The organism is Rubripirellula amarantea (assembly GCF_007859865.1).
GTDB lineage: Bacteria > Planctomycetota > Planctomycetia > Pirellulales > Pirellulaceae > Rubripirellula > Rubripirellula amarantea.
This window is the reverse complement of the sequence record NZ_SJPI01000003.1, coordinates 57,672-288,357: the sequence shown is the minus strand read 5'-3', so window position 1 is coordinate 288,357 and position 230,686 is coordinate 57,672. Positions and strand designations below refer to the sequence as shown.

Genomic DNA, 230,686 nt, shown 5'->3' with positions numbered 1-230,686 from the left:
TGCGAGCCTTTGGCCAGGAACTGAACCCCGAGAGCTATGCGATTTGCAAAGGCGACATGCTGATCAAAGGCCAGGACGTCAGCCGCATCAAACTGGGCAACACGCTCAGCGACGACCAACTGTACTCCGACCGATTCGACTACATGCTCTCCAATCCGCCCTTCGGCGTCGACTGGAAGAAAGTCGAAGGCCCCATCCAGGACGAGCACAAGCTGAAAGGCTTTGACGGACGCTTTGGACCGGGGCTGCCGCGAGTCAGCGACGGATCGCTGCTGTTCCTGATGCACCTGATCAGCAAGATGCGAGACTACGATCCCAACGACCCGGACAAAAACGGCGGACGCATCGGCATCATCCTCAACGGATCGCCGCTGTTCACCGGCGGAGCGGGCAGCGGTGAAAGCGAAATCCGGCGACACATCCTGGAAAGCGATCTGTTGGAAGCCATCGTCGCGCTGCCGACCGACATGTTCTACAACACCGGCATCGCGACCTACGTGTGGATTCTGTCCAACAAGAAAGACGCCCAGCGACGCGGCAAAGTCCAACTGATCAACGGCGTGCACCTGTATCAAAAGATGCGTAAGAGCCTGGGCAGCAAGCGGCAGGAGATTGGCGAAGACGACGTCAAACTAATCACGCAAACCTTCGGCAACTTTGAAGCCGTCGAAAGTTACCGGTTGGACAAAGAGCCGGACGAGAAATCCAATCGCGGTCGTCAGTCTTCATCTAAAAAGAAAGCCGACAAGAAGACGTTCGGCAGCAAGATCTTTGCCAGCCACGAATTCGGCTATCGGCGCATCACGATCGAGCGACCGCTGCGTCTATCGGTCCAGTTCTCAGGCGGCCGACTCGAGACGCTGCGTTTTGCACCCGGCAAGCTAAACGCGGCGATGCAAAAGGTCTACGAACAATTCCCTGAATCCTTCCCTGGCTCTAACTCCCCTCGCCCAGCTTCGGTGAAAGAGGCGACGGCGTCGTACAAGTCTGGCTCCCCTCGCCCCGCTTCGGGGAAAGGGGCTGGGGGTGAGGGGCTTACCGTTAAATCCTACGGCAACCTAAAAGAAGTCGAAGCCGAAGTCCGCGCCATGCTCAAAGCCGACTTCCCCGCCCTAAAAGAAAAGGACATCAAAGACCTGCTTGCCTCTAAAACATGGACGGACGCAAAAGAACTGCTCGACAAAGCCATCAAGCTGCAAGCCGCGATCGGCACCGACCAGCACGATGACTTCAACCAATTCGAGAAGACGCTCAATCAAGCAATCAAGGACTCGGGCGTCGAGTTAGATGCGAAGCAGAAAAAGCAAATCATCGCCGCCGTCAGTTGGACCAACCCCGACGCCGAGCCAGTGATCAAGAAGGCGCTCAAGAAAGGCGAAGCCGATCCAACCTACGGAGCGTTCGAGTACCGCAAACAGGTCGTGCAGTTCCAGCCCGACAGCGACTTGCGTGACAACGAAGACGTGCCGTTAACCGCCGAGACCGCTCGCGGCGCAAACGTCGACGCGGTCAACCAAGCGTACTTCATGAAGGAAGTCGCACCGCACGTCCCCGACGCATGGATCGACCGAGGGAAATGCGATGCGCGAGACGGCGAGGTCGGCATCGTCGGCTACGAGATCCCGTTCAACCGACATTTCTACGAGTACGAACCCCCGCGACCGCTGCAGGAGATTGACGCCGAATTGGATGAACTGAGTGGTGAGATCATGCAGATGTTGCAGGAGGTTCACTCGTGAAGTCGCATTACGCTCCATATCCACAATACTTGGCATCAGGAGTTGAGTGGTGCGATGTTCTTCCTGCCTCATGGAGAAGAGTTCGCCTTCGATGGGCGGCACATATCTATGCAGGTGGAACACCGTCGAAGAAAGTTACTGAATTCTGGGAGAATGGGACTATTCCTTGGATCAATTCGGGTGCCGTAAACCAAGGAATAGTTCGCGAACACTCTGCCTTGATTTCAAAAGCCGCTTTCGCAAACAGTAGCGCAAAGTGGATTCCGAATGGCGGATTAGTGCTTGCGTTGGCCGGTCAAGGCAAAACCAAGGGCATGGTAGCGCAACTCGGAATCTCAACTACCTGCAACCAGTCGATGGCCGCCATCGTTCCGACCATTTTGTTGAAGCCGCGATACTTGTTCTGGTGGCTAACAACGAACTACCAGAACATCCGCAACATGGCAGGCGGCGATTTGCGTGACGGACTAAATCTTGAATTGCTTGGAAACATCGAGTGCCCGATTCCAACGCCTGACGAACAAAAGCAAATCGCGCGGTTCCTGGACTACGAGACGGCGAAGATTGATGCGTTGATTGAGAAGCAGCAGCAGCTGATCGCCTTGCTCGGGGAGAAACGTCAGGCCTTCATCAGTCATGCGGTCACCAAAGGCTTGAACCCCGACGCCCCCATGCGAGATTCCGGCGTCGAGTGGTTGGGCGAAGTGCCCGAGCATTGGAAGATCTGGAAGTTCGGTCACTTCGCGCCCATCATTACCTGCGGCGTAGCTTCAACGCCAACATACGTTGATGAAGATGAAGGAATGCCGTTTTTGTCTGCGCAGAACATCCGTCAAAATCGGCTCTCGCTTCACAAGTACAACTATATCCCGCACGAATTACATGAGCAGCTCACACGGCACAGAAGACCTTTAGCTGGCGACATCTTGGTAACACGAGTCGGTGCCGGAATTGGAGACGCATGCGTCGTTGATATTGATATGGAGTTCTCAATCTATGTTAGTCTGACGCACATCAGAGTTGATCCCTCCATTGCCGTGAACAGGTTCATCAAATACTTCTTCAGCTCGGACTACTGCAAGTTCCTCAATTTCCAAGGAACTGTAACTGGTGGTGGTGTCGGCAACCTGAATGTTCAAAACGTCAAGAAGTATAACATTCCACTTCCTAGGCCAGAAGAACAATCTCATATAGCAGACTACTTGGATCACCAACGCGAAAAGTTCAACGGACTCATTCTAAGGTCCGAAGACGCAATTGAACTTCTCCAAGAACGCCGCACCGCACTCATCTCCGCCGCCGTCACCGGCAAGATCGACGTGCGTGGCTGGAAGCGTTCTTCCGCCGATCGCCCACTCGAAGCGGAAATGGAGCTCGCATGAACGTTGACTTCCTTGACCCGCGCTTTCGCGAACATCAACAACAGATCGTCGGGCGCATCGCCGCGCGCGATGGAAATCAAGCGGCTGCCGATTACATTGTCGATCTTCTGCGAAGCAGCGGCGAACGATCAAACGTCGAGTCTGTTCTCAATGCTTGCCGGGAACTCGGGTTGACCCTGTCGCTTGAAGAGTTGTCGAACATCATTAACAAGTTTGATCGTGGCTTCGACAACACTTGCCCGCTGAAAGTCGCCGAGTTCATCGCTGAGCTCCTAAGGCCGTTTTCTCCGTCATCGATTCTCGATCCGTCTGCTGGAGTTGGCTTCCTCGCCATACCAATCCACCAAGCCTTGCAACCCGCCGTCTACGAGTTGTATTCGCGGAACCGATCACACCTCGAAATCTTTGAGCAATTGTCAGGTACGGAAGGAATGGTCTTCTACCCAGAAGGTCCCATCGACGGCTTGACAAGAGCCAAGGGGCGGCGGGTCGATGCCGTAGTGAGTTGTCCGCCGTGGAACCAGAGTTTGCCAAGGGAACGGTTCGACAGGCTAGATGTCGAAGGCATTAAGTACTTCGAACACTTGGTGATACTCGAATCATGTCGCCATTTATCTGAAGACGGAGTCGGGATATTTGTCGTCCCCAGCAGTTTTTTTGATACTTTCGTTTGCTCAGAACGAGTGCAGTACGAACTTGATCAAATGGGAATTCGGATAACGTCTGCAATCGAGTTACCCGCTGGTACGTTTGCCCCTCACACGTCCATCACGACACATATCGTTGTGATGCAAAAAACGGATGACGAAACGCTTTTCACAGGCCGCTTTTCGGACGACCTAAGTCATCGCACGGCCTTACTTCGCAATATCGCGCATCGCGCCGAGGGCTCGATCCCGGAGTTAGGCAGGTTTGTGGATCTTGAGAGTTTCAACGGGTTTCTTGCCCTTGAGACAAACTTGAATATTGTCGAGTTGGCAGCAAGAAGTGGCCTTGTTGAAATCCCGCTCAAGGACGCAGTGTCTGACATCTTCAGTACAAACAAGGCTGATTTCAAGAGATTAACCGAGCACCCGAACGCTGTCTATTTGCCGAAGATGGCAGCTACTGTTGCAACTACCAATCAAAACCATCTTCCACCAAAACTGAAGAGCTATTTTCAACTGATTGTGAATCCAGATATTGTCGATCCGAAATTTCTTGCTGGCCTTCTGAATACTCCATTTGGTCAGCTTTGGCGAGACTCTCTTAGAACTGGTTCGCAGATCCCAACCATCGGCAAGCAGACTTTGCAATCATCAAAACTCTACTTGCCGCCCAGCGATAAACGCGAAGATCAAACCAAGGTTGTTGGGTGCCAAAATGAGCTGAATAGACTCAAGAATGAGCTTCAGGAGATTGAGTTGCGACTCTGGGATCGGATACTGGAAGTTGACCAAACACAAAAGACGATCCAAAACGTAAATCGGAGCAACTCGTTTGAGGATTGGCTAGATACGCTTCCCTTTCCGTTAGCGTCGATACTTTGGTCGATCCACACAAAAAAAGACCAGGTGAAAGAACAGAACGAGCAGCTGCTTCACTTTTTCGAGGCTCTAGGAGAATTCATTGCTGTCATTCTGTTAAGTGGATTTTCAAGTTCGGAACAACTCTATCCCCAACTTCAGCCTGCATTGGGGTCAGCATTTAAGAACGGAAACCTCTCGATACGGAGAGCGACATTTGGGACGTGGGCAGCTGTTGTCGGGTCGCTTGCGAAGGAACTTCGCAGGCAAAGGAACGACAACGAGGAAGTTGTGTTTGCGGCCTTTCGGACTCGGAATCGAGACTTACTTGACGTGATTTCGTCCAGGAAGCTTGTTACGTTGCTCCAGGAAACAAACAAGATACGCAACGACGCACGCGGTCATAGTGGCGCTGTTTCAAAGCAAAGTGCGCAGGAAGTTAACGACCGACTGAATCGTCAACTCCAGGTAGTGCGTGACATTTTCGGACAGTCCTGGGAAGGCGTCGACTTGCTACTTCCGGGCGACTGCAGAATGAAACAAGAAGTTTTTGAATATAGGGCACAAAGAATAATGGGCACACGAACGCCGTTTTCAACACGTACTGTTCCAGTAGTTGAAGCGATGGAAGACGAAAGGCTTTACCTAAAGACACCGAACGAGCGACGAGGTTTGAAGCTGCTTCCGTTCATCAAAGTAATCCCATCGCCAAAGACAGGCGACCTAGCCTGTTATTTCTTCAATCGATTTGTGAATTCAAAGGTCCGATTCCTGTCGTATTACTTCGAGCCAGACTCGGAAGTTGTAGGAAACTTTGGCGATGTGCAAATAGCGATCGACCTTCTGGAACCGTTGAACGCGGATTCGCATGAACGCTGACTTGAAAATAGCCGCTTTTTAGCAGGACCTCATCGACCAAACGATCGCGGGAGGTTTCCTGCGGAACATCAAAACGACTCACCCTGTAACTGGAAAACCCTGATGCGCCATATATCTGTTCGCCTTGCATGGCACGACAACAAATGGAACGGATGCGTTTGCAAGAAACCAAGTGCAAACAGCTACTGTACCGGCAGCCGCTCTTTGCTTTCTGAGCGTATTGCACGCGACAAACAAACTGCCCTGGAAGTTTCGATGGCGGGTCAGCCTATTGACTCCAATTTGCCTCAATACATGCCACCTTGCTATTGGTCATCGTCGGCCTTTGCGGAGAACGAAACCAACGTCATTCACGCACACCCATTTCAAAACTACCGTGACGACAAGCAGATAGCAGAGACGCTTCCGGCGAACTCAGTTTTTTCATGGCCGTTCAGATTATCCTTGACTCATAGTGACAACGCGAAAAAGAAGCATGGCCAATACCCCGCCGACTTGGATGAAAGAGTTGACAGATATGTTGATCGCGTCACACCGGGCAATTCGTTGGTTTTTTTCTATCTGAATTATGACAACCCTGTGTCGGCAGATGAAGTCAGATATGCCGTTGTTGGGTGCGCGTTGTTGAAAGACGTTGAGAGATCAGGGGAATATGAGTTCACTGACGAGGAACTGAAGAACCTCAAGAAAAAGAAGAGTATGCGAAATTTTCCGACTCGCAACTGGTCGATGAGATTGTCTTATTCCATTAAAGACACCGGCGTCATTCTTCCATACCATGAGTACCTGGATCACGTCGAAGATAATCCGAGCGATGAAAAGAAATTTGACGAAATCAAAGTGCTTGTCGAAGAACCGGCGATTCAAAGCGGCTTCAAATACGTTTGTGAGCAATTTGGCGACGATGAATGTCTTTATCTTCTCTACAAGATGCGGCGTTCCTTCGAAGCGATTTCAGATCATGGTATTGTGGAGGTAACAAATGAAATCGAAAGGATCGACGGTTTCATTGAGCAGTGCTGGAAGCACCGTGGGCTATATCCGGGGCTTCCCTCAATCGCAGGCCTTTTGGCAGAATTACGCGACGGGGACCCAAATTGGGAGGAAGCGAATGACCATGGGTTGATCGAAGCAATTCGAGAGAACATTGATGAGGATGAAGAGACGCTCGAGACGTTCTTTGAGCTTCTTGCCAGCACGTATATCCCGACGTATCTCTCCCGACGGCAAACCAAGGTATTGAGACGCGGCAGAAAAGCGTTCGGACAGTACGGGAATTTGGAGAAGGTTTTGAAAAGACTTTCCCTTTTTGATCTAACTCCACGACAGCTTTCACGGATTTTGTTTCCAAAATTGGCGGTCGGAAGGAAGGAGAATCATCCATTTGGTGATCGCGAAGTAACGCACGAACAATTGACGGCGAATCCGTACATCCTGTGCGAGGACTATGTCGCAGCAACAGATAACGATGCTGAGCGAGAAATAGACAAGGATCGAGAACTGCCGTCTGACGCAAAAATTGACTATTTCCAAATTGATATTGGAATGTTTCCCGACGATGATCGATACGATTGCTGGAATGACGCGCTTCTCGACTTAAACGCAGTCGGCCCAGAACGGTTGCGCGCCTTTACCGTGATGTTTCTTAGAAGGCAGCAGGATAACGGCCACACCTATTCTGCGCTCGACGAGATTGTTGACGAGACGACTAGGCATCCACTTTTTTATCGTAATCAATTTGCAGTCAGCAAAGAGCAGTTTGGAATGGAAAAGTGCGTTCAACATTTTTCCGAGCGTTTGCACCTCGCCGACTTTGAAGGTAACAGCTTTTACTATCTCAAGGAAACTAAGCAAGCTGAGGAACACGTAGAACGAGCTGTTCAGCATCTGATGAACCTTCCTGCCCTGAAGTTTGATGACGCTTGGATTAAGCCGCATCTTGAAGCTGAGTCAGATGCGTTGTGCAAATTGCCCAGTTTCGATAGGGAACGGTTTATCGAAGAGCGGACAAGACTAATATCCGGGGTGCTTTCTCAGCGTTTCTTTCTTGTCACAGGTCGCCCAGGTTCAGGCAAGACTCGAGCGCTGCGAGAGATCATTGGTAAGCTGACCGAGGCTGGAGAGGCGGTTACGGTACTTGCACCGACTGGGAAAGCAGCGTTGCGAGTTCGCAGCGAAGACACCGGAGCGATCGTTGAGACAATCGACCGTTGGGTCAATCGGTCGTCCCTTCGATTCTATTTGAACGACATCTCCAAGCTCTCATCAATGCAGTCGTCAGGTTATTACGAGACGATTGAGAATCTGATCATTGACGAGACTTCGATGGTTGATCTACCCAAGTTTGCGGTTTTGCTTCGCGCTATCGAGGTACACGAACCGAACATCAAGCGAGTGATTCTGGTTGGCGATGAGAACCAGCTTCCGCCGATTGGAATGGGTCGTGTGCTGTTTGATCTCCTCGAGCACATGAACCGAGATGCTAGACGAGCCGAGAAACATGTCGTTCGATTGAGCTCGAACTGCCGACAAAAACAGGACAGCACTGTTGTCGATGCAGCTTTCTTGTTTGCAGGGAAGAACCGTTATCACACAGAGCTCTACAAAAAGTTGTTGAACGCTGATTCAAAAGAACCAATCAGCGAGCACTTGAACGTTGAGTATTGGACTACCCATGAAGAACTAGCTGCGATTTTGAAGCGTCGAGTCAATGACAGACTCGGCATAGACCAAGAAGCGGATGCAGAAACCCGTGAAAAGGCGTTCAACGAACTCTTCAATCAGTACGAAACTGGTTTTGTTAAAGATCAACGTGACCCAGACAACAAACTGAACGTTGAGGCGCTACAATTGCTTACGCCGTACCGAGGCGGTGTTGGCGGAACAATCATGTCGAACCAACTTGTTCGCGAACTTTACAAAGCAAATAGTTATCCCAAGTCGCGTTACGATCCTGAGTACATGGTCGGTTCGGCATTCGGGCATTCTGAGAAAATTATTCGCAATCGCAACCACTATGTTTGGAGTAAGGAGGAGAAAAAGCGAGTGCTTGTATTATCGAACGGCTCAATAGGCGTCCTCTGCAGCAACAAAACGGGACGAAATGGGTGGTTCAGCGAATCCGACTTCCCTTTGAAATGGAGCAATTTCGATGAAGAAGATTTCGAGCCAGGTTACTCAATCAGTGTGCACAAGTCGCAGGGAAGCGAGTTCGACGAAGTTTTCGTAATCATCCCGGAACGAAGGGCGCTCCTTTGCCGGGAATTGGTTTACACGGCGATGACAAGATCGACAGGCGCTTTGACCTTGCTCGTGCAAAAAACAGCGCGTGAAAATCCTCTGACAATTGCAAGACAAAGATCCAATCTGCTCCGTCGCAACAGTTCGCTGTTTTCTAATCCGCGAGATGCTCGCAAGATCTATGAACCAGAAAAGGGTATCCATGTTAAGTCGAAGATTGAATACATGATTTACGACGCTCTTCGTGCTGAACGAGAAGCAAGCAGGTTGACTTTCATGTATGAAGAGAAAATGGAACTTACCTTTGACGGCAAACGGGTAGAAGTGAAGCCTGACTTCACCATTAGAGTGGATGGTCGAACCTATCGTTGGGAACATCTTGGGATGCTCGATCGGCAGGACTATTCCGCAAACTGGCGAGATCGTCTAGCGGCCTACAAGAACGAAGGATTATTGGATTGCCTTGTTACTTCTGACGATCTATTTGGAGCAAGCAAACAAAAGATTCAAAGTGTTATCAACGATATGATCAGCGGTGAATTGAAGGGTAATTCGACAACCGAGTTTTCCAGTTGCCACTACGACTTGAGTAGTCAATCGGAGAATGCATGACCGCTGACTCCAAAGAAGCCGGCTTCCAGGCTGACATCATCAACCAGATGGTCGCTGGCGGCTGGAAACTCGGCGATCCGGCCGAGTACGATCGAAAGCTGGCTCTCTACACCGAAGACTGCTTGGCCTACGTCAAAACGACTCAGCCGAAGACGTGGGAGAAGTACGAGAAACTTTACCCGGCGAACCCAGAGCAAGCGTTCATCGACAAGCTTGCATCGCAGCTATCCAAAGCCGATCCACAGGCAAGCGACAAATCACTTCGCACGTTCGGTACGCTCGGCGTGTTACGACACGAACTGCGGGACAAGTCGGTGTCGTTCAAAATGTGCCAGTTCAAACCTGAGCACGGGTTAAATCCCGATACGCTGGCGATGTACGAGGGTAACATCCTGCGAGTGGTGCCCGAGCTGGTCTACAGTCCCTATGCCACCGCCGCTCAACTGACGGAAACCGGTAAGCAGGCTAAGAGGTGGCGGATCGACTTGGTGTTGTTCGTCAACGGCATCCCCATCGTAACGATGGAACTGAAAAGCGAGTTCAAACAGGCGGTCGAGAATGCGATTCGCCAGTACCAGAAAACTCGGCTGCCCAAAGACCCTGAAACGAACAAGCCCGAACCGCTGCTGACCTTCAAACGCGGTGCCCTGGTTCACTTTGCCGTCAGCCAGTATCGCGCCGCAATGGCAACGCGACTGGTTGGCGCCGAGACAAAGTTCCTGCCATTCAACAAAGGGACCAAGGAAGGCGGTGCAGGCAATGACACGCCTGACGACGTTCACGAATACGCGACAAGCTATCTATGGAACGAAGTGCTGGCGCCAGCGAATTTGCTGCAGATCATCGGCCGCTATATCCACTTAGAAATCAAAACCGAAGAGGATTGGGACGGACGTAAGACAAAGAAAGAAGCACTGATCTTTCCCCGCTATCACCAATGGGACTTGGTCCGCAGCCTCGTTCAATCCAGTCGCGAAGTAGGCCCCGGCCACAAGTATCTGGCTCAACACAGCGCCGGTAGCGGCAAGTCGAACAGTATCGCTTGGACAGCTCACCAACTTTCGTCGCTCTATAACGCCGCTGGCGAGAAGGTTTTTCACAGTGTGATCGTTGTCACCGACCGCACGGTGTTGGACGACCAACTGCAGGACACGATTTACCAATTCGAACATGCCGACGGTGTCGTGGGACGTATCAACCGCGACGAAGGCCAGGGATCGAAGTCGGAAAAACTAGCAGCGGCATTGGAGAGCAGTCAGCCCATTGTGATCGTGACAATCCAAACGTTCCCACACGTACTGAAAGCGATCGAGAATAGCGTCAGCCTGAAAGAACGCTGCTACGCGATCATTGCCGACGAAGCCCATTCGTCACAATCGGGACGCACCGCTGGGCAGCTAAAAGAAGTGTTGTCCAGTGAAGCGACGGATGACGACGTTGAATTGACTGCCGAAGATGCTCTCACCGCCAGCGTCGAAGCTCGTAAGTCATCAGCGAACCTGAGCTACTACGCATTCACGGCGACGCCGAAAAGCAAAACGCTCGAACTGTTTGGGCGTCGTCCGAAGCCGGATGAACCGGTGTCGAAGCAGAACAAGCCGGAAGCCTTCCACGTTTACAGCATGCGGCAGGCGATCGAGGAAGGCTACATCCTGGATGTGCTTCAAAATTACACCAGTTACAAGGTCGCTTACAACTTGGCACAACAAGTCGCCAAGCCCGATTGTGAAGTCGACGCCAAGAAAGCCAAAGTACGACTGAGCCAATGGGTTCGGCTGCACGACTACAACATCTCGCAAAAAGTGATGGTGATCGTCGAGCACTATCGCACGACGGTAATGGGGCTGCTGGGCGGTCACGCCAAGGCGATGGTCGTCACTGGCTCGCGGAAGGAAGCGGTGCGATACAAGTTGGAGTTCGACAAGTACATTGCAAAAAAGAAGTACAGCCAACTGGCGGCCATGGTCGCATTCTCTGGGGAAGTCGCGTTCGGAAGCGATGATCCTAACGCCGAAGCCTTAATCGGTGACAAGTTCACTGAATTGGGAATGAATCCTGGCCTCAAAGGTCGAGACATGCGAAAGGCGTTTGACACAGGCGAATTCAACGTGATGATCGTCGCCAAGAAGTTTCAAACAGGGTTCGATCAACCCAAGCTGTGTGCGATGTACGTTGACAAAAAGCTTGGCGGGTTGGAGTGCGTTCAAACTCTGTCGCGGTTGAACCGGACGTTTCCGGCTAAGACGGACACGTACGTGCTGGACTTCGTCAATGAACCTGCCGAGATTCTGGAGGCGTTCCAAGAGTACTACGAAACCGCCAAGCTGCTGGACGTGTCGGACCCGAACCTGATTTGGGACCTGTATGAAAAGTTACGCTCAGCGGGCATTTTCTTATGGTCCGAAGTGACTCAGTTCAGTGAAGTGTTCTTTCTAAAAAGCAAGAGCAACGCCGTGATCAGCAACGTTTGTCGCCCGGCCGTGGATCGCTGGCAACACCGTTACCAAGTTGCCCGAGGCGAATACGAGAAACACAAGAAGCTATACAATCACGCCAAGAAACTGGGCGACCCCACCTTCATCGCCAACGCGGAAGGCGAGATGAACGAGGCAAAGAAGGAACTCGACGCACTCGGCATGTTCAAAGCCGACCTCGTCTCATTCACGCGTTACTATGAATTCATGTCCCAGATCGTTGACTACGACAGCACCGATCTGGAAAAGCTGAGCCTCTTCGCTCGGCACTTGGCACCGCTCCTACGTGAGGAAGCACCGCAAGACGATCCCATCGATCTTTCGTCCGTCGGCCTCAGTCATTACCGCTTGTCCAAGATCAAGCAACAAGATTTGATCTTGGTCAAAGAAGGCGGTGAGGGGCTTCGAGTTTCATCGGACCTGGGAACTGGCAAAGCGAAATCGAAGCAGGAAGAATGGCTCTCGCAAATCATCGCGCGCCTGAACGAACTTTTCATCACCGACGGACTTACCGATCAGGACTTGATCAACTATGCGTACACGATCCGCGACAAGGTCCGCGAGAACGAACGTGTGATGCACCAGATCGAAAACAACTCGCCCGAACAAGCCATGTTGGGAGACTTCGCCGAAGCCCTCGATAACGCAGTCATGGACAGCAGCGAAGTCCATCAAAACCAGATGACCCAGTACCTCAACAACCCTGAACTTCAAGCCAAGTTCCAACGCATCATCTTCGATTTGCTACTCGCCAAGGGTGCCTAATCTAGGTCTGACATTATTCGGTTTTATTGGAAATATGGCAATGGTAAGAAGACAACTTGACTACGTGGCAAGCCTGTTTGGGAATCACATGGTTCTGCTTTGCGTGGAGTACAGCAAGGCTAATGGAGGTGCCGACTACACACTGATAACAGGTTTTGTCATTGAGAGCGGAAACGATTGGGTGATCGCAACCTCAGGACACAAACTTGCGGACACCGAGCGTCACTTAAAGAACAACAAAATTGAAATCATCGGTGGGCGGCTGGTCGACTGCCTCGGTTCCGACGCAATTTTTCTTGATGATGCATCGGCCTCGATTCCGATGAGCTATACCGACTTTGAATTCCGGCATCACGTCTACTTTAAAGAGGAAGGCTTGGACTACGGATATCTCGTGATCCCCGAACTTGTAAGGAACAATCTGGAGGCCAATCGAATCACGCCGCTAATGGAAACACAGTGCGCAAGCTTGGATCAGGAATTCGATACATATTTTGTCGTTGGTGTTCCTTCTGAGAAAGCTCAGCCGACACCGGAAAACAATGGCCTGTCTTTCCGTCATGGCGTGCTTGCCTTAGAACGAACCTTTGATCCGCCAGCGACGCTAATCAAACAGGTTGATCGGTTCTATGGTCGCATCGTCGACCTGGGTGATCTGACAGACATTGATGGCTTTAGCGGGGGTCCGGTATTCGGTATGACTGACGATCCAAGCGGTTTGCCGAGTCTGGCTCTGGTCGGACTTCAGAGTGGATGGGACAAGGACAAGCAGGTGCTAGCCGCTGGCTCCGCAAGCAACATCCTTCCGTTCTTCCGAATCCTGGACTTGGTAAAAACGTGCCAAGGTAGCCGTCAGATACCTGGACAGCCCGATCTTGGTATCAGAGGAACATAGTTCGACGAGTTTATTTTGACGTTTCGATTGCTCGCACCTCCACTCGGAATGTACTAGCCAACCTTGCCCAAATTAACGGTGTTCAAGATCGTAAAAAGTGTTAGGCGGGAACGTTAAGCATTTATGTAGGTTCCGATGGGCCCCACCCCCACCGTCTCGCAACGGTGGTTCTGACCAGATACCTATCTGTCATAGATCCTCACTTTAGATCGGTCGAACAGTCTCGCTTGGTGGCTCTGAGCTCTGAGCTCGGCTGTCACGTTCTTGGTCGCAGATGGAATCGCAGAAGCCCATCAGTTCCAACCTGCCCGCTGGCGACAACTGTTGATAAGCCTCAAACAGTTTGGCGAGATTAGCATCGGTTCTATGCAGCAGTGACACCGCCCGCGACACCGCCAGAGACAGTTGTGTTGTATTTCCCTGGGTTTCCGAACGTTTTGCAAGTCCTAGCGGGGTAGCTAAGTCCAATGACTCGAAAACGCACAAGGCCTCTGGAACTATGGTTTCAGAGGTTTTTTTCGTGTCTTGATCGTTGTTGGTGACTGGCGGTTGCTAGGAATGGTGCATGAACAGGATTAGCACCGCCGATCATGTCAAACGCTCGTTTGGCGATGTCGTCTTGCAAAATGAACGTCCCAGGTCTCTGGTTTAGAACGATGTTCTTTGACGCTTGGTTCTTTGGTGCGAGGTTGTTTGGTGCGAGGTTGTTTGCCCTTGGGACACAACCCTGCAGCTTAGCTAGCCGTCTGCGTTGGTTGCAGAAGAAGAAAGCTTACGTTGCTAATTGCAGCAAAGGCTTCTCGCGGGTTCCCACGGGTTCGAACCACAATCTGATTTGGCTCGTTGAGGCGTCGTGAGGTTTGGAAGGTTAGCCGGGCTGGGTCGATCGCATCCACGTGTCGGTCATTCGTATCGCTGACGCCGAACCGCTTTGCTGCTAACAACTGGTGTCCGCCCAATACTCCCGCGTTTGACGCTGTAACGCAGACGGTGAAGCCACGCCGCGTCGAGTGGTACCTATCGTCCTCACGCGTTTCTGGATGCGAGTTTGTGAGGTGAGGTGAGGTGAGGTGAGGTGAGGTGATCTATATCCACAAAAAAAACGGACCCTGCGATTGCAGGGGCCGTTTTTGAAATTTTCGTGGTTTGGGCGAGCTAGCGTCCTGCAGGCTCTTGGTGCCCTCCGTGCAGCCATTCATTAGTGCAGCAAGGCAATCCTGGTCGTGAGACCAAGGATTAGTTGCAGCAAGGATCTGGGCAGCAATTCTTGGCTGCTTTGCGAGCACGAAGCTTGGCGAAAAGGCCACACTTCTTCTTCGGTGCTGGGCAGCACTGAGGAGCTGGTTCACAGCAAACAGGTGCTGGAGCTGGGCAGCATACAGGTGCTGGTTCAGGAGCTGGGCAACATACTGGCTCTGGTGCAGGTGCACAGCAAGGCTCAGGTGCAGGAGCGCAGCAAGGCTCTGGTGCAGGTGCACAGCAAGGCTCAGGTGCAGGAGCACAGCAAGGCTCTGGTGCACAGCATGCTTTCTTGGACTTGCAGCAACCGAAAAGGCCAGCGTCTGCTTGAGGGGCGAATGCGATGCTAGCCGAAGCCAACAATGTCAAAGCCAGAATCGTTCGAACCATGGATATCTCTCCAATAGGATAGGGAAGTCAACCTGCCCAATGCAGGTAAACCGGGCGGAGTTTAGGGGTCAGGTTGCCTGCGTCAAGCGAGGGCAATCTGTCTTCCCCGCTCTAAACGCACAGGTTATTCACAAATGCAAGGAAAAACCAAGCATTTTGGTTCCAAAATTTTCCTAAAAGAACGCCGCTAAAAACTGTTTTCCGAGGACGTTTTGACCTGTTAACGCAGGTTCTTTTCGCCACTTTGAGCATGCCCCGACCCGTCGCTTCGCAACACTTGGCACATGTCCGGCAAATCCGACTCTATGATCATTTGTGCAGGTCCAGCCAGGCGGCAGCGCATTTACATCACGACCGACATAGCCTGGTAACGCCAAGTTAGCGCGGTCGACGCTTGCGATTCTTTTTTACGGCGCTCCCCCGTGGTTCAAGGATACGTCTATGTCGAGCTTGAACGCACGTAGAGTCGAGATGTGACCAGTCCGTTGTTTCGGTCGATTCGCTCGGTCTGTTGCCATCCCAAAGTCGCCAGCAAGTCGGGAAGGTCAGCAAGCTCTCGATGTTGCAGATCTGTCGCGATTTGAAAGAACGCATGCATGATCCAAAGCAACAGCTTGCCTCGCCAGCGCGCATACCCTGATTCAGGTTGCACGAAGTCGACAAGATAGACGGCCCCATCATCGTTTAGACCGGACAGCCAATTCGGCAAACACGTCGTCAGCGTTGGTGCGTCAAAGCAATCCAAGAAGAATGGCAACACCAACAAGTCGTACTTGCCTCGTTCAGGCTTGAAAGTGGTGGCGTCGACGCAGCAAAACTCAATACGGTCAATTGCTTTGACCAAACTCACGCTGTGATCTTGTCGTTTCAGCATTGCGGACGATTGGTCAACTGAAAGCACCTTCGCGCGGGGAAAGTGGATGAGCAGTTCCGTTAGTAATCGCCCATCACCGTCCCCTAAAATAAGAACTTGATTAGCACTGGGAATCTTGTCCAAGAGCGCGACGCGTGCGCATTGCAGATCACGCCCAAACATCAACCATTCAAGAATCGCATAGACACTAGCGAGTCGGTCGTAGCCAATCAAATTACGCAAGGACCCAGCAACAAAACAGAGGCGGCAGAACCAGTCCAAAGTCGGCTAGAAATCCAGCAGGCCAGTGCGCCGTTGGTATTTGTGGTCGCATTAGTAGTCCTAGCATGACGGCGCTTGTTCCAAGCGTGCTTAAAGCAATCAAGCTGGGTACCAATCCGATCGATAAGACAACGATTGAAACAATGCAAAGCATTGTGGCGAGTCCCTTTGCCCATAGGCCGGCGCTACCGTGTTCAGTGGACCAGGAAGCGAACGATTGAGCTCGATCGGATTCGTATTCATGACAAGCAACCACAAGGCAATTCACCGTGAACAAGGTTGCTGACATGAACACCGATAGCCCAAACGGAAGCCACTTGATGGAATCTCCATCGGGCCACGCCACTAAACTTGTTCCCAACGCGAAGAGCACACCCACCTGGACTTCCTTGGGGAAAAACTTCATGCGAAACCCCGCGATGTGAACGCTGGCTGCATAGGCAAGTACTGCGATGGCCACGAAGAACCCTGGTCGACGCACCGAATCGTCGATCGTCAACGCGATAACCGCAGCATCAGCAAATAACACAGCGATCCAAGCCGCCGTCAGGGGTTTGCGATATCGGTAGTGAAAGCGATGGCGATAGGTTGTGGGGCGTTCCAGGTTCAGCCTGGTTGCATCGAGCAAGCGATCAGCAACGTAAACAAGCCAAACGGTCGCGAAGATGCCGAACAGCAAAGACGGGTCTGGCATCTGATGTTGAAATCCAAGCGAGAACAAAACTTGCCACACGACCCCGACAAGGGCAGCGTCAATCGAAAACGCATTGAGCGAGTTCGCTATTCGTTGGACATAACCAGGGTTCACGCGATGAACTGCCTCAGGAAGGCTGCGCTTTGGCGGAGTGCAGACTTGCGATCGTCTAATGAGCCTTCATAGGCTCGGTCCTCGACCTCGACGCATACGGGCCCGCGGTATCCCGTGTCTGTCAGCGTTGAAAAGAACTTGCCCCAATCGACTTCACCAAGACCGGGAAGCTTTGGACTGTGGTACTCGTTTGGGTGTGCCAAAATACCGACCTCATCAAGTCGATCGCGATCGATGCGAACGTCTTTGGCGTGAATGTGAAAGAGCTTGTCTGAAAAGTCACGCATCGGTTTGAGGTAGTCCATCTGCTGAAACACCAAGTGCGATGGATCGTAATTGAGTCCAAAGTATTCGCTGGGAATGTCGGTAAACATACGTCGCCAGATCGCAGGGCTGCGCGCTAGGTTTTTTCCTCCGGGCCATTCGTCGGCAGTGAAGGACATCGGGCAGTTCTCGATGCCCACACGCACACCTTCGGCTTCGGCGTGCTGGATAATCGGCAACCACGTTTCGATGAATTTCGGCCAATTGTCGTCGACGCTCTTATTCCAATCCCGCCCGATGAAGGTGTTCATTCGATCAAGACCAAGCGCCGCGGTCGCGGAAATGACCTTCTTGATGTGCGCCGCCGCAGCGTCTGCTTCTTCTCGATCCGGTGCAAGTGCGTTGGGGTAATAGCCAAGTCCGCTAATCGTGACGCCGTACTTGTCTTGCAGGCGGTGGATTTCGTCAATTTGCGATTCCCCGAGTTCATCAACATTGATGTGGGTGATGCCGGCATATCGACGGGTGGATTTCCCAAGTGGCCAGCACATCACTTCCACGCAATCATGACCGGTTTCCGATGCGGTGGCGAAGACTTCCTCGAGGGATAGTTCTGGCAAAATGGCGGATACGAAGCCGAGTGTCAGCATGGCAAAATTACAGGTCAAAGGAGGAATGAGTTTCACGGAGGTCTAGCGACCGACAGTTTATCGCGTGAACGGCAGCAGGGAATGAGAGCCAAATGTCATCGCGTTAAAATTGTTGGATTATGAGGGTTATGCAGGTCGATGAAGAAGATGACGCATCTCGGCGTCACGTTTTTCGTTCACCGTGTCATTGAGGCCTTGTTGCACGATGAGTTTGTTCGGCACCATTCAGCAATCCGCTGGCGCTCTTCAGGTAGCGCAGATCGGTTTGCAGGTCGTCGGCAACAACGTTGCCAATGCCAATACCCCGGGATACTTACGGCAGGAGCTCGAGCAAACTTCGGCGGTAGCGGTTCGCGATGGATCGTTGATCAAAGGTCACGGTGTTCGCGCGACCGGCATCGTGCAGGTGGTGGATCAACAGCTCGCCGAACGAATGTTCAACGCTAAAACGGCGTTGGCCGGCGGTGAAGCTTTAGACAAGGCCTACGCGCAACTCGAAGAGCTCACTGGCGACCTGAACAACAACGGCTTGAATCAACAGCTCACCCTGTTCAACAATTCATTGCACGAGTTGTCAACGCAGCCCGGGGATTCATCGCTGCGAGAGTTCGTGATTCTGCAAGCGGAAACGCTGACCAACAATATTCGATCAGCCCGTGAAGACGCAATCGATCGAAGCGACTTGTGGAACAGCGACCTTGATTCAATGTCCGGTGAAATCAATAAGCTGACTCAGCGAATTGCGAAGCTGAACCTTGAAATCGCAACCATCGAAGGAGGCGGTCTCATTCACAGCGATGCGACTGGATTGCGCGATCAACGGTACCGCGATCTTGAAGAACTGTCGGAGTACTTGAATTTGAACATTCAAGAACAAGAAAGCGGAGCCATCGCCGTCTTTGTCGGTGGCGACTACTTGGTCAGCAATGGAATCTATCGCGAAGTCAAAACGGCTTACAACAACAAGTCCGGCGGCAGCGAAATCCGTATTGTTGAAACCGATTCGGCTTTGCAAGCGTCTGGGGGAAAGCTCGCATCGACGTTGGTTGCGCGAGACCAAGTCTTTGGCGATTACATTGAGTCGCTTAACGAGATGGCGTCGGCACTGATTCGAAGTGTCAACGAGGTCCATTCGCAAGGTCAAGGTAAAAGTGGACACTACGAACTGCTGTCCTCGGTGGTGGCCGACACGGGTGTTCCGCTGGCGAACGCGAACCTTGATTTTGAGCCGAAGAACGGATCCTTCGATATTACGGTCCTCGACGAAAGTGGCGCGACGATTAGCAACGAGCGGATCAACGTCAAGAAACTTGGACAGGTCGACGATTCGACCATTCAATCGATTGTGGCCGATATCAATGCCATCGATGGAATCAGCGCCAAGGTGACCAGCGGAGGTCAAATCGAAATCACGTCGCAGTCGGGAACTTCCAGCTTCGTGTTTGGCGAAGACACCAGCGGCTTTCTAGCTGCCGCCGGCATCAACACGTTCTTTACCGGCACCGACGCATTCGACATCGCAGTGAATCCAAAACTGCTCGAAAGTTCTGATTTTCTTTCGATCAGTCGAGGTGGGATTGGTGAGGACACCGATGTGTTGACGGATTTGGTGGACTTAGTCGACGAACCGAATGTCAACTTTGGCGGCGATTCGATTCGAGGAATTTATGAGCACTCGATCGGCACGCTCGGTCAAAAGATCAATCTGCAAAGTAGCTCCACCGATGGCTTGCGTGACTTTTACAACACTCTGCAAAGCCAACACCTTGCCATCACGGGAGTGAACATCGACGAAGAGTCGATCAAGATGATCACGTATCAACGTGCCTTCCAGGCTTCGTCTCGTGTGATCTCGACTGCCAGCGAGATGTTAGACTTGTTGGTGAACCTCTAAGCGTTCGTGTGTTCGATGAGGGAGCATTGATCGAGAATAGCGATTCGAGTTGCCCACAGGTGAACCCATTTTAAGTTTTCGAATCGCTGGCTTTTTGTCGCTCTTGGTTTTGTCGTGGGTGGTGATGTTACTCACTCATGAAATTGGCCATCTTGTTGGCGGATGGTGCGGTGGTGCCACCCTGGTCGACGTCGACCTTGCCCCGTGGCGGATGCCCTATTCAATTCATCATCCTGACCCGCATCCTCGTTTGACGCTGTGGGCCGGACCTTTGCTAGGCGTGATAGTTCCGGTGGGAACCGCGATCCTGGTTCAGGGGCATAAGACGCGACGACAAACAAAGCAGCAAACACAACAACCAACGCGAAGGCAAGCATGGCGAAAATGGGCTTGGCTAGTTGCAGACTTTTGCTTGCTTGCCAACGGAACTTACCTGGCGATCGCATGGGTTGCCTGTGACCGTTTTCTCGACACACCGCGTATGTTAGCTGCGGGTGTATCGCCAATTTTTATTGCAGCCTACTGTGTCGTTACCGTCTCAGTTGGATACGTTCGATTTCGCAACGACTGTGTTGTATTTTTTAGTCGTCGTGAATCGTCTAACAGTTCCGAGGGTTCATCAATTTACTGAGCTTCGCGAATTTGCAATTCCAGCCGCGGTCCTTGATTACCCTGCGACTCTTTAGAGAAGAACAGCAACGGATCGTCATCTTGTCGTCCAGCCACGACGAGGCTTACGGTGCCGTCTGACGAACGTAGGAATTCAGCAAGCGCGGGTCCGCCAAGGACGACCTCCTTTGATTCGGGATCAGACGCGTCTTCGCCAAAAAACTCGCCAAGTACCGGCAAGCTTAGGATGGGCCGAGGCGATTCGTTTGCGGAGAATGAATTGTTCCACTGGATGCCATTTTCGGGCCAATCGGGAGCATCCGGAATGCCATGGATTCGCATGCTCACCCCTTCCACGCTTCGGTTTCCCTTAATGATCAGGTGGAGTTTGGCGTCCTGGATGTTCTCGAGGTCTTTCTTGACTGACGACAAATCGAAACGCAAGTAAGAATGCATCACTTCCAAGTCCCCTCGCATTTGAATGCCGAGCGATGGCTTGGTGCCTCGTTTGTCCACGGCTCCTGCTCTGACCAAAGCATCGGCTCCTTCGCCGTCTCTGGTGCTAACGGAAACAGGACGGGTTTTTGCTGGTGCGGGCGGGGGTTGTGATGGCGTTGGATCGGGCTCGATAACCGGTTCCGTTGCTGTGTCGGTTGACGAACCCGTGTCGCCTGTGGCATTCCCGCTGGGTTGAACCATTTGCGATTTCGTCGGACTCGGTGCTGTCGAACTAGTCTGTGCTGTCGAACTAGGTGGTGAGCTGGACGCAGACGAAGAGTTGGGCGGCGAGACTGGGTTCGCGTTTTTCTTTGCGGAGTCGACTTTGAAGTCCGACTCTTTGAGGCCGGACTTCGATGAACCGCTCGCCGCCGATTGAGTGTTGGGTCTCGGTTTCGGTTTTGAATTGGCCTGGGTGTTTGCTTGGGAGTTGGCTTGGGGCTGAGGCTTTGGTTTGGGTTGAGACTTAGACTGAGGTGGTACGGATGTTGGTGAAGAATTGTTGGTCGATTGTTGAGGTCGAATGACGTAGGTGTCCTGTTGGCGACCGAATCCAGTAAACGCGTAAGTTAGGATCGGCAGAGCGATCAGGGCGAACACCACGATGGCGATGATGGGAACATAGTTCTGCTGGGTTGCCGGTTGTTTTGAAGCACTCTTGGTTTGGGACGCGTTTGGTACTGTGGCAACTGGTTTCGCTAACGTTGCGGTCGCTGACGGGATGCTCGCAAACGGATCCACCGTCAATGGATTGTTGATGGGTGCGGGGAGCTCATCGATCCCGGTAAAGCTCGGTTCAGAGTTCGAAGTGGAATTGAGCAGCGAAGCGTCGGGTGTTTTTTGACTGACAACCTGATCGAGGCCTTGCTTGAGACGATTGATGGCCAACGCGACTTCGCTCTTTTGCTCGCACTCAACTTTGACTTCGGCAAGCTTCTTTTCAAGTTCACGAGCCGATTGAAACCGCGCGCGAGGTTCTTTGCGAATCAAGCGATGAACTGTGTCGCAGAGCGGTTGCGGCATCTCGGGGTTGAGTTCCGAAATCGGTTTGGGGCGGTGTGCCAGGATCGAAATCAATTGCTCGTGGATCGACTTCGATTGAATGGGAAGCTGGCCCGTACAGAGTTCGTAAAGAACGACGCCGAAGCTGTATAAATCGCTTCGATCATCTAACGGGTCTGATCGAGCTTGCTCGGGCGATAGGTAACCCGGGGTACCGATGACGGCACCGCGACCTGCGATTTGATCAACAGGCGTGCTTGCCAGAGCTAGCCCAAAATCGAGAATCTTGATGCGATTGGTTTCGGATTCGATCCAAATGTTAGCGGGCTTAATATCCCGGTGAACGATCCCGCGGGCATGCGCGGCGCCGAGTCCCCTGGCGATCTCGGTCGCAAACTGAATGATCTCTTCGTAGCTAAGTCGCTGCTCTCGCTTATTGAAGGATTCCATGGTTTCGCCCTTAAGCATCTCCATGGCCATGAACGGCGTGCCGTTGCTTTCCCCCACTTCAAAGATGGTGGCGACGTTGTCGTGGTGGACGGCTGCCATCGCCCGAGCTTCGCTGATGAATCGTTTGCGAGATCCGGGCACTGCCGAGATCTTTTGGTTCATCACTTTCAACGCCACTGGGCGTTTGAGCTTGGTGTCTTCTGCCTCGAAGACGAACCCCATTCCCCCGCGGCCAAGTTCGCGGATGACGCGATAGTGCGCCAGGGTACCCAACTCGCCTTCGCGGTTTGTTGGTTTAAGAAAAGAGTGGCTAGAGGAGGTCTCAGGCATCGCCGCGTATATACGAACAAGAGAGAAGCATGCAGGCCATTAATTAACAGCTCTCTCTAAGAGTAGCAAAACGTCCGATTCCGAGTGAACTTGAAATGCTATGAATTGCCAGTCGGTTCGTCGTGAGGCCGTATGTTCCGACTCTAGTAACCGTGTTCGGAAGACCAGTGGTTGTGGGGTGGAGACCAGTAAACGGGCGTCGCGACCGAGATCAGACCGGCGAAACCGGTTACCGTTGGTTGTCGCCACCATGTCTTCGGGTGTTGCCACCAATGACGTGGGTGATGCCGAGCTGAACGAGCCCAAATCAATCGTTGTTCAATCGTTGTATTGAATAACGATGCAAATCAGGTCGGAATCTCGTAGATCGGGCCTGTTTTCGGCGATTGGGGGAAGCCCCGTGATACCGTTTGGCACCTATCGCAAGGGTGTGTTCGTGCGTATACTGGCCTCGGTGCGGTGAATTGTGTTCCCGTAAGCCAGGATTTGATTGACGAGTCTGGCCAAGGCCGTTACCGTGGAAATCGTGACGCAGGTCGTTCCGTTCGATTTTGACGTCATTCCCACCCCTCAACACTCGTTACATTTGCCTTAACCGTCAAAGTTCCGAGTCCCACCTTCAGATCAACTCTGCTTTGGACCCCAATGTTCCAACCGTCACGTTGATATCGCTACTGGTAACTAAGCTCGACCTTTCGTCGGGCAAAAAATTCAAACTGATTCATTCGTTTCGCTTTGTTGCTGAACGAATTTTTGATTTTCCAGACTTCTTTCACCCCTCAATCAAGCGTTCGCATCTCGCCGTCGCGCAGACGTTCAATCCATTGGACCGTTAGCGTGATAGGTTCCCTCCGATGCCCGGGAGACATTCATGCCTCGAAGAAACTCATTCATGCGTTGTTTTGGCAATCCGCTTAGCCGTCGTGGATTTCTGGCCGCCGGTACGATGGGTGGCTTGGGATTGTCGTTGCCTGAGTTGCTGATGCGTCAGGCGATGGCCGAGCAAAAGAACTACGACTTTGTTGAGGCAAAGGCCAAGAGTGTCATTCACATTTTCTTGCCGGGTGGATTGGCTCAGCAAGAATCGTTTGATCCAAAGCCATACAGTCCTTTGGAATATCGCGGTGAGCTCAAGACGATCAAGACGAACACGGGAGAGCAATTTTGCGAAACCGTTCCACAATTGGCCCAACGCGCCGACAAGTTCAGCATCATTCGTTCGATGACTCACGGCGAAGCAGCCCACGAACGCGGTGTGCACAACATGTTTACGGGGTACAAGCCCAGCCCGGCGCTTCAGTATCCAAGTTTTGGCGCGGTGGTCAGTCATGAATATGGTCCGCGAAACAACTTGCCTCCTTACGTTTGTATTCCGAACGTACCGAATGAATTTGCTGGAACGGGCTATTTGCCAAGTAGTTATGGTGGCTTCGCCCTTGGCAGCGATCCGGCTCAGGATAACTTCCAAGTTCGAGATTTGAACTTGGCGGGTGGTGTTGACGAAGCGAGGTTCGCGCGACGCAAGTCCGCGCTGGAATTGGTGAACCAATCGTTCGTCGGGAACACTCAGGCTGACAACGTCAACGCGATGAACACGTTCTATCAACGGGCTTACGATTTGCTTGACACTCCGGCCGCCAAAGAAGCCTTCGACATGAGCAAAGAGGACGCGGCCGTTCGTGATCGTTATGGCCGCAACCAAGCGGGACAGCGCATGTTGATGGCTCGCCGCTTGGTCGAGGCCGGCACTCGTTTGGTCACCCTGACTTATGGAAGTTGGGACATGCACCAGGGCATCACCGGCAGCATCAAGAATCAAATGCCCGCGCTTGATCAAGCTCTCGCGGCCCTTATTGATGACTTGTCCGAACGAGGTCTGCTGGATGAAACCTTGGTGATGGTCAGCAGCGAGTTTGGACGCACGCCGAAGATCAACGCGGATGCCGGACGCGATCACTGGCCAAAGGTGTTCAGTGTGATGCTGGCCGGAGGCGGTATTAAGGGAGGGATGATCCACGGAGCGTCGGACTCCACCGCTGCTGAACCGGAAGACAGCCCAGTTTCACCTGCTGATCTCGCAGCCACGATGTATCGCTTGATGGGGATTGTTTCGGACAAAGAACTGATGGCACCTGGGGATCGTCCGATCGAAATTGTCGATGGAGGAAAACTGATTGAACCGCTGATGGTCTAGTTCCCTTTGGCTTGTCGGTTCTTCCTTGTTATGCGAAATCCAATCATGTTGATCGTTCACCGTTATTTACTTGCTGCGTTAAGCGTGGTCTGCACCACGTCGGCCTTTGCATCGTTTCCGGTCGTGTCCCGATCGGAACCGTTGGGCGCCGTCCGCGGCGAGGAGGCCACGTTTACATTTCATGGGACTCGGTTGGGCGACGCTCATTCAGCCATCGCCGATCTTCCGGGGATCGAGATTCTGGAAGTCAAAGCGGTCGATGGAAAGAAGGCCACGGTCAAGATCAAGTCTGATCCCAATCTTGCACCAGGGCTGTATCCCATTCGTTTGGTGACTCAATCTGGCATTTCCAACATTCGTTTGGTGGGAATTGGTGCGATGCCAGTGGTGCAAGAGGTTGAGCCCAATGATTCGTTCGATTCCCCGCAAGCCATCGAGATGAATACTACGGTTGAAGGCGTGGTTAATCGCGAGGATCTTGATCACTACAGCGTCGATCTGAAAGCAGGTGATCAGCTTAACGTCGAGATTGAAGGGATTCGTTTAACCTATTCGCTTAACAATCAAAGGATTCTTGACCCTTTCATTGCGATCCTGGACGAGGGACGATTCGAAGTCGCAACCAGTGACGATTCGTCTTTGCTTGGGCAAGACGGCGTTTGCACGTTCACTGCGGAAAAAGATGGACGGTACACGGTGCTTGTTCGCGAAAGTTCATTTGGTGGCGATCCAACCAACGGCTATCGGTTGCACGTTGGGAACTTTCCTCGCCCGATCGCCACCTTCCCAGGAGGCGGAGTCCCAGGGGAAGTGCTGGTGACGAAGTTGCATTCGCTTGACGGATCAGAATCCGAAACCTCCGTGACGTTACCGAGCGCTTCAAGTGACCGGTTTCCAGTAATCACCGAGACAGAATCTGGGATCAGCCCATCACCGAATTGGATTCGAGTGAATCCGCTTCCGGTCGTGATGGAAACGGAACCTAACAACGACCACACCAAGGCGCCGGAATTTGAAGTGCCGGCTGCATTTTGCGGTGTGCTGCAAGAACCAGGCGACTTCGACAATTTCGCTTGGCAGTGCAAGAAAGGCGAAAAGTATCGCATTCAGGTTTATGCCCGAGGATTGCTGCGATCGCCTGTCGACGCGGTGATGAATCTCTTTGCCCCGGACAACAAGCATCTGGTTTCCTCAGACGATGTTGGTGTCGCGCGGGATCCGTTCGTGGAATTTACCGCAGCGGTGGACGGTCGGCACACGTTGCGCATCTACGATCACTTGCGAGGCGGAAGTCCTCTGCATCACTATCGCATCGAAGTCGAAAAAGCGACTCCTACGTTTCACTTAACTCTGAAGGAACTGCGACGAGACGAAGCTGGGATGGCGTGCGTGCCTGTCGGCGGTCAAACCGCGATCATGGCTCAGGTTGCTCGTAAGGGATACAACGACGAGATCAACATCGAGATCGAAGGACTGCCAGCGGGAGTCGAAGCGAAAACATTCGCGATTCCCCAAGGCCGTGCGGAGATTCCGGTTTTCTTGTCTGCTGCCGCTGATGCTCAACCGACAGCCTCGCTTTTCCGACTAGTGGGCAAAGGTAGCGAAAAGCACCCAGATGTGGTTGGGACGTTCGGTCAGAATCACAAATTGGTACTCGGCCAAAACCGTCGTGCATTGTTCGAGTACGAGACGGAAAAAGCCGCGGTTGCGATTACCGAGAAGGCCCCCTTCAAAATTGAACTGACTCAGCCGCAAACCCCGATCGTGCGAGAAGGCAGCAAGAATTTGCGAGTGACGATTACACGTGACGAAGGGTTCGATAAAGAGGTCCGTATCCGGACGCTGTACAACCCACCCGGCATTGGCGTCAACAACAGTTTGAAGATCGCAGCGGATAAGAATGAGGTGGACATTCCGATCACCGCCAATGGAGGCGCCGCGATAGGGAGTTGGCCGATCATCTTGATGGCGAATTATCCCGCCGCTCATGGCAGTGCCGATATCGCGACGCCGGTTATCAATCTGGACGTGCAAGACCTTTACTTCAAGTACGAGTTCCCGCGAGTCGCGGCTGAACTGGGAACCGATGCGATTGTTTCAGTAAAGCTGACGGTTGCACGACCTTATGAAGGTGACGCCGAAGTTCAGTTGGTTGGCTTGCCTAACGGAGTGACGAGCCCTGAACCGATTCAAAAGATTACACCTGAATCTACCGTCATCAACTTTCCCATCAAAGTTGCCGCTGACGCAAAAGTGGGCACTCACAAAACCCTCGTTTGCATCGCGAGAGTGAAGGTCGGGGAAGAAACAATCGTGCAGACAACTGGCACTGGCGAAATTCGCATCGATGCACCGTTGCCGCCGAAGAAAGATGCTCCGGCACCTGAACCAAAACCTGAAGTCAAAGCACCCGCTAAGCCCGCCGAGCCCAAGCCTTTAAGTCGCTTGGAACAACTTCGTCAAATGACGGGCAAGTAATGAACTCGTTTAATCGCGTAGAGTCTATGAACAAGTTTCCCTCGCTCGTGTCATCGCTGGTTTTATTGGCCGGCCTAACGGTGGCAATGCCGGCCGCGATGTCGCCAATTGTAGCCGCCGAACCGGCTGAAGGTGGTGGTTCAGAAGGGGCGAGCGCTATTCGCACTGATCCACCCAAGAAACCAACCATCACGGCGTACCCGCCAGAAATAAAGTTGGGTTCTTCGCGAGATTTTCAAAGCTTCGTTGCTGTCAACATGCGTGACGATGGCATCACGCTTGATGCGACCGAACAAATTGAGTGGGTCTTGTCCGACCCGTCGAAGGCAAAGCTTGACGGCTTTAAGCTGTTCCCGCTCGCTGATGGCGATACCGAATTGGTCGGGACCTACTTAGGTGCCGAGATTCGTATTCCAGTCAGCGTAAGCAATGCGGCTGATCGGCCAGCCATTAGCTTTGAAAAAGACGTGATGCCCGTGCTTACTCGGTCCGGATGCAACACGGGATCCTGTCACGGTGCAGCCCGTGGGAAAGACGGCTTTCGCATCAGCTTGTTCGGTTTTGATCCTGCTGGTGATTACCATCGGATCACTCGCGAGATCGGCGTGCGTCGCATCAACTTAGCTATTCCCAGTGAAAGCCTGTTGCTGAAGAAATCCGTCGGCAGTGTTCCTCACACCGGAGGCAAACTGTTTGACGTCGATAGCGACTATTACGCCACCATTTTGGAATGGCTCGAAGACGGAGCGAAGATTGACCCATCTGACGCCAAGCCGCCTACCGTCGCATCGCTCAAAATTTATCCTCCCCAAGCAGTGATCGAGGGTGAAGGATCCAAACAACGATTCGTCGCGGTGGCTACCTACAGCGATGGAAGCACACGCGACGTCACACGCTTGGCCGCATTCACTTCCAACAATAGCGGCACAGCAGCTATCGACAACGAAGGTACGGTCACGGCAGGGCGACGTGGTGAGGCGTTCGTGATGGCCAGGTTCGATACTCACACCGTTGGCAGTCAAGTGTTGGCGCTTCCGGAAGGTTTGCAGTATGAACCACCCAAGGCGAATCCCGATGCCGGCGAGAAGAGTTACGTCGATCAAATGGTTGAACGCAAGTTGCAACAGTTGCGAATCACTCCGAGCGGTCAATGCACTGACGAAGAATTCATTCGTCGCGCCACAATCGACATTGTCGGATTATTGCCGACCGAAGAGGAATACCATGAGTTCATCGCTGATGTGGGCGACGATAAGCGTGCTCGCTTGATCGACCGACTGCTTGAGCGAAAAGAGTTCAGCGAAATTTGGGCAATGAAGTTCGCTCAATTGTTGATGATCAAGAGTACCAATCAAGTCAGCTATAAGTCGGCGTTCTTGTATGCGAGTTGGTTGACAGACAAATTTGCCCGCAACGTGCCCGTCGATCAAATGGTTCGGGAACTTCTCACAAGTACCGGGGGCACATTTACGTCGCCGGCCACCAATTTCTATGAGATCGAACGAGACAAATTAAAGACAGCCGAAAATGTAGCTCAGGTGTTCATGGGAATTCGCACGCAGTGTGCGCAGTGCCATAACCACCCGTTTGATCGCTGGACGATGGATGACTATTACGGCTTCGCATCGTTCTTTTCGCAGGTCGGCCGCAAACCGGCCGAAGACTATCGCGAACAGATCGTGTTCAACTCGTTTGGTGGTGAAGTCAATCACTTGGTGACCGGCAAACCCGTTCCTCCCACGTTCCTTGGTGGCGAGAGCCCGCCAACCGCAGGTAAGGATCGGCGCGAAGTTGTCGCCAACTGGTTGGCCAGTCGCGACAACCCGTTTTTCTCGAAATCAATAGCCAATCGCGTATGGGCGCACTTCATGGGGGTCGGTGTTGTCGATCCCGTGGACGACATTCGCATCAGTAACCCGGCAAGCAACCCAGAACTATTCGAGGAACTGGGAAAGCGCTTGGCAGACTACGGTTTTGACTTTCGTAAACTTGTCCGCGATATTTGCAACAGCGAAGCTTACGGTCGAAGTACCGCGACCAATGATTCCAACGCTCATGATTCGCGAAACTATGCACACGCCGTGGTACGACGGATCCCTGCGGAAAGCTTGTTGGATTGTCTTTGCTCGGTAACGGAATCGCCTGATAAGTTTCGCGGTTTGCCCCTCGGTGCTCGAGCCGTACAGATCGCCGACGGGACCACGACGAACTATTTCCTTACCTCGTTTGGTCGATCGCCACGAACGACCGTTTGCGAATGTGAAGCGAGCACGGATCCCTCTCTCTCGCAGGCTCTGCATCTGCTCAATGGCAATTCGGTTCACAACAAAATACGAAGCGGCAAAGTGATCGAGCGTTGGGTGAACGAGGAAAAACTGACTCCTGAAAAAGTCATTGATCGCATCTACGTTCGTTGCCTATCGCGGGTGCCAAGTGTTGATGAGAAAGCGGGGCTGCTTGCAGCTATCGAGGGTGAAGCCAACTCCGTCTTGGCGCTAGAAGATATTTTTTGGGCCGTGCTTAACGGTCGCGAGTTCGTATTTAACCACTAGTCACTTGCACCATGAATAATTCAACTTTTTGGCATCGCGTCTTCGTTGGTGCGTTGATGGCGGCGTTCCCGACGCTCGTCACTGCCGAAGAATCCACTCAGCCGAAGATCACGTTTGAAGAACACGTGCAACCGATTTTTCGGCAGCACTGTTCGTCATGTCACCATCAAGGTGAAAAGAAAGGTGGACTTGCGCTTGATAGTTTCAATTCGGTGATTGAAGGTGGTGCCAGCGGCGAGGTCGTGTTTGATGACGGCGATTACGAAGGCAGTCGGTTATGGCAGTTGATTAACCACGACGACACGCCTGTGATGCCGCCGAACCAGGACAAGATTCCAGCTGAACAGTTAGAACTGGTTCGCAAGTGGATTGAAAATGGTGCGTTGGAGAACAATGGTTCCAAGGCTAAAGAAAAGAAAAAGAATGCGCTCGCCTTTGTTGCTACCGGTGGCGGTAGGCCAGAAGGTGGTGGAGCTATGCCGGATTCCGTCCCCCAAAAAACGTTAGTAGTTACGTCGCGTCCAGCGGCGACGTCCGCGATCGCGACCAGTCCTTGGGCGCCGCTTGTTGCAATCGCTGGTCAGAAACAGATTCTTCTTTACCACACCGACAACCATCAGTTGCTCGGCATTCTTCCGTTTGACGAAGGTGTTGCTCAATCGCTTCGTTTCAGCCGTGACGGATCGTTCTTGATTGCTGGCGGTGGCGAGCATAGCGTTAACGGCATCGTGGCGGTCTACAATGTAAAGTCCGGCGAGCGAGTGGCGGTGGTCGGCGACGAGCTTGATACGGTTTTCGATGGTGATGCGAACGATGCGATGAATCGCATTGCTTTGGGTGGTCCCAAAAAGATGCTTCGCATCTACGACGCAACCGATGGATCGAAGCTTTTCGATCTCAAGAAACATACCGATTGGATCTATGCGGTTGCGTACAGTCCCGACGGCGTGCTGGTAGCGTCGGGCGATCGTAGTGGTGGACTATGTGTATGGGAGTCCGAAACTGGGCGTTTGTATCTGGACCTGACCGATCACAAGGGTGCGATTCATGGATTGTCTTGGCGTGACGATTCGAACGTATTGGCCAGTTGCAGTGCCGACGGCACCGTCAAGCTTTGGGAAATGAACCAAGGCAAGGCGATCAAGTCTATCAACGTCAATGGTGGCGCGGTGATGGATGTGTCGTTCGACCATCAAGGTCGACTCGTTACAGGCAGTGCCGACAATAAAGCCAAGTTGTGGAACGCCGATGGCGGCCACGCTAAAGATTTTCAACCCATGGCGGAAGACGTTTTGGAAGTCGAGATCACGCATGATGGAAAAGCGGTAGTCTATGGCGACTGGACGGGCCAGATATTTATCGCCGACACGGATGATCCGGCCAAACGTACTCCATTGGCCGCAAATCCGCCCACCACGCAGGAACGATTGGAAGAGGTCAAGAAAGTACTAGCGTCGGTTCAATCGGAACTCAATCCGTTACAGTCCGCGATGCAAGCAGCTCAAGCAGCGGTAGAGGCAGCCAAGGTTCCAATCGCGACATTGGAAAAGCAGATTGCTGACAAGAACAACCTGGCTAAGGCCGCTAGCGATGAGGTCACGACTGCTACGGCAGAGCTGCAGGCGATCGATGGTCTGTTGCCTCAACTTACGTCTCAGTCGCGTGACCTGCAGGATTCCTTGATCGCCGCACGTGTGAAGTCGAAGTCGGATGTCGAAGGGCAATTGAAGCCTGAGAACATTGAAGCATTGGCCGTTGCCGAGCAAGCGTTGGGTGATCACCTTTTGGCTCTCGCGGCGAAGAGACGTGCCCGCAACGCGACGACTCAGAAAATTGCTGCTGCCCAAGCTCGAAGTGAATCGCTGAAGTCCGAGGCAACAAAGTTGGCGGAAGGGTTGCCGCCTTTGAAGCAGCAACTTGACGCTGCGATTGCTGCGGCGGGGGCAGCCAAACAGACTCACGACCAAGTGGCGACGAGATTGGTTTCCATTCAAAAACGGCACGATGCGCTGGCTGCGGAAGCGCACTGATCCCCTTGACGTCCGATTGCATCCGAAATTTGCATTCTGACGGTTATATCAGCACCAATTACGGGCTATCCACTCGTGTTTTGGCTTTGCGGATTACGGACTTTGCGTAGACTAAGTGGGATGGCAGGATGGTCAACTGCTATTCTTTTCTCCTTCATCTCATCTGGCTCGCTCATTTGCAACGTTGCCTCGTCTACCGACGGGTGGTTTTCGCATTTCCACTGAGCCGCCTCACGCAGATACTCTGTCGTTATGCGATCCATCCACTCATTCGATCCAATTGAAAGCTCGCAACGAATGCGAACCGAAATGGCTCTACGTCTGCGAGTGTTCATGAATCGGTTTTGGTTGTTGCCGCTCTTGGTTGTGATTCTAGTGGGGCAACCTGTCGGTACGGCTTTGGCTCAGCCGCCAGGGACGACACCGTCCACCGAAGTGTTCGACGATCAGGGCGGCGAAATTCCGATCAAAGGTTTCTTGTTTTTAAACGAAGCCAAGAACCGCGTCATTATGCCGGGATTGAGCTGGGAGGAATTCGAACGACTCCAGAACCTCGACAACGGGGTCGAATCGACTAGCGGTCGATACGCATTCGAGTCGCTGCAAGTAAGCGGTACTGTCTTCGGACTTCGCGCGGAAATGGAAGTCACAATCAAGTTGACGATCGATGCGACCGGCGGTCGCTTTGTCACGATCCCATTAAGGATGAACAACTTTCACCGCATCGCCCCACCGGATGTAAGCGGGATCGCAGAATACTACATGACGGTGGCCGAGGATGGTTCAGGTCATCAAATCTTGGTTCGTTGTGACTCCCGATGTGACGCAACGATCAAGATGAAGGTTTCCACCAGAGTTCAATCGAGTTCAGCTCGATCAATTGATTTTCGTTTACCCGAAGTGTCCTCTCGCGTCGATATCCTGACCGACGATGGCGACAGCGTTGGCGAAGTGGTGGGACATGGAGATGAAACGATTCAGTCGACCACCGTCGACAAGAAGTCGACCAAGTTATCCGTCGACAGTAGTGGTGGTAGCTTCACATTAATGTGGGGTAAGCCTCGGCGAGTGGATGGCGAGGTTGATTCCTTAGAGGTGGAAAGTCGCGTCGTGATGCAATGGGATTCGCCCCAGGATTCACCGATCGTAGAAGTACGCTTGACGGTTCGCAACGTCAAAGGGTCTGTTGAACGTATGCGAGTCAGGTTGCCCAAGGGATCAGTCGTGCTCGACCTGCCGACGTTGGGAACGGGTGGGCAAACCGTAGAGTTCATTCCTCTGTCGGAAGAATCAGACGCAGCGGAATCCGGAATCGGCGAAATCTACGAGGTCGAAATTCCTATCGAAGAACGCCAGCCGCGGATTGACCTTAACTTCGATTTACAGCTTGCGGGCGAAAACGCGACCTCGAAGGATCCTTTGCTCCTACGTGTTCCCGAAGTGATGGACGCGATTCGACACAGGGGAGAACTAACCGTTCAGATCGCAGACGACTATCGCTTACGTTGGAAAGCCCGGCCATGGATTCGCAGTGCAGCGATCGAGAACCCAGAAGAAAGCGTATCGCAGCGTCAGTATCAGTTTCGGTTTGATCGTGGTTCCTTTGAATTGCCGATTTGGTTATCTGCCAACGAACGTCGCTTGCGTTTGACCAGTCAGTCGACAGTCACCATCGAGCAATCGCAAGCGTTACTTGAAATGATCATCGATGTCAGTGGTCCAGCGAACGATGGACGCCTGAGGCTCGATGACGCTTCGTGGCAAATCCTTTCCGTCGAGCGAGTCGGAACGGGAGAGCAACTCGAGTACTTCACATCTGAAACGTTGCGAATCATCGAGCTGGGGATGACCGGTACCGAAAGTAGTTTTTCGATAAAAGTGCTCGCCAAATTACCGATGGGGCAAGACCTCGGGGCGATCCAATTTCCCGTACCAAGAGTTGTAGCAACGGGCAACGATGTCCTGATCCGAGATGCCAATCTGACGATCGTTGGGGCCGGACGTTCGTTGTTGGTCGTTGATCTAGAAGCGTCGGAAGGCTTGACTCGGATTACGCCTGAGGACCCCGCACAATCTAGTGACGCTATGGTCAGTCGATTTCGTCTGCCGAACACTGAAAGCACGGCGATTGTAGCGGGGAACCTGATCGATCAGCCGCCTCGCATCACGCTATCGGCGGGGATGAATATTGAAGTAGATGGTAGCCAAGCTGTCACAACCGTCGATTGGGAAGTCACTTCGCCATTGGACTTGGGTGGCAGCCTACCGATTCGAATTCCCGGCGCGACGCGTTCGGAAGATGCCGAGCGGAATGCGACATCGCCCGAACTTGATTCATCTCAACCGGAAAGCTCGACGCTAAATGCGATAACCGAGCTTGCCGATGATTCGCTGTTACCATTTGATTCAACGAACGCGGCCACTGATCAAGGTTGGACGGTCACGATCGATGGGGTGCCGGGCAAGTTGCAACAGCGATCCGACGACATGTACGACTTGATCAGCGACCGGTTGGGCCGTGGCACTACTCGCATTCGATGGCGACATGAAGGAAGTCTGGGGACCTCGTCAAGAATGATTCTGCCTTACACGTTGATGTTGCCGAGGCCCGCAATTGCCGACGTGACACTCCGCGGCACAATTGAATTGCGGTTGCAAGGCAATCAAACTTCCCAATGGGTGCCACTAGATTTTCCCAATGGAAGCAAGTCAGACGATCGCAATTTGACTCGTCTGACTCTTGATTCGATTCCGCGGGATCCCGTTCGATTGCGTCTGCAGCCGAGATTGTCACGAAAGGATGAACGGTACGTTCAGCGAGCAGTCTTGCGTTCGGCCGTAACCACTCGCACTCGGTATGAGCAACTATTAGCGTCCATTCAAGGCGGTGACGAGATTCAAATTTCGTTGCCATCCCTTGCGGCAGTCAGTGACAGCTTGGAAGACATCACGGTCGAAGCATTTCTAGACGGTCAGAACGTAAACGTAAACGGTCGCGACAAGACGTTAACCATCTCACTTCCCGGCGACGCATCGGTGCATCACTTGGATTTGCGAATTTGGGTCGCTCGCGACACCTCAGCGTGGACGGCAACGATAACTCCCTTGATGAAGTTGCCGGTTGGAATCGGCCGAGTGTATTGGCAACTAATCGCACCATCGGACAGCCATGTGATCTGGGCATCACCCACGGTGGGCCGAGCGATGGAATGGCGTTTTGATAAGTGGGAGCTTTTTCGCGAGCCCGTATTGAATGATCAAGCGTTAACGGCAAGCCCGACCGCGGTTCCCAATGCTGCGTTACCAGGAACGCGCTACTTGTATGTGGGATCTGACCTCCCCTCCTTCGAAGTCGTGCTTATCTCGCGGACTTTGCTGTGGTTGATCGTCGGCAGTGTTATTTTATTGGTTTCGGTGGTGCTAACGTATTGGCCCGCCTCAAGACATCCACTCGCTGGTGTTGTAGCGGCGATTGCGTTCGCGGGTTTGTTAATTGTCGCAACGGATGCTGCTGTCTTAGTAGGGCAGTTCGCTACCATTTCGCTGGTGTTGGTGATCGTGATGATCGCCATTCGAGCTCTCGTGTCACCGGCAGAAGGAGGTCGGATTTTCCAAGGCCGATCGAGCTCGCGTTCACGTGAGTTTGACACTCGGCCCGTCGTAGAAGCAAACGCAGAACTTGCTGGTTTGGCTGAAACTCATTCGCTGAATCCATCGTCACATCGACATACGGTTCCAAGCCTTGAAGGACAGCCTCGTCATCGAGAACCGGTGGCCGATCGAGGTAGCCATTCAGGCGATAGGATTCCCAACAGACCATCGGACTTAGGAGAATCATCAGGCTCACAGGGTGGTTCGGCGCGGCAGAGCGGTTCGGGGACGAGGTGACCCGATGAAATTTGTCAGTCATTCAATATCGCTAGTCCAATCTCTCATGCGAAGTGTCGTGTGGATTGGTGGTCTAAGTGCAGTGATGTTGCTTACGATGTCGCCAGTCGCATCGCATGCGCAAGACGGCGAGCCGCAGGGCGAACAATCGTCGATGACCAACGACGATTCGGTCGAACCTGTCGATCCGGAACCCGAACCTTCTATTGATGAGAAAGAAGCTCAGTCGGATGACACGGTCGAAAGTGCCCGTGATTCAGAAGCGATCGACGAAGCTAACATACCAGAGCCACTGGAAGAATTTCCAACGCGATTGCCAGACGGTAGGACCATCGAGCCGATGGGGATATTTCCTGGTCAAATGATTGAAGTCATTCCCGAAAGCTACTGGCCGATCTCTATCGACAGTCTGAAGAAGGCGATTGATCGGTGGCGGGAGGCAACGGCCGACGAAAATTCAAGTCATTTGCGATCGGCTGAGTATTGGATCGACATTGATCGTGACACCATGGTCAGTCGCCGAAGCTCGATTGACATCGAATCGCTCCGCGAAGGTTTGATTCGAAGATCGCTAGGACGTGTCAACTTTGCAATTCAACTTTCTGATGTCAAGCGAAGTGGTGACCCGTCGACGATTCCTCGTTTGATTGCGCGACCAGATGGCGAGCTGTATGCCGAATTTGAATCTGCGGAAGCGTCCAGAACACGCGTGGACTTTGATTGGCAACTTCACGGCAAGCCCACCGCGCGAGGGCATCAATTCGAACTTCGCATTCCTCGCACCGGTCAAACTCGTTTCGTGCTCTCGGTTCCCGAAACGATGGAGTTGATTGCACTTGATGGAGTGTTGCGTTCGCGTCCGGGACCACCCAGCGACGCTGGCGATATTTCGCAATCGTTGGAGGGCAAACGACGTTGGTATGAGGTCGATGCAGGCGGTCTGTCTACGGTACGCTTTGAAACCCACCGGTCGGACCTGGATCAAGTCGAGCGTTCGATGGTAATTCGTCGTACGAAGATGGAATACAACGTCGAACCGTCCGGACTCTTTTGGGTTCAGCGGATGGAATTGAGCTTGCCAGTCGATTTGAAATTGCCGTCGCTGCGGATTGCCGGGTCGAACATCACCTCGATCAAAGTTAACGCATCAGATGCCGCGTTTGAAACCACCGTCGTTGATGAACTGGTTACAGACTCGGGTGTTCTGAAAGTTCAAGATTTGACAATCATTCCTCCGCCAGGGGTCATAGACCCACGACGGCCCCTTGTCAGTGTTGCAGTCATCGGCCAGTCATCTTGGAACGAATTTTGTGACCTTCCGATGCCACAGTGGGATCAAGGAAAGGTGGTCAATGCTTCAGTGTTGGATGAAGTGCGTTTGATGATTGCACGGCCCTTGAGTTTGATCGAGTGGGCGATGCCTCCCGGGTGGACACAGGTCACGCAGGCCGTCTCGGGACGTTTTGAAACTCATAGTGCATCGGGGCCATCTTACGTACTGGATCCAGAGGCTTTGGAACGAGCAGCCTTACCCGCGGTCAAGCAAGACGATAGCGAGTTTACACGAAAAGAACCTCTTCGACGTGGCAGGCGTGCGGCTAAGAACCCGTACGCATGGTCGCGATTGCAATTGGCTGAGGAGCCCGTTTTTCGCTCGTCGGCAACGTGGTTGCGTTTTGAAGCACGCGATACCTCGCTCAATGGAATCGCAAGGGTCGAAATACAAGTTGATCCAGAGCGAATCACGCCGGTACAGATGAAAGTGCAGCCTGGTTGGGACCTACAGAGTATCTCTTTACCTACATCGGGACGGACCATCGAACTTCCCTCAGTCAATGAAGCGGTCCGTGGCTTTTGGGTTTGGCCTGAATTTGCTGACTTGATCCAACGTGAAGTGGATGCCGGTGGCGATAAGCCTGAATCGCCTGATGAGCCAATCACGGTGCCGGATGCCGATGCCATTCAACCTCTTAATCCAAATCCCACCGTTCGTGAGAAAAAATGGTTTCTGATTGTCGAGCTCAGTGCCTCGCGCGGCGTCAACATGAAGGGAAGTTCGATTGACTTGCCCTCGCTCTGGTTAGCCCGAATCGACGCAGTATCTAATCCGGTGGTTGCAGCGATTCAGCCACCGAGCGATATGAATTGGAGTGGCGAAGCAATCTTGGATCGCAGTCGAGTCAATAAGTCGACACTCAGTGAGCGAGAGTCGGCGTTCTTTGGTGGCTTAAATCGTAACACTTTGTTTTTTCGTCCCAACGATCGACAGACGCCCGCGGTGCGATTGGCAACCCCCAGCGTTGATTACGGTGCTGCATTGGCGACTCGACTGGAATACCGCAACGGTGAATTCTACGAAGAACTGACGCTGAAGGTGACCACGTCTGGACGTTCACTAGAACGTTTGCTGGTTCGTACGGGAAGCTCCAGATCATTGCCCGAGTATCAATGGTCGATTACCAACGAAGACGGTGAACCGAGCACTAGTTTGCCAACATCGCAGGTCGAGGTCACAACCGAGGATGATGCTGACACTTACAGAATCAACGTCTTGGACCTTGATTTGCGAACGGCATCGTTGATCGCACGCCGGCGTTACTCGGCAGCTCGTACCACGCTTGAGTTGCCGATTGCGCCTGAAGCAACAAGCATACAAAGCGAGGTTTGGATTGGACCAGGCATTGATGTGCTTTCCAAGAATCCCTTGATTCAGATGATCCCGTCGCCGTATCAGGTTCCCCCTTCACCGGGGCCAGCGACCGATGATGCGAGCAAGCGAGTCGAGGCATTTACCGGGACACGACTAAGGTATGAGTCGACTGAGAAGATGCTGTTGACCGTCGCTCACATGGACACTGATACCGCACCGAACTTAGTTGCGCATGAACAGATTCGCATGGTGGCATCGAGCCGCGGTAGCGATCGTGTTGAAGCTACCTACCAAGTCACCGTTTCAAAACCTTTGGTGATCGACTATGAACCAAGTTTGCAATTGACGTCGATCACCCGAGATGGAGTCGGCGTCGATTTGTTGTCGATATCGCAGCTTCCCATCGTGCTTCCGCCGCGTGAAGATGTAACCTCGCCATCGCCTGAAGTCGTCCGCGTGACTTGGGAACGCAGCCAGTTCAGTTCCAGTTGGCTACGCAGAGTTCGTATTCCCTTGGTCGATGTGAAAGCAGCCGTCTTAAGACGCGACTACCAATTGATCTCATCGACTGATTCATTTGCCCCGTTGTCGATTCTCAAAAGCAGCCAAGTCCGGGCGTTTCGCACCAATCAGTTGGTCAGTGGTGTCGAAGTTGAACCAGGAATGAAAATTACACTGATCCGACGCGACACCTCGCTCGCGTTTGGATGGCTGCTTGCTATTGCCACGTTTACTGCGACTTGGTTCATGATGCAACGTTCAATTTGGATTGTTGCGATGTGGTTTACCACTTTGGTCGCGATCTTGGTTCTATGGTGGGCATGGCGGTTTCCATTGATCGGTTGGTTGCTTGTGCCGACTGTCGCCGCTTCGTTACTCGTTTCGGCTCGTTCGTGGACTCAGCGAGGTACGCTGCTAGATGGAGGCATGACTACTGATGCTTCCGATGGATACCCGGCTTCGAATACGCCCAATTCCGACGACGCTTCCACCGACTTGTCGTGGGCTTCAATCTTTCGCGTCATGGGCGCAATCATTTTTTCGGCACTCTGCACAGATTCCGCTTGGTGCCAGTTGACTTCAGAGACCAATGCCGCGAAGGCCGCCCGCCCGGTGACGGTGTTAGTGCCCGTCGATGAAGAAGGAAAGCGTTCAGGAGACATGGTCTATGTTCCGCAGTATTTGAAAGACCAATTGTTTCCGAGTCAGCAACGGCTTCCGGTTCAAAAAGCTGATCTCGTTTCGGCGCAATACACCCTTAGCATTGGCGATCCCAAACTTGTTGAAAGCCCCATTCGCGAGACTGTGATTGAGGCCGACTATGCCATTCGCCTTCCGACGACACCCGTCGGTTTGAATCAAGTTGAGTTGCCTATCGAGGTTGCCAACGTTTCGCGAATAGAGTTGATCGGAGAATTGAGCCGAGGAGACAGCAATCGAATTGTCCGTTACGAAGCCTCGGCGACGGGGCACACGTTGATCACGCTGCCAACTGGCCAATCGTTCCGTTTGCGAGTAACGCTGCGACCGGCGAAAGAGTCCATCGAAGGCTGGACTCGATATCGCATGAAGATCCCCGTGGTCTTCATGGCCAATTTGAGCGTCGATTCAGAAATCAATTTGAGCGTTGTTCGAGTCGGTGGAGATCAAGGGCGTATCATGACCGAGTCGGATCTTCGACGTTGGTCGCAACCGATTGGGCCGACGGGCGAATTGATCGTTGATTATCGAATTGATGGTCGTACCAACGGGGATGCAAATGTCAAAGCCCTTCAACGACGTTATTGGATTTCAGCGGGGCAGGAGCGAGTGTCAATCGATTGCGAGGTTGAACCACCTTTGCCAGTCGGTTCTGGCGAATCGTTTGAGTTTGTAATTCGCGACTCGCAAATGCCGCTGATGACTTCGAGCAACTGGCAATTCGTGTCGTCCGAATTGTATGCACCTAACCGACGTTTGATGACCGTAAGCAGCGTTCGCAATAATCCTGGCCCCGTTCACCTGCTTTGGACGGTTCCAGTCGGTACGTCAGCGATGGATACGGATCAATCGGTTTCGGATCCGATGACCAATAGCAATTGGTCGCAGTCCATCAGCATTCCTGAAGTGATCGCAGCAGCACTCGGCGAAAACGCACCTGCATGGGTTGCGATGCATTGCACCGAGCCTTTGCAAATGAGTGTCTCGAACGGCGATTTGACTGAACCGCTTTCGGTGGATCAGTTTTTGGTCCGTTGGTCAGGGTACCGCGGGCGAATAGATCGCGCTGTCGTGGCAGTTTCTGAAATGCCTACTCCGGTGATTACCCTAAGTCGCCCTGCACTTGTTCAAGTTGATGCGGTCCAACGACTTCACGTGACGGATCAGCAACTGGAATTAACTTACGATGCAACGATCAACACTCAGGGTAATGCGGCAAAGCGATACACATTGACTGTGCCACCGCGGGTTGAGCTGTTTGACGTTATTGTCGACGGTAAAAAAGTATTAACGCCAGGTGTGAAGGTTGAAAACCAGCAATCCGTTCGCATTGGCGACTTTGCAGAAGGGCGAATGGTCCGAGTTCAAGTTGTAGGTATGGCGAGTCTGCCGTCAAGCAAACGATTTGTTCCACCGACCTACAGCATCCAAGCTAGTGATTTAACATCTGAAGTGGCCAGCGCTTTGTCATCCGGAATCGTGCGAAGTGAAGTGTACGCGATTACTCGCGATCGAACTTGTGATGTCGAAGTGGTCCGCCCGCTGTTGGGCTTAACTCCGACCGACGAAGCGGTGGATGTTCGTGATCTTTCCAAAGGACTGTTGCACGTTGCCACTTGGGTATTGCCACCTGATCAAGTTCAAGAATATATCGACGCGAATGTCAACAAGATCGATCGCACCAAGCTTTGGAGTGGTCAACTCAATGTGCGTCCCAAGTCGACACGGTTTAGTTCAGAGCAACTGATCTCTTTATCGCGTGATTCTGGTCGCTGGCAAGTGTCCGCGAAAGTGAAGTTCACCGGCGGGAAGATTCCTGATTTTGTTGACATCGAAATTCCAAAACGATGGTGCGAGTCTTTGAGTATTTCGCCCAGTGCGACATGGTCTCAACAGGCCTCAACGGACGCGTCGGTGCAATTGTTGCGAGTGATGTGTGATCGGAATGTTGAAATCAGCAAGATGATTGAACTGACGGGACAACTCGAACAAAACGACGATGGGCGAATCGGAGTGCCTACGATCGACATCTTAGGTGCCGGACGTCGAACGACTTACCTGCACGTTCCTAGACGCTTGGTCAACGAGCCCATTCAATGGAGAACCAGCGGCGTCGAAGCTTCCGAAATGCCTGCTCATTGGACGGTTGGACATTCAATGCCAACCACTGATGGCGGTTCAGAATCGTCCAATCAACTAGCGGAGGTTAGCGGTCTTTCATCGGGCGATTCGGCCGTCTACCAAGCAATCGGCGGTAATTGGGCCGTGGACTTGGCTCCGCTTCCGAAAACAGGAATTCACGCTGTCGCCATTTCACAAGACAATCAGATTCTTCCCAGCGGCGATTCTATCTTCGTCGTGACGCACTGGGACCTGTCGCCGGGAAGTCGTGAATCCATTGACGTTCGGCTTCCGGCCGAGGCTGAGATGTTGGGCGCTTGGGTGGGTGGAAAACCAGTCGACTTCTCGCTCCTCAGCAGCGTCGCAAATAGTTCAGCATATACCGAATCAAAGTCGACCAGCGCCGCCGAACGCGTTGTCATGGTTCGAGTGCCATTGACGCTAAGTCGACTATCCCAAGTGGTGCGAGTGCTTGTCCGACAGAAAGCCCATGCGACGCGGGCCACTACCCGATTACCGGAACTTGTTGATATCCCGGTGACGCAAAACTGGTTGTCGACTTACACGCCCGCACTGGGCAACGATTCGGCAATTTTGCCAACCCAGGTGTCTGAAGAGTCGTCCGCTAGCGGCGAATCGCAAAGATTGGTGTCGTTGGCTCGCTCGGTGGTCGAATCCGTCGAGATGGCGGTTGATCTTCTCGCGGATCGTCCCAGCGGCGAAGTGGCGTCTTGGTTGGCGCCTTGGCTTGATCGTTACCTTGAACTTTCAGCGGGGGCTCAGCATCCTGCTCGCTTGACGATACAAGACGACGAGCAGGCGATCGACGCGTTGGCCGAATCGGCTCAGCCGAGTGTGGAGTCCGAAACGGATGTTGTTAAGGACAGCAGTCCCGAATTGCAGTCTCAGTACTGGGATCGACTTGACCAGCGAATGGCAGTCTACGCCAGTCAGTATTTGCCCGGCTATGTGGCTCGAGACAATGCGTTGCTGCCTGTCTCTGGATTAGATGGGTTTCAGCTCGTCAATGTCGAATTGGTTGCCGCAACGAACCACGGGTTGTCGGTTGACACCAGCACGTTCAACGACCGTCGCGTGCGACGATTGATCACCAAAGTGATCACGTTAATTCTTGTGTTTGGTTTGATGTTTTGTTGCCGGCCCTTGTCGTCGTATCTGCGACCGATCATCGTCCACCCGGTCTTTTGGCTGGGCGTTCTCGGCATGCTTTCGTTTTTCGTTGCGCCGCCCTACGTTGCAGCGGCTTTGGTGCTGGTTGCGCTTTCGATGCCAATTTTTCCGACGAAGGCAAAACGAAATCCCCGATTGTCGCGGTGGATTTGACGGTCTTCCAGCGAGATTCGAAGTGACTTCGGCGCGTCCGCAACATGACTTCGCTCGCGATGCGCAGTCGTTGTTCTAAGCTGTTGATCGGTCGTCGAACGACATCGGGTCTGTAGCACGACTTGGGGATTGTACTTATCATGGTTTGACTCTTCGCCAGAACGACAGACTCCCAACTTATTCTTGCTATCGGTTCTATGTCATTTCTTCGCTATTCGATCTTGTCTTTGCTCGTCTCCTGTTGGACAGTCGGACTGCTTGCTGACGATCCGACCGAAACTCGATTGGTTAAGCCTACCGATAAAGCAGCGAACGGAAGCCAGGGCGAGGCGAAAGCCGCCGCTGATAAATTCACGTTTCAGTTAAGCGAGGAAGTTCGTAGTGCTCTGATGCCTTTGCTGGAATCGATTCGCAGTGCGAAGGTCTCGCGTGTGACAGTCGAGATGTTGGCGGATTCCGTCTTGTCGGGACAAGTTGTCGATAGCCGCGAATCAACGTTTCAGATTGCTTCTCGATTACCAGGCAGTTTCACCGTTTACCTGAAAGAGCCCGACCAACGAACGCGATTGTATTGCGATGGAGGGGCGATTGTTGCTGCAATGGCGCCGGATGCGTACTTTACGCTGCCAGAGCAGTTGTCGATTCAAGAAGCGATTACGGATTTGCCGGTGCCGATAGGGCCTTATCCCGAACCACTTTTGGCCTTGTCCTTCGCGGGGTGCGATCCTGCGGTGTCGTTGATCGGTGGTATGAAGTCGATTGAATTAGTGGACAAGGATAAGTTCCGAGGCGAGATCCCCGCTGTTCATTTGCATGGGGTACAAGCTGATGACGTGACTTGGGATCTATGGATTTCCGCTGGCGACGAACCGCAACCGCTTCGCATGCTGATTGATCTGACGCCCATGTTGATCGCATCCAAAGATGTCCATGTGCCCGCCGGTTACTCGTCGCAAGTTCGCTACGACTTTCTCACTTGGCGTATGACTGGCAAGGTCGAAGACAGTTTGTTCGTCTTCAAGAAAGCACCGAACGCGGTGGAATACGAGTCGCTAGAGGACTACTTCCAAAAGATCACTGGCACGAAAGGCTACCACCCGCTGCTAGGTAAACCCGCACCGGCATTTGTTGCCAAAACGTTCGGAAAGAAAGGATTCGATTCGAAGTTGCTCAAGGGACGTGTAGTCGTATTGGATTTTTGGTCGACTTGGTGCGAGCCGTGTCTGACCGCTTTGCCCATCATTAAGAAGGTTGCTGATCGCTACTCGGACAAAGGAGTCGTGTTTCTTGCGGTCAATACCGGAGAAGAAACTGAGGAGGTTCGAGAGTTCCTCAGGAAGGAGCGGTTGTCGATGAATGTGCTGCTTGACAAGGATGGGAAGATCGCCGATGGCTACCTAGTCGAATCGATCCCCCAAACGGTCGTGATTGGTAAAGATGGCTTGGTGGAATCGGTTCACTTGGGTTTCGCCGACGAAGAGTCACTCGAACAGCGGCTGACCGACGAGCTCGATGTCATGGTGGTAGGAGGCCGTATCGGATCCGCAGAAGCCGGCGCATCGCAGCAAGGGAAGAATCAGCAAGACGTTCGCGAAAAAGAAACTTCCGATACCCAAGTTGATCGTGACGCAGGCACCAAGAAGGTTCCGCGAAAGAGGCCCTAATCGTAGTTGGTAACCTGGGGACGCCTTATCGTTTGCTTAATCTGGTTCGTTCAGTCCAAAAAAAAATGCGAACCCCGTAAAGATCAGGGCACGCATTTGATGATTCCGACGGCACGGATAAGATTCCGTCGGGACGTGTCGGCTAGCGAGTCGAATAAGCAGCTATCGCAACACTTAGTAACGCTTCCAATAGATCGCAACTGCCGTACCACTCGGTAAAGAATTCGTTATATCTCCGTTTCGGACGGCGATTCGGCGGAAATGTGATCGTCGCGCTTCAACAATCTGGCTTGATGATGTGTCTCAGCCTGAGATGCTGAGGGCTCTTTTGAGAGTTTGTCACGGGCGACAGCTTTGTCTTGGCTCTCACTTTAGGGGGCGTCGTCCGTGATGTTCGCGACATTGATTGAGCCAAGCGAAAGCGGGTGCGTGGCTCTTGAGGCACTGCACGATAGCAGAGGCGGATACATTCCAACGTGAACCGACTAAGCTGGCCTGTCCGCCTGCAGCATGCAGGTCGTTCAGAAGCATTGCGATCACGGCAGGTTTGTCAACGTTCTCCTGCCGAAGTTTTAGGTTTCCGTTTTCGTACCTCTTTCGTAACTCGTTCTCAATCGCACTGGCGGTTTGGTCAAACACGGACGGAGTTCGAATCGTAACGGCAAGTTGAAATCGAAGCCGCCGGAAGGCGATGGACCGATTGTCGGCTTGACTTCGACGCTCGGTTGCCTCGGCGGTGATTCCCGTCGGCGAATGCGTAAGAAACGCGCCGCTGCTGGTTTTGTTACGGTGTTGTCCTCCGGGGCCGCTTCGGCGCTGGAACCGTTGATCGCAATCGGCGAGCAGCGTTTCCAGTGGAAGCAACGTAGGATGCGGAGGTAGCAAAAACATGGCCGCCATCCGCTGGTCTGGTCGCGGAAGTTCCGGTCGGTTGGGAGGCTGCGAATGAGTCATCGGAGCCACTCTCGCAATGACTCTTTCGCACTTGCGACGAGTGTTCTGCCCGGTAGATCGGCGACGGCTACGCACGATCCACCAATCCGAGAGAGAAAATCGGCATCTAGATTGGCATCGCCAATCGTCGTCGGTATTTCGCACAGCACACGAAACGAGGCCTGTCGCGTGACAGCATGATCATCACGACGGATCGCAGAAATCGACACGATTTTTGCAGTGTAGACTTTATCAGGCCTCTGCGATTCGTTGATTCGCAGCAGCGTTCCTTCGCTCAATTCACGTCGATAGACCGCATTGGCTTCAAGCACCGCAAACAGTTTGCCTTCTTTAGTGACGCGACACCATGGGATGCCAGTTTGACTGCGAGTGCCCCGCAGACTTTGCAACGATGAATCCGACAAGTTTCGCGAGGGTGATTGATCAGAATCGATGGCCGGTGGAATCACGATCCCAGCAGTTGGAGACCGCACGATCACCCGTTGAAGTTGGCGGTCCGCGAAAGCAAGGTTCGCTTCGATTGCGGTTTCTACCGCATGCAAAGACTCCCACTGTCCGACGGCTTCGGTTGCGCTGAGTGATGCGGAATCGAGCGACGACAAACGTACCGATTGGCTGCGAAGTGAAGCTACGCGAGCGTGACCTTCCAGTTCTATCACGTCAAGTTTGGTTTGATCATCGCGAACGCGGATGAGTTCTTCGCCTTCCCGAACCCGGTCACCAAAGTCCGCGTTGACGACATCGACTACACCATCCGCCGGAAGAAACACTTTTGCGGCTGAAGGAGCGTCGATATGACCAAGCAATTGGCATTGGCGAGGAATGGGGATTAAGAAAATTAACGCCGCAAATAGGCTAAGCGTGACGCTTAGGAAGCCAAGTCGGCGCGTCCATGCTACCCCTTGCCACGTGCCCGAACCGATCAATAGTCGCATCGCCTTTTTAACCATCCGTACGATCAACATGAAAGAAAACGCGAAGGTCATGGCAATCGCCAACGAACGCAAATGAAGGTGATCCGCAATTCCAATTGCCATTGCCGACAAGGCGATCATCACGAGAATTCGATACGCCACGGATGCGGAGTGGTATCCACTGAGGAATACATCGCGTTTTCGAAACGACGATACCGCTGCCATCGGTTTTCGAAAAAGCCGATTAGTGACTAGGCGATCGAACGACTGGCGAGATTCTCGACGCAAGTTCACACTGTTCAGAAAATCGGAAAGCACATAATAGCCGTCGTATCGCATTAGTGGGTTTGCATTGAAAAGTAGTGTGCTGACTCCGCAAACGATAACAACATTCAACGCGTGAAATTGAATCCATAGGTCGCTACTTAAACACCAAACAAACGTTGCCAATGAGGCGACGATTAACTCAACGTAAATTCCTGCGACCATGACTGAGACTCGATCACGTGCGTTTGGCGCCCGCCACACGTCGGTCACGTCACAGTACGGACAGGGAACCCCACACAATAATAGCACCCCCAATGTTCCACACCTGGCACCGACGCGGCGACACATTGTTGCGTGAGCTAGCTCGTGGATGAACTTGGTGGAAAGGAAAACGAGACCGATCGTCCAGGCATTCGCTTCCGTCAAAAAGATCGGCAGTCGAGCGAGGGATTGTGTGAGTTGATCGAATCTCGAAACGATCATCAGCACTGCGACGGTGATCACCGCCCTCCAAAAAATAGCCGCGGGCTTGCTGAATATCCATCCGGTGCGGATGGCAAGTAGTTTGGCAAGTCCATCGATCGAGATTAAAGGAATCCGAATGTAGAGCGGCGAAGATTGACGCTTCTCGCTTGTGATGCGCTGTCTTGTCCAGCCCGCGAACCTGGCCTGTTCCATCGCCTCGGCCACTTCGCTCGATTGGACGTCGTGTGCGGACTGAGGTTCGGAAATCGCTTTCCATACTCGCTGAGAAATCTTTGCAAATCGCCCGCTGATGTCATCGTGAACGATCTGATTTTGCCGAGTGGAATTGTCACTTCCATCGGGCCATGAAATTAAGTCTCGCCTTAGGTCTCCCGTAAATCCGTTCATCGCCCCAACCGAATTTGGGATTGCGAAACCTCTTCGCGTTGCCGCGTGTCACTGCGCGGATCCGATGCAGGAACGTAAAGTTTCATGCTCACTGGAGTACCCGGTGTTAGCAACCAACTTTGGTGCTGGTCAGATGCTGAGCCGGATGAACGGGTATTCTTGATCTCGGCGTGGACTCGAAAGCGACCACCTGGCAATGTCTGGGGATCAACCGACAAAACATGTCCGCGTAGCGAATGGTTTTTTCCGTTACTCGGATCGGTCCAATGCACACTCACGGGCAAGTCTCGACATTGCGTGGGCGAAAGTTTGTCACCTCGAACCAGGGCGTGCACATGCAAACGATCAATTTTTCCAATCTGGGCGATCGTTTCGCCCGTTTCAATCCATTCGCCTGCCGCGCGTGTGATTTCTAAAACGATGCCGTCGATGGGACTGTCAGTGTGCAGGTGTCCAATCGCGTCGTCGATTTCCGACAGGTCAGCTTCTCGAAGTTGAACCTCCAACTCTGCTCGAAGCTTCCGCTTTTTCGCTTGGGTCACCTCAAGCTCGCCACGTTCGACCGCCAATCGCATCCGCCTCATTTGAGTCAGCGGAATCGCACCGCGGACGTCGTTTTGAATCGAACGGCTGTTGTCCAGTTCGGCCTGAGCTTCAGCCAAGGCGACCTCAGCGTATTTGATTTCTACTTCATCGCTAGATTGTTCTCGAGCCGAAGTCACTCGTAACTGAGCAGTGCGACGACGGATGAGCAGCGCACGGTCATCAAGGCGAGCCAAAGGCGATCCCGTTTCGACAAAATCGTTCTTTTGAACCATCACCTGGTCCACACGTCCCGTCGCCAACGCTGGAACTTGTATTTCTTTCGCGAATCGTACCAAGCATTCATCCACTTCCACTGTGTAGCCGTCCGAAACCAGGCCATCAACACGATTGTCAAGTTCGCTTGCTACGCCGACACGTGCTGATGTTCCTGTCAACAACGATGCCGCTACAAAAGCGGATAGAAGACTTCGCAGCGATTTTGACGCGATCATCGTTTCATTTCTGTTCATAGGTAGATGAGATGGCAACCGTCGACGGTCCCAAGTGCAATCGCACGCGGCGAACCACCGAACGGTAGAGATCGCCGAACAAGAAATCTCCAAGTGTGCTCTTGCCGCAATGGAAAACGACTTGCGCGGGTGCCTCGTTCCGCAGGTCCAGCGGCGAATGATGAGCTTCATCCTCGTCTTGTGGCATCGACAAACTTAGAGTCACCGATACCAAATCGCGTTCGCCGAAAGCCGTCTGCGCGTTTGGCATTGAACGCGAATGGTCAGCGGCTAACACCGGGCCGAAATGTTCAAGCAACGCGGGTAATATTCGTTCGGGTTGGTCATGCAATGTCACGGATGCTAGTAGCTGTTCGTTTTCACCCGTCGTTCGCAGCGTCGCAATGCGATTTTGCGGTACGCGTGCATCGACCAGCCATTTTGTTGGTTGGCTGACGACCTGCAAAAGCGGTTCACCCCGGTGGACCGGACGGTTTGCGAGCCGTTCTTGCACCTGCCAAGCGTCAATGATTCCGTCCCGATCCGAACGCAGCTGCAACGAACCTCGCAGCTCACTTAGTAAACGCATTTGTTGGTCGACGGATGCAATTTCCTCTTCGACAACACCCCGCTGCCCTTGCACTTTCTCGATTTGATCAAAATCGCGAGAAGAACCGTCGACGATCGATTCAGTAAGACTGGCGTGTCGTTGAACCAAAACAGCTCGGCGACCAACCAATTCAGTCATCTTCTGCTCGAGGGAAGGATCCACTAACGAAAGTAACAGGTCACCTCGTTGAACTGATTGCCCGTGTTCAACGTGAACTTGATCGACGATGGCATCTCGAGTGGCGGTGAGCCTCAACATCGACGACGGACGAAGGGTCGCGGGTACGTCGACGGTCTTAGGAATAGGAATCAGCAGTAAGCACGCAGCGATCGTAATGAAGAGACCCCAAGACATCAGTCGCTTGGCGGTCGATGGAAAGCGATTGAGCCAAGCGAGGCTCTGACGCTGCGATCGTCGCTCAATCGCTAACAGAGCGTTCTCTGCCAAACGGTTTAATTCGCGTTTGACGTGAGCGGGAAAGCCCTGGGGATTTCTGTTCTCGCCTGCGCGATTGAGTGCCACGATTCGATAGGGTGATTCAACGGTGCGTATCCGAGCGGAACGGCTGGTCTGGCTCGACGGCAAGCCAAACACAGCGATCACTTCTAAGTGCTGCGCGTCAACACTGGATTCGGTTTGTGAACCATCGAACGCTTCAGTCACGGGATCATCAAGTGATTCATTCCACCACGGAGTCAAGTCGAGCGAGATTTCGTTGGCGGCGGTGATTAGGTTTCGGACTGCATCGGATCGATGATCGATGGTGTCGACATGACTGACCGAGATCACCCTGCCTCGTCCACGTACGTCACACAACGCCACGCGAGCAAAGTGAAACAGGTCGGCGATGCTATCGACGGCTAGGTTTGCAGCACGAAGGCCGGATTCCGCTCGGTTGATGATGGCAATCGCAGTGTCGGAATGTTCCGCGAGAGTTTGTTGAGCGATCAAGGTGCGCAACTGTTCGTCTCGAAAGTATTCACCGGCCAAGTCCGCGACTTGGGCAACAAACCGCAGGTATCCACGCTGAGTGGCAACTCCGCCATCAGGTTCTAAGAACACTTCGATTAAGTAGCGTGGTGATGGGGCGGAGTTTCCTGCGGCGATAGATACGATTGCCGCCGGAAAGTCCGTCGGGTTGGCTGGAATTTCACTGTCCGTTGCCTGCGGCGTGGAGGGGACCACCACCGGTTCGCCACTTTGTGCGACTTCCAGAAGAAGTCGTTGATGAGCCGCGAAGGATGATTGAGCAATGGATTGGTCGGTAATTCGCCCGATCCGCGACAAGGGTTCGAAAATCGCGGGGTGGTGTCGGTGATCGGCGGGTTGCCCCCAAATCACAACGCCTTCGGCGGCCATCGCGCGGAGCGTTCGGTCGCATAAGAAACGTAAGTAAGAGTCCAGGGGAATCTCTTGTCGAGACTTTGAGGCAATCTCACGAACGATCTCTGCGATTTCCCGGCGAGTTTGATCGACGATTGGCCCGTCATTGGTGTGACCGGCGTGGCTAAACCCATGCGTTGAAGTTGCACCGCCCCCACGACGACCACGATTAGCGGACGGGACAAAGACGAACGGTTCGTTGGCGGGGGCCGTCGCCAAGTCGGTGACCTTGATAACGCGAGTACATCGAGAATTGACAACCAGAGCGAAGAGGCTCCAGTTCTAACTCTGGGGTGTATCAAGATTTCCAAGCTCAAAGCAAGGTACACACGGCGGTGGAACATCGTGGCAATGGAAGTAGAACGCGCCGTGAAACTCAGGTTGATTGCGTCGATGGATGGCTGATCTTGCTAGCTCAGGTCGCTGATATTGCCCGCGATCGCCGTGCGTCCCCATTTCGCAGTCATCATCACGCTGTTGATTCCTGAACCGATCCCCAACATCGCAATCTGGTCACCTGACTTCAGATCGCCTCGTGCTGCTGCTGACGCCAAGGTCAGCGGCAAAGCGACACTGCCAGTGTTCCCTAGCTGATCGAACGTCGCACTGTCACGATCGATTGGCAATTGCATTGCCTCAAGCATCGCGACCCGGTGACGCGCTCCCACTTGGTGACAGAGCGAACAGTCGATTTGGTCGCGAGCAAGCCTGCTTTCCGATAGCAAGCGTTCAAATGCGGCAACGCCGGTCGCGATTCCTTGGATCATCAACTCTTCTGAATCGGTTTCCATCAAAGGTTGCATTCCCGCACCGGCTGAATCGTGATCGCTCATGCACAAATGGTGATACTGAGTTCTCGCCTCGGCAATCGCGGTTTGAATTGAAGTTCCTTCGGGATTATGTTTGCGATGGGTTAGCAACCACGCACAACTACCTGAGCCGATCGTTAACGACGCAAACGCGGGCTTGACCGTCTTGCGGGTCAAGGATTGATCGGCATTCAAAGAAGCGATCGTTTGTTCGAGAAGCGGACGACTATTTTCGGTCCCGACGACAATGCCGGCCTCGATCACGCCAGCTTCGATCATCATTCCGATTTGTACGGCCCCGTTAATAACGCCAAGGCATGCGTTGGAAACGTCATATACCCAGGCGGACGATGGTAAATGCGCACCATCGTGAACCCGAGACGCCGTAGCTGGCTCTAAGAAGTCACGGCAAACACTCGCGTGAATCAGACATCCAATTTGATCGCGGTCAACAGAGCTCGCTTCGACTGCAGCGTTAACGCTTTGGATACTGGGTCCACTCGGCAGTGTTCCCGACGGCCAAACACGCCGTTTTGCAATTCCGCTCATCAATTCCAGGCGTCCTTCGGGCAGACGCAGACGTGTGTAAACGGGCGATAATCTTGCTTCAATCTCGTCGCTCGACCAAATTTCCTCGGGAATTACGGCGCCGATAGAATCAAGCACGACGTTTTCAAATTTCACAAAGCATCTCGTAGAAGTTGGTGTGGAACTAAGACTGGTTAAAAATTAAACCCGGCTGGTTTCGTTAGGAGTTAGCACCGGTCCGTAGTAGATTCTAATGGAACGAGCGAATCCGCTACTGCGTTTCATGGCGTTTCTTATCACGTTGACCGAGGTTAAAGATACGCCCGTGGCCCGCAGAAAACGCCGCGATGAAAATTCGCGAGGACCCGAAGTTGCTAGCAAAATAACGCTTTGCTATCACTCCATGTAGTGCTAGCACGGCCATGTAAAGGGAAGATGTAGTTTGAGTTTGGATGGGGTTAGTGACGTCGATACCTTCCTACCCGTGGGAAAGACAAGCGTTGTGTTTCCCAGCCGCTTCAAACCTTAAACTTTTCCAGTCGCTAGCAATCCATACGAATATCGACAGTTGATCTCGCTCCTTCATCGCAATAGTCCAACACGGGGGGCCATGAAGAGCAATCATCTTTCCATTCGACATGCATCAGCCAGCACCGGCGACGTTTCCGTTTTGATTTCGGTGCCTGCAGGATGATTCTGCAATTTTCCATTCGCTGATTCGAAGAGGACCTTTCGGATGTCGAATAAGCCCCTCATTGGGATGAACGCTGACTTTCGTGCTGCTGCCCGCAGTATGCCAGCTTACAGCTACATCGCCGCCGGTTACTTTCAATCCATCATCAATGCCGGTGGTGTACCAGTTGTGGTTCCCCCGCTGAGTGATCCTGAGTCGGTAAGCACGCTGCTCGACTCTGTTTCTGGCTTTGTCTTAATTGGCGGAGCTGACTTGGACCCTCGGAATGACGGCTTCATGCTTCATCCAAGTGTTCGACCCTTAGATCCGGCTCGTGAAACGAGTGACCGGATGATCATGGCTGAAATCGCCGAACGTCGCATGCCTGTGCTGGGAATCGGTACAGGGATGCAATTGATGAACGTCCAGCAAGGCGGAAATCTATTCTTGCATATCAAGGAAGACCTGCCGGGTGCTGTCCCTCACCACGATCCTCAAGATCCCAATCATCGTCATACCTTGGACGTTGAAAGCGATTCGTTAGTTGGTCGTGTCTACGGTGACGGTGAAATTCGTGTTAGCAGTCGTCACCACATGGCGATTGATGAAGTTGCCCCCGGTTTCCGAGTCACTGCTCGTTGCCCCGATGGCGTCATCGAAGCTATCGAAAGTGAAATGATGGATTGGTTTGCCATCGGCACCCAGTTCCATCCCGAATGCGGAGCCGCTTCGGCTTTGGATATCCGTATCTTCGAAGAATTCGTTGACGCAGTTCGCGAACGAACCGAACAAGAAATTCGATTGGTCGCGTAGGTTTGTCCGCTCGACTTTACAAAGATTCCTCTTTACCGAGGACTTGGTCATAAGGATGTGACCAGTGCCAACAACATCTAGGTGTTGAAACGCTGGTTGATTTTGATTGTCGGACACGGATGTTGTTGACTGCCCACGGATTGACGCAGCGACAATCGAAACCGACCAAGTTTTCAACGATGTTTAAGGATGACAGAGGATTCGCCGCCGGGATGGCAAACGTTCATACACCACATGTGCTTGCACTGGGGTAGAGCGAGAGAATTGATCTAGACATGGCACATGCAAGTCAGGATTGACTTGAGGCTGGACGCGCACGAGTCGAAGTGCGTCCAGCCTTTTTTTATGCGCTTCCATCTAGCATTGCTTCTTGGACGCGGCCCATCATCCGGCTTAACTAACCAAGCTTAAGTGCTTTAGACTTTCCCCCTTCAGCCAACTTCCGAGAACGTGTGTCTTGTGACCTTGCCGTGGTCCACGTTTTGTCCAAAGAAGTGTATCGGTCTGACAAGTGCCTGTTTCTCTCATTTAAAACAAGAGCATTCGTTGGCCGATACTAGTCGTTTTGCCGTTGCTTATTCTCTGCCGCAATCGTCGTGCGGTTAGTAGCCTAAGCCAGCTCGGAATACGATTCCGTCGTCCGGCTTGAAGTTGTCGTTCGGGTTGCGGCGGTACTCGACTTCTCGATCGAATACATAACCGACTTCAAGAAATCCGTTGCGGCGTCCGGCGCGGATGGCATCGCTTTGTCCCCATTCCAGACCGAGTGTCACGCGAAGATCGTTGATGTCGATGCTATCGCTGCTCCCGTTGTCACGCTCGATGGTCCACGATCCTCCACCGTAATCACCGGCGAGGTACCACCAAACATCATTGGTGCCCACCGTCCGCCAATAGCGAGCAAGTTTGGGTTCAGGAAAGAAGATGTCCATTCGGGTGTAAGGATTGGGTTGATAGAGCAATCCACCTGCCGGAAGAAGTTTCACCTTGTTGCGGTCGAGGTAATAGACGCCTGCCTTTAGCGTGGAAGCTGGCGTCAATCGGAAGCTCGCTAGCCCTTTCCCGAGGACTCTCAGGCTATCGCTGTTGAACGTATCAAAGTCCGTGAAGGCGCCCACGCGTACGCCAAACTCGGTGCTAAACATTTGGTTGGGATCAGAGTTCCAGCCCAAATCCAAGAACGCACTGTAGGCACTCCCAGGAAGGTCGGCAGTGATATTGCTTGTTGGCGCCGAACCGTCGGGGCCATCCCACAAATGAAGTGAGAAAGACGGGACCACGTAGAGCGGTTGATTGGAATAGAAGAAGTTTGGAAACGCGAGGATTGCCGATACATCAGTGTCATTGATGTTCAAGTCATCGTCGCTGTCTCCGAAGCCAACGTAGCCATGACGGATGCGTGGTCCTTGAAGCAGTCGATACGCGCTGAATTGGTTGTCTGCTCCACCAGGAAACAACCCACCCGAGAACATTCCATCAGGAAATAGCGTCGACGGGCTTGAGGAAGGAAAGGCTCCGTTGGGGAACATCGTTCCTGAAGAGCCGAAAGAGGGATCGCTATAGGTGGGCGTGCCGTAAACGCTTGGGTTGTCGTATCCGCCGCCGTAAGCGGGCGCGTTGATGATCGGTGCGTTCAGTGGCGCATTGAACGAAGGCGACGAGGCGGGACTTCCAAAAATTCCGCCGAACAATCCTCCACTGTCGCCAAACGACGGCGTCGAACTAAAAGTAGGTGCTGGATTGAAAGTTCCAGGAGAAACAGGTGTTGGGGGGCCAATCGGCGTGACTGTTGGCCCGCCGAGACTTGTACCACCACCGAACAGGGCCCCGCCATTTCCATAACCACCCGATGTGTTCGGCGTGGTCGCGTAAGGGTCGAAACTCCCGTAGCCGCTTTGAGGTGGTGGCGCATAGCCGCTGCTCGGCGCGCCAAAGCTATTTCCGCCATACGGGTTGGGGGGCGGGGTTATCGGAACCATATTGGTTTGTGGGATTCCAACATTCCCAGTTGCCCCCACGCCGCTTTGAAACTGTTGCGCGGATAAGTCGCGCGCACAGAAGAAAACGACCAGACACCACATTGCCGATGTCACGCATGCGTGACGGCGTGGTGCTGGGAACCAAGTGTTCGATAAAAGGCGATTCAGTAGGCGCATATTGGGGAGTTACCCCGTGCAGACCTTGTCGGTCAAGTCGAATCGAAACTTCAGTCTATCTTTTTGCAAAACTGGAATGATTTGTTCTGTTTCACTCGCATGCGTTTCACACGATCAATCAAGCCGTCAAGTTTTCTGTTCAACAACTAGCTTCTCGCAATTGCCTCAAACGCCTCGTGTGTTTACAGCGTTTGGCTCTTCTTTTTCTGGAGTTGGCCGAGACGCCAAGCCACTATCGCCCAGAGTGCGACGAGCGGCAGGGCAAATAGATTGACCTGCGCCGTAGGGATTTGCAGGTTCTTGAGTTGGGTAAAGCCAGCGCTCGAAATCGCGTCGGCACCTCGCATAAGAACAGTATCAATGAAGTTCTTAGACTTGTACTTCTGGTTCTTGCTCACCACCGTGAAAAGCACTTCGCGAGCCGGAACCGTCAATCCATAGCTCATGCCACGCACGACAATCATTGAGATGCCTAGCACCCACAGGCTGGGATGTAGTGAAAGTGATGTGAACACGACGAGGCTTGCCAGTGGAAGTGCTACCAGCGCGACGCTAACACCTAACCGGCGAAGAACAAATCCACTTATGAGTGTTTGAAGAACAAGGGTCAAAACCTGAGCACCCAAGTCCAAGTTGGCAAAGAATTCAGTCTTCGCCTCTTTGGTAGTGAGCGTTGCAGATACGATGTCGGCCTGCTGGAAGTAGAGTTGAGTGCCGAAGGTTTGAAAGAAAAACAAAAACAAGCAAATTGCAGCCAAGTAGGGCGACCGTGCCACCTCTATCACTCCACTCCACAAACTAGCATCCACGTTCGGCTGGTCTGATTCGCTATTCGCAGGCTCGGTCGTGAGCTGGTCATCACTGAGTTCTCGATCGCCAATGGAATCGCTTTCCAACTCCTCATCGCTGCTTCGGCGATCTATCGCCATCTGCCTTTCCAGTCGCCAGGCACACCAAAGCCCAACTTGAATGGATGCAATGGTGATTAAAATTAATTGATGCGTGCCAATCAAGCTGGCGATTCGCGAGGTCAAGAACGAGCCGCTGATCGCGCCACTCGTTCCTCCGGCCGCGATCAGTCCGAACAAACGCTTGCCCTGTTGGTGACTAAACAGATCCGCCAAGACGCTCCAAAACACACTGGTTGTGTAGAGCGAAAACACGTTCACCCAAACGAAAAAGCCATACGATGTCATGACCCTCGCAGGTTCCCAATCGCTTTGCATGGCAAAGTAGAACGCTACCAAGCAGGCCGTGAAAATATGAAAGACCGTTCTCACCAGCCATCGACGCGGCATACGTTTTACAAGCCAAGCGTAACTGGGAACGGCAATGATCATGACCACGAACGTGATCCACATTAAGTTTCGCAGTCCGTCGCTGCCGACGGTCGTCCCCATCGTCTCTCGGATCGGTCGAACGACCATGTATCCGAACAAAATGCAGAAGAACCAAGCCGTTGCCCAGAGGACAGCACGTTTGACGTGCGGATGGTCCTCGATGCTTTCCGGGGCATCATCATTGCTCTGGCTCATTCGGTGTCCGTTCTCTCCGTGTCGCTCGTTGCCTTCGTGGCCGAAGTCTTTCGAGGAATGAGCGAGGTTCCTTCCGGCGGCTTTAGCTGGTCGATGAACCATTGGACTTTCGCGTCCACTTGGGCGTTCACTAAGGATTCAAGCAACGCATTTGAAGCGTCTCGTCGCAGCACTGACTGATCGGTCAGTTCATCGAACGAAACATCAACGGTTTCGATTTGGTGAACGAATACTAAATGAATACCTAAAGGACTTAAGACTGGATCTAATATTCCAGCGTCCGCTTGGCGATGAACAGATCGCATCACTGCCGCAGGTAAATCCCCAGGTTGAGAGATCCAGATTGCTTGTCCCGATTTTGCATCAGAACCGTACTCAGCTTTCGCTTCTTCAAATGCTGTTGCAGGTCGCTTGTGTAAGCGTACTTGATCCGCCAGTTGACGCATCCGTTGAAGCGATCGCTCAACCCCCTCGGTGTCTTTGGAATCAACACTCGCGAATAGCTGTGATACGAGGTATCGCTTACCGCCATAGCGATCTTGATTTGCATTGAAGTAGCGACGCAGGTTCTTATCGGTGATACGACTCTTCAGGTAAGCCGCCCAAGCGACATTCCAAGAACGATTCGCAATGATTGCTTTTTCAGTGCTGCCAAGTCGCGTTGCTTCTTCGTTAAGATCTGTTCCCCGACGTTGCAAATTCGCTCGATACGATTGCAAATCTTGATCAATCTGTGCCTGCAAAGCATCGCCACCCAGATCAAGGAGGGTTTGCAGTGCCAAATGCTGACGTACAACAACAAACGCAGTGGCTCGCAGAATTTCCGGTGGTACCTGGTTCAGGTTGCTGACTTTTAGTCGTTTGCCTAGAACGAGACTAAGCTCACCCAGGAAGACGGGATACCCATCGACTGCTGCAAACGGGTCGGCGGGCTCCAGGTCTGCTGCTGACAAACATGAAGTGAACGAAGTGATGCCTAGTAAGACAATCGCGACTGCGGTGCGTGAGAGTTGTCCAATCACGGCAAAGGGATGTCTTGAATAACGAAAGGAACCTCGTTCTTGACCACGGAAGTTGGCGAGTGGTAAATCAGGGTCGATTCAAGTGCCGTATCACCTAGATCAAAGAGATAACCGATGCCCACTCCGGAATTGGTTTGTCGATAGACTTCATACCCTAAGTGATCGGCACGGGATCCATCTTTACGATTGATATGGACAGCATTCTCGAAAATCCAATGTCGATGACTTTCCAAGGATCGATCCGCATTCTCTAGTTCTACTCCTACTCTTACTTCGTAGATGGCACCATTTTCACGAACGTCTTCGATCCGAACGGTCATCGAATCAATCTTGTGTTCCTTGCCCAGTTCGGCGAGTGGAAGTTTGAAGGTTTGCTTCCTTCCGGGTAGCAACGCTCGGATCACGCCCGAAAGCGACGTGATCCTTGAGGGTTGGCCCGCAGGCAGTTGCATTGGCAAGAAGAATTCACTGAACGCGAGGTCGGCGTTGGTGGCAACGTCAATTGTATCGCCGGAATCTTGAGGCTTTAACGCCGCGGCGTCGTCAAGGCGACCGGACAGTTGATTGACGGGGATGCTTAGCCCGATGGGTGTCAGACGCGGTTCCCAAGAGATTTCGATGCTGATGTTCAACGCGCTCATGTCGGGTTGGTTCAAACTGCGACGCGAAGTGACGGTTGTGGGTTCAATTCGATAGACGCCGGTATACGCAGCGGAATCGACTCGAGAGGGACGTTCTGCATGTCTTGGCACGAGCAGTAAAGTACTTGCATCACCACCGTAGAAATTAATGTCGAGATTGGCCGCGTCTAAGACTAAATCGACAGCATGCCAAAATGGGAGTGGCGATTCAACGGAACGTACTGCGACCGACTCATCGCCGTCGTATTCAAATTCGACTCCACTATCTCGACTAATCGCTTCAAGGGCTTCGCCCAGATTGGTAACGGTGTTGAGGCGAACACGAACGACGTCCTCTTTTGCTTCGGACTGTGCTTTCAGGTTTTGAAGGGCTGAGCGCACACGAGTCAATCGCTCCGATGCTTCGATGGACATGCCTTTCGCCGTTTCAGGCAAGTAGTCCAGCGCGTCCGGACCCGCTTCAATCAACGCCTTCTCGGCCTCTCTTCGCTTGGTCAAGCTGGAAGCGTTGAGTTGCTCGAGCAAATCTAAAACGTCGTCCTTGGTCACCTTTGCCGTATCGACTTGCTCTTGGGCAATAAGCCGACATAGCGTCTGCGGACTGATCGCGATCATCAGCGCGAAGGCTGCCACAACGCAGCGATGGTTGGGAATGCGGAAATGAGTCGACATGGGCAAGTCTCGTAGTCGGTACGTTCGGTACATTCGGAACCGGCTTAGGTTCCGACAACCTTGGACTGGGCGGCATGGAACTGATAGGTCCCGGTCCAACGCTGATTCTAACCTACCTTTTCAGCGTACGGTTTCTTCAATTGACGCTTTCCTGGTGCCATCCATGAATGTCTTTCGCCTCACCATTCTTATCGCCACGCTTGCGATTGGCATCGCGCACGATTGTGCCAGCACCAACGGCCAGGCGCCCGCCTTTGTGGAGTTCTTGGATTCGGGGCGAATCACGAGAGGATTGAAGCTTCTGGATGTCCCGGGGGAAACCTTGATTCTTGGACGTGACGGCGCAATGCACTCGATCAATTCGAGAGATCCACGACACCAGATCCAAGTGCTCAACGAACCATACTCGCCGATTCCGGTGCCTGAATTGCGGAATCAATTGCGCGATGAATATGGGCGTGGTTTCGAGGTGCACTCCACCAAGAACTTTCTGATCGTTCAACCCGAAGGACGCGGGGATCAATGGCCGAAACTATTTGAGGAATCGCATCGTAGCTTCTGTGACTACGTTAGCAAACGCGGCGTGAAGATCCGCGAAGGACGTTTTCCGATGGTAGCCGTTGTCATGCCGGACGAACAAGCAATGTATCGCGAGTTCAAAAAGTGGGACATTAACATGAGTCGCGTGGCCGGAGTCTATTCGGGAAAGAACAACCGGGTGATCACGCACGACGGTGGTAGCAGCGATTTTGTCAAGGCAACCGTGCGTCACGAAGCGGCTCATCAATCTGCCTTCAACAGTGGTGTTCACTCACGTTTGTGCGATACGCCCAAGTGGATCAGCGAGGGCCTTGGCCAAATGTTCGAACCCGCTGGCATGACAAATCGACGTCGCGGGGCACAAACGTCAGATCGCATAAACCTCGACAGTTTGACTTTCTTGAAGAGAACCTACCCCCATCGAAATGACGAAGACTTTGCAGCGGACGTGATGCAATTGTTCAGTGATGACACGATGTTCGAGCATCCTAAGCGGGTTAGCAACGCCTATGCCGTGTCCTGGGCGGTGATGTTCTATCTCGCAGAACGTGAACCGCAGAACTTCGCCAGGATCATTAACGTCACGAGCAGTCGCCAGCCATTCACGGATTATCCGAGGACTCAACGTCTGCGAGATGTGGAGGAAGCGGTGGATTCCAATATCCTCGAATTGAGCAAACGAGTTTCTTGGTTTGTTCACAGCCTATAGTCATCGTTCGAGCCTCTTCTTGAGATTCGCTCAAAGCGCAACTTCACGCTTACGCTGCACTCGTTGCTAACGTCCGTGAGGATCGAAGGTGGATACCACCGCCCCTGACAATCGAGCAACCGTTGCGAACGTAGTGTTGCGAAGCATGCGTCGGGAAGCTTTGGGGGGTGGGAAGCTTGGAGTCACAAAGCTTGGAGTCACGAAGCTTGGTCGCATGGATAGCATGACTTGGACTGCGGCGTCAGAATCTAGGCTGGACACGATACAGTTCACAAACGAGGGCGCAGCAAACTCGCATGAAAATCTTAGTGCTCACCGGTGCGGGGATCTCGGCGGAATCCGGTATCCCGACATTTCGCGACAAGGATGGACTTTGGGAGGGCTACCCTTTGGAAGAGGTCGCGACGCCCGAGGCATTTCACCGCAATCCAGAACGGGTGCATGCATTCTATAACCAGCGGCGGCGAGCTTTGCTTTCGCCCGAGATCAAACCCAATGCCGCTCACGAAGCGTTGGCGAGATTCGAAAGCACGCACGACGACGATTTCTTGCTAGTGACGCAGAACATTGATGATCTGCATCAGCGTGCGGGCAGCAAGAATGTTCTGGCGATGCACGGTGAGCTCCTGAAAGCTCGCTGCATGTTAACCGATGAGCTTTTTGATTGGCGTGACGACTTGAGTCCACACACGCCTCATCCCGATGGTTCCGACCTGATAGGCAAACTTAGGCCTCACGTCGTTTGGTTTGGCGAGATGCCCATCGGATTGAACACGATCGAGCGTGCTGCCGCGCAAGCTGATCTGTTCATCGCCATCGGCACGTCAGCACTCGTGTACCCGGCAGCCGGCATTGTCCAGTGGACGCAACCGAGTTGTCGCAAGGTCGAGATCAATTTAGGGGCAACACCGGCGTCCGATGCTTTTGACCAGTCAATCCGGGGTGCAGCGTCCACAGAGGTTCCGCGGTTCCTGCAATCGTTAGCGTCGTGTTGAGCCTTCGCCAGCGATCGTGCTCTTAGGGCGGAAGATTTGTTTAGTGCGAGCAGGCTTGTACGGTTCGCGGGTAGGAGTTGCCTTGACAATCGGTTGGCTCAGAACCGGTTCACTGCTGATGTAACTCATGCTGTCACCGCTGCACGACGAACATCCGTCACAGCCAGCTTCGCAACCGCACACTGGTTCGTTTAAGAAACCGCAAGTGGGTTCGCAGCAGTCACCACCACAACCAACGTCACCACAGGAATCACATCCAGAGCTGCACTCGGTGCATCCTGTATCGCAGCCACCGCAGGTGTCGTCACAGCCACTATCGCAGCGATAGCCCCAAAGGCTTTTGACTCCGCTGAATACGCTTCGGCATTTGCCGCACGATTGGCCGTTGTGGTTGCCACAGCAATCGCAAGGATCACAGCAATCGGCGGGCTCGTTGATCCAAGGGTCGATGTAAAGTTCGCCACAACCTTGGCAGTCGCCGCAGCCACCACAAGAATTCATAGCTAGCGGTCCACAGGTTCCAGCAGGGCCGCAGCCCATCGGGCCGACGCAGCCGCTTGCGAAACAAAGCGTGAAACAAGCGAGTGCGGCAAAAGCGGTTTTGGTCCAGCACATGACGTGACAATCCGTTGCGAACAAGAGGTGTTTTCCTACACACTCTAAGATCGACGGAACAAACGTCAGAATTGAATCCTTTTACGCAATCCGCAAAACTTAACACGCCATGGAACTAGGCGCTGAAGTTGAGACCGCCCGAGGTGCTCACCACAGGCGAAGCAGCGGACTGAGCGGGAAGCTTCGAAACTTCCTGGGCCACAACGGCGCGCCAAGTTTCAGTTTCGGTTTCAAGCACCAATCGAATTTCGTCAATCGCACCAGCGTCAGAATGCTGTTCTGCGATCACAAGGTGCTTGGCTAGAAAGACGTACAAGTCAGCCACTTGAAGGCACAATTTCTTCTCTGATTCACTCTTGCCGCCCGAAATTCCGCCGAGCAGCTCATTAATCATGTCAAGCAGTTGAATCGAATACTCGTTGCTGCCCATCGTCTCGCCCGCACGCCATTTGGCAGCAAGCATTCGAGCAACTTCAACCGACCGCTCGAGCAGCATCAGCCGAAGCTTCGCTGGAGATGCCATCCGGATCGCGGCATCCAAGTACTGATCACCGGAGCTTAGTGAAGCTTGAGGGCGAAAATTACCTTCGGGAGACGAGTTCATGTTCATCCTTGAGTTTAGGCCGAGCCCTGTCGTGACGAGATAAAGGGCAACTGTCCTTGGTCGATCCAAATCGCGGTGTCAACATTTTACATGGCACCGGTAGGCTTAATTGTTAGGTCGGAATTGTGATTCGTTGGATTTGGTCAATTGCGGAAGAATTGCTCTGAAGCTTAGAAATCGTTTCTTCGGTACGATAGAACTGAAGCAACAATTGCTCACGTTGCTTTTCTAATCTTGAGTTCATCGAGGTGACTTGATCGTCGTAACGCTCGATTTGACTGCTGAGCGTTTGCGAACGATTGAGAAGTAAGCTGGATCCGACACCCGCTAATGATTCGGCCAAGGTATCGAGCCGATCCGAAAGGCCGGTGTCTTCGGTGGTGAAGAAAGCCTCGACGTCTTCACGGCCGTTTTCGATGGCTTCGGTCAACTTTGTCGTGTTGAGATCAAGCTTTCCTTGGTCGTTGAACCGTAGTCCGACTTGACCAATCGACTTGATGTTCCCCGCGCCGGTGATGGTTCCCGAAAGCAACCGTGTGTAGCCCTGGCGAATCCGCTGAGCTTCACTGGATCCGAACAGCAAGCCAATCTCGTTGTCTTCGGCATTGAAGAACGTGAGCGACTCGAGCTTATCAACTAGCTTGTTGTACTGGTCCGCAAACGACTTGGCCGCTTTGGTAATCCCCGAAGTGTCTTCAGCGACTCGGACGGTGATGGTTTCGTCGGATAGCTGCTTAAGAGTGAACGTTAACCCGGTTTCGTCGTCGCCACTGGTGGCTTGACCGGTGCCGATAAGAGCGTTGACAGTCGATCCGTCAATCGTTTGGGATTCTGCTTCGCCTTCGATCCCAAGACTGCTCGCCGCGATACCGTTTCCAACGTCGGTGACGGTCATGGTTTCGTCCCCACCGGCGGTATCGATGAGCGTGATGCCTGTTGCATCTTCGTTGATCGAGGCTTTGACTCCGATACCCAAGTCGTTGAAAGCATCGACCAATTCACCCACGGTGGTGATGTTTTGCACCGTGATGTTGATCGCGCTCTTTGCGCCACTGGAATCGGTGATGGTAAAGCTGCCCGAGCCAGCACCGCTGGCCAGGTCGGTGAGCTTCGTGGACGACGTAATGGCGGTTGATGTCGTTCCTTCGCCGTCAATTTCGAACACGCCATCCGACGACGTGAATAGTCGCTCGCTGGAACCGTCGGTGGACACCGCAATCACGGCGTCTTGAGCTTTGGCGGTCGTCTCGATGTCTAGATCAAATCCATCGGTGACAATTCCGAAGCGACCGTCGGCACCGCCTTTGTTACTGCGAACGCGCAACGAGTAGCTTCCATCGTCGTTCAGATTGACGGTGGCAGTAGCGTAGCGATCCGAAGCGTTGATCTTCTCGGCGATCTCGGCCAACGAGTCCGTTGCCTCGATTGTGATGCGGTCGGCTTGTGATCCAACCAGTGCGGAAACGGTCGAACCGCCGATCGTTTGGTCGGTGGCCGTTCCGACAATCCCCAGTTTTTTTGCAGACGTTCCGGTTCCCGAGTCCGTGATTGTCAGCGTGGCGTCGCCGTCGCCGGTGTCGACAATCGTGATGCCATCGCCGGCTTCGTTAAGCGATGCGGACACGTCAATGCTTAGGCCATTGATCTTGTCGATCAAGTCCCCCACCGTCGAAATGCCATCGGTGGTTAGGTTGATTGCGCCGATGCCGCCATTGGAATCGGTGATGGTAAAACTGCCCTTGCCTACGCCAACGCCTCGGTTGAGATCCGTGAGTTTGGTATCGAGGGTGACGCTTTGTTTGTTCAGGTTTGTGCCAACGACGATGTCGTCAGCCGTGTCGGCGGTGACGCCGAGTCGATCGGATGTATCATCAAGGGACGAGATCGTCAGATTGCCAGTTCCCCCGGAAACGTCACGAATCCGAAGGCCCGTTCCAGCGTCATTCAAACGGGCAATCAAGCTCAGCCCAGACCCATTGATTGCATCGATCACCTCAGCAGTGTTCGTTGCAGACGATAGATCAATCGAAGCGGACGATCCATCGGCGGTCGTGATGTCTAGCGACGTCAACCCCGCCAACCCAGCACCGCCCGCCAATTGGTTTAGCGACGTGCCGCGAAGTACTTGCGGTTCGTATTCAGCGACGATTGTGTCACTGCTGGTTGAACCAATCAAACCAAGGTCGCTTGCGGTCGATGAATCTTCCGCGTTTGCAATCGAGAACTTTCCAGACCCTGTGGTCAAGTCTTTGACTTCGATGCCTTCGCTGGTGAATGACGCCGAAAGCTTGGCCGGATTGAGTGAGTTCAGATGGTCGAGTACGTCTTGAATGGTTGGTTCTGACGCGCCACCAAAATCGCCGAAGTCCACGTTCAGTGACGTGCCATCGGATAGCTTAATAGCGATGTCGTCGCCATCGGCTTGTCGAATGCCCTTGCCTTGACGCAGTTGGCTAAGGTCCGTGGTTGCGCTGACGTTGAACGTAAGGTCGAATCCGGTGACGGAATCGGCGGCAACGTCGACTCCCCATAGACCTAGGTCGGCGGCCGTTTCCGCATCGCCTAATTGATCAACAATGAGGTTCGACTCTGTTTCACCCGTCTGATCGACCAGCTTGATTTTGCCACCTTCGGTGGTTGCCAGCACGTCGATGGATGCGTCATTGATCGTTTGTAGCACATCGTCGATCGTCTTGGCCTTCGACAAATCAATCTCTGCCGATTGTCCGCTGCGATCAGTGATGCGAATTTTTCCTGCATCGACACCGCGGCCATTGTTCAACTTGGAAAGCGAAACCGACTGGTCAAGGAACCCTTCGGTTTGAATGGCGAGCGATCCCGTAAAGCCCAACGCTTCGGTGTCCGAATCGAATCGGACGCGCGACTCAACACCGTGCGTTGCGGCGGTTTGCAGAGTGCGGATTTCGTGAGTCGCCGCGATGGCCTTGCTGCCGGCCGTCGCCGTCAAGACTTCTGCGTTAGACGATTCCGACGACTTCGATCGGAATGTTGAGACGTTGGATAGTTGTTTGCCGGCAAGCTGAACGCCAATCACCGATGCGGTTAATTCAGCGATCGATTGCTGCTCGGACCGAAGCGTATTGGTTCGTGAGACCAAGCGATCACGCGGTTGGCCGTTGATCGCCATCAATTGATCCACAGTCCCGACAATGTCGGTCCCTGTGACTAACCCGATTGATGATTGAATGCGACCCATTTATTAGCTTCTACAAGTTCGATGGTGAACGTACCTACCCAACTTGATCGTCAAACTAGCACGGTTAGGTCCACAAAAAGGCTAGCACACTCCCATTCCGAGGATTAGAAAAACGCGTTGCACGAGTGTTGAAGAGCAATCAGGTTGTGAAACATGGCCGGTTAAAACGAATATCCGGTTCTTGGGTAACGAATAAACGGGAAAGCTCAATCACAAACGCTCACCAATGGCGCGTTGCAAATTATGCAACCGCCACGACTGGTAACCTCAACGGTATCGTCTTTGGATCTACCGCGTTGTGCCGATCATGAGGGAAAACCATTCTTTGGCTATCCACCGAAAGACTCGGATTCCTATGTGCGGCGTGTTGGCAATCTTGACGAACGACCAGCCGATCACGGTCGATACGCATCGCATTGCCCACCGCATGAACAACGTGATGGCACGTCGCGGGCCTGATGGTCACGGAATTCTTGCACGCAAAAATGTACTGTTGGCCCATCGACGCCTCGCGATTCGCGACGTCAATGCCGGTCAACAACCCATGGTCACGCCCGACGGTCGCTATGCAATCTCGTACAACGGCGAGATTTACAACGATACAGAACTACGCCGTGAGCTGACCGACGTTCATGACGTCAGGTTTCAAACTCGATGTGACACTGAAACGTTACTGCACGCGTTCCGCGTATGGGGCAAGAACTGTGTGGATCGCGTTCGGGGGATGTTTGCCTTCGTCGCCGTCGACTTCCAAACCGGCGACGTATTGATTGCACGTGATCGCTGTGGTGTGAAACCAATGTTTTACACCCGCGTTGGGAATACTTTGCTGGTCGCTAGTTCAATAGCCGCGTTGTTAGAACATCCTGATGTTCCACGCCGACCCAATTTCCGAGCGATCAGCCACTATTTGTCCTCGTTTCGTTTGACCTTAGGTCGTGAAACGATGTACGAGGGGATTTATCAACTCGAATCCGCACAACGGATGACAGTTGATGCTCGAGGCGAACGGATCGAAACGTATTGGGAATTGCCCATCGAGGACGCCACGATCAAATTCGAGGACGCCGTCGACGAATTAGCGAGCGGCCTAGACGATTCAGTTAGCCGTCGGAAGGTCAGCGACAAGCCAGTAGGTATGCTGCTTTCGGGCGGCATCGATTCCGCATCAATCGCTGCCTCGATGATGCAGTCGGGCAGCGGGTTCTTTGCCTGTGGAGCAGGCCAAGAGGCTCAAAACGCCGAACATACCGCCGAGACGGTTGGTTGCGAATTCGCACCTGTCGATGCCACTGAATACGAATATGATCGCGCATGGCGGGAACTGCTTGACGCAACGAGGCTTCCGGCTTCGACTCCCAGCGATGCTGTGATTCTAATGCTTTCTAAGCGTTTGAAAGAAAAGGTTGATGTGGCACTCGGGGGCGAAGGCGCCGACGAAATGCTGTGCGGGTATGCCGCGCAGCACTGGGCGGGTGAAGACTTCAGGCGGCACACGACCGCCGATTCAGCATCCTCGTTCCGGCTCCGATTGACACAAGGGTATGGACGCGATTCGTTTCGTTCACCCGTCGACATGTTTTTGGCGGGAAACACGTTCCTGCCGAGCGAACTAAAAAGTCATGTCTTCAACAACGATGCATGGAAGGCCGCCGAACTTGATGAAAAGATAGAGTGCGTTTACGAAGACGCTGCTGGGAAACACGTTGAAGAAGGTGCCAGCCGCAAGATCTATCGCTTAATTCATCGGATCAATCTCGAAGGCCAACTCAGCCGACTCGACACTGCTACCATGCAAGCGTCGCTCGAAGGCCGAGTTCCGTTTACAGATCACATTCTTTGTGAAAAGATGGCGAAGGTTTCCTTCGACAAGCACATTCGCTTAAGGGACGGGTGCGACCCGGATCTGACAAGCAAGGAGCTAGCGGCAACGCATTCTCTGCAGACCAAGCGACTGCTACGCGTCGTTGCAGGTGAACGATTGCCTCATGAGATTGTCGACCGCCCCAAGCAAAGTTTCCCGACACCGGTCTTCGATTGGATGGGCGGGGTTTGGTCTGACCGAGTCAAGCAAACGCTGGCATCAAGTGCATTTCTTTCAGAAGTGATTCATCCCGAGTTGTTGCCGCAGCTCATCGCCGCACCCCAAAGTGCTGGCGTTCTTCTTTGGCCGCTTATGAACTTGGCCCATTGGGGCGATCAAGAGTTCGCAGCTTAGCCGCATTTGGCCTGATCGAGGCCGCACGCATTGCTTTCGCACGCGTTGCCTTCGCATCGCTGGACTTGAAGCGATCTGGCCCTTGGATCATTTCGGCCCTTGTCGTTTAGACCATTCCTGCTTTGGGATGCGCCTAGTCGCGATGTGCCGAGTCGCGATGGAGCGTGTCGCGATGTGCCGCATCGGGGCAAGCCAATGGGTGCCAATGGGTGCCAATGGGTTGCGGACGCTCCCATCTAGCAAAGCCTGCTTCTATGTGTCTTAGGTACAATCGAGGTCGGCGTTCTCGCACGGTATCCATTGCAACACGAAAAAGCCGGCGAAGATTTCTCTTCGCCGGCTTTCGCTTTTCACTTTGCTACGTCAATGATTATCCGAGCAGTGACAGAACGTTTTGAGGGTTCTGGTTGGCCAAGGACAACACGTTCGTGCCCGATTGGACCAAGATCTGAGCTCGTGTCAGGTTGGCTGATTCTTGCGCGAAGTCAGCGTCCCGGATGGAGCTTTCCGCTTCAAGCAGGTTGGCTTGTGTTTCTTTCAAGCTGACCAAGTTACTGTCCAAAGTCGTTGCTTGGAACGCACCAAGACGACCGCGGAGGCCAGTCACTTTATTGATCACTTCGTCGATGATCTGACCGGCTCCCCCAACGTCATTGGTCAGGCTCTTAGCTTGTCCGCTTCCCAGTTCGTAAAGACGACCGGCGGCACCACCAAGTTGGCCCGTCGAAACGCTGCCGATACCCAAGCGAGCTTGCTGAGTCGACGTTACGTCGGGACCAAGTTGGAACTTAGCACCGCCACCGTTGATCGAGAACGTGAAGTCCGAAGCACTGCCGTCGACGACGGTCAAGTTCAAGTCGAGCGTTGACGTGTTGATCGAGAACGAGTTGCCTTGTGCGTCGGCAGTGATACCGTTGATCGTGGCATCAATGTCGGTTCCGTTGGCGCGAACTGCGGTCAATCCACTCTTGAATGTTCCGCCGGTTCCCTCGCTGATGACTTCGATGTCAATCAACGAATCGGAACCGTAGCTCGAGCTGTTGAGCTTCAAGTTTCCGCCGTCATCTTCGGCGGTGATGCCGGTTGCGTCCGAAACCAAGTTGATCGACTGAACGATGCTCTCAAGAGTTGCACCCTTCTCGAATTGGAAAACTTCGGAACCTTGCGAGCCGCGAAGTTGAACCACCAAGTCGGCGTTAAGTCCACCACCGAAAACTCCACCGGTCAAGTCAACGCTTGTTGGTGTGGTGTCGGTGAGGATATCAAAGGATCCATCCCCGTCGGAAGCGGTCACCGAAGCAGAGAATCCTTCGATGTTGTTGATTGCCGAAGCGATCGAGCCGACGCCAACAGGACCATTGCTGCTAACGTTGACAACGATGTTTCCGCTGGAATCAAGCGATGCCGAGGCAGTGCCTGCTGCGAGCGAGTTATCTGCGACGACGTTGATGGTACGGCCGTCGAAGTCGGCTGAAGCATCGTCAGCGGTAACGGTGATGACATCGTCCGACGTGGTGTCGGTACCAGCCAACAACGATGGGTCGTTGCTACCGAGGTCCGAAGCGCCGAACAGAGCGTTACCGTTCTGTACGTTGCGTGTTAGGAAGTTTCCGTCGGCATTGATTGCGCTTGCAATGTCAGCAACTGTTGCACCATCGGCCACCGTGATGTTGATGATGTTCGCATCAGGATCGTAGATAGCTTCGGTGGTTGCACCGGACGTGAAGTTGATGGTTGCACCGTTACCGGCGGTTCCATCGGCAAGTTGGCCGTTGACGGCTTCGATATCAAATTGGCCCAGCGAAGTTGGGTCCGTACCACCAGTGATTGGGTTGGTGGTTCCGTTGTCAGCGGCCGCGTAGGTGTAGCTGCCATCGACAACGTTGGAAGCGATGAAGTCCGAGCCGACGGTTGAATTGATCGCCGCAGCGATATCAGCGACAGTTGCGCCGTCAGCAACGGTGACGTTCAGGATGTCGTTGTCGGCATCGTAAGTAACCGAGGTGGAGGCACCCGAGGTTAACACCAAGTTAGTGCTATCACCCTTGAGGCCGTCCGCTGCTCCGCCATCGACTGCCGTCAAAGTGAACTGAGCGGTGCCCGATACGTCGGTACCACCAGAAAACTGACCGGTCAAGAAACCTGCAGCATCGCCAGAATCAGTGGTGCCCGTTCCACCAACGGTGAAGCCGAAGTCAGCCGAGATACCTGAAAGAGCCGCAGCAAGGGCGGTTTCGTCAAGACCTTCTTGAAGCGACACGCTCAAGGTATCGGTGTTGGCGTCGTAATTGACAGTCGTGCCCGTGGTGTTGGTCGTCAGGTTAATGATCGTGTCATTACCCTTTGAACCGTCCGCTAAACCACCGTCGGTGGCTGCAATCGTCAGCGTAGCACCGCTGCCGAGTGAAATTGCACCCGTGGTTGCTTCGCCGTCTGGGGCAAACGCATTGGCCAACGCAACGGTGCCGGTCGCTTCGGCGCCAATCGTGTACGAGTTAGCAAGGCTAACGGTACCTGCGGCTTCGGCATCGGGTGAAGGCGACGAGAAAGTCAGGCTGCCCGTTGACTTTGTCGACGTCGTCGACGTTGGGATGCCGGTCGTGCTGATGGATGCACGGGTGGCGGCGGCCTTGATGTTCACATCGACGTTGATGTTTCCAATGGCACCCAAGTTGGCTTGATCGATGTTGATGTCAGAGATCGAACTTACACTGCTAGCAGTGCTTTGGAAATCCAACGAACCATCCAGAAGCTTTCGTCCTTGGAAGGTGGTCGTTTGTGCGATCCGGTTGATGGCTTCGAGCGAGCTGTCGATTTGAAGCTGATTAGCTGCCACTTCCTCGTCGCTAAGAGCGCCCGAGTTAGCTGCCTCGACAACCAGGCCTCGAATGTCGTTAAGCAAGTTGCTGACTTCGCCAAGGGCGCTGTCAGCGGTGCTGATGATCTGGCTAGCTCGGTTCGTGTTCGTAATCGCCTTGCCCAGGCTGGTGATTTCACTGCGTAGAGCTTCGCTGGCGATCAAACCGGCCGGGTCATCCGAGCCACTGTTGATACGAAGACCGGTGCTTAGTCGTGTCAGTGCCGAGTTCAGGTCGCCATTGCTAGATTGCAAGCGGTTTTGAGCAATAAGTGATGGGACGTTTGTATTGATACGAGTCATTTGTAAACCTTCCGTTGTTTTGAATCGCGGTCGAACCGGGAGAATCCGGCCGCGACGGACCGGCGATGACTAGCGAAAACGGCGAGCGCCGGTTGCCCCGGGGTGCGAGCGAGGTCATCAGCGAACGTATCGGCACCGTATTGAGTAGGATGCAAGTCAACACCATTGGAATTTGGGTGAAATCCAAAGGGAGGGCTTTTTAATCGCATCGACCCTCACAACCGGTACAGCTTTCGGCATGTTTCACAGGCTGTGACGAGCGGTCGCCCCGGTTCAAACGGCTTATCACCGTCATGATTGCTTCAGAGTGAAGCCAGAAATGCGAAAAGCCGGCCCAGAGACAGAAGTCTCTAGACCGGCTTTCGCTATTAGAATCGCGTTTGTTGTTGGACGGCGGTTTAGCCGAGCAACTGCAACGCGCTTTGTGGGTTCTGGTTAGCCAAGGACAACACGTTGGTGCCCGATTGAACCAAAATTTGAGCACGAGTCAGGTTGGCTGATTCTTGAGCGAAGTCAGCATCGCGAATCGAGCTTTCAGCTTCTTGAAGGCTTGTGCGTGATTCGCTCAAGCTGACCAAGTTGCTGTCCAGAGTCGTTGACTGGAACGCACCGAGACGACCACGAAGTGCGGTGACCTTGCTGATCACTTCTTCGATGACCTTCGCAGCTCCGCTAACGTCGTTGGAAAGACTCTTGGATTGACCGGTTCCCAGTTCGTACAAACGACCCGATGCTCCACCGAGTTGACCGGTGCTAACGCTGCCGATACCCAAGCTAGCTTGTTGAGTGCTGTTGACCTGAGGACCGAGTTGGAAAGTCGCTCCGCCACCGTTGATGGAGAACGAGAAGTTGCTTCCGCTGTTGTCAACGTTCATTTCCAGCGAAAGTGAGCTGGTATTGATCGAAAGACTGTTGCCCTTGCCCGATGCAGCAACACCGTTCACGGTTGCACTGATGTCGGTTCCAGCTCCGCTGGTCGCACTCAGGCTTGATTCAAACGTGCCGTTTGAACCTTCGCTGATAACGTCGACCGATACCGAAGCTGCACTACCGTAATCGTTGGTGTTGAACGTTAACGAACCATCGACGACGCTAGCTGAAACTCCCGTGCTATCGGAAACCAAGTTCAAAGCCGCAGCAATTTGATCCTTCGAGGTGCCAGCACCAAAGTTGAATGTTTCCGCTCCATCAGCACCGCTCAGTTGGAAAACCAACTTGTCGTTAAGAACTTCGCCACCGGTATTGCCTGTGGTGATCGAAGCAATGCCTTCGCTGATGTCATAGTTAGCGTCTGCCAAGCCCGTTGCTTCGAAGACTGCTTCGCCGTTGACTTGGACGGCTTCGATTGCTGCAGCAATGTTTTCGGCGGTTTCAAGACCCGAGCTGTCGACGCTGACGGTCAACTTCTTTTGTTCAGCATCGAAGCTGGCTTCGGTTGACGCACCAGAAACAAACTCGATGGTAACGTTGTTGTAGTCAGATCCGGCGTTGAGAGCCGATACCGTCAAGCCATCCGCAGCCGCGGCAACGGTGGCTGCCGACGCAGCTGCTGGCGTGCCCGAACCAGTGGATCCGGTTGCGGTAAAGCCTTCCAAGTTGTTGATCGCAGCTTGGACAATGTCAGCGTCCACATCCGCGTCAATCTCGCCAGGATTGGCTGAATCGCCCGTGAAGTTACCGGTGATCGTAAGCGTTCCGGTGTCGGCATTGTACGATGCGCTTCCTGTGCTCGAAGCATCCGTGACGTCGTTGATCACGATGTCCGTGAAGCCTTCGACGCCAGTGATGTCGATGTCTTCACCACCGATGGCTTGGGTGACGACGGCAAGCTTGTCTGTGCTAGCGGTCGCGTTGGCGGCGGCGGTGAATCCAGAATCGCTTACCGAAACTTCACCTTGTGTCGCAGCGGCCGAAACAACTACTTCGACGTCGATCTTGCCAGTCGAGCCGAGCTTAGCCTTCGAAATGTTGATGTCTTGAACCGAGCTAACCGAACCAGCGGTGCTCTTATAGTCCAACGAGCCGTCAAGCAACTTACGACCTTGGAAAGTCGTCGTTTGAGCAATCCGGTCAATGGCTTCGAGCGAGCTGTCGATCTGAAGTTGGTTAGCAGCGATTTCTTCGTCGCTAAGTGCACCGCTGTTAGCGGCTTCGGCAACCAGACCGCGAATGTCGGTGAGCAATGTACCGACTTGGCCAAGAGCACTGTCAGCGGTGCTGATGATTTGGCTTGCTCGCTGAGTGTTACTGATCGCTTTGCCCAAACCAGTGATTTCCGATCGAAGAGCTTCGCTTGCGATCAAACCGGCGGGGTCATCCGAGCCGCTGTTGATGCGAAGACCAGTGCTCAAGCGAGTCAGAGCAGAGTTTAAGTCTTTGTTCGATGCTTGAAGACGGTTTTGAGCAACGAGTGAAGAAACGTTGGTATTGATACGGGTCATTTTTATTCCTTGGTACAGCCAGTCGAATGGCGAATCACAGATTTAGAAAATTTGGATCCGGCCACTTCTGGACCGGTTGGACTGGGCCCCACGCGTGCATGCGATCGACCTTCGATCACGAAAACTGTTGCGGGCGAGTTCGTCCGGTGAAAGATGCGTTACAAATCAGGTTCAACGCTTTAAAGAAGGTAGGAAAAGTACACTGATTGATCGGGCTGGCTCGGCCTAATCCTGTTGAGTGCTACAACCCCTACTGTTTCGCCAGATAGGTGCGACGAATTGCCCGGATTACTATTGAAAGCTACTCGGATTGCGATCAATGAGGCTTGCTCAACGACGCAGTTGCCGGGAAATTAAAGACATGAATCTTCAGACTTCGAACAGCTTCACCAATCTTCTCACTCACTCCCGTTGGGGGATTTCTATGCTTCGCTATTTCGTGAAGATCTTCTCGGTCACGTTGGCAGCTTTTTGCATAAGCGTGCCGGATCTACCGGCGGATGAGCCCACCGCCAACGGTCTGGACAGTGCAACCCAGATCCAGACGCTCGTGCAACAGGCGCAAGTCAAGGACTTGGACGACCTCGATTCGTTGGTCACCAAGTTGGCTGGAATGCCTTACCAGCCTCTTCCACCGCTGCCTGAATCATTGGCGCAACTGACTTACGAAGACTACCTCAAGATTAGCTACCGACACCCAAAAGCAACTTGGTGGGGAGGAGAAACTCCGTTTTGGATCGAAACGTTCCACCGTGGTTTTGTGCAACGCGATCGTGTTGAGTTGTTTGCACTCGAAGATAACGTCAATCGCTGGATTCCGTTTTCGGCCAATGACTTCGAGTATGACTTACCTGGCATTGATCCGACCTTTGCGGCCGACGCGGGGCATGCGGGGATCAAAATTGCGGCTCGTTTTCCAGAGGGCGAGGCACAAGAGGTACTAACGTTTCTTGGTTCAAGCTATTTTCGAGCGCGTAGTCAGTTTGCGGTTTATGGAACATCGGCTCGTGGGTTGGCGGTAGATATCGCCCTTAATCGCGATGAAGAGTTTCCTCAATTTCGATCGTTCTGGGTCGTAAAGCCAAAAGCCAAGGACAAGTCGCTAACCATTTTTGCGCTGCTGGATAGTCCTTCGGTTGCCGGTGCTTACGAGTTCACTGTCGAACCCGGTGCTGCAGCGACGGACATGAGCGTAAAAGCGAGATTGCATTTTCGCAAGTCAGTCGAAAAGCTAGGGCTCGCACCATTGACGAGTATGTGGATGTGGGGCGATGGGCTTGAAGGGCCACCCAAAGATCTTAGACCGAGTGTGCATGATTCCGACGGCCTGCTAATCGACAGTGAAGATCAAGGTTGGGTTTGGCGACCGTTTGCTCGGCAACCCTATCCTTCGGTTAGCCAGATGAACTTCGGTAAGATCAATGGCTTTGGTGTCATGCAGCGAAACACTGCCTTCTTCCACTTTGACGATCACAATGCCCAATACCATCGTCGTCCGAGTGTCTTTGTTCGACCCAAAGTAGGTTGGGAGCAGGGGACCATTGAGCTGCTAGAGTTGCCGGGGGCTCACGAAGGAATCGACAATATTGGGGCGTACTGGATTCCTAGTCAGTTGCCTAAAGCAGGTGATCGCTTGGACTTGGAATACGAACTGTCGTTCTTCGGCGGTTCGCATCCCGATGAAACCGAGGTGGGACAGGCAACCGCGTTCACACTTGAGCGTGGTAAAGATGGGATCGAGATGGAAATTCGCTTCCACGGCGGCCCGCTAACGGATATCGATCCTGACGATGACATTGAATTTGAAATTCGAACCATTCGTGGTGAAGTGGATAAGCCGTCGATCACCAAAACCGAAACGGGGGACTGGTTGGTGGGTGTCAAACTAAAACCAAGCGAACAGGCGCCAATGGAACTAAGACTAGGAATCACGCATCTTGGTGAACGAGTGACGGAGTCGTTCGTTTATCTCTGCCCTCACGAAGAGCCGACGTTCGTGTATCCCGCCGTCTACACTCGGCAATCCGAGTGATCGGATGACCGCAAGCTCGTCCGACGATCAGCTTGCTCGGAAAAATCGGGTTCCGACGCCGTCTTTACCGATGGGAACTTTGAGGCGTTTGAAGCATTTAGGGCAGCGTCCTTCGTAATGCGTGCGAACCCGATTGCGGTAGATCCGACCATAGGTTCGGCAGCAATCGAATCGAATCCCCAAAAATGGCTCGCCCGTCGGTTCGCCTGAGGGGGCACCGTTTGGTTGAGGGGAGCCGGTATTGCCAATCTGCGGCAGGTTTCCCGCCGGATCGTTGGTTGCATCGAATCGAGAGTTACTCATATACGATTCGTTAGTAAATTTGAGCGTATGGTTCAACGGGAAAAATTTGTACGGCGATTGTCGCTGACTCGTCGATGACCGCGGGCGGCGAAGTCGGTAGACTCAGAACATGACAAAAACCGTTACCACCTTATCGCTGCTCTTCTTCGCCTTCCTCTACGGCTGCAATCGCGGCGCGACGGAAGTGGAACCCGTTGCTGACGTTGTGGAACCTCGCAAGAAGCCGGTCTACTACAGCGACGATGCGTTTCGCATGGCAGCTTACGAGGGAAAACTTGACATTGTCGAGCGAGCGATTGAATCAGGAATCGAAGTCGACTGTGTTGATGCGTCTAAGGGCCACACGGCTTTGTTGATGGCAGCCTACAACGGGCACGCTCCGGTTGTAAGATTCTTAATTAACCACGACGCGAAGGTTGATGCTCGTGATAATGAGGGCAAAACGCCGCTGATCCACGCGTGCAGTGGTCCGTTTGCCGAAACGGCAGAGATGTTGATCGACGCGGGGGCAGATGTGAATGCCGCGGACTCGACTGAAGGTTTTACGCCGCTAATGACAGCCGCAGCTCTTGGCGAGAAAGAAGTTGTTGAGTTGTTGCTTGAGAAGAATGCCAACGTAGCGACCACGGACGACGATGGAGACACGGCGCTTAGTCACGCCCAAAATGCAGGGCACAGCGAGATCGTGACGCTGCTAGAAAAATCTTCACCCGCTCCCTGAACGCCGTGACGATTGGCAAGCCTCAAACGCCGTGACTATTGGCAAGCCCTCATGCGATTGCTTGCCATTGCAATCTCGGGCGATTCAGAAAGTTTCACTATCAAGTTCACGCGTCGAAATTACCATCGTTATTGGCTGTTCTTTACTCTCATGTGATCGTTGCGATGCCTCGTCACCCTTCATGGACTCAACTTTTTCGCATCGCACTACTGATGCTGATCTTTTCGGTAGTGGATCGTTCGGTTCATGCAGCTCGCTACTACGTTGGTCCCGACGGAAGCGATTCGATCTCTAAGAATCAGGCGACGAATCGCTCGACTCCGTACCGAACGATTCAGCACGCCGTCAATCAAGCAGATCCGGGCGATTTTATCTCGGTATTTGATGGAACGTACAACGAAAACGTGTACATCGGTCGGTCGGGAACACCCGGGAACTACATTCGACTCGTTGCCGCTAATCGCGAGGGTGCCAAGGTTCGGGGTTGGATATCGTCAAACGATCAGAGTTACCTGTTGGTTGACGGTTTCGATGTCACCAATACAAGCAGCATCCCGCCGACCAAAGGCGTGTCGTTCAATCGCTGCCATCACATCAAGGTGCGGGATTGTCGAATTCACGATTGTTACGGTGGTGGGTTAGCGTTTGATCGCAGCGATTCGATCGTTGCGGAATGGAACATCGTCCACAACAACGCGTACTTCAATGTTGATCAGCACAGTGGCATCTCGGCGTATCAACCGCAAAAGATTGGCTCGGACAATCGCGCTTGGGGGATCATCTTTCGCAACAACACTTCGTTCGGCAATTACAACTTCGTCGACAATCCGAACTTCGGTCGTCCCACCGATGGCAATGGTATCGTCATCGACGACACTCGCAATCTTCAGGCGGGTGGCGCTGGTGATTACAACCGACGGATTTTGGTGGAAAACAATTGGTGCTTTGACAATGGTGGGCAAGGCATCCACTGCTTTTCGAGTCGGCTGGTCTATATTCGCAACAACACGTGCGTCAACAATGTTGACAGCTTCGACTTTGGTGGTGAGATCACGTTGTCCGAATCAAGCCAATGTGTCGTGATGAACAATATCTTGGACGCCAAAGAGGGGAAATTTTCGGGCTTCCAATACGACTCAAGCGATGTTCGATGGCAAGCCAACATCTTCGATGGACCGACGCGTGAGATCACGCCAGGCGTACTGAACATCTATGCGGATCCAGGGTTCATTCCCGGGACCATCATTCCGGATGTGGGAAGTCCGGCTATCAACACAGCCACCAACGTAAAATCCGTTTTTCCGCTCGATGTGTTTGGCCAACTTCGGTACGTCGGTCGGTTAGACCGTGGCGCGATCGAAGCTCAATAGAAACGCTTTGGGTGACCGGCCATGTTGATGCGAGCTGGAGCTTAGAAGTCTTCATCGTCATCGTCGTCTCGATCCGGATGCAACGGGTCATCCGGATCAAAGAAAAGATCAGCCAGTCCCAACGGGACCGAATCGCCGCCAAGGGTTCTGCGTCGTCGTTGGGCAAGTTGTTCAAGATCGACAGCGTCTTCGCCGAGGCACTTTTCAAGTGCTTCCTGCCATGCATCGTCACGAGAGATTGGGTGATCGGAGTCCTGCGTCATGCGTTTGAGCGCGTAACGCATCAGGTTGATTCCATCGCGAGGCGAAAAATCGAGTTTCAGTTCATGGCTGTGCTGCAAGAATTCCACGGTCATCGCAAGCATCTCGGTTTCTGCGAATGGCAAGTGATACTGCAAAATTGCCATTTCGTCTTGCTTGTTAGGAAAGCCGACGTTCAGGGTGGGTTGCAGACGACTGAGGATATAGTCGGGTATTTCGAAGGTTGATTCGTCTTGGTTCATTGTCACCGCCGACCGAAAGTCGCGATGCGCGGGAATCGTGATGCCGGCAACGATAGATTCGACGAGGCGGCGACCATCGAGCAGGGGTGCAAGGCTTGCCCACGACTTTTCGTTCATGCGGTTGCCTTCATCAAGCAAGCAAACGCCACCGCAGATCATCGCTGTGACCAGCGGCGAAGCGTGGTAGGCGATTTCACCTCCCTGGCTTAGCACCGGTGTGATCAACAAGTCTTCCGGTCGTGTGTCGGCAGTGCACTGATAGATATACAGCGGTCGCTGTTGAGCCTTCGCTGCCGCAATCGCCAGTTGGGTTTTACCCACGCCTGGCGAACCAACCAAGCGTGGTGTCAGTGGCAAGTCGGCATCGTCGACCGTAATCCAGCACGCCAAGAGTTGCATCAGGATTTCACTTTGGCCAATCCATTGACCCTCTGACACATAGGGTTGCGCCAGCTTCAAACGAACGCCATGGATGTCGGCGTACCCGGAATCGTTAGCCATCGGTTGATGAGAAATGGTGTTGCCTAACTTGAAAGGTTAACTGGTGGATTCTGGAGGCGCATCGGAAGCGAATTCCGAGGCGCTGCGCGCGGTATCGCCAGCCGCGATACGATCATCTTCTTCGCGGCAAGCATCTAATATCGCGTCAATGTATTGATGGATGGAATGGTCGGAAAAATGATCGACCTTCCACTTCCTTAACCCTCGCAGGAATCCTTTCCAACGATCGCGACGTCGGGCGATGTGGCTTAGTTTCCTGATTTCGCCGTTTCGATTCAGGTAAACCTCGCTGCCGCAGTGTCGATAGCCTAACAGGATCGGCGGGACTCGGGTAACGATGTCGTTATTGTTGACGTAGCGAAAGTGATCGAGTTTGACGAAATTGACGTAGCGATTGTTGCCAACGCGAGGGCTACCGTAGGTGTAGAGTTGCTCGGGTGCGCTATCAATGTGCGATAAGAAACAGCGTCCGGCACAGATAGTTGCCATGGCTCCGCCGAGCGAGTGCCCGCAAAACCACAACGGTTGATCGTTACTGATCAGTGCTGTTTCAAGCATCGGCCATAGGTCATCGACTTCTTGTTTGAAACCGCGGTGAACTTTGCCCGCGGTTTCACCGAGGACAGCGGCGACGTTGGCGTCCGCCTTAATATCGTTCCATTCGTTGGGTTCTGTTCCGCGGCAAGCGATCACGCAGTCGTATTGGTTGCGAAAACGGAACGCCTGAGAACCGTCCCGGTCGTAGAAGCTGATGTCATCGAAGCCCATTTTTTGGCTCGCTCGGGTCGCTTCGTCCAAGTCGTTGTAGGCGACCATGGCTAATTCAGCGAATAACAGCGAGCGCCGCAGGAAAGAAAGTTCCTTGATGGGCCCTGTCAGATGGGAGTGAAGGATCAGCGGCTTTTCGCCGGGATCCTGGACGGTATCGATGGCGTCGATGGCACGTTCCAACATGACAATTTTCTCTCAATTCCGTGGTCGAATCGCCCTCTGCCTTTCCACGCCCGTTCGTGTTCAGGTTGGCGGCTACGTACCCACGCGTAGTCTATCCCAAAACGCCGCTCTTCCCGAGCGGTCGGTGGTCGAAGGCTTGGCTAAGCAGGCTGAAATCAAGCACTTTGCGGGTTGGTCATTGACCGTGGCGAAGGCGCGAAATACATTTAGCCGCAAAACAGCGAGGAAATACGGCCACTGGGCCCAATTCCGCTGGATCCAATGGCTTCCAAGTGGCCGCTCTGCTCTGACCAAGAGTGTGTTTGTTGCACGTTGATGTGTTACCTGAGCAGCCCCCGAACTGGACTTTCCGTTCGGATTCAATCCACTGACTACTCAGCTTCTTCTTTAGAGAGAAACGATGGCGAAAGCTTCCAAGATGGTCTACTACTTCGGTAAGACCAAGACCGAGGGCCGCAAAGAGTCCAAAACCCTGCTCGGCGGTAAAGGCCTTAACCTTGCCGAAATGACCGCAATCGGTCTGCCCGTGCCTCCCGGATTCACGATCACCACGGAAGTGTGTGACGGATACTACAAAGCCGGCAAAAAGCTGCCGAAGGGTTTGATGGACGAAGTTAACGCCGCCGTCAAAACTCTCGAAAAGGAACTCAAGAAGCCTTTCGGCGACGACTCCAACCCTCTTCTCGTCAGCGTCCGTAGCGGTGCAGCCGTTTCGATGCCCGGGATGATGAATACCATTCTCAACCTCGGCCTTAACGACGTTTCGACCGCTGGCTTGGCAAAGGCGACCAAGAACGAGCGTTTTGCTTATGACGCCTACCGTCGTTTGATCAACATGTACGGCGACGTCGTCATGGGGCTTGAACACCACATGTTCGAGGAAGCCTTCGACAAGGTTAAGAAAAAGTACAAGGTTACCGAGGACACCGAAGTTCCAGCCGAGGGCTTGAAAGAACTTTGCGAAGCCTACAAGGCGGTTTACAAGAAGGGCACCGGCGAAGATTTCCCGCAAGACCCTGTTCATCAATTGCAACTTGCCATCGAAGCCGTTTTCGGCTCGTGGAACGCTGATCGTGCCATTAGCTACCGCCGTATCGAATCGGCCAAGGGCAACACTTTGATCGGCAGCCTTGTTGGTACCGCGGTCAACGTTCAGGCCATGGTTTATGGCAACATGGGCGATGACTCGGGAACAGGCGTTGGTTTCACGCGTGACCCCAACACCGGCCAAAACAAGTTCTACGGCGAATTCCTGATCAATGCTCAGGGTGAAGACGTGGTTGCTGGTATCCGCACGCCACAGCCGGTTTCGGAAATGGGCAAGTGGGACAAAGCTGCCCACAAAGAGTTGATGGAAATCAAGAAGACTCTTGAAGACCACTACACCGACATGCAGGACATCGAGTTCACGATCGAGAAGGGCAAGCTGTACATGCTGCAAACTCGAACAGGCAAACGAAACGGCATCGCCGCCGTCAAGATTGCATGCGACATGGTCAAAGAAGGTTTGATCACCGAGAAGGAAGCCGTCATGCGGGTTCCCGCTTCGGACCTGACTCACTGCTTGTTGCCTAGCTTCAAGCCAACCGCTCGCAACGCCGCTGATGTGCTTTGCCGCGGTCTTAATGCCTCGCCCGGTGCCGCCGTCGGTAAGTTGGCGTTCACCGCCAACGACGCTCGTGCTCGTTTTGAAGCCGGCGAAAACGTCATTCTTGTGCGTCGCGAAACCAGCCCTGAAGACGTCGAAGGAATGTCAGCAGCGGTCGGTATTTTGACCAGCACCGGCGGTGCGACATCGCACGCCGCCGTGGTTGCTCGCGGTTGGGGCAAGTGCTGCGTTGCTGGTGCTTCGGAAGTCGTGATTAACGAAAAGACGAAGAAAATCACCGTCAACGGCCGCACCTTTGGCGAAAAGGACATCATCAGCTTGGACGGTACGACCGGCGAAGTGATGGCTGGCGAAGTCGAAACCCAAGAACCAAAGTTGTCTGGCGACTTCGCCAAGCTGATGACTTGGGCGGACAAGTATCGTCGATTAGCGATTCGCACCAACGCCGATTCGCCGGCCGACAGCAAGCGTGCTCGCGAATTCGGCGCCGAAGGCATTGGCCTTTGCCGTACTGAGCACATGTTCTTTGAAGCAGATCGCATCATTCACATGCGTTCGATGATCTTGGCCGAAACGGAAAAGGATCGTCGGACTGCATTGAAGAAGCTATTGCCTTTCCAACGCAAAGACTTCGAAGGCATCTTCAAGGCGATGGCTGGCTTGCCAGTAACCGTTCGCTTGCTTGATCCGCCATTGCACGAGTTCTTGCCGCACGGCGATGCCGCTCAAAAGGACATGGCCAAGGAACTTGGCGTGAAGGTCGCCGAAATTAAATCGCGTAGCGAAGTGCTACACGAGTCCAACCCGATGCTGGGTCACCGTGGTTGCCGTTTGAGCGTGACCTATCCGGAAATCCTTGAAATGCAAGTTCAAGCGATTGTCGAAGCAGCGATCAGTTGTGCAAAGAAGAAGATCGATGCGAAGCCAGAGATCATGATCCCGTTGGTCGGTACCGCGGCTGAGCTCCGAATTCTTCGCGAGAAGGTTTTGGAAACGATCGAAACAACCAAGCAAGCCAAGAAGTTCACCGGCAAGTTGGACATTTCGGTTGGAACGATGATCGAAATTCCTCGCGCTTGTTTGACCGCGAACGAAGTCGCCGAGTATGCTGATTTCTTCAGCTTCGGTACCAACGACTTGACTCAGATGACGTTCGGTTACAGCCGTGACGATGTTGGTGGGTTCTTGCCTGACTACATCGAGCACAAGATCGTGCCGGTTGACCCCTTCCAATCGCTCGATACATCAGGTGTTGGTCAATTGGTAGCGATGGGCGTTGAGAAAGGCCGCAGCACCAAGCCGAAGTTGAAGGTCGGTATTTGTGGCGAGCACGGTGGTGACCCCGCTTCGATCGACTTCTGCGACAGCGTAGGACTTGATTACGTCAGTTGCAGCCCATTCCGAGTGCCGATCGCTCGATTGGCTGCTGCACAAGCTACGTTGAAGAAGTCTTCGTAGTTAACCGGTCGTAAGTCAGAAATCTGGCTAGCCTTTGTGGCCAGATTGTTAAACTCAATCACGCCAGCGACGATTGTCATGATCTCGCTGGCGTGTTTTTTATTGGTGGCCAAGTGCCAATCTTTCCTTTTGAGCTCCTCAACCCCGAAGTACTTCGTCATGAGCGACATTCACCAGCAATACAACACCGTCGAGAAGTTGATCGACGAAGAAAAGTTTGAAGACGCGATCACTGGCTTGAAACAGATCGTTGAAGCGGACGAAACCTTTGTACTTGCGCATTTGGCGCTGGCACGCGTTTACACCAAAACCGGCCAGCACGCAGAGGCGATCGCACACGCTGAAAAAGCAGTCGAACTTGAACCCGAAGAATCGTTCAACTACACCGCGCTTAGCGTGACGTACCAACGAGCTTGGGCTGGCACTCAAGATCAGCAGTACATCCAGAAGGCCGAAGACGCGATGGCCAAGGGACAAGAACTGTCTCGACGCTAGTTTGACGTCCGCCGATCGAAATCCTTTTCTCGAAATGCCTGCGTGTTCCCTCACACGCAGGTTTTTCTGTAGGATTTCCCCCCGGTTGGCAGGTTTGCACTCGTAATCTGCGGGTGCTCATTCGGTTCTGCGACCCCCAATCGCAAACTATTACACGCCCGTTACAAAGTTGGCATTTCGCCTAGACAGAGCGGACATGTGATCTCGCTACACTTTGGGCTCAATCAGCGATTGGAAGCTGAGCAAAGTCCTCCCGAAGTAGGAAATCACGGAATGTCATCTGTTGCTGACCCGAAAACCACTGAAAAGAACAAAACACGCCCCTCGGCACACGCAAGGCCGCAGTCTGATTTCGATAACAATGTCGAGATCTGGGACAAATCAAATATCGACGATTCAGACCTGGAAAACACGCTTCTTGACGATGCAAAAAGCAACGCCAAGAAGCCAAAGCCACAGAGCGAAACGGCTCAAGATCGCGTTCGCTTGAACAATCTCAGTTACTGGGCAATTGGATGGCTAGCCGCAGCCCACATCGTGGTGCTGACGATGGCTTACCCCTATTTCTCATGGACTGGGCTCGCCGTCATGGTTGGCTTGCACTGGGTGACGGGAAGCCTTGGTATTTGCCTAGGTTTTCACCGATTGTTGACCCACACCGGCATGCAGACCTACCCTTGGGTTCGCAACGTGTTTGCCACAATTGGAACATTGGCAGGCGAAGGTTCGCCTTTGGATTGGGTTGCCGATCACCGCAAACACCATGCTTTGAGCGATCAAGAAGGAGATCCACACTCTCCTCATGATGGCGGATTTTGGAGTCACGCGTTTTGGCTAGCATTCCATACGCACAACGGAGACCGCGTGGGATACCTGAAGCGATGGGCTCCGGACTTGTACAAAGAACGCTACATGCGGGCACTGGACTACTTGTTCTTGCCTTTGCATGCGTTGACGGGCTTGATCCTTTTTGGCATCGGCTACGCGATCGACGGTGCAGCTTTCGGCACTTCATTGTTGGTGTGGGGATTGTTCGTACGATTAGTCCTCGTGTTGCATGCGACTTGGTTGGTCAATAGTGCTTCCCACATGTTCGGATACCGCAACTACGAGACGACCGACGACAGCCGTAACAACTGGTTTGTTGCGATCGTTGCTTACGGTGAAGGCTGGCACAACAACCACCACGCGTACCCACGGATGGCCAAGCATGGTCACAAGTGGTGGGAATTTGACATCACTTGGCAAGCGATCAAGTTGCTGAAGGCAACCGGATTGGCTTGGGACGTCGTTGACTACAAGAACGCTGCTGAAAAGCGTAAAAAGCTCGCTGAACAGGCAGCCTAGTTGCTCATGTCGGCGAACGCTTGAAGACGCCAAAGACTACTTCGAAACCTCGGTCATTGTTGTGATGCCCGGGGTTTTTTTATGCCCTGACGGACGCTTTGGGTTGCCAGAATGTCTCGCTTCAGATCGTCGCCCGCGAGTTTCACTGGGGGTCATCCATGAAGAAATCGAAATTCGCGCTTTCGGCAGCGTTTCGACGTTGACATGAGTTTGGCCCAGAGGCTATTCCCATCAGCAAGCAGTTCAGTTGCCATCAATATGACGTTGATTTCTAACGGAATCCGGTGGTCAAGTGTTGGCGAAGGAACTGTTTAAACCCGGAGTCAGTTAGCCACCTAAGCAAGCCATGGATTGGGCAAGCTCGGCCGATTGATGCTCCCTTATGGAAGTCTCACCGCGAAGAAGGAGAGTCGCGTTGTATCGCCTCGAACTCGCAACCGTCACCTTGTCCATTCGATCGATGGCCTGGTCTGCAATCGTCGCCATGATGGCGATGTCCACCCAGGATGCCATTGGCCAATCTACATTTGGCCAGGTTCCCTCAAGCTCATCCCCTTCGCAAGTCACCGTTCCCACGGTTGCTCAGGCCCAGGCAAAGCTCAATCAGGTTCGCGATCAAATCGCCAACCGTGACTATGCCGCTGCGGTCGAGTCGTATCGAACGTTGTCTCCGATGGTTTCGCAATTGCCGAACCTGCAACCGGAAGCAGCCAAGTTACATCAGCAACTAGTCGGTATCGGAATCGACCCAGCATTGTTGGCCTTACCGCCTCGCAACCTTGTTGCCCCAACGGCAACCGGTTCGGTGGGAACAGGCTCGACGGTACCGAATCCGGCGGCTAACGGTCCTTCCTACGCGATGCCTTCGGCAGTCCAGCGAATGCCTGCTGTTGCCGGGGCCATGCCCATTCAAACGGCGAACGCAGATCCTGACGCAGCCAAACGCGAAGCTCTGCGTTTGATTGCGATCGGTCGCGCGGCACTCGATCGAGGTGACGCAGCGGGCGCATTGCAAATCGCACAGCAAGCACAATCCTTAGGCGTTCCTGAAAAAGCCTTCGCTGCTGGTGAGCCGCGCGTTTGGCAGTTTGTTCTTGACGCTGAATCCGCCGCTAAGCGGTCCGGAATCGCAAGTTCCGGCGTGATGCAAACCTCTGGACAACAAACCAGCGGAAACTTCATCCAACCCGCACTTGCGATGGAACCGGCGACCGGGGCTGATGACAACGGTGCCATTGCTCAAATGCTATTCAACGGTGGCGCCGCCAACGCGGGCGAAACGCCGAATCAAATTCAACAAGTTCAAAACACCGAATCAACCTACGCAAGCCAAGCCTATGATGCTGGAATGCAAGCGTTGCTAAGTGGCGACCGCGAAGAGGCTCGTAAGCAATTCAAAGAAGCTTGGCGAGTTAAAGAGGGATTGTCGGTCACTCAGCAAAACCAACTTAAAGACAAGCTGACGCTCCTTCAGCCAACACGTTTGGTTCCTAGTGCAAAGCCCAACGAGAATGGTGAACTGTCCGAGATCGACAAAACACGACTCGAAGCCGAAGCCAAGACACGCCGCTTGTACAAAGAAGTGACCGCTGAACTGGCGTCGGTAGAAACGAAGAAGAGTGACGCACCTCTTGATGCTCTCGATGAACTTGAGCGTCTTCGACGTCGCGTCGACAGCAGTGATATTGACGAACAAGCCAAGCGATCGCTCGCTGTTTTGGTTGACCGCGCGATCAAAGAGCAAAAGTCTTACGTCGATGCCAACCGAGCCAAGATCGAGCTTGATATCCAGAACGCATCCGTTCGCACGGACATGGAACAAGCAGACAAGCGAGAAGCTGCAACGGACCACCAGGTCTCGATGCTGGTTGATGAATTCAATGCCTTGATGAAAGATCGTCGCTTCAACGAAGCGGAATTGATCGCCAAGCAAGTCGCCGAGTTGAAGCCTGGCGATCCAGTTTCGATCCAAATGTTCCATAACAGTCGTATGGGCGTGCGAATGTCCCAGGACCAAGAAATTCGCGCGGCTAAGGAAGATTCATTCGCTAAGAACATGCTGGACGCCGAGCGATCGATGATCGGTCCAGATCCTGACATGCCTTTGACGCACCCCGATGCCGAAACGTGGATCGAAAAGTCCCGTCGACGTCTCGACGCGTCCGGTGATCGTGATTCGCGCTTAAGCGAAGCGGAGAAAGAAATCAGCCGCAAACTTGCCTCACAGGTAAGCATCAAGTATCGCAATCGTCCCCTGGGCGAAGTGTTGGAAGACCTTTCAGCGATGACAGGTATTCCAATGATCATGGACGAGCGTGCCTTGACGGGAGTTCGCGTTTCGCCAGAGTCGCCGATCTCCTTGATGATTCCTAATTCAATCAAGCTCGAAAGTGCACTGAACCTGATTCTTCAGCCCCTGCAGCTTGCACACATGATTCAAAACGACGTGCTGATGATCACCTCGCAAGAGGTCAAAGACAGCAACGTTTTCCCGGTGACCTATCGTGTTACTGACTTGGTGACACCGATTCCCAACTTTGCAACCAGCTATGAAGATGGCTTGGCCGGTGCTCTTCGCAACGCGTATCAAATGACGCAGCCGCGATCAGACGTGCAATTGGTTCCGATGTCGGCAACGGATATCGGAAATCGAATGTCCAATGCGATGAACCCGATGGGAAGCAACCCGAACGTTCTCGGCCAGTACAACCCGCTGGGTAGCCAAGGTGGCTTTGGTCCAAACAATCCACCGATGGGTGGCGGTGCGGGGGGAAGTAGCTTTGCTGACTTCCAGTCGCTAATCGACCTGATTCAGAACACCGTCGATCCCGAATCATGGGACGCACTGGGTGGTCAGGGCACGATGCAAGAGTACCCACAGAACCTTTCATTGGTGATCAGTACCACTAGTGAAACCCACGAAAAGATTTCGGACTTGCTCGAATCGCTTCGCCGTCTGCAGAACTTGCAGATCACAATCGAAGTTCGCTTCATTACCTTGGCCGATACCTTTGCTGAACAAATCGGTGTGGACTTCAACTTCCAAGTCGATGACAACACCCGCGAGTTCCCAGATGACGACGAGGGACCTTCGGTAACCGTTGGATACGATGGTATTGGAGGGGCTTTCACGCCTGACTTGGACATCGCGTTCAATAACCAAAGCTTTATCAGTGGTGGTCCGGCCTTCGGTGGTCAAAACTTGGGTACCGCAGCCAACCTCGGCTTTGCAGTGCTTAGCGATATCGAAGCTTACTTCTTTATCCAAGCGATCCAAACCGACAACCGAACCAACGTGATGCAGGCTCCTAAGGTAACGTTGTTTGACGGTCAGCTCGCTTCGATCAGTGACTTCACTCAACGACCATTCGTGACCAGTGTGACGCCAGTGGTGGGTGACTTTGCGGTCGCTCAACAACCGGTGATCGTGGTTCTTAATGAAGGTACCTCGCTCAATGTGCAGGGTATCGTGAGTGACGACAAGCGATTCGTTCGCCTCACGCTTGTGCCGTTCTTTAGCCAGATCGGTGACGTCAATACCTTCACCTACGAAGGCCGACGTACGACCAGCCGAAGTACAACCGACCAGGAAGATACCAACGGTGACGGAGTCGTGGACGAGAATGACGCGACCGATAGCACCGATGAGTCCGACGTGATCGAAGGTACAACGGTTCAGTTGCCTGTCTTCGCATTCACGACGATTAGCACAACCGTCAGCGTTCCCGACGGTGGAACTATCTTGCTCGGTGGTATCAAGCGAATGCGAGAAGGTCGCGCCGAACGTGGTGTTCCTATGCTTAGCAAGATTCCATACCTGAGCCGACTGTTCAAGAACGTCACGGTAGGTCGGGAAGCTTCCAGCTTAATGATGATGGTGACACCACGGATCATCATCCAAGAAGAGGAAGAATTGGCTCAAACCGGCTTCGATCCGACTCAACAGTAGTCCTCGTCGACGCCGAATCTGAACTTCAGGCAGCCAAGTCACGCAAGTGACTTGGCTGTTTTTGTTGCCGTTTGGTCGTTCTGCGAGCAAATTCGGGGCGTGAGAAAATGCCCAATCAAGGCAACGATGTTGGCTGCGCCCGGGTTGTCGCAACTGGACAGATTGCTATTGTGCTGAGAGACGACTGATGTCCCTCAACCACTGAATTTGGAGTCCACAACCATGGCGTATTCGCTACCCGATCTGCCCTACGCTTACGACGCCCTCGAGCCTAGCATCGACGCTCGTACAATGGAAATTCACCATACAAAGCATCACCAGGCGTACATCAATAACGTCAACAACGCGATCTCCGGCACCGACTTGGAAGGCAAGTCGATCGAAGATCTGATCTCGAACTTGTCATCGGTACCCGATGATAAGAAAGGCGCCGTCCGTAACAACGGCGGTGGCCACGCAAATCACTCGTTGTTTTGGACGGTGATGGGACCCGGTAAGGGCGGCGCGCCTTCGGGCGAACTGGCCGACGCGATCAACAGCGCTTTTGGCTCACTTGATGAAATGAAGTCGCAATTTGCGACCGCTGCCGGAACTCGCTTCGGAAGCGGTTGGGCTTGGTTGTACGTAGATGGCGGCGCTTTGAAGATCGGTAGCACCGCTAATCAAGACAGTCCTTTGATGGGCGCTGCGGTGGCTGGCATCGGTGGCACTCCGATCCTAGGCTTGGACGTTTGGGAACACGCTTACTACCTAAACTATCAAAACCGTCGTCCCGATTACGTGGGCGCCTTCTGGGACGTCGTCGATTGGGACGCCGTTGCTGCTCGATACGCAGCGGCCAAGTAACGTCATTGCGGCGAAGACGGTGTTGGTGATGGCCCGCTTCGCAGAACTACACAACCTTCAACCCGCCATGCGGCCCCTTTGCTGGGTTTCATGGCGGGTTTTTCGTTTCACGACGAGAAAGATTTCGAAGATGTGAAGCTGTACGGGCAAGCACTAAAGTCGTCAGGATCGTCACGAGTAACGCCGATAGACCGGATAACTGATTCCTTCAAATTAACCACGACATCGCAAACGACGACCACGCCTTTGACGCGATCTTTAACTCGCTGACCGTGCTCGCCTAGAACGGATTCGAAACGATGCTGATTGCTCCTTTAAACGAATTTTTGCTTGAAGCCTCGTCGATGACCTCGTTTGTGACCCCTGTCTTTGGATTGTCGGGATACCAGGTCATCGCTGGTCTCGCGACGGTTTACTTGGGCTTGATCGCGTGCTGGGGGATCTATTGGTTGGTCTACGGAAATGCTGAACGTAAGCGTCACGATTCGCTCGCCTCATTGACCGCAACGGTGCGAAAGCAAGAAAAGAACTTGGCTTCGATGCAGCATGAGTTCACGTTGGCTTTTGAAGCCTTCAAGGCAGGTAACGCACGAATCGAATCGCTTAAATTGGAAATCATTGAGCTCAATCATCGAGTCGAGCAACTTGAGTCAGCCCAGTTTGAAATCGAACAAACGATCCGCGTGAGCTCTGATGACGTCGTGGCCGCGAACTCCGCTCCTGCCGCCGACGATTTGATCCTTAGCATGCACCAACCTCAAATGGATGGCATCAGCCCAGAGATGCTGGATTTCGTCGTGGATGACACGTACGGCCTCGTGTACAAGACGACCCCGGATCATCCGGACGACTTGACCGAGCTTTGGGGCATCGGAGCGGTGAACCAACAACGATTGAACGAACACGGTGTCTTCTTCTTCGAGCAAATCGCTCATTGGACCCAAGAACACGTCAGTGCATTTAACGACATTCTTGGATTCAAAGGTCGTATCGAGCGTGAAGGATGGGTGTCGCAGGCCACCGATCGTGTTCAGTCGGATCGCAAGGTTGCCTGAGTTCGCACTCGCGGAACAGTGATGGTCGCGGCACTCGAAGCCGATAGTTGCCGATCGTACTGAGTCGTGATCAATTGTTGATACCCGGCCACCATGGATTCTAGCGAACCGGTTTCAAGCACCAATTGACGACCTCGTTTGCCCATCGCCTGGCGGGAAGCGGGATTGGCAAGCATCCGCTCGATCGACATCGCCATTGCGTTAACGTCTTCCGACGGGATTAGGGTACCGGTTTGGTCAGCGATCACGGACTCTTTGACGCTGCCGACGTCTGTCGCCACAACGGGCACTTCGGATGCTAAGGCTTCCAAGATGGACACCGGAGAGGCTTCGTTGAGCGAACAAAGTGTAAAGACATCCAAGCCGGCGACAATTTTGTCCGTGTCGTGACGGGTGCCTAGCAGGTGAATTCGATTCGCGATATCGAGTTCAGTCGCCAGCGATTCAATCGTTTCACGCTCTGGTCCATCGCCGACGATTACCCAATGAGTTTGCTCGGACGTTGGCTTGTGCGTTTCCTTTTCAGCGATCAGCTTCGCTGCACGAACGAGCATCGTGTGATTCTTTTCGTGTCGCAGCGCGGCGACAATTCCCACCACAGGAGTTGCCTCACTCAGGCCAAGTTCACGACGCAAAGACGCTCTGGCATCGGGGTCGGGGTGGAAGCGATCACAGTCGACTCCATTGCGAATCACGTTCACCTTGCCGGCAGGAAATTTCTCGAAGTCGCGAAGAAACTCGCCGTGCGAATCTGCTACCCCGATGAACGCATCGGTTACGCAAGTAAGAGTTCGGTTGAGTCGTCCCACACCGTCGGGCCATCCAGTGGAATGAAGCGCAGACGCGATCACTGGAACTCCCGCAACCGCAGCGGCTAAGCGTCCCCAGAACATCTTGTCGCCGGCACCCACAGTGATCACGGCATCGATGCGGCGTTGGTGAAAAAGACGCGCAAGTTTCCAAACAACCAACACGTCGTACTTGCCGCCGATCAAATGGGAGTGCAAGGGAAACTCACCGCTGATCGCTTCGCCAAGGGGACCCGGTTCCTTTAAGCACACGACTTCAGGTTCAACCACCTTCGAATCCATGCGTCGCATCATGTTGACCAGCAACGTTTCTGCGCCGCCGACAGGCATGCTCGTGATGACGAATGCACAACGTAGCGGACGATTGGTCTTGCGCTGTTTAACACTGCGCCAGGGGCGGCGTCGCAATAAAGTTTGGCTAAGCATGGAAGCTTCCAAAGGTGGTGATGTGAGGAACTGGCATCGACGGCATCATCGCCTGCGTTTGCTCGAAAGACTTAGCCGGTGGTAGAAAGTACTGAACCCTTGGTTCGGTTCGAGCCTTGGCTGTGTCGTAAGTGCACCAATTGACCAATCGCTCGAATTCAGGGTCGCCGTGGAAACGCCGAATATGGAACCAGTCGTTGCCAATATGGTTGTATGCACCGAACGCGCTGCAGAAACCGGCGAACCCGGCTTCATGGACGATCTCGATCGCAGCTTGAGTAAGTTGCGCCGGCAATCCGAACGGAAATGCGAAGTAGTGAACCGGTCGCCCGATCATTTGTTCGAGTTCATCTTTGGCTTCGATAATTTCGCTTCGTACGTGTTCGATGGAGTGAACATTGCTGAAATCGATGTGTCGGCGGGTGTGGCAACCGATCTCAATTCCTGCGTCTGACATTTCGCGAATCTGGGCCACGGTGTTGGGCTGCAAAGGTTGTCCTGCATCGCGATCATGAGGGAACGGTTTTCCGTTGATGACGTTTTGGGTTGTGACAAAGTAGGTACAGGGAATGTCTCGCTCGATAAGTAGCGGGATCGCGTAGTCCATGTTGTCCGCGTATCCGTCGTCAAAAGTGATCGACATCGACTGATCCACCGAGTGACCCTCTCGCACCCGCCACTGAACTTCCGCTAAGTCCACGATGGTCATGCGAGACTGGAAGTAGTCGATGTGTTCCCGGAATTGTTGCGTGGACATTGTCCAACCATTGGCAACGGTGTCTGCAACGCGATGGTAAAACGCAACGCTGCATGGGACTTCGCCGGTAGAGGCAAGCTGAGCGAGTCGTTGCTGACGCGACGATGCGCAAAGGCAATTGCGAGCACCCAGGAGAGCAGACTTGATTAGATTCATCGGGCCGGATGCTAAGAGCGGGATCAAGAGCGGCGAAACATTCGCGTGCTCAAACGTACCTCTCTTTGTTACCCCGCCCTGAATCTACGCGGCAGGAAGACTTTGCACTTTGCGTTGTCCTAGCCGATCGTGCGAATTGTTCCGATTATTCCTCAGGCAACTCATAGCAAGCCATCTGCTCGGCGTTTCTGACGTACAAGCGGTTGCCCACGATCACGGGATGATTCCAGGTAATGCCTTCGAGCACCTGCATCTGCGCGAGTTCAACAAACTTCTCAGGCGACGCGTCAACGAGTGCCAGTTCTCCTTTCTCGCCGATTACCAAAATTGCATCCATCGCTGGCAAGAGCAAAGCTTGCCCGTGCCCATAGCGTCCGCCTTTCCAATTCTTGTCGCCGGTTTCAGCATCGATAGACAACATGATGGGACCATCGAAACCGTAGATATGACCTTGGTGATAAACCATGTCGTTAAAGTAAGGCTTCAGGTTAGCGGTCCAGTCTTCGTTAACAGACCAACTTCCGTCATCCTGCTTAGCGACATCGATGCGCCGAGTACCGTTACCGTACCCGGTGCCCAAGTAAACCGTATTGCCAACCACCAGTGGTTGTACTACTCGTGGCATGCCGTCAATCAGCCATTCACTGCCCCAGATGACTTCCCCGGTATCGGGATTAAGAGCTTCGACTCCCCAATCGCTAACCACCAAAGCCTGTTGAACGGAATCGATGGTTTCAAGCTGGCACGACGAATAGGTATGTGAACCATGTCCGGCTCGCCAAATGACACTGCCGTCTTCTTGATCTAGGGCGACCGCGCCTTGGCCATCTCCGCCCGATGTAACCACTAGGACTTTACCTTGGTGAATCAATGGCGAGCTGGCGAAACCCCATGCAAGCGGCGCTGCTTCGCGACCTTCCGCCCCATCAAAGCTCCAAATCACGTTTCCAGTTTTCGCATCGAGGCACTGAATCAAACCGTTGGCTCCGGTGACGTAAAGTCTGCCGTCGTGATAAGTGGGGGTTGCCCGCGGCCCGACGCCTCCCATCGAAGCTTCAAAGCGTCCTTCGTTAGATGTGATCCAAAGTGACTTCCCCGTCAAAGCGGAGTACGCGACGACCACTTCCTGTTCGCCTCGTTGTTCCTGTGTGAACAATACATCACCAACGATGCAAAACGACGACCAACCCGGCCCCACATCACTACGCCAGATTTCTTTAGGTGGTGTTGTTTCCCAGTCCTTCGCGAACGTTACACCCGGTAGCACTCCATCACGGCGTGGTCCTCGGAATTCAGCCCAATCAGTGTCGCTGACGTCGTTGGGAAGGTTCACGAGCTCCGTCGCATCCGTTGGTTCCGCCTCTGATGATTGATTTTCAGCAGTCGGTTGGTCATCTTGCAGCGACGCAAGAAATTTATCTTCGGCGGTCGGTATCCAGCGTGGCACCAAGCTGAACGCGAACGCAGCATCGATTTGACCAATCCGAACGAACTGGATTGCCACCATGAATGCGGTGAACGCAGCCAGCGATACTCGACTACGAGTTGGCCAAGCTTTCGTGCGAAGCAACGTCAAGGATCCGATCAGAATGGTCAACGCAGTCGGAAGGCCATAGATCAGCATCGTGATTCCTAGGCTCTTGTTCATTAACATGAACGTGGCAATCGTGATCGCTAATATCGTGACGTAGCCAAGAAGGCGAGTCTTGCCAGGAACGCCGCGAGACAGCAACCACCAAAGTGTCAACGAAAGCGTCCCGAGCACTCCGGCACCTTGCAAAGACACGAAGTGCATGATCGTCAACGGTGCGATCATTCCCGGAATGATCAATAACGCCCAGACGACCGCCATGATGATGATCGCGGGAGTCATCCACAGACGAACCTCAGACGGCACTGAGCTATCGTCGACCGATGTGCCCGCCGAGTATGCATTGACTTCTGAAGCCGACGAAACAGAATCCGACATGGGGAGGCACCGTTGCTAGAAAAAAGAATGAGTTGCGGGAGGTTAGAAACCGCCCGGGCTGCTGAATTCGGCGTAGTCGTCAAACTCGTTATGTCGTTCGGGAGCTCGGTCGCTAAACCGTGTGAAATCGGCTTCCCAAGTTAGCGCCACATCGCCAATGGGGCCATTCCGCTGTTTGGCAATGATGATTTCCGCTTGACCGGCAAATTGGGCCTTGTCTTCGCCGCGGTGGTAGTACTCTTCGCGGTGCACAAACATTACCACATCGGCATCCTGCTCGATCGCACCTGATTCACGTAGGTGACTGAGTTTGGGGCGGTGGTCTTTGCCATCTTCAGCTTGGCGGTTGAGTTGCGATAAGCAAAGCAACGGAACTTCGAGTTCTCGAGCCATCCCCTTCAAACGACGAGCGATCTTTGCGACTTGTTCTTGACGAGGGTCACGTGAATTATCCGGTTCGATCAATTGCAGGTAATCGATCACAATCAAACCAAGTCCATCTTCACGTCGTTTGATTCGACGCGCGGCCGCCGCGATCTCACTAACCGTTCGACTCGGTGAATCGTCCACGTAAAGCGGGGCTTGGCTAATTTCATTTGCCTTCATCACCAAGCGATCGCGGTCGTCCGATGAAATAGTACCGTTGCGTAAGCGGTGACCATTGACCCTGGCAAGAGAACACAGCATCCGGTCGGCTAACTCGATTCCTGACATTTCCAACGACACAAACAAAACAGGTGTGCGTTGATTAATCGCCGCGTGCTCGCCGATGTTCATGGCCAAAGCGGTTTTGCCCATGGATGGACGAGCGGCCAAAATAATCAACTCGCCATTGTGAAGTCCGCCGGTCATTTCGTCAAAGTCACGCAACCCAGTTTCCGACCCGCCATCGACGTACTCGTCCCGAAGACGCGCTTCCATTCGATCCATCGCTTGGTGCAACACGTCGGCAATACTGTGCACGCTTTGCGAACCGCGGCCGTCCATGATGGCGAACACTTTTTGCTCGGCTTGAGCACACAACTCTTTGGCGCTGCTGTTTTGCTCGTAGGCGTCTCGCAGAATTTCGGTGCTCGATTCAATCAGTTTTCGATAGACCGCTTTTTCCATCACGATGTCAGCGTAGAACGCTGCGTGAGCGGCATTGGGAACCGAACCGGATATTTTGGCTAGGTACGGCGCGCCACCTACCTTTTCGTAATCGCCCGATGGCCGCAGTTTCGATACCAACAACGTGATGTCGATCTTCTCGCCCGCATCGTGCATCTCTCTGAGCATGCCGTAGATGATGCGATTGGCGTCGTCGTAGAAATCGTCCGCCTTCAGCGACGCGATCTCGTCGCAGACCACGGGCATCAACAGGATACTGCCGATCACACCCATCTCGGCTTCAAGGTCAAACGGTTGCTCTCGCTGCAGTACTTCAGCGGCGGAAGCTTGGGGTTTTTTCTTCTTCGACTTGAAGTTCGAGGGGTCCGAAATCATGGTTCCTGTCCGTGGAGCGGGGTGGGGGTGGGACGATCGCGTACGTCTACGATACAGGCTAACGGATGATTCGCCGATCGCTCAAGGATCTTGACAATCGAGTTCCAGAAATGGCAGTCAACATTTGACTGCCAAAGCAACTATGAAGCACCGCGAAGGAGGTTTTCCACGCGATCAATGGCCTCTTGCGTCGACATTAACGCTCTTCCGCGACCGATCGATTTACCAGCGGTGATCCATTTCTGAACGTTCTTTTCCGCTGCAATGGCCGTGCTGTGTGACTTGCCGCCAAAGTGTCTGGCGATTTCCGCATAAGCCGATGACGTCATCTGGCGTGCTAAGTACATCGCCAACATTCTCGGCTCCGTCACGTTACGCGTCTGCTTTTGTCCACGTAGGGTGTCCGCTGGCAATTGGAATGCCTCGCAAACTGCTGTCTCGATAACCGAAAGGGTGGCGACCGGTTGAGCAGATCGAAGCATGTCACCAGCGATTCGCCGAACTTCATCCATCGTCGGCATGCGGTTGTTCATTCGCTGCAGCAGATTGATGTTATTCGCCAATCCGCCTAAAACACGGCCATCACCGGCAATCATTCCGGCAAGTTGCGTCGTGAAGTCCGCGGGAACCGCAATCGGACAACGTTCTTCGAAAAGCCTTTGCAAGATCGTCTCGCGAGTGCTTTGATCGAGTGCACGCAGTGGGCACACCAGTCCCGAAGCCATGCGACCGGCTAACTCACTAGTGAGTCCTTGGATTTCAGTCGGCGATTGCAGTCCGCTGAAAATCATGGGGCGGTGCAAGTGCGACAACGTTTCAATCGTGTAAAGCAGCTCACGTAAGGTTGCTTTCTTGGATCCCAAGAACTGGATGTCGTCAATCAACAATGCGTCCACATCGCGATAGCGACTTCGGAACGAGGTGATGCCGCTGTTGCCAAGAGCCGCAACAAAGTCATTGGTGAATTGTTCAGCCGACATGTGCATGACACGTCGCATGCGATGCCGTTGACGAAGCTGGGCCGCAATCGCAGAAAGTAAGTGAGTCTTTCCGGTTCCCGAGGGACCGCACAAAAATAGCGGACTGGCAACACCGGGCGTTTGGCAAACCATCGAGGCCGCGGTGTGAGCGAGTTCGTTGCTGCTGCCTTTGACAAACGATTGCATCGTCATCGCGGCACGAGCGTTTGGTTTGGCACCCGATGAAGGCGTCGCAGTTGCTGCGGGTTGCGAACCAGCGGAGGCCGATACCGAACGCGAGGTTTGCTGGTCAAGCGATTCTATGTGATCGAGCAACGGGAGTTGATCAAGTTGAGCGGCGCGAACCGATTCCTGGGACGCCCGCCGACTTCGTGCACCGTCGGCTCTATGAACTAGCGACGACAAAGATGCAGTGCCGCCTCGACTAGTTGTCGATCGAGTTCCCGACGTTCTTGCCGCTGAGTGTCGAGTCGCAGGTTTTCTGGTGGCCGGGTTTTGACCGAGAGCTTGTCGTGCCGGTGCATTCTTTATGGCAGGGGCGGTTCGTGCTGATGCATTGCCACCGGCTTCCATTGCCAAAGGCAGTTCGGCTTGTTGAGGAATGGCCGATTCCAATCGCAGTTCAACATCCATGGCGCTACCGGTTGCCTGCATCGCTGCCCCACGAAGTTGGGTCAGAAAGTTTTTCTGCAAACGGTCGAGCGCGAATTGGCCGCGGACCTCGACGACAAGAGTGTCGCGATTCCCTTCGCCGCAAGATTCCACATTGAAGGTGACTCCGTGTGAAAACCACATTCGGAATCGATCAACGCCAAGCCGCTGTTTCAAAGCATCCGTGAATTTTCCAATGACATCCTTGCCATCGGTGCAGCCGTGCGGTGCGGACATACGTTGAGCGCAATCCTCCTTCATGGACGTGTTGCGGGCATGGACGTGTTGCGGGTGTGGAAATTCCGATTCCCCACTCATCGAGAACTCTACCGGCAAGGTGCGAATAAGCCAGCGAAAGTTTGATGAGTAAGATGACCTGAACGGCATTGACGGGTCGTTCAGCCCAAGTCGCCCCGTGAGCGGGGCGCGCCCGGTGAGAAAGACCTCCTGTGGGCGTGAGGGGTGATTCTATGGTTGCTAGCATTGAAGTCAAATAGTCTCGTGAAGAGAAATTGAAGATTGTGCGATGCTTTCCTTTTCGTGTCGCTCGTTGCCCCGGAAATCCCGATTTTGCAGGCGTGTGACTGGTTGTCTTTGTGAATGCAAAAATTGCATGGCGGATTCGCGATGAAGAATCGAGTTTTCGTGCTGGTGGAAAAGGTGTTGGCAGAGCAAAGAGGAAGGCGACGCGCTGCTGGGATGCGTCCACGAATCGTCCGTGCAAAACGACGTTTTTCTAAGTTGCATCACCGCGATTTGAAAAACGTCAACGTCGTTGAACAGAACCGAATTACCGCATCGCTTGATCAGTAAAATGTTTTCCCCAAACGCATTCACGAATCATGGGTTTGAGTCCCGCTGCTTCGTAAATTCTTTTTGCCGGGACGTTCTTTTCATCGACCGCCAGCACTAGTTGTGGAATCGTTATGTTTTGTTCCGAAGGTGACAAACGAATCTGAATCTCTTCGATCACTCGTTGCATAACTTCATGCCCAAGTCCCTTTCCACGGGCAGAGGGAATGAGCGCCATATAGACTAATTCACTGGCTTTTTCGCTATGAGTGGCCAAGATGACCGCGCCAATGGCTGAATCATCTGCGTCAACGATTTCGAACCAGCGCGATGGGTCGTAGGCCGTGGATGTTTGATAGCCAGATATCGTTTGCGCCGCTGAACGAAACTGGTTAAGTTGCGGACAATCGAGCGTATCAACATAGGTCTGCTCGACAATATTAACGAATCGTTCAAGAGACTTTGCGTCATCGACATTGATCGCTCTAAGCGACACTGGCGATGGTTTCAGCCTCGCGTTGTTATTGCGCTTTCGATCAGTTTCTAATTGGCTGTGCGTTCTTGGAAACTGTCCACTCATGTATTGCAGCGTCGCAAGTTTTGCGAATCCAAAACACTCGAATTGCAACGTCGCTTCCTGCGATGGGTCGGGGTCTGTCGCCCACTGCGCAAACTTCACACCACGGTTTCGCATTTGTTCATCAAACGCCTCTGTCAATTCGACAAAAGCTTCCGATGAAACGTCGTTGTTAATTAAAGCGCCGTTGTCGGTAGGAGCACCGTTGTCGCTAGGTCCCATTGGGCCGCCGTGGATGACGGTGACGGTATCGGCGTGTTCTTGGCTCGTGACCCTGCCCTGCACCGCGATTATTGAAACGGGGACAACTGGATCGAATGTTTCGTCTCCCGGCTTTGTCTGGGTCGGCGTTGCAGTCAACCAGATCACAGCGGGCTGCGATTTCGGGTCCTCTTTCCGGTCGGAAATAACCGAACGCAGTTGATCGACGATGATCTGCGCTCTTCCGATCGAAATTCCTTGCAGCCAAACCGGAAGCTTTTCCGGCAAAAGTTCGATCGGCGTGCTTTCGACCCTGTAATTTGCTTGGTTTTGAGTCAATACGCTCGCCTTGTTTTCGATCCAACCCGTTTTTCTTATCTGCATTGGCTCGTATCATACAGACTATCGCGGTGAGGTAAGGATTGCCGGACCGTAAAACTGCTTGTCGAATTCTTATCCGGTGATGGCCATGCCACGTTCACAATCTCTCGTTCTACTGACTTTCCTCGTTTCGATTGCTTGGTTGGTGGGGGATTCCAATACTGCTGACGCACAGCTATTTCGTCGTCTCCAGGCGCTTCGTCAACAACGATACGCAGCACCACCGACAAGGCCACCGGCGACTGACCCGCGTCAAAACTACGCTCAGCCGAACTATCAGGGGCGGAATCAGTTGACCCAACCGCGTCAGGCTCCAGGAACGGCGGAAAGAGCAGCCAAACCAGCGACAAGCGGTGCGGTCGCTCGATACGGGCGAACTGCTGACAACGATGATGGTAAAGCCGAAGCCAATCCAACACGTGCGTCGGCGATCAATCCGGCTGACGAAAAATCTGGTCCAAGTGTCTCGCTGAACAAAGACGGTGATGAAGAAGATTTTGGGTCGTCAATTTTGGCGGATGACTCCAACGAAATGGATTCTGATGAATCGCCCTCGAAGTCCTCAAAGTCCTCGATTTTGGATAAGGAAGCTTCAACTCCATCGAAATACGCCTCGATGGGAATTGACGTTTTTAAGGACTCGGCGGGGGCATCGGGAGTTCGGATAGCTCGCATTCGCGAAGATTCCTTTGCTGACGAGGGGGGAATGCGTGTGGGTGATCAAATTGTGAAGATCGACGATGTTCGCACCACAACGGTTTCCGAAATCGCGTCCATTCTTCGAACTCATGAGGCGGGCGATCGGATCAAGGTCCAGTTCGTTCGTGATCGACAGCTTTACGTTACTTCGGTGCCTTTGGTGGCTCGTTCGACTGGACAAAAACCTGACGCAAACGCGAACAGTCAGAGGAGTAAGTTGCCATCGCAAGAGAATGCTGAACTGGCGTCAAACTCGGAATTGGATTCATCCATGGACTCCGAAACAGAGGATCAGGATGTCGTTTCGGCAGCCAAGCCTCCAACTCAGCCGCGTCAAGCTAGATCACCGGCCAATCGTGTTCGACTAGGGTTAATCATCGAGGACCCGCGCGGACTGCGAGGCGTTTTGGTGACCGATGTTCGCAATAACATGCCCGGTGATGTAGCAGGATTGAAACCGGGCGATCGCATCGTTTCCGTGGATGGACGCTTGCTTGCCGATGGCAGTGCCCTTCGTCAGGAACTACAGCAGCGACAGGTTGGGGAAAAGTTGACGCTTGGAATCGTTCGAAACGGTCAATTGGCAACCAAGACCCTGACACTCACGAATGTGGAACCCAAATCTAAGTCATCCAATACCGTCGCGAGTGACGATTCGGCGCCGAAGTCTGGCAACTTGGCGACTGGATTGGGATCTATGATCGGCGGCTTCTTCAATGGCTCTGGAGGTAAGGGATCGGGAAGTTCCGACAACGCAAATGTTGCCGGCAATCGCTTGAATAAGTCCAAGCCAGCCGCTCCGGTTGCCAGAGCGAGCTATGCGGACGAGGCCGATTCTGGGAGCGGGGCATCCGGATCGGCTATTGAGGCAAGCAAAGGTGCAACGAAGTTGAATACGCTTCCGGTTGATCAGCCCAACCCAACACCAATCCCAACTCCAACCGTCGATGACGTGATGGATTTTGGTGATGGCGAACCCATTGAGCAAACCATCTTTACCGCCCCACGAAGCACACGAAAGCGATCGACACTTTTGCAGGAGTCGGATCCACCGTCATTAAATTCCTTGCCGGTGCCTCAATAGTCATTCTTCTTTTGAAGTTATTCTCCAAGCAAAGTGGTCAGGATGACTGAACCCGATTCCGGCAATACCGAATCAAGCGAGCCGAGCTCGGATTTTGGCTTTGACTACGCTTCGGCGAAGGTCAAAACGTTTCCGCAACTTCCCGGCATCTATCTGATGAAGGATGTTGCGGGAGTGGTCATCTATGTCGGTAAAGCGAAGAACTTGCGTAGTCGTGCGAGTAGCTATTTCTTGAAGGCAGCGGCTGAGGATGCGCGGACTGCCAATTGGGTCACCGAGATAGCGGACATTGAATTCATCGAGTGTGAAAGCGAAGTTGACGCTCTGTTGATGGAATCGCGGTTGATCAAAGACATTCAACCCAAACACAACAAAGATCTCAAGGACGACAAGACCTTTCCTTACTTAATGATCACGACGCGAGACGAGTTTCCTCGCGTCGAGGTCACACGCGAACCCAAAGAACGCGGCGTCAAACTTTATGGGCCTTTCCCGAGCGCCGGTGCGCTCCGAGGGGCCATTCAGGTTCTACAGCGAATCTTTAAGTTTCGTACCTGCACGCTCGACATCAGCGAATCGGATGAAAAATGGCAATGGTTCCGACCATGCCTGCTCGCCAGCATCAATCAATGCACGGCGCCATGCAACTTGCGAATCGGCAAGGAAGAGTACCGGCGTGATATTCGTCGGCTGCAAACATTCATGGAAGGCGGAAAGAAGAAGCTGATTCAGGAAATGCGGGAAGAGATGATGACCGCAAGCAAGTCCTTGGATTTTGAACGCGCTGCTGTTTTGCGTGACGAGATCAACATGCTTGAACGCCTTGAAGAACGTGGCGAACTGGAAACCCATGCTCAGCCAGAAGTCTTTTACGTGGATCCCAAGAAGGGGCTCACGGGTTTGCGGAAGGTGTTGGGTTTGTCGGAGACACCACGAGTGATTGAGGGGATGGATATCGCTCACTTAGGCGGTGGTGAAACGGTTGCCTCGTTGGTTCAGTTCATTGACGGCTTGCCGTTCAAACCAGGCTATCGTCGATTCAGGATCCAGGATGTTGATGGCATCGACGACTTTCGCAGCATGTACGAAGTTGTTTCCCGACGCTTTCGTCGTTTAGCGGACGAAGGCGATTCGTTTCCGGATATCCTGTTGATCGACGGTGGCAAGGGGCAACTCAACGCAGCGATGGCCGCTTTTCGTGACCAGGACATCACTCCGCCAACCGTAATTTCATTGGCCAAGCGTGAAGAGGAAATCTTTCGCCCGGGCATTAGCGAGTCGATCAAGTTAAGCAAGAGTTCGTACGCGCTTCGATTGTTGCAATACGTACGAGACGAGTCACACCGTTTTGCTCAGCACTATCACCATATGCTGCGTAACAAATCGACCTTTGAAAGGTAGCGTGTCACGCCGAAAGTCTCATGCAAGATACCGAGCGTTTCGGGTTTCTACTTGTTGTGGCGATAGGGGTTGAATAGCAGGTAATTCAAATGCCGATACAGATCGCTTTCGCTTAGCAGTTCAGCATGCTTCCCTTCCCCGACGAGTCGAGGCCCATTGAGCAGCACGACTCGGTCGGCGCTTCGCAGCGTTTGCAGTCGACGCGGAAGAATGATCACGAGGCTGCCGGATTGCTGCAGTCGTCGCAGGGCCGCTAAGCAGCGATCATCCGATAGGTGTTCCGCCGGAGGTGGCGGTTCGGCAGCTAGCACGATCGACGGTTTGTGCAGCAATGCTCGGGCAACGCCAACAGCATAGGTTGTTTCGATACCTAGCATCGCGTCACTAGCTGAAACAACGGTATTGAGTCCTTCGGGCAGTCGGAATAGTCGCTCGTAAACGTCGACTTCTTCGAGAGCCTTTACCATGTCACCGTTATTGATCGACGTGTCGTTTCCACGCAAGTTCTCTTCGATCGTCCCGTCATAGATGGGGCCGTCGGGCCCGATCCACATCACGTTCTTGGCAAGAGCTTGCGGATGAATATCACGCAAGTTGATTCCGTCGATCGTTATTCGGCCTTCGTTTGGCATTCCGAAGCCCATCAACAATTCCAATAGCGCCTGAGTGGCGACGGAATCCGTGCCGAGCATGGCGACCAGTGACCCCGGAGTGAATTTCAAGCTCAAGTGGCGAAGGATTGCATCACCCGTGATGTCCCCCAGCGTCACGTCTTGAATATCGACACTTTCGCGAAGCTTCGCCAAGCCAACGCGTTGCTCACTTGGTGCGGCGTCACCGCTTCGCTGCAGGTAGTGATAAATGGAATTGCTTGCTTCCGAGCTGACCGTAAGTTGATTGCTTAAGGACATCAACCTTCCCGCCGCCGCCACGGTCGCTCCCAAAGCCAAACCGATCACCAATGCAGACGGAAGGCTCAGCCCGGCGTCAACATTCACCGCAAGACCGGAAACGAGTACCGCGATCGAAGCGGAAATGGCGAGGAAGAGCAAAGGCCATATTCGAGCGAGACGATGATCTTCATCTTCAATTCGTCGGTACAGCGATTCAAGCTCGGAAGCAAAGGCTTGATCCGAGAGTCCTTCGCTTTGCAAACGTGCATGCAGCGGAGCCTGTCCGACTAGTTCCGCCATACGTGCGCGTGCTCGGGGAACTTCCCAACGGATTCGATCGGAATCGTCGTTACGACGCAGTTGGCGAACCAGTCTGGCGATGAGCACACCGCTGACCACGGCAACCATCGCGAGCCAAACATTAACTAGCAGTGCCAAGGCGACACAGCCGACTAGCGTGATGACGCTGCGTGGCACGGCGCGGTACCAAAGCGATAACCCTCGCTGCAATTGCGGCAAGTGTTCGCCAATCAAATGATTCGCTTGCACCGCTTGGGCAGCGGCACCTTCGACCTCGGCTCGTCGCAGGCTTTGTTTTAGGATCTGCTGATGCAGCGATTTGGTGATCGACCGAGCCCTCGCGTCCGCGGACAACCGGTGTAGCCAAATGGCTAGTGAGAACACGGTGGAAACCAATAGCGAGATGCCAACGAGTTCAAACAATTGGACCAGTGGGCTTTGACTCGCGAATGCCTCGCTTACGGGAACCCAGCAGTGAGTCCCCAATCGCACCACACCGCTGGTCAGACCACCGGAATTGAGCAGCACGGCTATGAGTCCGACAAGCACCACTAGCACGGGGACCAAAAGTCCCGCCAGTGTGGCCCAGACATAACCGAAGAACGAACCCGAGGCGGCGGGTTCGTGACGCGCTTTGGCGAGTGTGCCTATTCGACTCAACCTTGTCGGCTCCAAAAATTCAAATGTCTACCGGCGCCACACGACTTTGCGAATGCAGATGATTCGCAAAAACTGAACTGGCGTGATGGAAGAAGGGAAGAGAACCGAGAGACAGTCAGCCCCATTTAGGCAAGGTCTCGGTCCTCGAATATCAACATCGCCAGCATCCAAACGGCGATGACGAAACATACAAGATAGTTAAAAGCGCCGGGCAAGTAGATCGCCGGGATCGGTTTTGCCGCATCTATCGCCGCCTGAACGTTAAAAGTGTTCAAATTTGGCACGATCACAGCGATCAGCTTCCCTACAAATCCCACCAATTCGTTGTTTCCTTTGGTCGATGCGACCAGCGGCGAGGTCAAATTGCCTATCAAATAGACCACGAAACAGGTGATGAAATTGGCCAGCAATGGTAGACGCGTGGCCAGGGCTACGGCGATGGCTCCCACCGCCATCGTTTGCATAAAGTAAAGACCCAGCACGGGGACCGTCGTGATCACCTCGTCAAAGCTAAGTTGCCACGTCGTTGCGGCTCGGGTGGTTTCGCGAGCGTCGTAAATCGGCTTGTAGCTGATCACGATCAACAGCACTGCCGCGATGATCGCAAACAACACCAGGACTGCCATCATGATTCCCGCGTACTTGCCCAGGATGAACGATCGCCGGCTGACGGGTTTGCTAAGCACGGTCAATGCGGTCCGGCCTTCGATTTCGTCGCTTACCGTTGTGCCCGCGCTCCAGACCGTCTGCAACATTCCCAGTACCATGATGATGGTAACGCCGGAATCTTTCAGCAGACGAATGTCATCGCCCAAGGTGTTGAAAGGATAGAAACCAAACAGGATAACTCCGAAGAGTCCCAGTCCCATTAGCAACAGGTAAAGCGGTTGCCCCATTTCGTTTTTGGCTGTTGAAATCGCAAGAGCCCAAACGCGTGGTGCTGCTTGTCGAAACGCCACCATGAACGAGACGAACACGAACGTGGCGATTGAAATACCAAGCAAGGACGCGACTTCGGGAATCGCCGGTAGCGACTTCAGCGTGAAGGTGACTTCCGCGGGGTCCACTTCGCGGTTCTGAATGTGCAAGCGACTTGGGTCGCCTGGGATTGGTGCAGCCGCATCATCAGCCGCACGGTACGAAAGCGGTTCATCCGCACTGACTTCGATGGGTGACTTTGAAAACGCACGCGTGTCACTCGAATCAGCTATCAAGACTTTGCGATTCGTCTTGATGGTCATCTCGGACAAATTGCGAAGTGAATAGATCTCGTTGGCTGGGACAAACGGAGCCAAGTCAGGATCCACTTCACCGTTGCCGGGCACCGTAACGGTAAAGGACGACGTCCCATCACCGATTAGATTCACCGCTGGCAGCGATTCGAGGAACGCTTTGGGCTCGTTCACCAATGGCGTCGAAGCTAGGCCAATTACCACAAACAAACCTGCAACGCTAAGCACGTATGGCATGATGCCTTCGGACGGCAATAGCTTCCAATCGCCACGAGTCCGATGCCACATTCCGTAGACCGTGGCAAAACCTAAGATCGCGCCGATGGTAATCAGAGGAAGGTACAAAAAGTGAGCGAATTCAGGGTCCGCCGCCATGGGAACATACGCGGCACAAAGACCGGCAGCGATTAGTCCGCCGACGATCAGCGAAGCCGTGATGCCGCGGCGAGGTGAGTCCGCCAAATGTCCCAGTGGCGGTATGAACGACAGGATCGCCAACACGCCGTAGAAAACCAACGCCATCAGAGCACCGAGCAACAGCGCCATCGCGATCACCCAGATCGGTGTCAGGAACGACGGCAGCCAACTCATCACCTGGCCAAAGACAAGACCATCCAGCATGCCGCTGATGATTCCTGGGCACGAGGCTGAGAGGTCCGAGAAAAGCGAAGGTACCGCGAGGCCAGTCATCATGAGTTAAAGCCGATTCGACGAACAGCAAAAAGTTGTATCGCCGCATCACAGACACGGCTTCCGATGTCGAGATTACGCAGTGAGCAAGGAAACGGTTTGCTCGCAAACGCGGATTCTTCAGACAATTGTGGGCCTACGCGGCTCAACCTTGCATCAATTGGCGGACCGAATCAGGGATCGGTACCTTGGTGAGGCCGGAAGTGTCCAGACGACAGCAGACCGCCGTCAGGGTGCCTTTGGCGATCGGCGTTTCGTCTCGCGAGAAGTCAAATCCGTACTGGACGCTTGAATTGCCAACTTTAAGAACGCTAACGTTGATCGCAAGAATATCTTCGAAACGGGCGGCCGCGAGGTAATCGCAGGTCGCTGCCACTCGGGGCCACGTGACGTCATTGGGGCCACGTTCGCGAGGCATCACCGACATGCCCCAAGACCGAAGCAACTCGTGCTCGGCGGATTCCATCATCGGGAAAAACGCGGAAAAGTGCATGATTCCCGCCGCATCGGTATCACGAAACTCGACACGGCGCGTGGTGGACAACATGAGCACTAGGTTTTTCCAGGGACCAGATCGACTTCGATCCGACTCGCCCAAGTTGGCTTGCCGGATCTGACGTCTCTGGCTTGGTTCTTACTCGCCAACGTATGGCAGAAGTGCCATGAAGCGAGCTCGCTTGACCGCAGCACTAACGGCGTGCTGGCTGGCGGCGGTACAACCACTCTTGCGACGACCGACGATTCGGCCTTGGCGATTGACCATCTTGCGGAGCAATTCAACGTCCTTGAAATCGACATACATAGGACGTGGGCGGTGGCCATCGACGAAGATCGGATCTTTCTTCTTCGTACGGCTGCGGACGCGACTTCTTTTGCGAGCACGACTACGCGTGCTCATAGGACGGGGTGCCATGAGGGCCTTTCGGAGTACCAGGCGAACGGACTAAACGGCCGGCAAATCAATCGCCGGCTCGCCAAAACGAACGGGGATTATGGGGAACAGCAGCGAAATGGGCAAGAGGTTCCAAGCTACAATTCCAACGCTCCCGTACTGTCGGCAAAGCTTTCCATCGGCACGCCGACTTTGTTGAGCAGGGTTAAATGCAAATTTGCCAGAGGTTCTTCGCCCTCGAATAGCATATGTCGACCTCCCTGCATCCGTCCGGCAGCCCCACCGGCGACCAAAATCGGTAAATCGTGATGATTATGAGCATCAGGGTCGCCCATTCCGCTGCCGTACATGTAAAGCGAATGGTCCAGCAGCGTGCCGTCGCCTTCCGGGGTGGCTCCCATTTTCTCTAAGAACTCAGCAAAAAGCTGGACATGGAATTGGTTGATTTTGGCAACCTTGGCCAGCTTTTCCGGATTCCCGCCATGGTGAGTGACCGGGTGATGTGGCTCGGGAACGCCGATTTCAGGATAAGTCCGAGTGCTCGCCTCACGCGCTAGTTGAAAGGTGACGATGCGAGTGATGTCGCCTTGGAACGCCAACAGTTGCAGGTCGAACATCAACCGAGCATGGTCAGCAAACGCAACCGGAACGCCCACTGGTCGATCCAGATCGGGAAGCGGATTGTCCTTTGCCGTTCGTTCGGCATGCTCGATTCGCCGCTCGACCTCACGAATACTCTCGAGGTACTGGTCGACCTTATTGCGATCACTGGCGCCAAGCCGTCCTTGAAGTCGTTTGATTTCCGTGGTCACCGAATCGAGCAGGCTCGCACGCTTCTGCAATGCCGATTGTCGTTGCTCGGGAGTTCCACCTTCACCGAACATGGACTCAAACACGATTCGCGGGTGTGCCTCCGATGGCAAGGGTGTGTTGTCGGACGACCACGACAAGTTGTTTTGATAGACGCATGCGTAACCATTGTCGCACTGCCCTACCGTCGAAAGCAGGTCCATCGACAACTCAAGCGAGGGTAACTGAGTTTGATGTCCAAAGTGCTTGGCGGCGATTTGATCGACGGTGATGCCGAGTGAGTAGTCGCTGCTTTCGGTCAATTTTGCTTGAGCGGCGCTTAAGAACGCCGCGTTGGATGTTGCGTGGGATCCGGGATACGCGTTTTGCAAATCCATTCCCGAAATCACGGTAACTTGTTCTTTGACGGCTTCGAGCGGTGATAAGCTCGATGGCAAGTTTTCAAGAGTCTCGCCCTGCGGTGTCCATTCCTTCGGGTTGTATCCCATTGGTACATAGATGTATCCGACGCGGCGAAGGTTTTCTGCCGCTGCGGGCGTTGCTGCAGTAGCGGTCATAGACGGCACCATCGCGTCGAGCAACGGCAAGCCAATCGCAGTTCCCATGCCTCGCAAAAGTGTTCGTCGCGACAACGAACGCTTGCGAATGACGCTACCAAAACTAGACGTTGTTGAGTGATCACTCATCATCGGTTTCTCCGCGGACGTTTGACTCTTGGTTTGGGCTGCGTTTAAGAAACGCGTCACTTGCAACGATCGCTTGAATGATTGACGAAAATTGGTACTCGTTTGCTCTTGATGATGCGACCACGTTTCGTATCGTCGCTGCATCGCGATAGTCAACGCCTCTACCGAGTCCAAATGTCATCAACTTTTCGGCCATGGCCGAAACGAACTGGTCGGGATTCCCTAGCAGGCTTGCTTCAAGATCACCGACACCGGTCACGGGCGTGCCATCGGGTAGTACGCCCGAAGCGTCGACCGCTAAGTCACCATCATAAGCTCTCCAGCGTCCCACCGCATCAAATCGATCGAGTGCAAACCCGACCGGATCGATCAGATCGTGGCAACTCGCGCATGCCGAGTCGCTTCGATGCAATGCCAACCGTTCGCGTACCGTTTCCGCGATCGTAGCAGACTTCTCCTTGAGGGCTGGTACGTTTGGCGGTGGGGGAGGCGGTGGCGTGCCAAGCAGATTCTTGAGCACCCAATTGCCGCGAATCGTAGGCGAGGTTCGCGTCGCGTATGAGGTCACCGACAAGATACTGCCCTGTCGAAGCAAGCCGCCACGACGAGCTTTTTCCGGTGTGGGATCGTCGCGTAAGCTGACTTCGCGAAAGTGGTTTCCCCTAATCCCCGCGATTCCGTAGTGCTTGGCCAGTCGATCGTTCAAAAAAGTGATGTCGCTGTCGATTAACTTCAAGACGCTCAGGTCATGCTTCTTCACGTGTTCAAAAAGCAATTCTGTCTCGCGACGAAACGCCCGGCGAAGGTTCTCGTCAAAGTCGGGGAACTGACGCAAATCAGGAGCGATCGAATCCAGGTTTCGCAGGTGCAACCACTGGCTTGCGAAATTATTCACCAAGCTATCGGATTTGGGGTCGGCCAACATGCGGTGAACCTGATGCCGCAAGATTTCCGGTTCGTGCAACCGTTTGGCCTTCGCCAAGTCCAACAGTTCAGCGTCCGGAATGCTTGACCACAAGAAGAACGACAACCGCGTGGCGAGTTCTTGGTCGCTAATTGGCTCCGCAGCGACGTCTTGTTGAACTTCCGCCTCGGTTCGCAAGAAAAAGTGAGGGTTGACGAGAATCGACGAAAGCGCGGTTTCGATTCCCATGTCAAACCGAATTCGCCAGCGATCTTGGTTCAGGCTTGTGACCTTAGCCTGCTGGTTCGTCGTGATGTTCGTTTCGATTGCGTTCCGGAAAAACTGCATCGGCACGACAACATCAGCAGGCTCGATTTCCCGTCGATAGGCAGATCGCATGATAGGACGCAAGATTCCTTCCGCGATCGCCATTTGTTCGTCAACCGATGGTTGAGCCGATTCCAGTGCTTCTAAGTGATTGCCGAAAATCTTATCGCGACTGATTGTGGTTGGCGTTTCATGGGTTGCTTCCGAAGCAGGGCTCTCGTCAAGAAGCGGACCGTATACCGAAACTTCAAAGATCGCCGGTTGCTGCCGCGGGTGTCGATGGCGATTGTACGCGGCATCAAAGGGTTGACGTTTAATCTCGACGAGTGAATCGCCTTGGCTAACAAAGGTGACGGCAAGGTCGTGCTGTCCCGCATCAATGTTCACCCTGGATTTCAAATTGGTATCAACATGCGTGTAGTCTTTGCCGTCTTTCGGTGGGAACACGGAAATGCGATCGCGACGATCACGGTCCACAAGCACATCGATATCGTGTTTCTGAAAAAGCCCTTCCACCATTTCGTCTCGGTCGCGAGTCAAGCGAATCGCGACCTCGTACACGCCTGACTCGGCAAACGTATGGCGGATGTTGACTCCACCCCGTGTTCCCAACGGCAATCCGTCGAGGTGATGTTCTTGAGTCAAGTCCGCTGGCAAACGGACGGTCATTCCCATTGGAATTCCCGTTGGCCGGGCCACCGCAATTCGGGCAACGTGCTGAGCCGCCGTTAGGTAGCGGCTTACCAATGCCGGCGAAAGCTCTCGCGTGGTAATGTTGTCGAATCCCTGGCTCGATTCATCGGCCGGCAGCCAATCAGCCGCCGCAATCTCGATGGATAGCAAGTCGCGGATCGAGTTTTGATACTCGGTGCGAGTGAGTCGGCGTAGCGTATCGACTCGCGGAACCGCAGGATTGAGCCGGGCAGCATGATCAAGGACGTCACCGAGTTCGTGAGTGACACGCGTATAGGTTTCGTCGTCAGGGCGAGAATTACTGTCGTGACTCGGCGGCGGCATTTGGCGTGACGCTACGCGCTTGAAGACAAGCTCCATTTTTGCCCGCTCGTCGTGATGTTCGGCCGGTGATTGTGCGAGTCGGGCGAGGTCAACGCTGTCGAGATCGAAGTCTGCGGCGGGGGCGTCGGATGAGTGACATTCCAGGCAATGGTTGCCGAAGAAGTCCTCGATATTGTCCAGCTTTTGCTGGAAATCCGTAGGTAAAGTACGGTCAACGTTGGGTTCTGCGGACTGGGAATCTTTCACGCCGAGCTGAAGTAACAGTACGGCGAGTGCCCAGTGAAGGTGCGACCAAACAACGGTAGGAGTTGATTTTGCCATGGAGCCATTGTAGCCCATTTTAAACTCGCAAGCCGCAAATCTCTGACCATAAAATGAGTCAGTGGTTGCCGCCAGCAGGTTCGCCTTGCCGCAGCGAGGCGGCATGATTGAGGACCAATTGTTTGACCGCGACTCGGCCGAGTCCTGGCGGCAGGTATTGGTCGAACGAATGATTGACGATCGCTGCATTGTCCTCCGGTGTGATCGGCTGAAAGTGCGATCGAAGATTCCCGGTCTTATCGGTCAACACGTCAATCGAAAGCGAAGGTGAGCCCGATGCAAAGTCAAAATCATCAAGGTCAAGCCAACGCTGCGACGATGATGCTTCGGTCTGAAAGGTCAATCGGCGATGCTTAGGTTGGTAAAGAAGGCTCCATCGCGTCAAGCTATCCTGCGATACATCGTCGAGTACGCAGAATGCTTGAGTTGACGCGGTATCTAGATCTGGCGATTGTTGGACGTCTTGAATACTGCAAACGGCCTGACCATAGCGAGAAGTCGGAGATCCCGAGTACGCCTTTTGTTCGCTCTCGATGTCAGTATTGGCGAGGGCGCAGTGAGTCGCCTCGGGGCCTCGTCGAACGACCGGTTTGCCATTCATGAACTCGACGATCGCAACTCCGCCGGACGCGTCGGTGACGAAGTAGTGGACTCGTTCGATATTGGGGATCAATGGCAACGGAAGCACACTGTCCAAGCTCGCGATGACTTCATCGACGCTCGACGCCGTGTCGAGTTGATACTGCACCCACTGGATCACGTTGACCGTATCACGGTCGTGCGCCGTCGCAGAGGGAAACTCCGCTGACTTAAGTTGCAACAAATCGACCGTAAGTCCCGCTTCGTTCATTCCGGCGAACGGTATGCCGCGACCGAATTGAGTTAGCGAAACGCTGCCGAATTTGGACGTCCACTTCGCCGGTCGTATCGGGGTCAGTGCGGTGCGGTTCAGCCCCCGAGGTTCGATGATGACGAGGCCTTCACCGAACAACCAATCGTGGTTTCTGGCAACTAAGTAGTCTTCGCCAACCTGATAGCGAACAACGGTACAGGCGATCGCAGTTCCCGAAACGAGAATTGCGACTCCTACCATGAAGGTCACCAAGACCGTTCGGATTGATGACTTTCGCATAAGGCTGCCTTCGTCGAAGAATGAACGTTTTCACTCCGCAGCCTATGTCAACTCGGCAAGCTATGTCAACGGAATGGGGCTGTCGCAGAGTTGTTGCCAGAGTGCTTCGAGCGATTCGTTTGTGCTTCGCTGGCTGCGATCGATCACAATCCAAGGACGTGCCCGCCGAATCACACCCTTTTCTAAGAAATCACCGAACAATCGCAAACGCAGCAGCATGTCGGTCGAATGATTGGTTGTGAACGGATGATCCTCGGGCGGCAACAAGATCGACGTGGTCGAAGTTCCGACCGCGGTTGAAATCGGAGCGGTACCAGATCCGGTAACATCGTCTTTACCATAGGGATCCGATGGGACGATCGAATCGATGTCGTGACAAGCACATTCGACGTCTAGCTTGGGATGTGAATCGAGCAAGTCGGTTTGCACCGATAGGCAACATTCCATCACCAACGTGCTGGGAGTCGATTCGATGATGTCGAGGACTATCCGAAGCGCGTAAGACGAATCCGCTTGCGGGTAATTGATGTGCCACTGGTCGCCGCGAACAAATTGCTCGCCAGCGGTGGGTAGCTTGTCCTCGCCAACGGGAGCAATCGCGAAACGAGTGTCATTTGCATTGCCGGCGGTGATGCCATGTTGTCCACCGCGGGCGTCGAACTGCAATTCGCCATGGGCGTCGGACCAAGTCGCACATCCAATATTTGCATCTTGTTGGTCGTCAGTTTTCCACATCGCGATCTTCCATTAGGTGTCGTCAGCCGCATGTTGCCAAGCCACATGCGGCTGCGAACGAGAATACCAGATTTGCCTAGGACGCGTATTCAGCGTTAAAGAAATCCTTGCTCTTGTCGACGTCGGGGTTGATCGTGCGACTGCCTTCTTTCCAGTCTGCAGGGCAAACTTCGCCGTTCTTTTCGAAGTACTGGAGAGCTTGGACCATTCGAAGAGCTTCGTCGACACTGCGGCCGAGCGGCAAATCGTTAACAACTTGGTGCCGAACAACGCCTTCTTTGTCGATCAGGAATAAACCGCGAAGAGCGACGCCGCCATCAAGCAGCACGTCGTAGTCTCGTGAAATCTGCTTGTTCAAGTCGGCAACCAATGGGTAGGCCGTTTTGCCAATGCCGCCAACGTTGCGATCGGTGTTGGTCCATGCCAAGTGAGTGAAGTGGCTGTCGATCGAAACGCCGATGATTTGCACGCCAAGTTTGGCAAAGTCGTCGTTGCGATCGCTGAAAGCGATGATTTCAGTGGGGCAAACGAACGTGAAGTCGAGTGGCCAGAAAAACAGCAACACGTACTGGCCTTTGTAATCGCTCAGCGAAATCTCTTTGAACTGCCCGTCGGGCATCACGGCTTGAGCTTTGAAATCGGGAGCTTGTTGGGTTACCAGAACACTCATGGGAAACTTCGTTGCGATCGAGTCAAGAATTGGAAAGTTGCAAATTGTAAATATTCAGTCGCATGGTTTCGCACCTCGCGAGGCTTCACTATTGGTACGAAGTCAAATTCGGGCAACCCGGTCATACGAAATGTCGCAGGGAATTCTCAGCCCTTGCCAGCCTGGCGAGCCTCCACGGTGCCCCCGTAAATCTCATGACCGACAAGGGTTACCATTCCAAACATCAGCGGCAGAAGATAATACAAGGTGCGAAACATCAGCAGCGACGCCAGCAGCGGGCCAGCACCCACAGAATCGTTAAGTAACTTCGCCAATATCACCTCAAGTACGCCAAGTCCGCCCGGAACCTGGGTGATCATCGAAACAGCGATTCCCACCAAATAGGCCGACAATACCGTAGAAAATGGCACTAAGGCGTCCTCAGGCAACACTAAGTACAACGCAGTGGCAGAGATCAGCAGGTCCACTGCCGCGACCGAAGCCTGGACGGACATCAATCCCGGTTCAGGCAGTCGCAGGTGTAGCTTGCCAATCGGCCACGGCTTCTTCCAAACCGAACACACGATCAAGTAGCCGATCGCCAACGAAAGAAGGATTACCCCAAGGGTCCGGGTTCCAAAGGGCAACGGTACGTTTTCGGGCAAGTCAATTGGAAACGCCACCAACACGACACCACCAAGGAACCAAAGTCCGCTCCAAAACGTGAGGCCGAGGATTGCGATCAAAACCACGATCTGGCTGGCCGAGAGTCCCCAACGCGTATAAAAGCGAAATCGTATCGGAGCTCCTGCTAAGAAGGTGCCCAGGTTGTTTCCCAGCGAAAATCCCAAAAACGAAACCAGGGCGACCCGCCGTAGTGGCAGCGATCGGCACAGGTAACGCAGCGCCAATAAGTCGTAAGCGGTTAGCAATCCATAGTTCAGAGCGATGAGGAATGCGGAAAAGCAAAGGTACAGCGGCGGAACACTCAGTAGCGCTGCCTTGAACTCGGCAAAGCTGACGCCTTCGGCCACCTGATAAAGCAGGTGGACGGCAAAGCTGAACACTATGAGGCCACACAAGGGGCCCGCCCATCGACGAACGTGGTGAAGCAGAGCAGTACGATTGGTAGCGTTCAAAACAGCATCACCGTCGTGAAATGAGGCAAGACGATGAGATTGTCCCGGCTTACCCAGGTTTCATCTAGCCCGTATGAGCAACGAAACTTCCGGCCGCGAAACCAGTCGCGGCCAGATTGCAGCGAACCGCTTGGTCAAACATGCCGGCTACTTGTTCCTTTGCTTTCCGCACGGAATAGCTCGATCATCTTCTCGTCAGTCGCCTTGGTGCTGGTTCCTTCCCGATCGAACGCACGTTTTGTCCAGTTCCTTTGATTCGGCTACCTTGGCGACCTCCACGCGATCAGCCAAACTGACGTCTCTCCTGCGTTTCACTTTCTCTTTTGAGTGCTCATGAACACTAAACGTCACGAACTTGTCGTCTTAGGTGGCGGTCCTGCTGGATACGTTGCGGCCATCCGCGCAGCTCAGTTGGGCATCGACGTCGCTTGTATCGAGGAAAACGATCGTTTCGGCGGCACTTGCGTGCGAGTCGGCTGCATTCCCAGCAAGGCATTGCTCGAATCGAGCCATCTCTATCACGAGGCCCAGCACGGAATGTCGGCACACGGAATTTCCGTTGCTGATGTCAAGTTTGACCTCGCAAAGATGATGGAACGAAAGGTGAAGATCGTCGAAACGCTAACCGGCGGCATCGACATGCTTTTCAAAAAGAAGAATGTGACGCCCTATCGTGGCCGAGGAAAATTCCGCGACGTCAATACGATCGAGGTCACCGGTCAAGACAACGTGCAAATCGAAGCCGACCAAGTCCTGGTTTGTTCGGGTAGCCATCCAGCCAAGTTGCGCAGCGTCGAAGAGGATGGCGAACGGATCGGTAACAGCACCACGGCGTTGTCCTTCCCCGATGTGCCTAAGCGTCTAGTCGTTATCGGTGGCGGTTATATCGGTTTAGAACTCGGTAGCGTTTGGAATCGTTTGGGCAGCGAAGTCATTGTGCTTGAAGCGTTTGATCGCATCATGCCCGGCATTGATGGGGAACTCGCCTCGATCGCTCATCGGACCTTCAAAAAGCAAGGCATCGAAATCCGGTTGAAGACGTTCGTCGAGTCGGCCAAACGAAAAGGCGACAAGTGCATCGTCGCAATTAAGGACGGTGAACCAATCGAATGCGACCGAGTGCTCTTGGCGACCGGACGTACACCGGCAACGGCGGACTTGGGACTCGAAGCCATTGGGCTGGAAGTCGACAATCGAGGGTTCATTCCCGTAAGTGAGAACTACGAAACATCGGTCGAAGGAGTCTACGCGATCGGCGATTGCATTGGCGGCATGATGTTGGCGCACAAGGCGATGGAAGAAGCCATCGTTTGCGTGGAACGAATGGCGGGCATTCAAAGCCACATGAACTACGATGTCATTCCCGCGATCGTTTACACCCACCCCGAGATCGCGTCGGTAGGCAAAACCGAAGATGAACTTAAGGAAGCGGGAATCGAGTACAAGAAGGGTGTTTGCCCGTTCGGAGCCAACGGTCGCGCACGCACGCTTGGCGATGTTGATGGTCGCGTGAAAATTCTTGCTGACGCTTCAAACGATCGTGTCCTAGGCGTTCACATCATTGGCAATCGGGCAGGTGATTTGATCGCTGAAGCTGCAGCTGCGATGGAGTTCGGGGCCAGCAGCGAAGACATCGCTCGCACCTGCCATGCTCACCCGACGCTATCGGAAGCGGTTCACGAAGCGGCACTCGATGTCGACGACCGAGCGATTCACACTGCTTAAGAGACCGCTTAATACGCTTGCCGCTCAACACGGCACGCCCGCTTAAAACGCAGCGTCTTAGTCATAGTACGGAAGTCGCGATTGGCCAGCGAACGCAGGCTCGGTAATCCAGGTGAACCAGTTTTGAAACGCGTTTCTGGAAGTCAAAGATCAAAAACAAAAGTCTCGCCCGTCACTTTGACCGGCGAGACTTTTTTGTTTTCAGCGGCGGCGATTAGCTCGGCTGTTCGTTTCGAAATTCAGCCTGGGCTACATCGTTCGCGGTGACCGAATCACTGATCGGCATAGACCAATGTGCTTTCTTCCTTGGTCACCGGAACCGCTGCGCTGTCGCTCATCACGACGGCTTTCACGAGGTGGGTTCCAGGAGCAACGCCGCGGACTCGCAAGCGGTACTTCATCTCGGTTCCCGGTGCGAGCTGGCTTCTTGGTGGGAAGGCTACGATCCCGCGACCGTCGGTGCTCGCTTGTCCGCTGTCGCCATCGGCACTGATCAATTCCAATGCTGGAGGCAACTGCACTTGGACCTGCACGTTGGTGTCTGTTTTAGATCCGCTGTTGTTGACCGTGATCTCGTAGGATGATTCAGCCCCAATTTCGATTGGTCCGCCGGGGTTGATGATCTGGAAACTAAGATCAGCGAGCCCTTCAACGGTGACTTTGTGCTCGTTTCGAGCCATCGTGTTCAGATCCGCTCTTGCGTCGACGGTGATGGCCCGATTGCCCTCTTCGATGGGAAGCAAGGTTAGCGGAACGGTCGCTGGTGAACCGGCGGGCAGCGAGGCGAGCGACCAATAAACCGCATGGCGTGAAGGGTCGTACTGGCCTTCGTAGTCCGTGCTGACGAACGTGAATCCACGATCGAGCGCGACCGAAATTTCGACGTTGGTAGCGTCGGCGGTGCCCGTGTTGACGACGGTCAATTGATACGTTGTTTGGTGTTCAAGGAAGCGACGCGATGGACCTTGAAGTTCAACTTCAAGGTTAGGAGCGACGACTTCGACATCGATGGTGTGTTCGGCGGTCAATCCGTCTTCGGATACCAAGCGAATCGTATTTCGGACCATACCGGGGCTTGCGGCCCGCAATCGCAGCACTTGTTGGCGTACTTCACCGGCGGCAAGTGTTCCGAGCATGTTGTCGAGTTGTCGGCCGCGCGGGTGTTCAAGTCCTTCGGGTACGTCTTCTTGTAAGGCAACGCCAGTCGCATCACCCGTGCCGGGGTTGGAAACTTCGAGTTCAATTTCGAGTTGTTGGCCGATCAGAACCTTCTCGGGTGCTCGTTGTACGATCTTCAATTCGGGACGAGTGCTAACCGTTCGCACGGACGCAGCGGCTTCGAATGTCACGCGTGCGACACTGCCCAGTTCACCTTCGGCCTCAGGAACCAGTTGCATGGTGACGGTACGTTCTTCGCCAGCCGACATTGCACCGAGTTGCCACATCAACAAGTCGCCTTGCATGACAGGTTCGGGGGAAGCATCCACTAGTCGCATGCCAGCGGGCACGCGGTCATGCACGGTCACGCCGAGTGCTTCGGCGCTGCCAACGTTTTGAACGTGAATAACAAAGGCGGCTGGTTTCCCAACTTTGACTTCGGCGGGGGCGCGTTTGTGAATGACCACGCTTGGAGATTGGATTCCCTCGAGGCGACGGTCGCCGGGGGATCCCGTGACGGTGTTTGGATCGATGTCCAACATGCCGGAATTATCGTATCCGCGTTGACCGTAAGTGTCCGCTGTGATTGCGGGCACGCTTTGCGGTGATGTCGGCAACGATGCCATGCGTGGCGGAGGTTGTTGTTGCAATTGTTGAAGCGGGCGACCGTACATGTCGGTTTGGCCAGCGAAACTCTGTGGCGGTGGTGCCAATGTTTGCTGGGCTAATTGTTGCTGAGCGTATGGTTGCTGCTGCAGGGGTTGCTGCTGCGGTTGTTGAGCGAGTGATTGAGGTGCCGGTTGCTGCATCGATTGACGATCCAACGATTCGGGACGCATCGGTTCTGGATACGACGATTCAGGCTCGTACGATTGCATCGCCGGCGGCGCCATGGAACGCAGTTCATTCATGGCGGTGTTGGGGTTTCGCAGGTCGTTGCTTGGGTTCGCGGTCATCGGCGAAGGTGCTGGTTCGGCATTGAACTCTTCTTGCGCCGGCGCCGCGGCGAAGGTGTTCATTTGCGGTGGCTCAGCGAGCGACAGGGTCGGAAGCGAATTTGCTTCGCCAGGTGTGGTTGTGAGCGGCTGCGGTTCCTCGATTGCATCGAGTTGATCAAGTTGGTTGGCGGGGCTTTCCGATGCGTAACCCATCGATAGGGAGCTTTCGGTCTGAACTTCCGGAGCGGTGGCGTCTTCCGAAATTCCCCAATTCACGGCAGGCGTTTCTTCCATGGTTTGCGCAGCGGGCTCTCCGAGACTTGCTGGCAATCCAGGCATGTCGAATCCGCCCGGTGCCGCCGGCATGTCTTCGGTGTGCTGGACCAGCACGACATCGCCCTTAGGCGGCGAAAATGCATTGGCGGCAAAATCCGCCAGCGAGTTTGAGGCGTTTTCGAGGTTCTCCGCTGGCTGCGAGATCCAAGAATCCTCGTTCATGCCAGCGATAGGCGCCGCAGGTTCACCGAGGGACGGAGCTTGGGCTGTCCAAGCTTGGGAGTCATTTTGTTTGTCTCTTTGGGCTAATGCAGCGGCATAAGCACCAAACAGGATCGTGACAATTCCGGCTGTGAGCCGTAGGCCGAACGATTTCATGGGTCGCATTCCTTCGCGAAGTAGTGGCCAAAACCATGGCTGACCTCTTCGTTATCAAATCTGCCTTCGGCGACGAAAGAGCAATCGTGAAACTACGCCAAGGATCTCCGTCAAATAGAGGATCTCCGTCAGATAAAGGATCGCCGTCAAATAGTTGTCGATGCCTTGGTAGGTCGAGGTCGCTGGTTGACTCGGGGGCGTCGAATGAAAGCAACTGGTGCCAGAGCGGCTGGCTTTCGGTGGCTTAGAATTTGGCGATTGGAAAATTCGGCGACTGGAAAATTTGGCGATTAGCTTCTCGGCCTTACAAAGGACCGGCTAGTTCTTCTTTCACGCTTTCGAGCAATCGCCGCATGGCTTGCGTGGGAGCCCAACCCGCTCGCGTGATCGAAACCATGTGAACTTGCCCAAGTTCCTTGCTTAGCGTTCGTGTGGTCAACGGTTTGGTTAAGTTCCCATCGTGACGACCGGCGATCAGTCCGACTCCCATCCCAGCCCGGACGCAAGCCATCGTCACGGCGCTATTGTCCGTTTCAACGGCTGGCTGAAGTTGGGTTTCTAATCCAAGGCGGAAAATCGCTTGCTCGAGTAATCGTCTTCCCACCGTGTTCACGTTCCCGATGATCAACGGTTCGTGAAGCAGATCAGCCACTCGAATCGTTGACCGTTTCGCTAACGGATGACTCCGAGGGAAAACGGCCAAGTATTCGATTGGGTACAACCGCTCGATTGATAACCCGTCGAGCAAAGCATCGCGAGGGGGTTCAATCAGTAGTGCGACGTCCACGACTGCGTCCGCGACCATTCGCTGGGCGGTCGCGTTATCAGCCGTCATCAGCTTCAACTGAGAATTGGGAAACTGTTTCGCGAACTTGCCCAGGGGTGAACCGAGTTCCTCAAGCATCATTCGCACGCCGGTGACCATCCGTACCTCAGTGGGCTCCGCCTGGGTTTGCTCAGCGACGAGCTGAAAACTTGATTCGATCGCTTCGAGTATGGGGCCGAGTTGCTGATGCAATAACTTGCCGGCGGTGGTCGGTTCGATACGGCGGCCTTTGCGTTGGAAAAGCTCCGTCCCATAGATTCGCTGCAGAACTTTGATCTGTTCCCAAAGCGTGGTGCCAGTTTGATTGAGTTCACGCGCCGCATCGGCGTAACCACCAAGCTCAAAGACCGCGCAAAACGTGCGGATCTGTTGGACGGTCAGGGACGCGGCGTTGTCGAGCAGGCGTGGTTTCACGTTGATAGTCTCAGGTTACCGATCGATGGGTGTTCTTCATTGTTCAGTATATTTGAATGATCATTCGAGATTATGCAATTGTGCTTGATGGATCTGTCGGCCACCATATTGCCTGGTTCATCGACGTCGGCACGAACGGCGCCCCTACCCTTATTGCTGAGACGCGTATCATGCCCATGCGATGGTTCATCGTCCTCACGACTTTCCTGCTGTCGGTGCTTTTGTACGTCGATCGCGTTTGTATCTCGGTAGCGAAGGATTCGGTGGCTGCTGATCTTCAGCTATCTCCGACTCAAATCGGTTGGGTCTTCAGTGCGTTTGCTCTGGGCTATGCCCTGATGCAGACCCCGGGCGGATGGCTCGCGGACCGTCTGGGGCCTCGCCGGGTGCTGGCGTTGATTGTGGTGGCGTGGTCGTCGTGCACCGGATTGACCGCCGCGGCGAACTCCTACGCCTCGATGTTGGCGGTGAGGTTCTTGTTTGGTGCCGGCGAGGCTGGCGCGTTCCCGGGAATGTCGCGTGCGGTTTACTCATGGATTCCGATGAACGAACGCGGACGGGTCCAGGCAATAAATTTCTCGGGTTCAAGAATTGGTGCCGCACTTACCTTGCCGCTGATTTCATGGCTGATCCTATCCTGGGGTTGGCGAGCAACTTTTGTGGTCTTGATGGTGATCGGCTTTGTCTGGTCCGCGATTTGGTTCGCTTTCTTTCGCGATGATCCGAAGGATGCACCCTGGCTTAGCGACCAAGAACGTGAGCACATCCTCAAGACCCGTCAGCAATTGTCTGAAATCAAAAGCGAATCATCAGCGGAGTCAACTTCAAGCAGGTCGGTCTTTACCTCGCGGACGATGTGGGCGCTATGTGGCCAGTATTTTGCTTCTAACTTCGTGTTCTTCTTTGCTTTGACATGGTTCTTTCCACAATTGAAAGAACGCTACGGTTTGTCGGGAATGGAAGCAGCATTATTCTCGGCGTTGCCACTCATGTGCGGAGCGTTGGGTTGCTGGACATCCGGATGGCTGGTTGACCGAATCTACAACTCAGGTCGTTGGGTACTCTCGCGGCGTATTCCCGCGATGATAGGTTTCACGTTAGCGGCGATCGGGATCGTGGGAAGTTCCCACGCAACGACTCCGCTGTCATCGTCGGTTTGGTTTAGCTTGTGCATTTTTGGAGCTGACATGACGTTGCCTCCTTCGTGGAGTACCTGCGTTGATGTTGGTCGTCGACGTGCGGGCGTTATCTCGGGCACGATGAATATGGCTGGCAACATTGGCTCGTTCATCACCAGTTTGGCGTTCCCCTACCTGTTGCAGTGGACGGGGTCACCACTCCCCTACTTTTACGTTGCCGCCGGCTTAAATTTCTTGGCGATTGGTTTGTGGATGTTGGCTGATCCAACGAAGTCGCTTGATTTGCAGGATGAAGGAGCGAGCCAATGACGAACGCAAAAAGCCACGCAGAAAAACGCGGTTTGCTGATCGGCGCAGGCTACTTCAGTGATTTTCACCTGGACGCTTGGAAGCGGATCAATGGTGCGACGATTGTTTGCATCTGTGACCTAGACGAGGCCAAAGCAAAGCAGGCTGCCGAGAAATACGGCATCGCAGATATATGCACTGATGTTAGCGCCGCGCTGCAACGAACCGACATCGACTTCGTTGATCTCGCGACTGGACCTGCCGCGAGGCTTCCCATCGTCGAACGGGTGCTCGATCGCGGACTTCCGATGATCTGCCAAAAACCCGTGGCAGAAAACTTTGCCGAGGCGAAAAAAATTCTTGACGTTGCCGAAAAGAGCGGCGTCCCCTTCATGGTTCACGAGAATTTTCGATTTCAACCGTGGCATCGTGAGATCAAGCGATTGCTTGATAGCGGAGTGATCGGTCACCAACTTCATTCGATCCATATGCGAACGCGGATGGGGGACGGTTGGGGCGACGATGCCTACCTTGGCCGTCAACCGTACTTTCGCAGCATGCCGCGCTTGTTGGTTCATGAAACGGGCGTGCATTTCGTCGACACGTTTCGGTTTCTCGCCGGTGAGATTGCTCAGTGCGATGCCGAACTGCAGCAATTCAATCCGGTTATCGCGGGTGAAGACGCCGCCGTTTTGCATTTTCGTTTTGCCAATGGCGGGAAAGCGACTTGGGATGCCAGTCGCTATCACGAATCGCTTGCCGACGAACCTCGCTACACGTTTGGCGAAATGACCGTCGAAAGCGATAAAGGAAGTTTGTGGTTGGACGTCGCAGGTAAAATCACGGTCAAACCATTGGGCGAATCCGCTTACGTTCACGATTACAAGCACTCGAAGATTGGATTTGCAGGTGACTGTGTGCGGTTGTGCCAGGAACACTTCTTGGAAGTCATCAATGGGAATGCGGTCTGCGAGACGCGACCGGCTGAGTACACCAAAACGTTGCAAGTCGTCGAAGCTGCTTACGAATCGGCTCGGCTTGGTCAGACCGTTTCGTTGACTAATCCGACCCGCAATTCCGAGCATTCACAGCGCCGAGTTGTTGATCTGAGTCTGGTGGTTTCAAACGACATGAGCGGCGTGGAGATCACAACCGCGAAGCGACTTGAAGTCGAAGGTTGGAACGCGACAACGCTTTCGCTGTATTCCCACGCGGGCACTCACATGGACGCCCCGCGGCATTTCCTAACGGATGGCAACACGCTTGATCAACAAACGTTGGCGGTGTGCTGTGGTTCGGCTCGAGTGGTAAACCTAGCCGGCACGCAACCGCGACACGCGATTTCGGTCGATGACGTTACCCAGGCTCTTGCGGACGTTTACCCAGGAGACCGCTTATTGTTTCGGACCGATTGGCACGAACAGTTTGGAACACCAGAGTATCGAGACGCACTACCACGAATTTCGATCGAGCTCGCTCATTGGTTGGTTGAAAAACAAGTTGCCATGATCGGCGTAGAGCCACCCTCGGTTGCCGACGTGAACAATCGCGAAGAGCTGACTGAGGTGCATCAAGTTCTCTTTCGCGGTGGTGTCTTGATTGTCGAAGGACTGGCGAATCTAAATGAGTTGACTCAGCCGGTGGTCGAGTTCATCGCTTTGCCGCTGCGTATTCTAGGTGGCGATGGTTGCCCCGTTCGTGCAATCGCAATCGAGTATTCGCCCTCACGTTTCGCTAATAGCCACGAGGTGAAATCATGAGTGGTCCGTTACTGGGATGCATTGCTGACGACTACACCGGGGCAACGGATTTGTCCTCGATGCTCGTTCGCGCCGGTTTGCGAGTGATACAATGTTTCGGGACGCCGGATGCGAACGCTAAATATGGCGATGCCGATGCGGTGGTGGTTTCCCTGAAATCACGCTCGATCCCCGCTGATGAAGCCGTGTCGATGTCATTTGATGCTTTGCGGTTTTTACGATCGATCGAAACGCAACGCTACTTCTTCAAGTACTGTTCGACGTTCGATTCCACTCCGGCTGGAAACATCGGCCCGGTAGCAGATGCATTGGCCGACGAATTGGACGCCTCACAGGTCATTTTTTGCCCGGCGTTTCCGGAAAACGGACGCACGGTTTATTGCGGGCACTTGTTTGTGGGCGGTGTGCCATTGCATGAAAGTTCGATGCGCAATCATCCCCTGAACCCAATGACAGACAGCGATCTCGTTCGCGTCTTGCAGGCCCAGTCGAAACGCAAAGTGGAAAGGCTTTCGCTAGGAAATCCTCAACGTGATGAGTCCGGATGTCACCTGATTGCAGACTCAATCAATGAGGACGACTTGAAACGTGTAGCGGAATTTTCACGCGAACATCGGTTGCTGACGGGCGGATCGGCCATCGCGCGATATTGGGCTGAAGCGTTGCTGCCGAATCAGAGCAGACGTTCAATCGAAGCTGAGACGAACGAAGATTGTGCGGATAACTTAGGGAGCGATGCTGCGGAGCAAAGCACGGCCAAGGCAGCAAATTCACAGACTCGATCGGTTGTCTTGGCGGGCAGTTGTTCGGATGCGACGCGAAACCAGATTTCAGAGTTTGCGGCAACGTTCCCCGTCATGAACGTCGACCTTTCGTTAACTAGCATCGACGATTCCGCCTCTTTAGCCCTGGATTGGTGTGACCAACAGTGGCACCAGTCGGACGAATCGGAAAAGTTGATCTTGATCAGTTCTGGTGCAAACACCGAAGTCGTCGAAGCGGCACGTCGACGGTGGGGCGATCAGGAAGCTGCCAATCGTGTGGAACAGATCTTCGCATTGATCGCGAAAGGGTTGGTCGAACGCGGCGTAGGGCGGATCGTAGTTGCTGGTGGCGAAACCTCCGGTGCAGTCATTAATTCACTTGGTATCGATGCGGTTCGAATCGGCCGCGAGATAGCGCCGGGTGTCCCTTGGGTCGAAGCGATCGGCTTGTCCCAGGGCGGGCATCCGTTGTCGTTGGCGTTGAAGTCCGGCAACTTCGGTGGTCCGCGTTTCTTCTTTGATGCTTTGGAGTGCGAGCCATGAGTGAACGAGAGCTACGAGAAAAGATGGCTGAGCATGGGCGATCGCTTTTTGATCGTGGACTCACCTCAGGAAGTTCTGGCAATATCAGCCAACGATTGCCTGATGGAATGCTGATCACACCGACCAATTGTTGTTTAGGAAGGCTGGATCCGGATGAGATTTCGCGACTCGATTCCGCGGGCAATCTCATTAGTGGCAAACCACCATCCAAAGAGGCGTTCCTTCACGGTGCGTACTATCGCTCGCGTTCATCGGAACAAGCGATCGTGCATTTGCATTCGACGTGGTCCGTCGCGGTGAGCTGTTTGAGTGATCTTGATCCCGAAAACGTTTTGCCGCCGATCACTGCCTACTTCGTGATGCGAGTGGGACGCTTGCCCTTGGTGCCTTACTTTGCGCCTGGTGATATGCAATTGGCCGACGCCGTTGAACAATCCGTCAAGTCGGCGCGCGGCGCACTGCTGGCCAACCATGGTCCCGTGATCGGTGGTCGTGACTTGGACAGTGCGGTCTACGCGGTTGAAGAACTTGAAGAGACCGCAAAGCTTTACCTGATGTTGCGAGAATTGCCGACGCGATTCTTGGACGTCGATCAAGTTTCGGATTTGCACGCCAGATTTCCTTCCTAGCCATCCACCAACCTCAATAGCGAGCACGATGAAGAAACCCACCTTTGCCATCGCGGTCACCTTTCAAATCAAGCCGGAGTTCGTGGACAACTTTCGCGATCGAATTTTCCAACAAGCCAGCGACTCGCTGCGGCTTGAAGAGGACTGCTGTCAGTTTGACGTGCTTACGAGCGAAGACGATCCGACAACATTCTTTTTGTATGAAACGTATTCCGACGCTGCCGCATTCGACGCTCACAAAACCACACCTCACTTTGCAGACTACGACCGGGCCGTTGCCCCATGGATTGCTGCGAAACAAATCAACCGTTTGAATCTCTTGGAGAACCCTTCGTGAAGACTTATCACATCGCTGCCCTTCCCGGTGATGGCATCGGCCCCGAGTGTCTCGACGCAACCATGCCCGTTTTGGATGCGGTGCAGTCTTGCTGCGGAATCTCGCTGAAGATCAACCGCCACGAGGCTGGTGCCGAGCACTACCGAAAACATGGAGTGGCTATTCCGGACGAAGTGTTGAAGGATTGTCTTGATGCCGACGCGGTTTTGTTAGCTGCGATTGGCTTGCCCGACGTTCGTAAGCCAGATGGAACCGAAGTCCAACCCGACATGATGATGGGGTTGCGTCGCGCGTTAGGGCTTTATGCGGCAGTTCGTCCCGTAAAGCTTTACCCGGGAGTACCGTCGCCATTGAACACCGCCGGCGCAGGCATCGACATGGTGATCTTGCGAGAGAACTTAGAAGGTTTGTTTGCGTCGTTTGGCGGTGGCTGCATTTTGAATGACCACGTTGCCACCGATACTATCGTGATCACGCGAGAGGGGACTGAACGAGTCGTCGACTACGCGTTTCAACTTTCGCAACGCCGCAAAGGACGACCCATCGATGGAAAACGACGGGTGACTTGCGTGGACAAAGCGAATGTCTTTCGAAGTTTTGCATTCTTCCGAAAAGTATTCTTTGACATCGCCCATCGCTATCCCGATATCGAGGCTGACGCGACCTACGTCGATGCGATGAGCTTATACATGGTCACTTCGCCAAGCGATTGGGATGTCTTGGTGATGGAGAATCAGTTCGGCGATATTCTTTCCGATTTGGGTGCCGCGATCGTTGGTGGGTTGGGCATGGCGCCCTCCGCCGAGATTGGTGACAACCACGCTCTTTTTCAACCTTCGCACGGAACGGCACCCCAGTTAACCGGAAAGAATGTTGCCAATCCAATCGCAACCATTCTATCAGCAAGCATGATGCTCGATTGGTTGGGCACTCGCTATGACGATGCTGACGCGATCAGCGCTGGGGCGGCGATTGAATCCGCTGTCGCCGGTTTGCTGAAAGATGGCCACCTACGCACCGCTGATCAGGGCGGAAACACCTCGACGTCAGCCATCTCGGATGCAGTGACGGACGCAATTCATCGCAACGCCGGCGTCGCTCGGTAACTTCGCTCGGTAACGTCGTTCGGTAACGTCGTTCGGTAACGTCGTTCGGTCGCTTCATTTCTCTACTTAACAAGCAACGATTTCCAAAGAGACTCGTCCCATGAAAACTAGAACCATTCCTTTAATGTGGATCGGCCGCTGTTTTGCACTTTCAGTGTTTTGGCTTAGCGTCGCAACCACTTCATTTGCGGCAACCGATGGCAACGGCGAGGCTGAAATATCTGGCGAACTGAAACAGTGGCACAAAGTAACCCTGTCGATTGACGGGCCGTTTGCTCGCGAGAAGGACAGCATGCCGAATCCGTTCACTGACCTCGCGATGAATGTCACGTTCCGACATGAAAGCGGAATGCCAGAGTACAACGTGCCCGGCTATTTTGCCGCTGACGGCAACGCCGCCAACACAAGTGCGGACGAAGGAACCACATGGCGTGCTCACTTGTCACCGGATAAGTCCGGCAAGTGGACCTACAAAGTTTCGTTCAAAAAAGGTGATGCGGCAGCGATCAAAGGTGGCGGCGAAGCTCTGAAGCCTTTCGATGGGATCGCCGGAAGTTTTGAGGTCACGGAAACTGACAAGTCAGGTCGCGATTTTCGCTCGAAAGGGCGGCTTCAATACGTTGGCAAGCACCACCTCCAATTCGCTGGAACGAAAGAGTACTTCTTAAAGGCAGGGCCGGATGCACCAGAGACATTGTTGGGTTACACCGACTTCGACAACACCCATGCAGGAAAAGCGAAGCAAGTACCGCTGAAGACTTGGAAGGCTCACGTCCAAGATTGGAAGGCTGGCGATCCAACGTGGAAGGATGGGAACGGCAAAGGACTCATTGGTGGATTGAATTACTTGGCCGACAAAGGACTGAATGCCTTTTCTTTTCTTTCATACAACGCGGGAGGCGACGGGGACAACGTCTGGCCGTTTGTTGAGCGGAATGACAAATTGCACTACGACTGTTCCAAGCTTGACCAATGGGGGATGGTTTTCGACCACGGCAATTCTCTTGGTCTCTACTTGCACTTCAAGTTGCAAGAAACGGAAATTGACGATCACCGAAACGGTCCTGAACGTAAGTCAGTTCAAGTTCCCACCTCACTCGATGGTGGAAAGCTTGGTCCCGAAAGAATGTTGTATTGCCGTGAACTGATCGCCCGCTACGGTCACGCTCTCGCTTTGAACTGGAATGTTGGCGAAGAGAACACCCAGACGCCGGACGAAGTCAACGCGATGATCGACTACATCCGTTCAATTGATCCCTATCAACACCATGTCGTTCTGCACACGTATCCTCAGGACCAGGAAAAAGTCTATACGAAGTTGCTTGGCGATAAGTCCCGCTTGTCCGGTGTCTCTTGCCAGAACTCGTGGCGAGAATCGCACAAATGGACCCTACGTTGGGTCACCGAGTCGGATCGCGCGGGCCGACCTTGGGTGGTTGCCAACGACGAACAAGGCGGTGCTGACACCGGTGTCCCGCCGGACCTTGGGTACGATGGCTACGAAGGTACGAAGAACGACGGCAAGTCAGTGCATACCACCGACGACGTTCGCAAGGCGACGTTGTGGGGGAATTTGATGGCCGGCGGGGCGGGCGTTGAATATTACTTCGGGTACCAATTGCCGCAGAATGACCTCGTTTGCGAAGACTGGCGCAGTCGCGATCAGTCTTGGGATTATTGTCGAATCGCGTTGCAGTTTTTTTCCGACAACCAGATTCCATTCTGGGAAATGAAAAACGCGGACGCCAGCATTGGCAACTCGGCTCACAATAATTCGAAGTACTGCTTCGCCAAAGACGGTGAAGTTTACCTCGTGTACTTGCCCCAAGGGGGAAGCACTTCGCTTGACTTATCAGAGGTCAAAGGAAGCTTTCAAGTTCACTGGTTCAATCCAAGGTCGGGCGGCGATCTTGTGACATCGTCGGTCAAATCCGTTGATGGCGGCCAATCGGTTTCACTTGGTGATCCACCGTCGGACAAGGACCAAGATTGGCTGATTGTCGTCCGCAAGTAGTTTGCAATAGATGGTTCTTGGAAGTTTGCTTGGGCCGCGATTGTCGCTGCTCGGGTTTGCTTTGCTTTATGTATTGGGAGTACTCCGTTGATGTTAGATTTCGTGAATCGATGGTTGCGGTGCGTGATGGTTGCTGCCATCTGCACGACGTTCGCAGGCAATGGGGTTGAAGCCCAAGAAACGCGTCAGTGGGAATTGTTGGACACCATCGGTGATCCGCAAGCGCGACATGAAGCAGCGTTCATTGAATGTGACGATCGGTTTTTCTTGCTCGGCGGGCGCGGAGTGAAACCGGTTGACATCTATGATCCCAAAACCCGAACGTGGACTCAGGGTGCTCGATCACCGGTCGAAATTCACCACTTCCAACCCGTGGTTTACAACCATCAGATTTTGGTTGTCGGTGCCATGACGGGGAACTATCCAAAAGAGAATGCTTTGGACAAAGTGTTGATCTATGATCCCAAGCTGGACCAATGGAAATGGGGCGCAGAGATACCTGAGGATCGACGACGAGGCGGAGCCGGTGCGGCGGTCCACGGTGATGACCTGTATCTTGTGTCCGGAATCCAGAACGGTCACTGGGACGGTTGGGTGACTTGGCTCGATCGACTCGATCTGAAGACTCAAACGTGGGAATCGCTCGCCGATGCGCCGCGTGCCCGCGATCATTTCCAGTGCGCGTTCATTGAAGACAAGCTCTACGTTGCTGGCGGTCGAAGGTCGTCCGGTGTCACCAAGCAAGTCTTTGATTTGACGATCCCAGAAGTTGATGTTTACGATCTTCAGACAGGAACTTGGAATACTTTGGATGAGCAAAGCAATTTGCCGATACCACGTGCCGGATGCTTCTCGTTCGCCATCGGTCGCGATTTTTTCGTGGCGGGCGGCGAAAGTACGATCCAGCGCGAAGCTCATGCCGAAGTGCAACGACTCGATACCGTCACGAACCAGTGGTCGACGGATTCTAAATTCGCAGTTGGCCGACATGGGACCGGCGTGATCGTTTGGAACGACGCACTTTACACCTGCGCCGGCAGCGGTGGTCGAGGCGGCGGCCCGGAACTCGACAGCACGGAAATGCTAGAGCTCAACTCCGAAGCTAACGAAGGCTCGGAGTGACCAAGTGACGGGACGCGATAAGCCGGCCAAGCTATAGAGTTACTAATCGGCGAAGCTTAGTCCTTAGGCGAAGCTTGGTCCTAAGGCGAAGCTTCGAATTCACTCAATCGCTGGTTGAGCTTTCCAAAGCATGATCAAACAAGGGCAAGCTTTGACTATTGCACTGATTGTTAGATTCCAGGTCGAGCAGCCTTTGTTTTGTCACTAATCCGCCCGGTGCACTGAAGCCGCGTAATTTGCCGTCCGACGCGATCACGCGGTGACAGGGAATCACCAACAACACGCGATTACGAGCCATGGCGGCTCCCACTGCACGGCTGGCTGATGGGTTTCCGACCGATGCGGCGAGTTGTCCGTAGGTTGCCGTTGTACCCGATTCAATTTGGCGGCACGCGTCGTAGATCCGTCGGCTTAGAGGCGTCCAGCCGGTCGGGTCGACAAAAATTTCGGTGAAATCGGCTTGCCCGGTGAGAAAGTACTGACCCAGCAATTCATCAAACGATGCAGCGCAGCCGGAAGGTGCCGTCGCCAACGCGGTATTTGTGTTGCTGGAGGATTGGTCCGTGTTGGGACGCTCGCTAACCCATTGAAGTTTTAGCAACCCCGCATCGGTCCAACTGGAAACCATTTCGCCCATCGGAGTCTGGTGGCAATAATTTTGCATGGTTTTGCGTCACCCTTTCTTGCGGATCTTCTACAGAAGTCTTGGAAATCAAAGTGCCCAAGCCCTCACAGCACCCAATCTGTATATTCTGGGGATCAGGACTACTGACGTACACAGCTGAATCAGACCTTAATCGTTTTTCCCTATGAAATATTTCACGTTCGCCCTCACTGCGATCTTGCTTCTCGGGGGCGCAATCCGCTCCGTCGCAGCAGACCCGCCAGATTTGAGAATCGAAGTTCCAAACCAACTTCCCGGGCAAGAACCAGAAGTGATCGAAGTGGAGCCAGCCGACACAGCGACACAAAAGCAGATTCGAGATACTCTGGAAGGTAAGAAGCCAAAGCAATCTGCCGATGGAATTCTCGAAGACGTATTGGGACTGATCGAGGCCCGCGGCAGTGTGCTCAAAGGCAGTGTGCTCGACGAGGGTGCGAAACCAATCGGCGCTCTTGGTCACCGACGTTCGCCCCAAGCAAAGATGCCTTCGAGTACGGATCCATCGGACCAACACGCTGGCTCGAATCAGTATTCTGACGCAGAACAGTATTCTGACGCGGACCAGTATTCTGGGGCGGACCAGTATTCTGGGGCGGACCAGCGTGCCTGGGCAGCGGAAAGTTTGTTGAAAGCGGCAAGAGTTCTCAGTGCTCTGGGCAGCAACGATGATCGGCAACTGGTGGAACTGATGCGGCAACGGGCTGCGACCCTGCTATTGCCTGTCGAATTGACTCCGACACTCAATGAATCGCCGTAGCCTTGACGAACCCTGATCCTTCTCGTGCCCCGTTTGCCAAGTGGCCGCCTCGCCCTGCCATGATTGCTGCTGCGCTGGCAATTCTTGTTGTTGGCATTGTCGCAGCAGACTATTTGCGATCGGTTCCGCCAGACGTTTCCGCCACGTATGTCGGTCGAGAGAACTGCACAGCATGCCACCAATCAGAAACCGAACGTTTCATCGGGTCGCATCATGATAAAGCGATGGACCTTGCGACTGACGAAACGGTCCTCGGCGACTTTGAAGATGCAACAATCGAACATGACGGAATGGTTAGCCGAATGTTTCGTGATGGCGATAAGTTCATGGTTCACACCGATGGGCCCGATGGCAACATGCAGGATTTCGAAATCAAGTACGTGTTCGGTGTTCATCCGCTGCAACAGTACATGGTCGAATTTGATCGAGAACCATCAATGCAGGCTCACGAGATTGGTCGACTGCAAGTGCTTCGAATTAGCTGGGATGCAATTGACAAGAAGTGGTTTTATTTGAGGCCGCCCGATGTCGATGACAAGCTGCTTCCGGACGATCCATTGCATTGGACTGGCATCGCTCAGCGTTGGCAAACCATGTGTGCGGTTTGTCATTCCACGGACTTGAAGACGAACTTTGATCCTAAGAAAAACGTCTACCACACGACGTTTTCCGAAATCGACGTTAGCTGCGAAGCTTGCCACGGCCCCGGCAGTCTGCATATCGAATTGGCTAATCGCAAGTCACTTTTCTGGGACCGACACCTTGGGTATGGACTCGCCAAGCTCAAGGGTGATGATCCGGAACCACAACTGCAAACGTGCGCTCCTTGCCACAGTCGTCGAAGCGAACTCAACGATACCTTCCAGGCGGGGGAACAGTTTTGCAATCACTATCAGCTCGAAGTGATGCGAGATGCGACGTACCATGCCGACGGTCAAATCAAGGATGAAGTGTACGTCTATGGATCGTTTATCCAGAGCCGGATGTACCACCAGGGAATCCGTTGCACTGATTGTCATGATCCCCATTCGCTGGAACTGAAGCATAAGGGCAACGAGACATGCACTTCGTGTCATCAACACGCCGCCGGAAAGTATGACGTGCCGTCGCACCATCATCATGCGGTCGGGACCGAAGGAGCCAAGTGTGTCAACTGCCACATGCCGCACACGACCTACATGGCCATCGACAAGCGACGTGACCATAGCTTACGCGTGCCTCGACCGGATTTGTCGGTCAAGTTGGGAACACCGAATGCCTGCAGCAGTTGTCACGTTGAAGACCAACTGAAGAATCTCGACGAGAAAACAAAGCAATCGCTGGCTGGAAAAGAATATGCCGATTGGCTGGCTCGAGCGAAGGCGGGCAACGAGTCGATTGCAAACGCGATCGCGGCGACGGACGCGTGGTGTGATGAGGCTTGCGAAACTTGGTATGGCAAAGATCGAAAGACGCCCAAGCATTTCGCCGAAACGATTGTCGCGTTTCGAAATGGTGAGCCAGGCAGTTTGGCTGATATGTTAACGGCCGCGCTTTCCACTCCATCAGGTGACTCGGCGGTGCCAAACATCGCTCGTGCTTCAATGCTCAGTGAAGTGGCACAGGGGCTCGGGCAGCGAATGGAGCTAACGGACGCGATCGTCGACACAATTCGCAATGCGGGTGATGACCCCTTGGTTCGTGCATCGGCAATCGACGTGTTGGCGAGTTCAGGTTCTTCGCAAACGGTTTCGGTGCTGCTGGAAGCACTGCGTGATGACATCATTTTGGTCCGTATCGCTGCGGCTCAGGCGATTGTCAATCGTGGTATCTACGGGGCGTTGAGCGGGAATGACAAGTTGGTCGCTGACCGGGTGATCGATAGTGACTTGAAGGAGTCGTTGGAAATGTCTTCGGATCGCTCTGGCTCGCATCTGGCTTGGGCGATGATTGAAGAGCAACGTGGTAACTATTCTCAGGCGATCACGTCATATCAGACTGCCATCCGTGTGGAGCCTCATATGGCAGGTGGTCGAACGAACCTTGCCGCATTGCTGGAGAATCTTGCGCCACGGCAAAGTGAATCTCAGGCTCAGGTGATGGTCCAGCGAGCGAAGCAACTGCGGGCCGAAGAGCTGCCGTTGTTAGCTCGCGATTCGAAGCTAGCACCTGACAACCCTTCGCTGCAGTATCGGTATGGCTTGGCTTTGTACTTAGCGGGACAAATGGACGCAGCACTTGAGTCACTCAATCGTGCTGTTGAGTTAGCACCCGATGTTCCTGAATTTATTCAAGCTCGCGACCTGTTGAAGGAAAAACTCGACGAGTAACGACTAGGTGCGGTGGCCGCATCAAGAGTCGATGTTCATGTATCATTTCGACAGTTGGTTCGCTGTGTTGTGAATCGCCTTTGCAGGAGAGGAACCCATGAGTCACGCATCATTGAATGTGTTGATCCAAGACGGGCACACCGAGTGCTATTACGACACGGTCATCGTTCCCATCACCAACCGCGAGTTGTTGTGGGGGCCTGATGCCTTTGCAGCATGGGCTCGCAGGGGAATTGCGGAAGAGGGCGCGGTCGGTGAAGACGGCGATTTTGATTCGGCGATCGTCGTCGATTTCGATCGCAAGAATGTAACTTGGTTGGATAATCCCGACTCGATTTCTATACCTCGAGTGCAAAGGCTCTATGAACGACTGCTGCAAACATCGTGGCCTGGTTACGAGTTTCGCTATGCCTCGGGCGGGCAAAATGACATTTGGTCAGCGGTTGGAGAGAATGAAAATGGTCACGTGGTCGCTATCTATGAAGACGAGGAAGTCGATGGTCGTTGGTCTTCCATCGCCGAAGTGATCACCAACTACGATTCCGAAAGCGAAGTTGAAGCGATTGATGCGTACGACTACGACGAAGAACGCGCATGGGTATCAGTGTTTGACGATGGCGGTGTAGTGGATCACCGTTGGATCGATCAGATCAGTATGGATTTGATCTGCAATGACGCCGACGCTATCGATGTCTTGATGAGTCTGCCGCCGGCGGACGTGCCTGAGGAATGCGTCGTTACCGAAGGCATGTGGGTAGATTCAATGCGCGGCGAAGTCGGCATCTGGGGTGGTCATTCACTGCGCCAACAGATCGAAAAAACGCAATCGCATTGGGAAGACTACAAGGTCATTTGGGCTGAAAACGGATACGAAGACCATTGCGCCGCCAGCGGTCCAATGGGAGTGCCGATGACGGACGCGCAAGCGCTTGCTCGTATCATGCCTTCGTTGTTGTCGACCAAGCGGATTGATCCGGCCGCGGTCTTTGATGCGATTGGTGGCAAACTTAAACGGACCGCGATGCAGGCGACGGGATGTTTGTTGATGGTCTTATGCGCGCCAATTGTGCTCTTTGGAGCGGTGTCCGGAAACTGGCAGGCAGTCGGAATAACGATCGCGATGGTCGTGATTGCAACCATCTTGCTGTTCAAACTTATCGAACGAAAAGTTGCCGCGAAGTTTTCGACCGACGGATTGTTCAACCAGCCAGAAAGCGACCAGCCACCAGCGGCTGGACCGCTTGATGACAAGCAGCGACGTGCGGCGATGGAAAAGATCCTGAGTGCCGCCGGGCTACCGTCGCTTAGTGAGATTGACCGTTATGTGAGACCTGAGGACGACCCAATGTCGTTGTTGACGTAGTCCAAGTTCAACGCCCACGTTTCACTTTATAAGTCTTCCAGCCACAGCCCTGGAAGTGATTGCTGCGTCTAGGTGCTGGGGACGAAGTCATCATCCGCCGAAAGGGATTGGGCGAACAGCGAAAGCAATTCTGCAACCTTATCGATATCGCCAAGTGAGACGACTTCCACGGCGGAGTGCATGTAGCGATTCGGTACCGCGACCAAACCGGTGGCGACACCGCCGCCATGAATCTGCAGCACGTTGGCATCGTTGGGGGTCGCCCGACCGACGGCGGCAACCTGGTAGTCAATCGAGTGTTGTTGGCACAGCTCGATTAATCTTGCGGCCACCTTGCGATTGATATTGGGGCCACGGAAAATGACGGGTCCACCACCAACCGAGATGTCGCCTTGCGAGTTCTTATCGATGGTCGGGCAATCCGATGCATGGGTGACGTCGACGGCGATGGCTACATCCGGATTGATACTGCCGGCCGACGTTTTGGCTCCACGCAGTCCAATTTCTTCTTGGACCGTTGCGACACTGTGCAGGTGGCATCGCAGTTCCGATCCTCGCTTCGAAGAGGCCGATGCACGTCGGAGTGCCTCGATGACCGTCCACATGCCAGTCTTGTTATCCATGCCCGGCCCCGTGACGCGATCACCCAATAATTCGCGATACTTCAAATCGAGCGTGACGGGATCACCGATCTCCACGTGAGCCTTGGCGGTGGCTTGGTCGGTTGCACCAATATCAAGCCAAAGCTCTTTCAGGTCGACGACTCGCTCGCGCTCTTTCGAATCGAGCAAGTGAATCGGTTTGCGGCTTATCACTGCGGGGACGGGGCCTTTTTCGGTCCAGATTGTCATGGCTTGACCGATCAGTTGCTGCGGATCCCAGCCGCCGATCGTTTGCGCGTAGATAAATCCAAGTTCGTCGATGTGGCAAACCAACATCCCAATCTGATCACAATGACCTGCATACATCAGCCGCGGTGCTTGGTCATCTCCAATGGACGCGATCAGATTGCCGTGAACGTCGGTGCGAACCGATTCGGCGTGCGGTGTGATGTAGTCACGAACTAAATTCTGAATGCGCTCTTCGTACCCGGATGGACTGGGCGTTTGAATGGCTTGCTTGAAGAACTGAAGGGATGCGTCATCCATGAAGTGTCTCTATTGAAAGTGTAAAACGATCTAACCAATTTCGCCGCGGTCACCTGTCGTAGCGGACGCGATATCCGTAGCAAAGCATTCAATCAAGCTGGCTTGATTGGCGCTGCGGTCGACTTCTCGAATCGCACGAACGCTACGATCAAGTCGCGCCAGTGTTTCGTCGGTGCCATGGCCCTGCATCGCCTCGGCTCGCAACTCACGCCGATAGTGCTGAATGCAGATCGAAAAGATATCACGCATTGCCGCCCGGCGTTTCGAAGCGTCTTTGCCCGCTCCATCAACAGCCTTGGTGATGACTCGCGAAAGTGCAATAGGGTCGGGATAAGGTGTCGAAATCTGTGACTCGATCGCTCCGCGAGTTTCATCTCTTTCGCCGCCTAGTAACCTTGCGGCAACGTGAATGTCACCACCGGCAATCTCCAACGCTGCACTAATGTCTCGATCACTAGCTTCAATTTGGTGATGTTGTCGGAGCAGTTCTTTGGCGTCGCTATCGGAAAGCGGCCCGAGTCGCAAGATTTGGCATCGTGACCGAATGGTGGGCAATTGTTTCTGTTCACTGGTGCCGATCAGGATCACGACGGCGCCCGACGGCGGTTCTTCCAAAGTTTTCAGCAGGCAATTGGCGCCCTCTTCATTCAAGAAGTCGGCGTCTTCTAGGATGGCAACCTTGCGGGTGCCCACGCTCGGTCGCAATCTCAGGTCGCGGCAAAAGCCTTCTTGCATGCGAGCTTCGGGAGGACCGATGAGAGTTTCCAGCGGAATCAACGATTTACCATCGGGCTTTTTTGCGCGGACAACGTCGGGGTGAGTGCCGGCGATGACTTGTTGACACGACGGACAGACACCGCAGGGATTCATCGCCTGCGGATCACTCTTTTGGCATAGCAACGTGCGAGCGAGTAACGTCGCTACGGTGCGCTTTCCGATGCCCGGTGAGCCCACGATCAGGAAACTGCCAGCCAAGCGTCCATTGTTGAGTGCAGCGTTGAACCAACGTTGGATTTTTCCGTGGCCGATCAAGGTCGACCAATTCGTCATCTCACGCTTGACTTCAATTTCAGGCGTTGCATCCGTCACGATAAAGGGTCGCTCGTGCTAGTATTTTTTTGCGCATGGTCGTTCTCGATGAGCGAAATCTTGTGCAACCGAGATTCGTGGCGTCCGCCATCGAAGTCGGTTTGCAGCCACATTAAAACGAGGTCGTCGACCGGTCGATCGCCGATCATGTCGCCTGGTAAGCATAAAACGTTGACGTCGTTGTGGCGACGACTAATTTCAACCATCACTTCGTCGTAGCAGGAAGCCGCACGAACACCGGGGAACTTATTGGCCGCAATCGACATTCCGATGCCGGTTCCACAGATCAAGATGCCGCGATCGCATTCGCCACGGCTGACTCGCAAAGCGACGGCACTGGCGAAATCAGGGTAGTCGACAGCCTCTTCGCCTTCCGTGCCGGCGTCGAACATTTCGAAGCCTGCTGAGGTTAGCGATTGGATCAGGCGTCCTTTGATTTTGACGCCGCGGTGGTCACTTCCGATGGCAATTTTGTGCACGGATGAGTTACTCGGTATGAGGAAAAAAGTCTTCGTCCAATGCTTCGATCCAAGCTGCCAGTTCTCGGTCAATTTGTTCAGCGCACGCTTCGTAAGTTTCGACAGGCAATCCCACTGGATCGGAAATATCGCCGCCATCGCGGCGGAGCGTGAACACGCGGTCGTGCATGTTGGGCCAAGCGGCCAGGATGGCGGCGCGGTGTCCACGCGTCATCGTTAATACCAAATCAGCGACGTTCATCACCGATTCGTCCAACGGTCGCGATGAATGGCCGGTCAAATCGAGTCCGCGACGTCCCATCACTTCCACCGACTGAGGGCTCGCGCCGCTGCCGGCGCCCGCTGCTACGCCCGCCGAAATGACTCGGACGGAGTCTTCGCAGCCAAGTTTCTTGGTGAGTTGCTCGCGCATCAGCATTTCAGCCATCGGGCTACGGCAAGTATTTCCAGTGCAGACCAGTGCAATGACTGGTTTGACGAATTGATTCATGGCAGCCCGCTCGATCACGCCCTCTCGTAAAATCTCCATCCGGTTACCCAGTACGCGGGCCACCGTCGACGCTCCACCATAACGAGTCGGGCCGTCGTCGAGCAGCAGTGGGATCGAATTCCCAAATTGGGTAAGCACTTGGTCGGCGGTTGTCGCCGGTTCCTGGCCCGTAACATTAGCGCTCGTTAGCAGCAGTGGAGCCGCTAAATAGCGGTGAATTTGCGCAATCACTCGATTGTCGATCACGCGGAACCCCAGACAATCGTGTTCTCCTCGAATGCGTTCTTGAACGTTGGGCGGCAGTTGTTTGGCGGCCGAATAGGGAGAATTGCACGGTACCACAAGCGTCAGGGGCCCCGGCCAACAACGTTGGCTCAGGCGACGCGCCAGCGGAGAAAGTTTGCAGTGAAAATCCTCGGCGGCCTCTCGCGAGGGAACCGAAATCGCTAGCGGAGTTGTTTCATCGCGACCCTTGATCTCGAAGAGTCGTTCCACCGCGGTTTCGGACAATGCGCTGGCTGCCAATCCGTACACCGTGTCCGTCGGAAGCGCAACGACTCCCCCTTCTACAAGCGTCTGCACACACGCGTGGACCATGTCCCGTGGGTCGTCGGTATTTCGTAGGTCGAGGGTTTTGGCCATTATGATTTGCAAAAGCGAAAGCTGCTAAACTGAGCTTGATTGTACGGAGCAGCGAAACACCTTCACAAGTCGACGAGTTTTGGACGCATCCCGCTGTAGCACTAAAAAACAACATCGACGTCAATTTCTGTCGCAACTTGCGGCGATTTCGGCGCTCGGGGCAACCATGGCCGTACCAGGATGCGTGCCCGCATTTGCGGCAAGCAAGGTTGATCTGGTGTGGGGACGCTATGGTCTTGGCGATGGGAAGTTCGTCAAGCCGCGAGCCATGACGATTGATGATGATGATCAGCTCTACATCGTGGATACGACGGGCCGAATTCAAGTCTTTGATGCCGATGGCCAACTAATCCGACTGTGGAAAACACCGCTAACCAAGAACGGTCGACCGACCGGATTGGCGTACCAGTCAGCGGATCAATCGCAGGACGGCGTCGCGAAGATATTGGTTGCCGATACTCACTACTACCGAATGATCGCCTACACGCTTGAGGGACGCCTGATTGAGTCATCGCAAATTGGCGGTGTCGCTGGGCATTTGCCGGGTGAGTTTGCGTTTGTGACGGATGCGATTAGCGACCAACAAGGCTGCATTTACATCGGTGAGTACAACGCGTCGGACCGAATTCAAAAATTCGACCCCGACGGCAAGTTCGTTTGCCAGTGGGGTGGCACCGGGCAAGAACCCGGCCAATTTGTTCGTCCGCAGAGTTTGGTGATCGCAAACGACGTCTTGTGGGTAGCCGACGCGTGCAACCACCGAATTCAGCGTTTTGACTTGACCACCCCGACGCCGTCGTTGATTGATATTTGGGGAGGCCCCGGCGAAGGAATTGGCCAATTCTACTATCCCTACGATTTGGCGCTTTGTGACGATTCAGGCGTGGTGGTTGTGGAATACAAGAACAACCGAATTCAACGGTTCGATGGCAAGGGCGAACCAGTGGCGGTTTGGGGCGGTGCCGGGATTGAACCTGGTCAACTCAACCAGCCCTGGGGCATCGTCGTGGATTCGTTGGGGCGAGTTCACGTCTTGGACAGCAATAATCACCGTGTTCAGCGGTTGTATTTGCCTGCGTGAGTGCGGTTTAAGGCTGGGCAAGACGCACATTCGGGGCGTTTTAGGCAGTTGTGACCAAACGTGTCATCCACCCAACGAATACTACATGTGTTGAGGGAAGACAACTCAACGCGGCCAATCAACGTGCCGCCCAGATCAAAAGACTTTTTACCGGGGGGTAAGAACTATGAACCGTATTCTTCGCCAAGCTATGCAGGACTGTGACAACTACGTGATCGAAATGGATTACGAAGATGCCAAAGGAAACCGCACACACCGTGTCGTTAGCCCGATCCGTTTGATGGGCAGCTACCGGTTCTTGGGGTTGTGCCTGTGTCGCGAACAACCACGTCAATTTCAGCTTTCACGCTGCAAGAATATCCGTCTTGTACCAGCATCTGAAGTCATGATGCCGGTAGCGATGGAAGCCTCGATGAATTAAGGAGCAGATCTATCTGCGAATCGAGATTTTGACGACGTAAACGAGTGAGTAAAAAAGCGAGCGATCGCTTCTTCAGTATGACCTGCGGTGTCTATGCGAATTGCAACCGCGGGTCATCCAATCCAAGACGCTTCATTTTCTTGTACAGCGTCGTGCGATTAATTTCTAGCGCGTCCGCCGTGGCGGCACGGTTCCAATGATGCGCCTTCAGCGATTGCAAGATGATTTGGCGTTCTGGGCCTTCTAGTGCGTCGCGAAGCGACTTGCCCGAAACATCGCCAACTCGAACCGGTGCCGAAGAACCGCCATCGCTGTTTCCTTGGCTGCTGATCGATTGAAAATTATCTACGTTTCGACCGGTCAATTCCGGAGGAAGGTCCTCAAGTGTTAGCACTGAACCGCGACCGAGCAGGACTGCTCTTTCGACTACGTTTTCAAGCTGACGAATGTTGCCCGGCCATGGGTATTGTTCCATCGTCGCCATCGCCTCGTCGTCGAAGCGTTCAATTTCTCGATTGCACGTTTCGGACGCTTCACGAAGGAAGTGATCAACGAGCAACGGCAAATCCCCAATACGCTCTCGCAGCGACGGCAGGACAATGTTCACCACGTTGACGCGGTAGTAAAGGTCTTGGCGAAAGGTGCCAGCATCGACAGCCGCAGCCAAGTTTTCGTTGGTAGCCAGAATGACCCGCGTATCCACGGTGTGGGTTTCGGTTCCACCGAGTTGTTCGAATTGCAGTTCCTGAAGCACACGCAGCAACTTGACCTGCATCGCTTGCGTGGCGGTGCCAATTTCATCAAGGAAAATGGTGCCGCCATCGGCCAGCTGGAACTTGCCCGCGCGGCTGGTATTCGCCCCCGTGTAGGCTCCGGCGACGTGACCAAAGAGTTCGCTTTCAAGCAATGTATCGGGTAAGGCGCCGCATGCGACCTCGACGAATGGGCCGGATCGTCGCGAACTTCGATTGTGGATGGCGCGAGCGATCATGCTTTTGCCCGTGCCGTTTTCGCCAGTGATCAACACCGAAGCGCGGGCGTCTGCGATCGAGTCCACGACGTCAAAAATCTTCAGCATCCGATAGTCGTGGCTCAAGACGTTTTCCATCCCGCTGCGCCGGTCGAGCTGCTGACGCAGTCGGTCGTTTTCGATGGCGACATTGCGTTGATCGAGGGCTCGTTCGAGAGCCAAAGACAATTCTTCGTCAATCAGCGGTTTGGTCAATAGATCGAACGCGCCGGCGCGGATTGCTTCGACGGCGGTATCCGGCGTCGCATAACCCGTCATTACCAAGATCGTTGTCGCAGGAGCGGTTTTGCGAACATGAGCGATCAGGTCGAATCCGTCTTCCGTGCCTAGTCTTAGGTCGGTCAACACGAGATCGAATGGCTGTTTTGTTAACCGCGATCGTGCCTCCGCAATGGTCATCGCAACAACGACACCGTAGGACATCTCACGGAGCCAATCTGCCATCGATTCGGCGAGATGTTGATCGTCGTCTACCAGCAGAATAGTGGCTTTGGTGGTCATTTAGTTTTGCGTGGGATGCAGGTTTCGCGTCGCGGAATCTTCGCTCGATGGACGATTTCGCAATGGGGGGTCGACGCAGCCTGGGGTACATTTTGGACATCACGCCCAAGATGTGTCATGACAGCAATTCGGCGCAGAAAAGATCTGCACAAGAAATATCTAGGTCACGCTTGAGGGGCGGTCAAAAGCTTCCTGTTGCAAATAGCCAACCATTGAGGCCCGAAAACGACGACCCTACCCCTCCTTTGGTGAGGATCAGGTCGGCCAGAATGTCTAGAAGTCGTTTGCTCGTAATGACTTACGTTGCTATGCCCGCTAGCTACATTCACGTGCTTAGTGAACAATCGTTGACGCTGGCTTTGCGGGAAGCCGAGCTGAGGGCAGATCCAATTGCGAATGAAGGAAGCGATGACGGCAAGATTGTTAGTGATAGACGATCATGAAGTGGCTAGGCGGGGTATCGCCAAACTGCTCTCTAGACCCGCTTATGAAATCGTGGGGTCGGTTTCAAATGGCAAGGAAGCTTTCGAGTTTCTCGACTCTGCTACGGTGGATGCGATCTTGTTGGACGTTCGGATGCCCGATTCGAGCGGTTTGTCAGTCCTTGAAAAGATTAAGGATAGCTATGACACACCGGTGGTGATTGTCAGCGCTTATGACAACCCGACCTATGTTGCCCGCGCCGCAGCATTGGGAGCTCACGACTACATCATCAAGAATGGATCAAACGATTCCATTTCCAGTGCGATCAGTCGAGCCATCGCGGGATCGCCTCTTCCGGAAGACAGTTGCTTGCTAAAGATTCAACAAGCGATGCGTGCCGAGGTGGATGTGGCGAGCCTGCCGGCTGAATTGCCACTCACTAGCCGTGAAGCGCAAGTCCTGCGACACATCGCGTTGGGGTTGAGCAATAAAGAGATCGCCCGCTCATTGGCGATCAGTGTTGAAACCGTGAAAGAACACGTTCAAAACATCCTGCGAAAAATCGGTGCCAATGACCGAACGGATGCGGCGGTACGGGCCGTGAAATTAGGGCTGATCGAATAGCAGCAGTTTCGTTGATCGCTGCGAGCATGAAATTTACAACGCAGGCACGTTGGGATAACTGCGTTATCGCTTGTCTCGAATCTCGGCAAGCTCACGCTCGTAAAGCGTTCTGACTTCGTCCAAATCGACGTCGACCTTGGGCATTTGAGGGTTCATCTTTTCGAGGGTCTGGCGAACGATGCCCGCAACGGACGCATCGCGGTACCACTTGTGGTCTGCCGGAATCACGAACCAAGGTGCCGCGTCAGAGTTGCACTTTTCGATCGCATCCTCATACGCTTCGCGATACGCATTCCACTTATCGCGCGCGGCGTAATCACCGAGGTTTAGCTTCCAGTGCTTGTCGGGGTTTTCAAGCCGCTTGCCAAAGCGAGCGAGTTGTTCTTCGGGACTGATGTGAAGATAAAACTTCAAAATTTTGGTGCCAGCAAGCGATAGGTTCTCTTCGAAGTGGTTAATGATATCGAACCGCTGGTTCCAAACCTTCTTGGGCACAATGTCTTCGACACGAACGACCAGCACGTCTTCGTAGTGCGAGCGATTGAAGACTGAAACCATTCCTTTGGCAGGTGTGCACTTATGAATCCGCCAAAGGAAGTCATGGGACAATTCTTCAGACGTGGGGACTTTGAACGGATAGGTTCGGCATCCCTGCGGGTTCATGCGACCCAGGACCTTCCGAATCAGACCGTCTTTGCCTGCTGCGTCAGGAGCTTGCAGAACCACCAATAGCGATTGCTTATCCTCGACAAACATTCGGTACTGCAAATCCCGGATCGCTTGATTGGCTTCCGCAGTAAATTCCTTGGCGTCGTCTTTTCCGTTGAAGGGGCCCGATTCGCGAGTATCGACGGATTTGAGCTGAAGCTTGTCGCCGGGCCGGATCTGGTGTCGCTTTATGAAGTCCATCGAGGTACTGGTCGCTGAGGAATCGAGAATATAAGAATTGAGAATATAGGGGGCGGCAAACGCCATGATAACGATTGCCCGCGCAAAAATGTCGTCAATCCATTAACCTTTGACTCACTGACTCTTTGCGAGCAAGCAGATTCGCCATGCACTGGCCTTGAATCACTTCGCAATGGCAATCTACACCCCCGGATTTTTGGAACACAACTCCGTGACACCCGCGTATTGGATACTCGCGATCATTGCGATCGCGTTGGTTGGACTAATCGTTTTGGCAGTCGTGTCACCTCGACGTTTCGTGCGTCTACCGTTCAAGATCGTGTTGTCGATTCTGTACCGCAAACGAGTCGTCGGCTTGGAAAACCTGCCGCGAGAAGGTGGCTGTGTGGTGGCCAGCAACCACGTGTCTTGGATCGACGGGATCCTGATTCTTTGGATGTTGCCACGGAACGTTCGATTTGTTGTCGATGGCGCCAACTTTGTTTCGCCGTTAGGCAAGTACCTCGGGGATGCCTTCGATACGATCTTCATGATGTCCGGACCAAAGTCGATCATGGCGGCGATTCGAACCGCTCGCGAGGGACTCAACAACGGTGATGTGATCGGTATCTTTCCCGAAGGCACATTGACTCGCACGGGGCAACTGCAAGCCTTCAAGCCGGGGTTGAGCAAGATCATGCAAAAGACGGATGCCGTGATCGTGCCTGTCTGGATGGAAGGCATGTGGGGCAGCATCTTCAGTTTCTCGGGCGGGAAATTCTTCTTCAAATGGCCTAAGAAGTTTCGACGTACATTGACGCTGTACATCGACAAGCCCGTTCCCGGTGATACTCCGCTTGAACTAGTTCGATCGCGAGTCCACGCATTGGGAGCGAAAGCGACGATTGATGTTCGTCGAGAGTTTCCGATCTTACCTCGTCGCATCATTCGCGTTTGGCGCGCCCGCGGCAGTGAATTGCAAGTTGCTGATTCGATGGGTAACGAGGTTAGTGGCCGAGACATGTTGATACGTGTGCTGGCCCTTCGACGCATGTTACGGCGGGAAGTCTTTGCAAGCGACGAACAATTCGTAGGCGTGTTGTTGCCGCCGTCGGTCGCTGGCGTAGCCGTGAATGTCGCCTTGGCCATGGATCGTCGAGTCTCGGCCAATTTGAACTACACGGTATCAAGCGAGGTCCTCAACCACTGCAACCAAAGCGTCGGTGTGAAGAACGTTTTGACCAGCGAGAGGTTCCTTAGCAAACTCGATCTGAAGCTTGACGCCAATGTGATCCCACTGGAATCGCTGAAGGACAAAGTATCGAAAATGGACAAAGCCGTCGCGGCTATTCAGGCAACGGTGGTTCCAGCGTTCTTGCTCGATCGAATCTTGGGCCTGAACAAGATCGATGGCGACGATCTGCTTACGGTCATCTTTACGAGTGGTTCGACGGGAATGCCTAAGGGCGTATTGCTGTCGCACGCCAATATCAGCCACAACGTCGATGCCATCGATCGTGCGGTTCACTTAGACACCCATGATGTCGTGCTGGGCGTTTTGCCGTTCTTTCACTCGTTCGGTTATTCGGTGACCCTGTGGTCGGCACTGACGCTAGGCCCCAAGGGGATCTACCACTTCAATCCGCTTGATGCCAAACAAGTTGGCAAGTTGTCCGAGAAGTATGGCGTGACGGTCCTGTTGGCAACACCAACGTTCCTGCGAGGTTACCTGCGGCGAGTCTCGCCCGAGCAGTTCGCGAAGCTGGATGTCGCCGTGGTGGGCGCCGAAAAAATGCCTGCTGAATTGTTTGACGCGTTTGAACAAAAGTTTGGTGTTCGTCCAGTGGAAGGATACGGCGCTACTGAGTTGAGCCCATTAGTGTCGGTGAATATTCCACCATCGCGATCTGCGGCCCTTTACCAACCGGATCGAATGGAAGGATCGGTGGGGCGACCTCTGCCGGGAATTTGCGCGCGTGTTGTTTCCACCGAAAGCGGCGAAGAAATGCTCGCCGGGCAAGATGGCATGTTAATGGTGATCGGACCGAATGTCATGAAAGGCTACGCGGGCCAGGACGACCTAACGCGCAAGGCGGTTCAGGACGGTTGGTACATCACCGGCGACATCGCCAATGTTGACGCCGAAGGGTTCATCCACATCACCGGTCGGATGAGTCGGTTTTCTAAGATCGGCGGCGAGATGGTGCCGCACATCCGAGTCGAAGAGGAGATCGCCAAACTGCTGGCCGTCGGTGATGACGACGAAAAGGTTCGGGTTTGTGTCACCGGGGTTCCCTGCGAACGCAAAGGGGAGCGATTGGTGGTTTTGCACTTACCCACTGAAAAGCCAATCGACGAGGTTCTCGAAGGATTAAAAGCTGCGGGACTGCCCAACTTGTTCATTCCAGCTCGCGATAGCTTTGTTGAAGTGAACGAAATTCCCATGTTGGGTACCGGCAAGTTGGACTTAAGTGCGGCCAAAGCGATAGCCTTGGAAAAGACCTGCGTCGGGTCATAGCGTTTGTATTGATGATGTCGTTTTCGACATTGAACTTCTTGAGTGACCCTGTTCGTTTAGCGACCACTTCGTTGGTTTTTGCGACCTAGCATTGGGAACGCAAATCTACCTCTGAACGCCTAACGCAGCAAAGTTGTCGCCATGGAGATGTCTCCTGAACTCAGTTCACTGCTGACCAGCCCCTCGTTTCTATCGCTGGCGGTTGTCACATTCTTCATGTACGTACTAGCCGTGGGCTTGGCGATGAAGATGGCGCTTGCGTGCATGGCCCCGGAAGCTCCTTCGCTGCTGCGAGCCACCTACATCTCGTTCATGATCCCCTTCGTTCAGTTCGTGCTGGGGATCGTCTTGATGTCGTTCATTCCGATCCAGTTTGGTTTGCCTGTCAAACTGCTCTTGTTGTACGTAAGTTTGAAGATGCTCGCCGTGATGGCCGACATCTCGGTGGGCTGGGCCTTTCTCACGAATATCGTCTACGGTTTCTTTGGACTGATCACCGTTGGGACTGTGATGGCTTGTTCAGGCGGCGCGTTCTATGTCGCAATCTACAAGCCGCACCCCCAAGAAATGAGTGAATTGGGCGCAATGATGAAGACCCACGTGGCCGCTATGGAGAAGGAACAAAAGGACAGGTTACTGGGCCGAGACACGCCGTCGGATACAGACTTCGATATTACGAACGTGTTCTTCTCGGATCGCAAGAAGGACAAGAAGGATTCGAGCGTATCGAAAACGAGAACATCAGAACCATCCGACGCGTCAGTTTCGACGCCGACACCGTTCACATCGATACCGGTTTCGCCGGCACCGTTTTCCTCCGCGCAAAATGACGTGCCTGAGAAGAAATTGCCTCAGGAAGGCATCCCTCAGAACGCTGTCGAGCCATCCCATATGATGCCGCTGCAGATCAGGCCTTTGATGGACACTCGTAACCAGCAAACCAATCCATTCGTGAAGTAAGTGCCGTTGGCAGACGTCAACAGCGATCTACTTCAAGCACTCATCGACCGGGCAACGTTGCGTAACGGTCTTGAGCACGGATAGCGACATCTTGGATGACCTTCGAGAAGTTCGCGCGAGTCGCGTCGTTGACTTGCGGGATACGCCCGGCGACATCCAGCATCGACGCAGGGTTTCGTTGGGACGCATGAGATACCTGCGCCATGAAACGTGCCGTTTCGATGAAGTTGTTATCTGCGGATCGGCCGATCAGGCCACTTAGCGTTCGAGCGACCAAGTCTGCTCCGAGTGAATCCATTTGCAAGAAGCAATCGATCGTGCCAGTCACCGTGGTGCGGCCATCGGCACCGTGCGCGTACCGACTGGTAACCATAAACACTCCGCTGCCACGGATTGGACGGGCGACCATTTTTCCATCGTAGCTACCGGTGGCGACATAGATGTGGACGTTGGGATCACCGTAGACCAAGTCGATCAAACAAGTCGTGCCGCTTCCGTCGCGTGCTTCGAGCTGGTAAGGCCCCGTGCGTCTGATATCCACATTGGTGATGCCCATCAAATCCCAGATACCAACCATCACTTCCGGGTTTCGCGTCAGGAACAGAAACATGTCCTGGTCGCAATCGATCGCTTGGGCTGGCAGGCGACGATAGATGGTGGGCGAATCAGCAATGTCCATGATCCGTTGCTGAGCCGCGGGCGTGAGTCGCTTGAGCGGCAATCGACGTAAGGCATCATTCTTGAGCTCGGTAGAGCTGTCGCCGGAATCCTCGCTGACGTCTCTCGAGACTGCACGAGGTTGTTGACCGCGCACCGAAGTCGGCGCGACGATAGCGATCAAGAGCGCGCAAAAGCAGCCCTTGCTGACGATTCGTCGAATCGATTCCCCCGCCACCGACGTTCTCCCAATCTGCGGCCACGCCATTGGTCCACCGACAACGGGCCGCGAGGCCGATTGTCCCAAGAGCGATCCTCGGGTGCTGCGGAAACACAAAATCTCCGCCGACAACGCCTGAGGCTTGTGAGGATTTTTCGGCCTTTTGGGTCACCCGAGTTGAACAAAAGCGTGAACGGGAAACCAGTTCGCTGTTTCAGGCGGTGTTAATCGTGGACTCGACACCTGAGTGGGTTTCACGATAATCAACCGCTGCAATCACTCATCCTGGGCTTCTGGCGTTTGTTTTCGCTTGGAATGCCTTTCGCTTTACAAGATCAAGAAAGACAAACTTCGATGGCTAAGAAAACGATCGATCAAGTCGATGTCGCTGGCAAAACAGTACTGATGCGGGTCGACTTCAATGTCCCTCTCGACGAAAACCAAGCTATTACGGACGATCGCCGTATCGCGATGGCATTGCCTAGCATCAAGAGCGTGATTGATCGTGGCGGCAAACTGATCCTGATGAGCCACCTTGGCCGCCCCGAAGGTAAGGGGTTCGAAGCAAAGTACTCGTTGGCTCCCGCCGCCAAGCAACTTGGCGTGCTTTTGGGCAAGCCCGTCGCCATGGCGAAGGACACAGTCGACGAAGATGCCGTTGCCAAGGCTGCTGCACTGAAGGACGGCGACGTTCTTGTCCTCGAAAACCTGCGATTCAACTCTGGCGAGAAAAAAGGCTGCGAGGAGTTCGCGGGCAAACTAGCAGCAATGGCGGACATCTATTGCAACGATGCTTTCGGGACTTGTCACCGCACCGACGCCTCGATGGTAGCGGTACCCCGAGCAATGGAAGGCAAGCCGCGCGTGGTTGGACATCTAGTCGCGAAGGAAATTCAGTATCTCAGTGACGCCATTGGAAACCCTCAGCGTCCGTTCGTTGCCATCTTGGGCGGAGCTAAGGTTAGCGACAAGATCAACGTCATCAACAACTTGCTTGGCATCTGCGATTCGGTCCTGATCGGCGGTGCGATGGCCTACACCTTCTCATTGGCCCAAGGCGGCAAGGTGGGTGGCAGCTTGGTCGAGAAGGACAAGGTTGAGCTTGCGAAGGAATTGATCGCCAAAGGTGGCGACAAGTTGCAACTTCCTGTGGACACTCATTGCGGCGATGACTTTGGCAATATCGCTGGATGCAACAAGAAGGTTGTCCCCGCGGGAGAAATTCCCGACGGAATGGAGGGCTTAGATATTGGTCCCGAAACAGCCAAGATCTACGCCGACATCATCAAGAATTCTAAAACGGTTGTTTGGAACGGGCCGATGGGTGTGTTTGAAAAGCCACCAATGGATGCTGGTACTAAGGCTGTTGCTCAAGCAGTCGCGGACGCGGATTGCACCAGCATCATCGGTGGTGGTGATAGTGCCGCGGCCGTGGACCAACTTGGATTTGCTGATCAGGTTTCGCACGTCAGCACCGGTGGCGGTGCGAGCCTAGCCATGCTGGAAGGCCAAAAGTTCGCGGCCGTAGATCTGCTTGACGAGGCGTAAGCGTTTGCACTTCTCGTCATTCTCTCTTTCGTCTGGCCTCTCTGCTCGCCGTTGGTGGTCAGAGAGGCCAGATCTTTATCGACTCTTCCTCTTCTTCTGTTGAACTGCCATGACGACCGCCGAAGACCTACGTTTGCAGGCCAGTTCAAAGCGTCAAGAAAATTGGCAGCGTTGGGGGCCGTATCTTTCGGAACGGCAATGGGGAACCGTCCGCGAAGACTACAGCGAAGGCGGTGACGCGACTTGGTCATACTTTCCACATGATCATGCTCGCAGTCGAGCTTATCGATGGGGCGAAGACGGCCTTCTGGGGATCTGCGATCGTCAGTGTCGACTTTGCTTTAGCGTAGGTCTTTGGAATGGTCGTGATCCGATTTTGAAGGAGCGATTGTTTGGTGTCACGGGACCGGAGGGGAATCACGGCGAAGATGTTAAAGAGTGCTATTACTATCTCGATAGCACGCCAACGCATTCATACATGAAAGCCTTGTACAAGTATCCGCATGCCAAGTACCCGTACGAGGATTTGGTGGACGTGAGCCGAAAGCGAGGCTTCCAGGATCCTGAGTACGAGCTTTACGACACGAATATCTTCGACGAATCTCGGTACTTTGATGTCGTAGCGGAATACGCCAAGGGTGGACCCGATGACGTATTGATTCGCCTGTCAATCACCAACCGTGGGCCGCAACCAGCGGTGCTGCATCTATTGCCACAGTTCTACTTTCGCAACACATGGACATGGCACTGCACCGACGAAGGATGCACTACTCGTCCAAGCATGCGGATTGAGAATGACGTTGTCAAAACCAACCACGAATCATTGGGGCAAGTTTGGTTGGCTTGCGATCGAACAGGCGATGAAAGTGGGAGTGCCTGGTCTTGGCTATTCACTGACAACGAGACCAACGCACACCGGCATCCCGACATGCCTAGTGAGTCGGAATTCTATAAAGACGCCTTGAATGACTTTGTCGTGCTTGGCGAAACCGTCGCGGTCAACCCTGCCCGGCAAGGGACCAAGTGTGCTCCTTACGGGTTGATGATGATTGGTGCCGGTCAAACGGAGACGATTCAACTTCGCATGACGCATGTCAGCGAACCGTTTGTTGCCGAAGAATCTGGCGGGAAGACCGATGCCTTCCGACGACTCGCATTCGGCGAATCGTTCGATCGGATCTTTGCCGACCGTATCAACGAAGCCAACGAGTTCTACGCGACTCGAATTGATGCATCGCACACGCCCGAGCGAGCGTCCATCATGCGGCAAGCCTACGCCGGATTGTTGTGGACCAAGCAGTTTTATCACTACTCCGTTACGACATGGCTCGATGGCGACCCCAACGGAATGCCGACAACGGAATCTCGCAAGCTGGGACGCAATAGCGAGTGGCGTCACCTCTTCAATCGTGATGTGATCTCGATGCCCGATAAGTGGGAATACCCTTGGTACGCGGCGTGGGACCTCGCATTTCACATGGTCCCGATGGCTTACTTGGATGTTCATTTCGCTAAGGAACAAATGGTGTTGTTCCTTCGGGAATGGTACATGCACCCTAGTGGTCAAATCCCCGCTTACGAATGGCATCTTAGCGATGTGAATCCTCCGGTGCATGCGTGGGGTGTGTGGCAGGTTTACAAAGCAACCGGGCCACCGCAGAAGCGTGACAAAGTCTTCTTGGCTCGTTGCTTCCAAAAGCTGTTGATCAACTTCACGTGGTGGGTAAACCGAAAGGATCCGCGAGGAAAGAACATTTTCTCGGGCGGGTTCTTGGGGCTCGACAACATCGGAGTTTTTGATCGTAGCAAGCCTTTGCCCGAAGGACATCTTGAACAGGCCGATGGCACCGCTTGGATGGCGTTCTATTGCGGTTCAATGTTGCGAATCGCGTTGGAGCTTGCCGAAGACCACCAAGCCTACGGCGACATGGCAAGTAAGTTCTTCGAGCACTATGTTGCAATTGCCGAGGCTATGAATTGCATCGATGGCACCGGGTTGTGGGAAGAAAACGACGGATTCTATTACGACCACCTGTTCGTTGATGGGAAGTCAATCGCGATCCGCGTTCGCTCATTAGTCGGATTGTTGCCGTTGATGACCGGGGTGATCTTGGAAGACGACATCATCGGCAAGTTGCCGGGCTTCAAACGCCGCATGAAATGGTTCCTCGAAAATCGCGGCAATCTTAGTGACCATATGACTTACATGGAGCACAAAGATGATGAAGGCAATTCGGGGAGCCAGTTGTTAGCGATTCCTTCAGAGGAACGACTGCGTAAGTTGATTGCAGTGATGCTGGACGAGAATGAATTTCTTTCGCCGTACGGCATTCGAAGTATGTCGGCGGTGCACCGCGGCGATCCTTTCGTGTTTGACTTTGGTGGCCAACGTCATGAGGTCTCCTACGTGCCCGGCGAAAGCGATAGCGGCATGTTTGGTGGGAACAGCAATTGGCGCGGGCCGATTTGGTTCCCGATGAATTACCTTTTGATTCAATCGCTCAAGCGTTATCACCACTTCTACGGCGATGACTTCAAAGTTGAGTGTCCCACCGGAAGCGGTCATGAAATGACGTTGATGGAAGTGGCTCGCGAGCTTGAACGTCGACTAATCTCGATGTTCGAGGCCGACAAAAACGGTGAGCGACCCATCAACGGCGATGACGAACGTTATCGGGACGATCCGGCTTGGCGTGAAAACATTCTTTTCTACGAATACTTCCATGCGGATTCCGGAAAAGGCTTGGGGGCAAGTCATCAAACTGGCTGGACGGCACTCGTGGCATCAATGCTGCGAACCCAAGCACACGCCCAGCGACAACGCAAGGTTTAAGGCAACGCCAACTTCTCGCGGAAGATCTTGCTGTTGTGCCGGATGTCGGTCGGCAGGGGTTCGTCGCGAATGATGATCTCATCGATTCGCATGGTCAGCGGATTGCGAGACGCAAGGTCCTGTAACTCAGCCATCAACGTTTGTTTTGCCTCCCGCGTCGTTGGGATATGTTCGGGGTGCAGTTCGACTAAGACCACGGGGGTTTGGTGGGGACGTTGGCCACGTGGTACAAGTGCCGACCGATAGACGGCTGGATGGTTGTTGAAAACGGCTTCGATAGGCACGGTGAAAAGGGTTCGATCACCAACGACAACGCGATGTGACTTGCGACCGCAGAACCAAAAACGATCTCGACTGTCGAGGTAACCCACATCGCCCATGCGGTGCCAAACTCGATCCCCGTCTCGAACTTTGTGAAAACGGTTTTGATCGTCGCGAACAACGTACTGAGTCGTCACCATCGGGCCCGACACCATCAGTTCGCCAATTTTGCCGGATGCTTTCTCGGTGACCTGGTCCATGGACTCGATAGGATCGTCGGAGATTTCAATCACCTTCCAATTCACACCATCGAAGCGATTGCCGACGCAAACGCCTTTGCCTTTGGCAGCGGCGGGGCCAGTTTCCGCGATGATTTCGCGAGATTCGATCGATGCGATCGGCAGTGCCTCTGTCGCGCCATAGGGCGTTTGGATGTTGGCATCGGGATGCACAAGGCGGCGCAGTTTTTCGAGCGTGACGGCGGGTACCGGTGCGCCGGCCGATAGAATTCGTTGCAGCGTTGGGAATGGGTTGGTGAAGTTATTTTGATCGGCCCAGCGAACAACCGTGTTCCATAGCGCGGGTGATCCGAACGCCTGGTCACATTCCCATTGGGCGGCTGCTTCGGCGAGTCGTCGCGGATTGACTTTGGCCGGTTTGGTGGGGTCCATGTCAGGGATCACAGTCGTTACTCCCATCACGGCATCAAACAAACCGAACAGCGGAAAGCACGCCAAGTCTCGCGAACCGCGGTGGATGTCGTAGCGTTCGCGAATGAGGTCGATTTGGGCATGGAACGTTCCATGCGTGTACTGGACGCCCTTGGGAGGTCCGGTGGAGCCGGTCGTAAAGATCACGGCCGCCGGATCAGATCGCTCTCGCTTCGGTAGTTCAATTTGATCCGTTGATTCGCTGCCAAGGCTCTTGATGCGCGACAACGTTTGTCCGCCCCAGAAATACCTGCGTCCAACAGTGACGTTCCAAATTGCCGTGGGGAACTTCGTCCGCAAAACCGTTCGGATCGCTTGGGCTTTGGGTATCGCCATGAAGCCATCGGGCTTGGCGTCGGCGAGACATTGGATCAAGTGCCGCTTGCTCATTCCAGGATCGATCAAGACGACTTGCACGCCCGCTTTCAGCAGTGCAAAGGTCAGTTTGATAAAGTCGGCACCAAAGGGCACCAACATCACGATCCTCATTCCTGGTTTGACGCCCCAGCCAACAAGCCCCTTGGCTACTTTCGTGGTTTCTTCATCGAGTGCACCGAAGGTTGTGATCGAATAGTCGCGAGTGGTGTCATCACGTGGTGGGCCGCTGGGTTCGGCGATCGCGATGGCTCCGGGCATCAACGTCGACAAGATCTTTAAGCGCGAGGCAACGTTGCCATCGATCTCGGGTTGCTCGAAATCTTTACTCATGACGCTACCAACGTTTCGGTTGAAAGCAGTGTGTCGATGATCAATCCGGCGATCGAGACGTCGCAGGCTGATTGAGCACCTTGCCAACCGGGAATTCCATTGACTTCAATCACTCGGTAGCCATCCGTTTGGCAATCGATCAAATCAACCGACGCGATTGTCAGACCAATCTCGTTACAGACGCGAAACGCAAGGTCGCGATGCCATGATTGAGTCTCGACGCGCTCGGCTGTTCCGCCGTGGGTGCGGTTGGTGCGGAAATCGCCAGCGTTGGTACGCCGCAGCGAAATGACTTCGTCGCCGATCTTTAGTAGTCTCGTGTCCGCTCCGCCCGGCGGCACAAAGGCTTGCACGTACATGACGCAACCAAGTTGATCGAGAGTCGCGAACGTCGTCCTGGCCAATTCAGGGTCGGAAACTCGCATGACACCGAACCCTTCCCCGCCGAAGATAGGTTTGACAACGCAGTCGCCACCGAGTTCAGCATACGCGTCCATCGCCTCACGTCGAGATTGCACGACACGTGTCGAGGGGACACGGCAACCGAGTGAGGCCACGACAGCAAGCGATGCAAATTTGTCGATCGCGATCTCGAGCGAACGAGGGGAGTTGATGATGCGCGAGTTGACCTTTTGCAGGTGATGCAGCGTCGCCAATCGAAACGTAATCTGTTCGAGTGATCCGGCGGGCATTGTCCGCGTCAGCACCGCGTCAAAATTGCGGACGTCGCCATGCGCGCACGTGATCGTCACTCCATCGCCTTGAACCGAGCCAGCCAAGGATTGATAAGTTGCCAGTTCTAATTCGCAACCACGGACTTGGCAGGCTTGACGAAGTTGATTCGCGTGCCAGCCTTCGCCGCCACCGAGCATTAAAAAGCGAGACTTCCCCGCGCTGTTGTTCTCGTGAAAGCCCATCGCTTACCCAAAAAAAGATTGGCGAAGGACGTCGGAATAGAGTTTTCCGTGATGCCAGCTTCTTCCGGTTCGTAAGCTGTGAATCATCACCACGGCAGGCGAAAACAGCATCGGGTCGACTTTGTAGAAATCGTAGCCGTAGTCTTTGAAAACGTCTTTGAACGGACGACCGTGATCCTTCGATGTTTCGCTGGGGACCTGCGACGCGACGGCTTCGATCGCTTCATCGTCGGCGTCAACCCATAAGGTCACCGTGGCGCCATAAAGCATGGCATCGTTAGTACGTCCAATGCCACTAGCCATGTCGCCCGGTTTGGCCGGTGGTGGCAACGGAGCATGTCCGGTGGCGGAAATAATGGTTCGAACGTCAAACTTCAACTCGTGCAACTTGTGAAGTGCGGTTTCGATGCTGCGTGCAACGACCTGCAACGAACCAGCGATAGTGCTGGTAGGGGCGACCGCGATTCGCAATTCGCTCGTTTCGACCTGACACTGTTCGGCGATCAATTTGATAGCCGAAGCGGTGGGAAGCGAGTCGGATTCTAAAACGCCCACCACGGGGCTACCGGTTTCTGTTAACTCAAGTTCGCCGAGCATTTCCTCGCGACCGCGGGCCAATCGCATTGGACCGCTGCCCATGGCAAAGAAGTCATCCGATTGCACAGGCCAGCCAGCGTATTGGGCACCCAAGCAGGCATGCAGCGGATGATCGGTCTGGACGTAGACCGCATTAGTGGTCGCATAGCGATCCGGATCTGCAGGTTGAATTTCGATGTTGGCGAGGTCACCCATGCACAGTCCAGCAAGCCCCAATCCAGCAGCAACGGATCCGTGAGTGTGGACGCCCGCGTCCAGAATGCGGGCTCCCTCGATTTCCTGGGTCTCGCAACCGATTTCATCCTTAATGTCGCTGAGGACATCAAATAGTGAAGCGGCCTGGGAGTTAATGCTTAATTCATAAGTCGGTTGATCGTTCATGGTCGATATCGTCGTGAACTCAATGCGAGCTGTAAACTGGACGCGTGACCTAAAGTCGGCAACTTTCTTACCCCTGTAAAATAGAGCAAGAATCCGTCATCCTGAGGGTTCGCTGGCGGATTGGCCGATCGGACCTGTTTTGCCTCACTTTCCGACTCCTCGTCTTGTCTTTCGATCCGCCATGCAACTGAGCGTTATCACCTATCCCCATCCGACTCTGCGGATCAAAAGTAAGCCCATCCGCCGCGTTGATGCCGAGCTCAAAGAGATTGTCGCTCAGATGTTCGAGCTGATGTACGAACACAAAGGCGTGGGGCTGGCGGCAAACCAAGTCGACTTGCCGCTGCGGTTGTTCGTGGCTAATCCGGCCGGCGAAAAGGGAGAGGGCGAGGAGTTTGTGATCATCAATCCTGAACTCCAATTGCCCAAAGGAAATGAAACTTCCCAGGAAGGTTGCTTGAGTCTTCCCGGGCTCTACGGTCAAGTCAAACGCCCCAAGTCGATTCGGCTCAGTGCTTATGACCTGCAAGGAAACCCGATCGAAGGCACCTTTGATGGGTTCCTGGGGCGAATTTTTCAGCATGAAAACGATCACCTCGATGGCGTCATGTTTTTTGACCGAATGAGTGCCGAGGCCCGGCGTGATCTGGAAGATGCAATGGATACGTTGGAAACGGATTTTCGATCCAAGCAGGGCACGGGTTCGATTCCCGATGACGAAACGCTCGTCAAACGCTTAAGCACTTGGCACGAAAAGTACACCTAAGGCAAATTACGGACATGGCTTCAGAGCGATTGAAATTGGTGGTGATGGGCACCGGACCGTTCGCGGTTCCGTCCTTCAACGCATTGTTGGATCACGATATTCGTTTAGTTGTTACTCGCCCTGCTCCACCGGTCAAAAGTCGTGGCGGACCGCCTCCGTCACCCGTCCGTGATTGGGCGGTTCACAACACCTTGCCGGTGTTTGATCCCGTCAGCATTAACGATCCCGATTCGATTGAGACGGTCGCCAAAGAGCAGCCTGACTTGCTTGTTGTCTGCGACTATGGGCAAATCCTTAAGCCTGCCGCGCTGGCGGTTGCTCGACTCGGTTGTATCAACTTACACGGATCCCTGCTTCCCGCTTATCGCGGAGCCGCCCCGGTTCAATGGGCGATGCTCAATGGCGACCCGGTTACGGGAGTCTCGGTGATTCACATGACGCCTCGGCTCGATGGCGGTCCCGTGCTTTGCACGCGTGAAACGCCCATTAGCGATGACGAAGACGCTGGGCAATTGGAAGAGCGTTTGTCGGCGATTGGTGTCGAAGCGACCTTAGAAGCCGTTGCCATGTTGCAATCTTGGGATGGCCAATCGGATATCGGAGTGCCACAAGATCCCAGTCGGGTCAGCAAGGCGCCGCGATTGAGTAAAGCCGATGGCGAGATTGATTGGGGGCGATCGGGGCGTGAGATCAGTTGTCATGTGCGAGGCATGAGCCCCTGGCCCGTTGCCTTTACGTTCTTTAGGTCGCATCCCGAGAAGCCACCGATCCGCTTGGCAGTAAAGTCCGTTCGATTGACTGACCAGACCAGCGAGGGCTTTCACAGTGGAGAAATCGTCAAAACGGAAGCCGGTTACTTGGTCGCCACAGGTGATCTGATGGTCGAGTTGATTAGCATCGTCCCAGCTGGAAAGCGCGAGATGTCAGCAGACGCGTTCTTTCGCGGGCATCAGCCGAGTGAAGGATCGAGGCTGTTTTCGCTGTAACGAAGCGATGTTTTCAGCGTTTTGGAATTGGTCTTTGCTTGTCCCACGCAAATTCGTATAAGCGGAGGTGGAAGGACGCGCCTGGAAAGACTCCGTTGTGCTCGAAACGCTCATCATGATGATGGGCTCCTCTGATGAGACTAGCCATCGTTACCTAGATGGCATGACGTTTGCATTTCGCATCGTCAATCACGGATTCGAACAATGGAATAACGGAGTATCAGGATGCTTTATACGCAAGATTCGTTTGTGGATCTCGATAGCAATGTCCAGCCTATCGAGTTATCAGTGGAACTCACCCCATCGACCGCTCAGTGCGATCTGCAGGAAATCCGTCGCTGCATCGCGCTGGTTGAGTTGCTCAATCAGGTATCCACCAATTCGGAACCTGAGTGCGTCGCGGCTCGGTTTTCGATCAGCGAACATCGTTGGAACAATCTGTTGAACAACGCGTTGCTCAGCTTGGATTGTCTTGAAGCGATGGTTTCGTCGGGACGCTTAGCTGATGCCCAAAAGATCATTCCGGTTGCAATCCGGTCACTCGAAGCACTCAGCGTTAACTGAGCTCGGTAGCAGGCTTAGTGATAAATAGGCTGAATGATAAATACGCTGGGTGATCGTCTGCTGGGGATAGGTCGTCGCATTTGGAGTGTTTCGGTTGCCCCCACTTCCGTCGATCTCAGTCTCACCGACGTGCTTTACGGCGCACTGGTGCAAGCAAACGTGGTCGTAGCCTAGACAAGTCGTTTCTCGATCGCTTCCGCTTTAGGTTCAACCGCGACCTTCGTTGTCCATGTCTTTGCCGAGCGGGATTCGCTTCAGTGGAGGATTTGCGAGTTGGGATCAGACGGTGAATGTTTCGCACTGGCGGTAAGCTCAACTTATAAAGCTCAATTCCGTCGCGGCAATCGAACAAAACCCAGCGAATTTAATCACGAAATTCGTCTTGACCTGGGACATAGCGGTTAGAAGAATCCGGCTGGAACACTGCAAAGGACTGCAGGGATCGAAAATTACTGGCGACCGCTTGGGTTGCCGGTGGACCGATCGAAAATATTTCGCCAGCTTTACCGGGCGAAGGATTCAGGGAAGAATACTCTTTCTTGAATGCTTGCAATCTCGGTGAGTAGGTCCCCTCCAACGCGGAAGATTCGTTTGTCGTCGATTTTGGATTTCGATCTGAAAGAGCGAGTGCGGTCATCAGTCGACATTCTCGACGTGATCAGCGCGACGCTCGAAGTCCAGCCGCAGGGTCGCAATTTCGTCGCTCGTTGCCCCTGGCATAACGACCGTCGACCTTCGATGACGATCAACCAGGAACGGCAAACGTGGAAGTGTTGGCCCTGTGACATTGGTGGGGATGTCTTCAGTTTCGTAATGCGTCGTGATGGAGTCGATTTTCCCACAGCGATGCGGACGTTGGCGGATGTCGCTGGCATTCCCATCGAGCAGTACACCGGTGGAAAAAAAACGACGCCCGGGTCGCCCGACGACCGCGACACGCTTTTTGCCGCCATGAAGTTGGTGGCTGATGAGTACTTCGATTTGCTCGACGATCCTAGGACGGACGATGCGAAAATCGCTCGCGATTATTTGGCATCTCGGGGCGTGAACGACGAAAATCGAAAGCGATTTCGAATCGGTTTCTCGCCCGATTCATGGGACCACGCGGTGAAGTTGCTAAAGGACAACAAGTTTTCCGGTGAAGTCGCCCATGCTTGCGGCGTCGCATCGGCAAAGCAGTCCGGTCAAGGTTTCGTCGACATGTTCCGTGGCCGATTGATGTTTCCGATTTTCGATCTGCAAAATCGGCCGATCGCGTTGGGCGGTCGACTGATTCCCGAGATCGCCGCTCGCCATGGTGACAAAGCCGGCGGGAAGTACATCAACGGACGCGAAACGATGTTGTTTCGTAAATCGAAGCAGCTTTACGGATTGCAGCTTGCCCGCGAAGCCATTCGAAGCCAAGGCCAAGTGATGGTCATGGAAGGCTACACCGACGTGGTGGCCGCCCGACAATCCGGCGTCGAGCCTGTTGTGGCGGTGCTGGGGACGGCGTTGACTCCCGACCACGTTAAGATTCTCAAGCGATTCGCCGAGCGAGTGGTCCTCGTGCTCGATGGTGATACTGCGGGGCAAAAACGAGCGGATGAAGTGCTGGAACTGTTCATTGGCGAAAGCGTCGATTTAAGAGTGCTAACGCTTCCCGAAGGCAGCGATCCGGCGGACTACATCGGCGAATTCGGACGCGAATCGTTTGAACAGATTGTCGCGAAGGCACCCGATGCGCTCGATCACAAGCTCAACCGACTGACCGAGGGAGTGGACTTTAAGAACGACACGCATGCTGTGACCAAAGCGGTGGACACGATGTTGAAGATCGTCGCCAAAGCTCCCGAAGGATTGCGTGTCGACCAGCTTATGACACGGCTTTCCGATAGCTTTAACTTTCGCGTTGAGCGTTTAGAACAGCGATTGGCGACCTTGCGCACTGAGGCTCGTAATCGTGGTCGAGCTCAACGCATTGCGCCGCCGGTCAAGGAACTCACTCAAGCACCACAGCGCATTGTTTATGAAAAACTACCGCCGTTATCAGGGCTGGATTTGCATCTTTTCGAAACGCTTATTGAGCAACCCGATTTGGCCGCCAGCGCGGTGGAGGCGATTGATCCCGATTGGTTGACCAGCATCACGGCGAAGATGTTGTTATCGGCTTACCAGGACTTGGACCTTCGCGCGATGCCGCTCGATGGAAAGAGCCTTTTAACGATGATCGAGAACGAACCACTCAAGAATGCGTTGGTGACTCTCCTAACACGTGTGGATGAAAGATCTGGACAACGAGTCGATACACCGGAGCAACGATACGCTGATATCTTGACTCGATATAGCGAACGAGAAAAGTCACGCGAGATCGCAAGTGTCGTTCATGGAATGTTGGGCGAGAGTGAAGAAGATGCGTTGTTGCGAAAGCTGTTTGATGAAGAAGCACTGCGCCAGCAAAACCGTCCGAAATAGAGATCTGACAAAAAAATGAAATGCGTTTGAGACTGGAAAATACGGCATTTGCGAGCCGGAAAACAATCTTCTGGATCTCACTTGCCATAAAATTCAAAAACTGCCGTAGGCAAAAATAGAAAACCGTCACACAATTTCAATCTCGCGACTTGAAACTCTTCCCGCTTTCAAGTTTCAACACTTTAGGAGCTTGTGCCCGAAACGATCACATCCCCATGAGCCGACCCACGCAGGAAACTGTGGCGCTCTTGGGAAACTCTTAATCGCTTAAGAAACTATCACCGACCCCACTGTCATGATGACAGCGTCGTGATGACGAACACATTACGACGAAACGCAAAACATGAGGTTTTGAAATGAAATTGAAGGATCAAGAACTGTCGTCGCTGATTGCACGCGGACTCGAAACTGGCTCGCTGACTTACGCTGAAGTCAACGCCTATCTTCCCGACGAGGACGTCAATCCAGAGAAGCTTGACAACCTGTTGCTCGCAATTGAGCACCACGGAATCGAACTGACGGAAGCCGTCGCAAAGCCCGCTGCCAAAGCTATTCGGGCACCCGAACCAAACGTCGTGGAAATGCGGTCGGCACCGATGCGAACGCCTGAGCCTCGCGAAGATGTGGCCGACGATGATGACGACGACGCGATCTTGATCTCGGCTTCGGAATTGCCCAAAGCAAGCGACGATCCGATCCGGATGTATCTGAGCCAAATGGCCGAGATTCCCTTGTTGACTCGCGAAGAAGAAATTTCGCTCGCCAAGAAGATTGAAATCACCCGCCGGCGTTTCCGTCGTACGCTGCTTGAATCCGACTACGCGATGCGAGCGACGGTTGCTGTTTTGAAGCGAGTTCATGAAGGTGAACTTCCTTTTGACCGCACGATCAAAGTCTCGTTGACCGAGCGTTTGACGAAAGAGCAGATCAGTGCTCGTATGCCTCACAACCTCAAGACTCTCGAAAACCTAATCGCTCAAAACAAATCCGATTTTGAGGTCATGGTCCGCAAGAGCACGTCGCCACGATTGAAAGCAGAAGTTCGCCGGCGCTTCATTCGTTCGCGTCGCAAAACGCTTCAGTTGGTCGAAGAACTCTCCCTGCGAAGCCGCCGCGTGACTCCGCTATTAGGTCAACTCGAAGGCATCTCAAAGCGAATGAATTTCATTCGCGCTCGTCTTGCCGATCTTGGCACTGATGCAATAAGTCGCGACGAAGCAGCCGATCTTCGTCAAGAACTTCGCGAGTTGATGTTGGTCACTCAAGAGAGCCCAACCAGTCTGCACAACCGCATGACCGCTGCCCGTCGTTACTTTGATGAGTACGAAGCAACGAAGCGCGAACTCAGCAGCGGCAATCTTCGTTTGGTCGTTTCGATTGCCAAGAAGTATCGTAACCGCGGATTGTCATTCTTAGATTTGATCCAAGAAGGCAACACCGGTCTGATGCGTGCCGTCGACAAGTACGAATATCGACGTGGGTTCAAGTTCAGCACCTACGCAACATGGTGGATTCGTCAAGCGATCACCCGCGCAATCGCTGACCAAGCCCGCACGATTCGTATCCCTGTTCATATGATCGATGTGCTCAGCAAGTTGCGTCAGTCGCAAAAGCGTTTGATGCAAGATTTGCGACGTGAGCCCACTTACGAAGAAATCGCATTGGACACCGAAGTGCCAATTGAAGAGGTCCGCCGCGTGATGGACATCGGGCGGCACCCCGTCAGCCTCGATCGTCCGGTGGGCGAAGGTGAAGACAGCAGTTTTGGTGAATTCATCGAAGATAGCGATAGCCACAACCCAGTGAAGAACGCCGCTAGCGGAATCTTGCGTGGCAAGATCGACGAGTTGCTAAAGACACTCACTTTCCGCGAACGCGAAATCATCCGTTTGCGTTACGGCTTGGTGGACGGCTACAGTTACACACTCGAAGAATGTGGCCGGATCTTCAAAGTGACTCGCGAACGTGTTCGCCAGATCGAGGCTAAAGCTGTTGCTAAGTTGCAAAGTCCTTCGCGAGCCGACCGACTATCGTCGTTCCTTAAGACAGCAGCCTAATCGCGAATCCGGTACAAGATGCCGGACAGGTAAACGATGCGTATCGTTGGGCGGTACGCATTGTTGAAACGGTACGCATCACTGGTTAGTACGTAACAGTCGCAAAGCGTGCCCGCCAACGACGACCAAACGTGGCCCAAAAGTGGCCGCGTCTTAACGTGTCCAGAAAGTCTATGGCTGGTCAGCACCAGCCACGATGGGCTCGTCGCTTGTCACTTCGGATGGTGACTCGGGTTCCTTCAGGGTGATGATGATCTTGTCGCCCTCGATATCAATCTTTTCAAACTGCTCGATGAACTGCGAGCCTTGCGGATCTGAATTAAAATCACGCGCTAAGTTTGTTTTGCGAAGCTCGGTAATGAACTGCGAGGGAAGCGGTTCCCCTTTGACCTCGGCATTTTCGAGTGTGACGATCAGGTTGCCATTATCAAGGCGAACGTCGAACGTCCCTGAACCGTTGAAATAGCGGCCTTTCCCTCCGGGAAGGATTCCTTCCAGCGGCGCGCTGACCTCACCCGAGATCGTTCCGTCCTCGATAGTCAAATACAGGTGCCCGCGAGTTCGTTCGTCTTTCGCGATTAAGGCGTTGAGATCGTCGTCCGTTAGCACCAGTTCCCTTGGCATGGCTGGTTGGGCAGCGTCCGGCAACTCGGTGATGGCAGTTTCAGGAAGCGCAGCTTCTTGTTCTAGATCGTCGGATGGATTTGCATCAAGCGGCTGGACCATTTCTTGAAAGTTGGCGATTCGTTCTTCGAGTTCTGCAACCTGATCATCGGTGTACTCCACCTCGGGCAAGTCGATTGGCGTGGTGTCAGTGAACTTCTCGAGTTGCTGGTTGAAGAAATAGTACGCTCCAAAGCCGCCACATAAGATCAGGAAGACCCCACCTAGAAAGATTCCCGCACACCCATACAGCAAGCATCTTCCGTTATTGCCCGTCTTGGGCAGGTCGTTTTCGAAATCTCGCGTGGGTGGGAACGGTGATTCAGCGGGGAAATTGCTCATGAAGGTCCAAGTTTGTCGAGATTCGAATCAAATGCGGTACTGGGTTGCGTCCAGTCTACGCGACTCGATCGAGCGGGGAATCGGTACAACCATCAAAGGCCGAACCTGCTTGGCCTATCGTTCGGCGTTTGGGCGTCTGGATCCAGCTTCACTTTTCACGTGTGCTAAACTGCGGAAACTCGGTCGGCCCCTCGCAGCGACGCGCGTTGTAGCGCCAGCTTCGTGTTTTTTTCACTAGGTCCAGTGTTTTGCATCTCTACTATTTCTTGCTGGTGATTTCGGCTTTGGCGTGCGGATCAGTACCACCGCGTGAAGTCGACTTAAGCAACGCGGTTCTGTCGTCGCTAAGCATGGTCGCCGGATGGATTTTGCTGACTCACATTGCATCGCGGATGGTGTCCAACTACGTGAAGCGAGGTGAGGTGGAGCCGCTTGATGGTGCTCAGATCGTTGAAAAGCAGTTAGACATCTTTCGTTGGTTGGGCTTGGGCGTGTCGGTCTTATGCCTAGCCGGGTTTGGGCTAGCGCGTGGCCTTGATGTCATCCCAATTGTTCAGGACTCGATGTTCCTGCAGTCGCTTGTCCTGCTGACCCCCGCCGTGGCCATTACCGTGGGAACTTGGAGTTCCGAGCACTTGTATGGAGTCAGATTGCAGTACACCGATGCTACGATTTCCAACTATGCACGCACACTCTGGCGCTCGTTCCGCTCGGGAATGGCTTGGTTGGTCGTCCCGGTTTTAATTTTACTTGCGATGTCGGATGCGTTGAACTCGCTGCCCATCAGTGCAACGGCGTCGTCGGTTTTGACGCTCGTTGGGATCGCGCTTTTCGTGCCGCTTGTCTTACCCTGGCTGATTCGGCATTTGTTCAAGACAGTTCCTATGGCGAACAACGATGCTGATTGGATCAATGAATTGATGAAGCAATCGGGCGCTCGTCGAACGCGAGCGGTTCGCTGGGACACGGGCGGTTCTGCGTTTAACGCGATGATTGCGGGATTCATTCCGCCATTTCGAACCTTGTTTCTTTCGGATCGATTGCTTGATGAATTGCCCACTCCTCAGATCGCAATGGTGGTCCTTCACGAGGCTGCACACCTCAAACGCCGTCATGTGCCACTGCGTATGCTCGGCATCCTGCCTGCGTGGGGCGTAGGAACGTTGGTGACCAAGGTGTTGGGTGACTATTCGTGGGCGATGATTGCCGGCAGCGCGGTGGGAGTTTTGCTGACGCTTGTTTTGTTACGTTGGATTTCCTATCGCACCGAACACGATGCGGACGTTACGGCGTGTCGTTTAGCTGCGAAGTTAGCACCCGAGTTTCCGCAGTTGCCCGCAGATTACGACGAGGCTTGTGATGCGCTTTCAGCCGCTCTTTATCGCGTAACATTCGATCAGCCGGCAGGGCGAAAGGCAACATGGTTGCACCCCGGTGTGTCCGATCGAGTCGACTTCATGCGAAAGTTCTCGCAAGCTCGATCAGGCGACACGGCGATCAGTCATTCTCCGACGCTGGTTAGCTTTCCGGGTTCACAGTGATCTCGGATTCGTAAACACGCCGCGTCTGGAGAGCGGCACGGCCCGATAGATGGCTGACGATCCTGTCGACGTGCACGTGGCAGTTTTCCAAGAACGTCTTGTACTTGCTCGTTTGTGTGCCAGCGACCGCGGTGCCAGCAATGAAAATTCCCGGCACGTTCGTTTCCATGGTTTCTTCATTAAACACTGGTCGTTCAGTGGACTCGGCAAGCTGCACACCAGCGTTGTTCAGCAGTGTCTTGCTCTGTTCATAGCCAATCAACATCAGCACATCATCAGCATCGACGTCGCATAGCGAATCGTCGTGAACATTTTTGAGTGTGACGGTTTGAGGCGTGATCGCAATAGGCACGGTAGCGAAGTGACTGACGATACGACCCGATTGGATCAGACCCCTTATTTCGGGCGATAGCCAATATTTGATGCTCTCGTAAGGTAGTTCGTCACCGCGATAGCTGATTGCAACATCCGCACCTGCGTGGTGTAACCGCAAAGCCGCTTCTGCGGCACTGTTGCGTCCCCCGACGACAAGTACCTTGCGACCAAAGTACCGGTGGGGTTCACGGAGGTAGCCATCAACATGAGGCAGCGTTTCTCCCGGAATTGCCAAGCGGCGAGGGAAATCCGTGCCGCCAATTGCAAGGACCACATGTTGGCACTGTGTTTGATGCATAACATCGCCGTTCTGAGGCTGACTCGAAACAACAAAAGCGTTTGCCGCCTGACGTTCGATCGAGACTACCGTTTCGAAGCTCCGAACTTGAACATCGAACTGCATCACCACACTGCGAAGGTAAGCCAGATACTGCTCACGAGTGGCCTTCGATTGGTCGGGCGTGACAAGCGGAACGCCGGCAATGGCAATCCGCTCATTGCTGCTAAACCACCGTGTCTCCGGTGCCCACCAACTCATCGTTTGGCCGATCGGACCGGCTTCGATGATCTGACAAGAAATGCCCTGCTGCTTAAGGGCGACAGCGAGTTCGATCCCAATCGGACCCGCTCCCACGATGCAAACATCGAGGTTATCGCGATGGCGAGATGGTTGTGCATTGATCATAGAAGAATCTTACCCAACGAGACGATTTCTGTCGTCTCGGGATGCAGCGGTACTGCTTTTACGCTGTTTCTAAGCAGATACGGATCGAGCGGCATCGATGGCAAATTGCCAGACGCGGTCTGATATGCCGGTGAGATGGCACTATGTAGGGCCCATGACCGAAAAACCGCAGCACGATTCACCATGCCGCGAGGCTATGCCGCTTCAATGGCACAAAAAAACGAGCGGGTGTGAAAACCCGCTCGTTGGTGTTGATGACTTGTGGATAAGGGTCAACGTCTGGGATCAAAGCTCACTCGAAAGCAGTTCCATCAAGCTCGCATCGTTGGTGCTAGCTGCTCGTTCGGCTGTTGATGAAGTGTCTCGACTCGACGGGGACGATTCGCTTTCAGTGCTCTCAAAGGAAGCGATCTTCGAAACTTCTAACGATTCCACCGGCGAATCATCCGATGTTGGCGATGTTTCAGAGACTTGACGAAGCAATTCGTCAACTAAAAGTGACCACTCACCTTCTTCGCTACCACCACCACTGTTGTTAATTCGAGCAACCTCGTTAATGACACGCAAAGCATCCAACGCGGTCGCGTTGCCATCACCGTTTTGGTCGTAGTAGAAACCAGGGAACGTTTCGGTCGTTGCTGCATCTTCCAGTTGTTGAGTATCGCGATCCGAATAGGTGCGACGACCCAATTCATTGATGATCAACAAAGCATCGCCAGCAGTGACCGATCCATTTCGATTGACATCGGAAGGCCTGAGTGGGTTTTGCCACTGGCTACCCATGTTCGTGTGAACCGTTTCACCGGTGGTGTCGTGAGTGATCACGATCGTGAAAATGCCGTTGTCCACCAACGGATCGCCGACTGTCCAATCGTCGCCATCGGTGAAGACCAGGCGATCCAGGGATCCACCGGACACTCGCACTATTTGATCCGCGTCGGTCATTGACGCTACCGCGTTGACGTCAATGGTCACCGTTTGGACGGTATCGGCAGTCATTGCAATCGACGCGATACTGTTTAGTGAGATGGAATCGGCGGTCAAATCTAATTCGGTTGCCGCTAATTCCACTGAGTCAATTCCATCGCCACCATTGATGGTCAACGCACCAATCGGTTCTTGTCCAAGAATCTGGAATTGATTGTCTTCGTCGTTGGCATTCACGGTAACGGATGCGAATCCTGAGGTCGGGCCGGCGAATAATCGTTGACCGCCAAGGCCTTCAATGACAAGTCCGCCAGCGTCAGCGGTAATATCAATGTTCCCCGTTGGAATGTCCACAACGACATCATTGCTTCCATCACCTTCAAGAATAGCGATAACGTAATCCTCGACTTCACCATCCGCAGCTTCGCCGGTAGGTGTTAGTCCGCCCGTCGAGCTCACCCGGAACCGGGCAAAAGTCTCACCAGCCACAGCAGTAGTCGGAACGATCATCGTGATCACATTTCCACCCGCAGTAAGAGCGACTGAATCGGCAATTTTCTCGCCAGCGTCATCCCAATCGCCGTCACCGTTAAGGTCTAACCAAGCATCAAGTTGTCCGGCTTCAGAAGCCTCGACGTAGAAGCTCGATTCGAAGGTGTCGTTATCGTCGCGAAGGATGGAGCTAATCAAAACCACGCCATCTTCGTCGGCGCCGTCGCCATCTGCCTGGTCAGACACCGAACCTTCGGTCTCTGAATCAACCGAGGGGCCTAGCCGCAAAGATCCGATCGTGTGTCTTGCGCCGTTATCGGCAAGAAGCACGGGATAGGGCGAAGGTGCATCGCCGAAGTCGAAAACGGCCGAGTCAACGACATCAATGGTTACCGACGTCGACACTTCGTTGTAGTTGACCGAATCGGTCGGAGTGAAGACGACGCTAAGGACTTGGTCGTCCCCGACGTCGAGTGTCGTGCCCAGATCTGGGGTATAGGCAAAGGTTCCTGCAACATTCGCAGTCGCGTTAAGCTGGCTAGAACTAAGCTCGGTGCCGACCGTAATCGAGCCAGGAGGGTTCCACGTTAGAACCGGGTCCGCTTTGGCGACATTGATCGCGACCGAAACGGTAACTTCGGCCAGCGTGGTGTCTTCGGGAGTAAACACGACGGTTAACGTCTGCGCATCGCCAGCATCAAGAACTGTGCCTAGCGCTGGAGTGTATGTGAATGTGCCGGCTACATCCGCTGCTGCGTTAAGCTGCGTGGCTGACAACGCGGTACCAAAGACAATGTCCTCGGGATCAGTCCATGTCACATTTACATCAGACGAGTTAACGACCAAGGTTGCCGAAGCGACGGCCTCGTTGTAGTTGTCAGAATCGTCTGGGGTGAACGTCACGTTCAGTGTTTGGTTGCCCACCGGTAGGACAGTGCCTGATGCTGGCGTGTAGACGAACGTGCCCGGTACAGGCGAGGTTGCGTCAAGTTGCGTATCACTTAGTTCCGTTCCAAAGTTGATCGGGTCGGGGGCGTCCCACGTGATCACGGGATCCGCTTTGTCGACATTGATCGTGTTGGTGATGGTTACCGATCGGAAGGCGAGCGGATTGCTTGGAACAAAGACTGCAGTCAACGTTTGGCCTGCGCCCGCGTCTAGTATCGTTCCAGCGGCAGGAGTGTAGTTGAACGTTCCCGCAATGGGTGAGGTCGCGTTGAGCTGAGTTGCGTCAAGCTGAATGCCGAAAACTATGTCGGATATTGCATCCCAGTTGACCGCGGGAGCGGGTGGCAATTCGACCGCGCCCATATCCAAACCGGTAGTGACACGTTGCCCACCCCGCGCGTCGATTGGCAGGATCTCGGTGAGAACATTATCGGCGTTCAAGTCGAAGCTGTCTTGTGGCAACAATGCCGCGTTGCCGCTATCGAGTGCAAGCGAGTTGCTTAGCGGGGCAATTGTCCGAAGCGAGCCACCGTTGTCGCCAAGCGGTGATAGGAAAGGGATAATGATTGCTCCCTCAATGCCGCCAACAAAATTGTTGTCGGAATCCGCTTCCGGTACTCCACCGCTTACGGTCGATTCGGTCAATGAGGTTGCATCGTTGCTTCCAATCAACGACGAAAGCACCGTTAGATTGGTGTTCGGATTGCTGGGGGCAACAAAATCGGCACCACTAGCAGCAGTATTCGCGGCGACGATTGAGTTCGAGATCGAAAGGGTGGCGGGTTGTGTCGGGTCCGTCCACAGTCCGCCGCCGTCTCCGGTGGCATTGTTGCCAGAGATTGTTGACGAAGCAATTGTGAGCGATCCCGATGGTAGATGAATTCCCCCACCATTTCCGCCTGCCGAATTGTTCGCGATTGTCGTGTTGACGACGGTCATTGCCGAGGTCAATCCTGAGACCGCAACTGCACCACCGTCGCCCGTTGCAGTGTTGTCGGCGAACGTCGTTGCCGCGAGCGATAGCGATCCATCGCTAACATACAAGGCTCCACCGTCAGCAGCACCGTTGCCTGCCAGTTCAACATACTTTAGCAGCAACAGGCCATCGGTGGCTGAGCGAATCGCACCACCATTGCCACTGCCCGCGTCACCACCGGATAGCGTAACGCCGCTAATCGTGACGTCCCCGGCACTACTGGCGATGTCAATCAATCGCAAGGAATCACCATCAGCCGTGGCGATGGTCAGTTGGTTGGCACCGGGGCCAATGATGCTAACACTATCACCGATCACAAGTGAACCAAGAGCGGGGTCAAGGGTGATGGTGCCGGTGAGTGACGATGAAATTAGGATGGTGTCAAAGCCGGCGCTGGCATCGGTCAACGAAAGGACCTCACGAAGCGACAGGTCACCGGGTGAGAAGTTTCCGTTGACGACGTCATCGAGCGTGTCGACCGTGAATGTAGGTTTGGGTTGAACTTCCACCGCACCCATGTCAACGATCATTCCCCCGCCAGAATTGCTCGCGAAACGCGAGAATAAACCGCCGCGTCCGTCAGCGGTAAGCGGTATGTCATCGCCGCCACCGGGTAAACCGTCGGGACCGTAATCCAAAGCGAGCGCGTTGTCGCCACCGTCGATCGCTGGGCTAGACGACATCGGAGCCCGCGTCAACGTTGCGCCACCGTTGGCAGCTAACGCTTCGAGCTGAGGGTCAATCGGAGCGATCGCTGTTCCCACCAAATTGCCGTTCGCGTCAGGTGAAGTGGTTGGGGTGAGCGTGGAATCGGTTCCGTTTCCGATCAAGCTGTTGAGAACTTCCAGATTGCCCACGGGGTCACGCGGGCTGTTCAAATCAGGAGCGGTGACGGAAATGTTTTCAGCGATGATTGAGTTGTGAATGAAGATTTGTGAATCCTCATCTTCCGCCAGCAATCCAATTAGCGTTCCCACTCCGCCTCCGGCGACGTTGGCCGAGTTGCCCGTGACGGTGCTGTTCACCATTCGCAAAATAGCGGTGTCAGTTTGAATGCCGCCACCACGCACGTTTCCTGAGTTGTTCGCGATGGTTGAATTAACCACGGTCAACTCGCCAGCAACCGTCGCAATCCCTCCCCCATCGGCACCGCTCGTGTTCCCACTGATCAACGAGTCGCGAACAAGCATATTCCCGCGAACGTTAGATATCCCGCCACCATCGTTCACTGAGTTGTTATTCGAGATAGTGGAGCGCATCACGGTGATGTCACCTGAGATACTAGAAATACCTCCACCATCACCGTACTGGGATTGGTTGTTGTTGAGCGTCGAGTCAGCAATGGTGATGGGACCACGATCATTGAAGATCGCGCCACCGTTGTAGCTGGTGGTGTTGTCGTTCATCGTCACGTTGGTGAGCGATACTTCGCCATCGATGCTGTAGAGAGCCCCACCGTCACCGAAAGACGTGTTTCCAGACAAGGTGCTGCCCGTGATCGTCACTGCACCTTCGCCGCTGTAGATGGCTCCGCCGTGATAGCCGTAACCGGTCACTTCGTTGTTGTCGATCGTGCTGCCGGTGATGGTGACCGCAGCGATCCCAGGACTATAGATCGCTCCACCGTTGCCGTAAGCGTCGTTGTTCGAGATGTTGCTATTAGTGACAGTAAGATCGCCACCAACAATTTTGATCGCGCCACCGGATTGATCGAATGCCGAGTTGCCCGTTAATTCAGAGTCGATGATGTCAACGGACCCGTCGTACTCGCTATAGATTGCGCCACCACTGCCGGCTTGGTTGCCAGAGAGAACGCTGTTTCGAATGGTGAGGGTTCCGTCGCTCGAATTAAGAATCGCGCCACCGTTATCGAAATCCAAGTTTCCGCCCGTGATGGAAACTCCTTCGATCGTGACATCGATATCACCGGTGCCAATCGAAAACACACGGAACCGATTCACCGCCGTGGTCGCTGCGTTGATCGTTAGCGATTCGGCGCCGCGACCCGTGATCGAGACGGATTCCGTGATTGCCAATTCTCCACCGCCCGCCGCGGTCAAGCTAATCGTTGCCGGAACAGCCGCGTCAAACGAAATGGTGTCAGCGCCGGGCGACGCGTTGGCAGATTCAATGGCATCTCGAAGGGTGCACTCCGAAACCGTGCACGATCCGGTTCCCGCATCCCCGCCGGTGATAACGGTGTACGCCGCCAACACTCGTCGGTCTTCCAGCAACTGGGTGAAAAGTCGCCTTCTATTTCGACGCGCGGGGGCATTCTTTTTTTTCGAAGAGAGTTTGCGCTGAATCGAGCCACCTTCGCTTCGATTGCGGTGAGATCGGATATCTCGCAAACCAGCGGTAAGTCGAACGAAAATTGAAGAATCAGCCATAGCGATATCGGTTGGAGTTAGAAATCGGCAGCAACGGACGTAAAACGCGTCAGGAACACCAATGAAAATAAAGCGTCACAGTCGAACGTTTTGTACCCTTAAAAAATTGAGACTTCTTGTCTCAACTCGGGACTGCTAGCAATGGTAATTGATGGATCACTGGTGGCGAAATCGCCCTGAATGGAATTTTCTGTGGATTTAGACGCCTTTTGACCGTTTCGGGCCCTCATAAGTTCCGCAGATTGGCACATTGCTCAATTCGCTTAGAGTCGTCGTTCGATCCACGCTGAGGCGCCATGCCGAGCCAGCGAACCTACCTGGGAAAGCAATTTTCGAACTCGTTTCAGGTCGACATGCTTTTCAAACGCTCGAAGCAGCGAAAGTGAACGTCCCTGGTCCACATTGGCCACCATGGCCGGAATAAGAAACTCATCCACACCCCACTGGCGGTTCAAATCAGTAGACAGACAAACGCCGCAGACATCCGCGAATTCGTCCGGAAATATCTCGCGAGCATATTGGATCGCCCCCTCAATGTTCTCCTCTTTCGCCTCCGTCGGGGTATCCAGGTCGTAAGGCGGATTCCAAACTGATGCGGGCGGGATCAGGTCAATGTGAGTCAGGACAGCAATGATCGGCGGCGATTTGAATTGGGGATGGTCGTGAAAGTAGCTGTCCAAAGTTGCCAACGTTTGTTGGTCGGCTTTCTTTGCAGGCGTGTGAGCGTCCATCACGAGCAAAACGAGATCCGATCGCGTCATCGCGCGTTCGATGATTGCGACTTGCTTCTTAGAAGCACCTGATTCTCCGTATCCGGGCGTATCGACCAAAGTGAACGACGCGCCCTGCTCATTCATTGTCCATTCGAACGATTCAGCCTCGCGAGTGTTCGGCAAGGCGTCGGTTTGAGCATGTTCATGCACCGTCTCGCTGGTCGACTTGTGAAGTAAAGCGTTGATCAAGCTCGACTTCCCAGCGCCCGTTTGACCCACCAGTGTGATCGTAACGGGTAATGACGGTTCGTCTTCGTCAGGGTCGTCGCCTCTGGTGGCCGAAGCGTTGCGGCGTGGCGATGCGTCTGGGTCACCGAAATGTTGGCGGTACGCATCCGCACCACCTCTTAATCGACCACTGTTCATCTCGATCAAGTAGAAACCGGTCTTGGCTACAAAACGCGTATAGATGGTCGCAATGGTTTCAGTCTTCACTTGGTTGATCACCGGATCGAGCGTGACTTTGGCCGACCCGTAACGCAGTAAGTTGATCGGGTTGAGCACAATGGCACCGGCCCAGTAGACCTTCGATGCGACAGCATAAATTTCGGGCGTTCGCGTTAACCACTTCCAATGCTTTATCGACAGCATGCGACTGCCGGGTATCGAATGAAGAAGAAAACCTTCGATATCGTCAATCGCCAAACGTGCTGCTGCGGCGACTTCCACCACCGATAGTGATTCAATTTCTCGTTTCGTTGCGCCGTGGTAGTGATTCGCTAGATCTGCCGCCATTGACTGCACGACGCGTAGATAATGCTGGGGATCCGATAGGTCCTCGGGTTTGAGGTTGGCGAAATCTCGCTGGTGCTTCAGAACGATTTCTGCAGCCTGTTGATCACGCTGTGTCCAATGTCGCGGCTGCTTCATCGGCGCAATCGTGATCGTGTCGACCGGTTTCGGCCAAATCCAATTCACCAATCCGGCAAGGACCCAGCACGCAGGAAGGATCCACCACAACCATAGGACATAGCCCGTTTGGAAAATTGCAACGACGCCGAACCCGATGCACACCAAGATCGGCAGCAACGCCAAAAACGAAATCACCGCCAGGCGTCGTTGTTTCATGAGTCGCTAGCCCGCTTGCGCTTCCAGTACTCGCGTCCGTTTGCGATTTGTTCACGATACATCTTGGCTATTTCCTCTTCACTGGGAACATGTCCCAAAGCGATTTTGCCAAAGTACCAATGGCACACCTTGCCAGCCGCGAATGTCATCGCAAAAGCGGCTGCGGAATTCACAGCGGAACCAACAACCGGAATTGCCTTGGCGACCCCACGAACCAACATTCGCAAAGCGACGCGTCCGCCCAGCACGGCCGAAAGTTGAGCTTTCGCGGTGCGATCAAGTTTCTGGCGATGCAATTTGGCGATCCGATGTGCCATGTGAGTTTGCGTGGCCATCACAACTGGCATATCGACCCACGCCAGCGGGACCGCAGCGGCTCCGGCGGCGATCGTTGCATGGGTTAAGATGACGATGTCAACACTCTTGGTGTGACTCGCCTTTAGGTCATCTTTGACCTTGTCCATCGTCGCCAGCGTTTGCCTCATCGCGGCGGGTAAGTGGTCAAGGATCGCGTGGAACAAGCGATCGGCACCCAGGTCATGCGGATCAAATCCATCTTCGGGTTTGGTCAGATCGACCGCGACGACTCGATCGCAAAGCCCATCAAAACGGTCGAGCTGGGCGGCTAGCGATCGACGTAGTGGTTCAGGCAATCGCTCGGAATTGATTGCATCGTTAAGGTTGTCTAACGTCGCTAGCGAGTCTTCGTCGGGATGAGGTTGCCCCGCGTAGGCGTCATGAAGTGCGGTTAGCGCCAGGATGATTGGGCGAGACTTCGATTGAGCCCGAACACGTCCAAGTTGATCGATCAATTCATCAAGCGAGTGATCGCAAACTCGGGCGGTTACCAATACTAAATCAGCTAGATCGCTCGGGCTTTGATCAACCTCTTCCTCGCCGACACTAAAGCTATCACGCTGGTGGCCGACGACCGCTTCACCAATTCCACGGGTGTCGAGAAAGTGAACCAGCGGAGTCTCTTCGCTTGGAAAGTCGTATTGCTGGCTACGCTTCGTCGTGGGTCGGAACCCGTTTCCAATCTCTGCTTCTTCAGCGCCTGTGACGGTAGCGATGACGGACGTCTTGCCGCTCCCTGTTTTGCCGAAAAGCCAAATCGTGGGAATTGGGGCGTCCTGCGGCAACGCATCAGATCCCGCTTCGGGATCCGAAGAATCATACGCGTCGCGCGAAAGCCATCGAGAGAGAGATCGAAACAAGTGCACGTCAGTTCGGCAAGCGGTGGGGGATGTCCCGGCAAAATCAAATTTAGAAAAGACAAGGTTAGCAGTGTCAAAGCGAGCAGAGTCAAAACTGGCAACATTACACTCCAGCAGAGCTAATCAGCGTGCCTTATGATAGGGTAAAGAGCCTGGACTAGGCTTCATCGGCCCGCGATCTTTCCTTCAGCTTCGTGAACTGGTTTTGCAACAATGCTAATTCGGTATGCCTTTCTATTCGCTTTCCTCGTGACATTATTGCCCGCCACATGCCACAAAGCGGAAGGCCAGTATCTCACGGACTTGTCCTTCGTCAACGCGTGCGAAAAAGCGGACTGGGAAATTGCATCCAAGTTAATTTCGCCTGAATCCGCGGACCAATCACAACCCGACGGCATGACCGGTCTCCACTGGGCCGCTTTTCATGGCGACGTTGCGATCGTTTCGAAGCTGGTGCGTTTGATGAACGAAATTGATGTTCGAAACGAATATCAATTGACTCCGCTCGCGATCGCAGCCTTGAACGGTCACGCCGAGGTCGGCCGCGAATTATTGGACGCCGGTGCCGATCCGAATGTCCGCGTGTCCGGCAATGCCACCCCTTTGTTGCTGGCAGTGCGGTCCGGAAACGTTGCTCTGGTGCAATCGCTAGTCGATCAAGGTGCCGACGTGAATGTAAGGGAACGCAAGCAACAAACCGCCCTGATGTGGGCGGCGGCGGAAGGGCATGCCGATGTCATTGATGTATTGGTTCATGCGGGCGCGGACGTGAACGTGGCGTTGCCATCGGGATTCACGGCAATGATGTTTGCCGCCCGTGAAGGCAAGATCGAGGCCGCACTACGTTTGCTCGGTCATGGTGTGGATGTTAAGACGAAGATGAAACCAAAACGGACGGGTGGTCGTAGTCCACGCGATGGAATGAGTGCACTAATGCTGGCTGTGGAAAGCGCTCACTATGAATTGGCGCTGAAGCTTGTTGAAGCGGGGGCTGATCCGAACGATGAAAGTAGCGGGTTCGCTCCTTTGCATGCGATGGCTTGGGTCCGTCGACCTCAAAACGGCGACGATCCCACAGGGGATCCGCGACCGCGTGGTTCAGGGGCCGTGCCGGCGTTGGAATTCGTTCGCCAAATCGTGGCGGCAGGAGCCGACGTCAATCTACAGCTTCGTCGCGGCAGAGCGGACAAGGGTAGATTGAGTCCTCGCGGAGCAACTCCGTTTCTCTTAGCCAGTCAAACCGTTGACCTACCTTTAATGGAAACGCTGCTGGAATTGGGAGCCGACCCCATGCTCACCAATCACGATGAATGCACAGCACTATTAGCAGCGGCCGGTGTGGGCAACCATCATGTCGGCGAACATCCCGGCACCGTCGCCGAAGTCGAGCGTGCGGTCCGCTGGCTAGTTGACCTCGGTCTAGACATTAATGCCGTTGATAAGAACGGCGAGACTGCCATGCATGGGGCAGCCTACCGATGCTTTCCCGAGACGGTCAAATTATTGGAATCGTTAGGAGCCGATCCTGAGATTTGGGACCACAAGAATGTCCACGGTTGGTCACCGCTGATCATCTCGAAAGGATACCGCCCGGGCTCATTTAAGCCTGATCCCCCCACCATTTTGGCCATTTCCGAAGCCATGGGTGATCGGGCGAAAGAGTCGGCTGATGAAAATGACCCTGATTCGCAGCGTTACGAGCCCTGATTTTACGCCTCGGAATCCGCCGTTTCTGACGATTTTGCCGTCGGCGGAGTCCATTTCGATTTTCACCCTGAATTTATTGGTGATCGAGTTGGTGGTCGGGCAGACCTCGGACTATCATTTGGGTGAACGGAATTGGGTTTTGTCGCCTTTGGGGAAGCGCTCGGTTGTGGTCGATGACCATGGATCGCTTAAGGCCAAAACTTCGATCGCCTCGTTCGTTCGATCGTCTATCGACCTGAGTCAACGGAAACTAGCCGCCAGAAATATTTGGTGATGGGATGCTGGTGTATGAGTCTCGGTTCGATTTCCGTTTGCACTGTCTTTGCTCAGCCAATCACGCAACCTTTTCCCGGCTGACGAGGCGAAATTCAACTTCAAGGAAACCCGTCGTGACAAACCCCCATTCTCTCCAACTCTCTCGTTTTCGATTTGCGGTCTTAGCTAGCCTTGCGATGGCTTGCACTTTTGTTTCGCCAGCTTTGGCGGATAAGACTGCTGAGGACGACGCGCTCTCGCTCGAAATGTTCGCGGCCATGGACGCAGGTCAAGTGGATGTGAAGATCATTCCGCAAGACGCAACCAAAGCCAACGTCATCATCAAGAACTTGACTGACAAGCCAGTGAATTTGGCGCTTCCCGAAGCCTTCGCCAGCGTGCCTGTCTTGGCTCAAGGCATGATGGGTGGCATGGGCGGCGGCGGCATGGGCGGTGGCGGCGGCGGTGGCGGTGGTGCACAAGCCGGCGGTGGCGGCATGGGCGGCATGGGTGGCGGCGGCGGCGGTATGGGCGGCGGCGGCATGGGGGGCGGAATGATGCGAATCCCAGCCGAGAAAATGAAGAAGTTTGCTGTTCAAACCGTTTGCTTGGAACATGGCAAGCAAGACCCGAATCCGCGTATGGCATACAAGATTGTTCCGCTGGAAGAGTTCACAACGAAGGCGGATGTGCGAGTGCTATGCGAATCGCTTGGTTATGGCCAAGTTGCTCAAAATGCGGCTCAAGCTGCTGCTTGGCACATGATGGATGGATTGTCATGGCAAGAATTGGCGAACAAGAACCGAGTGGAGAGCAAATACATCGGTACGATCAAGTGGTTCAACTCAATCGAACTGCACACCGCGAAAGCAGTCGTTAGCGAGGCAGCTCGTATCGCAGCCGAACGCTCGGAATCCAAGTCGCAAAACGGTAGCTATAGCAGCTACGGAAATGACAGCTAATTTGTCACTGCTTTGAGAAAACAGAAAAGCCGCGTCGCAAAAACGACGCGGCTTTTTTTATGCCGTAGGCCAGGAAGTCGTCGGAGATGACTAGACCAAGTTACTGTCATAGACGACGACCGATGCCCAGTTGTCCTTGTTCTCGGCGATGAACGTTTGGTGGCGTTCGGACACTTGATAAGTATCGTGGGTCGGTCGGTCAGCGAATACCATGTGAAGTGCAACGTCGAAGTCGCCGTTGACGGGGCGATTGAGTTCTTTATCACGCGTGCCGAGATCGAAAGATTCCAACCCCTGATGATCGGTCAGGTACTTACGACATTCGCTCATCAAATGTTGGGCAGATGCCTCGCTACGGTCGTGAAGCGTAAAGAAGACGTGATGAGCGAGCCGGGCCATGAGAGATCCTGTGAGAGAGTGAAACCAATTAAGAACCGCCACAGCTTCCGATAAACGGACCCGTTCATCAACTCCCCTTGGCGATCGCAATTGTCCAGGCGAGGGTGACGATCGCAATCGCTACGCTTCCGGCGGTCATCTGCACTTTGGTGCTGTCGAGCCATCGATAAGGAAGCCTTGCCACCGCGGCTCCCAAAACGAGACCGGCGGCAAACCCAGCAAAGTGAGCACCCACGTCGGTGTTCTCGCCGCCAATTCCCGTGAACGCCATCAGTAGCGCCCCACCGATCAGCGGACGCCAGCGTTCCATGGCCGTTTGCTGATTACCCGGCCGAGGACGCAGAGCATGAGCCACCATGATGCCGAGGGCGGCGAATACGGCGGTTGATGCACCGATCGAAGCATGGTCAGCGTTCCTGGCCATCGCGTTGATCAAGTTCCCACCTGCTCCCGCGACCAGGATGGTCAACCAGCCAATACCGCCACCGAGGATTCGACCAGTGAGCAGACCGAATAGTCCGCCGTAGCCCAAGTTGGACAAGAGGTGCCCGGAATCGGCGTGCAATGTCAGTGCTGTCACGACGCGATAAAGCTGTCCGGCCATTACATCACCGGCATGCATTCTTCCGATCGATCGCCAAATTTCCTGGGACGGCGGCGAGAGTGAGACCGAGGCAATCAAGATTAAGGTAGTCGCATACACGATCACGCCCCACCATGATCCACCAAATACCGGAGTGGGCGTGCGTTTGCGATTGGATTCGAGGGACTGATCTTGCTGGTAGCCGCTTAGTTCCCCTATCGCAGCATCGCGATCTTCGGGCCGAACCCACAATTGCCATACTCCGTCGCGGTGAATCGCTTCGCAGGCAATACCTACGGCCTCAAGCACTAAACGTGACTCTTGGCATGCTTTTTGGTGCGGGGTTTGAAAAACCAGAGCGGCTTCGGTGGGCGGTGGATTCATCGCACTATGGTCAGCGACTGGCGCTGTTTTGGCAACATCATTGTCCGATTAGTTGCTTGGTAACGGTTGCATGGCTGCGGCAAACTATGCGGCCTCGATTCCAGACGTTCGTCGCATGATCGTCGTGGGTTGCGTCGTACGTTTGGGGTGTTGAAGCTCGCGCCCTCGCTAGGTTGATTCTATGAATCGCATTTTCGTTATTTGTGCCCTGCTGGGTTTTTCGGTGTTACTATCCGACAAAGCTCAAGCGGAACATCGCCATCACCATCGTCACTCGACCTACTACAGCGGTGGGCTTTGGTACACCGATAGTTTTCCGGGCTACGGATACAGCAACCTTGGCTACAGCGGTTTCAATCACAGCGACCTGGATTATCGCGGTTCTGGTTACCGTGACTTTGGCTACCGAAATCCTGGGTATCCACGTCATGGATACCCCAGCTATGGGTTCGGCTATGTTTACGATCCCTATGCTCGAGGATCGTTTGAGGCACCTGACTTGCTGAATGACCCGCTGTTTCAGGCTCAGCACAAATTCGACAGTCGTTACCCCGGACGTTATCAGTCGGCTTCGCCGCTGCAATTCAAAGACTCGTCTTTGAACGAACCTGTTCGTCGATCACGACATCGCATCTTCGGTCGCAATCGTTAAAGCCTCGATTTCGCGCTGGCCTATTGCTTGTCTTTGCTTGTTTGCAACACCGACACGAAGGCTTTCTGCGGGATTGTGACGCTTCCGAATTGCTTCATCTTGGCCTTCCCCTTCTTTTGCTTTTCGAGCAGTTTCTTCTTTCGCGATATGTCACCGCCATAGCATTTTGCAGTGACGTCCTTTCGCACCGCTTGAATGGTTGATCGCGCAATCACGCTTCCACCAATCGCGCCTTGAATGGGAATCTTGAATTGGTGTCGTGGAATTGCCTCGGCAAGTTGTTCGCAATAATGCAACGCGCGAGTTCGAGCTTTGTCGCGGTGCACAAGGTAGGACAAGGCGTCGATAGGTTCCTTGTTGACAAGAATGTCGACCTTCACGATGTCTGTTTTGCGATACTCGATCGGTTCGTAGTCAAACGAGCCATAGCCGCGAGTGATCATCTTTAGTTTCCCGTAGAAGTCGAACAGCACTTCACCCAATGGCATTTCGCTGACCACTTCCACTCGCCCCGCCGACAAGTAGTTCATCGTTTGGCTTTCACTACGATGCTCGCGGCACAGTTCCATCACCGAACCTACGTATTCGTCCGGGGTAAGAATGGACGCTTTGATATAGGGTTCCGATGCAGAATCGATCGTTGACGGATCGGGCCAATTGGTCGGATTGTCGACGTTCAGCGTGGTGCCGTCCTTAAGCGTCAAAATGTATTTGACCGAAGGAGCGGAGATGACCAAGCCCAAGTCGAATTCTCGTTCAAGCCTTTCCTGAATAACATCGAGGTGAAGAAGTCCTAGAAAGCCACATCGAAAACCAAAACCCAAGGCGGCTGACGAGTCTTTTTCGTACGTCAGCGCCGCGTCGTTGATGGCAAGTTTTTCGAGGGCCTTGGTCAGATCCTGATATTCGTCGGTGCTCATCGGGTAGACCGATGAAAACACTACCTGCTTGGCAGGCTGATATCCTGGGATCGGAGCATCAGCGGGCCGATTGACCAGCGTCAACGTATCGCCGATCTCGATGTCTTGGACACTCTTGACCCCGGCGACGATGTAGCCCACTTCGCCGGCCGTCAACTTGTCCTTGGGGTTGAGCTTGAATTGGTTGAACCCAAGTTCGTCAACCTTGTAGTCACGTTCAGCGTGCATGAAGCGAATGTTGTCGCGAGGCTTGACTGTACCTTGCATGATTCGAACTTGTAAAATCACACCGCGATACTTGTCGAAGTAGGCGTCGAAAACTAGCGCCTTGAGCGGAGCGGTAGGATCGCCGCTGGGGGGCGGTAAGTGCTCGACGATACCTTCGAGAACCTCGTGGATTCCTTCGCCGGTCTTTGCCGAAACCGGGATGGCTTGAAAAGGGTCAAGGCCTAGTTCGCCGTCGATCGCTTCCCTGGCCATTTCAACATCAGCCGCTGGCAAGTCAATCTTGTTGATGACCGGAAGGAGTTCGAGGTCGTATTCCAACGCCAGGTAGAGGTTCGCAACCGTTTGCGCTTCCACTCCCTGCGAAGCATCCACGATGATCAACGCACCATCGCACGCCATCAGTGATCGGCGAACTTCGTGCGAGAAGTCAACGTGACCGGGGGTGTCGATCAGGTTGAGCAGGTAGTCCTCGCCGCTCTTGGAATGGTAGGTAAGAGTGACGGTGTTGCTTTTGATGGTGATCCCACGCTCACGCTCGATGTCCATCGAATCAAGCATTTGATCGTGAAATTCACGCTGCGAAATACCCTCACAAGCCTGGATCAGCCGATCGGCAAGGGTGGACTTGCCATGATCGATGTGCGCAATGATGCAAAAGTTCCGAATATGTTTCATGCTTCGCAGCTAGATGGAAAATGTGGTGACGTCCGGCAAAGCCCGAATCGTAGACAAAGACCTGCCAGACCGACAGGGATTGACACAAACACAGACGTTTTTACCGTACTTTACGGCGATTGCTAGGATCAGATTGCTTGTACGCGAAGCCTAGCCGGGAACGCCGACACGCCAATGGCAGCTCACGTGGATTTGCAGCCGACAGTCCGTTGGGGTGCTCTAACAAGGGACGAGGTCGCCGGTTCAGCACCCCGAACGACTTTCGTTCAATGAGGTTGCATCCCGCAGGATGCTAGGTTGGCAAACTCGCATTGCTAGTGCGGTGTCGTGGCGCTCGGTGCCATTGTGCCAGCGGCGAGATGAGTTACAGTCCCACAAGCGAGCATGCCTTTCGTGCCCGTTCAAGCGTATTGTGTTACGTGCACCGTGTTGAATAAAGCAGAATGACCATGAGACGAGATATGAAATTAGTTCGGCTTGTCCTTGAGTTTGTCGAACAGCATGGCAGCGGTCGTTTCAAAGGTAAGATTCCTATTGAAGGCTACGAACGAGATGCCATCATCTACCACTTGCAGCTCTTAGCTGATTCGGGATACGTCAACTTGGGCCAAGAAACCCTCTTGAACATGGGGCCGCTGTTGCTGACATGGAAGGGTTGCGACTATCTCGATGAGTTGCGTCGCGGAGAGCAAGGCGGAACCAAGTAACTACGACGGTTCGATTCCGAAACGCAACCAGTCGGCTTCGGGAACCACTTGCCGAAGCGTCTCTTTGGCACCTGGGTTGGACGCGATCAAGTCGGACGTGACCGCTCGTAGTTGTTCCTTGGCGTCCCTTAGCGAAACGTTGTCGCCGTTCGCTTCGAGGATCCGGCACTGTTCAAGTCGAGCTAGGACTTGGTAAAGCAAGCCAGCTTTGGGATCACTTAGCAGAGTGGCCAAGGTTTTCAGTGCATCGCTGGAACGGTCCTCTGCGGAGTACATCCGGGCAAGTTGCAGTTGCGATTTGATGCGGTACTCGTTGTTAGCCGAATTGTTCGCATCTGAGAAATACTGAGCCACGCTCTGCCAGCCCGCTTCGTCATTGCGAGTCGCAGCGATCAGATACTGTTCTTCGACGGTTTCGGCACGCGTTACCGTTTGCGGTCTCAATAGGTCGGTTACGGATATCGCAGGCTCTCGATCAAACCAAGCGTAGGTGATAAGTCCAGCCGCTACCGGCGCGGCAAGTAACGCTAAACGTCGAACAATTCGACTGCGTTGTCCCCGCCTTGCTTCATCAGCAAGTCGCTGCAATCGAATCGTTGCCGCGACGGGTCGGGGTGATGAGATAGCCAAGCTGGACAACGACGTTTCGTTTTGAACGGCGTCCAGTAGCTCTGACGGATTCTGGTATCGATCATCGGGTAGTTTGGCCATCAAGCGGTCAACCACCGCGATCAACCATTCCGGTACGTCGGGGTTGCCCTTGGCGTCACAAACATTTCGAGCTCGATCAAGCGGCTCGGCAGTTTCGTGCAAATGTTTGACCGCGAGGGCCAACGGATCAGAACCCGTAAATGGCGGCTCGCCGGCAAGCAAGTGATACATCGTCACGCCGAGCGAATACAAGTCACTGCGTGAATCGACCGGTTTTCCTTGCACCTGTTCCGGACTCATGTACCGGGGCGTTCCAAGCGTCAAGCCAGCCTGGGTCAAGTCGGCTCGCGTTTCATCGGTGCCGATCCCCACTCTTGCCAATCCGAAGTCAGCGACTTTGATCACACCGCGTGCTGATCGCATGATGTTGTCAGGCTTAATATCCCGGTGAGTGATGCCGGCTTCGGCAGCGGCTTCGAGCGCTGAAGCGACACCAACGAGTACTTTGATGGCATCGTCGGCACTGAATGGCCCATTGCGTTCAAGGATTTCGCGAAGATTCTCACCATCGACGAATTCTTGGGCCATGTAGTGCCAACCTTCGATGCTGCCGACATCAAAGACAGCGACAATGTTGGCGTGGGTGAGCTTGGCAGCAGCTCGGGCTTCGCGACGGAACCGAGTGACGTAGTCTTCGTCACGGGCCAATTCGCGGCGCAATACTTTTAACGCAACATCACGGCCAAGTTGCAGGTGTTTTGCGACAAACACTTCCGCCATGCCGCCACGTCCCAAGCGACGCAGAATTTGATAATCACCCAAGCGTTGGCCCACCAAACTAGCAGGCCCAACGATTTCACTCTTTAGGCGATCGTTCTCGTTCGTATCCGGCGTATCAGTCATGCGTAACTACTGTGCTGGACTTAGATCGCGAGTTGTCGATCGTAAACAGAGCTTCATTCAAGTTTCCACTACGAAGTCCACGAGGGTCCAACGTCACGTCCGCGAATCCAAGTTGTTCGAAAGCCTTTGTCAAACAGTGATCATCATTCAGCTCGACCAATCGCTGAACCTCGCCGTGCGGGACCTCGACACGGGCCGCCTCGTTTTGTTCCAGTCGAACCCGAACATCACTGAAACCATGCCGGCGTATCCAGTCTTCAGCGGCGTCGATCTTGGAAAGCCGATCCGGCGTGACTTCAACGCCGTAAACAATCCGGCTTGCTAAGCAGGGGGACGCCGGCAAGTCTTGGTTGGACAGACCAAAATGAGTTGCCAGTTGACGAACCTGACGTTTGGTCATTCCCAGGTCGGCTAGGGGCGTCTTCACACCCGCATTGTGCCCGGCTTCGAGTCCAGGTCGGTAGTCGCCCAGATCATCTTTGTTGGTGCCTGATAAAATCGTGCGGTTTGAGTGTGCCTTGATGATGGATTGAATCGACTGGTAAAGCGTTGTCTTGCAGTGAAAGCAACGCGTGCGATCATTGCGACGATAGTCTGCCAACTCACCCTCGTTCGTTTGAATCCAATGGTGTTCGATTCCAATCTCACGGGCTAGGTTGCTCGCAGTGTCACGCTGCCAGGACGCTAGGCTTGGCGAAGTGGCTGTCACAGCAATGGCATCGACATGAACTCGGATAGCCGCTGCCGCAACGACGCTGCTGTCGACTCCACCGGAAAACGCAACGATGGGTGATGGGTACCGTTGCATTTCATCCAGCAGACGCGACGCAAGTATCGCGGATTCGACAGTCGGCTCAGGAAAGTTCGATGGCATGGCTAATTGCGTTTGGACCATTTTAAAGTCACGCGAACGGAGAAACCCGCGTTGAGTTTTCGTCCCTCGGGTGTCTCTAATTCTGATCGGTCAGCGTCAATTCGCAAACTGGCGGGTTTGAGCGGCTTGGCAGAACGAATGAATCGCACAATTTCCTCGGATGTCACGTCAGGCGAATGTCCCGTGATCAGTAAACGCGTTGACGCTGTTTTCCCACTCATTTTCGCCCTGTCGGGACGAAGTAGCGCGAAACAGCTTTCTAACAATGGCCATAAATCGCGTTCCACCCGCCAAGTCTTTCCTGCGGGCCCATGCCCATAAGCAGGAGGGTCAAGCACGATGGTGTGATAGCGGCGATCCCGACGAACTTCTCGAGCAGCAAATTTTGCTGCGTCATCGACCAGATAGCGAATCGGTTTGTCCTGCCAATCGTTCCTAGCCGCAGACTCTCGGGCGGATTCAACATTCGGTTTGGCTGCGTCAACGTGAGCAACCGCAAGCCCCGCAGCGACCATCGCCATGGTGCTGGCCCCGGTGTATCCAAACAAGTTTAGTCCGAGTAGCGGATCGGACTGCTGACTTTCATCAGCGTTGCCCTTCTCGTCAGCCTCGGCTGGGCTCTCCGCGATGCTGGCTTGATCCGAATCCGAAACCGACACCGAATCGGACGAGCCAGGTGCCTGGGCTAACCATTGCCAATTAGCGTGCTGTTCCGGAAAGAGCCCGATATGACCATACGGTGTGGGACGAACGGGCATTTTGAATGGGCCACAGTCGATCGTCAGGTCATCGGGCCACGGTTGGTAAAACTTCCATCGCTTTGCGTTTTCGTCAAACTTGGCGTCGACTTTGGCCCAATCCACGGGTGAGTGGCGAGCGGCATGATCAGCCGCAGGGCTGGGGCGATCGATGCGATAGTCACCAAGCGATTCAAGCTTTCGCCCCATCCCAAAGTCGATCAGTTGATACGTTGGAGCGTTCAAGTTAGACCGGCACCGGTATTTGTTGCAGCAAGTCGGAAAGTTGAGTTTCCACCGCCACGCGCGATGCCCCTTGGAAGATACCTTCGGGGAGAACGCGGTGAGATAGCGATGGGACAGCGAGCGCTTTGATGTCGTCGGGGGTCACGAAGTCGCGACTTTCAGTGATCGCTCTCGCTTGGCAACCTCGGTAGAAACTCAACGCACCACGGGTACTGACACCCACTTGGAAGCCATCATGGGCACGTGTGGCTTCGACTATGTCGAGTAGGTAGTCGGCAAGTGAATCATCGAAGCGGACGTTGCGCACCATCGCTTGAGCCGCCAAAATTCGATCCACGGGAGCGACGGCTTGCAGTTGATCGACGGGTTCGCCCATACGATGCGACCTCAAAACTTCTCGTTCGATATCGCGAGCCGGATATCCGATGGACGTTCGTAGCAAGAATCGATCCAGTTGACTTTCGGGCAACGAATAGGTGCCTTCGAATTCAAAAGGATTTTGCGTTGCAACCACGATGAAGGGTTTCGGCAACGGGTGAGTCGTTCCATCGATCGAAACCCGGCCTTCGCTCATCGCTTCGAGCAACGCGGATTGAGTGCGAGGTGGAGCGCGGTTGATTTCGTCCGCCAAGATCACGTTGGCGAAAATAGGACCAGGGCTGAACTCGAACTCGCGCGTGTCCGAGCGATAAAGCATGCTGCCCGTGATATCCGAAGGCAACAAGTCAGGTGTGAACTGCAATCGCGAAAAAGAGCCTTGGATACTTTGTGCTAACGCCTTCGCAGCGAGTGTCTTACCAACCCCTGGAACGTCTTCGAGCAAGACGTGTTCTCCGGCCAACAATGACGTGACCAGCAGTTGAACAATATCCGGTTTGCCTAAGACGACTCGCTCGATGTTATCGCGAAGCGAACGTGAGATGTCGAACGCTTCCTGCGACATGTGCGAGCACTTTCAATCAAATTTCGGAATCGAAAAGGTTTTGCCTACGGCCAGAGAACGTTCTGGCAAAGCCGAAGGGACAAGGGAGGACAAAATCATACCTCGAATGATCGCGGCGTTCCATCCGGCAGCCGCCTGGTGACGGACGCAGCGTGGCAAGCGTGTTGGACCGTCTGGCGACAATGTGCATCGGGCTGATCGATTGCCGACCAATGGGGCAAAGTGCATATGGTCTAAAGGTACATACCGGCAAATAAATCCGGATCGTCCGATTGCTGCTGAATCTTGGCGATTCGCTCGCGAGTTTTCTCCAGATCGCCGGCCTTAATGTACCGATCAAATTCGACCAACACCGCGTGTTTGACCGATTCCGCCAAGAACTCGACCATCGGTTCGTTCAGCCAAGCACAGGTTTCGCGGGCGAGGCTGACCGTAACGTGCACGGCTTTAGTATGAAGGTCCTTTTCCCCAGTGAGAACGGTTCCTTCGAACGCAAACGCAACGGATCCTACGTTAGGATCGTTCGTCAGGTGGAAGACGCAACTTCCATTGTGAAGGTAAAACGAGTTGTGAGTGCCATGCTTGGCCATCGCCGCTTTCACTCGCAATACAAATTGCTCGTACTTGGGTGACGCATCTAAAGGAACGTCAAGTCGTGTGACGGTGCGCAGCGGCATGCAATCGAACTCGATTTCGACCCATGTTCCGTTTGGCGCTGTTTCGCTCATCATGCTTCCTTCGTTAAGAATTTCTTCTCTAAGTCTACCGCAAACTGACCAGCATGACTCTACTAGACCGCCGCAACGCTTGGAATGATAATTGCCGCGACCCTAAGATACCACGGCCGCCCAGTCGGCATTAGAGTAGTCCGCGATGGTCTCGCGTTTCTCCTACGCAACTTCTCCTAACACGGAGCATACTTACAGTGAAGCAGGCTCTGGCAGATCGTTGGACGATCAAAGACTCAGCGGCGGAATACGGCATCGATCGCTGGGGAGACGACTACTTTAGCATCTCTGACAATGGAACCGTTTTGGTTTCCCCAGGTCGTGATGCGCAATCGTCGATCGATCTTAAATCGCTGGTCGACAGTTTGACCGATCGCGGCATAGAACTACCGATCCTGTTGCGTTTCAACGGCATCCTACGCGATCGATTGCATCGTTTGAACGATTGCTTTGCCCAGGCTATTTCGGATCATCAGTACGAGAACCGATATCGATGCGTGTTCCCGATCAAGGTCAACCAGCAACGTGACGTTGTCCAGCAAATCGTGACAGCCGGTTCCAAGTTAGGTTTTGGGATCGAAGCCGGTAGCAAGCCTGAGCTACTCGCCGCCGTGGCGATGAGTGACGTGAGTGTTCCTATAATCTGCAACGGTTTCAAGGACGAGGAATTCATTCGCCTTGCGATGATGGCTCAGCGTCTTGGCCGCACGGTGCTACCGGTGATCGAAAAAGCGACCGAGCTGGATTTGATTCTGCGAGTGGCATCTGAAGTGGGTGTACGACCGACGTTCGGAATGCGAGTGAAATTAGCGACTCGCGGCAGCGGGCGTTGGCAAGCCAGTGGTGGTTACCGAAGCAAGTTTGGTTTGACCGTCGCCGAAGTGCTTGCGTCGCTTGATCGGTTGATCGAAATGGACTTGGCTGATTGTTTTGAATTGCTGCACTTCCACGTTGGCAGCCAAATCGGCAACATTCGTCAGCTTAAGTCGGCGATTTTAGAAGCCGCAAGGATTTACGCCGACCTTAAGCTCCGCGGTGCAGGACTGCAGTATCTAGACGTCGGTGGCGGACTGGGGGTCGACTACGACGGAACGAAAAGTGATACCGAATCGAGTATGAATTATTCGATGCAAGAGTATGCCAACGACGTGGTTTATCACGTGCAAACGGTATGCAACGAAGCGGAGGTTCCTCACCCGCAATTGATTTCCGAAAGTGGTCGCGCGGTCGCGGCCCAGCACAGCGTGCTGGTGATGGAGACGTTGGGTGTTACGTCCCAAGGGAAACCTGTGATTCCGGAATGGGCCGAGGATGGTGGGCAGAGTTCAGGTAGCAACGAACCGGAAGGCCCACCGGAAGAGTACGAGCAGCCGGTCCATGATTTGTGGACTGCTTACAGTTCGCTTGAACTGTCGAATGTCATGGAATCGTTTCACGATGCCCAGGTTTCATTGGACCTTTGCATGAACTTGTTCAGCGGTGGCTACTTGCCACTCGAGCAACGAGTTGCGGCCGAGAACCTGTACTTTGCCTTGTGTCACCGAATCCGTGAAATCTCGGAAAACCAAAACGGTATATCGTCGGAATTGAACCACCTCGATCGGATGTTGTCCGATATCTACTTCGTTAACTTTTCGCTGTTCCAATCGATGCCCGATGCGTGGGCGATTGATCAATTGTTTCCCATCATGCCGATCCACCGACTGGCTGAACCGCCGACCCGGCACGCGGTCCTGGGCGACATCACTTGCGATAGCGACGGCAAAGTGGATTCATTTGTCGGTAGCGAAGGGCGCTGCAAAACGCTTCGGCTGCATCCTACGATCGCTGGTCAGTCGTACCAGCTAGCGGTTTTCATGGTGGGAGCGTACCAAGAGATTCTGGGTGATCTGCACAACCTTTTCGGTGACACTCATGCAGTGCACGTTGAATGCGAAGAGGGCATGACCAAGATCCGCTCGATTGTCAAAGGCGATACGGTGGCGGAAGTTCTGTCTTACGTGCAATACGAAGAACGCGAGCTCGTCGAGCGTATTCAAGAATCGGTCGAAGACGCAGTGTCTAACAATTTGATCGATCACCAACAGGCTGGCCAAACCGTTACCGCTTTTGAAAAGGCGTTAGACGGTTACACGTACCTGACCAAGACAACGAATCACGCAAGCACGTCGTCGGAATTGAACCTTCCCCCTCGAAACGTCGACGCCTCCACTTAGTGGGAGCGTCGTTTCACACGGGCGGGCTGCTCTCGTCACGTTGAACAACGCGTTTCAACGTGAATGTCTTTAATCACTAGTCGCCGGTAAAGTGCTACCGGCGTTAAGCCGCATAGTTTCAAGTACTAAGATTCAATCTTCGTCATTGAGCTTGGCGAGTGATGACAGGTCTTCCAGGGTGGAAGTGTCACCGACAATTTCGCGGCCCGATGCTACATCACGAAGCAAGCGACGCATAATCTTACCGCTTCGCGTTTTGGGTAACGTCGCCGTGAATCGAATGTCGTCCGGTTGAGCGAGTGCACCGATCTGCTTTCGCACATGCAACTTTAACTCCTTCCGCAGTGCTTCATCGGGCTGGGCGTCGCGGATGGTAACGAAGGCTGCAATCGCTTGGCCCTTCAAGTCATCGTGACGACCGACAACGGCGGCTTCGCACACAGCAGGGTGGCTGACCAAGGCGCTTTCGACTTCGATCGTGCTGAGCCTATGCCCCGACACATTGATCACGTCATCAATTCGTCCCATGATCCAATAGTATCCGTCCTCGTCTTGTCGAGCATTGTCGCCGGTCAAGTACATGCCGGGAACGGTTGCCCAATACTGTTCGACAAAGCGATCGTCGTCGCCCCAGATACCTCGCAACATGCCCGGCCAAGGCTCGGCAATGCAAAGCATGCCGCCATGGTTGTCTTCAACCGGTTTGCCGGTTTCATCGACAATCTTGGGGATGACCCCAGGCAGCGGTTTGGTGCAAGAGCCTGGTTTGGTAGCTGTGATCCCAGGCAGTGGGCTCATCATGATGCCACCGGTTTCCGTTTGCCACCACGTATCAACAATGGGACATTTCTTGCCACCAATCTTTTCGTGATACCACATCCACGCCTCTGGATTGATGCCTTCGCCCACGCTACCGAGCAACCGCAGGCTCGACAAATCATGTTTTTCAACATGTTCATCACCCCATTTAATGAACGCCCGGATGGCTGTGGGAGCGGTGTAAAGAATCGAGACTTTGTACTTTTCGACTAAGTCCCAAAACCGATCTTCGGCAGGATGATTGGGCGCGCCTTCGTACATCAGGCAAGTTGCGCCCGCCGACATAGGGCCATAGACGACATACGAATGACCGGTGATCCAGCCACAATCCGCAGTACACCAATACACGTCGTCGTCGCGGTGATCAAAGACCCATTGAAACGTTTTCTTGGCCCACAGATTGTACCCAGCGGTCGTGTGACGAATGCCCTTCGGCTTGCCGGTACTGCCTGATGTGTACAGGATGAACAAACTCGCTTCGCTGTCGAGCGGTGTCGCGGGCAGTGTTCCCGGTTGGGAGTCAACGACGTCATGCCACCAGACATCACGACCGGTTTTCATCGGAACGTCATCGTTGCCGATTCGCTTGAGCACGAGACAGTGTTTAACGGTGGGCGACTTGGCGAGCGCTTCATCGACGGTCGCTTTAAGTGGCAAGACTTTGCCGCGACGATAGAGTCCATCCGACGTGATCACGAGTTTAGCGCCGGCGTCGTTGTTGCGATCGGCAATGGATTCCGCACTGAATCCAGCGAAGATGACTGAGTGAACGGCACCGATGCGTGCGCAAGCGAGCATGGTGATCGCCAATTCAGGCGTCATCGGCATGTAGATGCTGACGACGTCTCCCGTTCCAATGCCCAACTCGATCATCGCTTCGGCGCACTTGCAAACTTCGGTACGCAGTTCGCGGTAGGTCAATGTCCGGGTATCGCCTGGTTCGCCTTCCCAAATGATGGCGGCTCGATCTCCGATGCCAGCATCGATATTGCGATCGAGACAATTGTACGATGCGTTCGTTTGGCCACCAACAAACCACTTGGCGTTCGGTGCTTCGAATTCGCAAACCTTGTCGTAAGGTTTAAACCAATGCAGGTTCTCTTTTGCTTGAGCGTCCCAAAAACCATCGCGGTTATTGGCCGCTTGGTCGTAAAGTTCTTGATATTGCGCTTCACTGCTGATGACGGCCTGTGCGGTGAATTCTGAGGGCGGCGGAAATTTCCGATCTTCGATGAGGACGTGATCGATTTGGCTTGAAGAAGAGGAAGCGGAACCGGAAGCGTCAGGCATGGCAGGCAAAATGGGGTGGGAGGAAGTGGGAGGACCGAATGCTGGAATTCTAGCCTAAATCCCCAGCCAAGGTTGAATTCTAAGACAACCTCGCCGTTCTCTTCTGCGGAAAAAAAGTTCGCAGATGACCAGCAAGTGAATGCCTGTGCAAATCAGACCAGGACGCCAGTGCAAATCAAACCGGGGCGCTAGTGCAAATCATACCGGGCGCTGTGCAGGTGAAGCTGGGCTCGGCGCGAATCCAACCCGGTGCTCGAGACCATCAAACTAGTCTCGATGCGAATTGAATTAGGTGTCGATCGCGGTTTCATTAGCGGCACGATTGTGCTGCTCGCGAAGTTGATGCATCGTTTCGATAATCGCTTCGGCCTGCAATCGCAACGCATCATGCAATTGTGACTGGGCCAGCTTTTCAGCGCCTTCGGATTGCAGTCGATTGACGGCGTCCCATTCCATCATCCAATTCTTTTCATTGGATACTTCGCGAAGCTTTTCAACCGTCTCGCCGAGCCGGTGATAGAGATCTTGATTGGGTTTGGCATCGAAGCGGCGATAGGGAGCTTGCGAGTTGGAACTTAATGGCAGCTCTCCGCTGGGATGTGCTCGGCTTGACCATTGAACCGCGGCGAAAACACTCGCGATGATCGCTAAGATCCCAGCGATAAACATCGGTCCTGTCATTCCGCCCAATCCAAGGGCAACCGCTGCGATCAGGCAAAGGATTGCCGTTGCGATCAAAGACAAGGGAGCATTGTGTGAGCGTTGCGAAACGCTCGAAGGCTCGTTTCGCTTACCGCTATCGGGCGTAGACTGAGTCGGTGGTTCGGCGGCATGAACCACGATCAGCGTGATGTTGTCTGGTCCGCCGCGAAGATTCGCGAGATCGACCAAAACTCGTGCAGCTTTCTCTTCGCTTAAGCAGCTCAGCAAGGGCCCAAGTTCTTCGTCGAGGACCAAGCCGGTTAGTCCGTCACTGCAAATTAGGAACTTGTCGCCCTTTTCGATGGGAAACGGGCCTTCTACATCAACGTCGACGTGGGAGTTCGGCCCCAGCGATCGAGTGATCACGTTCTTGGGAACATTCACACCTGACTTTCCGCTGGCTTCCATCTCCCAAACGAGCGAGTGGTCGAACGTGAGCTGTTCAAGCACATCGCCTCGCAACCGGTAAACGCGCGAATCGCCGACGTGCGCGATTCTGGCACCGCTAGGTCCAATCGTTAAGGCACTAGCGGTCGTGCCCATGTTGTGGAATTCAGGATTGCTTTGTCCGCGACGGTGAATTTCTGCATTCGCGTCAACAACCGAAGCGCGAAGCGCGTCGGCTGTGTTTCCTTCGGTCGAACGGAAGTACTGCATCGCGATATGCTCGGTGGCCAAGCGACTCGCTAACTCGCCCGCAGCGTGAGCGCCCATGCCATCGGCGACGACGAAGAGATGCCCGCGACTACGGAAGCGTTCGGCCGATTTGGCGGGAAGTGCTGCCATCGAGTCCTGGTTGTTCGCTCGGCGCATGCCGACATCGGTCAGCTCTGCGTAAACAATTCCAGGATTCCATTCGTTTGACACTTAGCGCGACCACCAAGGGGAATTCGTTCGTGTTGTTAATCGACTCATCGTATCGCTACTTTCACCACGATTGATTGGGGATGACGCATCGTTCTTTTAAAACCGCTTGAAGCACGACGCACGGTTCCCATCTTTCCCACGCTGCATTTCGTCCCCTGCATGCCGTCATGAACGTAAACGCCGGAAACGACATTTGTGCGCATCTCAATCTGGGGATCGCCTCGTCACGTTTGCAGTCATGTGTACGCGTACGAGGCAAAAGGAAACAGGATTCGAAAATCAAGCGGGAACTTCTTCCTCTACTAATGTAGTTTATAGAAGTTTGGGCTACTGGTACCTAGATGACTGCAAGGCGAATTTCTTTGGTGGTTCGTTGCGGCATTGAAGTCGTATCCAATAAGACTTGCCCAAATGGGTTGAATCGCCGACGTCAGCTTCATCTCGCAGTCGTTAAAAGTGTGCAAACGTGTACGAATCGTTGCCGTTCTTTACCGATAATTTAGTTGACAGTCGATTCAGGTTCGGTAAAATCCCAGTGCGACTCCCGCAGTCGCAAACTCCGCCCCGGTCGGCAATGCCCCAGCTGACCGGGGCATTTTTTTTAGCCTGACTTCGCCATTGGTGAAGAACTGACCCCAACGAGCGGAAACTCTCTTGCCAGACCGGTCTTGGACCCAAGCGACCGTCCACGCTCGCTGTCAGACACTCTCGCACGTTGCTGGACGGCTCGCCGACATGTCCGATTCCTTGATTGCTTCGTGCTCAAGCAATCAGCGGATAGATCCCGTCGAAACCATCACTGCGGAACTTTTTCCACTTTGCGCCGCTTTGAAATGGATCGGTAAGAATGGTCCCAAGGTACTTCGCAGCAAGCGTCTTGGCGCGATCGGTCGCCCCGCTTGGTTGTGGGGAGTGCATAGCCAAGTCCATCGCCAACCGATGGGACAGGTTCTGATTCTGGCCGCTTGGAATTACCCATTGTTGCTTCCTGGGGTTCAGGCTGCTCAGGCTCTCGCAGCCGGCAATCGAGTGCTTTTAAAGCCAGCGGTTGGGTGTGAGGCAGCGACTTTATTGCTGGTCGAAGCGTTCACTGACGCGGGAGTTCCCCGTGAGTTTATCTCGGTGCTCGATTCATCGAACGAATCTGCGATATCGGCGATCGACCAAGGCGTCGACTTGATTGTTCTAACGGGTGGTGTAACAACGGGGCAAAAAGTGATGGCACAAGCCGCCCGCACGCTGACGCCTGTGATCATGGAGCTGAGCGGTTGCGACGGCGTGATCGTTACCGCTGATGCTGACCTCGATCGGGCGGCTGATTCAATTGTTTTTGGAATGCAGTTCAACAGTGGTGCAACGTGTATCGCACCACGGCGTTTGATTGCCGTTGATGCAACAATGGATGCGCTCATTCCACGATTGCGCGAGCGACTGCAGGATGCCGGCGAAGTGTGCGTGCATCCTTCGGCAGCCGAAACTGTCTGCGATACGATTGCGAAATCTGTTGCTTCCGGTTGCGTCGACTTGCTTGAACATTTTGACGAAACGGCCCTACGGTCCAAAGGTCGAATACGTCCAGTCATCTTGGATGGTGCCAATGGCCACACGGCAACTGCAAGTTCGGATCTATTCGCGCCAGTTATCTCGTTAATTCGAGTTCAGGATATGAATGAGGCGATTCGGGTGATCAACGATTGCCGCTTTCGACTGGCCGCGTCTGTGTTCGGTCCTCTTGATCGCGCCAGTGAGGTGGCCGATCAGCTACAGGTGGGGACAGTTGTGATCAACGATTTGATCGTTCCCACGGCCGATCCGCGTCTACCCTTTGGTGGGCGAGGCGCCAGCGGATTCGGTGTCACTCGGGGTGCCGAGGGATTGTTAGCGATGACCACGCCCAAGGTCGTTGCCCGTCGATACGGGAAGCTAATGCCGCACTTGAAGCCTCGGCAAAGCGGCGATCAGGCGACTTTAACGGCCGCGTTGACGTTAATGCATGGAAGCGGATGGAAAAAACGATTGTCAGCGCTACGGCAGATGGCGAAGCGAGGTTGATTCCTTAGGATAATGATCCAAAGGGTTTCGCCTTCTTGTTGTCACCACACTCCGTTCAAAAAAATATCAGTCATGATTGCATCCGATAAGAAGTCCATGCGTGTCGTTGTTATTGGCGGTGGACTGGCGGGTTTGTCCTCGGCATGCGTTTTGGCGGCTCGGGGTCACAAGGTGACTTTGATTGACAAGAATGATTGGGTGGGCGGCAAAGCGGCCGCGCTTCATCAGGACGGCTTTCGCTTTGACATGGGGCCGACCATCTTGACGTTGCCGAGTGTATTGAAGCGGATCTTTTCCGAAGCTGGCGAGAATGTGGACGATCACATCAAAATGCTTGAGCTTGATCCGCAGTGGCGTTGTTTCTTTGAAGGCAGCGGCAAGACCGGTGCAAGCGACGCTGACAACACGGTGCTGGACTTGGTTTCTAATGTCGATCTGATGCAACAAAACATCGACAGCTTTACCCAGTCGCGAGCCAGTGGCGAAGGCTATCAGCGATTCATGAAGATGAGCGAACAGTTGCACGGCGTTTCGGATCGATTCTTTTTCTGGCGTTCGGTCGGTGGACTGCGAGACACGATGGATGTCGGCGGCGCATTTTCGGCTGCGGTGCTAAAGGATGTGTTGTCGCTCAAAATGGGGCGAAGCGTTGCCTCGGTCGTTCGGTCACATGTGCCCGATGAACGAGTATGCCAAATGATGGATCACTTCACCCAGTACGTCGGATCATCGCCGTACGCGTCCCCCGCTGTTTTGTGCAGCATCGCTCACATGCAGACGGATGAGGGGATTTGGTATCCCATAGGGGGAACTCGAGCGATTCCAGAAGGGTTAGCCGCCTTGTCCGATCGTTTGGGAGTCGACGTGCGCACTGGGACCGATGCCATGAAAATCGAAGTCCGTAACGGTGAGGTCACCGGAGTGGTCACGGCAACTAGCGAAGTCATCCAATGCGATGCTGTGGTTAGCAATTGTGATTCAGTTCGTACCTACCGCGAATTGTTGGAAGGAACGAAAGAATCGGCTCAGTTCGAAAAGAAGAATGATCGCGAACCGGCCTGCAGCGGTGTCGTGTTGTACTTGGGGCTCAATCGACGTTACGAGCAGCTCTTGCACCACAACTTTGTGTTTTCGAAAGATCCCGAAGAAGAGTTTGATTACATTTACCACCGCGGTGAGCCAGCACCGGATCCTAGCGCGTATGTTTGTGCGCCGTCGGTCAGTGAACCAAGCGTGGCACCCGAGGGCGGTGAGGCGTTGTATATCCTTGTCCACACACCCTACCTGCGTCCCGGGCACAACTGGAAAGAAATGTTGCCTCAGTATCGCGACGTGATTTTGAACAAGTTGGAACGAACCGCGGGAATGGATGGTATTCGTGACGCGATCGTGACGGAGGCTTCACTGACACCCGAAGGTATTCATAACCGATATCGAGTTCTCAACGGAGCCATCTATGGCTTGGCGAGCCACGGGAAGTACTTGGGTGCGTTTAAGCCTGCGAACCGACGCCGAGATATTAAAGGGTTGTACTTGGCTGGCGGTGCGGCTCATCCTGGCCCGGGAATGCCCATGGTCATGATGAGCGGATGGATTGCCGCTGACGCTCTTGACCAAGACGCCGAAGCCGGCACTTTAGTTGCCAGCTAAACGAAATGGCAAATCAACCGAGACGCTGCGTCTAAGTCCAACTCGATGCCCGTTGTAGGCTCATCGCAGGCTTTCAGGCCAACGCAGCTTTCAGGCCAACGCAGCTTTCAGGCCAACGCAGCTTTCAGCTCAGCGCGCCACAACGATTGGCTGGTTCGATGAAGCCCAGCGTGGTCTTGCCGTAGGTACGGTAGTCCCAATCCCCTGGTGGAAACGTGTCGAGGTCAGTCGTCTTGTCGGTCTCGGTAACAATCACGCTGCCCGGAGGCGCGTTGGCGATCGCAGTTTTCAAGATCAACATCAAAGGATCGAACGCTTCCGTCCACAGCGCATAAGGCGGACAAAGGTAGACGATCCAAGGTGTGTCTTGAGCGGGAACGGCAAGCAAGCTTCCCGCGACTCGAAAGGTATCCGAGGCGATGATCTTGGTCCGACCAGCAACGTCGAGCGTCTCGGCTGTTTTTTGGATCTCGCGAACCGCTTGGCGGTTTTGTTCGACCATGACGCACGAGCTGGCACCTCGGCTAAGCGATTCAAATCCCAACGCGCCGGTTCCCGCGAATAAGTCGAACGCGACTGAACTCTTGATCGCTCTGCCAAGAATGTTGAACAAGTTCTCGCGAATATTGTCCTTCATCGGACGCGTGAAGTCGGCACCGTGATAAGTCACCGTACGGCCACGCATATCGCCTCCGATGATGCGCAATTTGAGCGGTTTGATCACCTTGCTTGGCTTGCCGGACGAATTTTTAGGGGCTGAGTTCTTGCCAGAATCCGACTTCTTGCTGATACCGGATTTCTTGCCAGAGTTGTTGCGTTTGGAGTTTGGACCTTTCATGGCGGGCAATATAGCGGTATCAAATCGCTTGGCGATGGCAAACCGATTGGCTGCTGAGTACGTAATGTCCGGATGCCAACCGCGTCGAGCGACAAAGTCGGGCTCTGCCGCGGCAAAATACGTTATTCCTGTTCCCAACAAAGTCGCCGATGTCTTTACGAATTTCTTCCCTGCCCACATTGCCAAGTGGCTGCGCGGTCGCGATCTTTGCCCTTCTAGGCTTGTTTTCCACGCAGGCGTCAGCTCAAGAAGCGCCCTCGACCTCCAGCGACTCAGGTGCTGAATCTACCGAATTGGCGCTACCCGATTTGGGCCCGCCGATCACGGGCGAGATCGGTTCGGGGGCCGGGCCGATGCAGGCCGATGCATCGACAGAAGCCGAGCAGGATTTCACGAACGATCCCGAATATCTTGCCGAAGTGGAACGGCTAACCAAAGCCTTTGAAGACGCTCGTCACAAACTCGAAACAGCGGTCGTCCAACAGCGACTCATTTACACCCGCTATCTCAATGCCGAGGCAAGGTCAAAGGCGGATCGTGAAAGCTACACCGTCAAACGAGATGAAGTTCGAAGTTTGATGGACGAAACGTACACGGCTGCTTTGGATTTGAGTCGGATCACTGGAAACGAAGAAGCGGCACAGTACATTTTGACGATGATCCAACATCGCTTTGAACGCGGGATCTATAACCTATCTACCGCTGAGGGTGCCGCTCGGTTGATTGATGGCGGCGCTAGGTATCTTTTACTTTTCAAGGCGGGTGCTCGGTCAGCGCTGGTCTCTGGAAAGTTTGATATCGCGAAAAGGCTCTACGAGGCCATTGATCGAAAAGACATGGAGAAGGTGGACATTGGCATGTTCATCTCTTTGGAAGAGCTCGAGAAGAGTTGGGAGAAGGAAAGCGAAATTCGTGAGCAGGAAGCCCAAGCGGACGACTTGCCGCGAGTGAAGTTTGTGACCACCCAAGGCGAGTTCACCGTAGAGTTGTTTATCAATGAAGCGCCCTCGACTGTTGCAAACTTCATCAATTTGGTGGAACAAGGGTTCTACGATGGACTGGACTTCCATCAGGTCGTTGACAACATGCTTGCCCTCACCGGCGACCCGTCCGGTTTGGGAAGCGGCGGCAGCGGCAAATTTCTAGTGGACGAGTTTGATCCGGAAGTCACTCGAACGGCTTTGCGCGGTTATCTCGTCATGGCCAAGTTGCCCGTCCCCGGATCGACCTCGGGCGAGTTTGTGCCGAACTCGGCAAGCAGTCAGTTCGCCATCTTGTACATGCCGATTGTCGCAAACCTTGGTGAGCAAACTGTTTTTGGTTGCGTGATCGAAGGCATGGACGTGGTATCGAGATTGAGACGAGTCGATCCTTCGAAGAAAGCGGAAGAGAAGAAAATGCAACTGCCGCCGGATCGGATTCTAGAAACAACTGTGCTGCGTCGTCCCGACACGCTGCCGGAAGTGAAGTACTTCGACGTCAGGGCCGCGTTGCAAGCTGAACAAGACCGTATTCGCGCAGCCCAGAAAGCTGCCGAGTCCACTCATCAGCATGACGGCCATGATCATGACGGCCACGATCACGATGACCATGATCACGAAGGTCACGATCACGAAGATTGACGTCGGTGTGTGAAGCCTTGGTGGATGCCGATGTCAGCTAACGATGTCAGCTAACGATGTCAGCTAACGATGTCAGCTAACGATGTTGGCACGTCTGGCCCTAGCCACTCGGTTTTCGCCGTCACCAGCAGCTCACCAGGCGTGTCATGCTACCTTATTTCCAGGCAATTGCCGTGATTTGTCGCAATCGGGACGGCCGGTTAGACTGGTGGCACGTTGGAAACGCCCACCTCGACACGAAATTTATATGTCCAAACGCTCGCGTAGTCGCCGAAAGTCCGATCCTGACAAAACGGGTGTGAGTGAACTCGTTTCGCCAAATAAGGATGGATCTGACGTCTCACTAGCTCCAACGCGTCGAAAGTTCATCCAGGGTAGCGGCCTGATTTTGGCAGGCAGTGCCATCGCGGGTGCGGGGCTTTCCCCTGCACGTGCTGCTCACGCGATCGGATCCGACACGATTAAGATCGGTTTGGTTGGGTGCGGCTGGCGAGGCACGGCCGCTGCGATTTCGACGATGAATACGGCATCATCGGACACGTCCGCCAACGGAGTGAAGTTGGTGGCGATGGCCGATATGTTTGAGCACGCGGTGCAGACCGCTTACCGAACAATCAAAGGACGAGTCGCCGCACGCGATCCCGCGGACTGTGATCATGTTGCTCGGTTTTCAGGCCTGGACGGTTTCCGTGGCGTTATCGATAGCGATGCTGACTTGGTCATTCTTGCCACGCCGCCGGTCTTTCGACCTGATCACTTCAGCCTTGCTGTCGAATCCGGCAAGCAGGTTTTTATGGAACGACCGGTAGCAGTCGACGCTGCGGGTGTGAATCAGATTTTAGAAGCTGGCAAAGTTGCGCAGTCGAAGGGGCTTTCCGTTGCGGTCGGATTGCAACGCCGGCATGACCTGCGAACCATGGAATGCGTCGATGCGATTCATGGTGGCATTCTGGGTGATCTTCAGTATGCCAAAGCGTATTGGAAAGGCAGCACTTCACCCGTCCAACCTCAACGCGATAAAGAAAGTCAGCTTGAATACGAACTTCGCAATTGGCGACATTTTCGATCGCACAGCGGAGATCTGATCAACGAACATCAGGTCCAAACACTAGATCTGTTCAACCATATTTTCGGTGATCATCCCGCAATTGCATGTGGGCAAGGCGGACTTTCCCCGGCGGTGAATGGGGAAGAGCAAGGAAGTGGTAGCGGCCCCGATGTGTTTGATCATCATGCAGTCGAATTCACTTATCCGAGCGGCGTTTCGTTGTTCCTGCAATGTCAACGCCAATCGTTGAGTCAACGCCACTCCAAATCTCTTCGTGTGATCGAAGCGGTTCACGGATCCAAAGGTGTTTGTGATTTAGTGACGGGAACGATCCGTGACTTGTCTGGCAAAAAGATTTGGCAGAGTTCGTCAAACTCTAGCAAGGGTAATGGCCAGCAAATGCAGTTGGATCATTTCGTGAAATCACTGCGAGAGGGAGTACAGGTGAACGAACTTGATTACGCTGCCAAGAGTACGCTGACGGCGATACTGGGAACGGTGGCTAGCTATCGCGGGGATAGCGTGAAGTGGGATGATCTTGGTCAGTCATGATCACATAGCCGAGGGCTAATGCGATTGGCGTTGTCGCGACCGCCGTGGCCAAAGCGAGATTGCTAATAACGCGATTGCAGGCGCAACGAACCACTGGAACCGCGCTTCGTAATTGTCGACTGTTCGTGTTTCCAGGACATCTTGTTCGAGCGAGGACAAGTACAAGCTGTAGAAATCGGCCATGTTGACCTGTTTCGTGCCGGCGGGAATGTAAGCACCACCACTTGCTTCAGCCATCTGCTCGAGCACTTTTCCATCAAGCTTGGACCACACCTGTTCGCCCTGGTACTCGATATAGCGATCACGTTGGGTCGGAATCCTGGCTCCTTTGGTCATGTCGCCTAAGCCTATCGTGAAGACAGTGATGCCGGCTTCATCCTTGGCAGTCTTGGCTGCTTGAACTGGATTGCTTTCCATGTCTTCACCATCGGTCAGCAACACAATCGCGCGGCTGCTAGACGCAGAGTTTAGAAAGCCATCTTCGGCCGACCGAATCGCGTCTCCCAAACGTGAGCCACCGCGACTGATGTCGATTGGCGAAATCTCGTCGAGCCGACTGCGGAAATCATCGTAGTGACTAGTCATGGGAATCGCTTGGCGAGATTCACCAGCGAAAATAACTAATCCCACGGAATCACCCGCCATCTCGGCAACCGTGTCTTTGATCATTTGCTTGGCTCGTTCAAGCCGATTAGGAGCAACGTCCTCGGCCAACATGCTGCGCGAAACGTCCAAAGCGAAAATGACTTCGATTCCTCGCTGCGGGACCTCGCGAGAAACTCGTCCCCAGCGAATGTCCAAGGCTGCAATCCAAGAAAACGCCAATGACACCAGCAGCAAGAGCGATGCGACGGTCGTCCAAGTCGAGGCACTTTGATCGAACATTCGCTGCCACTGATTTGATTCTGCGAATCGACGAGACACCTTGCGTCGCCAAAACCCGGCCATCAAGACCAACGAGAAGAACACGGCGAGCAACGCAAACCATGGGATGAAATGCTCGTTGCCAATTTGAAGGTTATCCATCGTTGTCTCCTTAAGCCAAACGCCGAAAAACAGTTTGAGACAAGGCAAGACTTAACGCCATGCAAAGGCTGGCAATCGCCACTAGGCCAGGGATACGCCAGCCTCGAAAGGTGAAAGTCGTTACGGCCCATTCGCGGTAGTCGACAAAGCGATCGGTTTCAAATTCGGTTCGCTCAAGCTCGTCGATTTCTGCATAGATCTGCTTCAGTGAGTCGGTGTCGGTCGCTCGGAAATACTTTCCACCAGTGAGGTTGGCGATGGATGTGAGTGTTTCTTCATCGATGTTGACCTCGATGTAATCGACCATGATCTCGCCTAAACGATTTCGTCGGACCGGAAACGGGGCTCGGCCTTTGGTTCCAACGCCGATCGTGTAAACCTTAATGCCAAGTGTTTTGGCCAGTTCCGCAGCGGCTTCGGGATCGAGTTCGCCCGCAGTATTTTCACCATCGGTAAGCAGGATGATGACTTTGCTTTTCACTTCAGCGTCCGTCTTTGACTTCAGCGAATTGAGCTTTTCGGTTGCCAATGCTAACGCATCGCCAATCGCCGTTCCGTCCTCGCTCTGATGGGCGATTTGGGTTCGGTTAAGTGACTTGACCAGAAACGAGTGATCCAAAGTGGGTGGTGTAATGGCGTCGGCGTAACCGGCGAACGCGACCAATCCAATACGATCGCTAGTCCTGCCACTCATGGTTTCGTCGTCTTCGTCGCCTAGCACAAACTCACTGGCAACCTTCTTGACTGCGGTCAGGCGATCAACCCGACTACCTTCGACCATGAAGTCAAGCGCCATCATGCTACCGCTGCGATCGACTACTAATTCCATGGCGATGCCCTCGGAACTGTAAACCGTTCGTTCTTTGCCTTGCCGCGGACGAGCAAGTGAAATGATCAGTAGCGTCATCGCGATCAACGACAAAGCGGTCGGCAACCAGGCCAAACGCTGGCGAAGCGTTCGAGGGAATTCAACGCCTTCAACAACCGACGAGTACTCGATCGCGGCGACTCGAGTGCGCTTACGTAACCAAATCAGCAGCGGAATTAAAAGAAGAAGCAACAGATACCAAGGGTGAAGGAACAAGCTCATTTAGCGTGCACCTCACGTTGAGAGGTCGCGACCTGATCCGAAACAACGTCTGATCGTTGCGATTTGCTGATACTATATCGCACCACGTGTCGAGCATGATTGAAAGTCTGGCCACGATTGGTCGACGATTCTGGTTTCAATCCGCCATACTTGTACGCAGTGTCCTGGTCTAGAACGTCGCGGAGCGCAAGCATCGCGGAATCGTCCCAACCTCGTTGCCGCAGCAGCGGTAGCAGTTCGTTACTCACCTTGCTTGCCGCTTCGATCCCGCAGACTTGCGAGATCCAGTTGATCATCCAACGAGAGAGTTGATCGATCGCAGTCGCGTAGTCGGTGTTGCCGGATTGAACAGAACTTTCCAAGGCGTCAATCTCGGAAATCAATCGGGTTGCTTGACGTGCAGTGCTTAATCGCTTTCGCCTTCGCCAAAACGCCGCGGCTAAGACCAGTGCTAGAAAGATGGCCGCAGGTAGCCACCAAGTCGAAGTTTCTTCAATGGACGTGGATGCAGCGGGTTTCAGGTCACGTAATTCCGAAGGCTGATGGCCTTCGGGTAAGATGCTCTTAACCGAAAAGTCGAGCGAAGGTGACATCAGCGAATCGGTAGCGTTCTGGTTCGCGATGGACTCTACATTGAACGGAATGTTGCCAATCGTATGTTGCCCGGTACGAAATGCTTGCACTTGAAACCGGAACTCTGTCTCGGGTGAAGTTTCGCTACCGCTGCGAAAAACAGAGCGGTCTAAGATCTCTAGGTTCGGAAATGAAACCTCGTCATCAAACGCTTCGTCGATAGTAACGAAGGTACCCGATCGAGTGACGGTGCGAACGACGACGTCAAATGGCTCTAGGATTTGAATCTCGCCGCGTTCAAGCGAGATTGTGACTTCGGCAAGTTCGGACGACTCGGTCACGGTTTGCATAGGAGCAGACGTCGTGGGTTGAGCGGCCGCGATGTCTGCGGAGGTCGTGCCGGGAAGAACCCACATCAATAACACGATCACCAAACATCGGTGGGGATAGAGGTGAGTATTCATGCCTTGGCTTGACGTCGATCAAAGTAGCGTGTCAGCGGCTCGATCATGTCGCCGCCTGTCTCAAGCCGAATGGGTTCGAGACGCAATCGGGATAGCATCTGGTCGGTACGTTTTTGCTTGTCAATCATCATCGCGTGGAATCTTGCCCGGCATTGTCGGCTCGTTGTGTCCACTTCAACAATCTGACCCGTTTCTGGACTGCGAAGAGCCACCAAGCCCATCGCGGGAAGTTCACTTTCCCGTTTGTCTCGAACAAGGACGGGGATGATGTCGTGCTTTCGTCGCATCACCTTCAATGCTTGTTCGTACCCCTGGTCTTGAAAGTCACTGATTAAGAAGACAACACGTCGTCGACGACTCGTGCGACCAAGATGTTCAAGCGCTGCGGTAATGTCGGTGCGAGTCCCTACCGGATCGGTGTAGAGCAGTTCGCGTATGATCCGAAGAACGTGACGGGAACCCTGCCTCGGAGGCAACGACTGTTCGATCATGTCCGAGAACATGGTCAGTCCGACCTTGTCATTGTTCTTGATGGCGCTGAAGGCGAGAGTAGCCGCTAACTCCGTCACCAGTTGTCGTTTGGTTTGATGGACGCTGCCAAAATCTTGCGAACGGCTGATGTCAACGAGTAGGACGACTGACATTTCGCGTTCTTCACGAAACAGTTTGATGAACGGTTCACCGGCCCGAGCGGTCACGTTCCAGTCAATCGAGCGAACGTCGTCACCCACTTGATAAGGACGCACTTCTTCGAATTCCATTCCGCGGCCTTTGAACGCGGAATGCCAACGACCGACAAGCAAGTCGTCAACGATATGAGACGACTTGATTTGGATTCGACGAATGTTGCGAATGACATCGGCGGGGATCATGGGATTCGCACGCCATCGAGGATCGTTTGTACGATCATTTCCGATGTCATTTCTTCAGCTTCGGCTTCGTAGGTAACCGTAATCCGATGTCGCAACACATCCATCGCGATGGCTTTGACGTCTTGTGGGGTGACAAAGCTACGCCCGTCAAGGAAGGCTTCAACTTTAGCGGATAGGGTCAGGTTGATGGTGGCTCGGGGTGAGGCACCAAACTGAATAAAACCTTCCAATTGCAAGCCGTAAGCTACCGGTTTCCGCGAAGCCATTACCAAGTCAACGATGTATTCTTCGATTGCGGCGCTGACGTGAATTCGGTCGACGTATTTTCTTGCCGAAAGAATTTCCTCGGGGGACGTGACTGCGTTAAGTGCGATCGTTTTATCGGTCTTTGACATTCGCCTCAGAATTAACAGCTCTTCATCGCGATTGGGGTAATCAACGACGACCTTCATCAAGAAGCGATCCATTTGAGCTTCCGGTAACGGATAGGTCCCTTCCTGTTCAACTGGGTTCTGCGTCGCCATCACTAAGAAAGGCTCGGCGAGTGGGAATGTCTCGCTACCGATCGTGACTTGGCGTTCCTGCATCGCTTCAAGCAATGCACTTTGCACCTTGGCCGGAGCACGATTGATTTCGTCGGCCAGAATCAGGTTTGAAAAGATAGGACCTTTCTGGACGACAAAGGCTTGATCCTGGGGGCGATAGACTTGAGTTCCGATGAGGTCGGCGGGCAACAAGTCAGGCGTGAACTGCAATCGCTGGAAGTCGGTTTGCACTGCCTTGGCAAGCGATGAAACAGCCGTTGTTTTTGCAAGCCCCGGCACGCCTTCGATCAATAGGTGACCACCAGCCAGTAATGCCGTTAGCATGCGGCGTATCAGGATCTCTTGGCCGACAACGACTTTGCCAACCTCGGCGACGATACGCCGAAACGGCTCGCTCGCCACTCGTATCTCTTCGCTGGAAAGTTGAGGGTGCTCAGCTTGTGAGGTCAGATCAGACATGAAGCGTCAAAGTAACATGGGAAGCGAAATTGGTTTCGCTACAGGTTACTGCAAAGACGCGTTTTTGGCATCGGGAGACACCCCGTGCAGAAGGATCCGGCCGCGACCGATTTCAATCGCGGCGCAGCGGTGAATGTCTTTAAACTCAAGGAAGCAGGCACAAGCTTCGACGCGAAATCGCCATGCGTGAGCCAAGACTCGCCTTCGCGGGCGGATTCTAAGACGCGTCGTCCGATAAGCCGAGTTTAGCGAACCAACGGCGAGACGTTGCGCCACCGGTTTCCTCGTCTTGCTTTTCGTTACGGCGAAGTTGAGCGAGTTGATCCTGCAATTCTTCGTTCATTCGCGAAACTTCTTGGCGTTCACGCGAAAGTTTCGCTCGTTCGAGCGATGCTTCGATCTCACAGGCTCGGAACTTCTCTTCCCACTGGTCTTGCAGCATTTGCAACCGTTCTCGTTCCTGCATGACCAATTCATCCGAGTCCACCATTTGCGCGATGGCGGCGGCGCCGATCGCGACACCGCTGTCACGAGTTTCCGATTGGTTTTGCAGGAGCGCCTTCAGTTCGCCAATCTCATCGTTTCTCGCGGCCAGTTCTCGTTCAGATTGTTCCAGTTGGTCGATCAAGTCGGAAATAAGTTCTTCAGCGGTTTTTGGTTCCGCTTCTTCGGCGCCGTCGGTCCCGCCGCTAAGCGACTCGACGAATCGTTCCGCATCGAACGTGTCTTCTTCCATCTGGCGCAGGATTAACTGCTTTCGTTCTTCCCACGACAACGCATCGACGCTGCCGGACTGGTTGGTCGCGACGGCTTGGTTGACATGCGTGTGCGCCGCTCGCTTGGCCAAGTCTTCGGATTGCTGTTGCAATTCGCTGATACGTGCGTCACGGGCCTGAAGGTCCGAGACGAGTTTGCCTCGTTCGGCAAGAAGATGCTCGTTACGATGTTGAAGTTCAGCGATCTCGTCGTTCGCCGCAGCAATTTCCGCAAGCAAGTCTTCGTTGGATTCGCTCGCAAACGGGGGCACGCTTGAGCGAGATTCCAGGCTTGCTACTTGCTCGAGCAATCGTTCAATCAATCGAGTGTTATTGCCAATCGCGTCTATGACTGACGTGGATTCAGGTGACGCAGCATCGGCTTGCAGAGGCTCAGCTTGCAAAGTCTCAGCTTGTGTGGCCTCCACTTGCTCAGGCTCCACTTGCGCTGGCTCCACTTGCGCTGGCTCGGCTTGTGCGGTGTGAAGTGGTGTCGCCTCCGACGGCGCAGCCTCGGATGGCGCAGGCAACTCGGAAGCAACCGTTTGTGCAACGCTTGGCTTTTTTTTCGACGCAGCAGCGTTGTTTCGATTTTTTGGTCGAGACTTACGCGCCATGAGGGTACCAGTGAAGACAAAAAGAGGTGAAAGACGTTAGGATCACTACAACAGTCACAGCCTGACCGAAACGAATCCCAAGCGGATGTCGCGGTAAAGCGGTAGCGTGTGGCTATAGGGAATACCTAGGTTACATTCGGCCAGGTGTCAAAAAGAAACAGGTGTCGAGAGAAACGATGGCGAAGAAGAAGGCAGCACGCTCCGCATCCCATGCCGGTGGCAACGGCGAGGGCGATTCGTTAGATGCATCGATGACTTATGAAGTCGCGGTTGCGGAAGTTGAAGCGATCGTTCGAAAGCTCGAATCGGGCGAACTTGACTTGACGGACTCCCTATCGCAATACGAGTTGGGCGTTCGGCGTCTGAAGGAATGCCACAAGATTTTGGCGAAAGCGGAGCAGAAAGTTACTTTGTTGTCGGGTTTTGACGTTGATGGCAACCCTATCACCGAGCCGATGCCGGAAACTGAATTTCGATCCGCCGCTGGCAAGCCGACTGCGTCGAAGTCGAAATCAACGTCCAAACGCACCCCACGTGTCGCTGATGGTGACGATGATGCCCTTGATGGAGATAGCGTGGACGGCGAGGCTGGGCTTTTTTAAACTGGTGGAGTGACGTCCACGTAACCCTGCTCGGCAGTTCGTCATTCAGCCTGCTTTCCGCGAACCCGCTCCATCGTGCCTATCTCTTCCGCTTCTACTGACGCCTATCGTGGCGTCGACGATCTAAGGCCTGCTGTTGAGGCCGGCTTGATCGCTGCGTGCAACTTTGGCGATGGGTGTCCGACCAGACTCGCTGATGCGATGCGTTACGCTGTTCTGGCGCCCGGCAAACGATTGAGACCGTTGTTGGTCTTGATGGCAGCGGAAGCGTGCGGCGGAATGCTGGGCAATCTGACGGATTCAGCGATCGCCGAGGTCATGCCAGGCGCCGTCGCGGTGGAAATGATCCACGCGTACTCGTTGATTCACGACGATTTGCCGGCAATGGACGACGATGACCTGCGTCGAGGTCGGCCTACCGTGCACATCGAATTTGACGAAGCGATCGCGATTCTTGCCGGTGATGCGTTGCAGGCCGAGGCGTTCGCGCAAATTGCCAATCACGTTCGCGATCCCCAGCGAGCGATCGAAGCGACACGAATTCTCGCTAAAGCGGCGGGCGCGGCCCACCTTGTTGGCGGTCAAGCTGATGATTTGATGGCCGAAACCGACCCAATGGGTGTCAAAGGCCGTACAGTACTGGGATCATCACCCGAAGGTGGGGAATCCAGTGCTGCATTGCTGGCCTCCTTGCAGTCGATTCACCGCCGCAAAACCGGGGCGTTGTTTTCGGCCTCATTGGATTTGGGAGCCGTATTATCCGGTGCCAGCGAGGAAGCTCGGGCTTCGCTGGGCCGATATGCCGAACATTTGGGACTTGCTTTTCAGGTCACTGACGACAACTTGGATTACACGGCCGACACTGACACGTTGGGCAAACGAGCAGGCAAAGACGCCGATCGAGGAAAATTGACATACCCAGGATTACTAGGCATTGAGGCCTCTCGAGAGAAAGCACGCGAATTGATCGAAGCATCAAAACGCGAAGCTTTGTTTTTCGCGGACTCCGCCGAGCGGTTACTGTGGTTGGCGGACTACGTATTGGAGCGAACAAATTGAATAACCGATCTCACAGTAAAAGCGGAACTGATCCCGGTCAGTCAAAATCCGCAACCCAAGACGATCAAGGTCATCATCCCCTTGGTCAGCACCCGTTGTTGGCTGGATTGACCGATGCAATGCCGCTGCGGGATATGACGCCCGACCAATTGCAGATGGTGGCTTCGGAAATTCGCGATGTGCTCTGCAACTTGTTGGCGACGCGAACGGCCCACTTCGCGTCCAATCTTGGTGTCGTGGAGCTCTGTTTGGCCCTGCACTGCGAGTTTGATTTTCGCAGCGACCGATTGATCTGGGACACCGGCCACCAAATTTATCCTCACAAGTTGGTCACGGGGCGTTATCACGATTTCGCTTCTATTCGCACCCAGGGTGGATTGATGGGGTATCCCAATCCGCACGAAAGCGAATACGACCTGTTCATGACCGGCCATGCGGGATGCAGCGTTTCCACTGCGGTGGGTCTTCGCAGCGGCGACAAGTTGCGCGGTGAGCCGAATCGAAAGTCTGTGGCCGTGATTGGTGACGGTGCATTCCCAAGCGGCATCGTGTTTGAAGCACTCAACAATGCTGGCGAACTTGGCGACGATCTGACGATCGTGCTTAACGACAACAAAATGTCGATTTGTCATCGGGTAGGTTCGGTTGCCCAGTATCTAGATCGACTTCGGGGCACACCGTTGTATTCGGGCCTCAAGAGCGAAGTCGTGAAGCTGCTCGATCGAGTTCCCATGTTTGGCGATCCCGCCGAACGATTGCTCGCACAGATGAAGGAAGGCGTCAAAGCTGGATTGCTTGGTGGGATGTTGTTCGAAGAATTGGGGATCCGCTATGTCGGCCCCATCGACGGGCACGATACGACTTTGCTTCGCAAGTACCTTGCGATGGCTCGAGAAACGTCGGGACCGGTCTTATTGCACGTTGTTACCGAAAAGGGACACGGCTACAAGCCTGCGGCCGAAGACCCTGTTTATTTCCACACCCCGCCGGCTTTCCAAGAGAAGTCGGGTGAGGTCATCACCTTAAAGAGCGACGGCAATCCAGCGTACACGTTTCACGCTCGTGAAGCGATTCGCAAACAAATGGCAGCCGACGAAAGAGTCACTGTCATCACTGCGGCGATGTGCCAGGGCAACAAGCTTGAACCCGTTCGGGAACAATTTCCCGATCGCTTCTTTGATGTTGGCATTTGCGAATCACACGCGGTTGCCTTCGCGGCGGGTCAGTGTAAAACCGGGCTTCGACCAATCGTCGATATCTACAGCACCTTCTTGCAACGAAGTTACGATCAAATCTTCCAAGAGGTCGCACTGCAAGATTTACCAGTTGTGTTCCTGCTCGATCGTGCTGGATTAACCGGACCCGATGGGCCAACGCACCATGGACTCTTTGATATCGGATACATGCGTGTGTTTCCGAACATGATCTGCATGGCACCGGGCTATGCCGGCGAGGTTTCAATGATGCTTGATGCAGCGTTGCAATTCGAGCATGCTTCAAGCATTCGTTACCCGAAGGCGTCCGCACTTGAACTTGATCGCGCTCCGTCCCCCATCGAGCTTGGTAAGAGCGAAGTGGTCCGCGAGGGAACCGATGGAACGATCGTGGCCTTTGGTGCATTGCTTGATCAGGCGCTCGAAGCGGCCGAGCAGCTTGCCGGCGAACTCGACATCGAAGTCATTAATGCTCGGTTTGTTAAGCCAATCGACCACGAGATGGTTCGCCGCGTGATCGAAGCAGATAAGTTTGTGGTCACGGTCGAAGAAGGTGCAAAGATGGGTGGGTTTGGTTCCGCCTTTATCGAATCGGCCGTGGAGCAACGTTTGGATACGCGTGGCGTGACTGTGCTTGCCATACCCGATGAGTTCATTGAGCACGGTGATCGAAACGATCTGTTGCATGCCAGTTCACTTAGCTCGGCGGCGATCGCTGAAGTCTGTCGCGACCAATCTTGCGCCAGTGTTGCGATTCAGAACTAGTCAGTTCCGATGGCCTGTGTGCTTCATTTCGTCAAAAGGAAGCCACCAGGCCAACCTGCTTTTCTCGGTGATGTACTTCATCAGCTATAGTGATGCTCGCTTCATCACTTGCTCTAACTGTGTGCCCGCGCATGCCCGACTCTCAATCACAACGTCCTCAACCGCTTTGGGGGACTGACCCCAGCGTTCGACCTCGGGTTGTCATACTCGGCGTGCCCGACCGTGAACGAGTTCGCGCGGAACTGAAAAGGTTGCGTCCGGCAATCGCCGAGCGCGCGGACATTGTCGCTGAGGACTTGGAATTTAAATACGATTTTTCGACTGGCGAGGCGGACCTGGTCATCGTGCTCGGTGGCGATGGTTCGATTCTGCAGTCGGCTCGGCAAATGGGGAATCACCAGATTCCGGTCTTGGGAGTCAATTGCGGGCGACTCGGTTTCCTGGCGGCGCTTTCGCCCGACGATTTTCTCGACGCCTGGCCGCGAGTGTGCGACGGTGAGTTTACGATTGTCGATCACTTGATGCTCGATACAACCTTGATCCGTCGTGGAGAAGTTCACGCGAAGCAATTGGCGCTCAACGAAGTGGCCGTGTTGGGCGGGCCGCCTTACCGCATCCTGGAAATGGATCTGTACGCCGACGGGCATCTCGCGACTCGCTATCGTTGCGATGGATTGATCATTGCAACGCCAGTGGGCTCGACCGCACACAACTTGTCCGCGGGTGGCCCTATTCTACGTCGGACTTTGCAAGCGATTGTGATCTCGCCCATTAGCCCACACACACTTACGTACCGCCCTTTGGTGGACTCAGCAGACTCCATATTTGAACTGCGAGTTACCGAGCCTAATGACTCGACTGGGCTTGTGATTGACGGTCGGATTCTCAGCGAAATTTTGCCAGAAGACCGAATTCGTATCGAGCGAGCGGATACCACCTTTCAAATGTTGTCGGTCGCAGGCCAAAATGATTATCGTGCGCTGCGTGAAAAACTTGGTTGGGGCGGTAGCGTCCCGGTCAAACGAAGCTCGCTTTAAACTGACTCGTATCCCTTTTAGTTTTTTGGAACTTACGACGTGATTATCGTCGCGGCACTTTACCGCTTTGTCTCGCTACCCGATTTTCGAGATCGACAACAACCGATCCTGGATCAATTGAACCGTTGGTCGGTCAAAGGGACGCTGCTTATTGCGCCTGAGGGCATCAACGGTACGATTGCTGGATCGCGGGAAGGAATCGACGCGGTGCTTCAATACCTTCGGTCGGATGAGAAGTTCGCGGCCTTAGACGTCAAAGAGTCTCAGTGCGATGAGATGCCATTTCGGCGTTCGCGAGTGCGGTTGAAGAAAGAGATCGTTACGCTCGGCGTTGAAGGAATCGATCCCAACGATACCGTGGGCACATATGTCGATCCACAAGACTGGAATGATTTGATTAGTGATCCCGACGTGACATTAATCGACACTCGCAACGACTACGAAGTTGCGATCGGTACCTTCGAAGGCGCGACCAGTCCCAATACACATAGCTTCCGCGAATTTCCCGAGTTTGTTGATCAGAATCTCGATCCGAAAAAGAACCCGAAGGTCGCAATGTTTTGCACGGGGGGAATTCGTTGTGAAAAGTCGACGGCGCTGCTTAAACAGCGAGGCTTCAAGGAGGTCTACCATCTTCGCGGTGGCATCCTCAAGTATCTTGAAACGGTTCCCGAAGAAGAATCGAAATGGGACGGGGAATGCTTTGTCTTTGACGGACGTGTTGCTGTTGGTCATGGTCTTGGCGAATCAGATCACGTCATGTGCTTTGGATGTGGGTGGCCAGTTTCGGTTGAGGAACAGCAGAGTTCAGATTTTGTTCCCGGCGTGCAGTGTCCCCACTGTGCCGGTGATTTGACTGAAGAGCAAAAGGCTCGTTTCGCCGAACGGCAGCGTCAACTCGAGCAAGCTAAACGCTCGGGTTAAGTCGGACGAGCAAGTTCGCGGATTAGCCGCCGGCTTGGCGTCCAACATTTTCATATGGAAACCGTATCGAAGTTCCTTCGATACGGTTTCGCAGTTCGCTAGTGGTAAAGACACTAGGTCGCTTTGGGATATGAACCCAGAATGGTCAGCCGCTGAGCACGTGCCCGAAGCTTGTCGACGGCCGCCATCACGGCTGGCTCATTGCGGTGACCGGTAAGCTCGATGAAAAACAGGTACTCGTTGATCGTTCCAATCGCCGGGAACGATTCGATCCAAGTCAGGTTCAGTTCGGCGTCTTTGAAGATCGTCATGGCATCGGCAAGTGCGCCGGGTTCGTGATTGACTTGAAACAAGATGGCTGTCTTGTCGTTGCCGGTCGGTTCCGGACGTTCTTTGCCAAGGACCGCGAAGCGAGTGACATTGTCTGGGTTGTCTTCGATTCGTGCATCAATGACATCGAGTCCGTATTGGCGACCCGCTTCCATGCTGGCAACGGCGGCGACGCCCGGGGTGTTCGCGGCTGCTTTTGCCGCCGCTGCGGTGCTACTGACTTCGACTAGCTTCGCATCGGGCAAATTGCTGGCCAACCACGTTCGACACTGCGAAAGCGCCTGAGGTTTGCTTCGCACCTCGGTGATCTGATCGCGGGCGGTCCGTGAAAGTAACGTATGGTGAATCGGCAGTAGGACCTCGCCACAGATCGTCATGTCGCAGCGAACGAACATTCCGAGCGTATCGACCACGCGCCCGTCAGTGCTGTTTTCAATCGGCACGACGCCGGTGGCAACATCGCCTCGCGAGACCGCTTCGAATACCGATGGGATCGAAGCGACTGGAGTCATCGCGGTCCCGTCGCCAAAATACTTGATGGTGGCCAAATGCGAATAACTGTGTTGAGGACCCAGGTAGGCCACTCGCAATTCGTGAAGCGAGCTGAGACAGACGCTCGAAAGGTGCTTCAGCAGTTCGATTCGCTGAGCTGCCGTTAATGAGCTTGGTCCGCGGGGGGCCGTTGCGACCACGTTCTCAATTTGCAACGCCGACTTCGAAACTTGTTCGACGAGTCCCCCAGATTGTGATACCTCCCGAACAAGTTGGTGCCGCTGATCAAATAGCGCGAGCAGGTCTGTATCGAGGGCGTCAATTTTCGCGAGCAAGTCTCGGGCATCCGTAGCGGGCTGTCCGTTAGAACGAGGCTCATCGGGAAGGCCATTAGCGGACGAAGGTTGCGTCATGAGTGGGCAGCCACGGTTGGTGTGCAGCGGGATAGGACTCGGTGAGTCAAAAGTCTGTCAAAATGACACCCTCGAATCGAGCGGTATTCGGAGCAGAAAGACGGGCCTGTCAAAAAAGATTTAGCCGTCGCGGCTCCGGTTCACCAATCACAGCAAAAACCAGCGTTTTGAGCAAGGTCCGACCTGTCAGTTTGAGCCTCAATGCCGAGATGAGAGCAAAATGCCTTCAACTGGCACGCCACTTGCCTAATGCTAATCGCGTTGCCGGACTGTGTCGCAATTGAGTCGGTGACAATCAATACAAAACCCGAATCGGGTTGTTGGGGCGAAACGCCGACATCCCTATCAGACTAGTTCAGCGAGCCAATTCATTGGCGAAGGAGAAAGACAGAACCATGGCAGCAGGCGAAAAAATTATCGGTATCGACCTCGGTACGACCAACAGTGTGGTCGCCGTGATGGAAGGCAGCGAGCCCAAGGTCATCCCAAACGCCGAAGGCAATCGCTTGACGCCAAGCGTTGTTGCATTCACCGACAAGAACGAAACGATCGTCGGCGAACCGGCTCGTCGTCAGGCCGTCACGAACCCCAAACGCACCGTGTACTCGGTTAAGCGATTCATGGGACGACGGCATGCCGAAGTCGAATCGGAAGAAAAGATGGTTCCTTATGGTGTCGTCGGTAATGCCGATGAGTACGTCAAGATCGGTGTGGGCGACAACACGTACACCCCTCAGGAAGTTTCCGCCAAGGTACTTCGCAAACTGAAAGAGTCTGCTGAATCTTACTTGGGTCATAAGGTCAACAAGGCGGTTATTACCGTTCCCGCGTACTTCAACGACGCTCAACGTCAAGCAACCAAGGATGCTGGCCAAATTGCCGGTCTGGAAGTCGCTCGAATCATCAACGAGCCAACCGCAGCCGCCTTGGCTTACGGTTTGGACAAGAAGAAGGACGAAAAGATCATCGTCTTTGACTTGGGCGGTGGTACGTTTGACGTTTCGGTATTGGAAGTCGCCGACGCAGGTGACGAGGATCAAGAAAGTCGCGTGTTCCAGGTTGTTAGCACCTCCGGTGACGGACACCTTGGTGGTGACGACTTCGATGAAGCGTTGATCAACTACGTCGCTGACCAGTTCAAGAAGGACAATGCGATTGACCTTCGTAACGATCCGATGGCGCTGCAGCGTTTGCAAGAAGCTTGTGAGAAAGCCAAGAAAGAACTCAGCTCGCTGCCCGAAACGGACATTAACCTTCCATTCATCACGATGGATGCAACGGGTCCGAAGCACCTGACGATGAAGATCAGCCGCAGCAAGTTCGAAGAGTTAATCGACTCGCTCGTCGAACGTTGCCGTGGTCCCGTCATGCAGGCGATGAAGGACTCAGGACTGAAGCCAAGCGAAATCGACGAGATCGTACTCGTTGGTGGTAGCACTCGTGTTCCTAAGGTTCGCGAACTCGTGAAGGCCATTTTCGGTAAGGATCCTCACCAAGGTGTGAATCCAGACGAAGTTGTTGCGATTGGTGCTGCAATCCAGGGAAGCGTGCTCGCCGGTGAGCGAACGGACGTTTTGCTTCTCGACGTGACGCCTTTGACTCTCGGTATCGAAACCGAAGGTGGTGTGATGACTGCCTTAGTCGAACGCAATACGACGATTCCAGTCGAAAAGAAAAACGTTTTCAGTACTGCAGCCGATGGCCAAACGGCCGTAACCGTCCGCGTGTTCCAGGGCGAACGCAAGATGGCGACAAGCAACCGCTTACTCGGTGAATTCAATCTCGAAGGCATTCCTGCGCAACCACGTGGGGTTCCTCAGATCGAGGTAAAGTTCGACATCGACCAAAACGGTATCTTGGCGGTTTCGGCGAAAGAGTTGAAAACCGGCAAGGAAGCGTCTGTCCAGATTAAAGAAGCTGGTGCATTGAGCGAAGACGAAATTGAGCAAATGCGAAAAGACGCCGAAGCGAATGCAGACGACGACCGAAAGCAATTTGAATTGGTCGAAGCGAAGAACAAAGCGAGTCAGCAAGTCTATCAACTCGAGAAGTTGATGAAGGAGAACGAAGACAAGCTCTCTGACGAAGACAAGGCTCCAATGAACGCTGCGATTGAGAAGGTCAACAAAGCTGCCGAGGGTGACGATGCCGCCACGATCAAGACGGCAACTGAAGAACTCGATGCCGCTTCCCAAGCCTTTAGTAAAGTGCTTTACGAGAAGACCGGCGCGGAAGCCGGATCTGGTGAAGCTGCTGCTGCCGGTGGTGCCGCTGCCGCTGCTGCGGATAACGACGATGACGCGATCGACGCTGATTTCGAAGTTAAAAACTAAACGTTGTCGACCACGATAAGTGCGACAAGGCGGGTGCTTCGGTGCCCGCCTTTTTTCGTGGACCGACCCAACGACTGCGTGTCGTGAATGTCGCAATTGCTCACCCAACTGGCACGACGATTGCTTTCTTAGGACGACAAAGGGAGAACACTGCCAAATGGTATTTCGATTCGATAAACTGACAAACAAAGCTCAAGCACTGGTCGCCGACGCACAGGCACACGCGGCCTCGGCGGGCAATCCGGAAATCACTCCGTTGCAATTGCTGGGGTCCATGCTGAAGGAGTCCGGCGGTATTACATTGCCGCTGCTCGACAAACTGAAGGTAGACACCGCGAAATTGACTGAAATGGTCGATAGCGAAATATCGCGTCTGCCCTCGGTCTCTGGCGGACGTCAACCGGGGATATCACCGGAGTTGCAAAAGACGTTCGATGCTGCTGCGGAATCGGCTCAATCACTGAAAGACGAGTTCGTTGCCACAGAGCATTTGCTGCTAGGAATCGCGAAGGCGGATTCGAAGGCAAAGAGCCTGTTGAAGCTGATGGGCGTGGAAGCCAATGATGTGCTGAAGGCGATGAGCGAAGTGCGCGGATCAGCGCGCGTTACCGATCAAAATGCCGAGGACACCTACCAGGCGTTAGAAAAATACGGAATTAATCTGACCGCGTTGGCAGCTTCGGGCAAGCTGGACCCCGTGATCGGGCGTGACAACGAAATCCGCCGCGTGGTACAGGTGTTATCGCGAAGGACGAAGAATAATCCTGTTCTGATTGGTCAGCCCGGCGTCGGAAAGACAGCGATCGCCGAAGGACTTGCGCTGCGGATCTTTGAAGGCGATATCCCTCAGAGCTTGAAGGACAAACGCGTCATTTCGCTCGACATGGGGGCTCTCGTCGCTGGGGCGAAGTTCCGAGGTGACTTTGAAGAGCGCCTTAAAGCCGTCTTGCGTGAAGTGAAAGATAGTGACGGTCAAGTCATTCTGTTCATTGACGAATTGCACCTCGTTGTTGGGGCTGGCAAAGCGGAAGGCTCTGCCGATGCTGCCAACTTGCTGAAGCCCGAACTTGCGCGGGGCGCGTTGAGGTGCATTGGAGCGACAACGCTTGATGAGTACCGGCAACACATCGAAAAAGACGCGGCTTTGGAGCGACGTTTTCAGCCCGTATTCGTCGGCGAACCAACCGTGGATGACACCGTTGCAATTCTAAGAGGGTTGAAGTCACGCTATGAGTCTCACCATGGTGTGCGGATCACGGACAGCGCGCTCGTTGCTGCTGCTAACCTGTCAAATCGTTATATCGCTGACCGGTTCCTACCGGACAAGGCCATCGACCTGATCGACGAGGCCGCGAGCCGCTTGGCGATGGAAAAGGAAAGTGTGCCCGAGCCGATTGACCGAATCCAACGTCGATTACGTCAGTTGGAATTGGCGCATCGGCAGTTGGTTGATGAAACCGAAGCCTCGGCTGTCTCCAAGCGAGATGAAGTCGAGCAGGAAATGGAAACGCTCAACCGCGAATTGGCTGACCTGCGCGAGCAGTGGGAAGCCGAAAAGATGGGGCTCGATGACGTTCAGGCGATTCGGCAAGAGATTGAAACCTTGGCTCATCGCTTCGTCAAACTCGACACCGAAGCAAAGCAGCGACAACTGCGAGGCGAAAGTCCCGAAGAACTGTACCGCGAAATGATGCAGGTGCAGTCAAAGCAAAGCGAGCTCGAAAACCGCTTGGAAGAACTGGAATCGCGGGCTCAAGAAGCTGGCGAGAACGTTGGTGAAGAGAAGCGTCGATTGTTGCGACGTGACGTGACCGAAGATGAAATCGCCGAGGTGGTTAGCGCGTGGACGGGCGTGCCGGTAACGCGGATGCTCGAAACAGAACGTGCGAAGCTACTAGTGATGGAAGAACGCCTGCATCAACGAGTGATCGGCCAAGAGGAAGCGGTTGCGGCGGTTTCCGACGCGGTGCGTCGCAGTCGCAGCGGATTGCAGGATCCTCATCGTCCGATGGGATCGTTCCTGTTCTTGGGACCCACTGGTGTCGGCAAGACGGAATTGTGCAAAGCACTCGCGGAAGTCATGTTCGATGATGAATCGGCAATGGTTCGGATCGACATGAGCGAGTTCATGGAACGCCATAGCGTGTCTCGATTGATTGGTGCACCTCCGGGATACGTTGGATACGAGGAAGGTGGCAAGTTGACCGAAGCCGTTCGACGACGCCCCTACAGCGTTCTGCTACTTGATGAGATGGAGAAAGCTCATCCCGATGTCTTCAATATCTTGCTTCAGTTGCTTGATGATGGCCGGCTAACCGATGGTCATGGTCGGACCGTGGACTTCTCGAACACGATGGTGGTGATGACCAGCAATGCCGGCAGTCAGGTGATCCAACAGGTAACCGAAGAAGGTGGGACGCTCGATGATATGCACGCGGCAGTTCAAGAAGCATTGAAGGCTCGGTTCCTGCCTGAGTTTTTAAACCGAATCGACGACATCGTGATTTTTCATCCGCTGCAGCAACAGCAGATACGACGCATTGTTCAGTTGCAGATTGAAGGTCTGAAGAAGCGACTAGTGGCAAGCGGTCTGGACTTAACATTGACGGATGCGGCAGTCGATGAAATCGCATCCGAGGGTTACGATCCGACTTATGGGGCTCGCCCATTGAAGCGTGTCATTCAACGCGAGATCCAGAATCGCTTAGCGACGTCTTTGCTCAAGAACGACTACCCCGAAGGCACCATGATTGAAATTGATTTCCAAGATGGTGAGTTCACGTTTAATCGAGCTAAGGAAACCGTAGACGCAACGTAGTCGACGTAACATGGGCGCTGTGACCAAGTCGACTTGGCTTAGTCGACTTGGCTTAGTCGACTTGGCTTAGTCGTCAGTGTTCACCATCAACGGTGGGCGGCCTTGAATGATTCGGACTTCGATGTCATCGAGGCCTTTTTTGCGTAGCTCGTCTTCGCGATCACTCTCGATGTCGTCGAGCTCTTGATCGCGGAGGTCTTTGGCTCGATCGCGGAACGTATCTTCGTCGTCGGGCGATTCCTTCGGATCTTCGGTGTCGTCGACATCGCCACTATTGTCTACATCCTTGTCGCGATCGCTTTGCTGTTGGCGTTGAATATCGGCTTGGCCTTCGGGCGTATCGCGGTCCACCAACATCGCCGCTTTTGCTCCTGCGGGATCGAACGCACTCCCAACTCTGCCGCGGTCACGGAGGGTTCGTTGCCAAGCACCGCCATATGCGGCGTAGTCTAAGTCTTCGCAATCCGAGCAAATGCGACAGCCAGTCATGGGAGCGATCGCGAGCATCAGTGCGATGAGCAACGAGAGTCGAAGCACTTGCGAGGTGCCGTGGTCATCGCGAGTGGTGTGGCGGTCAGTCATGGCTTCGCTTGGCATTAGTGTCGTGAAACTCGTGCTGGCTGCGGACCGACGTGCGAGACCCGGAGCCTAGGGATTGTATCGGTTGGCGAACTTGGACTCTTGAGGAAAGCTTTTCCGGCAGGCCACGATCTATTCGCGAAAAAAACAACCAAAATTTCGAAATCCTCTCAAGTCAATGTTTCTTTTGCATTTGGAAACCTGGCAAAAGCTGGTTGTTGCCTCATCTTTTCGGATACCGACTTTTCTAGGACACGCTCATGCCAGACCTTCCCCAACTGACATTGATCATGGATGCTTTGTTTTTGCCCGTCGTTGGCATGGCGGCGTTGCTATTTGCAAAGCTGAGCACGGGCAGCCGAGCAAGGAAGGCTGAAAAGAACTTCTACGTGATTTTGGTAGTTGTGACGCTGATTACATTGCGCACGGTGATTTTGTGCGAAGAAGTATGGTTGATTCATACGTTAACTCTGGCCACGATGATCGTCGGTGCCCTATGGGTTCCCGGCCAAGACAGTTTGCTGGCGACTGACGGAGCGACGCCTGCAAGTTATTGATTGCCCGTTTTCCGCCTCGATTGCTTCGTAATTTTCGCTCCATGTCTGATGCCCCGACTTCCCGTTCTTTGAATGATTCGAGTTCAACGAACCACGCTTCGCCCGCCGTCACCGTGATTCCTGGCGGGCCGGTTCACGGGACGATTCGTCCGCCGGGTAGCAAGAGTTTGACGAACCGCGCGCTGATATGCGCTGCGATGGCTGAGGGGGCATCGAAGTTGACGGGCGCCCTCAGCAGCGAAGACACGGAAGTGATGATCGAAGCTTTGCGGGCTATTGGCGTCGAGATCAATGTCACCGATGGTGGTCAGACGCTACTGGTTGATCCCGCAATGCGGGCCCGGTGCGATGACGAGATTGCCGAGCTTTTTATAGCCAATAGTGGCACCAGTATACGATTCCTGACCGCCGCCTTGTCCGCCTTTGGTGGCCGCTACCGTTTAGTGGGAGTGCCTCGCATGCATGCCCGGCCTATCGGCGACCTGGTAAGTGCGATCAGCGAAGTCATTGACGGGACGATCAATGCCGAGTCCACGGGAGGATGCCCGCCGGTGATGATTGAAAGTCACGGTTGGTCTGGCAGTTCAATGTCAGTAGCTGGCAACGTTAGCAGTCAGTTTCTAAGCGGATTGATGATGGCGGCTCCCCTGTCTTTGGGAAGTCAGAATGTTGCACCGATTGAACTACATGTCACCGGAGAGTTGGTTTCACGCCCCTACATTGACATGACAGCCGATGTTATGGAGTCGTTTGGCGGACGTGTCGTGTTAGATGATTTATCGAGCCAGGGCAAAGTCGTTATCGAACGGCGACCCTATCAGGGGACTGATTATTCCATCGAACCCGATGCTTCGGCCGCCAGCTACTTTTGGGCGATAGCGGCGATCACGGGAGGCGAAGTCACAGTCGAAGGCTTGTCACCCAGTGCAATGCAAGGCGATGTCGGATTCGTTGACGTTCTAGAAAAAATGGGTTGTGTCGTGAAACGGCGATCCGATTCGATCACGGTGTTGGGGCAACCGCTTCACGGTGTCGATATTGATATGAACTCGATAAGCGACACGGTTCAAACGCTCGCCGTGGTCGCGTTATTTGCCACTGGGCCCACTCGTGTTCGCGGAGTCGCTCACAATCGGTTCAAAGAAACTGACCGGATTGGCGATCTGGCTTGTGAACTGCGCAAGTTGGGTGCTCTAGTTGAAGAACACAGCGACGGGCTAACGATCACGCCGGCATCGGATTGGCGGTCGCATGCCGGTGCGACATTGGAAACCTATCACGACCACCGAATGGCAATGAGTTTGTCGTTGGCGGGGCTGAAAATGCGGAATGTAAAGATTTTGGATCCAGCGTGTACCTCGAAAACGTACCCCGAATTCTTTCATGATCTTGAGACGCTGATCGGCCGTTCGCACCACTGGGCGGCTTAGTTATTGAATCCCGCAGCGATTTCGACGCATTTTCGAACGACTCGCCTTGACGTCAACTTCGAAGGGGTGGTATTCCCGAAACTCCGTTGGCTAAGTAGAGCCAATAAACCATCCATATCGGAGTTTCGACGTGGTGAACGCTTTGCGGGAATCGTTCACTGGCCTCCCAAAGTGGTCGGAGCGTACATTATCTCTTACGACGGGTTCTGGGTCATTCGTCGCATGAGGTAGCTTCACGCCGAAACTTCAACTGAGCATCAGGGCGTCGCAACATGCGGCGCCCTGGTGCTACGATACAAGATCCCTATGGCTGATCCTGAACGAACCGACTCACCCGAATCTGAAATGCCCCGCTCAGAGAACTTGGCGGCAGTGGGTGCAGAGGGTGCTGGGCCCGAGGCTGATGAGCTAGAGGAATCCAGTTCGGAACAGCCGGACTCGGAAGTAACGGAACCTCAAGGGTCAAAGAGGGAAGCACCCGAGGCCAGAGCTTCCAAGGTGAAGTCGCTCGTTTCAGACCAAGCCGAGGTCAGTCAACCGCGGCCAGCGGTCGCCCAGGAAGATCTTCCCGAGCCCCGAGCTGAAGTAAAAGGTTCCCCGGACGAAGAAGCATCGCTGGGACGCACGGCAGTCGGGCAGGCTGACGCTGACGAAGCTGGCCCTAAAGAGGAAGCTAACGAAGCTGAGGCTGAGGAGACTGAGGCTGAAGACTCAAACGGTGAGGCTTCGCAAGCTGATGAATCCGAATCGCCAAAGACCGCCGTCGAACAGACACCAGATCCGGCAAACGAAGGCTCGACCGCTGAAGAACCGGCCAGTGAAAATCAAGCCAGCAACGACGCAAGCGAGGAGTTAACGGAAGATGATCAAAGTGCGGAACCAGTCAGTGAAGCGTTAGCCGAAGAAGATCAAAGCGAACAGCCGCTGCCGGACGAAGCACCATCCGAAGAAACATCGAATTCCGAACTCGCGGGCGAGCCTAGTTCATCCATCTGGGAAGATCGCCGCCAAAACAATCGCAAACGACGTCGCCAAGCCTTGATCGGCATTCTTGTCGTCGGGCTGATCGCTGCAGTGTGTTGGTCGTTCTTTTCGCATCGCGACGAGTTGTTGTCCGAAAGCGTTCAGATTCTGCCACTGGCTAAATTCGAAAAAGCTTGTATCGAACTGAAGAACGATCCCGAAAAAACAACACTGCACATCAGTGAGTTCAGAGTAAATGATGCGATGGCCCAAAGGCTCAGGGAATATCCGCAAATAGAAACGCTGATACTTGATCGCGGAGTGGTATCCGACGCGTCGATCGCTGCGATTGCGTCACTGCCCAACTTGACCCAGCTTCGTTTGCGATTGTCACCGATCACCGATCAAGGGTTCGAAACGCTTGCTGAGTGTGAATCGCTTCAGGTTCTGAATCTTCCGCATGCATCTTGCACGATCCGAGGCGTGGCTCATCTGCAAAACTTACCGAATCTTCGACAACTTCGACTTGGGTCCGATCGGCTTAACAACGAAGTGACTCGGGTCATTTCCGAGATGAGCAAGTTGCGGATGGTTCACCTGATCGGAATCCCCATCACGGACGAAGGGCTAAAACTAATGGCCGGGATCACACAGCTTGAATCTTTGTACCTCGACGATTCCTCGGTGACTCAAGCGGGTTGGGATTGGGTGTTCAGCCAGAAACCTCATCTGCACGTTCACATCAATCAAGAGCATCACGATCGCGATCCCAACCGCCATTCCCATCATTAGATCGTCTGTTGATGCGGGGACGCGGCAACATTGTGATTTGCCGCCGTGCCCCTAAGCACGAACCATTCACGCAAACGTATAGACACGGCTGCAAGGTATGCGAAGTAGCCGCGCGGGATCAGTTTTGGGTTCTTACCGCCGGCCAGCTTGCGAAGTCGTCGCACGTGGCTCGTGCGAATCCGTCGCGGACAGGATCGCTGGCGTAAAAGTACGCATAGGCTAGCACCGTTGATCCACCTGATTGGTCGTTGATGAGGTGAACGGGAACGAGAACGCGATTGTAAAGATTGGGGGATCCCGGTTGATTGGTTCCTTCGACCTTGTCGAGCGTTTCCAGCACATCGCCGATCGTTGAGTCTGTGAAGCACCACCATTCGCCTAGCACGCGATCGTGACCGGAGGTGATTGCCGGGTAATCCGCCCGATCATGAAGAGCCGCGTATATCCAAGCCGGTTGGACACGGTCAGGCCGACAGGGCCAGCAATGCTCGCGGCATTGGCCTCGCTTAAGCGTTCCATAGACGAAAACGCTCACGGTTGGCCATGGCCCAGCGGCTGTTTCGGATTGGACTCGGTGATTCATTCGTGGTTTGCCAAGTTCCCAAGAAATAGCGTTACGTTATGATGAGGTCCTTAGCCACCGTGGGCGACAGGACGACCGGACTCGAGTTTGTGTCGACGTAGTTCCTTTTTCCGACACCTAATCTGACACGTACAAGACACATTCATGCCTCTTGATCCCGAATTTGCCGCCGCACTCGAGAAGTACCAAATGGAGATCGATGAGTCGGTGGCGGAACGTTTGCAGCAATACGTCCAAGTGATGTGGCGGTGGAATGAGCAGCTCAATCTGACCCGACACACGACCTGGGATTTGTTCGTCAGCCGCGATCTTCGAGATTGTTTGCAGTTGGCTCCGTTGATTCAAGCTGGTGAAGAAGTGTTGGATTTGGGCAGCGGAAACGGAGTGCCAGGCATTCCTCTCGCAATTCTTCGCAGCGACATCGAGGTTTCGCTTGCCGAATCGGTTGCCAAACGGGCTCAGGCACTCAGCGAGATCATCAACGAAATCGGGATTCCGGTCGCGGTTTACGCTGCTCGCGGAGAAGACATTTTGGAAGACTTTCGTTTTTCGAGCGTTGTTTCGCGGGCGGTGGGCAGCATCACAAAATTTTGTCGCTGGGTAGAACCTCACTGGGTGAATATCGACCGTCTGCTTTTGATCAAGGGGCCCAAATGGGTCGACGAACGTGCTGAGGCACGGCATTTGGGCATGCTCGGTAATCTTGACCTTCGTCGCGTCGCTGCCTATCCGCTAGGGGACGATGCGGATTCTGAGGGGGTGATATTGCAGATAATGACCAAGACAATGGCGAATCGTTAGGCGACAAGTCCCTCGAGGGGCCGTGTGTGGTGCTGCGAGCTTATCTCACGCTGTAATGGGCCCGTTTGGGGAGCCGCGACTAGGCATAAAATTCAGTCCGTCTATACTCGGCCATTCGGCTTTGGGTACACCCTTACCCGAGCCCTGATTGTGCTTTTGACGACTGACTTCTTCGCCCTCCCTTGTTGGCCCTATGTCGGACTACAACCTTACCCACCTCAAGCAGCTTGAGGCTGAAAGCATCCACATCTTCCGCGAAGTGGCTGCTGAGTTCCAAAACCCTGTGATGCTGTACAGCATCGGTAAAGACTCGGCGGTGCTGTTGCATCTGGCGCTGAAGGCCTTTGCGCCGGCCAAGCCACCGTTTCCGCTTCTGCATGTCGACACGACATGGAAGTTCAAGGAAATGTACGAGTTCCGCGACAACTATGTGGCCAAAGAACTGGGCTTGGACCTGATCGTCCACATCAACGAAGAGGGCCTGAAGCACGATATCAAGCCCTGGATCGACAGCGAGCGTCACACCGAACTGATGAAAACGGATGCTCTAAAGGCGGCTTTGGACAAGTACGGCTTTGATGCCGCCTTTGGTGGAGCTCGCCGGGACGAGGAAAAGTCCCGTGCGAAGGAGCGGATTTTCAGTTTCCGCGACAAGGCACACCGCTGGGATCCGAAGAACCAACGCCCCGAGTTGTGGAACGTCTTCAACGCTCGGGTCAACAAGGGCGAATCGATTCGGGTGTTCCCGATGAGCAACTGGACTGAATTGGATGTCTGGCAATACATCCACCTCGAACAGATTCCGATCGTCCCGCTGTACCTTTCGACTATGCGAAAGGTGGTTAATCGCAACGGCATTTTGCTGATGCGAAACGACGACCGCATGCCGCTGCTTCCTGGTGAAGTCGAAGAAGAGAAGATGGTTCGCTTCCGCACCCTTGGCTGCTATCCGCTGTCGGGAGCGGTCGAGTCCAACGCGACCGATTTGGTCGACGTGATCCAAGAAATGTTGCTCACCACGACGAGTGAACGTCAGGGGCGGATCATCGACCAAGACGAAGGCGGCGTCGGTATGCAAAAGAAGAAAGAACGCGGCTACTTCTAGTGCTGGACTGATTTACTAGCCCTCGCCGTCTCTTTTTACCCTCTCAAACTTCATCCTTTCCACTGCACCCATGTCTCATCAATCTGACCTGATCGCAACCGACATCAATGCTTATTTGAAGCAGCACGAGAACAAGCAACTGTTGCGATTCATCACCTGCGGTAGCGTTGACGATGGCAAAAGCACATTGATTGGTCGCCTGCTCTACGATTCCAAGCTCGTCTATGAAGATGAACTCGCAAAGGTGCAGAGTGATTCCGCCAAGCATGGTTCTACCGGCGGTAACTTCGACCCTTCGCTCTTCATGGATGGACTCAAGGAAGAACGCGAGCAGGGGATTACGATCGACGTTGCGTATCGCTATTTCAGTACCGCGAAGCGCAAATTCATCATCGCTGATACGCCCGGCCACGAGCAATACACTCGCAACATGGCCACCGGTGCTTCCTCGGCTGACCTAGCGATCTTAATGATCGACGCTCGCCATGGGGTGATGACGCAAACAAAACGTCACTCGTTTATCGTTTCGCTACTTGGCATTCGCCATGTGGTCGTTGCGATCAACAAGATGGACTTGATCGACTTTGACGAGCAAAAGTTCGAAGCGATTTGCGACGATTACCGAACATTTGCAACTCGGCTCGACCTGCCGGATTTGCATTTCATTCCGATCAGCGCCCTCAATGGCGATAACGTTGTTGACCGTAGCAAATCCATGGACTGGTACAGCGGAAGCACGTTGATGAACTTCTTGGAAACCGTTTACATCGGAAGTGACCGGAATCTGCAGGACTTCCGCATGCCGGTTCAGCTCGTGAACCGACCCAACCTCAATTTCCGAGGCTTCTGCGGAACGATCTCATCGGGAATCATCCGCCAGGGTGATGAAGTGATGGTGTTGCCAAGTAAACGTAAGTCGAAGGTCAAAGAAATTGTGACCTATGACGGCAACCTCGAAGAGGCTTACGCACCGCTTTCGATCACTTTGACGCTCGAAGACGAGATTGATGCGTCACGCGGCGACATGTTGGTGCGCCCGGGGAACTTACCGAAGTCGCGCGACCACATTGATGCGATGCTCGTTTGGATGGGCGAAGAGTCCATGGTGCCTGGTAAGACCTATTTGTTTAAGCAAACCACGCAAACGATTCCTGGCACAATCGACACGCTAAATTACAAGGTCGACGTTAACACGTTGCATCGCAGTCCGGCTCCGGACTTGGAACTCAACGCGATTGGACGAGTTAGCATTTCGCTGACCGCACCGATCCACTTTGATGCCTATCGTCGCAACCGATCCACAGGAGCGTTCATCGTGATCGACCGGATCACCAACGCCACCGTCGCCGCGGGCATGATTTTGGACAAGGCCGGTGACGGTGTAGCGAAATCGGTTTGGGACGATGAGGTTGTTGCTGGCGATGCGGACGCAAATGAGACCTCGGCGGTATCCGCAGACGAGCGTGCTGCTCGTTTCGGACAAAAGCCAGTCACGGTACTGTTGACGGGACTCACCGGCAGCGGAAAAACGGCGGTAGCCCACGCTGTCGAGCGGAAGCTCTTTGATGCGGGGCGTGCAGTGGCGATGATTGACGGAGAAGCGGTTCGACGAGGACTCAGTCGCGATCTTGGATTCAGTGCCGAGGATCGCAGCGAGAACATTCGCCGCAGCGGACATCTGGCTCATACGCTTAATGATGCGGGCATGATCTGCATTGCGTCATTTGTCGCACCGTCGGCAGACGTTCGCGGTAAAGTTGCCAAGCTGATTGGCGAAGACAAATTCTTGGTCGTTCACGTCGCCACGCCAATCGAAGTTTGCCGAGAACGAGACACCAAGGGCCAGTACGCTCAGGCTGATGCTGGTGAGCTTCGAAACTTCCCAGGCGTGACTGCTGATTACGAAGCACCGACAAATCCGGACTTGGTCATTGATTCATCGAAGTCGTCGGTTGATCAGTGTGCCGAAGCCGTGATTGAAATGCTCCGCAGTAAGCAAGTTATCCGGTAACAACGTGGACGCCGTTCGGAAGTCGGACGGGCAATCTTAAGGTCGATACGCGCACGCCCTGTCTTGGCAACAACGCCATGATTTTCTGGGCGTAATCGTGCGACGATAGAGGATCGACGAAGGGTATGTTTCCAGATTTCGTCTTGCTGCGGCTAAGTGCAACTTACTTTCGCGGTGGCATGAACCGAGTTCGCACGTAGTCGATCATCATCCACTGCGCGACGACCAGAGCGACGGGAATGGTG

The 230,686-nt window shown here is 53.8% G+C and carries 158 protein-coding genes (2 of these 158 only partly in view); 81 read left to right on the top strand and 77 right to left on the bottom strand.

Features of this window, described 5'->3' with window-relative positions; all coding sequences use genetic code 11:
* The 7 genes from Pla22_RS21050 to Pla22_RS21020 all read left to right on the top strand — a co-directional run.
* Positions 1-1,739: the 3' portion of a type I restriction-modification system subunit M gene (locus Pla22_RS21050; protein ID WP_146516785.1), read on the top strand. The gene continues 709 nt to the left of window position 1, outside the view; 1,739 of the gene's 2,448 nt are visible here — the last part of the coding sequence; its start codon lies off the left edge, out of view; it ends in the stop codon at positions 1,737-1,739.
* Positions 1,736-3,121: a restriction endonuclease subunit S gene (locus Pla22_RS21045; protein WP_146516784.1), complete on the top strand. Its 1,386-nt coding sequence runs from the start codon at positions 1,736-1,738 to the stop codon at positions 3,119-3,121. The genes Pla22_RS21050 and Pla22_RS21045 overlap by 4 nt, the downstream gene beginning before the upstream one ends.
* A gap of 413 nt (positions 3,122-3,534) precedes the next feature.
* The gene (locus Pla22_RS21040; protein ID WP_146516783.1) at positions 3,535-5,505 is read left to right on the top strand and encodes a restriction endonuclease subunit S domain-containing protein; all 1,971 of its coding nucleotides are present in this window, start codon (positions 3,535-3,537) and stop codon (positions 5,503-5,505) included.
* A 699-nt stretch (positions 5,506-6,204) separates the two neighbouring features.
* Positions 6,205-9,357, top strand: coding sequence for an ATP-dependent DNA helicase (locus Pla22_RS21035; RefSeq protein ID WP_165440778.1), 3,153 nt, complete (start codon positions 6,205-6,207; stop codon positions 9,355-9,357).
* A complete protein-coding gene (locus Pla22_RS21030; RefSeq protein ID WP_146516781.1) occupies positions 9,354-12,596 on the top strand; it encodes a type I restriction endonuclease subunit R in 3,243 nt (1,080 codons plus the stop codon). The genes Pla22_RS21035 and Pla22_RS21030 overlap by 4 nt, the downstream gene beginning before the upstream one ends.
* Before the next feature lie 40 nt (positions 12,597-12,636).
* Complete coding sequence (locus Pla22_RS21025; RefSeq protein ID WP_146516780.1) at positions 12,637-13,491, top strand: hypothetical protein; 855 nt, start codon at positions 12,637-12,639, stop codon at positions 13,489-13,491.
* 1,223 nt (positions 13,492-14,714) lie between these two features.
* Positions 14,715-15,080, top strand: a complete 366-nt coding sequence (locus Pla22_RS21020) for a hypothetical protein (RefSeq protein ID WP_146516779.1) — start codon at positions 14,715-14,717, stop codon at positions 15,078-15,080.
* Positions 15,081-15,559: 479 nt separating this feature from the next.
* Here Pla22_RS21020 and Pla22_RS21015 read toward each other — a convergent pair whose 3' ends face one another.
* The 3 genes from Pla22_RS21015 to Pla22_RS21005 form a co-directional block, all read right to left on the bottom strand.
* Positions 15,560-16,216 carry a class I SAM-dependent methyltransferase gene (locus Pla22_RS21015; protein ID WP_146516778.1) on the bottom strand — a complete coding sequence of 219 codons (657 nt, stop codon included), beginning with the start codon at positions 16,214-16,216 and terminating at the stop codon, positions 15,560-15,562.
* Positions 16,209-16,949: a hypothetical protein gene (locus Pla22_RS21010; protein WP_146516777.1), complete on the bottom strand. Its 741-nt coding sequence runs from the start codon at positions 16,947-16,949 to the stop codon at positions 16,209-16,211. Before Pla22_RS21010 ends, Pla22_RS21015 begins: the two co-directional genes overlap by 8 nt.
* Positions 16,950-17,059: 110 nt before the next feature.
* Entirely contained in the window at positions 17,060-18,013 is a 954-nt protein-coding gene (locus tag Pla22_RS21005; protein WP_242632228.1) for a sugar phosphate isomerase/epimerase family protein, read from the bottom strand.
* Between the two features lie 169 nt (positions 18,014-18,182).
* Here Pla22_RS21005 and flgK point away from each other — a divergent pair, with 169 nt between their 5' ends.
* Both flgK and Pla22_RS20995 read left to right on the top strand, forming a co-directional pair.
* Complete coding sequence (gene flgK / locus Pla22_RS21000; protein WP_146516776.1) at positions 18,183-19,871, top strand: flagellar hook-associated protein FlgK; 1,689 nt, start codon at positions 18,183-18,185, stop codon at positions 19,869-19,871.
* 94 nt (positions 19,872-19,965) lie between these two features.
* On the top strand, positions 19,966-20,502 hold the full coding sequence (locus tag Pla22_RS20995) for a hypothetical protein (RefSeq protein ID WP_390620296.1): 537 nt from the start codon (positions 19,966-19,968) through the stop codon (positions 20,500-20,502).
* Here the strand turns inward: Pla22_RS20995 and Pla22_RS20990 are convergent.
* A complete protein-coding gene (locus tag Pla22_RS20990; RefSeq protein ID WP_146516775.1) occupies positions 20,496-22,760 on the bottom strand; it encodes a serine/threonine-protein kinase in 2,265 nt (754 codons plus the stop codon). The genes Pla22_RS20995 and Pla22_RS20990 overlap by 7 nt on opposite strands.
* Before the next feature lie 892 nt (positions 22,761-23,652).
* On the opposite strand from Pla22_RS20990, the gene Pla22_RS20985 reads away from it, so the two are divergent.
* From Pla22_RS20985 to Pla22_RS20955, 7 genes are all read left to right on the top strand, one after another.
* Positions 23,653-24,954, top strand: a complete 1,302-nt coding sequence (locus tag Pla22_RS20985; RefSeq protein ID WP_146517346.1) for a DUF1501 domain-containing protein — start codon at positions 23,653-23,655, stop codon at positions 24,952-24,954.
* A gap of 45 nt (positions 24,955-24,999) precedes the next feature.
* A complete protein-coding gene (locus Pla22_RS20980; protein ID WP_146516774.1) occupies positions 25,000-27,432 on the top strand; it encodes a PPC domain-containing protein in 2,433 nt (810 codons plus the stop codon).
* Positions 27,433-27,518: 86 nt separating this feature from the next.
* On the top strand, positions 27,519-29,984 hold the full coding sequence (locus tag Pla22_RS20975; RefSeq protein ID WP_390620299.1) for a DUF1549 domain-containing protein: 2,466 nt from the start codon (positions 27,519-27,521) through the stop codon (positions 29,982-29,984).
* 11 nt (positions 29,985-29,995) lie between these two features.
* The gene (locus tag Pla22_RS20970) at positions 29,996-32,014 is read left to right on the top strand and encodes a c-type cytochrome domain-containing protein (RefSeq protein ID WP_242632227.1); all 2,019 of its coding nucleotides are present in this window, start codon (positions 29,996-29,998) and stop codon (positions 32,012-32,014) included.
* A 252-nt stretch (positions 32,015-32,266) separates the two neighbouring features.
* Positions 32,267-35,902, top strand: coding sequence for a hypothetical protein (locus tag Pla22_RS20965; protein ID WP_146516772.1), 3,636 nt, complete (start codon positions 32,267-32,269; stop codon positions 35,900-35,902).
* Between the two features lie 4 nt (positions 35,903-35,906).
* Positions 35,907-43,217: a hypothetical protein gene (locus Pla22_RS20960; RefSeq protein WP_146516771.1), complete on the top strand. Its 7,311-nt coding sequence runs from the start codon at positions 35,907-35,909 to the stop codon at positions 43,215-43,217.
* A 197-nt stretch (positions 43,218-43,414) separates the two neighbouring features.
* Positions 43,415-44,881, top strand: a complete 1,467-nt coding sequence (locus tag Pla22_RS20955; RefSeq protein WP_146516770.1) for a redoxin domain-containing protein — start codon at positions 43,415-43,417, stop codon at positions 44,879-44,881.
* 366 nt (positions 44,882-45,247) lie between these two features.
* Here the strand turns inward: Pla22_RS20955 and Pla22_RS20950 are convergent, their stop codons facing one another.
* The 5 genes from Pla22_RS20950 to Pla22_RS20930 form a co-directional block, all read right to left on the bottom strand.
* Complete coding sequence (locus Pla22_RS20950; protein ID WP_207310445.1) at positions 45,248-45,835, bottom strand: peptide chain release factor family protein; 588 nt, start codon at positions 45,833-45,835, stop codon at positions 45,248-45,250.
* The gene (locus Pla22_RS20945) at positions 45,832-47,889 is read right to left on the bottom strand and encodes a hypothetical protein (RefSeq protein WP_146516769.1); all 2,058 of its coding nucleotides are present in this window, start codon (positions 47,887-47,889) and stop codon (positions 45,832-45,834) included. Before Pla22_RS20945 ends, Pla22_RS20950 begins: the two co-directional genes overlap by 4 nt.
* Positions 47,886-48,944 (bottom strand): HlyD family secretion protein, encoded by a 1,059-nt coding sequence (locus tag Pla22_RS20940; RefSeq protein WP_165440777.1) that lies wholly within the window; start codon positions 48,942-48,944, stop codon positions 47,886-47,888. The genes Pla22_RS20945 and Pla22_RS20940 overlap by 4 nt, the downstream gene beginning before the upstream one ends.
* Positions 48,931-51,135: an HlyD family efflux transporter periplasmic adaptor subunit gene (locus Pla22_RS20935; RefSeq protein WP_146516767.1), complete on the bottom strand. Its 2,205-nt coding sequence runs from the start codon at positions 51,133-51,135 to the stop codon at positions 48,931-48,933. The genes Pla22_RS20940 and Pla22_RS20935 overlap by 14 nt, the downstream gene beginning before the upstream one ends.
* 191 nt (positions 51,136-51,326) lie before the next feature.
* Complete coding sequence (locus Pla22_RS20930; RefSeq protein ID WP_146516766.1) at positions 51,327-52,409, bottom strand: 3-oxoacyl-ACP synthase III; 1,083 nt, start codon at positions 52,407-52,409, stop codon at positions 51,327-51,329.
* 580 nt (positions 52,410-52,989) lie between these two features.
* On the opposite strand from Pla22_RS20930, the gene Pla22_RS20925 reads away from it, so the two are divergent.
* The gene (locus tag Pla22_RS20925; protein WP_146516765.1) at positions 52,990-53,739 is read left to right on the top strand and encodes a gamma-glutamyl-gamma-aminobutyrate hydrolase family protein; all 750 of its coding nucleotides are present in this window, start codon (positions 52,990-52,992) and stop codon (positions 53,737-53,739) included.
* A gap of 602 nt (positions 53,740-54,341) precedes the next feature.
* On the opposite strand, the gene Pla22_RS20920 is transcribed toward Pla22_RS20925, so the two are convergent.
* The 4 genes from Pla22_RS20920 to Pla22_RS20905 all read right to left on the bottom strand — a co-directional run bounded on the left by Pla22_RS20920 (position 54,342) and on the right by Pla22_RS20905 (position 59,765).
* Positions 54,342-55,718: a hypothetical protein gene (locus Pla22_RS20920; protein ID WP_146516764.1), complete on the bottom strand. Its 1,377-nt coding sequence runs from the start codon at positions 55,716-55,718 to the stop codon at positions 54,342-54,344.
* Between the two features lie 359 nt (positions 55,719-56,077).
* A complete protein-coding gene (locus tag Pla22_RS20915) occupies positions 56,078-57,430 on the bottom strand; it encodes an NTP/NDP exchange transporter (RefSeq protein WP_146516763.1) in 1,353 nt (450 codons plus the stop codon).
* On the bottom strand, positions 57,427-58,452 hold the full coding sequence (locus Pla22_RS20910; protein WP_165440776.1) for a peptidyl-prolyl cis-trans isomerase: 1,026 nt from the start codon (positions 58,450-58,452) through the stop codon (positions 57,427-57,429). Before Pla22_RS20910 ends, Pla22_RS20915 begins: the two co-directional genes overlap by 4 nt.
* Positions 58,449-59,765, bottom strand: coding sequence for a hypothetical protein (locus Pla22_RS20905; protein WP_242632226.1), 1,317 nt, complete (start codon positions 59,763-59,765; stop codon positions 58,449-58,451). The genes Pla22_RS20910 and Pla22_RS20905 overlap by 4 nt, the downstream gene beginning before the upstream one ends.
* A gap of 163 nt (positions 59,766-59,928) precedes the next feature.
* Between Pla22_RS20905 and Pla22_RS20900 the strand changes: the two genes are divergently transcribed.
* Both Pla22_RS20900 and Pla22_RS20895 read left to right on the top strand, forming a co-directional pair.
* Complete coding sequence (locus Pla22_RS20900; RefSeq protein ID WP_165440775.1) at positions 59,929-61,014, top strand: DUF1570 domain-containing protein; 1,086 nt, start codon at positions 59,929-59,931, stop codon at positions 61,012-61,014.
* A 296-nt stretch (positions 61,015-61,310) separates the two neighbouring features.
* Complete coding sequence (locus Pla22_RS20895) at positions 61,311-62,009, top strand: NAD-dependent deacylase (RefSeq protein WP_146516760.1); 699 nt, start codon at positions 61,311-61,313, stop codon at positions 62,007-62,009.
* Here Pla22_RS20895 and Pla22_RS25790 read toward each other — a convergent pair.
* From Pla22_RS25790 to fliD, 4 genes are all read right to left on the bottom strand, one after another.
* Positions 61,995-62,138, bottom strand: a complete 144-nt coding sequence (locus Pla22_RS25790; protein WP_242632225.1) for a hypothetical protein — start codon at positions 62,136-62,138, stop codon at positions 61,995-61,997. The two genes, Pla22_RS20895 and Pla22_RS25790, sit on opposite strands and share 15 nt — an antisense overlap.
* 62 nt (positions 62,139-62,200) lie before the next feature.
* Positions 62,201-62,497: a hypothetical protein gene (locus Pla22_RS25785; RefSeq protein ID WP_242632224.1), complete on the bottom strand. Its 297-nt coding sequence runs from the start codon at positions 62,495-62,497 to the stop codon at positions 62,201-62,203.
* 242 nt (positions 62,498-62,739) lie between these two features.
* Positions 62,740-63,228: a flagellar export chaperone FliS gene (locus Pla22_RS20885; RefSeq protein ID WP_146516758.1), complete on the bottom strand. Its 489-nt coding sequence runs from the start codon at positions 63,226-63,228 to the stop codon at positions 62,740-62,742.
* Between the two features lie 112 nt (positions 63,229-63,340).
* Positions 63,341-66,445, bottom strand: a complete 3,105-nt coding sequence (gene fliD / locus Pla22_RS20880) for a flagellar filament capping protein FliD (protein WP_146516757.1) — start codon at positions 66,443-66,445, stop codon at positions 63,341-63,343.
* A gap of 325 nt (positions 66,446-66,770) precedes the next feature.
* Between fliD and asnB the strand changes: the two genes are divergently transcribed.
* The gene (gene asnB / locus Pla22_RS20875) at positions 66,771-68,663 is read left to right on the top strand and encodes an asparagine synthase (glutamine-hydrolyzing) (RefSeq protein WP_165440774.1); all 1,893 of its coding nucleotides are present in this window, start codon (positions 66,771-66,773) and stop codon (positions 68,661-68,663) included.
* 370 nt (positions 68,664-69,033) lie between these two features.
* Here asnB and Pla22_RS25780 read toward each other — a convergent pair whose 3' ends face one another.
* Together Pla22_RS25780 and Pla22_RS20860 are read right to left on the bottom strand one after the other, a co-directional pair.
* Entirely contained in the window at positions 69,034-71,823 is a 2,790-nt protein-coding gene (locus Pla22_RS25780) for a flagellin N-terminal helical domain-containing protein (protein WP_242632223.1), read from the bottom strand.
* A 398-nt stretch (positions 71,824-72,221) separates the two neighbouring features.
* Entirely contained in the window at positions 72,222-74,264 is a 2,043-nt protein-coding gene (locus tag Pla22_RS20860; RefSeq protein WP_146516755.1) for a flagellin N-terminal helical domain-containing protein, read from the bottom strand.
* 424 nt (positions 74,265-74,688) lie between these two features.
* Here Pla22_RS20860 and Pla22_RS20855 point away from each other — a divergent pair, with 424 nt between their 5' ends.
* Positions 74,689-76,296, top strand: coding sequence for a glucan biosynthesis protein (locus Pla22_RS20855; RefSeq protein ID WP_146516754.1), 1,608 nt, complete (start codon positions 74,689-74,691; stop codon positions 76,294-76,296).
* Between the two features lie 27 nt (positions 76,297-76,323).
* On the opposite strand, the gene Pla22_RS20850 is transcribed toward Pla22_RS20855, so the two are convergent.
* The gene (locus Pla22_RS20850; protein WP_146516753.1) at positions 76,324-76,599 is read right to left on the bottom strand and encodes a hypothetical protein; all 276 of its coding nucleotides are present in this window, start codon (positions 76,597-76,599) and stop codon (positions 76,324-76,326) included.
* A gap of 109 nt (positions 76,600-76,708) precedes the next feature.
* On the opposite strand from Pla22_RS20850, the gene Pla22_RS20845 reads away from it, so the two are divergent.
* Both Pla22_RS20845 and Pla22_RS20840 read left to right on the top strand, forming a co-directional pair.
* Positions 76,709-77,320, top strand: coding sequence for an ankyrin repeat domain-containing protein (locus Pla22_RS20845; protein ID WP_146516752.1), 612 nt, complete (start codon positions 76,709-76,711; stop codon positions 77,318-77,320).
* Positions 77,321-77,484: 164 nt separating this feature from the next.
* Entirely contained in the window at positions 77,485-78,690 is a 1,206-nt protein-coding gene (locus Pla22_RS20840) for a right-handed parallel beta-helix repeat-containing protein (protein WP_146516751.1), read from the top strand.
* Positions 78,691-78,731: 41 nt separating this feature from the next.
* Here the strand turns inward: Pla22_RS20840 and Pla22_RS20835 are convergent, their stop codons facing one another.
* A complete protein-coding gene (locus Pla22_RS20835) occupies positions 78,732-79,694 on the bottom strand; it encodes an AAA family ATPase (RefSeq protein WP_146516750.1) in 963 nt (320 codons plus the stop codon).
* A 36-nt stretch (positions 79,695-79,730) separates the two neighbouring features.
* Entirely contained in the window at positions 79,731-80,648 is a 918-nt protein-coding gene (locus Pla22_RS20830; protein ID WP_146516749.1) for a lipase family protein, read from the bottom strand.
* Here Pla22_RS20830 and Pla22_RS20825 point away from each other — a divergent pair.
* The 7 genes from Pla22_RS20825 to Pla22_RS20795 all read left to right on the top strand — a co-directional run bounded on the left by Pla22_RS20825 (position 80,647) and on the right by Pla22_RS20795 (position 91,407).
* Positions 80,647-80,964: a hypothetical protein gene (locus tag Pla22_RS20825; protein ID WP_146516748.1), complete on the top strand. Its 318-nt coding sequence runs from the start codon at positions 80,647-80,649 to the stop codon at positions 80,962-80,964. The two genes, Pla22_RS20830 and Pla22_RS20825, sit on opposite strands and share 2 nt — an antisense overlap.
* Before the next feature lie 84 nt (positions 80,965-81,048).
* A complete protein-coding gene (gene ppdK, locus Pla22_RS20820) occupies positions 81,049-83,715 on the top strand; it encodes a pyruvate, phosphate dikinase (protein WP_146516747.1) in 2,667 nt (888 codons plus the stop codon).
* A 159-nt stretch (positions 83,716-83,874) separates the two neighbouring features.
* Positions 83,875-84,210, top strand: a complete 336-nt coding sequence (locus Pla22_RS20815; protein WP_146516746.1) for a tetratricopeptide repeat protein — start codon at positions 83,875-83,877, stop codon at positions 84,208-84,210.
* Between the two features lie 273 nt (positions 84,211-84,483).
* Positions 84,484-85,557: an acyl-CoA desaturase gene (locus tag Pla22_RS20810; protein WP_146516745.1), complete on the top strand. Its 1,074-nt coding sequence runs from the start codon at positions 84,484-84,486 to the stop codon at positions 85,555-85,557.
* A 460-nt stretch (positions 85,558-86,017) separates the two neighbouring features.
* Entirely contained in the window at positions 86,018-89,506 is a 3,489-nt protein-coding gene (locus Pla22_RS20805) for a general secretion pathway protein GspD (protein WP_242632222.1), read from the top strand.
* 222 nt (positions 89,507-89,728) lie between these two features.
* Entirely contained in the window at positions 89,729-90,352 is a 624-nt protein-coding gene (locus Pla22_RS20800; protein ID WP_146516744.1) for a superoxide dismutase, read from the top strand.
* A gap of 299 nt (positions 90,353-90,651) precedes the next feature.
* Positions 90,652-91,407, top strand: a complete 756-nt coding sequence (locus Pla22_RS20795; RefSeq protein WP_146516743.1) for a hypothetical protein — start codon at positions 90,652-90,654, stop codon at positions 91,405-91,407.
* On the opposite strand, the gene Pla22_RS20790 is transcribed toward Pla22_RS20795, so the two are convergent.
* The 5 genes from Pla22_RS20790 to Pla22_RS20770 form a co-directional block, all read right to left on the bottom strand.
* Positions 91,383-92,546 (bottom strand): glycosyltransferase, encoded by a 1,164-nt coding sequence (locus tag Pla22_RS20790; RefSeq protein WP_242632298.1) that lies wholly within the window; start codon positions 92,544-92,546, stop codon positions 91,383-91,385. The two genes, Pla22_RS20795 and Pla22_RS20790, sit on opposite strands and share 25 nt — an antisense overlap.
* A gap of 88 nt (positions 92,547-92,634) precedes the next feature.
* A complete protein-coding gene (locus tag Pla22_RS20785) occupies positions 92,635-93,555 on the bottom strand; it encodes a polysaccharide deacetylase family protein (protein WP_146516741.1) in 921 nt (306 codons plus the stop codon).
* 145 nt (positions 93,556-93,700) lie between these two features.
* Entirely contained in the window at positions 93,701-95,524 is a 1,824-nt protein-coding gene (locus Pla22_RS20780) for a PQQ-binding-like beta-propeller repeat protein (RefSeq protein ID WP_146516740.1), read from the bottom strand.
* A gap of 42 nt (positions 95,525-95,566) precedes the next feature.
* Positions 95,567-97,009, bottom strand: coding sequence for a replicative DNA helicase (gene dnaB / locus Pla22_RS20775; protein WP_146516739.1), 1,443 nt, complete (start codon positions 97,007-97,009; stop codon positions 95,567-95,569).
* 140 nt (positions 97,010-97,149) lie between these two features.
* Complete coding sequence (locus Pla22_RS20770; protein WP_242632221.1) at positions 97,150-98,901, bottom strand: DnaA ATPase domain-containing protein; 1,752 nt, start codon at positions 98,899-98,901, stop codon at positions 97,150-97,152.
* 366 nt (positions 98,902-99,267) lie between these two features.
* On the opposite strand from Pla22_RS20770, the gene Pla22_RS20765 reads away from it, so the two are divergent.
* The gene (locus Pla22_RS20765; protein WP_146516737.1) at positions 99,268-99,453 is read left to right on the top strand and encodes a hypothetical protein; all 186 of its coding nucleotides are present in this window, start codon (positions 99,268-99,270) and stop codon (positions 99,451-99,453) included.
* Here Pla22_RS20765 and Pla22_RS20760 read toward each other — a convergent pair.
* Positions 99,431-100,594, bottom strand: a complete 1,164-nt coding sequence (locus Pla22_RS20760) for a GNAT family N-acetyltransferase (RefSeq protein ID WP_146516736.1) — start codon at positions 100,592-100,594, stop codon at positions 99,431-99,433. The two genes, Pla22_RS20765 and Pla22_RS20760, sit on opposite strands and share 23 nt — an antisense overlap.
* 85 nt (positions 100,595-100,679) lie before the next feature.
* Here Pla22_RS20760 and Pla22_RS20755 point away from each other — a divergent pair, with 85 nt between their 5' ends.
* Together Pla22_RS20755 and Pla22_RS20750 are read left to right on the top strand one after the other, a co-directional pair.
* Positions 100,680-102,374, top strand: a complete 1,695-nt coding sequence (locus Pla22_RS20755) for a PDZ domain-containing protein (RefSeq protein ID WP_165440773.1) — start codon at positions 100,680-100,682, stop codon at positions 102,372-102,374.
* Between the two features lie 42 nt (positions 102,375-102,416).
* Positions 102,417-103,775: an excinuclease ABC subunit UvrC gene (locus Pla22_RS20750; protein ID WP_146516734.1), complete on the top strand. Its 1,359-nt coding sequence runs from the start codon at positions 102,417-102,419 to the stop codon at positions 103,773-103,775.
* Positions 103,776-103,822: 47 nt separating this feature from the next.
* Here Pla22_RS20750 and Pla22_RS20745 read toward each other — a convergent pair whose 3' ends face one another.
* The 10 genes from Pla22_RS20745 to Pla22_RS20700 all read right to left on the bottom strand — a co-directional run bounded on the left by Pla22_RS20745 (position 103,823) and on the right by Pla22_RS20700 (position 116,090).
* The gene (locus tag Pla22_RS20745) at positions 103,823-105,628 is read right to left on the bottom strand and encodes an ATP-binding cassette domain-containing protein (RefSeq protein ID WP_146516733.1); all 1,806 of its coding nucleotides are present in this window, start codon (positions 105,626-105,628) and stop codon (positions 103,823-103,825) included.
* Positions 105,629-105,753: 125 nt separating this feature from the next.
* Positions 105,754-107,553 (bottom strand): ABC transporter permease subunit, encoded by a 1,800-nt coding sequence (locus Pla22_RS20740; RefSeq protein WP_146516732.1) that lies wholly within the window; start codon positions 107,551-107,553, stop codon positions 105,754-105,756.
* Positions 107,554-107,695: 142 nt separating this feature from the next.
* Positions 107,696-108,097 carry an acyl-CoA thioesterase gene (locus Pla22_RS20735; protein ID WP_146516731.1) on the bottom strand — a complete coding sequence of 134 codons (402 nt, stop codon included), beginning with the start codon at positions 108,095-108,097 and terminating at the stop codon, positions 107,696-107,698.
* Positions 108,098-108,184: 87 nt separating this feature from the next.
* Entirely contained in the window at positions 108,185-108,448 is a 264-nt protein-coding gene (gene rpsR, locus Pla22_RS25775; protein ID WP_146516730.1) for a 30S ribosomal protein S18, read from the bottom strand.
* 131 nt (positions 108,449-108,579) lie between these two features.
* Positions 108,580-109,938, bottom strand: coding sequence for a DUF1552 domain-containing protein (locus tag Pla22_RS20725; RefSeq protein WP_242632220.1), 1,359 nt, complete (start codon positions 109,936-109,938; stop codon positions 108,580-108,582).
* Positions 109,931-112,507 (bottom strand): DUF1592 domain-containing protein, encoded by a 2,577-nt coding sequence (locus Pla22_RS20720; protein ID WP_146516729.1) that lies wholly within the window; start codon positions 112,505-112,507, stop codon positions 109,931-109,933. The genes Pla22_RS20725 and Pla22_RS20720 overlap by 8 nt, the downstream gene beginning before the upstream one ends.
* 58 nt (positions 112,508-112,565) lie before the next feature.
* The gene (locus tag Pla22_RS20715) at positions 112,566-113,639 is read right to left on the bottom strand and encodes a linear amide C-N hydrolase (protein WP_146516728.1); all 1,074 of its coding nucleotides are present in this window, start codon (positions 113,637-113,639) and stop codon (positions 112,566-112,568) included.
* 60 nt (positions 113,640-113,699) lie between these two features.
* Entirely contained in the window at positions 113,700-114,374 is a 675-nt protein-coding gene (locus Pla22_RS20710; RefSeq protein ID WP_146516727.1) for a hypothetical protein, read from the bottom strand.
* Positions 114,375-114,450: 76 nt separating this feature from the next.
* Positions 114,451-115,044, bottom strand: coding sequence for a peroxiredoxin (locus Pla22_RS20705; protein ID WP_146516726.1), 594 nt, complete (start codon positions 115,042-115,044; stop codon positions 114,451-114,453).
* Positions 115,045-115,190: 146 nt separating this feature from the next.
* Positions 115,191-116,090, bottom strand: a complete 900-nt coding sequence (locus Pla22_RS20700; protein WP_242632219.1) for a lysylphosphatidylglycerol synthase domain-containing protein — start codon at positions 116,088-116,090, stop codon at positions 115,191-115,193.
* A 405-nt stretch (positions 116,091-116,495) separates the two neighbouring features.
* Here Pla22_RS20700 and lpdA point away from each other — a divergent pair, with 405 nt between their 5' ends.
* Positions 116,496-117,887 (top strand): dihydrolipoyl dehydrogenase, encoded by a 1,392-nt coding sequence (gene lpdA / locus Pla22_RS20695; RefSeq protein WP_146516725.1) that lies wholly within the window; start codon positions 116,496-116,498, stop codon positions 117,885-117,887.
* Positions 117,888-118,159: 272 nt separating this feature from the next.
* Here the strand turns inward: lpdA and Pla22_RS20690 are convergent, their stop codons facing one another.
* Together Pla22_RS20690 and Pla22_RS20685 are read right to left on the bottom strand one after the other, a co-directional pair.
* On the bottom strand, positions 118,160-120,637 hold the full coding sequence (locus Pla22_RS20690) for a hypothetical protein (RefSeq protein WP_242632218.1): 2,478 nt from the start codon (positions 120,635-120,637) through the stop codon (positions 118,160-118,162).
* A 304-nt stretch (positions 120,638-120,941) separates the two neighbouring features.
* Positions 120,942-121,877 carry a LysR family transcriptional regulator gene (locus Pla22_RS20685; RefSeq protein WP_146516723.1) on the bottom strand — a complete coding sequence of 312 codons (936 nt, stop codon included), beginning with the start codon at positions 121,875-121,877 and terminating at the stop codon, positions 120,942-120,944.
* 56 nt (positions 121,878-121,933) lie between these two features.
* Between Pla22_RS20685 and Pla22_RS20680 the strand changes: the two genes are divergently transcribed.
* The 8 genes from Pla22_RS20680 (at position 121,934) to Pla22_RS20640 (ending at position 131,579) form a co-directional block, all read left to right on the top strand.
* On the top strand, positions 121,934-123,325 hold the full coding sequence (locus Pla22_RS20680; RefSeq protein WP_207310444.1) for an MFS transporter: 1,392 nt from the start codon (positions 121,934-121,936) through the stop codon (positions 123,323-123,325).
* Complete coding sequence (locus Pla22_RS25770) at positions 123,322-125,064, top strand: cyclase family protein (protein ID WP_242632217.1); 1,743 nt, start codon at positions 123,322-123,324, stop codon at positions 125,062-125,064. The genes Pla22_RS20680 and Pla22_RS25770 overlap by 4 nt, the downstream gene beginning before the upstream one ends.
* Entirely contained in the window at positions 125,061-126,371 is a 1,311-nt protein-coding gene (gene otnK, locus Pla22_RS20665) for a 3-oxo-tetronate kinase (RefSeq protein WP_146516722.1), read from the top strand. Before Pla22_RS25770 ends, otnK begins: the two co-directional genes overlap by 4 nt.
* Entirely contained in the window at positions 126,368-127,000 is a 633-nt protein-coding gene (gene otnC / locus Pla22_RS20660) for a 3-oxo-tetronate 4-phosphate decarboxylase (protein WP_146516721.1), read from the top strand. The genes otnK and otnC overlap by 4 nt, the downstream gene beginning before the upstream one ends.
* Positions 127,001-127,028: 28 nt before the next feature.
* On the top strand, positions 127,029-127,337 hold the full coding sequence (locus Pla22_RS20655) for a putative quinol monooxygenase (RefSeq protein ID WP_146516720.1): 309 nt from the start codon (positions 127,029-127,031) through the stop codon (positions 127,335-127,337).
* Positions 127,334-128,443, top strand: a complete 1,110-nt coding sequence (locus Pla22_RS20650) for an isocitrate/isopropylmalate dehydrogenase family protein (protein ID WP_146516719.1) — start codon at positions 127,334-127,336, stop codon at positions 128,441-128,443. The genes Pla22_RS20655 and Pla22_RS20650 overlap by 4 nt, the downstream gene beginning before the upstream one ends.
* Positions 128,444-128,543: 100 nt before the next feature.
* On the top strand, positions 128,544-130,457 hold the full coding sequence (locus Pla22_RS20645; protein ID WP_146516718.1) for a DUF5060 domain-containing protein: 1,914 nt from the start codon (positions 128,544-128,546) through the stop codon (positions 130,455-130,457).
* Positions 130,458-130,547: 90 nt separating this feature from the next.
* Entirely contained in the window at positions 130,548-131,579 is a 1,032-nt protein-coding gene (locus Pla22_RS20640) for a Kelch repeat-containing protein (RefSeq protein ID WP_146516717.1), read from the top strand.
* A 103-nt stretch (positions 131,580-131,682) separates the two neighbouring features.
* Here Pla22_RS20640 and Pla22_RS20635 read toward each other — a convergent pair whose 3' ends face one another.
* Entirely contained in the window at positions 131,683-132,243 is a 561-nt protein-coding gene (locus tag Pla22_RS20635; RefSeq protein WP_146516716.1) for a methylated-DNA--[protein]-cysteine S-methyltransferase, read from the bottom strand.
* Positions 132,244-132,388: 145 nt separating this feature from the next.
* Between Pla22_RS20635 and Pla22_RS20630 the strand changes: the two genes are divergently transcribed.
* From Pla22_RS20630 to Pla22_RS20620, 3 genes are all read left to right on the top strand, one after another.
* Positions 132,389-133,000 (top strand): hypothetical protein, encoded by a 612-nt coding sequence (locus Pla22_RS20630; RefSeq protein ID WP_146516715.1) that lies wholly within the window; start codon positions 132,389-132,391, stop codon positions 132,998-133,000.
* 2 nt (positions 133,001-133,002) lie between these two features.
* The gene (locus Pla22_RS20625; RefSeq protein WP_315854241.1) at positions 133,003-135,309 is read left to right on the top strand and encodes a HEAT repeat domain-containing protein; all 2,307 of its coding nucleotides are present in this window, start codon (positions 133,003-133,005) and stop codon (positions 135,307-135,309) included.
* Between the two features lie 97 nt (positions 135,310-135,406).
* Positions 135,407-136,672 carry a hypothetical protein gene (locus tag Pla22_RS20620; protein WP_146516714.1) on the top strand — a complete coding sequence of 422 codons (1,266 nt, stop codon included), beginning with the start codon at positions 135,407-135,409 and terminating at the stop codon, positions 136,670-136,672.
* A 68-nt stretch (positions 136,673-136,740) separates the two neighbouring features.
* Here the strand turns inward: Pla22_RS20620 and Pla22_RS20615 are convergent, their stop codons facing one another.
* Genes Pla22_RS20615 through Pla22_RS20600 form a run of 4 tightly spaced genes read right to left on the bottom strand, consistent with a single transcriptional unit; the run spans position 136,741 to position 140,520 of the window.
* Entirely contained in the window at positions 136,741-137,820 is a 1,080-nt protein-coding gene (locus Pla22_RS20615; RefSeq protein ID WP_146516713.1) for a M42 family metallopeptidase, read from the bottom strand.
* Between the two features lie 30 nt (positions 137,821-137,850).
* On the bottom strand, positions 137,851-138,909 hold the full coding sequence (locus Pla22_RS20610) for a DNA polymerase III subunit (RefSeq protein WP_242632216.1): 1,059 nt from the start codon (positions 138,907-138,909) through the stop codon (positions 137,851-137,853).
* The gene (gene rpiB / locus Pla22_RS20605; protein ID WP_146516712.1) at positions 138,906-139,388 is read right to left on the bottom strand and encodes a ribose 5-phosphate isomerase B; all 483 of its coding nucleotides are present in this window, start codon (positions 139,386-139,388) and stop codon (positions 138,906-138,908) included. The genes Pla22_RS20610 and rpiB overlap by 4 nt, the downstream gene beginning before the upstream one ends.
* Before the next feature lie 7 nt (positions 139,389-139,395).
* Positions 139,396-140,520, bottom strand: coding sequence for an L-threonylcarbamoyladenylate synthase (locus tag Pla22_RS20600; RefSeq protein ID WP_207310443.1), 1,125 nt, complete (start codon positions 140,518-140,520; stop codon positions 139,396-139,398).
* A gap of 166 nt (positions 140,521-140,686) precedes the next feature.
* Between Pla22_RS20600 and Pla22_RS20595 the strand changes: the two genes are divergently transcribed.
* Positions 140,687-141,601, top strand: a complete 915-nt coding sequence (locus Pla22_RS20595; protein ID WP_146516711.1) for an NHL repeat-containing protein — start codon at positions 140,687-140,689, stop codon at positions 141,599-141,601.
* 166 nt (positions 141,602-141,767) lie between these two features.
* Positions 141,768-142,022, top strand: a complete 255-nt coding sequence (locus Pla22_RS20590; protein ID WP_242632215.1) for a WYL domain-containing protein — start codon at positions 141,768-141,770, stop codon at positions 142,020-142,022.
* A 91-nt stretch (positions 142,023-142,113) separates the two neighbouring features.
* On the opposite strand, the gene Pla22_RS20585 is transcribed toward Pla22_RS20590, so the two are convergent.
* Positions 142,114-143,553, bottom strand: coding sequence for a sigma-54-dependent transcriptional regulator (locus tag Pla22_RS20585; protein WP_146516710.1), 1,440 nt, complete (start codon positions 143,551-143,553; stop codon positions 142,114-142,116).
* 408 nt (positions 143,554-143,961) lie between these two features.
* Here Pla22_RS20585 and Pla22_RS20580 point away from each other — a divergent pair, with 408 nt between their 5' ends.
* Positions 143,962-144,600, top strand: a complete 639-nt coding sequence (locus Pla22_RS20580; RefSeq protein ID WP_146516709.1) for a response regulator — start codon at positions 143,962-143,964, stop codon at positions 144,598-144,600.
* 63 nt (positions 144,601-144,663) lie between these two features.
* Here the strand turns inward: Pla22_RS20580 and Pla22_RS20575 are convergent, their stop codons facing one another.
* On the bottom strand, positions 144,664-145,575 hold the full coding sequence (locus tag Pla22_RS20575) for a polyphosphate kinase 2 family protein (RefSeq protein ID WP_242632214.1): 912 nt from the start codon (positions 145,573-145,575) through the stop codon (positions 144,664-144,666).
* 106 nt (positions 145,576-145,681) lie between these two features.
* On the opposite strand from Pla22_RS20575, the gene Pla22_RS20570 reads away from it, so the two are divergent.
* Positions 145,682-148,006 (top strand): AMP-binding protein, encoded by a 2,325-nt coding sequence (locus tag Pla22_RS20570; protein WP_146516707.1) that lies wholly within the window; start codon positions 145,682-145,684, stop codon positions 148,004-148,006.
* 141 nt (positions 148,007-148,147) lie between these two features.
* Positions 148,148-148,966, top strand: a complete 819-nt coding sequence (locus tag Pla22_RS20565) for a hypothetical protein (RefSeq protein WP_146516706.1) — start codon at positions 148,148-148,150, stop codon at positions 148,964-148,966.
* Between the two features lie 40 nt (positions 148,967-149,006).
* On the opposite strand, the gene Pla22_RS20560 is transcribed toward Pla22_RS20565, so the two are convergent.
* Positions 149,007-149,861 carry a hypothetical protein gene (locus Pla22_RS20560; RefSeq protein WP_146516705.1) on the bottom strand — a complete coding sequence of 285 codons (855 nt, stop codon included), beginning with the start codon at positions 149,859-149,861 and terminating at the stop codon, positions 149,007-149,009.
* Between the two features lie 336 nt (positions 149,862-150,197).
* Between Pla22_RS20560 and Pla22_RS20555 the strand changes: the two genes are divergently transcribed.
* Together Pla22_RS20555 and Pla22_RS20550 are read left to right on the top strand one after the other, a co-directional pair.
* Positions 150,198-151,391 (top strand): phosphoglycerate kinase, encoded by a 1,194-nt coding sequence (locus tag Pla22_RS20555; RefSeq protein WP_146516704.1) that lies wholly within the window; start codon positions 150,198-150,200, stop codon positions 151,389-151,391.
* 109 nt (positions 151,392-151,500) lie between these two features.
* Positions 151,501-154,224: an MGH1-like glycoside hydrolase domain-containing protein gene (locus Pla22_RS20550; RefSeq protein ID WP_146516703.1), complete on the top strand. Its 2,724-nt coding sequence runs from the start codon at positions 151,501-151,503 to the stop codon at positions 154,222-154,224.
* Here the strand turns inward: Pla22_RS20550 and Pla22_RS20545 are convergent.
* Genes Pla22_RS20545 through mch form a run of 3 tightly spaced genes read right to left on the bottom strand, consistent with a single transcriptional unit; the run spans position 154,221 to position 157,798 of the window.
* Complete coding sequence (locus tag Pla22_RS20545) at positions 154,221-155,903, bottom strand: fatty acid CoA ligase family protein (RefSeq protein WP_146516702.1); 1,683 nt, start codon at positions 155,901-155,903, stop codon at positions 154,221-154,223. The two genes, Pla22_RS20550 and Pla22_RS20545, sit on opposite strands and share 4 nt — an antisense overlap.
* Positions 155,900-156,820 (bottom strand): ATP-grasp domain-containing protein, encoded by a 921-nt coding sequence (locus Pla22_RS20540; RefSeq protein ID WP_146516701.1) that lies wholly within the window; start codon positions 156,818-156,820, stop codon positions 155,900-155,902. Before Pla22_RS20540 ends, Pla22_RS20545 begins: the two co-directional genes overlap by 4 nt.
* 3 nt (positions 156,821-156,823) lie before the next feature.
* A complete protein-coding gene (gene mch / locus Pla22_RS20535; protein WP_146516700.1) occupies positions 156,824-157,798 on the bottom strand; it encodes a methenyltetrahydromethanopterin cyclohydrolase in 975 nt (324 codons plus the stop codon).
* Positions 157,799-157,979: 181 nt separating this feature from the next.
* Here mch and def point away from each other — a divergent pair, with 181 nt between their 5' ends.
* From def to Pla22_RS20510, 6 genes are all read left to right on the top strand, one after another.
* Complete coding sequence (gene def / locus Pla22_RS20530; protein ID WP_146516699.1) at positions 157,980-158,564, top strand: peptide deformylase; 585 nt, start codon at positions 157,980-157,982, stop codon at positions 158,562-158,564.
* A gap of 14 nt (positions 158,565-158,578) precedes the next feature.
* A complete protein-coding gene (locus Pla22_RS20525) occupies positions 158,579-159,550 on the top strand; it encodes a methionyl-tRNA formyltransferase (RefSeq protein WP_146516698.1) in 972 nt (323 codons plus the stop codon).
* 225 nt (positions 159,551-159,775) lie between these two features.
* Complete coding sequence (locus Pla22_RS20520) at positions 159,776-160,114, top strand: hypothetical protein (protein ID WP_146516697.1); 339 nt, start codon at positions 159,776-159,778, stop codon at positions 160,112-160,114.
* A gap of 33 nt (positions 160,115-160,147) precedes the next feature.
* Positions 160,148-160,288, top strand: a complete 141-nt coding sequence (locus Pla22_RS25390) for a hypothetical protein (RefSeq protein WP_165440772.1) — start codon at positions 160,148-160,150, stop codon at positions 160,286-160,288.
* A 417-nt stretch (positions 160,289-160,705) separates the two neighbouring features.
* The gene (gene dnaG, locus Pla22_RS20515) at positions 160,706-162,568 is read left to right on the top strand and encodes a DNA primase (RefSeq protein WP_242632213.1); all 1,863 of its coding nucleotides are present in this window, start codon (positions 160,706-160,708) and stop codon (positions 162,566-162,568) included.
* 356 nt (positions 162,569-162,924) lie between these two features.
* On the top strand, positions 162,925-164,625 hold the full coding sequence (locus Pla22_RS20510; RefSeq protein WP_146516695.1) for a sigma-70 family RNA polymerase sigma factor: 1,701 nt from the start codon (positions 162,925-162,927) through the stop codon (positions 164,623-164,625).
* Positions 164,626-164,796: 171 nt separating this feature from the next.
* Here the strand turns inward: Pla22_RS20510 and Pla22_RS20505 are convergent, their stop codons facing one another.
* Entirely contained in the window at positions 164,797-165,630 is an 834-nt protein-coding gene (locus Pla22_RS20505; RefSeq protein WP_146516694.1) for a hypothetical protein, read from the bottom strand.
* Positions 165,631-165,878: 248 nt separating this feature from the next.
* Here Pla22_RS20505 and Pla22_RS20500 point away from each other — a divergent pair, with 248 nt between their 5' ends.
* Entirely contained in the window at positions 165,879-167,171 is a 1,293-nt protein-coding gene (locus Pla22_RS20500) for a M48 family metalloprotease (protein ID WP_146516693.1), read from the top strand.
* Here Pla22_RS20500 and Pla22_RS20495 read toward each other — a convergent pair.
* The 4 genes from Pla22_RS20495 to Pla22_RS20480 form a co-directional block, all read right to left on the bottom strand.
* Positions 167,149-168,231 (bottom strand): NAD(P)-binding domain-containing protein, encoded by a 1,083-nt coding sequence (locus Pla22_RS20495; RefSeq protein WP_146516692.1) that lies wholly within the window; start codon positions 168,229-168,231, stop codon positions 167,149-167,151. The genes Pla22_RS20500 and Pla22_RS20495 overlap by 23 nt on opposite strands.
* A 285-nt stretch (positions 168,232-168,516) precedes the next feature.
* The gene (locus Pla22_RS20490) at positions 168,517-173,964 is read right to left on the bottom strand and encodes a beta strand repeat-containing protein (RefSeq protein ID WP_146516691.1); all 5,448 of its coding nucleotides are present in this window, start codon (positions 173,962-173,964) and stop codon (positions 168,517-168,519) included.
* A 263-nt stretch (positions 173,965-174,227) separates the two neighbouring features.
* Positions 174,228-175,805, bottom strand: a complete 1,578-nt coding sequence (locus Pla22_RS20485) for a GTPase family protein (protein ID WP_146516690.1) — start codon at positions 175,803-175,805, stop codon at positions 174,228-174,230.
* Positions 175,802-177,022 carry a GTPase family protein gene (locus Pla22_RS20480; RefSeq protein WP_146516689.1) on the bottom strand — a complete coding sequence of 407 codons (1,221 nt, stop codon included), beginning with the start codon at positions 177,020-177,022 and terminating at the stop codon, positions 175,802-175,804. The genes Pla22_RS20485 and Pla22_RS20480 overlap by 4 nt, the downstream gene beginning before the upstream one ends.
* A gap of 249 nt (positions 177,023-177,271) precedes the next feature.
* On the opposite strand from Pla22_RS20480, the gene Pla22_RS20475 reads away from it, so the two are divergent.
* Entirely contained in the window at positions 177,272-178,729 is a 1,458-nt protein-coding gene (locus Pla22_RS20475) for an ankyrin repeat domain-containing protein (RefSeq protein ID WP_242632212.1), read from the top strand.
* Positions 178,730-179,118: 389 nt separating this feature from the next.
* A complete protein-coding gene (locus Pla22_RS25765; RefSeq protein WP_242632211.1) occupies positions 179,119-179,946 on the top strand; it encodes a hypothetical protein in 828 nt (275 codons plus the stop codon).
* A 90-nt stretch (positions 179,947-180,036) separates the two neighbouring features.
* On the opposite strand, the gene Pla22_RS20465 is transcribed toward Pla22_RS25765, so the two are convergent.
* Both Pla22_RS20465 and Pla22_RS20460 read right to left on the bottom strand, forming a co-directional pair.
* Positions 180,037-180,345, bottom strand: coding sequence for a Dabb family protein (locus Pla22_RS20465; protein ID WP_146516687.1), 309 nt, complete (start codon positions 180,343-180,345; stop codon positions 180,037-180,039).
* A gap of 67 nt (positions 180,346-180,412) precedes the next feature.
* Positions 180,413-181,312: a rhomboid family intramembrane serine protease gene (locus tag Pla22_RS20460; RefSeq protein WP_146516686.1), complete on the bottom strand. Its 900-nt coding sequence runs from the start codon at positions 181,310-181,312 to the stop codon at positions 180,413-180,415.
* A 181-nt stretch (positions 181,313-181,493) separates the two neighbouring features.
* Between Pla22_RS20460 and Pla22_RS20455 the strand changes: the two genes are divergently transcribed.
* Positions 181,494-181,964, top strand: coding sequence for a hypothetical protein (locus tag Pla22_RS20455; RefSeq protein ID WP_146516685.1), 471 nt, complete (start codon positions 181,494-181,496; stop codon positions 181,962-181,964).
* A gap of 20 nt (positions 181,965-181,984) precedes the next feature.
* Here the strand turns inward: Pla22_RS20455 and lepA are convergent, their stop codons facing one another.
* The gene (gene lepA, locus Pla22_RS20450; protein WP_146516684.1) at positions 181,985-183,787 is read right to left on the bottom strand and encodes a translation elongation factor 4; all 1,803 of its coding nucleotides are present in this window, start codon (positions 183,785-183,787) and stop codon (positions 181,985-181,987) included.
* A gap of 443 nt (positions 183,788-184,230) precedes the next feature.
* Here lepA and Pla22_RS20445 point away from each other — a divergent pair, with 443 nt between their 5' ends.
* Entirely contained in the window at positions 184,231-184,494 is a 264-nt protein-coding gene (locus Pla22_RS20445) for a DUF2513 domain-containing protein (RefSeq protein WP_146516683.1), read from the top strand.
* Here Pla22_RS20445 and Pla22_RS20440 read toward each other — a convergent pair whose 3' ends face one another.
* The 5 genes from Pla22_RS20440 to Pla22_RS20420 form a co-directional block, all read right to left on the bottom strand.
* Positions 184,495-186,048 (bottom strand): serine/threonine-protein kinase, encoded by a 1,554-nt coding sequence (locus Pla22_RS20440; protein WP_146516682.1) that lies wholly within the window; start codon positions 186,046-186,048, stop codon positions 184,495-184,497. It lies immediately after the preceding gene.
* Positions 186,041-186,922, bottom strand: a complete 882-nt coding sequence (larE, locus tag Pla22_RS20435; RefSeq protein WP_146516681.1) for an ATP-dependent sacrificial sulfur transferase LarE — start codon at positions 186,920-186,922, stop codon at positions 186,041-186,043. The genes Pla22_RS20440 and larE overlap by 8 nt, the downstream gene beginning before the upstream one ends.
* A 2-nt stretch (positions 186,923-186,924) precedes the next feature.
* Complete coding sequence (locus tag Pla22_RS20430; protein WP_242632210.1) at positions 186,925-187,905, bottom strand: class I SAM-dependent methyltransferase; 981 nt, start codon at positions 187,903-187,905, stop codon at positions 186,925-186,927.
* Between the two features lies 1 nt (position 187,906).
* Positions 187,907-188,803, bottom strand: coding sequence for an AAA family ATPase (locus tag Pla22_RS20425; protein ID WP_146517330.1), 897 nt, complete (start codon positions 188,801-188,803; stop codon positions 187,907-187,909).
* Positions 188,804-189,081: 278 nt separating this feature from the next.
* Positions 189,082-189,576, bottom strand: a complete 495-nt coding sequence (locus tag Pla22_RS20420; protein ID WP_146516680.1) for a hypothetical protein — start codon at positions 189,574-189,576, stop codon at positions 189,082-189,084.
* Between the two features lie 197 nt (positions 189,577-189,773).
* Here Pla22_RS20420 and speA point away from each other — a divergent pair, with 197 nt between their 5' ends.
* Positions 189,774-191,792 (top strand): biosynthetic arginine decarboxylase, encoded by a 2,019-nt coding sequence (speA, locus tag Pla22_RS20415; RefSeq protein ID WP_146516679.1) that lies wholly within the window; start codon positions 189,774-189,776, stop codon positions 191,790-191,792.
* 132 nt (positions 191,793-191,924) lie between these two features.
* On the opposite strand, the gene acs is transcribed toward speA, so the two are convergent.
* Together acs and Pla22_RS20405 are read right to left on the bottom strand one after the other, a co-directional pair.
* On the bottom strand, positions 191,925-193,901 hold the full coding sequence (gene acs, locus Pla22_RS20410; protein WP_146516678.1) for an acetate--CoA ligase: 1,977 nt from the start codon (positions 193,899-193,901) through the stop codon (positions 191,925-191,927).
* A 288-nt stretch (positions 193,902-194,189) separates the two neighbouring features.
* Complete coding sequence (locus Pla22_RS20405) at positions 194,190-195,470, bottom strand: protein phosphatase 2C domain-containing protein (RefSeq protein ID WP_242632208.1); 1,281 nt, start codon at positions 195,468-195,470, stop codon at positions 194,190-194,192.
* Positions 195,471-196,124: 654 nt separating this feature from the next.
* Between Pla22_RS20405 and Pla22_RS20400 the strand changes: the two genes are divergently transcribed.
* Both Pla22_RS20400 and Pla22_RS20395 read left to right on the top strand, forming a co-directional pair.
* Complete coding sequence (locus tag Pla22_RS20400) at positions 196,125-197,522, top strand: aldehyde dehydrogenase family protein (protein ID WP_146516677.1); 1,398 nt, start codon at positions 196,125-196,127, stop codon at positions 197,520-197,522.
* A gap of 72 nt (positions 197,523-197,594) precedes the next feature.
* Positions 197,595-199,172 carry a phytoene desaturase family protein gene (locus tag Pla22_RS20395; RefSeq protein WP_146516676.1) on the top strand — a complete coding sequence of 526 codons (1,578 nt, stop codon included), beginning with the start codon at positions 197,595-197,597 and terminating at the stop codon, positions 199,170-199,172.
* Between the two features lie 124 nt (positions 199,173-199,296).
* Here the strand turns inward: Pla22_RS20395 and Pla22_RS20390 are convergent, their stop codons facing one another.
* Complete coding sequence (locus tag Pla22_RS20390; RefSeq protein ID WP_242632207.1) at positions 199,297-200,148, bottom strand: RsmD family RNA methyltransferase; 852 nt, start codon at positions 200,146-200,148, stop codon at positions 199,297-199,299.
* 11 nt (positions 200,149-200,159) lie between these two features.
* On the opposite strand from Pla22_RS20390, the gene Pla22_RS20385 reads away from it, so the two are divergent.
* A complete protein-coding gene (locus tag Pla22_RS20385) occupies positions 200,160-201,632 on the top strand; it encodes a peptidylprolyl isomerase (protein ID WP_146516675.1) in 1,473 nt (490 codons plus the stop codon).
* Positions 201,633-201,879: 247 nt separating this feature from the next.
* Positions 201,880-203,232, top strand: a complete 1,353-nt coding sequence (locus Pla22_RS20380) for a Gfo/Idh/MocA family protein (protein ID WP_165440771.1) — start codon at positions 201,880-201,882, stop codon at positions 203,230-203,232.
* Positions 203,233-203,247: 15 nt separating this feature from the next.
* Here Pla22_RS20380 and Pla22_RS20375 read toward each other — a convergent pair whose 3' ends face one another.
* The 6 genes from Pla22_RS20375 to Pla22_RS20350 form a co-directional block, all read right to left on the bottom strand.
* On the bottom strand, positions 203,248-204,258 hold the full coding sequence (locus tag Pla22_RS20375) for a VWA domain-containing protein (protein WP_146516673.1): 1,011 nt from the start codon (positions 204,256-204,258) through the stop codon (positions 203,248-203,250).
* A gap of 10 nt (positions 204,259-204,268) precedes the next feature.
* The gene (locus Pla22_RS20370; RefSeq protein WP_146516672.1) at positions 204,269-205,348 is read right to left on the bottom strand and encodes a VWA domain-containing protein; all 1,080 of its coding nucleotides are present in this window, start codon (positions 205,346-205,348) and stop codon (positions 204,269-204,271) included.
* On the bottom strand, positions 205,345-206,385 hold the full coding sequence (locus Pla22_RS20365; protein ID WP_146516671.1) for a DUF4381 domain-containing protein: 1,041 nt from the start codon (positions 206,383-206,385) through the stop codon (positions 205,345-205,347). Before Pla22_RS20365 ends, Pla22_RS20370 begins: the two co-directional genes overlap by 4 nt.
* Positions 206,382-207,257 carry a DUF58 domain-containing protein gene (locus Pla22_RS20360; RefSeq protein ID WP_146516670.1) on the bottom strand — a complete coding sequence of 292 codons (876 nt, stop codon included), beginning with the start codon at positions 207,255-207,257 and terminating at the stop codon, positions 206,382-206,384. The genes Pla22_RS20365 and Pla22_RS20360 overlap by 4 nt, the downstream gene beginning before the upstream one ends.
* Positions 207,254-208,261: an AAA family ATPase gene (locus tag Pla22_RS20355; protein ID WP_146516669.1), complete on the bottom strand. Its 1,008-nt coding sequence runs from the start codon at positions 208,259-208,261 to the stop codon at positions 207,254-207,256. Before Pla22_RS20355 ends, Pla22_RS20360 begins: the two co-directional genes overlap by 4 nt.
* Positions 208,262-208,478: 217 nt before the next feature.
* Positions 208,479-209,633 carry a hypothetical protein gene (locus tag Pla22_RS20350; RefSeq protein WP_146516668.1) on the bottom strand — a complete coding sequence of 385 codons (1,155 nt, stop codon included), beginning with the start codon at positions 209,631-209,633 and terminating at the stop codon, positions 208,479-208,481.
* A gap of 176 nt (positions 209,634-209,809) precedes the next feature.
* Between Pla22_RS20350 and xseB the strand changes: the two genes are divergently transcribed.
* The 5 genes from xseB to trhO all read left to right on the top strand — a co-directional run bounded on the left by xseB (position 209,810) and on the right by trhO (position 215,234).
* Positions 209,810-210,235, top strand: coding sequence for an exodeoxyribonuclease VII small subunit (gene xseB, locus Pla22_RS20345; protein WP_146516667.1), 426 nt, complete (start codon positions 209,810-209,812; stop codon positions 210,233-210,235).
* A 75-nt stretch (positions 210,236-210,310) separates the two neighbouring features.
* Positions 210,311-211,294: a polyprenyl synthetase family protein gene (locus Pla22_RS20340; RefSeq protein ID WP_242632206.1), complete on the top strand. Its 984-nt coding sequence runs from the start codon at positions 210,311-210,313 to the stop codon at positions 211,292-211,294.
* 95 nt (positions 211,295-211,389) lie between these two features.
* Positions 211,390-213,273 carry a 1-deoxy-D-xylulose-5-phosphate synthase gene (gene dxs, locus Pla22_RS20335; RefSeq protein ID WP_261343156.1) on the top strand — a complete coding sequence of 628 codons (1,884 nt, stop codon included), beginning with the start codon at positions 211,390-211,392 and terminating at the stop codon, positions 213,271-213,273.
* A 131-nt stretch (positions 213,274-213,404) separates the two neighbouring features.
* Complete coding sequence (locus Pla22_RS20330) at positions 213,405-214,310, top strand: NAD(+)/NADH kinase (protein ID WP_146516666.1); 906 nt, start codon at positions 213,405-213,407, stop codon at positions 214,308-214,310.
* A 39-nt stretch (positions 214,311-214,349) separates the two neighbouring features.
* Positions 214,350-215,234, top strand: a complete 885-nt coding sequence (trhO, locus tag Pla22_RS20325) for an oxygen-dependent tRNA uridine(34) hydroxylase TrhO (RefSeq protein ID WP_242632205.1) — start codon at positions 214,350-214,352, stop codon at positions 215,232-215,234.
* A 113-nt stretch (positions 215,235-215,347) separates the two neighbouring features.
* Here trhO and pheA read toward each other — a convergent pair whose 3' ends face one another.
* A complete protein-coding gene (gene pheA, locus Pla22_RS20320) occupies positions 215,348-216,469 on the bottom strand; it encodes a prephenate dehydratase (protein WP_146516665.1) in 1,122 nt (373 codons plus the stop codon).
* 395 nt (positions 216,470-216,864) lie between these two features.
* Here pheA and dnaK point away from each other — a divergent pair, with 395 nt between their 5' ends.
* Both dnaK and clpB read left to right on the top strand, forming a co-directional pair.
* A complete protein-coding gene (gene dnaK, locus Pla22_RS20315; RefSeq protein WP_146516664.1) occupies positions 216,865-218,802 on the top strand; it encodes a molecular chaperone DnaK in 1,938 nt (645 codons plus the stop codon).
* A 157-nt stretch (positions 218,803-218,959) separates the two neighbouring features.
* Positions 218,960-221,620, top strand: a complete 2,661-nt coding sequence (gene clpB, locus Pla22_RS20310) for an ATP-dependent chaperone ClpB (protein WP_146516663.1) — start codon at positions 218,960-218,962, stop codon at positions 221,618-221,620.
* Positions 221,621-221,686: 66 nt separating this feature from the next.
* On the opposite strand, the gene Pla22_RS20305 is transcribed toward clpB, so the two are convergent.
* Positions 221,687-222,202, bottom strand: coding sequence for a hypothetical protein (locus Pla22_RS20305; protein WP_146516662.1), 516 nt, complete (start codon positions 222,200-222,202; stop codon positions 221,687-221,689).
* A gap of 257 nt (positions 222,203-222,459) precedes the next feature.
* Here Pla22_RS20305 and Pla22_RS20300 point away from each other — a divergent pair, with 257 nt between their 5' ends.
* From Pla22_RS20300 to Pla22_RS20290, 3 genes are all read left to right on the top strand, one after another.
* On the top strand, positions 222,460-222,756 hold the full coding sequence (locus tag Pla22_RS20300) for a hypothetical protein (RefSeq protein ID WP_146516661.1): 297 nt from the start codon (positions 222,460-222,462) through the stop codon (positions 222,754-222,756).
* 68 nt (positions 222,757-222,824) lie between these two features.
* The gene (aroA, locus tag Pla22_RS20295; protein WP_146517324.1) at positions 222,825-224,186 is read left to right on the top strand and encodes a 3-phosphoshikimate 1-carboxyvinyltransferase; all 1,362 of its coding nucleotides are present in this window, start codon (positions 222,825-222,827) and stop codon (positions 224,184-224,186) included.
* Positions 224,187-224,492: 306 nt separating this feature from the next.
* Positions 224,493-225,941 (top strand): hypothetical protein, encoded by a 1,449-nt coding sequence (locus Pla22_RS20290; RefSeq protein WP_146516660.1) that lies wholly within the window; start codon positions 224,493-224,495, stop codon positions 225,939-225,941.
* Between the two features lie 118 nt (positions 225,942-226,059).
* On the opposite strand, the gene Pla22_RS20285 is transcribed toward Pla22_RS20290, so the two are convergent.
* Positions 226,060-226,524, bottom strand: a complete 465-nt coding sequence (locus Pla22_RS20285) for a gamma-glutamylcyclotransferase family protein (protein WP_146516659.1) — start codon at positions 226,522-226,524, stop codon at positions 226,060-226,062.
* 144 nt (positions 226,525-226,668) lie between these two features.
* On the opposite strand from Pla22_RS20285, the gene rsmG reads away from it, so the two are divergent.
* The 3 genes from rsmG to cysN all read left to right on the top strand — a co-directional run bounded on the left by rsmG (position 226,669) and on the right by cysN (position 230,441).
* Complete coding sequence (gene rsmG, locus Pla22_RS20280) at positions 226,669-227,325, top strand: 16S rRNA (guanine(527)-N(7))-methyltransferase RsmG (protein WP_146516658.1); 657 nt, start codon at positions 226,669-226,671, stop codon at positions 227,323-227,325.
* A gap of 193 nt (positions 227,326-227,518) precedes the next feature.
* The gene (gene cysD / locus Pla22_RS20275; RefSeq protein WP_146516657.1) at positions 227,519-228,430 is read left to right on the top strand and encodes a sulfate adenylyltransferase subunit CysD; all 912 of its coding nucleotides are present in this window, start codon (positions 227,519-227,521) and stop codon (positions 228,428-228,430) included.
* Positions 228,431-228,500: 70 nt separating this feature from the next.
* Positions 228,501-230,441, top strand: a complete 1,941-nt coding sequence (cysN, locus tag Pla22_RS20270) for a sulfate adenylyltransferase subunit CysN (protein WP_146516656.1) — start codon at positions 228,501-228,503, stop codon at positions 230,439-230,441.
* Positions 230,442-230,604: 163 nt separating this feature from the next.
* Here the strand turns inward: cysN and Pla22_RS20265 are convergent, their stop codons facing one another.
* Positions 230,605-230,686 carry the end of a hypothetical protein gene (locus Pla22_RS20265; RefSeq protein WP_146516655.1) on the bottom strand. It continues 185 nt past the right edge of the window, so only the last 82 of its 267 coding nucleotides appear in the window; its start codon lies beyond the right edge, outside the window; its stop codon occupies positions 230,605-230,607.

What these genes read in the sequence shown, in the direction of transcription:
- Pla22_RS20710 (WP_146516727.1), bottom strand. Translation starts at nt 114,374, where the DNA reads ATGTGGAAAACTGACGACCAACAAGATGCAAATATTGGATGTGCGACT.
- Pla22_RS20645 (WP_146516718.1), top strand. Translation starts at nt 128,544, where the DNA reads ATGAAAACTAGAACCATTCCTTTAATGTGGATCGGCCGCTGTTTTGCA.
- Pla22_RS20600 (WP_207310443.1), bottom strand. Translation starts at nt 140,520, where the DNA reads ATGGCCAAAACCCTCGACCTACGAAATACCGACGACCCACGGGACATG.
- Pla22_RS20440 (WP_146516682.1), bottom strand. Translation starts at nt 186,048, where the DNA reads ATGACTGATACGCCGGATACGAACGAGAACGATCGCCTAAAGAGTGAA.
- Pla22_RS20760 (WP_146516736.1), bottom strand. Translation starts at nt 100,594, where the DNA reads ATGCAGATAAGAAAAACGGGTTGGATCGAAAACAAGGCGAGCGTATTG.
- Pla22_RS20830 (WP_146516749.1), bottom strand. Translation starts at nt 80,648, where the DNA reads ATGTTGGAACGTGCCATCGACGCCATCGATACCGTCCAGGATCCCGGC.
- Pla22_RS20895 (WP_146516760.1), top strand. Translation starts at nt 61,311, where the DNA reads ATGAAAATCTTAGTGCTCACCGGTGCGGGGATCTCGGCGGAATCCGGT.
- Pla22_RS20955 (WP_146516770.1), top strand. Translation starts at nt 43,415, where the DNA reads ATGTCATTTCTTCGCTATTCGATCTTGTCTTTGCTCGTCTCCTGTTGG.
- Pla22_RS20720 (WP_146516729.1), bottom strand. Translation starts at nt 112,507, where the DNA reads ATGGCAAAATCAACTCCTACCGTTGTTTGGTCGCACCTTCACTGGGCA.
- Pla22_RS20630 (WP_146516715.1), top strand. Translation starts at nt 132,389, where the DNA reads ATGAAATATTTCACGTTCGCCCTCACTGCGATCTTGCTTCTCGGGGGC.
- Pla22_RS20300 (WP_146516661.1), top strand. Translation starts at nt 222,460, where the DNA reads ATGCCAGACCTTCCCCAACTGACATTGATCATGGATGCTTTGTTTTTG.
- Pla22_RS20505 (WP_146516694.1), bottom strand. Translation starts at nt 165,630, where the DNA reads ATGAGCAATTTCCCCGCTGAATCACCGTTCCCACCCACGCGAGATTTC.
- Pla22_RS20840 (WP_146516751.1), top strand. Translation starts at nt 77,485, where the DNA reads ATGCCTCGTCACCCTTCATGGACTCAACTTTTTCGCATCGCACTACTG.
- Pla22_RS20565 (WP_146516706.1), top strand. Translation starts at nt 148,148, where the DNA reads ATGGAGATGTCTCCTGAACTCAGTTCACTGCTGACCAGCCCCTCGTTT.
- Pla22_RS20590 (WP_242632215.1), top strand. Translation starts at nt 141,768, where the DNA reads ATGAACCGTATTCTTCGCCAAGCTATGCAGGACTGTGACAACTACGTG.
- Pla22_RS20555 (WP_146516704.1), top strand. Translation starts at nt 150,198, where the DNA reads ATGGCTAAGAAAACGATCGATCAAGTCGATGTCGCTGGCAAAACAGTA.
- Pla22_RS21025 (WP_146516780.1), top strand. Translation starts at nt 12,637, where the DNA reads ATGGTAAGAAGACAACTTGACTACGTGGCAAGCCTGTTTGGGAATCAC.
- Pla22_RS20740 (WP_146516732.1), bottom strand. Translation starts at nt 107,553, where the DNA reads ATGATGACTGGCCTCGCGGTACCTTCGCTTTTCTCGGACCTCTCAGCC.
- Pla22_RS20575 (WP_242632214.1), bottom strand. Translation starts at nt 145,575, where the DNA reads ATGGCGTTTGCCGCCCCCTATATTCTCAATTCTTATATTCTCGATTCC.
- Pla22_RS20970 (WP_242632227.1), top strand. Translation starts at nt 29,996, where the DNA reads ATGAATAATTCAACTTTTTGGCATCGCGTCTTCGTTGGTGCGTTGATG.
- Pla22_RS20705 (WP_146516726.1), bottom strand. Translation starts at nt 115,044, where the DNA reads ATGAGTGTTCTGGTAACCCAACAAGCTCCCGATTTCAAAGCTCAAGCC.
- Pla22_RS25780 (WP_242632223.1), bottom strand. Translation starts at nt 71,823, where the DNA reads ATGACTCGTATCAATACAAACGTCCCATCACTTATTGCTCAAAACCGC.
- clpB (WP_146516663.1), top strand. Translation starts at nt 218,960, where the DNA reads ATGGTATTTCGATTCGATAAACTGACAAACAAAGCTCAAGCACTGGTC.
- Pla22_RS20370 (WP_146516672.1), bottom strand. Translation starts at nt 205,348, where the DNA reads ATGAGCTTGTTCCTTCACCCTTGGTATCTGTTGCTTCTTCTTTTAATT.
- Pla22_RS20545 (WP_146516702.1), bottom strand. Translation starts at nt 155,903, where the DNA reads ATGAGTAAAGATTTCGAGCAACCCGAGATCGATGGCAACGTTGCCTCG.
- fliD (WP_146516757.1), bottom strand. Translation starts at nt 66,445, where the DNA reads ATGGGTCGCATTCAATCATCAATCGGGTTAGTCACAGGGACCGACATT.
- ppdK (WP_146516747.1), top strand. Translation starts at nt 81,049, where the DNA reads ATGGCGAAAGCTTCCAAGATGGTCTACTACTTCGGTAAGACCAAGACC.
- Pla22_RS20885 (WP_146516758.1), bottom strand. Translation starts at nt 63,228, where the DNA reads ATGAACTCGTCTCCCGAAGGTAATTTTCGCCCTCAAGCTTCACTAAGC.
- Pla22_RS20750 (WP_146516734.1), top strand. Translation starts at nt 102,417, where the DNA reads ATGACTGAACCCGATTCCGGCAATACCGAATCAAGCGAGCCGAGCTCG.
- Pla22_RS20805 (WP_242632222.1), top strand. Translation starts at nt 86,018, where the DNA reads ATGGCCTGGTCTGCAATCGTCGCCATGATGGCGATGTCCACCCAGGAT.
- Pla22_RS20965 (WP_146516772.1), top strand. Translation starts at nt 32,267, where the DNA reads ATGCGATCCATCCACTCATTCGATCCAATTGAAAGCTCGCAACGAATG.
- Pla22_RS20420 (WP_146516680.1), bottom strand. Translation starts at nt 189,576, where the DNA reads ATGAGCGAAACAGCGCCAAACGGAACATGGGTCGAAATCGAGTTCGAT.
- Pla22_RS20950 (WP_207310445.1), bottom strand. Translation starts at nt 45,835, where the DNA reads ATGACTCATTCGCAGCCTCCCAACCGACCGGAACTTCCGCGACCAGAC.
- dnaK (WP_146516664.1), top strand. Translation starts at nt 216,865, where the DNA reads ATGGCAGCAGGCGAAAAAATTATCGGTATCGACCTCGGTACGACCAAC.
- Pla22_RS20755 (WP_165440773.1), top strand. Translation starts at nt 100,680, where the DNA reads ATGCCACGTTCACAATCTCTCGTTCTACTGACTTTCCTCGTTTCGATT.
- Pla22_RS20850 (WP_146516753.1), bottom strand. Translation starts at nt 76,599, where the DNA reads ATGAGTAACTCTCGATTCGATGCAACCAACGATCCGGCGGGAAACCTG.
- Pla22_RS20360 (WP_146516670.1), bottom strand. Translation starts at nt 207,257, where the DNA reads ATGATCCCCGCCGATGTCATTCGCAACATTCGTCGAATCCAAATCAAG.
- Pla22_RS20580 (WP_146516709.1), top strand. Translation starts at nt 143,962, where the DNA reads ATGACGGCAAGATTGTTAGTGATAGACGATCATGAAGTGGCTAGGCGG.
- Pla22_RS20975 (WP_390620299.1), top strand. Translation starts at nt 27,519, where the DNA reads ATGCCGGCCGCGATGTCGCCAATTGTAGCCGCCGAACCGGCTGAAGGT.
- rpsR (WP_146516730.1), bottom strand. Translation starts at nt 108,448, where the DNA reads ATGAGCACGCGTAGTCGTGCTCGCAAAAGAAGTCGCGTCCGCAGCCGT.
- Pla22_RS20455 (WP_146516685.1), top strand. Translation starts at nt 181,494, where the DNA reads ATGAATCGCATTTTCGTTATTTGTGCCCTGCTGGGTTTTTCGGTGTTA.
- Pla22_RS20915 (WP_146516763.1), bottom strand. Translation starts at nt 57,430, where the DNA reads ATGAGCCAGAGCAATGATGATGCCCCGGAAAGCATCGAGGACCATCCG.
- Pla22_RS20835 (WP_146516750.1), bottom strand. Translation starts at nt 79,694, where the DNA reads ATGGCTAACGATTCCGGGTACGCCGACATCCATGGCGTTCGTTTGAAG.
- cysD (WP_146516657.1), top strand. Translation starts at nt 227,519, where the DNA reads ATGTCGGACTACAACCTTACCCACCTCAAGCAGCTTGAGGCTGAAAGC.
- Pla22_RS20585 (WP_146516710.1), bottom strand. Translation starts at nt 143,553, where the DNA reads ATGACCACCAAAGCCACTATTCTGCTGGTAGACGACGATCAACATCTC.
- Pla22_RS20305 (WP_146516662.1), bottom strand. Translation starts at nt 222,202, where the DNA reads ATGACTGACCGCCACACCACTCGCGATGACCACGGCACCTCGCAAGTG.
- larE (WP_146516681.1), bottom strand. Translation starts at nt 186,922, where the DNA reads ATGCCATCGAACTTTCCTGAGCCGACTGTCGAATCCGCGATACTTGCG.
- Pla22_RS20570 (WP_146516707.1), top strand. Translation starts at nt 145,682, where the DNA reads ATGGCAATCTACACCCCCGGATTTTTGGAACACAACTCCGTGACACCC.
- Pla22_RS20735 (WP_146516731.1), bottom strand. Translation starts at nt 108,097, where the DNA reads ATGTTGTCCACCACGCGCCGTGTCGAGTTTCGTGATACCGATGCGGCG.
- Pla22_RS20680 (WP_207310444.1), top strand. Translation starts at nt 121,934, where the DNA reads ATGATCATTCGAGATTATGCAATTGTGCTTGATGGATCTGTCGGCCAC.
- Pla22_RS20355 (WP_146516669.1), bottom strand. Translation starts at nt 208,261, where the DNA reads ATGTCTGATCTGACCTCACAAGCTGAGCACCCTCAACTTTCCAGCGAA.
- Pla22_RS20615 (WP_146516713.1), bottom strand. Translation starts at nt 137,820, where the DNA reads ATGGATGACGCATCCCTTCAGTTCTTCAAGCAAGCCATTCAAACGCCC.
- Pla22_RS20960 (WP_146516771.1), top strand. Translation starts at nt 35,907, where the DNA reads ATGAAATTTGTCAGTCATTCAATATCGCTAGTCCAATCTCTCATGCGA.
- Pla22_RS20860 (WP_146516755.1), bottom strand. Translation starts at nt 74,264, where the DNA reads ATGACCCGTATCAATACCAACGTTTCTTCACTCGTTGCTCAAAACCGT.
- Pla22_RS20550 (WP_146516703.1), top strand. Translation starts at nt 151,501, where the DNA reads ATGACGACCGCCGAAGACCTACGTTTGCAGGCCAGTTCAAAGCGTCAA.
- Pla22_RS20290 (WP_146516660.1), top strand. Translation starts at nt 224,493, where the DNA reads ATGGCTGATCCTGAACGAACCGACTCACCCGAATCTGAAATGCCCCGC.
- Pla22_RS20815 (WP_146516746.1), top strand. Translation starts at nt 83,875, where the DNA reads ATGAGCGACATTCACCAGCAATACAACACCGTCGAGAAGTTGATCGAC.
- Pla22_RS20465 (WP_146516687.1), bottom strand. Translation starts at nt 180,345, where the DNA reads ATGGCCCGGCTCGCTCATCACGTCTTCTTTACGCTTCACGACCGTAGC.
- Pla22_RS20365 (WP_146516671.1), bottom strand. Translation starts at nt 206,385, where the DNA reads ATGAATACTCACCTCTATCCCCACCGATGTTTGGTGATCGTGTTATTG.
- Pla22_RS20655 (WP_146516720.1), top strand. Translation starts at nt 127,029, where the DNA reads ATGAAGAAACCCACCTTTGCCATCGCGGTCACCTTTCAAATCAAGCCG.
- Pla22_RS20460 (WP_146516686.1), bottom strand. Translation starts at nt 181,312, where the DNA reads ATGAATCCACCGCCCACCGAAGCCGCTCTGGTTTTTCAAACCCCGCAC.
- Pla22_RS20900 (WP_165440775.1), top strand. Translation starts at nt 59,929, where the DNA reads ATGAATGTCTTTCGCCTCACCATTCTTATCGCCACGCTTGCGATTGGC.
- Pla22_RS20990 (WP_146516775.1), bottom strand. Translation starts at nt 22,760, where the DNA reads ATGCCTGAGACCTCCTCTAGCCACTCTTTTCTTAAACCAACAAACCGC.
- Pla22_RS20385 (WP_146516675.1), top strand. Translation starts at nt 200,160, where the DNA reads ATGTCTTTACGAATTTCTTCCCTGCCCACATTGCCAAGTGGCTGCGCG.
- Pla22_RS25770 (WP_242632217.1), top strand. Translation starts at nt 123,322, where the DNA reads ATGACGAACGCAAAAAGCCACGCAGAAAAACGCGGTTTGCTGATCGGC.
- otnC (WP_146516721.1), top strand. Translation starts at nt 126,368, where the DNA reads ATGAGTGAACGAGAGCTACGAGAAAAGATGGCTGAGCATGGGCGATCG.
- otnK (WP_146516722.1), top strand. Translation starts at nt 125,061, where the DNA reads ATGAGTGGTCCGTTACTGGGATGCATTGCTGACGACTACACCGGGGCA.
- Pla22_RS20980 (WP_146516774.1), top strand. Translation starts at nt 25,000, where the DNA reads ATGTTGATCGTTCACCGTTATTTACTTGCTGCGTTAAGCGTGGTCTGC.
- Pla22_RS20690 (WP_242632218.1), bottom strand. Translation starts at nt 120,637, where the DNA reads ATGAAATCGTTCGGCCTACGGCTCACAGCCGGAATTGTCACGATCCTG.
- Pla22_RS20520 (WP_146516697.1), top strand. Translation starts at nt 159,776, where the DNA reads ATGCTTTATACGCAAGATTCGTTTGTGGATCTCGATAGCAATGTCCAG.
- Pla22_RS20795 (WP_146516743.1), top strand. Translation starts at nt 90,652, where the DNA reads ATGCTGATTGCTCCTTTAAACGAATTTTTGCTTGAAGCCTCGTCGATG.
- Pla22_RS20380 (WP_165440771.1), top strand. Translation starts at nt 201,880, where the DNA reads ATGTCCAAACGCTCGCGTAGTCGCCGAAAGTCCGATCCTGACAAAACG.
- Pla22_RS20855 (WP_146516754.1), top strand. Translation starts at nt 74,689, where the DNA reads ATGCTTCGCTATTTCGTGAAGATCTTCTCGGTCACGTTGGCAGCTTTT.
- flgK (WP_146516776.1), top strand. Translation starts at nt 18,183, where the DNA reads ATGAGTTTGTTCGGCACCATTCAGCAATCCGCTGGCGCTCTTCAGGTA.
- Pla22_RS20635 (WP_146516716.1), bottom strand. Translation starts at nt 132,243, where the DNA reads ATGCAAAATTATTGCCACCAGACTCCGATGGGCGAAATGGTTTCCAGT.
- Pla22_RS25790 (WP_242632225.1), bottom strand. Translation starts at nt 62,138, where the DNA reads ATGAGTTACATCAGCAGTGAACCGGTTCTGAGCCAACCGATTGTCAAG.
- Pla22_RS20285 (WP_146516659.1), bottom strand. Translation starts at nt 226,524, where the DNA reads ATGAATCACCGAGTCCAATCCGAAACAGCCGCTGGGCCATGGCCAACC.
- Pla22_RS21035 (WP_165440778.1), top strand. Translation starts at nt 6,205, where the DNA reads ATGCGAAATTTTCCGACTCGCAACTGGTCGATGAGATTGTCTTATTCC.
- Pla22_RS25390 (WP_165440772.1), top strand. Translation starts at nt 160,148, where the DNA reads ATGATAAATACGCTGGGTGATCGTCTGCTGGGGATAGGTCGTCGCATT.
- Pla22_RS20510 (WP_146516695.1), top strand. Translation starts at nt 162,925, where the DNA reads ATGAAATTGAAGGATCAAGAACTGTCGTCGCTGATTGCACGCGGACTC.
- Pla22_RS21030 (WP_146516781.1), top strand. Translation starts at nt 9,354, where the DNA reads ATGACCGCTGACTCCAAAGAAGCCGGCTTCCAGGCTGACATCATCAAC.
- Pla22_RS20985 (WP_146517346.1), top strand. Translation starts at nt 23,653, where the DNA reads ATGCGTTGTTTTGGCAATCCGCTTAGCCGTCGTGGATTTCTGGCCGCC.
- Pla22_RS20485 (WP_146516690.1), bottom strand. Translation starts at nt 175,805, where the DNA reads ATGAAACAACGACGCCTGGCGGTGATTTCGTTTTTGGCGTTGCTGCCG.
- Pla22_RS20945 (WP_146516769.1), bottom strand. Translation starts at nt 47,889, where the DNA reads ATGAACGGATTTACGGGAGACCTAAGGCGAGACTTAATTTCATGGCCC.
- Pla22_RS20785 (WP_146516741.1), bottom strand. Translation starts at nt 93,555, where the DNA reads ATGAATCTAATCAAGTCTGCTCTCCTGGGTGCTCGCAATTGCCTTTGC.
- Pla22_RS20920 (WP_146516764.1), bottom strand. Translation starts at nt 55,718, where the DNA reads ATGGTTCCGATAACCCCGCCCCCCAACCCGTATGGCGGAAATAGCTTT.
- Pla22_RS20800 (WP_146516744.1), top strand. Translation starts at nt 89,729, where the DNA reads ATGGCGTATTCGCTACCCGATCTGCCCTACGCTTACGACGCCCTCGAG.
- Pla22_RS20525 (WP_146516698.1), top strand. Translation starts at nt 158,579, where the DNA reads ATGGCTTCAGAGCGATTGAAATTGGTGGTGATGGGCACCGGACCGTTC.
- pheA (WP_146516665.1), bottom strand. Translation starts at nt 216,469, where the DNA reads ATGACGCAACCTTCGTCCGCTAATGGCCTTCCCGATGAGCCTCGTTCT.
- Pla22_RS20825 (WP_146516748.1), top strand. Translation starts at nt 80,647, where the DNA reads ATGACAATTTTCTCTCAATTCCGTGGTCGAATCGCCCTCTGCCTTTCC.
- Pla22_RS20780 (WP_146516740.1), bottom strand. Translation starts at nt 95,524, where the DNA reads ATGTCGGATTCTGTTTCGTCGGCTTCAGAAGTCAATGCATACTCGGCG.
- cysN (WP_146516656.1), top strand. Translation starts at nt 228,501, where the DNA reads ATGTCTCATCAATCTGACCTGATCGCAACCGACATCAATGCTTATTTG.
- Pla22_RS20595 (WP_146516711.1), top strand. Translation starts at nt 140,687, where the DNA reads ATGGCCGTACCAGGATGCGTGCCCGCATTTGCGGCAAGCAAGGTTGAT.
- mch (WP_146516700.1), bottom strand. Translation starts at nt 157,798, where the DNA reads ATGAACGATCAACCGACTTATGAATTAAGCATTAACTCCCAGGCCGCT.
- Pla22_RS20395 (WP_146516676.1), top strand. Translation starts at nt 197,595, where the DNA reads ATGATTGCATCCGATAAGAAGTCCATGCGTGTCGTTGTTATTGGCGGT.
- Pla22_RS20725 (WP_242632220.1), bottom strand. Translation starts at nt 109,938, where the DNA reads ATGAGTGATCACTCAACAACGTCTAGTTTTGGTAGCGTCATTCGCAAG.
- Pla22_RS20845 (WP_146516752.1), top strand. Translation starts at nt 76,709, where the DNA reads ATGACAAAAACCGTTACCACCTTATCGCTGCTCTTCTTCGCCTTCCTC.
- dnaB (WP_146516739.1), bottom strand. Translation starts at nt 97,009, where the DNA reads ATGATTTCGGACCCCTCGAACTTCAAGTCGAAGAAGAAAAAACCCCAA.
- Pla22_RS20375 (WP_146516673.1), bottom strand. Translation starts at nt 204,258, where the DNA reads ATGGATAACCTTCAAATTGGCAACGAGCATTTCATCCCATGGTTTGCG.
- Pla22_RS20445 (WP_146516683.1), top strand. Translation starts at nt 184,231, where the DNA reads ATGACCATGAGACGAGATATGAAATTAGTTCGGCTTGTCCTTGAGTTT.
- Pla22_RS20925 (WP_146516765.1), top strand. Translation starts at nt 52,990, where the DNA reads ATGTCGAATAAGCCCCTCATTGGGATGAACGCTGACTTTCGTGCTGCT.
- Pla22_RS20330 (WP_146516666.1), top strand. Translation starts at nt 213,405, where the DNA reads ATGCCCGACTCTCAATCACAACGTCCTCAACCGCTTTGGGGGACTGAC.
- Pla22_RS20810 (WP_146516745.1), top strand. Translation starts at nt 84,484, where the DNA reads ATGTCATCTGTTGCTGACCCGAAAACCACTGAAAAGAACAAAACACGC.
- Pla22_RS21010 (WP_146516777.1), bottom strand. Translation starts at nt 16,949, where the DNA reads ATGCCAGACCCGTCTTTGCTGTTCGGCATCTTCGCGACCGTTTGGCTT.
- Pla22_RS20350 (WP_146516668.1), bottom strand. Translation starts at nt 209,633, where the DNA reads ATGGCGCGTAAGTCTCGACCAAAAAATCGAAACAACGCTGCTGCGTCG.
- Pla22_RS20905 (WP_242632226.1), bottom strand. Translation starts at nt 59,765, where the DNA reads ATGTCGACTCATTTCCGCATTCCCAACCATCGCTGCGTTGTGGCAGCC.
- Pla22_RS20715 (WP_146516728.1), bottom strand. Translation starts at nt 113,639, where the DNA reads ATGCGAAAGTCATCAATCCGAACGGTCTTGGTGACCTTCATGGTAGGA.
- Pla22_RS20940 (WP_165440777.1), bottom strand. Translation starts at nt 48,944, where the DNA reads ATGAACAGAAATGAAACGATGATCGCGTCAAAATCGCTGCGAAGTCTT.
- Pla22_RS20640 (WP_146516717.1), top strand. Translation starts at nt 130,548, where the DNA reads ATGTTAGATTTCGTGAATCGATGGTTGCGGTGCGTGATGGTTGCTGCC.
- Pla22_RS20620 (WP_146516714.1), top strand. Translation starts at nt 135,407, where the DNA reads ATGAGTCACGCATCATTGAATGTGTTGATCCAAGACGGGCACACCGAG.
- Pla22_RS20540 (WP_146516701.1), bottom strand. Translation starts at nt 156,820, where the DNA reads ATGGGCTTTCACGAGAACAACAGCGCGGGGAAGTCTCGCTTTTTAATG.
- Pla22_RS20495 (WP_146516692.1), bottom strand. Translation starts at nt 168,231, where the DNA reads ATGATCAATGCACAACCATCTCGCCATCGCGATAACCTCGATGTTTGC.
- xseB (WP_146516667.1), top strand. Translation starts at nt 209,810, where the DNA reads ATGGCGAAGAAGAAGGCAGCACGCTCCGCATCCCATGCCGGTGGCAAC.
- lepA (WP_146516684.1), bottom strand. Translation starts at nt 183,787, where the DNA reads ATGAAACATATTCGGAACTTTTGCATCATTGCGCACATCGATCATGGC.
- def (WP_146516699.1), top strand. Translation starts at nt 157,980, where the DNA reads ATGCAACTGAGCGTTATCACCTATCCCCATCCGACTCTGCGGATCAAA.
- Pla22_RS20765 (WP_146516737.1), top strand. Translation starts at nt 99,268, where the DNA reads ATGAAGAATCGAGTTTTCGTGCTGGTGGAAAAGGTGTTGGCAGAGCAA.
- lpdA (WP_146516725.1), top strand. Translation starts at nt 116,496, where the DNA reads ATGAACACTAAACGTCACGAACTTGTCGTCTTAGGTGGCGGTCCTGCT.
- Pla22_RS20790 (WP_242632298.1), bottom strand. Translation starts at nt 92,546, where the DNA reads ATGCCTGTCGGCGGCGCAGAAACGTTGCTGGTCAACATGATGCGACGC.
- Pla22_RS20770 (WP_242632221.1), bottom strand. Translation starts at nt 98,901, where the DNA reads ATGAAGGAGGATTGCGCTCAACGTATGTCCGCACCGCACGGCTGCACC.
- acs (WP_146516678.1), bottom strand. Translation starts at nt 193,901, where the DNA reads ATGCCTGACGCTTCCGGTTCCGCTTCCTCTTCTTCAAGCCAAATCGAT.
- Pla22_RS20490 (WP_146516691.1), bottom strand. Translation starts at nt 173,964, where the DNA reads ATGGCTGATTCTTCAATTTTCGTTCGACTTACCGCTGGTTTGCGAGAT.
- rsmG (WP_146516658.1), top strand. Translation starts at nt 226,669, where the DNA reads ATGCCTCTTGATCCCGAATTTGCCGCCGCACTCGAGAAGTACCAAATG.